Genomic DNA, 230,686 nt, shown 5'->3' on the forward strand with positions numbered 1-230,686 from the left:
GAGTTAGCCAATTTACGTCGCTTATTGCAAGGTGGAGTGGGCTTTGATGTGCAGCGTGGTGACTCGTTAGAAGTTGTCACCATCCCATTTGTTCGCTCCGATGATATGGTTGAGATTGAAGTGCCGATCATTGAACAACCGTGGTTCTGGAAAGCGATGCGACTGGTGATGGGCATCATTATTGTCTTGATCCTAGTATTGATGGTGGTTCGTCCGATGATCCGTAAGCTGACCGCTTCTGATGACGGTGTGGCTGACGAAGACAGATCGCTGCTTGAAGGTGCGGTATCCCGAGGAATTGAAGGTGGGCTGCTGGCTGCTGAAAACGAGCTAGACAGTGAAGTGAATGAAGAGCTGATCGGCAGTATTGTTGGTGGCAAAGTACAGTTGCCTGATCTACATAAAGAGGAAGATGTCCTCAAAGCAGTGCGGGCACTGGTGGCTAATGAACCGGATCTATCTGTACAGGTAGTGAAAGGCTGGCTTGAACAAGAAGCAAATAAAAAGTAAGCGCGGTTGAGGAAAGGGTAATGGCAGAAGAAAACGCAAAAGACGAAGCCGCTGGCAGCCAGGAGTTCGATGTTGATTCGATTGCTGCGTTCGATAAGGTTGCGATATTGCTATTGAGCTTAACCGAGGAAGACGCCGCGCAGATCCTCCGCCACTTAGAGCCTAAGCAGGTACAGAAAGTGGGGATGGCGATGGCAGGCATGCAGGACTTTTCGCAAGACAAAATTAGCGCGGTCCACAACCTGTTTCTCGACGATATTCAGAAGTACTCGAGCATCGGCTTAGATAGTGAAGAGTTTGTGCGTAATGCCTTAACCCAAGCATTGGGTGAAGACAAAGCCGGAAACTTGATTGATCAGATCATTATGGGTGGCGGTGCCAAAGGCCTGGATTCATTGAAATGGATGGATGCCCGTCAGGTGGCGAATATCATTCTCAATGAACACCCGCAAATTCAAACTATTGTGTTGTCCTACCTAGAGCCTGAGCAATCGGCAGAAATTCTTAACCAGTTTCCGGAAAAGGTTCGTCTTGATCTCACCATGCGTATTGCCAACCTTGAAGAGGTGCAACCGGCCGCCTTGCAAGAGTTGAATGAGATCATGGAGAAACAGTTTGCTGGTCAGTCTGGCGCGCAAGCGGCGAAAATGGGTGGCCTGAAAGCGGCTGCCAACATAATGAACTACCTCGATACCAATATTGAGGGGCAGTTGATGGATTCAATTCGTGAAAATGACGAAGAGATGGCACAACAGATCCAGGATCTGATGTTTGTGTTTGAGAATCTGGTTGATGTCGATGATCGTGGTATTCAGGCGCTGTTGCGCGAGGTGCCACAAGAGCAGCTGCTGAAAGCGCTGAAAGGTGCCGATGATACGCTGAAAAATAAAGTTTATGACAACATGTCCAAGCGTGCTGCGGAAATGCTTAAAGATGACCTTGAAGCGATGGGACCAGTGCGGATCAGTGAGGTTGAAGCGGCTCAGAAAGAGATCCTCTCCATTGCCCGTCGTCTGGCTGACTCGGGTGAAATCATGTTGGGAGGCGCTGGTGGCGGTGAAGAGTTCCTCTAATTCGGCACAGCTTGGGAGCGTAAGCGGATGAGCCAACGCTATATTAAACCTCCTCGAGAGGGAGACGATACCGTCGATCCTTGGGCAATGCCTGATGTCACCGAAGAGGTTGATTATGAAGCGCTGCCCACCAATGCATTAGGCCTTAAACCGGGCGAAAATCACGAAGTTATCGTTGAGGAAGAGGAAGAGATCCCGGTTCTGACCGCAGAAGAGCTAGAGCTTATTCGTAAAGCGGCCTATGAAGAGGGGATGTTGCAAGGCCATGAAGAGGGGCATGCAAAAGGCTATGAAGCGGGTCACAAAGAGGGTTTAGAAAAAGGTCACAGCGAAGGGCTGGTAAATGGCCAGCGAGAAGGAGAAGCGGCCGGTGCAGCAATCATCGAAGAGCGCGCGCAAGTTTGGTCGGCGTTGGCTCGGCAGTTAGAAAAACCGCTTATGCACGTGGATAGTGAAGTCGAGCAAAGCTTGGTTGGTTTAGTTGTGGAATTGGCGGAAGAGGTGATCCGCTGTGAAATTGACACGAATCCTGAAGTGATCCTAAAAGTGCTACGCGAGGCGACCCATGCCTTGCCATTGTCTGCACGAAAACTATCTATCAGTTTGAATCCCGACGACGTCGCGCTTGTAGAGCAATCGTTCACGGAAGAGATGCTCTCCGAGCGTGGTTGGCTTGTGTCGCCGGACCCAACGCTTAATCGTGGTGACTGCCAAATCACCTCTGAACAATCTTATGTTAGCGTGTCACTTAAGCAGCGGGTGAAAGAGTTAATGGAGAGGTTCCTGCATCAGAGTGTGCCCGCGGTAACGCTGGATGATGCGAAAGTGCTGGCGCCGGAAAGCGTCGGTATGGCTGACTCTCCGCGTGAGCAGAGCGAAGCTGAAATTGAACAGAGTCATGACGACAGCTTAGCTGATACACCTGCAATGCCTGAGTCGATAGAACCAAGCACTGACGATGCGGCAGAGAATGTTGCAAGCGCAGCGCAGGTCGACGAACCGTCTGCTGAACAACTGCCAGCAGATGAGGATGACAGTGATGCACAACCTCAGAAATAGCGCTGCGCTGGTTTCTCAGTTCAATCACTACCGTAAATCTATTCGAGTGCCTAAACCGGTCGTGTCTGGCATGTTGACCCGTGTGGTTGGGCTCACCTTTGAAGCGGTGGGCTGCCGAGCGCCAATTGGTAGTCGTTGTAAAGTTGAAACCCTGGAAGGGGAGATCGAAGCCGAAGTGGTTGGCTTTGCTGGTGAGATCCTTTATTTGATGCCCAGTGGCGAAGTTAAAGGGGTGGTGCCTGGTGCCAAGGTGACTCCGACTTCTAGCGAGTATGGTATTCCCGTCGGGATGGAGCTATTAGGACGTGTGGTTGATGGCAATGGTCATCCCATTGACGGTCGTGGTCCCCTGATCACCAATGAACGCGCCTCAGTAAAAGCTGAACCAATTAATCCGATGTTACGCCGCTCTATAGAGAAGCCTCTGGATGTTGGTGTGACGGCAATTAATAGCGCGCTGACGATAGGTGAAGGGCAGCGTATGGGTCTATTTGCTGGTTCCGGGGTGGGTAAAAGTGTCTTGTTAGGGATGATGACCCGCGGTACCACCGCAGATGTCATTGTCGTCGGTCTGATTGGTGAGCGTGGTCGAGAAGTTAAAGAATTTATTGACGATATTTTGGGCGATGAGGGACGACGCCGCGCCGTCGTCGTTGCAGCTCCGGCTGATGCTTCGCCATTGATGCGTCTCAAAGGTTGTGAAACGGCGGTCTCTATTGCCGAGTATTTCCGCGATCAAGGGCTCAATGTTTTGTTGTTAATGGATTCATTGACCCGTTTTGCCCAAGCACAACGGGAGATCGCTCTGGCGGTTGGTGAGCCGCCTGCCACCAAAGGCTACCCGCCATCAGTGTTTGCCAAGTTACCTCAGCTGGTGGAGCGTGCCGGGAATGGTGGCGAAGGGCAAGGCTCTATTACTGCCTTTTACACCGTGCTGGTGGAAGGGGATGATTTGCAAGATCCTATCGCCGATGCCGCTCGAGCGATTCTTGACGGTCACATCGTGTTGTCCCGTGAGCTGGCTGACGAAGGACATTATCCTGCGATTGATATTGAGAAGTCGATCAGCCGGGTGATGCCAATGGTCACAAGTGAACAGCACCAGCTACTGGCGCGCCGCCTGAAGCAGATCTATGCCACTTATCAACGTAACCGCGATCTCATCTCTATTGGTGCCTATGCCCGTGGTAGTGATCCCGAAGTTGATCTGTCGATCAAAATGATGCCTGTGATAAATGACTTCTTACAGCAGGGCATGAAAGATACCAAACCTTATGATGGCTGCCTGCAAGCACTGCAGCAGGTGTTAATGCAGAGCGTGCAGCAGAGCCAACAAAATGCCGCGCAAGGCATGCCACCGCAACAAGGCATGATGTAACCACTAGGAGAGCGAGATGGCGAAGATAGAGCAGCTCTTGTTGGTGGCTAAACTAGCCGAGGAGGAGGAGCAACAAGCGGCTAGATTATTGAAGCAAGCGGCAGATCGTGTGATGGCAGAAGAGCAGCAGGAGACACTATTGCAACAGTATCGCTTTGATTATCTGCATCAGCTTAGGTCGCGTGGCAATGGCGGCATGGGCTCGGCAGTTTATATCCAATTCCAGCAGTTTTTAGAACGATTGGATGGTGTGATCGTGGGGCAGCAACAAAAGATCTCCGAAGCAAGACGAGCGCAAATAGAGCGCAAAGCGCAATGGGATCGCAGCCGACAAAAACGTAACGCTATCGATCTGTTGATCGAAAAAAGCAAAGCGGCCAAGGCATTGAAAGAGAGCCGCCTAGAGCAGAAACAAGCCGATGAGTTCTCTTCACAACAGCTTGTGCGGCGTCTGATGAGCGCCCGTAATAGCTAAGTGCTCCATTTTTTCGTTTTGGAATGAGATTTGCTTAGTACTTGTATCTGGATAAATAGAATGGCAAAAGCGGCAATAATTGCCGTACCTAAGAGGTGAGCATGGCTTCGGTGCAGATGACTAATGGGCTGAGTGAGCAAGAAGCGGGTCTGTTTGGTGGTCTTTTCTCTGCGCAAGTGGAGGGGGACGGCGATGGCGCGCAATTCTCTGATACCTTGCAGCAAACCCTTGCCGCCTTCAATCAAGCGATGGCTGAGGGCGAAGAGATCAGTGCCGATTGGCTGGAGTCATTGCAACAGCAACTGGGTGATGAAGGTGATTTGAATGCCTTGCTGGCAAAGCTGGGTTTGAGTTTACCTAGCGATGAAAGTGGGCAGATCGAGCCTGATGTTAAACAGATGTTGGTCAAGCCCGACAACAGTATTGATTTAGCACCGGAGTCTGAACCTGTCACCGATGAAAATGGTAACGTGCTGGTAGAGTTCGCATCTGAGCTGCCTACTGCGCCTGACTCCCCTGATAACATGTTGGACCTTCTCGCTTGGTCAGAGAAAACATTACAGCCGCGAGTGACTGAAGCGGATGTTGTTGCTGAGGTGGTTGATAATTCGTTGGTGGCTGACGAAGAGCCGCTGTTCAGTAGTACAACTAAGGTAATAGAGGCTCCTCCCGGAGAAGATAGCCTATTAGAGAACAGCGATGAGCTGATAAAGACCTCAGTCAATGTTGATTGGGCTATGGCAGAAGCTTCAGATCCTAATTTGGATCAAGAGACTGCTGGTAGGGTCACTTCGGATCTAACGCTTGATGCGACGCTGCAAAGTAAAGACGGCGAGGTTGAAGTTGATGAGCCGACAGCTAACACTCTTAGCCATGGTGGTGGCTTCTTAGCCCCTGAGCAGCCTGATGAGCAGGTGAGTGTGACTCCGCTTGCTGCGGCTCAGACAGCTGCAACCGTTAATGCAACGAACGGTAATCCAGCGACAGCTTTTAGCGATACAGCGTTCAATCAACTGCACGCAAAAGCAAATAAGGGGACACCCGCCGGGTTGACCGCTTCAATTGCAACCGATGCCAGTAGCGAAAGCGTAGAAGAATCTAAGCAGGCACTGTTTGAAGCCCTAAGTAGTGGCAGTGATGACGCCGCTTTAGATGGTGAAGCTGAGCAGGCGCTGGCACCGATAGCCAAAGCGGTAGCGAATAGTGAGTTGGGTGCCAGAGCTGCGGAGCCGCTTGTTTCCGCGATTGCTTCAACCCCAACGGCGACGGGGGCTGAACGTATTGATTTTGGAATGACGCCTCAGCATCAGCAAACAAGCCAACAAACGCCGGTACAGCAAGCACGCGCCGACATTCAAACCTTGCTGCAACAGGCGGTAGATATTCGCCAGCAGGAGCAGGCAGCCGGACAGCTGCGTGAACGTATGATGTTGATGGTGGCTGGTGGCTTGAACCGCGCAGAAATTCGCCTTGATCCGCCAGAGTTAGGCTCGATGATGGTAAGAGTTCAGGTGCAAAATGAGCAGGCTCAGGTGCAGATTGTGACGCAAAACCAGCAAGCGAAAGAGATGCTAGAGCAAACCTTGCCTAGACTCAGGGAATTGTTGCAGCAGCAGGGGATTGCATTGGGTGATACTGAAGTATCGCAGCAACAAAGTCAGCAACAGCAGATGGAAGATTCGGAGTCGGATCCTGCATTAGCTTGGGAGCAAGCACAGGATGAGATGCTTGAAGCCGAAATTGATATCCCTGTGATCCAGCGCCAGATTGCGCAGGGTAGGGTTGATTACTTCGCTTGAGCCGATAGGAGCGCCTGCAAAAATATGTTAGCTTTTCGCAGGTTATATCCCTCATAAATTACGCTGAAAAAACGAACGATTATGGCTGAAGATCTGGAATTAGAGCTCGACGATAGTGAAGGTAAAAAGAAGCCGGTGATGCTGATCATCATCGCTGTGGTGGTTGTCCTCCTTGGCGCTGGTGCAGCGTTCTACTTTTTGTCTGGTGGTGATGATGCGCAGCCAGTGGCGGATGAGAGTGCACCGGCGGCAGAAGGAGCCCAGCCTGCGGCCAGTGGTGAAGACGCAACGACAGGTAATGCGCTCTATGTTGCATTGCCTAGACCGTTTGTTTTTAACGTGCCGGGGCAAGGGCGAGACCGCCTGGTACAGATAAAAGTGCAACTTTTGGTACGTGGTGGCAATAACGAATCGTTAGCAAAAAAACATATTCCGATGATTGAAGGCACCTTGTTAAAAACCTTTTCAGGCGCCAACGCAGACGAATTGTCCACGCTGGAAGGAAAAGAGCGTCTCCGCGAGCAGGCATTGACTGACATTAAGTCTGCTCTGCAGGGATTGGAAGGTACGGAAGTGGTGGAACAAGTGTTATTCACCGGCTTCGTGATGCAGTGAGCATAGTCCTATGGCGGTAAGCGATCTTTTATCACAAGACGAAATTGATGCGCTGTTACATGGTGTTGATGACGTCGAAGAGGATGAGGCCAGTGATGGTGGCGGCGACGGTGCTGCTCAATATGACTTCTCTTCTCAAGACCGAATTGTTCGGGGTCGTATGCCGACCCTGGAGATCGTTAATGAACGCTTTGCCCGCCATATGCGGATCAGCTTATTCAATATGATGCGCCGCACCGCTGAGGTGTCGATCAACGGCGTACAGATGATTAAGTTTGGTGAATATGTACACACTCTATTTGTACCTACATCACTTAACATGGTGCGTTTTCGTCCATTGAAAGGTACCGGGCTTATCACCATGGAAGCCAGATTGGTCTTCATCTTGGTGGATAACTTTTTTGGTGGTGATGGTCGTTATCACGCCAAGATCGAAGGTCGTGAATTTACGCCGACCGAGCGCCGTATTATTCAGATGCTGCTGAAGATTATCTTTGAGGATTATCGCGAAGCTTGGGCGCCGGTGATGGACAGTGAATTCGAATATCTCGATTCAGAAGTTAACCCCGCCATGGCGAATATTGTCAGTCCAACTGAAGTGATTGTGGTGAGCTCATTCCATATCGAACTGGATGGTGGTGGTGGTGATTTCCACATCGCTTTGCCCTATTCGATGCTTGAGCCTATTCGTGAACTGCTTGATGCCGGTGTACAGAGTGATAAAGAAGACACTGACATGCGTTGGTCTAAGGCGTTGCGTGATGAGATCATGGACGTGCCGGTGGGTCTTCATGCAATGTTATTGGATAAGGTTTTAAGTTTAAAAGAGATTATGGAGCTCAAGGTGGGCGATGTGATCCCGGTGGAGATGCCGGAGCATGCCACCGTGTATGTCGAAGAGCTACCGACTTATCGCGCCAAGTTAGGCCGATCCAGAGACAATTTAGCGCTTAAAATCGCCGAAAAGATTAAACGTCCTGAATCTGTGAAGTCAGATCTGGAGATGGTCACCCGACAAGGCGTTCGCATTGATAGCGAAGCCGAATTAGAAGAACTCGAACGAACCATAGGGGAGCCCTGATGAGTGATGATAATGAAGATATCCCTGATGATTGGGCTGCGGCTTTTGCTGAGCAAGAAGCAGCCGAAGCAGGTCTGGTAGAAGACGTAGCGGCGACGACTGAAGTCGCGGAATTTGAGGAGCTGGAAGAGGAAGAAACCTCTCTCACTGCTGAAGAGAAGCGCCGCCTGGATACCATTCTGGATATTCCTGTTACCATTTCGATGGAAGTGGGGCGTAGTCAGATAAGCATTCGTAACCTATTGCAGTTAAATCAGGGATCGGTGGTTGAGCTGGATCGTGTGGCCGGTGAGCCTCTGGATGTATTGGTCAATGGAACCCTCATCGCTCATGGTGAGGTGGTGGTGGTGAATGACAAATTTGGTATCCGTCTAACGGATGTGATTAGTCAAACTGAGCGGATCAAGAAACTCAAGTGAGTATCGCTAATTTGCTGTTATTTTCAGCGCCTGTCGTCGCACAACCCAGTGCTGGTGGCGGCGTTGCTACGTCACAACTGCTCTCCCTGTTGTTTTCTCTGATCACTGTTTTAGCCATTATTCTTATTTTGGCTTGGCTACTGCGCCGATTTAATATTGGTGCCGGTGGTGGCCGTGGTGCAATGAAAGTTGTTGCCACCTTAGCGCTGGGTCGCAACGAACGGGTTGTATTGGTCTCTTTAGGTGATAAGCAACTCCTGCTCGGTGTCACCGGACAACAGATAAACCTGTTGCATACCTTTGACGAGCCTATATCGCTGGACACCGCCGACTCTGCACAGGCGATGCCGTTGCTGTTTCAGGAAAAGCTTCGTGGATTTTTGAATAAGACGGAAAAATCATGATAAGGACGCTCATTCTCACCAGTTTAGTGTTGTTGGCGCCTAACGTTTTCGCCGCGGATCCTATTGGCACCGCGCTGCCCGCCGTGACTGTGACTACGGGGGCAGACGGCTCACAAAGTTATTCGGTGACGCTGCAGATCCTCGCGTTAATGACCATGCTGACTTTCTTGCCAGCGATTGTCATTATGATGACCTCTTTTACCCGCATTACCGTGGTGCTAGCTATTCTTAGACAAGCGATGGGGTTGCAGCAAACGCCTTCGAATCAGGTCATTGTTGGTATCTCACTGTTTTTATCATTTTTTATCATGTCACCTGTGCTCAATCAGGTGTATGACAATGCTGTTGAGCCCTACATGAATGAAAGGTTGGCAATGAATGACGCGTTCACTCAGGCCAAGATGCCATTTCGTGAATTTATGTTGGGACAAACTCGGGTTAAAGATCTGGAAACTTTTGTTGAGATCGCTGGCCTTCAAGATCAGGTGACTGCACCGGAAGATGTACCGATGACGGTGCTAATCCCAGCATTCATTACCAGTGAGTTGAAAACGGCATTTCAGATCGGTTTTATGCTATTCATTCCGTTTTTGATTATCGATTTGGTGGTTGCCAGCGTTTTGATGGCGATGGGTATGATGATGCTGTCGCCGATGATTGTTTCTCTACCGTTTAAACTGATGTTGTTTGTGTTAGTGGATGGATGGAACCTAGTGATGGGCACGTTAGCGACCAGTTTCGGTCTCTAGGAGGTACCTCATGAGCCCAGAAATGTTTGTCGACATCTTCCGTGATGCACTGTTTGTGGTGTTGACCATGGTCGCTGCGATTATTTTACCCTCTTTGGGTATTGGTTTAGTGGTGGCGGTATTTCAGGCCGCGACGTCGATTAATGAACAAACCCTTAGCTTTTTACCCCGCCTGATTGTCACTCTGTTGACGTTGATGTTTCTCGCCAATTGGCTGGTTCGCGTATTGATGGATTTCACCATTAATATGATTAAAGAGATCCCCATGGTTATTGGCTGATGGAATTTCCCATGTCGATCATCATGGAAACCATGGCCAGTTATCTTTGGCCATTGGTGCGTATATCCTCCATGTTGATGGTGATGGTTGCGCTTGGCACGCAAAATGTGTCGACACGCATCCGTTTAGGTTTGTCTGTTGCTGTGACACTGGCCGCCGTGCCCGCGTTGCCGGCCCCTCCACCGATTGATCCATTTTCTATTCAAGGTGCTCTGGTTACCATGCATCAGGTGATCATTGGTACCTTAACAGGCTTCATCTCGGTGCTAGCGCTGCATACATTTGTGGTCGCCGGTCAGGTGGTGGGGATGCAAACTAGTTTGGGGTTTGCTTCGCTGGTTGATCCTAGTAACGGTCAATCAGTGCCGGTTATTGGTCAGTTTTACCTGATGCTGGCAACATTGCTGTTTTTTGCCATCGATGGCCACCTGTTGATGATCCGCATCATCATTGAAAGCTTCCACACCTTGCCGGTCGGCGCGAATGGTATTGAGGCGCCTCAGTTTGATGCGGTGGCTCGCTGGATGAGTTGGGTATTTGCCGGTGGCTTAGCTTTGGCGTTGAGTGCGCTGGTCGCGCTGTTATTGATTAACTTCTCATTTGGTGTCATGACTCGGGCGGCACCACAGTTGAATATTTTCACCATCGGCTTTCCCGTTACTATGTTGTCAGGGTTGCTTATTATCTGGCTTACCTTGGGTAACTTCGTTGGCCACTTTGAAGCGCAATGGTACCGGGGCGTCGCCCTGATGTGCCAAGTGCTTAATGATCCGTGTTAGAGGCGTCGTATGGCTGAAGATACCGATCAGGAACGTACAGAAGACCCCACACCCCGACGATTACAACAGGCACGAGAAAAAGGCCAGGTTGCTCGCTCTAAGGAGCTTAATACCGCTGCGGTATTGCTGGCATCGGCATTTGGCATGATGATCTTTGGCCAATCGCTGGCCGAAACGCTCGCTAAGGTTATGAAGCGTCTGTTTACGTTGAACCGTGATGAGAGCCACGACGTTAACCAGATGATGAGTGCCTGGCCCGATGCGCTGATGCAACTGCTCTTTCCCATGGGGGGCTTTATTGCCATGTTGTTCGTGGCAACGCTGGCTGGCTCCATTTTGATGGGGGGGATCACCTTTAGTAGTCAAGCGATGGCTCCCAAGTTGAGTAAGATGTCGCCGGCCAAAGGCTTTAAGCGGATGTTTGGGGTGCAAGCGCTGGTGGAGCTGCTGAAGGCGGTGGCGAAATTTGCATTTATTGCCCTGTTTGCATTCTTATTGCTGTCGTTTAAATTCGAAGAGATCCTGCATATCAGTGTCGAGTCTTTTCCTGGCAACATCGCCCATGCTGTAGAGCTGCTGCTGTTCATGTTTATCATTCTCTGTCTTTCGCTACTGTTTATTGTCGCGATCGATGTGCCGTTTCAGATCTGGAATCACACCAAACAGCTGCGCATGACCAAGCAAGAGGTGCGCGATGAGATGAAAGATGTAGAAGGGCGTCCGGAAGTGAAGGGGCGCGTTCGTCAGATGCAGCGAGAAATTGCTCAACGCCGAATGATGGGTGATGTGCCGAAAGCGGATGTCGTGGTGACTAACCCGACGCACTATTCCGTGGCTTTGAAGTATGATGTGAATGGCGTCAGCGCACCGCGAGTTATCGCAAAAGGTAATGACGAGGTGGCGATGAAGATCCGTGAGATTGCCCGTGAAAAAGAGGTGCCAATAATGGTGGCACCGCCATTGGCTCGGGCAATTTACTACACCACGAAGCTGGGCAAGGAGATCCCGGACGGTCTGTTCGTTGCGGTTGCCCAAGTGCTCGCTTATGTATACCAGTTAAATGAGTACAAGAAGGGCACCGGGAAAAAGCCTACGCCTCTGCCAAAAGAGTTACCTATCCCGGATGAACTAAAGCATTAATGTCGGTCATTCTATTCACCGCTTAATACGCTTTTTCGCCTCCGTGCTGTTTTATTCCTCTTCTATTCTAGCGCTCATCTCTTAATTGACTTAGTGCTGGCCTGACTCTTGCAGAATCAGTCCTAGAGTCAATTTTGTGTCGCAGTGAGTTATGGATCTTAAAGCAACATTAGGCAGTCTGGATTTTCAACGGGTACGTCAGATCCAAGGGATCGGGGCGCCGATTATTGTATTGGCAGCGTTGGCCATGGTTGTGTTGCCGATGCCTGCACTGCTGCTGGATATGCTGTTCTCATTCAATATTGCGCTGGCGTTGGTGGTCTTATTAGTCACCATCTATACGCTGCGGCCGTTAGAGTTCGCCGCTTTCCCTACCGTACTTCTGGTAACTACTTTACTGCGTTTGGCGTTGAACGTTGCTTCAACACGAGTGGTGTTATTGCGTGGTCATGAAGGCCCTGACGCCGCGGGTAATGTGATTGAGGCGTTTGGCTCTGTGGTGATTGGTGGCAACTACGCCGTCGGCCTGGTGGTGTTTGCCATTCTGGTTATTATTAACTTTGTAGTAGTTACTAAAGGCGCAGGGCGTATTTCTGAAGTAAGCGCGCGCTTTACTTTGGATGCGATGCCCGGCAAACAGATGGCTATTGATGCCGACCTGAATGCCGGTTTAATCAGCCAGGATCAGGCAAGAACTCGACGGGATGACATTGCCCGTGAAGCAGACTTTTATGGCTCGATGGATGGTGCCAGTAAGTTCGTTAAAGGTGATGCTGTCGCCGGTATTCTTATTCTATTTATTAACGTGATCGGCGGTTTTATCATCGGTATGGTGCAGCATGATCTGGCGTTTTCTGAAGCGCTAGAGATCTACACCCTACTGACTATCGGTGACGGTTTGGTGGCGCAGATCCCTGGGCTGCTCCTCTCTATCGGTGCCGCCATTATGGTGACACGTCAAAGCGCCTCGGCTGACATGGGGCAGCAAGTGTTGTCACAGATGTTTGATAACCCGAAAGCGCTGATTATCTCCGCTGGCTTACTGTTCCTGATGGGCATTGTACCGGGCATGCCCCACCTGGCTTTCTTAACGCTGGCGTTTGCTGCGGGCGGTATGGCTTACCTGATGCACCGTCGCCGGGCCGCTGCAGCACTTGCGGAAGCCGAGGCGGCAGCCAAAGCTGCCAGCCCAGAACAGCAGGCGGCTGCCGCCGCGGCAGCGCCGAAAGAGTTGGGTTGGGATGATGTTCGCCCAGTGGATATCATTGGTCTGGAAGTGGGTTATCGTCTCATTCCGCTGGTTGATAAAGGCCAAGGTGGTGAGTTACTTAATCGTATTAAGGGCGTGCGTCGTAAGTTGAGTCAAGAACTTGGCTTCCTCGTGCCCGCTGTGCATATTCGGGATAATTTAGATCTGCCACCAAATACTTATCGCGTGTCATTGATGGGCGTTTCTGTCGGGGAAGCGGAGATCCGTCATGATTGCGAGATGGCCATCAATCCAGGGCAAGTGTTTGGTCGTGTCGATGGTATCGACACAAAAGATCCGGCCTTTGGCCTAGAAGCAACCTGGATCTCACCTGATCAGCGTGAACATGCCCAAACACTCGGATATACCGTGGTTGACGCGGCAACGGTTGTCGCCACACATCTGTCACAAGTGTTGACCAACAATGCCGCAAGCTTACTGGGTCACGAAGAGGTGCAGAATCTATTGGATATTCTCGCGAAAAACTATCCGAAGCTGGTTGAAGGTTTGGTACCTGAAATGTTGCCGTTAGGCCATATCGCCAAGGTACTGCAAAACCTGCTGAATGAAGGTGTGCCCGTGCGAGATATGCGTAGCATCATCCAGACGTTAAAAGAGTACGCGATGAAGAGTCAAGATCCTGACGTCCTGACTGCGGCTTGTCGAATCTCTCTTCGTCGGATGATCTGCCAAGAAATCAATGGGATAGACGAAGAAATGCCAGTTATCACATTGGCGCCAGAGTTGGAACAGATGTTGCACCAGTCTATGCAGGCCGCCGGAAATGAAGGTGCAGGTATTGAACCTGGGTTGGCCGAGCGGATGCAGGGGGCTTTGATTGAATCAGCCCAGCAGCAAGAATTGGCAGGGCAACCAGCCATCTTACTGACCTCAGGGATCCTTCGCTCAACGCTATCGCGTTTTGTGAAGAATACAATTCCTAGCCTGCGAGTGCTGTCGTATCAGGAGATACCTGACGACAAGCAGATAAAGATTATCTCGTCTATCGGACAGTAGAAGTTGCCTGGCAACGGAGAGTAGGACATGAAGATTAAGCGTTTTTTTGCCAAAGATATGCGCACAGCATTAAACGAAGTTAAAGCAACCTTGGGTGCGGATGCTGTCATCATGTCCAATAAGAAAGTGACCGGTGGTATTGAAATTGTTGCTGCCGTTGATTACGACGCCGCGAAAAAGAAAACTGAAAAAGCAGCGCCGGCGGCAAGCATGGAAGGTGAGCCATCATTCGCCAGCTTACGAAACAAATTGAATCAGGTCGCTCGTCAGCAACCGCCAAAGCCAATTGCTGAAGCGCGTATTCATAAGAAGATGCCAGAACAGGAGCCTGTAGCGGATTCCCTCCAGGCACTGTTATCTCGTCAGAACAAGTCAGCCATGTCGCCAGAGGCATTATCGTCAGCTGATGAGTCAATGCCGCCTATGGGTGCTTCTGCACAACGGCCATTGGCTTCGAGACAAGCGCCGCAGCCCATCGGTCAACGTAACGAATTTGAACGTTCTGCAGCGGCGGCTTCATTGCGACCTCAGTCGCCTTCTCGTGGCAGCAATAATAGTGACATGGAGCAGATGAAAGCTGAGATGGCGCAGCTGCGTAAACTTCTAGAACACCAACTGTCTGGGTTGATGTGGCAAGAAGTTGAGCGTAGAGAGCCAATGCGTGCCATGCTGGTTAAACAGCTTAAAAGCATGGGGTTTGCTGATGAACTGGCAGACCAACTGGCCTGCTATATTCCCGAAGATATGGCCGGGCATGAAGCATGGCCTAAAGTTCAACAGCTGGTCGCCGACCAATTATTGACTAATAATGATGAAATCATGCGTGACGGCGGTATTGTTGCCCTGTTGGGACCAACAGGGGTTGGTAAGACCACGACTATCGCCAAAATCGCTGCGCGTTATGCGATGCAATATGGTGTGGATCAGGTGGCGTTAGTTACAACAGATACCTACCGTATCGGTGCTCATGAGCAGCTGTCGACTTACGGTCGTATTCTTGGTTGTCCGGTAAAAGTCGCGAAAGACGCTGATGAGTTAGCAAATGTATTACACCAGTTGCGTCATCGCTCATTGGTATTAATAGATACCGCGGGAATGGGACAGCGTGATACTCGTTTGACAGAACAGTTGCAGACATTGATGAGTAATAGTGAGCATCAGATTAAGAACTATTTGGTGTTATCGGCAACGGCTCAGCGACAAGTATTACAAGAAGCCGTTTCTCACTTCCGTCGCATACCGCTGGCAGGTTGTATTTTCACCAAACTTGATGAGTGTTTGAGTTTAGGGGAAATTCTAAGTGTTACAATTCAAAACGCTTTGCCAATCGGGTATCTTACCGATGGACAAAGGGTTCCAGAAGATATTCAGGTCGCAGATCCTGCATATCTTGTGACGAAAGCAACAGAGCTGATGGAAAGTAATAGCCAGGGTGAGGGTTATCTCTGGACAACCGATGCATTCAGTGAGATGAATTCTGAATTATATGATTAATGAGTTTTCCGACCAGGCGAGTGGTTTAAGAAAAATGAAGCGCGCTCAGATGGTAAAAGTAATTGCCGTCACCGGTGGTAAAGGTGGCGTAGGCAAAACGAATGTGTCGATCAATACCGCAGTGGCCATGGCCGAACAGGGAAAGCGGGTATTGGTGCTGGATGCCGATTTAGGCTTGGGTAACGTAGATGTGATGCTAGGCCTGCGGGTGCAGCATAATCTATCCCATGTGCTTTCTGGTGAAGTCGATTTGGATGACATCCTGTTGGATGGTCCCAAAGGTATCAAGATCGTTCCAGCCTCTTCTGGCACACAATCAATGGTTGAATTGTCGCCAACGCAACATGCTGGACTGATCCGCGCGTTTAGCGAATTGCGGACGGAGTTTGATGTCCTGCTTGTTGATACTGCGGCAGGTATCTCTGAGATGGTGTTGAGTTTTTCTCGCGCAGCTCAGGATGTCATGGTGGTGGTTTGTGATGAACCCACTTCAATTACCGACGCCTATGCGTTGATCAAGCTATTAAGCCGCGAACACGGCGTGTTCCGTTTTAAGATTGTCGCCAATATGGTGAGAAGCTTGCGGGAAGGTCAGGAGTTGTTTGCTAAACTTACGCGAGTCACGGATCGTTTTCTCGATGTCGCATTAGAGTTGGTTGCGACCATTCCTTTTGACGAAAACGTGCGTAAAGCGGTACGTAAGCAACAAGTGGTAGCTGATGCGTTTCCAAAATCTGCTGCATCTATTGCTTTTAGAACCTTGGCAGCCAAGGCTGTGAATTGGCCGATTCCATCACAACCGACAGGCCACTTAGAGTTTTTTATTGAACAATTGCTACAGAACCCTGAATTAATCGAAGAATAAACGCGTGAATAAAGCCGCGGCCTATATCGCAGAGCAGCGCCAAACGATTGTTGAGCAACACGCTGGTTTGGTAAAGCGTATCGCGCACCACCTCAAAGGGCGTTTGCCAGCTAATGTACAGCTGGATGATTTGATCCAATCGGGCATGATAGGTTTGCTGGAAGCCAGCAAAAACTATGATGGCACCAAAGGCGCTAGCTTTGAAACCTTTGCCGGGATCCGCATTCGTGGAGCCATGCTCGATGAGATCCGTAAGGGTGATTGGGCCCCTCGTTCCGTCCACCGTAACAGTCGGCGTGTTGCTGATGCCATCACTAGCTTGGAGCAAGAGCTCGGTCGTGATGCATTGGACACAGAAATCGCTCAAAAACTTGATATCACGGTGCAGGACTACCATCATATTCTTAACGAAGTAAGTACAGGGAAGATCATAGGCTTAGAAGATCTCGGTGTATCCGATGATGTGATAAGCGGAGATCAGGATACGACAAGAAGTCTGCCTTTTGATGGCATAGAATCAGAGCGTTTTCAAAGCGCTCTTGTGACCGCCATCAAAAGCCTACCAGAGCGGGAAGCGCTGGTGTTATCGCTCTACTATGATGAAGAGCTAAATCTGCGAGAAATTGGGGAGGTACTGGACGTGAGTGAATCACGTATCAGTCAAATTCACTCGCAGGCGATGCATCGGCTTAAAGCCAGAATGAAACATTGGACTAGCTGACCAACATTGTGTTGCGTCACAGTCACGTAAAGCTCACTGGAGGGCGTCTTGGATACAAGCATGAAAATTCTGATCGTTGATGATTTCTCAACGATGAGGCGCATCATCAAAAACCTGCTGCGGGATCTGGGTTTTAACAACACTCATGAAGCCGATGACGGCAACACTGCGCTGCCTATGTTACAGGGTGGTGATTTTGATTTTGTTGTCACCGACTGGAATATGCCAGGCATGCAGGGGATTGATTTATTACGTGCTATTAGAGCTGACGATAAGCTGAAAAGCTTACCGGTACTCATGGTGACAGCGGAAGCGAAGAAAGAACAGATCATCGCTGCTGCTCAAGCCGGAGTAAACGGTTACATCGTGAAGCCTTTTACAGCCGCTACGCTGAAAGAAAAGCTCGACAAGGTTTTTGAGCGTCTGGGTTAATGCGGTGCAAAGGGGAGCTTTATGGCTGATTCAAATCTGCCAAGCTTAACGCTTGAGCAGGCTAAACACTTGGTTTCACTCCTAGAAGAAGGGGAAGAAGCGAAGGCGCAGCAGTTACTTTCAACGTCGCATCCGGCGTTCTCCAGCGACCTGTTTTCCGAGGTCGGCAAACTCACACGCCAATTGCATGACGCTTTGCAGGATTTTCAACTTGATCCGCGCTTAGGTAAGTTGGCCACTGACGATATTCCAGATGCGACACAACGATTAAATTACGTTTTAGAGAAAACTGAAGATGCGGCTAACCGCACGATGGACGCCGTGGATGCCAGTCTGCCCATCGCTGATCGTATGCATTCAGAGCTTGCCAAGCTAATGCCATCATGGAAATCCTTGATGGAGAGGCAGATAGAGCGGGGTCAGTTCAAAGAGTTGTGCCATAGTCTTAATGATTTCCTTGAATCTGCCGAAAAGGACTCAGATGTACTTAGAGAACGTCTGACCGAGGTTCTGATGGCGCAGGATTTTCAGGATCTAACCGGACAGGTAATACGGAGAGTCATCGAATTAGTAACAGAAGTTGAGGACAACCTCATTCATCTGCTGAAAGTGTTCGGTGCTCCAGAGAAAGTGGAAGAAACCAGTGCATCTCAAATTGAGGCTGAAGGCCCGATAGTTGATGCAGCAGAGAGAGAAGACGTAGTCAACGATCAAGATGATGTTGATGATCTTCTGTCCAGTCTCGGATTTTAAGGGGAAAGCCGCCCATGGGGTTTGAAGTTGATGAGGAAATCCTCCAGGACTTCCTGGTAGAAGCCGGTGAAATTCTCGAACAACTGCAAGAACAGTTGGTCGATTTGGAAAACAATCCGGAAGATTCTGACCTGTTAAATGCAATTTTCCGTGGCTTTCACACGGTAAAAGGCGGTGCAGGATTTCTTTCGTTGGCTGAACTTGTGGATGCTTGCCACGGCGCAGAGAACGTTTTTGACGTATTGCGCCAAGGAAAAAGACAAGTTACCCCAGAGTTGATGGATGTGATCCTTCAAGCGTTGGATAGCGTCAATGAAATGTTTGGTCAGGTTCAAGGTGGTGAACCCCTCACAGCCGCTGACCCTGAGCTATTACACGAGCTGCATCGTCTCAGTTCGCCTGAAGGTGCAGAAGCCCCTGCTGAACCCGAATCTGAACCTGTCGTTGAAGATGTCGTGGAAGAGCTCGCCAATGACCCTGAGGTGGTTGAAGCGGAGCAGCATCGCGCGGAAGGTGGCATTGATGAGATTTCAGATGATGAATTTGAAGCCTTATTAGATGAGCTACATGGCCCAGGTGGTGGCCCTACCGTTGAGTCCGCCGCACCATCGGCAGATGATGGCGATATTACCGATGATGAATTTGAAGCGCTATTAGACCAGTTGCACGGTAAAGGTCAGCACAGTGGTCAACCTGATGTACCAGCAACACCAGCTTCGGACCCTGCGCCTGCAGCTGGTGATGATGAGATCTCGGATGACGAGTTTGAGGCGTTATTGGATCAGCTTCATGGTCAAGGAAAGGGGCCAACCCTAGAGGGGGCCGCTCCGGCAGCGCCCGCAGCGAAGGCACCAGTGCAAAAACCTGCACCGACACCGAAACCTGAACCGGCGAAGCCTAAAGCGGAGGAAGCCGCGGCAAAAGCACCCGCCAAGCCGGCGGCGAAAGCTCCCGCAGCGGCAGCAAAACCTAAAGCGCCAGCTAAACCTGTGACACCTCAGGCGGAAGCCACGGTTCGTGTTGATACGGCGAGACTCGACCAAATTATGAATATGGTCGGTGAGCTGGTTTTAGTACGTAACCGTTTGGTGAGTTTGGTCGGTGCTAGTCGTGATGACGAAGACCTGGCAAAAGCGGTAGCGAACCTTGACGTTGTGACTGCCGATTTGCAGGGCGGCGTGATGAAGACCCGGATGCAACCGATCAAGAAAGTATTTGGTCGTTTCCCCCGGGTTGTACGAGATCTTGCCAGAAGCTTGAAGAAAGAGATCAACCTGGTACTGGAAGGGGAAGAAACCGATCTAGATAAAAACCTAGTTGAGGCGCTTGCAGATCCTTTGGTGCATCTGGTGCGTAACTCCGTCGATCACGGCATTGAGATGCCTGATATTCGTGAGGCCTCTGGAAAGCCACGTTGCGGTATAGTGAAGCTGACAGCTTCACAGGAAGGTGACCATATCCTGTTAACCATCGAAGATGATGGCGCGGGTATGGATCCAGAAAAACTCAAGCAGATCGCTATTTCCCGTGGGGTACTGGATGAAGACAGTGCCGCCAGGATGTCCGATAACGAAGCTTATAATCTGATTTTTGCTCCGGGCTTCTCAACCAAAGTTGAGATCTCAGATATTTCAGGCCGTGGCGTGGGTATGGATGTGGTTAAAACCAAGATCACCCAGCTAAATGGCTCTGTTTATATCGATTCGGAACGGGGCAAAGGCACCACGTTAGAGATTAAGGTGCCGCTAACGTTGGCGATTTTACCAACATTAATGGTGGTTATCGGCAAACAGACATTCGCGCTGCCGTTGGCTGCGGTGAATGAGATCTTCCACTTGGATCTGACGAAGACCAACATGGTCGATAGCCAGCTAACTATCATTGTTCGTAACAAAGCGATCCCGCTGTTCTACCTTGACGAGTGGCTGTTGGTTGGTTCAAAACCGCCAGCGAGAAGCGGCAACGGACACGTGGTGATTGTTCAGCAGGGGACGCAGCAGATAGGTTTTGTTGTTGACTCTTTGATTGGGCAGGAAGAGGTAGTGATCAAGCCTCTCGGCGCAATGCTGCATGGCACACCGGGAATGGCCGGGGCAACAATTACAAGTGATGGCGGTATTGCACTGATCTTGGATGTGCCAAGTCTGCTTAAAAATTACGCAAAAAAATAACAGTGAATTGATAGGTCGCCGTTAGCATTCTAGGCGGCCGATAAGGCGAGTAGGTATTCATGGCCATTAAAGTACTGGTTGTCGATGACTCCAGTTTTTTCCGTCGCAGAGTCAGCGAGATCCTTGAAAAAGATCGAGGATTAGAGGTTGTTGGAAGTGCGAATAATGGTAAGGAAGCAGTCGCACAAGTAAAGAAATTAAAGCCTGATGTGATCACCATGGATATTGAGATGCCAGTAATGGATGGTATCTCGGCCGTGAAAGTGATTATGGCGGAAAACCCCACGCCGATCCTGATGTTTTCTTCTCTCACACAAGAGGGAGCTAAAGCAACACTCGACGCTTTAGACGCTGGCGCAATGGATTTCCTGCCGAAAAAGTTTGAAGACATTGCCAAAGACAGAGACGAGGCTGCGAGCTTATTACAGTCTCGGGTGACTGCTTTGGGGCGTCGCCGGGCTATGCCTGCGCGCAGGGCCGCTCCAGCACCAACACCTAGCGCTGGCGGTCGTACGCCCGTCACGCCACGGCCTTTGGCAGGAAGAACACCATCGGTAACCGCTTCAACTGCAAGCAGTGACGCCCGGCGCTCACTGCCAGCGAAACGCAGTGGTAAACGATATAAGTTGGTGGCCATTGGCACATCAACCGGTGGCCCCGTTGCACTTCAAACTATTTTGACCAAAATTCCTGCCAACTTTCCACAGCCGATTATTTTGATCCAGCATATGCCGGCGTCCTTTACCGGGGCATTTGCTCAGCGTTTAAACTCGATTTGTAAGCTGAAGGTGTCAGAGGCTAAGGATGGCGACGTACTGCGTCCCGGACATGCCTATCTAGCACCCGGCGGCAAACAGATGTTAGTGGAAGGGCGCGATAGTAATGCCCGGTTGCGCATTATAGACGGTGGTGACAAGGTCAATTACAAGCCCTGTGTTGATGTCACTTTTGCTGCTTGTGCCAAGGTTTTCGGTGGTGACGTGTTAGCTGTCGTGTTGACCGGGATGGGGGCTGACGGTCGTGATGGCGCACGTTTGTTAAAGCAGAAGGGCGCCAAAATATGGGCGCAAGATGAGAAAAGCTGTGTGGTTTATGGCATGCCGCAGGCGGTCGCTGCCGCAGGCTTGTCTGAAGCCTCTATCCCATTAGATCAATGCGCGGAGCGCATCATCGTGGAAGCGGGGAATGGATAAACTCACCCTTGTTGGGTTTGTTGTTGCGCTGGTTGCCATTATTGGCGGACAGGTATGGGAAGGTGGCAGTGCATTGTCATTGCTCCACGGGCCTGCTTTCTTAATCGTCTTTGGTGGCACTTTGGGTGCGGTGATGATCCAAACGCCATGGCGACAATTTGTACACTCCTTTGTTTTGCTAAAGTGGATGATCCTTCCACCGCCAGAGCAGCATCCACGTCTTGTTTCTCAGCTGCTTGCTTGGTCTGAAGTCGCACGGCAAAAGGGCTTCTTAGCACTGGAAGATGCTTTATCGAAAGAATCGGATCCTTTTACTCGTAAGGCATTGATTATGTTGATTGATGGAGAAGAGCCTGAAGTGATCCGTGACGCGATGGATACAGAGATTATTTTGTATCGAGAGCATATGTTACGTTCTGCCAAAGTGTTTGAATCTATGGGAGGTTATAGCCCCACCATCGGCATTATCGGCGCTGTTTTGGGTTTGATTCAGGCCATGACGTTTCTTTCTGATCCGAACGAACTTGGCAAAGGGATCGCAACAGCGTTTGTTGCCACAATATATGGCGTGGGTTTCGCTAACATCCTCTTTCTGCCGATCGCCAATAAGATACGTGCTTTGGTGCATTCGCAAGTGTTAGGCAAAGAGATGGTAGTGGAGGGGATCCTGGCGCTTGCTCAGGGAGAGAATCCACATCGGATAGAACATCGGTTACTCGCCTTTGTTCCGCGCTGATTATGTATCGTTATCGTCGTCGCCACCTTACCGAAGACCATGAAAACTTAGATCGTTGGTTGGTTTCCTACGCCGATTACATGACGCTAATGTTTGCCTTCTTTGTTGTGCTCTATGCGATGGCAATGATTAATAACGAAAAGTTTGAACAGCTATCCGATAAGCTGGGTGAAGTTTTCAGTCAGCAAAAAGATCCTGGCACAGGTGTACCTGGTGAAGGACTGCTAGATGAATCGAAGCATGCAGATACCCCTCTCTATGGTGAGAGCTTAGTTGACGCTAAAGGGTCAAAGCTGGTTGACGCCGACACTGAGCTGACAACGCTAGACAAACAGCGCACCGGTACGCCACTGAGTGAATTGGAAAACCAGTTAAACGAAGCGCTACTTCCTGTGGTTGAAAGTGGCTTAGCTGATGTTGAGATAGATGGCGACTGGTTGATCTTAGAGCTGCGCAGTGGCTTGTTATTTGCCAGCGGCTCTGCCGGTTTAGGCCCGAATGCTCAGCCTGTGCTCTCCTCCATCTCTGATACACTTTCTCAATCGGCCAACTATATTCGAGTGAGGGGATTCACTGATGATCAGCCAATTCGTAACGAACAGTTCTCTTCCAATTGGGAATTATCTGTTGCTCGGGCTACATCAGTGCTGCGCTTGTTGGAGCAGCAACTGGATCCTGAAAGGCTGGCGATAGAAGCTTATGGCCCTTATCAGCCAAAAGTATCGAATGATACGGCGCGTGGGAGAGCGGAAAATCGTCGCGTAGTGATTGCTGTCTCTAAGTATGCCTGGACTCCTGAGATCCAAATCGCTAATGAAATTCTCATAGCGGACGATGATATGGATACGCAAGGTGCAGATACGCCAGCGGCGGATACTCAGAGCGATGAAAAACGTAGCAAGATACGCTTTATTCGGCTACCGAACGGCGCATTGCGTATTACCACGCGTGATGATTGAACAGAATTAGGTAAGGTTGGGAGTAGTCAGATTGAAGATCTGGACAATCGCAAATCAAAAAGGCGGCGTTGGTAAAACAACGACTGCGATCACTCTCGCTGGGATCCTGGCTGAGCGGGGTCACAATGTGCTGCTTATCGATACTGATCCCCATGCTTCATTGACCTATTACCTAGGAATTGATGCCGAATCTCTGGATATAACCACCTATGATCTGTTTCTTGCTGGCCGTGCTGTTAAGCGTGAAATGGTTGAAGCTGCACGTTTAAAAACGCCGTTTGAAGGGATCGACTTACTGCCTGCGACCATGGCGCTGGCGACACTAGACCGAAAATTTGGTCAGCAAGACGGAATGGGGTTAGTGCTAAGGCGCGCTCTGTCTTTAGTGGAAGACCAATATGATTATGCACTGATTGATTGCCCGCCTGTACTGGGGGTGCTAATGGTAAATGCACTTGCTGCCTGTGATCGTATTTTGATCCCGGTGCAGACTGAGTTTCTTGCCTTAAAGGGCTTGGAGCGCATGGTTCGCACTATGGAGATCATGCAGCGCAGTTGTGACAATCAATTTAAGTCAACCATAGTACCAACCATGTACGACAAGCGTACCCGCGCCTCATTGCAGGCGCTGGAGCACTTAAAGCAGCGACACCCCAATGAAGTGTGGAATGGGGCTATTCCTATTGACACCAAGTTTCGTGATTCTAGCCTGCATCATCGACCACCCAGCATGCACACGCCACACTCTCGCGGTGTGATTGCCTATAAAACCCTGCTGAATTACCTGCAGCAGGTGGGTACTGCCTCCCAGGATATGCCATGAAGGATTTCCTCAGCGCTACAGAGCGCACCATGGCAGAGTACTTTGGCGCTATGCTGCATGAGGATGATGGCGCGGTAGAGGCGATGCCAAAAGAATCGGTTGAAGCTGCGCATGTTTTATCTCGCTCAACCACTTCGTCGTTACAGCCTCAAGCTAAGATACAGCCAGAGCGACCTGATGTTGAGACATCAACCTTGGTGCGCCAGGCGCAGCCGGTAGAAGATTTACTGAAGCAGGTCGCCCAACATACGGCTTCTCCATTGGCATCATTGACGACAGCTGATACGTCAGCTGAAAAGCCGGTCAGGGAGTTGCCAGAAGAGATCCAGGATTGGGTTATCGAAGAACCTGCGAAGCCTGCGCCTGTGATCGAAAGCGCGCCAGCTGAGCCACTAACGATAGCAACCGATCCTGAGCTGCAAGGGTTGAAAAACCTGTTGGCTGAATCTGGTTTAGACCAGCTAACGGAAACGATTATTCCGCCAACTAAGGTGGATAGTCCACTCAATGATAGTGAATTTCAGACTCTGTTCTTTGAAGTGGCAGGTTTAACCCTGGCTGTTCCTCTTAAACAGCTAGGGGGGATCATGCAGATAGGGCGGATCCACAAGTTGATTGGCAAGCCTTCGTGGTTCAAAGGTGTGATGAACGTCCGCGGAGAGAAGCACAATGTGGTAGATACTGCGATGTGGGTCATGCCAGAGAAATACAATAAGAAATTGGCAGAGCACCTAAACTATCAATATCTTATAATGCTTGATAGTTCGCCTTGGGGTTTGGCTGTGGAAAACATTGTCACCGCAGAGCCATTATCTCAAGAGGGTATCAAGTGGCGTACAGAGCGTGGTAAACGTCCTTGGTTAGCAGGGATGGCCATAGACCGTATGTGTGCATTATTGGATGTTGAACAATTAATTTCCCTGCTAGATAAGGGGCTAGAAAGCTGAGTTTAAGACTCGGTGGATAGTCTATTAAGCATTAGCTTAGAAGCGTAGGAGCGTAACTAATGGCTGAAGAGCGTAATACCCAGAGTGATGATGCAGTGTTGCAGTGGGTGACTTTCCGACTGGAAAATGAAACCTACGGCATTAATGTAATGCAGGTTCAGGAGGTTTTGCGTTATACCGAAATCGCCCCTGTACCCGGTGCTCCAGACTACGTATTGGGTATTATCAATTTGCGCGGTAATGTGGTTACCGTGATCGATACCAGGTCGCGATTTGGTTTGCCGCCAGCAGAGCTGACTGATAATAGCCGTATTGTGATTATTGAAGCGGAAAAGCTGGTCATCGGTATTTTGGTCGACAGTGTTGCTGAAGTGGTTTATCTCAGATCGTCTGAGATTGATACGGCACCAAATGTCGGTACTGAAGAGAGCGCCAAGTTTATTCAGGGTGTTTCAAATCGTGATGGCGAACTGCTTATCTTGGTTGATCTCAACAAGTTATTGACCGATGAAGAGTGGGAAGATCTGCACGGCTTCTAAGCTGGTTGCTTGTCGGATGATGATTGCATGACCCTTGCTGAGTTAGCGCTGGTACTATCTGTTTTGATGCCTGTAGTTTTTGCTGTGGGCGTTTGGTGGTGGCTGCATGGCGTGAATGAGCGGATGCAGATCCTGGAATCAGACCGAGACAATGCAGAACAGCAGCTCTATGAAGTGCGGCAGGAGCTGCATGAGATCCGCGCTGGTGCGTTAGGCGTGGTTAAGCGAGTGAAGCTACTGGAACAAGAGGTGCTAGAAACGGCTGAAAAGCAAGAAGCCATGGCGCTCAATGACCCAGAGAATCGACTGTACAACCGAGCGATGAAAATGGTATCGCTCGGGGCCGATCTAGAAGAGGTAATGACTGAATGTGAGTTGCCTCGGGCGGAAGCGGAGCTGCTATTTACTCTTCATCGCAATAAAACCACCAGCTAAAGCGCACTCCAGCAGCGCTCTGTTCTATTAGACTTTGGCGCCGATGCCGCCGCCAGCTGTTTTCCAAAACTCCGGCATTTTACCCTGCAGTAGATAACTAAACGCGATCAGTTCAGCGATCACGGTGAACAGTTCCTTTGGGATCTCCTCACCTAATTCGATTTTTTGCAGAAAGGCCGCCAGCGCTGGGTCCTGATGAATATGAATGCCGTGGGCTTGCGCTTCGTTGATGATCTCTTCTGCCAGTAACCCATATCCTTTGGCAAGCACTTCTGGGGCCTGGTTACCATCAAACCCGAGCGCGATCGCTTCGAGCTGCTTGGCTGCGGGCTGCTCAGTAGGTAACTCCTCGTTGCTTTGATCTTCACTCATGGATTAAATCTCCTGTCATACCTGCACCGCGATCAGCTGGTGCTCTTTTGGCAACAAGGTGGCAGGAACGGTGCCTTGTTTACTGGCGATCTCTGTATTAAACCCAATTTGTTGTAGACGGGTGTCGAGTGTTGACAGGTGGTTGTCGACTAGTCGTTTTAGTCCGCCTTTACTAGCGACTAAACGCAGCTTTAGTTGTTGCTCATGCAGTCTGGCTTGCGCCATGAGCGCGCCATGTTCACCCACATCCAGTTTTAATGTCAGCTGCCAGTTCTTTAGTTTTTCATCCTGATTTGGATTGTCTTTATTATCTTCATCGCGGGGCGGATCTATGCGCCCTTCAACTTGCTTAAATAGACCCCCTTCGTTGATTGGCAGGGAAAAATAGCTGGGGGAGCCAGTTGCTTGTTCGCTGCTCTGCGCCTGAAATAGCTGTGTTTGTTGGGCTATCTGACCAACGCTTTGTTGTAACCCCTGCAGTTGTCGGGCCGGAAGCGAATTGCCGGACAACCGTTGTTCAAACGAACGACCTGTAGCACCAGCCTTAACCGCTGTTTTATTCAATAAGGTGGATAGCTTCCCTGAAAACAGCAGATTCATCAGTAGGCCTAACGAATCATTTGCAGGCGTGGCCATCGGACTACCGCCCTGCAGTGTCGCTAAGGTCATCGCCATCAGTTGTGGTGAGAAAGGTTGAAATAGTAATTGTGACCGGATCCATTGCTGCACTTGCTCCGGTTTCACCTCGCTGGTTTTTGGCGTCTGTTGAAGAAACTGCTCAGTCAGTGCTTTGATGCCGTTGGCCAGCTCCGTTGCCCCCGAACCCGCTATTTTCTGTGCGCCATCAGCGGGTAATGGCTGGCTAGGTGTTGCTAGTTCATTAACCATTTTTTGCAGGTTCGTCAGTGCGCTGTCTAAAGGCTTTACGCCTTGCGATAGCAGGGGCAGTAGCTGTTTCAAGCTAGCCACTTGGGCGTTGCTTAGCTCTGGCGTTGCTGAAACCTGCTTAGGTGGTGGCGTTCCCGCCTGCTGAGACAAGGTGATCTGTCCCGGTTGGGCGTTGTTCAGTAGAGGCTTGTCGGTGCGCGGTATGGCAGCCGTTAAGATCAGCAATTTTGCCAACTCTCTGCCCAACAGAGAGCTGTCATTGATCTGGTGGCTCTGAGAGTGTCCCGGTTGGCCTGCCGTGGGGGGCGTTGGCCAACTTACCTGATAACCATTGCTGGTTTTTACGATCGTCAGTTGCTTAGGTAAAACGGCGAGACTGGTAAGTTGTGCTTGGAGCTCTTTGGGCAGAGGTTGCGCCTGACCGTTAGGCAGTTGGATTGCGATCCCACCATCGCGGTTTGTTTGCAAGGGGAGGTTCAATTGCTGGGCTTTGGCCTCCGTTCCTAGCAGTGCGCCTGCCAGTTCTTTGGCTAACTGAAATTGTGCCACAGGTTGACTCGGCTGCTGCCAGCGTAATGACACTGCAATCTGCTTAAGCGCCTCGCCTACGGTTTTTGCTGGCATCACCGCTACGTTTGCTATCTCCACTTTCGGCAGTGATGTTGCAGACTCGGGGGCGAGAGGGAGTGTTGCTGGTAACTGCGCCTGGGCTGCCGGAGGCAGTACCGTGGTGATTTGATTCATCGTTACTTGCCAACGTTGGTCGGCTTGCGTGACGGTAAACATGCTGGCAAGGGTTTTTAGTTGTGCCGGAGAAAGTGAAGAGAGAATGCCTTGCTGTGGGTTCTGTCCTGAGGGTTGCCCCTGCATTGGCTGCTGAAGCGTCGGGTGGAGGCTGGGCCGTTGATAGCCGACACTTTGGGCACCTTGGTTGAGTTGATTGAGTAAGCTCTGTGCTTGTTTATCCGTCAGCGTTAATGGCAGCACAACTTGTCCTGCTTGTGCCGGAAGTTGCAGTGTTACAGTGACCTGCTGGCCAGTGACTTTGATTTCAATATTGACCGCCAGTGTGGCTTGAAGCTGCCCCGGTGTTGCTGTCAGTGCTGGATTGCCAGCATTTGAACTTACCAGTTGTTGCGTGGCTGATTGCAGCGCTTGTTTAATCGGTGCGGGCAGGTTTGTATTGCCGGGCAGGGGTAATGGTTTTTCGTTGTTGGTTGCGGTCGATTGGCCGTGGCCTGTGGCTGCTGCTGAGTTGGCTGATGTTGTTAGTTGCCATTGACCCTGCTGGTAACTTAACGCGCCGGTCGCTAGATAGGTGCCGTTGGCCAGTTTAGCGCTATTGGAGGCGATCCCAGCCTGATTATCGCCAAGGCCAAGAGCCGCAGCGGATGCTGACAGCTTGCTTGATTGGGGCGGCGATGGTGGGATCTCATTACTCATATCGCTAGCCTAGTGTGCTTGTGAAGTAAGAGCAATGATCGGTTATTTGCAGTTTGACTGTGACGACGTTTTCACTCCTTAATGTCCATACATTTTGTAGCCTTGTTACCGGTACGGGCTGTGTTAACATCGGGTGGGATTTTTAATTCTTAACTGGGATAACTCTGAGTAATGCTGGAAGCGACGGGGCTCTGCTGTATAAGAGACGATAGGTTACTGTTTCAGTCACTTGATCTTGCTGTGGGTAGTGGTGAGTTATTGCAGATCGAAGGCCCTAATGGTGCAGGAAAAACCAGTTTGTTGCGCATTCTCGCAGCGTTATCGCAACCGCAGCAAGGACGTATTCTGTTTAACGGCGAAGCGATTGACAGCGATCGTGAAGGTTACTTTTCCCAGTTATTGTATCTTGGCCATAAAGCAGGCATCAAACAAGAGATGACGCCGTTGGAGAATTTAGAGTTCTACCAACAGGTCGCCCCGGCAAAAGTGGATGCGTCATTGTGGCAGATGTTGGCTTTAGTTGGTTTGGCCGGCTATGAGGATATGCCTGCCGGTAAGCTAAGTGCTGGACAGCAGCGTCGTATTGCTTTGGCACGGTTGTGGCTTAGCAGTGCCAAGTTGTGGATCTTAGATGAGCCATTTACTTCATTGGACAAGCAAGGTGTTGCAGGCTTGCAACAACACTTTGCCGCCCACCTGCAGCAAGGCGGTGCAATCATTATGACCTCCCATCAAGAGTTGCACATGCCAACGGTGCCGGTTCGTCGTTTGATGCTGGGCAGCTCTGTGGAAGACGTTGCCGGGGCGGGAACAGGATCTGAACCGGCCCCTCAGCAAGTACTCGTTTCAGGTGGGGTGCAATAAGTTGTTAGCGACCTACCGTTATCTTATCGGCCGTGAGTTAAAAATCGCCCTGCGACGTAAAGCGGATATTATCAACCCGCTGTTGTTTTACTTGATTGTCGTCACGCTGTTTCCCCTTGGTATCGGGCCTGAGCCAAATCTGTTGCTACGTATGGCCCCTGGAATTGTTTGGGTAGCGGCTTTGTTGGCCTCTATGTTGGCCTTGGAGCGTCTGTTCCGGGATGATTTTCTCGATGGTACGCTGGAACAGATGCTGTTGTTGCCGATTCCCGCCAGCATTATGGTGTTGGCGAAAGTCACTGCCCATTGGCTGTTAACCGGTCTGCCTATCGTTTTGCTGTCACCCTTGCTGGCAGTGCTGCTGGGGTTAGATTTCAACACGTTTGAAGCTGTGGTGTTGACGTTATTGATCGGCACACCAGCATTGAGCCTGCTCGGCGCTATTGGTGTGGCATTAACGGTTGGGATTGGTCGCGGCGGCGTGTTGGTGAGTTTGCTGATTTTGCCGCTCTATATCCCAGTGTTAATTTTTGCTACGTCGGCGATAGATGCTGCGGGTTTGAATATGCCATACAATGGCCAATTAGCGATTTTGACTGCGTTTTTCGTCGGTGCTTTGGTTCTGGCACCCATAGCGACTGCCGCAGGATTAAAAGTAAGTAATAGCTAACGCTGATAGCGTTAAATCTAGCCACCCGTTATATCAGGATATGCTATGTGGAAATGGTTACACCCTTACGCAAAAGCTGAAAATGCGTACCGACTGGCCGGTCGTATGTTGCCATGGTTTATGGTGCCGGGGGCGCTGCTATTGCTGATTGGTACGGTATGGGGGTTAGGCTTTACGCCAACGGATTGCAAACAGGGTGATGGTTTCCGCATTATCTATATCCATGTACCTGCGGCGTTTATCTCCATGGGTGCTTATGTGACGATGGCGATCGCTGCGTTGGTGGGCATGGTTTGGCAGATCCGTCAGGCCGACTATGCGGTGGCGGCATTTGCGCCGGTAGGCGCAGCTTTTACCGTGATAGCCTTGGCAACGGGGGCTATCTGGGGCAAGCCGATGTGGGGCGCTTGGTGGATCTGGGATGCCCGACTCACTTCCGAACTTATCCTACTGTTTCTTTATCTCGGCGTGATTGCTTTATATAACGCATTTCCCGATCGCACCTTAGCCGGACGCGCTGCCGGCATTTTAGCTTTGGTTGGGGTGGTGAACTTACCTATTATCCATTACTCCGTCGAATGGTGGAACACGCTGCATCAAGGTGCCACCATCAGTAAATTTGAAAAACCATCCATGGATAGCAGTATGTTGTGGCCCTTGCTTATCAATATCCTGGCGATCTCGTTGGTGATGGTCGCGATGGGATTGGCCAATTTCCGTAATGAGATATTGCGGCGGGAAGCTAACCGTCCGTGGGTCGCTAAGGTATTAAAAATCAGTGACACCAGCGCAAACACAAATGAGAAGGGGGCTCCGTTATGACACCAGTGATCGGTGATTGCCTGCAAACCGGTATCCATGATGCTTATATCATCGCCTCTTTTGCATTATCGGCCGTTGTTTTATTGGCCATGGTGGGATGGATTGTTTGGTCAAAGAAAGCGTTAAAGAAAGAGATTATGTCGAGAATGGCTAGAGATGTTCGTCGTAACCAAGCACAGAAACTGGAGCGCGCCCTATGAATCCAAGACGTAAAAAGCGCCTATTAACGGCCATTGCTATCATCTCTGGTGCCGGAGCGGTGATTGCGCTCATGCTGTATGCGTTGAATCAGAATATCGATCTGTTCTATACCCCTAGTGAGCTGGTTAACGGTAAAGGCCCTAATCTGGAAAAGCCGGCCGTCGGCCAAAGGCTGCGGATTGGTGGCATGGTGGTGCCGGGCTCTGTGGTGCGAGATCCACAATCGCTGAAAGTCAGTTTTGACGTAATTGATTCCGGCCCTGTGGCCACCGTGGTGTTTGATGGAATTTTGCCGGATCTTTTTCGTGAAGGGCAGGGGATTGTCGCGCAGGGCGTACTGCTAGATGCTAATACCGTGCAGGCGACCGAAGTGCTGGCTAAGCATGATGAAGAGTATATGCCGCCTGAAGTAGCTGAAGCACTTAAAGGCATGGATCATATGAAGTCTGATTACGGCAACACGGAGAGCTAGTCATGATCCCAGAGATTGGCCATTTTGCCCTGATCATCGCGATGACGCTCTCGTTTTTGTTAGCCAGTTATCCGTTGTATGGTGCGCTAACCCAAAAACAGGGGCTGATGAAACTGGCAAGGCCGCTGGCATTGGGTCAATTTGCGTTTACGTTTGTATCGTTTTTGTGTCTGGTATGGGCGTTTGTCTACAACGATTTTACCGTTGCCTATGTGGCGCACAATTCAAATACTGCGTTACCTGTTTATTACCGGGTGTCAGCCGTATGGGGGGCCCATGAAGGGTCGCTATTACTATGGGTGCTGATCCTGTCGGGGTGGACAGCCGCCGTTGCCCTGTTTAGTCGCGCCCTGCCGCTTGATGCGGTTGCACGTGTGCTGGCCGTGATGGGTATGGTGGGGATAGGTTTCTATCTGTTCGTCTTACTCACGTCTAATCCGTTTGACCGTTTACTGCCAATCTTCCCTATCGATGGACGGGATCTTAATCCGTTGTTGCAAGATGTGGGGCTGATTATCCATCCGCCCTTGCTGTATATGGGGTATGTGGGTTTCTCCGTGGCTTTTGCCTTTGCTATTTCCGCGCTGATGACAGGGCGTTTAGACAGCGCCTGGGCTCGCTGGTCGCGTCCTTGGACAATGGCGGCATGGATATTCCTTACTTTAGGCATCGCTTTGGGCAGCTGGTGGGCGTATTACGAACTAGGTTGGGGCGGCTGGTGGTTCTGGGACCCGGTAGAGAATGCTTCGTTTATGCCTTGGTTAATCGGCACCGCATTGATCCACTCATTGGCGGTGACAGAAAAACGTGGTGTGTTTAAGGCATGGACAGTACTGCTGGCGATCTCGGCGTTTTCGCTAAGCCTGTTAGGTACCTTCCTTGTGCGGTCTGGGGTGCTGGTGTCGGTTCACGCCTTTGCCAGTGATCCGGCGCGGGGTCTGTTTATTCTTGCTTTCTTGGGGATAGTGATTGGTGGTTCATTAGTGCTGTTTGCCTGGCGCGGCAGTGAAGTGAAAAGCCATGGTCGCTATGAACTGTTTTCCCGCGAAGTCATGCTGATCGGTAATAACGTATTTCTCACGGCTGCAACCTTAGTGGTGCTGCTTGGTACCTTGCTTCCTCTATTTTACAAAGAGTTAGGGCTGGGAAGTATCTCCGTTGGTGCGCCATTCTTTAATGATATGTTTACCGTTTTGGTGATCCCTTTTGCCATTTTGTTAGGTATCGGGCCTTTGACCCGCTGGCGTCGTCAAGCTTGGTCGCCTTTGGCTATGCCTTTGACCATTGCTGGCGGTATGGCACTGTTATTAGCCTTTGTGTTGCCGGTGATCTATGCCGATAGCATGCCTTGGCATGCGGTGTTGGGGCTAGCCCTGGCGCTATGGGTCACCTTGAGCACTGTGCAGGAGATCCGCCTACGTATCGGGGTGAAGAATGACGGTTTGCGCGGTTTAACCCGCTTGACCCGCTCCCACTGGGCAATGGTTTTGGGGCACTTGGGTTTTGCCGTGACCTTGATAGGCATTGCACTGACCAGCAGCTATACCATTGAAAAAGATCTCCGTATGGTGCCGGGCGACACGGTTGAAATGCGCGATTATCAGTTTCGTTTTGAGGGCGTTAAGGATGTTCAGGGACCAAACTATAGCGCCAGTGCGGGCATACTTACGGTATTCGAGGACGGTAAACAGTTGACCACCTTGGTGGCGGAGAAGCGTTTTTACCCTGTACAACGCTCGGTTATGACAGAAGCAGCAATTGATGCTGGCTTTACCCGTGATCTGTATATGGCGCTGGGCGAAGAGTTAACCGATGGTGCCTGGGCAGTACGTATCTATTACAAGCCATTTGTCCGCTGGATCTGGGCGGGGGCATTGCTGATGTCTTTGGGTGGCTTACTGATGTTGATGGATCGTCGTTACCGTATGGCGAAAAAAACAGTGGTTACGCCTGCTTCATCTAAAAGTGATGAAACTAAAGTCACGGAGGCGCAGGCAGTATGAGCCGTCAGCAGCGTTTATTCGTTTTTCTTATCCCGTTTTTGCTGTTCCTAGGCTTGGCGGCATTTTTAATGCGCGGACTGTTCTCTGACCCAAGGGAGCTGGAGTCGGTGCTTGTGGGCAAGCCGGTGCCGGCGTTCAAACTGCCAGATCTTTATCAACCAAGCGTCATCCGTGATCAAGCGGTATTGGCGGGACAGCCGACGCTGCTGAATGTCTGGGCTACCTGGTGCCCCACTTGCCGTGCTGAGCATGCTTTTTTGAATGAATTGGCGGCGACTGGCGTTCATATCATCGGTCTTAATTACAAAGATGACCCGGTAAAAGCCAAGCAATGGCTAGCCCAACTGGGTAACCCCTACGCGGTAAATCTGCTGGATGTGCGGGGCACACTGGCGTTGGATCTCGGGGTTTATGGTGCGCCGGAAACATACATTATCGATGTTGATGGTGTGGTGGTATATCGCCATGTTGGTGACGTTAACGCGCGTAATTGGAAAGCGTTATTGGAGCCTCTGTACCGTGAAGCGAGCCAATCAAAGACGGTACCACAAGCGTCGTTAACTCGAGGATTGCGTGAGGTGGCTAAATAATGCAGCCCAGAATGAGATTGATGCAGCCGCTTAAACTGCTGGCTATCGCATTATCACTATTGGTATTCCCTGTCAGTGCCGCGATTGAAGCCTATCAGTTTCAGTCTGATGAGCAGGAAGCCCTGTTCCGCGAACTCGCCGCTGAGCTGCGTTGCCCGAAATGCCAAAATCAAAATATCGCTGATTCCGATGCGGCATTGGCGCAGGATCTTCGAGCCAAGGTGTATGAGATGGTTAGCGAAGGTCAGGACAAGCAAGCGGTGGTGGACTATATGGTGGCTCGTTACGGCCATTTTGTGCATTACCAGCCGCCTTCCTCCGCGGCGTCCGTAATCATCGCTGGACCGATTTTGTTGATACTGATCGCTGGTTTCGTTGTGGTATGGCGTGTTCGTGCCGGGCGGAAACTATCACAGCGTAGCGAGATCCAGATCGATGATGAAAGAGTTCAGAAGCTGTTAGGTGAGGCGATACCCAGTGCGTCGAGTTCCACACCTGCTGCAGCGGATTCGCCAAACACTTCGGCCAATAAGGAAAAGTAATGACACTGTTTTGGATCGCTGCCGTAGCCTTGGTGGTTTTGTCGCTTGTGCTGCTGTTTCCTGCGCTTCGACGCTATAAAAGTTCAGCTGACGATGAGCAGCTGGTGGGGGACGGTCGACAACAGGCGGAACTGAATAAAGGCATTTATCGTGAGCGTCTGACTGAACTGGAAGCTGAGCTGGCCAACGGTGAATTAGAGCAAGCCAGTTTTGATGCCATGGTATTAGAGTTGAAATCCAGTCTGCTGGATGACGTTGATAGTGATCTAAGCGCTCCCGTGAAGTCACCTAGTAGCGACAAGCATCTGCTGGCCTGGGGCATCGGTGTGGTTATGCTGGTTGCTGTGCCAGCGATTTGGTATTGGCAGTTTGGTGCGTATCAGCAGGTGACCCATTGGCAAAATGTTCACAGTCAACTGCAGCAGTATATCCAACGCGGTGTGATGCAGGAGGGGGAGGCGCTTTCTGAAACAGATATGCGTGATTTCGCCTTAGCCCTGCGTACCGAACTGCACCACAAACCAACGGATGATCCCTCGGTCTGGTTGCTACTTGGTCGTGTCGGTATGGCGGTGAATGATGGTGAGCTGGCGATGGCATCGATGGAACGCGCCTATGAGTTAGCACCAACTAACCCATCGGTAGCGTTGGGTTACGCGCAAGTGGCGATGTATGCGCAGGATCCGCAGGTGGTTCATCGTGGTGCCCGCATTCTCGATGCGTTGATCGCCCATGAACCTAATAATCTGGATGCATTATCATTAAAAGCATTTCAAGCATTTGAGCAGGGCGATCATGGAACTGCAGCAACAGTTTGGCGGAAAATGGCCACGCTGCTGCCAGCGGACGACCCGCGTAAAGCAACCATCGAGCGCACCTTGCGAATGGTGGAGATGCAGTTAGCCCAAGGCGGTGCGGCATCACCAGCAGCTTCACCCGCTGCTCCGGCTAGTAAATCGACTCCCGTGGCAGAAGCAGCTGCGCCTCAATCTAAAGAGGTGCAAGGCCAGCAACTCTCTGTGGTGGTCAAGCTTGCCCCGGAACTGCGTAGTCAGTTACCAACGAATGGTAATTTGGTGGTGTTTGCTCGGGCGAAAGATGGTCCGCCGATGCCATTGGCTGTTAAGCGAATGCCGTTGGGTAACTTTCCAGTTAAAGTCGTTTTATCGGATAGTGATGCGATGATGCCAGCGATGAAGCTGTCCAGTTTTCCAGAAGTGTATGTTACTGCGCGGATATCGGTGGATCAGGATGTCAAATTGTCCGCAGGTGAACTGGAAGGGATCGGTGATGCCTTGTCGCTCAATGGTGAGCCACATGCCACCAGTGTGACAATTAATACCAAGCACTAAATAGCGCGAATACGCGACGTTTTTTTAAAGTTAGGGAAATACGTTTTCAATGATGTTGATGAAACAAATCAAGCGGGTGATCACCCTTGCCCTCTTGTGTGCGGTTGGCGTTGTCAGCCAACCCGCTTTTGCGGCCAAGTTCAGTGTGCCCGATCTGCCGCAGACGGCGTATCAGGATCCCTGGTTGGATGCCCGCTATGACGATGATCGCGACCCTATCGAAGGGATTAACCGTCTGATCTGGCGCTTTAACTTTAACTTCCTCGATCAGTACCTGTTCCGTCCCACGGCCGTTGTTTATGTCCATGCCGTGCCGGATATGATGAAAGATGGCATCAATAATTTTATTGAGAACCTCAACGAGCCATCGAGCACAGTGAATAATACGCTGCAGGGTAAATTTTCTGATGCCGGCAATAGCGCAGGGCGGTTTGTGATTAATACATCGGTGGGTCTATTAGGCACCATCGATGTTGCAGAACGTATGGGGATGGAGCGCAAGCAGGATGAGTTTGGTGAAGTACTGGCATTTTATGGTGTCGGTAATGGCCCCTATTTGATGTTTCCGGTGCTAGGCCCGACCGCGGTGCGGGAAGAGGTGGGTGATTACGTTGATAACATGTATCCACCGTTATCGTGGCTTAGCTTTACGCAAAAGCTGATCAAAGGATTGATGAGCGGCCTGTATAAACGTGCTGAGTTGATGAGTCAGGAAAAGCTGTTGTATGACTCATTGGATCCTTATGCATTTGTGCGTGAAGCCTACTTCAAGCACATGGAGTGGAAAGTTCATGACGGTAACGTGCCGGAAGATTTTCAACAGGAAGAGGAATTTGACGACTTTATCGACGGCCTCGACCTTTGAGTTGGAAATCCCCCTAGATTTGAACAGATAAGTTTATCTCGTCATATTTAACCACAAAGCCCAGCGATTGCTGGGCTTTATGGTTTCAGAACTTAGCGCAACACTAATTTGATGCCATTTGCTGTTGATGGGTTTTAATTGCCGCCGGTAGCAACTCACTCACTGCCCAAAGCTGCACAGGGCGAGTCAGCAGGGGGTAAAGCGGGATCGCTAACACGACGGGTAATGCTTGCCACCAGACATCAATATTGGCTAACCACAGAAATGGTGGGATCAAAAGAGCCAGCTTAAAGATGTTCACAGCCAATTTGGGCCAACCTTTCACATCCATATAGGCAAGGGAAAATATAGCGAGACGATCTGTGGGTCGAAAATCGCGTAATAGTGGATGCTTTGCCAAAGTAAAATGTATTGTCATAACTGCTCCTGTGAACCGCAACGCATTATGACAGAGCGCAGAGTTAGTATGAAGCTTAGCCGCTGTTCTCAGCAGCTAGCTCCCTTGTCAGTAATAGTGCTTAGTCGTTAATCTTTGTTGTTAGCTCCCTCTCCACGGGGAGAGGGCTGGGGTGAGGGGTATTTGAAACGAGAACCAGCATTATCGGTAACGCAAATAGATCCAGGTTGGCGCTTGCTGACGCTGCCGCATTAAAAAGAAAAAGTCCCCTCATCTCAATCTTCTCCCCAAGGGAGAAGAGGCTAAAGGCAACGATTAGCGTGGTTTGCTCCCGATTTAAGAGGACTTTTCTCTCTTACGTCATTTGTTCAGCAAGGCGATAAGCTTTGCTCCCTCTCCAAGGGGAGAGGGCTGGGGTGAGGGGTATTTGAAACGAGAGTCAGCAATATTGGTAACGCAAATAGATCCAGGTTGGCGCTTGCTGACGCTGCCGCATTAAAAAGATAAAGTCCCCTCATCTCAATCTTCTCCCCAAGGGAGAAGAGGCTAAAGGCAACGACGAGCGAGGTTTGCTCCCTATTTAAGAGGACTTTTCTCTCTTACGTCATTTGTTCAGCAAGGCGATAAGCTTTGCTCCCTCGTCAGTCGTAGCGCTTAGTCGTTAATCTCTGTTGTTTGCTCCCTCTCCAAGGGGAGAGGGCTGGGGTGAGGGGTATTTGAAACGAGAACCAGCATTATTGGTAACGCAAATAGATCCAGGTTGGCGCTTGCTGATGCTGCCGCATTAAAAAGAATAAGTCCCCTCATCTCAATCTTCTCCCCAAGGGAGAAGAGGTTAAATAGGGTATATTAGAAAGCAAAAAGCCCCGCACTTTGCGGGGCTTCGATAGCAATCGTAAATCGCTCTATTGGAGATTAACGCTTGGTTTCAGGCATCGCTTCGTGTGTACCTGTCACTTGCATCTCTTCTTCCAACGCTTCATCTTCTGTGGTTGGATGAGAGTCTTCTGCACCATGCATCCAATCAATCAGCTTGTCTGAAATCAGGTACAAAATAACTGCTGACACGACACCGGTGATCACCAAGCCGATGAAGATAGACAAAGACTTGTCGATCATCGCTGCTTCTTTTAAGCCATCAACACACTCGGTCAACTTAACAGCGTCGGTGATACCTTGTGCGGTACACTGACTGCTAAAGGCTTCTCCATTGCCGTGTACACCAATAAAGGAGCCCACAAAGCCAGCAACTTTGTTTGCTATGCCAGCAAAGGTGAACCACAGACCCATAAATAGACTGGCCAGTTTCACAGGGGCTAGTTTGGTTACCATGGATAGTCCTACCGGGCTAAGGCAAAGTTCACCCAGTGTATGGAATAGGTAAGCACCGACTAACCACCACAGGCTTGCTTTGGCGTCGCCACCGGCGATCTGCATAGATGCAGCAACCATGAATAGGAAGCCAAGACCTAATAGAAATAAACCGAGGGCAAACTTGGCTGGCGAGCTAGGCTCTTTATCGCCCAACTTAATCCACAGGCTGGCAAAAATAGGAGCAAACAACACAATAAAGAAGGCGTTGATGGACTGGAACCATGCCGTAGGCACTTCAAATGAACCAACCATACGGTCGGTAAACTTATCTGCGTAGATATTCATCAGGCCGCCAGCTTGCTCAAAGCCTGCCCAGAATACGATAGTAAATAAGCCCAATACGAAAATTACCTTGATGCGGTCACGCTCAACTTTTGACAGAGGACCTGTCTGACCTTCATCTTTGGCTGCTTGGTTTGCTTTTAGTTTTGCTACCGGCACTGTGCCGATGTCACCCAGCAGTTTGCGAGCAAAAATGCCCTGAATAACCAGAGACAGCAGCATACCGAAACCCGCAGCAGCAAAGCCTGCCTGGTAGTTGTTTACGAAGATCTCTTTGCCGTTAACGATTTCGGTATAACCGAACGACTGATAAGCACTGGCAACCAAAATACCGGAAAGGAAAGCACCGATATTGATGCCCATATAGAAGATAGTGAATGCACCGTCACGGCGATGGTCGCCATCTTCATACAGATCACCAACCATGGTTGAAATGTTCGGCTTGAACATACCGTTACCACAGATAAGTAGGGCTAAGCCTGCATAGAAAACAGTGTTTTCCTGGCCTACAAACCAGCCATGTGGCATGGCAAGTGTGAACTGGCCCATGGCCATTAAAAAGCCACCGATGAGGATCGACTTGCGTTGACCTAAGTGGTTATCAGCCAACCATCCACCAATCAGGGGTGTCAGGTAAACCAACATAGTGAAGGTGCCGTAAAGGCTGATGGCGTCTTGTTCGGTCCAGCCCAGACCATTACCGCCTTGACCGCTGACCTTATCAACTAGATAGAGTACGAGAATGGCGCGCATTGCATAGTAACTGAAGCGTTCCCATAGTTCGGTACCGAACAATAGAAAAAGCCCCTTAGGATGCCCAAGTAGGGTTCCCTGAGAAGGTGTGTTGCTCATGTTTTTTCACCCTGGAGGAGTAATATTTAGAATTATTTATATAGTTATTGTTTGAAAAATCGCTGCAACCTTACCTAGAAAGGGGGGATAAAATCAATCAAGCGCGTCAAGTAAGCGTATTTTTGCGAAGCCCGTAGTGTCAACTCAATGGTTTAGCGCTAGAGCGAGCCTGTAACATAGCCGTGTAGCTTGTTTTTTATACGAGTGTTTGGCGCCAGTGTTGTTGAAATATCGCCATTATATAGTAGCAACAGCAAAAGCCCCCTCATCTCAATCTTCTCCCCAAGGGAGAAGAGGTAAACAGACAAGGCAATGACGAACGAGTTTTGCCCTGCTCCTAGAGGAGTACCCCGTGCCAAAATCATCCAAAGAGACAATGAAAATTGAGCAACTGACCGAATGGCGTTGCTCAACCTTTGAAAAGGTGTAACCCATGTTGCCGGTTTAAAATGTTACCTATGTTCCGGTTGTACATCTTAGCTCCCTCTCCAAGGGGTGAGGGGTATTTGATACTAGAATCAGCATTATCGGTGGCGCAGAGACATCAAGGTTAGTATTTGCTGATACCACCAGTATGCAGTGGCAACAGCAAAAGTCCCCTCATCTCAATCTTCTCCCCAAGGGAGAAGAGGTAAACAGACAAGGCAACGACGAACGAATTTTGCCTGCTCTTAGGGGAGACTCCCCCATTGTTTAATTCATTCAGCGACACGATAAGCTTTTGCTCCCTCTCCAAGGGGAGAGGGCTGGGGTGAGGGGTATTTGATACTAGAATCAGTATTATCGGTGGCGTAGAGACATCAAGGTTAGTATTTGCTGATACCACCAGTATGTAGTGGCAACAGCAAAAGCCCCCTCATCTCAATCTTCTCCCCAAGGGAGAAGAGGTAAACAGACAAGGCAACGACGAACGAGTTTTGCTCTGCTCCAAGGGGAGAGGGCTGGGGTGAGGGGTATTTGATACTAGAATAAGTATTATCGGTGGCGCAGAGACATCAAGGTTAGTATTTGCTGATACCGTCAGTATCTAGTGGCAACAGCAAAAGCCCCCTCATCTCAATCTTCTCCCTAAGGGAGAAGAGGTAAACAAAAAAGCCAACCACGAACGAGTTTTGCCTTGCTCCTGGGGGAGACTACCCCATAGTCTAATTCATTCAACGAGACAATGAAGGTTCAGCAACTGACCGAATGGCGTTACTCAGCCTTTGAAAAGGTGTAACCCATGTTGCCGGTTTAAAATGTTACCTATGTTCCGGTTGCACACTTTTGCCCCCTCTCCAAGGGGAGAGGGCCGGGGTGAGGGGACTTTTGCTCTTTGCTCTATGCTAACTCCTTTGTTTTCGACTTCTGCTACGGTGTGAGAAGTTGTAACCATCAGCGCTGCTACAAACGGCTATACTCAGACGACGGCTAGAAATACTCCAAGGATGGAATCATCTCTTCACCATTACATTTAAAAGCTCGCGCACTAAGAAAAGCCCAAACTGACGTCGAAAAGCAACTTTGGTCAAAGCTTCGCGCAAGGCAACTACAAGGTTGCAAATTTCGTCGTCAGGTTCCTTTAGGCCGCTACATTGTGGACTTCGTTTGCCTAGAGCGTCACCTCATTGTGGAGCTTGATGGAAGCCAGCATATATCGCAGGCCAACTATGATGAGGTCAGAACAGCCTATTTACAGAGGCTGGGTTTTCATGTGATACGTTTCTGGAACAATGAGGTGATCGAAAATTTACAAGGTGTGCTAGAGGTGATTAATGCGCAATTAGATATGTAACTTATTGCCTCCTATCTTCCTATCTCCTATCTTCCATCTGAGCCCTTCGTCCTCAATTCTCTCCAACAAGGGTAAAGTGACTTTAATGCCCTTTGCTAACTTTCGGTAATCGTACTCTTCAGAACAAAATAGTTACAGCTACCGGGTGAGTACCAAGTGCAGCGGCTATCAAAATCAAATATCAGGGATAATTCGGTAAATTCTTAAGTAGCAAAGCGTGTAACATCTCGACCACGGTCAAAACTCTTGTTAAACTCCGCGCAACAGGGAAGAGCGGCTCATTTTTTTCCAAAAGCGCCTATAGTTACATCGGCTTTCTATTGTCAGGTGCAGTGATCCGCAAGCCAAGGAGTTTTGTTTGTCGTCTGTTCAGTTGGAAAATTGGTTTCTGCTAAAGGTAAAAGCTCGGCAAGAGCAACGTGCTGTTGATAACCTAGAGTTGCAGCTCGTTGAGGCCTATTTTCCGAAAATCACCGTAACTAAAATCTCCCGTGGTAAACGCACCGCAGCTTCTGAAGCACTCTTCCCCGGCTATATATTCGCTCGTTTCAACCCTCAGCTCATTGCGCTAACAACTATCCAATCGACACGCGGAGTCAGTGCTGTTGTCCGTTTTGGTAACCATTTGTCGAGCGTGCCAGATCAGTTAATTGATGAAATAAAACAACGCTGCGGGGAAATGGTTGCGCAGATCGACGCCAGTGCGCCGCAGTCAGGAGATAAAGTAGTAATCACTGATGGCAGCTTGAAAGGTTTGGATGCGCTTTATCAGCTCGAAGATGGTGAACAGCGGGCATTTGTGTTGATTGATCTGCTTGGTAAACAGCAACGGGTATCCGTTGAGAATATTCACCTGCAGAAACAATGAATTGATAAGAACGTGACGCGTTTAGCCGATAAATCAACTGTCATATAATTTGACATCGATTGGTATACGGCGACGGGTTTGTTGTAGAATGCGCGCGGTCACAATGAGTTGGTTGTGCGCAATAGCTCAGCGTAGTGGGCCTAAATATATAAAATTCAATTTGTTAAGGCGATTTGGGGGCCGTAACCCAAGGGCGGTAGCGTGTCTGAAATACCTACCTTTGGCCTTAACAGAACCAAGTAAGCTGTAGTAAACTTTCATCAATCAAAGGAACTGAAGTTAGCGCTTCGTTGCTATATCAATACTATTGACGAGTTCGTCGAGCTGGAACGCCTTAAACCATGATAAAAAGTAAGATATTCAGTACTTTCCTTTTTGCTGTCATTAGCTGCGTTGTATTTCCGACTGTCGCTGCAAGCCCCTCGCAGGCTCAGATAGAACAGTTCAAACGTCTTCCTAAAGCACAACAACAGGCGTTGGCTAAGCAATATGGTGTTGATATCAACCAGCTCAATGGTGGTGCACGAAGTGCACAAACTCAAGCGCAGCAGCCGTTGGTTTACCCCAGAGGTACGCAGTTTGATGAGCAGGGCAATGCGATTGAGCCCGATGTGGATCGTGATACTCCGGCCTCTAGCGATAGTGACGATGTTTTAAAGCCATTTGGTTATGACTTATTCGCTGGTAGCCCCTCAACGTTTGCTCCCGCGAATATGAGCTTGGTTCCGGGCAACTATATTATCGGCCCTGGCGATAAGGTTAATATCCAGCTTTATGGCAAGCAGGATGCTGAGCATGAATTCAGTGTGACCCGCGAAGGAACAATCGATTTTCCTTCGTTAGGCCCAGTAAAAGTAGCGGGCCTTACCTACAGTGAATTGAAGAAGTTCGTTAAAGAGGAAGTTAAGCGCCAAACCATTGGCGTGAACGTTAATGTCACTTTAGGTGAATTGCGTTCTATACAGGTGTTTGTGCTCGGTGAAGCGCACAAACCCGGAGCCTATACCGTTAGTGCTTTATCGACCATGACCCATGCGTTGTTTGTCAATGGCGGCATTAATGACATTGGTTCCCTGCGTAATATCCAACTCAAACGCGCGGGTAAGACAGTAGCAACCTTAGATCTTTATGACCTATTGACTAAAGGCGATACCAGCAGTGATGTGCGCCTGCAGTCTGGTGACGTGGTGTTTATTCCTCCTGTAGGGGATACCGTTAGCGTTGACGGTGAAGTGCGTCGTCCCGCGATATACGAGATCAAAGGCAGTGAAACCATTGGCGACTTGATTACTGTTGCGGGTGGATTTAAATCCGGTGCTTATCCTAGACAGAGTGTCTTAGAGCGTATTGACAGCTCTAAATTGCGTAAGCCATATAATCTTGATCTGACCAATGACAGCGACCTAAAGCGCAAGGTGCAAGATGGTGACTTCCTTCGTGTGCTGTCTGCTTCTTCATCCTTTGACAGCTCAATCACCTTGATGGGCGCAGTGACTCGCCCAGGCCTCTATGCCTGGAATGAAAATATGCGTATATCAGCGCTGATAAAGAGCCGTACGTCAGACTTGATGTCTTATGCGGATCTGGATTATGGCCTTGTGGTACGTGAACTGAATGTACGCGGTGATATCGAGGTGCTGCAGTTTTCCCCTGGTGATGTGCTGAGTGGCAAAGCTGGCGAGCAAGACTATCTGCTCTCTTCCAGAGATACTATCGTGCTATTTAGCCGTTACGAGCGTAAGTCCTCAGCAGCAACGACACTGTCAGACCTTGCAGGAACGCCACAACAACTGCAAAAGCGCCGCTCGTTGTTACTGGAAGAACGCGTTGAAAGTAACAAGTTCTGGCGGGAATACCTGGTGGCATTCCTAGGTGTTGATGGCAGTTTGCAAGGGCAAGAGCTGGAAGACGAGATCCAAACCAAGCTTTCCAGTATGGGTATCCAAGAATCAAGCCTACAGCAGATGGTGGCGGGGCAGGCGGATAGAAATACGCTGTCGTATCAGGATGCCCATGAATATTCACGCAAGCGCTTGCTACTCCCTATCGTTAATCAGTTGCAGGCACAAGGCCGCTCTGGTGCGCCGATACAGCTAGTTGAAGTGGATGGCGCGGTTAAAAATCCCGGTGTTTATCCTTTGCCCGCCAATGGCCGTATTTCAGACATAGTGACAGCCGCTGGTGGTTTAAGTGAGTCGGCATTCACCCTAACAGCTGAATTGGCACGTAACCGCGTTGAAAACGATTTCAGAGTCAGCATCGAACATCTTTCCTTTAATGTGCAGCAAGCGCTTAGCGGCGATGATGCTCAAGACCATATTTTACAGAGCAAAGACCGCATCAATATCCACCATCTACCGGATTACCAAGAAGAGATGAAAGTGGTGCTGCGCGGTGAGGTGGTATTTCCTGGGACCTATGTGATCCGCCGCGGCGAGACTATGATGGATGTGATTAAACGCGCCGGTGGCTTTACGGAGTATGCCCACATCGATGGTAGCGTGTTTACGCGTGCATCTGTGCGAGAGCAGGAGAGTAAATTTCTCACCAAGATCGCATCAGATTTAAGAACGGAGTTAGCCGGGATGAGCTTGCGTAGCGGTGCTGGCCAAGGGCAGCTCGTTGACTATGATCAGCTTCAGCAGCTACTGAACGACATTACGACCATCGAACCGGTTGGCCGTATGGTGGTTGATATTCCAGCACTGATGGAAGGTAACACTGCATTCAATATCGCTTTAGAGCCGGGTGATGAGCTGGTGGTGCCTGCGTTTAGAAACTCTTTGAATGTATTAGGACAAGTTCAGTTACCTATTACCCATTTGTATGATGGCCGATTGACGGTAGAAGACTATATCGCGCGTAGCGGTGGTTTGAAGAAGCAAGCGGATGATGACCGTATTTACGTGATACGTGCCAACGGCTCGGTGATGATCCCTGAGAAATCATTCTGGTTCAGTGGTAGCAGTTCAATGCAACTGGCACCGGGTGACACCATCGTGGTGCCATTAGACGTCGAGTACATGGACAACCTGACGCTTTGGACCAACATCACCCAGATCTTGTACCAGACAGGTGTAGCCGTAGCCGCAGTCGCATCGTTATAACGTATTTTCTTTAAGCACCCTCTCCAAGGGGAGAGGGCGAGGGTGAGGGGTGTTTGCTTTTAGTTCTAACACCTTCTCCCCTTGTCGGAGAGGGCAAGGGTAAGGGGCATTTAGTTCTTTACCGCTTCATGCTTTTTGTTCCTTCTCCCCTCGTGGGAGAAGGCTAGGATGAGGGGGCGCTTGCTTTTGCCCTCCCCAAAAAACTAATTTACTACGCACATAAACAGCAGATAAAACTGAGCAGATATTTATATGCCAAGCAACAAAACAACACCTGCGCATTCTTCCGCGACAACTTCCCTTCCAAACGGGCAAGAACAGTCGCCGTCATTCCAATCAGGTGCAGCACCATTGAATAACGACAATCAGCCATATGCAGGCCAATACCCAGGCTATATGCCGATGCCCTACATGCAACAACCAGCAGACGATGAAATAGACCTGCGGGAACTGTGGAACGTCATTTGGCGCGGCAAACTGCTAATCATCGCCATCACGGCGATCTTTGCTGTCGGCGCAGTGGCATTCGCCATCAGCAAGCCCAACATCTATAAAGCAGATGCACTGCTCGCCCCCGCCGAAAGTGCTGGCGGCGCAGGTGGTTTGCGTGCATTGGCTGGGCAATTTGGCGGATTAGCAAGCCTAGCAGGGGTTAACCTAGGTGGCGGTGGTGGTGAAGATAAGACAGGGCTGGCCATTGAAGTTTTAAAATCTCGTGCTTTTATTCAATCTTTTATAGAGCGCCATGATCTACTTGTGCCGTTAATGGCAGCTAAATCCTGGGATCGTCTTAGTGGTGAGCTTTCAATAAACCCTGAAATTTACGATATACAAACGCAAACTTGGTTGAGACAAGTAGACCCCCCTCAAATACCTCCTCCTTCAGCCTGGGAGGCCTTTGAGGCTTTTTCCAAAACTCTATCGGTGCAACAGGATAAAGCGACGTCGTTTGTTACTATCTCCGTTGAACATCTGTCGCCGACAGTTGCAAAGCAGTGGGTTGAACTTTTAGTTAAAGATATCAATCAGCACCTTAAAAACTTAGAAACTGATGAAGCTAAACGTAGTATTGCATACTTGGAAGCACAGCTTGAAAAAACGTCAGTGGCCGATATGCAAACTGTGTTCTACCAATTAATTGAAGAACAGACCAAAACGGTAATGCTTGCGGAGGTGAGGGAAGAGTACGTATTCAAGACCGTTGACCCAGCAGTTGTTCCAGAACAAAAAGCCAAGCCAAAACGTGCGCTAATTTGTGTGTTGGGCACTATACTCGGTGGGATGTTCGGGGTGATGGTGGTTTTAATTCGGCATTTCGCCCGTTCAGAGCCCGCCAAAGAGGAAGGTGGCATGGATCCGAATTCTTCGCGTCATTCACAAGCAAAGGCATAGCAGGGAGTTAGCCATGGATATCACATTGTCATTGCTTACCGCATTCTTATGTTCATTTTTCAGTATCAAAATACTTAAGCCGCTGGCGGAACAAGTCGGTTTAGTCGACAAACCGAACGAAAGAAAGAATCATGTCGGCCATATTCCCCTGGTGGGCGGCATATCGACATTCATTGGTGTTTTGATCGCCTCGGTACTTTGGCTCCCCCATTCGGCAGAGCTGCGCATATACATTATAGCTTCAGCCATGATGGTATTTATTGGCGTATTAGATGACAAATACGACCTCAGTGTTCGTGTTCGCTTAGTTGGTCAAATACTCATCGCTAGTTTGATGATCTTTGGTGTTAATGCCTATATTGCAGATCTCGGTGACTTGGTTGGGTTAGGTAACATCCACTTAGGCTGGCTGGGTATTCCGTTCACTTATCTTGCTATGCTCGGCGCCATTAACGCTTTTAACATGGTAGATGGCATTGATGGTCTAGTTGGTTCACTTAGTATTACCACATTTACATCCTTAGCACTGTTATTTTTGTTTAATAGCGACCAGCAGTTAGCGACATTTCCGCTGATGATAGCAACAGCAACCTTCCCCTATCTGCTATTTAATCTTGGTTTGCCGGGTGGTCGATTTAAAAAAATTTTTATGGGCGATGCCGGCAGTATGTTTATCGGCCTGTCTGTTGTTTGGCTTTTAGCGACCGGTTCCCAAGGAGAAAATCCTGCGTTTAGAGCCGTGACCGCACTATGGATTATAGCGATACCACTGATGGATATGGCGGCGATTATGTACCGCCGTATGCAGAAAGGGCAGTCCCCCTTTAAACCCGACAGAGATCATCTACATCATATTTTTATGCGGGCAGGCTTTAGCGCGCGTCAATCCTTACTCATTATCACAGTTTTGGCAGTGATTTTTGCAAGTGTTGGTATAGCAGGAGAGTTAATGACTATTCCAAGCTGGATGATGTTTGTTGGTTTTTTAGGTGTGTTTACCCTCTATTGTTATAGCTTGCAGCATATTTGGCGAATCGTTAGTTTTGTTCGGCATAACGTTACGCATGAGCAATAACTAATTTCAATTCGATAGTTTTAAAGTCTTTACCTTATTACCTAAAAAAGAATATCTGTTTGTAGCTTCTCTTTATTATAAAGTAATTAACTGCGTATTTTGGTCATTATATGAAAAATGTTGTTGTTTTTGGTGCGTCAAGCGGTGGTAAATTAGTTGGAGATGCATTAACTAGACAGCCTAAAAAATATAACCTGGTATGTTTTGTTGATAATGATCCAGAATTGAAGGGAAAAAAAATATTTCATAAACCCGTGCTTGGCGATCTCGGTGTTTTGCCTTCTGTATTAGCCGAAAATAATATTCATGAAGTTATTGTTGCAATTTCAAATGTTGACGATGAGTTGATTCTTGAAATTTCAAACCTTTGCCAGGAAAAAAATGTAGATATTCGAGTAATCCCAAAAGCATTAGATATTTTCCTTGAAGATCCGATACTCAACCAATTAAAAAATGTTGATGTTTCAGATTTGCTTGGCAGGAAAGAAATCGTACTTGATAGTGAGTTTTTACTAGAACAGATAGTAAGTAAATCCCTTATTGTAACAGGGGCTGCAGGTTCTATTGGTAGTGAACTCGTTCGTCAAGTCGCGCGTTTTAATCCTAGTAAAATTATAGCAATAGATCTTAATGAAAATGAACTCTATCTCTTAGAACTTTTCATCAAAAGGCATTATTCAGAAATTGACTTTCATTCGGTTATTGGTTCAGTTCAAGATGAATCTTTTATTAGACACGTCTTCAAGGATAATCCAGCTGATATAGTTTTTCATTGTGCAGCACATAAGCACGTACCATTAATGGAACGCTACCCTCAACAGGCGGTGAAAAATAACGTCTATGGGACATATGTCGTTGCGAGAGCTACTCAAGAGTTCAGTGTTAAACGTTTTGTTTTGATTTCAACTGATAAAGCAGTAAACCCAACGAATTGTATGGGAGCCTCTAAACGATTGGCTGAACTAATTTCACTATCAATGAATAGTCTAAACACCAAATTTATGGCTGTGAGGTTTGGTAACGTTCTCGGTTCTGCTGGCAGTGTTATTCCGATTTTCAGGCAATTACTCAGAGAAGGGAAGAATCTTACTGTCACTGATGAACGAATGACTCGCTACTTCATGACGATTCCAGAAGCTGCTCGTTTAGTTATAGAAGCAGGATATCGTGGGGAAGGTGGCGAGCTATTTGTGCTAGATATGGGGGAACCGGTAAAAATTACTGATTTAGCCAAGAATATGATCAAATTGTCAGGCGCAGCTGCAAACATAGAGTATGTTGGCTTACGACCTGGTGAGAAGCTCTATGAGGAGTTGTTTTACGATCATTCTTTGGTCGATAGAACAAAAAATGAAAAAATTATGATTTCGCGTTCTGAATCAGAAGAAAAATTAGAGTTTGCCAATGTCATAGATTCACTAGTTGAAGTCCTTGAAGGAAGAATTTGTCCCCGCCAGTTCCTCCGAGATTATGTTCCAAGTGCAGAGATTTAGATGAAGTGAAAACTATTGTTATAACGCATGTCTATCAGCAGGCATCGCCTTACTTAAGGGAGCTGTTTGATTCAATAGATGCTCAAACAGATCGCGAATTTGATCTTCTTGCATTTAATTATGGATTAAACAAGCCACTATCTTTTTATGGCTTTAATGGAGAAGAAGTTAGCAATGACCTTAACTTAGGTTTGCCTGATGCTCGTGATTGGGCTCTTCGCTATGCACTTTCTCACGACTATGAACTGTTGATTCTGATTGACGCTGATGATGTTATGGCGGTGGATCGGGTTGAGAAAACTAAGGCTGATTTTGATGATAAGGTAGGCTTTTATTACACAGGACTCAGATTACTATCTGATACACAGCGTGATTTTTTTGATGGTCAACTTCCGAAGGAAGTAACAACTGCACAAACATTGTTTAGCCACAATTTTGTCGGCCTTTCTCACTTCGCGCTTAATGTAAAGTTAGCCGCCAATGCAATTCGTCAAATGGATTGTCCATTAGATGTGATTGCTTATGATTGGTTTTTAGCTAGTGTATTGTTACTCAATGGCCTAAAAGCTAAACAAGTCGATACCAGTACCTATTATCGTATTTATGATCAGAATACAGCTGGCTTTACAAATCAGCTAACACCAGAAAAGTTACGACGCACGATAGAGGTGAAGGCTATCCATTATCGAGTTATGTCTGAGTATTGTTACAAGCGAGCCTTACGCAGGGAGTCACTAAGCTATCGCAAGCAACAAAAATATTATGATAAGTTACTACAACAACTTGATAGCAATGGCGATGTGTTCACAGAAAAATTGCTGTCAACTGTTAATAGTACCAGTGCGTACTGGTGGAGTGCAATTTAGGAGTTGTAATGAAAAGTAAAACAATCAAGTTGGCGGATAGTGAAGTTAGTAACTTTTCGCGTCCCTACGTTATCGCTGAAATTGGTGCCAATCACAATGGTGATATAGAGTTAGCTAAGTCGATGATTGACTCAGCAGTGGAGTGTGGCGCTGATGCTGTTAAATTTCAATCTTGGACTCCTACTTCACTTGTTTCCAAAGAAGAATATGATCGAAACCAAAGTTATGATGATTGCAAAAAGAAGCATTTTGGTTCGTTGCGTGAAATGGTTGATAAGTATGCGCTAACGACTGAAGATCACCATGAACTCAAGTTATATTGTGATTCTAAAGGCGTTGCATTTTGCTCAACTCCTTTCTCCGAGGGTGAAGCGGATTTATTAGAAGAGTTAGATGTCCCTTTTTTTAAAATAGCTTCGATGGATATTACAAATATTCGCTTACTTAAACATGTGGCCGCTAAACGAAAGCCAGTTATCATTTCTACAGGTATGTCTACCATGGCTGAGATTGATAACGCTATTACAGCCATTGAATCCACGGGGAATCAGCAAATAGTAATATTGCATTGTATTTCAATTTACCCGCCAGCAATGGAAGATGTAAATTTAGCAAATATCAGCATGCTGATGAAGGCATATGATTATCCGATAGGATTTTCAGACCATTCAATCGGTAGTGCACTTCCTCTTGCATCCGTTGCACTAGGTGCCTGTGTTATTGAAAAACATTACACAATTGATAAAAATTTGCCTGGTTGGGATCATGCTATCTCTGCCGATCCAGCTGAGTTAAAAGTTATTTGTGAAGAGTCGCGTAATATTCATACAGCAATGGGGAGTTTAAAACGGATAGTTTCCAAAGCTGAATTAGCAAAAAAAGAAAAATTCCGTCGTTCTGTTGTTCTAACTAGAGATTTGCCCAAGGGGCATATAATTCAGGCTAGTGATTTTACTTTCAAGCGTCCTGGTACCGGTATATCGCCAGAGATGGAAATGCAAATAATTGGGCGCGTGATGAAGGTTAATAAAGAAGCTGATGAGCTACTTAATTGGAATGATCTTGGCTAAACTATAATGGATTTAAAGCGGAAATTTCAACGTCCTTTAGGAATTATTATATGAAGACGGTCGCTTGCATTATCGCTCGAACTACTTCTACTCGACTCCCATTGAAGGTTTTACGTACATTTGATTCTAGCAATAGAGATTCAATGCTAGACATAATTAGCACTAGCTTAAAGAAAGCTTCACTAGTAGATGAAACCTATTTGTGCACATCAAGTGAATCTTGCGACGACATTCTGGAAGATGTAGCTGCAAAAAATGAAATAAATATTTACCGAGGTGCAGCCACTGCCGTAATTGAGCGAATGCTTGACGTTGCTGCGCAAACCGATGCTGACTATGTTATTCGAATCACTGGTGATAACGTCTTTACCGCCTGCGATATCCTGGATCAGCAAATTAAGCTTTGTTATGAAGAGCGATTAGATTATTGCAGAGTGGTAAATGTACCTATAGGTGTCACTGCTGAAGTAATTAGAGTTTCAGCATTGAAAGATATTTATTCTAAGATAGATCCTGAAGTAAGTGAGTATCTAATGCTATTCGCTTTTTCCCCTGATAGTTATCGCTGTGGCGTACTGAAAGTGGATAAAGACTATAGTTACTTCAGTCTGACCGTCGACACACCCGCCGACTTAGTTACAGGCAGAGCAATGCTTGAACAATTAGGAGGTCGAGCGGATGCAATCAAGCTCAGCTCCTTACTTTCAGTGATAGATGATTGTACAGATCGCTTTAAGAAGATTTCAGGGAGTTCTAAAGTCAAGCTTCCTTATGGTAAGACCGTTGATTTTGAAGAGTTTCAGCACGACCAAAATAAGCGAATTGAAGCAAGTCATGTTTCTAGAGGCGTCAAACTATGTTGATAATAGCTGAGACAGCCTTCAACCATGAAGGGGATTTTGAGTACTTATTACGACTTGTTGACGCTGCTGTCGAAAGTGGTGCAGACACGATAAAATTTCAAGTGCTAGTTGATGTAGATGAGTTTGTAAGCCCTAAATCTGATGCTTATGACGTCTCTAAAAGTTGGTGTTTTAGTGAGTCTCAATGGTGTCAAGCTATTGATTATGCAGCGTCTTTAGGGATGAAGATATTTATGATGCCACTTGATACTTCAGCGGTGCTGCTGTGTAGCAAGCCGGCTGTAGATTTTGTGGAAATCCACTCCGTAAGCTTTAATGACCGAGCATTGCTTCAAGCCGTTGAATCCTTGGACAAGACGATCGCTTTTGGTATCGGAGGCCGAACACTTGAAGAAGTGAAAGCGTTGATTGGGCGATATGGTGAACAGCGTCTCTTGTTAATGCATGGATTCCAAGCATACCCAACAGACATCGAGGATGTCTGCTTTCAGCGAATTAGTTACCTTAAGACGCATTATCCTGATTTAAAAATTGGCTATGCCGATCATTCAGCGCCACAAAGTGACGAGGCATTAGAGTCAAGTTTTATGGCTTATGCAAGAGGCATAAGGATTTTTGAGAAGCACCTAACGCTTGAAGATGAAAGAACGGACGCTCAGTCGGCTTTACGTCCTGCCGCACTAAAGAAGTATGTCCAGAAAATGCACCGCTTTCATCGACTTGCTGATTCGTTGGCCTCAAATTGGCAACCAATGACGGAAGCTGAAACTAAGTATAGGTATCGTCAGAAGCAAGTTGTCGCAGCATCGAATATTGAGCAGGGGAGTGTCTTTAATGAACAAAACCTCTGTCTTCAAATGCATACTTGTTCCGGCAGTCATACTCAAATAGAAATATTGTTAGGTAAGGCTGCTTCTGTTTCATATCAACGTGGTGATGTAATAGATGAGAATTAATAATCTATTTAGATGATTATTTATTAGCTTATATTTCAAGGTGAATAGATGACTTTCGAAAAGATTGCCGTATATGGTGCAAGTGGGTTTGGTCGAGAGGTAATGCCTCTTGTTCGCCAGCAATACCCAGATTCAACTCTCTGCTTTGTAGATGATGGATGTAACGATACTAAGCTCAATGGTTATCCTGTATATAGTTTCGAAGAGTATATACAGCACTCGAGAGGGTGTAGCGGTATCGTTGTCGCAATTGCAGATGCTAAAATAAGAGAGAGTTTGGAATTAAAATGTATTGATAAAGGAATGGAGATTGTTCCTGTTAGGGCGTCAAACACAATTATATTGGACGAGGTTGAACTGAAGGATGGTGCTATTCTTTGTCCATTTACTACATTGACTTCGAACATTAAAATCGGACGCTCATTTCAAGCGAATATATATAGCTATGTTGGCCATGACTGTCAGATCGGTGATTATGTTACGTTTGCGCCTAGTGTAAAATGCAATGGGAATGTTCAAATTAATGACCGTGCCTATATTGGTACTGGAGCGATCATTAAACAAGGCAGGCCCGGTCGCCCTCTAGTTATAGGTGAGGGAGCTACGGTAGGCATGGGGGCTGTAGTTACGAAAAACGTTCCTGCAGGTGCCGTCGTCATTGGGAATCCTGCCAAACCACTAGCACGGAGAGGCTTGGGAGGATAAATGACAACTTTCAATTTTGGTTGCGTGCCAATTGAGGCTATAGAAATTGGGATGACTAGCAGTTATTCGCAGACAATTTCGGATGCGGACATTAAGGCATATGCTGGTATATCAGGGGATCATAACCCTGTACATGTTAGTGAAGAATACGCTGAATCCTCTCGATTTGGCCGCAGAATTGCACACGGGTTGATGTCTGCCGGCTTTTTTTCGGCTTTGTTTGGTATGCGTCTTCCCGGGCCCGGTTGTGTCTATGTTTCACAAAGTCTTCAGTTTAAGCGGCCGGTCTACATTGGCGATACCGTCACTGCGACAGTTGAAGTGTTAAAGGTTGATGTGACAACTAGAAAAGTTATATTTAGTACTCTCTGTACAGTGAATAATCGAAAGGTTATTACAGGTGAGGCTGAAATATACATGCCAAAGGCTAAGAGTTAGTTATTCTTTTTATCAAATTGGTGTTTATAATCTAATTCGCCTTTCTCGGAGTAACAAGACGTGCTGAATACCCCATTTTCTCCTTGGCCTTCGTTCACTGAAGAAGAGGCTGAGGCTGCAAAAACAGTACTACTTTCTAACAAAGTAAACTATTGGACAGGGCAGGAAGGCCGTTTATTTGAGAAGGAGTTCGCTGAATTTTCTGATTCTAAATACGCGGTTGCTGTAGCTAACGGTACATTAGCGCTCGATTTGGCGTTGGTGGCTTTAGGAATTGGTGATGGTGATGAGGTTATCGTTACTTCGCGAACCTTTCTCGCCTCCGTCAGCTGTATTGTAAACGCTGGCGCTATTCCAATATTTGCAGATGTTGATCTTGAAAGCCAGAACATCACTGTTGAAAGCATATCCGCAGTATTATCAGAAAATACCAAGGCCATCATATGCGTGCATCTTGCTGGCTGGCCATGTGATATGGGGCCCATTATGGATTTAGCAAATGAGAAAAAACTGTGGGTGATCGAAGACTGTGCTCAAGCTCATGGGGCTAAATATAAAGGGCGTTCTGTAGGCTCGATAGGGCACATAGGAGCGTGGTCATTCTGCCAAGATAAAATCATGAGCACTGGTGGTGAAGGTGGAATGGTAACGACTAACGACAAAACACTTTGGAAAAAAATGTGGTCGTACAAAGATCACGGTAAATCTTGGGATGCTGTTTACGAGCACCAACATCCTCCTGGTTTTAGGTGGCTTCACGAAAGCTTCGGGACAAACTGGCGGATAACAGAAATGCAGTCTGCTATTGGCCGTATTCAGTTGAGAAGAATGCGATCTTGGACAAAGCAACGGACAAGTAATGCAGAGAATATTCTGGAAATCTGTCGAAAATTCAAGGCGCTGAGAGTGCCAGAAGCCCCTAGTGAAGTAGTCCATGCATGGTACAAATGCTACGTCTTTGTTAAGTCTGATCAGCTCAACGATGGGTGGGATAGAAATAAAGTAGTACGCGAAATCAGTGCGAAAGGTGTTCCCTGTATGCAAGGAAGTTGCTCAGAAGTATATTTGGAAAAAGCGTTTGACAACAAGCTATGGAAACCGAGTAAACGCTTACCTAATGCAAAGGAGTTAGGCGAATTGAGTATCATGTTTTTGGTGCATCCAACCTTAACTGATACCGAAATTGAAAAGACTACCAAAGTTATAAATGAAATTTTAACTTTAGCGAGTGTGAAATAAATAATGAGAAAATATTCATATATTACACTCGAAACCTCGTTAAAGAGTGAGGTCGTTTCTGCGTTAAATTATGCTAAAGAAAACTTCTCTGCGCTTGAGTTTGGTCGGTTTAGTATTCCTAATACGAGTATTTTCGGAATTAAAATATGCTATGAGACTAAATCTATTGAATCTGAAATTCAATATGAACTACATAAGAAAAATTTTGATCTTCACTTCTTAGTCGAGGGTGAAGAGTGTATTTCTATTCTAAAAAATGATAGTCAAATGAATATTTCTTCATCATACAATGAAATCGATGACTATCAGCTATTAACTTCCAACGAGCGCAATTGTGAACTTATTAGGCCTAATGAGTATATCTTGTTTGAACTCGGGGAGGCTCATGCGACGGGGTATAATATTGACAATGTTAATATTGTTCATAAAGTAGTGCTAAAGATCCCATTCGAGCTAGTGGATTAGTTGAGTGAAAGTGTTTGCTAATGTGCTGATTTATTCAGGAGGGGAGTTTTTAAGTAAATTAATCCCATTTTTATTATTACCGATAATTACGAATTATTTAAGCCCTGAAGAGGTTGGCACGTATGCAATGATATTATCATTGAGTGCCTTATTGGTTATTTTTGTTGGTATGAGCCAACAAGCCGCTATATCACGTTTTTATTATTTCAAAGAGAAGCTGGAATATTCTAGTATATACAATAGTGCCTGTATTGCTTCATTGGTATCTGCTTGTGCTATTGCCTTAGTAATGTATTTTTTTGATAGCCTCATAGCTAATTTTTTCGAGTTAGAATACAAATGGATTGTTGCGACCTTACTACTTTCTTTTTTTCAAGTCTTGCTTGGTTTTGTTCAGGCTTATTTCCAAGTTAGTAAGAATGCCGTTGCATATTCTTGCATACAATTTTTTTCGACATTTTTATCACTGAGTACTGCTATTGTTCTTATTGTTTATTTTAGTTTGGGTTGGCAAGGATATATATTTGGAGTAATACTTGGTGTTGCGAGCACAGTGTTTCTTTCTAATGTTTATATCTATAGAAAGCAAAGTTTCCAGCTTAGGGCTGCTAGTTGGACTGAATATAGTGAAGTGATAAAGTATTCACTTCCATTAGTTCCTCATAATGTATCAACTTGGTTCAAAACTAATGGCGACCGATTTTTAGTTGCATCACTAATTGGGTCAGCTATCGCTGGTGTCTATTTTGTAAATCTACAGATTGCTAGTATTTATTCTATCTGTGTGTTTGTCTTGAATAGAGCTCTTCAACCCTTTTATTACGATAAATTAAAAATAGACGATAGAAATTCAGCGGGTGACTTAAAGAAAATCATATTTTTTCATTTGAGTGCGCTTGTTGTGGGGTTTGCTATTTTTATTTTTTTATATGACTATATATTTTCCTTCATCGTAAATGGCGATTTTATACTAAGACATGATCTTATATTAATTTTCATGATAACAGCATTAGTGCAAGGGTGTTACTTAATCATCTCTAACTTTGTATTCTTTGCAGCTAAAAATCAACTGATATTGAAGGCATCTTTGGTGAATTTAGTTGTTTACGGGATATCTATGTTTGCGCTATTTGATTACTTAGGTGAATCAGGCGTGGCTTTGGTTAGTTTGATTTGTATGTTGCATTTATTAGTTCATGTTGCAGTTACTTCAAATAAAGCTGGTGTATTTAATGCTCTTAAGAATATACAGAAATCTAAAGGCGTTTAGGAATAAATTTTTAATTTACATTTATACATGGCTTGTTAAACGTCAGTGTAAATCACACAGAGGCCGTGTGCGGGCTCTCGGCCGAACTTACGTAACGAATAGTACGATTCTGGGAGATAACGTAAGTTTCAATGGTATGAAAATTCAAGGGTTTGGCGAAGTAATAATAGGGAATAATTTCCATTCTGGACCTGAATTGTTGATGATTACAGATGTTCATAATTATGAATCTACTAAAATACCCTATGATGATACATATATAGTAAAAAACATTACCATTGAAGACAATGTATGGATTGGAACAAGAGTTATCATTCTGGGTGGTGTTACAATTGGTGAAGGTGCGATAATACAGGCGGGTAGTGTAGTTGTGAAAGATATTCCTCCAAATGCAATTGCAGGTGGCCACCCTTGTACAGTATTTTCCACTCGAAATAAAAAGCACTACAGCGAATTAAAGAAAGCTAAGGCATTTCACTAAGTATAATGAATATATTTGAGGTGGTAGAAGACAGTAATTCGCTTTTTAAGAGTAAAAAACCAAATGTTTTTGAAAGATATAGAGATGATCAATTAAGTAAGAAAAGAGGAGCATTTTTCGTAAGGTTGGCTATATATATATATACGCTTTTAATGGCAGTCCTTAGATATAGTAGAGCAGAATCTGATAAATTAAAAAGAATCGAAAAAAACAAAACTATTTATGTGTATGAAACACAAAATCAAAAAAGAGCTCTTTCAGTCCTTTATAAAGAAGACAAAGAAAAACACACATTAAGTTTTCATCACTTTTATTCTGCTGATTCTTCTCTAAATGAAGTGCTTCCATTAATTCTTGGTCTGATTTCACTCCCTTATTATGTTATATATTTTCTCTTCTTTGATTTTAAACACAGGATATTAATAGATAAATATCTTATATCATTCGGTTACTATTTGTATTTTCGCTTTTTTCTTCCCGTGAACGTAACTAACGTAGTGGTAGCAAATGATCACACTGAACGCCTGCGAGCATTCGCTCATGCTTGTAAGACTAGAAGCATAAAGATAACTTATGTTCAGCACTCTCCTGTTAATAGCGCATTCCCGCCATTAAATCTGTATGATATTTCGATGCTTGATGGTCAGTCGTCATTAGATACATATATGAATACTGGGCCAGTGCTTGGAGAAGTTATTCTTTCAGGTGCAATTAGAAATTTTTTTCTTAAAACAGATGTAGATCTAGTTTGTGAACATGATCGTAAAACCTTTGGTATTGGGATAAACACTTTAGTTGATGTGAAAAAACTCACAGGGCTTGTTGGTGATATTTCCAATAAGCATCCAGATCATAAAGTGATAATAAGATTGCATCCAAGTCAAATGAAAGAACATAGCATGTTCTCTTCAATCTTTGATAGTGAATTAATTCACGTGTCAGGGGCATGGGAGCAGTCTACGATGGAATTTATTAATACTATCGACGTATTGTTTGCTGGCTCTTCGTCTATTCACTTGGATGCCCTTGCCGCAGGGGTTTTAGCTGTTATGGTCGATATAGATACTGAGTTTAGTGATTATTACTTATTTCAGCAGCGGGGATGTGTCATCGCGTTTTGTGATTTCTTAAACCTAGATGTTTCTAGATATACTGATGTATGTGCCTGTTCAATTGATAAAGCAAGGTATTATGATTTCGCCCTTGGCATGAATTCAACTCAACAGCAAGTTATTCTAAAGAATTGTCTCAATAAGATAAAAGAAAATAAGAGCCCGCAGGTCTTATGAAAAAGAAAGTTTTATTGTTAAGTAATGCATACTGGCCGTCAATTGGTGGAATTGAAAATTCATTGCGCCATTTGGCTAATGAGGCAAAGGAAAGTGGTGATGATGTTTCCATCATCGTTAGTGATATTGGAGTGAAAAATAACGACCCCGAGCGCTTTGAGTCGGTGGTTGATGGTGTGAAGGTAACTCGCTATCCCCTAGCGCCATTATCCGGTTTCCTTAAGCCTTTGAATTTAATAGTGTCACAATGGAAGCTCTATAAGATTTTACAACAGAGATACAAGGTTGCACCAGAGACTGTTGTCGTCGCGAGGTATCATTTTTGTGCGTTAATGGCCGTTTTTGCTGGTTTCAGCGATGTGCGCTATCTCGTTCCTTCGATCATTTCCCATCAGTCTGAATGTGAGAAAGACAGAGAGAAGCCTTTACTGACTAAGTTTAAGCTATTTCTCTTTATTTCGCTTCACAATGTAGTGCAACGCAGTGCGTTGAAGCGCTGTCAAAATTTTGTGTTTAGTAATACGATGCTAAAACAAAGTTTGGCACTTGCTGGAAATCGCCCATATGACTACAGGCTAACAAAACCGGGGGTTGACCCGCAGCGTTTTAATGTTGCTACAGAATCTGAAAGGAGTGAATTGAGAAAGCAGCTTTTGTTGCCTAGGGACAAACCGATTGCTCTATTTGTTGGGCGCTTTGTAAAAGCAAAAGGAGTCGATGTACTTCTTAAAGCGATGAATTATGTGAACATGGATATGCATATTGTGCTTGTCGGTGATGGTGATGAGAAAGAAGCCTATCTTCAGTATATTGACAGGCATAACTTAAATGACAAAGTTAGTGTGGTTGAACCAACAAGGGAGGTTGAAGCTTACTTCCGTTGCGCTGATATATTTGTGATGAGCTCTCGTTATGAGCCTTTAGGTCAAACTCTGCTCGAAGCTTTTGCATCAGGACTACTTATCGTCGCATTTGATAGATGTGAATATGTCGATACTGCCACGAGTGAATTAGGTATGGATAGAAGTGTTATCTATGCGCAAAAATTCGATGCAACGGCGCTTGGTATTGCACTAGAAAAAGCCTTTGCTATGGTGGGTGAGTTTAATCGATTGGATAGCAGTGAAATCGCCTTAAAAAAATTTTCCTGGTCTAATCTATATTCAGAATTGACAGAAAATGCACATCATATTTAGAATTTATCATAAATGACTCTCAGTAAGAGCAAATCACTGTCGCTATTTTTGTTGTCGATAACTTTCTTTCCTCAATTCCCTGGGATATTTCAAAGAAGTGAACAACACATTAATGTTTTAGCACTTCTTATTTCTGTCTGTATTTTGGCTCTTCATAAAATCAGGCTAAATAATCTGGGGAGATTATATATTTTTGGGTACTTTTTTATGCTGCAGTTTTTTTTAGTGAGCAGCTATTTTTTTGGGAGCGAAGATCTAGGTGGATTTAGTGATATCTTAAGCTTTTTCCGGCCCTTGATGTTGTTGGTTATAGTGTTGTCTATGGTTGTGTTGACTGAGGAGTTAACTCAAACGTATGACGCATTAATAGGTGTGACAAAATTAATTGTTAGCTGCGTTTTTCTATATAGTTTACTCGAAGTGTTTTTCTTTGATATTTTCTCATCGCTGATGTTTCTGTTTTATCGAATGGAAGATAAAGTCAATATCGATGGGATTTCAGTATCATTTTTTACTTTACCATATTATGGTGCATATATTCTTTGCATGCTGTTGCCTTTAACATTTTCCAACTACGCGCTGACTAAGAATAAAGCTGCCCTATTTTATATTTTCGCATGTTTTGGTTCTATTGTGTTGACGCAATCGAAAATGGGTGTGTTTTTGTCATTTGGTGTATTGTTTATTTATGCTTTTTTATCTTCTAGTTTTAATAAAAAAATAATTGTTATTATTATATCTTTGTTGTTTTTTGGAATATTAGGATATTTTCTTGTTGACTTCGTAAGTTATCTTAATAAAGAGGTAGGCGGTAACTTTGCGAGAACGCTACACTTGATTCTTACAAACACAGAGCAAGCCCATAACCTTAATGAACGATTGGAGGATATAACTGGTACCTACTCAAAGATAATAGAACATAATCCATATGTGGGTGTTGGTTTAGGTAAAGGTCAAACTATCGAAATATGGATAGGCACTATTCTTTATCGTTACGGGTTTCCAGGTTTGATATTATTTATATTATATTTTCTCTTCATTGGGATGGCAGCGACATTGAAACTTGGTCGATTGAAGCATGGAAGACCAAAGGAAGCGGAATTAGCAAAAACTGTTGCTATTTGGGCGTTCACGATATTCATCTCTCAGTTGAGCGGTTTTATGATGGAAATGTCAAAAGCTGCTGTATTTTCAATGATGATGCTTGCTCTCTCTGCACGTATTTTGTTTGGATGTCAACTGAGCGCGTTTAATCAGAATATTAATTTTTCAAGTATGAAGCAATATGTTAAAGAAGATCGTAGAAATAATTATTGTCAAGATTAAAAAGCGAGAGTTCAAGTTTCATGAGGGAATAAGTAATCTTGATATTGCCGCATTATCTTTTAGGCAAGGGATTGCTTTGGTACGAGGACTATTCAGGCTAAGAGCGTTTATTTCAATTGGCTCGGGTGTTAGTTTGTATGGCAAGCGACAACTGCAGTTGGGACGAGGCGTTACGATAGCCCATCAAGTTACTATCGACGCGCTAGGTCTCGGCGGCATTGAGATTGGCACGTCTTCTTCTATAGGTTCTTTCTCATTACTAAAAGTTAGTGGTTCTTTTGCCAATCTCGGGCTTAGTATAAGAATAGGCGAAAATGTTGGCATCGGTGAGTTTGCCCATATAGGTGGGGCCGGCGGCGTCTCAATTGGAAATGATACTATCATTGGAGCTTATTTCAGCGTGCATCCTGAGAATCACAATTTTTCTGATTTATCCGCACCCATTCGGCTGCAGGGGGTCAATCATCAAGGCATTAGTATTGGAAATAATTGCTGGATTGGCGCTAAGGTCACAGTGCTAGATGGGGCCGTGGTTGGTGATGGTTGTGTTATAGCTGCTGGAGCCGTGGTTAAAGGCGCCTTCCCTGATAATTGTATTATTGGTGGTGTTCCTGCTCGAATATTGAAGTATCGTCATGAATAAAATTGATTTTTTTATTGTACATCTTTTTAATGACTATAGCGGTAGTCCACGGGTGCTGCGTGATGCTTTGGATGCATTGCCAGAAAACGATGGGGATCGGTTTGTGTTTACAAGTTCACATTCTGGGTTCTTGGATGGTGTGAATGCTAAGCGTGTCAATATAATATATTTTCGGAGTGATAATCGCTATTTACAGCTTTGCTATTATTTACTTTCCCAACTTCATTTAATGTTAGCTCTTTTTTATTTTTTGTTGAAATCGGCCCTGAAAGGTCATCGCCGCACGTTACTCGTTAACACCTTATTACCGTTTGGGGCTGGCATCGCCGGTAAGCTTATGGCGAGTAAAACAATTTATTATATTCATGAATCGCATATATCTCCTGTGTTATTGAAGAGGTTTCTGCGTACTGTCGTAGATTTTTGTGCTAGCCATGTGATTTTTGTTTCTAATTACTTGTTACAAAGCGAGTCGTTAAACCGACCATATCAGAAAGTTGTTCATAATGGGTTGAGATCTGACTTTCCTGTGAATCCTTTAATTGATTTGAAGCGAAAGCATGCAAGAAAGGAAATTATTTTTGCGGGGTCTTTGAAAGATTACAAGGGTATTGGTGAGCTGCTGGCACTTGCTAAAATCTCGGCTGATTTCTCTTTTATTGCAGCCTTAAATTGCACTGAAATTGAGTTGGCTAGTTTCATTCATTCGCACTGTATACCGCCGAACCTAACTCTTATGGCGCGCCCGGAAAACTTAGAGGAGTTGTTTGCCAGCAGCTTTGCTGTGTTGAATTTATCGTTGCCGGAACAGTGGGTAGAGACGTTTGGCTTGTCGTTATTAGAGGGAATGACATTTGGAGCTCCAGCCATTGCCCCGCCTGTTGGCGGCCCGACTGAGTTTGTTGATAAAACTAATGGTTTACTAATTGATTCCCGTGAAACTGAAGCTATTTCAGATTTTTTGAATCTACTTGCTGACGACTTTTCTACTTGGGAGCGCTATTCTGTAAATGCACAGAAGAGTGCTGCCCATTTTTCCTCCTACTCGTTCAAATTGGCTATTAGCCAATATATGAGTCAACAAAATTTGCTTTAACTCTGTATGGATTGTACATGTTAGCTATTATTGGCACCGTTGGGGTGCCTGCTTGTTATGGTGGTTTCGAAACGCTTGTTGAAAATTTATTAGACGAGAATGATGAGCCATTACTCGTTTATTGTTCGGCACAGCAATACAAAAACCAGCCTAGTCATTATAAAAATGCACAACTGCGTTATATCAATCTCAACGCTAACGGGGTGCAGAGTATTGCTTATGACATGTTATCAGTTTTGGATGCGGTGAAGAGGGGGGCATCGACAATCCTCGTTCTCGGAGTATCTGGTGCTTTGATACTTCCTTTGGTTAGGTGGTTCACTAAAATTAAGGTTGTCACAAACATAGATGGTCTCGAGTGGCGACGGGATAAGTGGGGCTACCTAGCGAAACGTTACCTAAAGCTTTCGGAGAGTATTGCTGTAAAGCGCTCTCATGTCGTGGTTGCAGACAACCAGGCCATCGCTGATTACGTAACGCTTGAATACGGTCGGCATAGCGAAGTGATTGCCTATGGTGGAGATCATGCGCTTGTTTCGAATGTTAATCCTGAATTAGTACAGAACTATGCTTTGGGCTTGTGCCGGATAGAGCCTGAAAATAATGTTCATTTGATCCTAGAAGCGTTTGATTCACTTAAGATGCCACTGAAGTTTGTTGGTAACTGGGACAATAGTGAATATGGTAGGGGGCTTCGGCAAAAGTACCAACATTCCGCGTTTGTTGAATTATTAGACCCCATTTATGAAGTTGAAGCTCTTTTCCGTCTTCGCAGTGGGTGCGCATTTTATGTACATGGGCACTCTGCGGGGGGAACAAATCCGTCGCTAGTAGAAATGATGCACTTCGGAAAGACTATTTTGGCATTTGATTGCAGTTACAACCGGGCTTCAACAGAAGATGCCGCTTTGTTTTTTTCTGATGTCGAAGATCTGAAGAAAAAATTAGCTTTGTTAGAGGCTAAAAGTAATGGCGGTGAGATGAAGTCTATCGCGGATCGTCGTTATACTTGGAAGATAGTGAAGGAGCAGTATTTTGCTTTATTTGACTAGAAGAGAATCAAATGCGTAAGGGAATAATTCTGGCGGGTGGCAATGGCACACGTTTGTACCCGCTTACTAAAGTTGTTAGTAAGCAATTGATGCCAGTTTATGACAAGCCAATGATCTATTATCCCCTTGCCACGTTGATGCAGGCTGGTATACGAGAAATTCTTGTTATTTCAACGCCTGAGGAAACATCTCGGTTTGAAGCATTACTAGGTAATGGTGAACAATTTGGAATTGCTATTTCCTACCAAGTTCAGCTTTCACCTGAAGGCTTGGCACAAGCTTTTACGCTGGCAGAGTCGTTCTTAAATGGCAGTGCAGCTGCTCTCGTTTTAGGTGATAACCTTTTTTATGGCCATGACTTAGTCAAATCGTTGTTAAATGCATCTGAGAATGAAACTGGTGGCACTGTTTTTGGCTATCACGTTGCTAATCCTAAGGCGTATGGTGTGGTTGAGTTTGATTGCCATGGTAAAGTTCTATCTATCGAAGAAAAACCTGAGCAGCCGAAATCAAACTATGCAGTACCAGGTATTTATTTCTTTGATAAACGGGTCGTGGATATAGCTAAGCAAGTAAGGCCTTCCGCTAGAGGGGAGCTTGAAATTACGGATGTCATTAATCACTACTTGGAGCTAGGTGAGCTCAATGTCGAAGTGATGGGCAGGGGGACAGCTTGGTTAGATACGGGGACACATGATGATTTGCTTGCTGCTGCGCAGTTTATCGCCACGATAGATAAGCGTCAGGGGCTCAAGGTGAATTGCCCCGAAGAGGTCGCTTTCCGTAATGGCTGGATATCAGAAGCACAACTATGTGAGATAGCTGAACCATTAAGAAAGAGTGGCTATGGCGAGTATCTTCTTAGGTTGTTAGATGCACGGATATTTTAATGAAATTTATTGATACGACGATACCAGAAGTGAAAATTCTGGAACCAACCGTGTTCGGTGACGAACGCGGTTTTTTTATGGAAACGTTTCGTGCGGACGAATTTGCAAAGCAAACGGGTGCTAAGCCGTTTGTGCAGGATAATCACAGCAAGTCGTCGCAAGGTATTTTACGAGGTCTGCACTATCAGCAGCAACAGACACAAGGCAAGTTAGTACGGGTTGTTTCCGGCGCTGTGTTTGATGTAGCGGTTGATATGAGGCGTTCTTCATCAACCTTCGGCAAATGGGTGGGGGTTGAATTGTCTGCTGAAAATAAGAAGCAGTTATGGGTTCCCGAAGGGTTCGCCCACGGTTTTTATGTACTGTCGGGCTTGGCTGAATTTGTCTATAAATGCACGGATTATTATCATCCCGAATCTGATGTTTCAGTGAGATGGGATGACCCTTCTATTGGCATTCAATGGCCACTTGTTGAAGGGCGACAGCCATCGCTGTCAGATAAAGATAGAAGCGGTTTGCAATTTATTGATGCGCCCAAGTTTGACTAATTTTACGGAATAATGATGAAAGTAGTGATCACCGGTAAAGGTGGGCAGTTGGCTTGGGAGTTGGAACGTCTTGCCCCTGATTCGGCGACGGTTGTTTGTTTGGGGATTGAAGATCTTGATATTACCGAACAGCAGGCTGTTGAAGAAAAGATTTTGTCGGAGCGTCCGGATGTAGTGATCAACGCGGCAGCCTATACCGCGGTAGATAAGGCTGAGGCTGATACAGCGTTGGCATATGCTGTCAATGAATCTGGCGCAAGGTTTTTGGCTGAGGCATGTCGCCAGTTTGGCGCCCGTTTGCTCCATGTTTCGACCGATTTTGTTTTCGATGGTGAAAAAAACACGCCATATCAAACCATTGATACGCCTAATCCCATAAATGTTTACGGTGCTTCTAAACTGGCTGGTGACAAGGCTGTTCAAGAAACCCTAGATGATCAAGCAGTGATTGTACGCACCGCCTGGGTGTATTCAGTGAATGGCAATAACTTTGTTAAAACGATGTTGAAGCTAATGGCTGAAAAACCTCATATGGGCATTGTCTACGATCAGGTCGGTTCACCTACTTGGGCGAAAGGACTGGCAGAGTGGTTATGGAAAGTCGCTTTGAATCCCAATATTCAGGGGGTCTATCATTGGACGGATGGGGGAGTGGCTTCCTGGTATGATTTTGCTGTTGCGATACAAGAACTAGGTTTGGAAAAAGGGCTGTTAAGCGACGCAATACCGCTCCGACCAATACCAGCATCAGCATATCCTACACCAGCAAGGCGCCCTTCCTTTTCGGTTATAGATAAGACTACAGCCGAAGATGCTGTAGGGTTGGAGACTATACATTGGCGCAAGCAACTTTCCTCGATGATGGACGAGCTTTTGTCCAAGCCATAAGGTTCTCTTTACGTTAAAGAGAGTAAATAAAGCCGAAACAAATTTTTGAGTATTGATCATGAGTAAGAGTGTTCTTGTTACAGGCGGTGCGGGTTTTATTGGCGCTAATTTTGTTTATTACTGGTTGGCTAAGTACCCAACCGACAAAATTGTTGTGTTAGATGCGTTAACTTATGCAGGTAATCTTGCGAATTTAGAAAGTGCGTCGGGCAACTCTCAATATAAGTTTGTTCAGGGTGATATTTGCAATACCGCATTGGTAGAGCAGTTATTACGTGAGCATCGCATTGATACGTTAGTGCATTTTGCTGCAGAGTCCCATGTCGACCGATCGATTACAGGCCCGGATGCGTTTATTGAAACGAATATCTTGGGTACTTATAGCCTACTGAAGGCGGCTAAACGGGTGTGGCTTGATGGTGAGTCGGTGTTGCCACATCGCTTCCATCATGTTTCAACAGATGAAGTCTACGGTACGCTTGGTCCATCTGATCCTGCATTTACCGAGGAAACAGCTTACGCACCAAATTCACCTTATTCTGCAAGTAAGGCGGCGTCTGATCATTTGGTTAGAGCTTATCATCATACTTACGGTATGAATGTAACGACCAGCAATTGCTCGAATAACTACGGCCCATATCATTTTCCAGAGAAGCTGATCCCGCTGGTGATAACCAATATATTGCATAACAAAGCCTTGCCTGTTTATGGTGATGGTCAGCAGATCCGTGATTGGTTGTATGTAGAAGATCATGCTTATGGCATTGATTTGGTTCTGCAAAAGGGCGAAGTGGGTGAGAACTACAATGTCGGTGGTCACAATGAGTGGGCAAATATCGATATAGTGAAGCTTATTTGTCAGTTGATGGAAGACGCTTTTGCTGCGGATGCAGGCTTGGCAGAACGTTTTCCTGAGGCCAAGGCGGCCATTTCCGGTAACGCTGAAAGTTTAATCACCTATGTGAAAGATCGGCCGGGCCATGATCGTCGGTATGCGATTGATGCCAAGAAGACAGGTGAAGAGCTTGGGTACCAGCCGCAAGAGTCGTTCGAAACAGGCATTCGGAAAACGGTTCGCTGGTATCTGGAGAACGAGAGCTGGTGGCGTGCTGTGATGGATGGTTCTTATCGAGATTGGGTTGAGAAGCAGTATAGTTAGTTTTGTTCGTGTAGGTTTTTGTTGATAAAGGCAAATCAAAACACCCCTCACCCCAGCCCTCTCACCTTGGAGAGGGGGCTAACGACACGAAATATAACTAAGCTACCGCCTCTGCTTAAATTCCTTCTCCCCTTGGAGGGGGATTAAAAGCCGGAGAAGGTTGAGATGAGGGGGGCTTCCTTTGTCTCTATTTATTCTTCTGGTATTAGCACATCGATATCTGGGAACAGATCGGTGATTTTCGCTTTCAATGCCTGTTTCGCTTCATCATCACCATGGACGATACGCACTTGCTTTGGTCGCTTTCGCATTCGTTTGATGAAATTGAGTAAGTTAGCCTGATCGGCGTGGGCAGAGTAGCTGCTTAGGGTATGTACCTTTGCGTTAATGTCATATTTTTGGCCATCTATTTTTGTGTAACCGCCTTTGGGTCCGTACGTTTGGATCTCCCTTCCTGTTGTTCCTTTCGCTTGATACCCCACCAATAGAATGTCAGTTGTTGGCTTGCTGATGAATTGCTTTAGGTAATTCACTATTCTGCCACCATTACACATACCACCAGCCGCAATGACGACGGCGGGCTTTTTACGTTTAGCTAGGTATTGGATGCAGGCTATATGCTGTTGATGGCTGTCGAGTGTCGTTAGATTGTCGAAGTCTAGCGGATGTCGGTCTGAAGCTAATCGCTTTTTCGCCTCAGCATCCCATAACGGTTTAAATTGGCGGTACTTCTCGGTAAATTTTGCAGCCAAAGGGGAGTCAACAATGCTCTCTAGTTGTTTGATTAGTTCATTGTTACTCGCTCTGTGCTGTATCTGCTCAATTTCATAGAGCAGCTCTTGTGTTCGACCCATACTGAAGGCCGGTATCAGCACGATGCCGTTATCCCTAACCGCTTGTTCTAGCAGTGTTGCTAGTACTGTTGCGCGTTCTCGTCGGTGGGCATGAAGTTTGTCACCATAGGTGCTTTCGATGACTAATATATCTGCGCGATAAGGGCTTTTTGGAGCAGGTAGCAGTGGCGCATATGGTGCGCCTAGGTCGCCGGAGAAGATAATTCGTTGGCTCTTGTTCTGAGCTGGACTTTGAGCATGGTTGTTAGTAGTTGCTTGCGGATCGCGGTAATCGATCTCTATATAGGCGGAACCAAGAATATGCCCTGCAGGTTGAAATTTCACCCGACAGCCGGCGATTGCGTCGATGGCATGCCATCGCCGATAGGGGAGGGCGATTAACTGTTTTTTCAGCAAACGGATACAGGTATCGATTAGCGTTTGGTTACGCGTGACGCCGACTTTGAGAGCGTCTTCTAGTACTAACGGTAATAACGCTGCTGTTGCTTCGGTTGCCACTATCGGTCCTTTAAATCCTGCGGCGAGTAGATACGGAATGCGTCCCACATGATCAATATGGCTATGGGTGATGAGTAGCGCTTTGATGCTGCTGATATCAAAATTGATGGCGAGTTGCTGTTCTATATTGTCGCCTTCCGCTTCCGCGTCCTGAAATAGACCGCAATCGACTAACAGACTGTTTTGTGGCGTAAGGTGTAACTGATGGCAAGAGCCAGTGACGCCATTGACAGCGCCATGGTGTTGAAATTTCATCTGACCTTCCTTGGATGATGATTGAGCAATCTAGTTTAGTGTTGTTTTATGGTATTTCTGCGATCTGTTGTGGTTTTTTAGCTTTTGGCTGGGTAAATCTAAACACCCCTCATCCCAGCCCTCTCGTCTTGGAGAGGGTGTTAACGGTAGGAAATATAATAAGCTATCGCCTCTGCTTTAGTGCTCTTCGCTGTGTTCCTTCTCTCCTTGCGGGGGAAGGTTAGGATGACGGGAGATTAATTTTGCGGTTTGTTATCCCTGTTTGGGATTGCTGGTTTTAGTGGAGCAAAGTTAACGCCCCAGCCAGCTCTTTCAACTTTGTGGGGGAGCAAAAAACTGTTCTTCGAGGGCTTTAGCCTCTTCTTCTTTGGAGAGAAGATTGAGATGAGGGATCTTTATTGTCACGATGCTTTTTTGCTTGTTGTGTTTCTTCGTTTTTTGCAAAGAAGATCAAAACACTCTCACTTGAGCCTGCTTCCCATGGTCCGAGGCTAACGACAAAATGCTTTTCAATCTTTGGCCTTCGGTTGTCGTTCGTTGCCTAAAGGGCTGGCACCGTTTGTTGCGGGTCACATGTTATTAATATTATTTGGCTTTCAACTGAGAGGTTGTTTTTAACTCTTTTGGGGGTCTGTTAAGCTGTAGAAAATTATTTTAAGCCTTCAAGTTGGCTAACTAAACGGTCTATAGAGAATTTATGATAACCCCCGTGATTATGGCCGGAGGCTCCGGTACGCGTCTTTGGCCGCTTTCCCGCTTGCTTTACCCAAAGCAATTTCTCTCGTTGGTGAGTGATAACTCTATGTTGCAGGAGACTGTTGCTAGGTTAGGTTCGCTTGACGTTACCGAACCAGTGACTATTTGTAACGAAGAGCATCGTTTTATCGTTGCAGAACAGCTAAGAACTATCGGTGATCTTGGTACGATAGTGCTTGAGCCTGCGGGCAGAAATACTGCGCCAGCAATTGCGTTGGCAGCAAATATCGTGGCCAATCTTAATGCAGGCAAAGATCCGGTACTCTTGGTGTTGGCAGCAGATCATGCCATTGAGGATGAAGCTGAGTTTACCCAAGTGATTGAACAAGCACTTCCGCTAGCAGAGCAGGGTAAGCTAGTGACATTTGGTATTGTGCCTAAGTCAGCTCATACCGGTTATGGCTATATAAAACGCGGTGATATGGTTGATGCTGGTTATTTAGTCGATCAATTCGTTGAGAAACCGGATGGCGATACGGCTCAGCAGTATCTTGATAGCGGCGAATACTATTGGAACAGCGGTATGTTTCTTTTTAAAGCCAGCCGCTACCTTGAAGAGTTAACCGCTCTTCGTCCTGATATAGCCGCTGCCTGTGAAGCGTCTTTAAACAACGTAACGAAAGATCTCGACTTTGTTCGTGTCGACAAAGAAGAGTTTTTGAAATGTCCAGATGAGTCGATCGACTACGCCGTGATGGAAAGCACTAAGGACGCAGTGGTTGTGCCTCTCGATGCTGGATGGAATGACATTGGTTCGTGGTCGGCACTATGGGAAGTGGATAAAAAGTGTGCCGATGGTAATGCTGTTAAAGGCGACGTCATCCTCCACGACACTAAAAATTGTTTAGTTCATGGCCTGTCCGAAAATGAAGGCCAGCGTCTGGTGGCTACGGTTGGCTTAGAAGATATCGTTATTGTTGATACCAAAGATGCCGTCATGGTTGCACATAAAGATAAAGTGCAAGAGGTTAAACAGATTGTTGAAACGCTTAAGGCGCAAGGACGTTCTGAATTTAAGCTGCATCGAGAAGTATATCGTCCATGGGGTAAGTATGATTCTATTGATAGCGGCGGACGTTATCAGGTGAAGCATATTACCGTGAAGCCTGGCGGTAAGCTGAGTGTGCAGATGCATCACCATCGTGCCGAGCATTGGATCGTCGTGTCAGGCACTGCGCAAGTGACAAATGGCGACAAAACAATATTGTTGACGGAAAACGAGTCAACTTACATTCCTGTTGGCGTTGTTCACGCACTGGAAAACCCTGGTAAGTTGCCATTAGAGCTGATTGAAGTGCAGTCCGGTTCGTACCTTGGTGAAGATGATATTGTGCGCTTTGAAGATCGTTACGGCAGAATCGACGATTAAATTAGTTCAGGGAAGTGGTTGTCTGTCGCTGTTTGTGCTGAGTTTACTGAAGCCTGCTTTATGACTGACTTTTCTTCATTGTTATAGGTATATCAATGTTTATCAGCTCAAAAGTTATTGCCGATAGTGGTGTTGCCTTTGGTACCAGTGGTGCTCGTGGCTTAGTCTCGCAGTTCACGCCTGAGGTCTGTGCCGCGTTTACCCATAGTTTTGTGTCGGTGATGCAGGCCTCATTTACATTTGATCGGGTAATGATCGCGATTGATAACCGCCCAAGTAGCTACGCCATGGCGATGGCTTGTGTTGAAGCCCTGCGTCAGCGAGGGAGCAGGGCGGTCTATTTTGGTGTCGTTCCAACACCGGCGCTGGCTTATGTGGCGATGCAAGCCGATGTGCCAGCCATCATGGTGACCGGTAGTCACATTCCGTTTGACCGTAACGGCCTTAAGTTTTATCGCCCGGATGGCGAGATAAGTAAGTCCGATGAGCAATCTATCCTCGCGGCTGAAGTGCCATTTGATGAATTGGCTGATTTGCCTCAGTTAGAGGCAGATCCTCGCGCCGCTAACGACTACCTTGCCCGTTACACATCGCTGTTTGATTCACCTTGGTTGACCGGCAAGCGGATCGGTATTTATGAGCACTCCAGTGCTGGTCGGGATCTGTATGCGGATCTGTTTACCCAGTTGGGCGCAGAGGTGGTTTCACTTGAACGTAGCGACCAGTTTGTGCCTATTGATACCGAAGCAGTGTCTGATGCTGATCGCGCAAAGGCGAAGGCATGGTCGGAGCAATATCAGTTTGATGCGATTTTCTCTACGGATGGCGATGGTGATAGGCCACTGATTGCCGATGAGAAAGGTGAATGGTTACGTGGCGATATTCTTGGCTTACTCTGTGCTAAGTCGTTAAATGTTCAGGCGCTGGCGGTGCCGGTGAGCTGTAATACTGTGATTGAATCCTGTGACGCGTTTGCAAAAGTTTCTCGTACTAAGATCGGTTCCCCCTATGTAATTGCCGAATTTGCTAACCTGGTTGATGGCTTTACAGGAGTGGCAGGATTTGAAGCTAACGGTGGTTTCTTGCTTGGCAGTGATGTTGAACTGAATGGTAAGCCGCTAAGCGCACTGCCGACCCGTGATGCGGTATTGCCAGCCATTATGTTGTTGGCTGCGGCAGCTGAGCAACCTATTTCTACTCTGGTTGGTACGTTACCTAAGCGGGTTACCCACAGTGATCGCATTCAAGGCTTCGCCACAGAAAAAAGCCAGGCGATTATTGCTCAGGGAAAAGCGGATCCTGCAGAGCTGCTGGCTAAGCTTGGTTTTGCTGATGTCGCCTTGGTTGAGGTCGATGATACCGACGGCCTGCGCATGACCTTGGCCGATGGCCGTATTGTTCATCTGCGGCCATCTGGCAATGCGCCTGAGCTGAGGTGTTACGCTGAAGCGGATAGTCTTGCCCTTGCGAGAGAATGTGTTGAGCAAAGTCTTGAGAAAGTGCAGACGTTATAGTTTGCTAGCTACAGACGCACTGTGATAATGCTTATGCGCCATATGTGTAGTTAAAATGAAGGAGCGGCGATGTCCGCTCTTTTTTTTATTTATAGCCGTACGGTTTTAACATATCGGCGTAGTGTTGCCAGAGCTTTTGATTGCTGCTTGGCCTGCATTGTTCCCCATGCTGCCGGTTTAAGTTGTTACCTATGGTCCGGCGATACAGATCCCTTCTCCGTTGGCGGAAGAGGCTAGGATGAGGGGAGCTTGATCCCTTCTCCCTTGGCGGGAGAAGGTTAGGAGGAGGGGGACGCGCTAAGCACGTGGTGTTTTGATGTGTTGTGGCTCTTTGTTCGTTGTAGAGAAGATCAAAATACCCCTCACCCCAGCCCTCTCCCCTTGGAGAGGGGGCTAACAGCATAAGCGATGATTGTGCATTGCAAATTCAGCTTAGCTTCAGCTGTCTTGGTTCTTGGTTCCTTCTCCCCTGGCGGGAGAAGGCTAGGACGAGGGGCGCTTGATCCCTTCTCCCTTGGCGGGAGAAGGTTAGGATGAGGGGGACTGTTAAGCACGTGGTGTTTTGATGCTTGTTGTGGCTCTTTGTTCGTTGTAGAGAAGATCAAAATACCCCTCACCCCAGCCCTCTCCCCTTGGAGAGGGGGCTAACAGCATAAGCGATGATTGTGCATTGCAAATTCAGCTTAGCTTCAGCTCTTCTCGGTCCCTTCTCCCTTGGCGGGAGAAGGTTAGGATGAGGGGGACTGTTAAGCACGTGGTGTTTTGTTGCTTGTTGTGGCTCTTTGTCTGTTGTAGAGAATATCAAAATACCCCTCACCCCAGCCCTCTCCCCTTGGAGAGGGGGCTAACAGCATAAGCGATGATTGTGCATTGCAAATTCAGCTTAGCTTTAGCTGTCTTGGTTCCTTCTCCCTTGGCGGGAGAAGGTTAGGATGAGGGGGACTGTTAAGCACGTGGTGTTTTGTTGCTTGTTGTGGCTCTTTGTCTGTTGTAGAGAACAATCAAAAGACCCCTCACCTCAGCCCTTTCCCCTTGGAGAGGGGGCTAACAGCAGAAAGTTGGGCTATTTGTTTCTTCGCCCCGGTTGCTACAAGGCGAGGATGAACAGATATCGGTCGGATCTATATTTTATACTTTGATCCAGTTCACAAATGAGAGACAATTGGCGTCAACTACAGGGTTGGTAAGCTTAAAGCTAACTATCGCCCTTTTTGTCTTTGCTCGATTGTGTATTGAGCTTACTGACTTAGCGAAATTTCCTCTTAATCTTTGGCAAATTGCGTAATGGAGTGCCTAAATGAAAATTGCTGTTGCCGGAACCGGATATGTCGGGCTGTCAAACGCGGTGTTGCTAGCACAACACAATGAAGTCGTTGCAGTTGATCTTGTGAAAGAAAAGGTTGATCTGATTAATGATCGCCGTTCCCCCATCGTTGATGTTGAGATTGAAGATTTTCTAGCCAATAAGTCACTCAATCTGCTAGCGACGCTGGATAAGCAGCAGGCTTACGCAGACGCTGAATTTGTTATTATTGCTACGCCTACTGATTACGATCCGCAGACGAACTACTTCAACACCAAATCCGTTGAGGCAGTGATTCAGGATGTGCTGGCGATTAATCCTGATGCCACTATGGTGGTGAAGTCCACCGTACCCGTTGGTTTTACGCAAGAAGTGAAACAGCGCCTGGGGACCGAAAACGTTATATTTTCTCCTGAATTTTTGCGTGAAGGGCGTGCGTTGTATGACAATCTGCACCCATCACGGATCATCGTGGGTGAGCGCTCTGAGCGTGCTGAGACCTTTGCGCGTTTGCTGCTGCAAGGTGCGATTAAAAAAGATGTTTCGCTTCTTTTTACTGATTCAACGGAAGCTGAAGCTGTTAAGCTCTTTTCTAACACTTACTTGGCGATGCGCGTCGCTTACTTCAACGAGCTGGATTCTTATGCTGAAGCCCATGGCTTGAACAGCCGACAGATCATTGAAGGTGTTGGTTTAGATCCGCGTATCGGTAACCATTACAATAACCCTTCGTTTGGTTATGGTGGCTATTGTTTGCCGAAAGATACCAAACAGCTGCGCGCTAATTATCAAACTGTACCGAATAATATTATCAGTGCTATTGTTGATGCCAACCGCACGCGTAAGGACTTTATTGCAGACTCGATTGTTAGCCGCAATCCGAAACGGGTAGGGGTGTACCGTCTGATTATGAAGGCTGGTTCGGATAACTTCCGTGCATCTTCTATTCAAGGGATCATGAAGCGCATCAAGGCAAAAGGCATTGAAGTCGTGGTTTATGAACCAGTACTGCAAGAAGATGAGTTCTTCCACTCTGCAGTGATTAAAGATCTCAATGAATTTAAGCAATCTTGTGATGTGATTGTTGCTAACCGCATGGTTGATGACATCAAGGATGTGGCTGACAAAGTTTATACCCGCGATCTGTTCGGTAGCGATTAAGTAAAAGCTCTCAGTGAGTAACCCTCTCTTCTAGTACTTTCTCCCTTGCGGGAGAAGGCTAGGATGAGGGAGACGTGCGAAGCGCGTGATGCTTTGCTTGTTGTGGCTCTTTGTTCGTAGCAGAGAAGCTCAAAATACCCCTCACCCCAGCCCTCTCCCCTTGGAGAGGGGGTTAAAAGCATAAGCCGATGATGGTTCATTGCTAAATTCAGCCGAGTTTATCTTAAGCTGTCTCGCTTAGATCCCTTCTCCCCTTGGAGAGGGGGCTAAAAGCGTAAGCGATGATGGTTCATTGCTAAAATCAGACTATTTTCTCGCAAGCTGCCTCGCTTAGATCCCTTCTCCCTTGGCGGGAGGAGGTTAGGATGAGGGGGATATGCGAAGCAGGTGATGCTTTGCTTGTTGTGGCTCTTTATTCGTTGCAGAGAAGCTCAAAATACCCCTCACCCCAACCCTCTCCCCTTGGAGAGGGGGTTAAAAGCATAAGCCGATGATGGTTCATTGCTAAATTCAGCCGAGTTTATCTTAAGCTGTCTCGCTTAGATCCCTTCTCCCTTGGCGGGAGAAGGTTAGGATGAGGGGGATATGCGAAGCAGGTGATGCTTTGCTTGTTGTGGCTTTTTGTTCGTAGCAGACAAGCTCAAAATACCCCTCACCCCAGCCCTCTCCCCTTGGAGAGGGGGCTAAAAGCATAAGTGATGATGGTTCATTGCTAAAATCAGCCTATTTTCTCTCAAGCTGCCTTGTTTAGATCCCTTCTCCCTTGGCGGGAGAAGGTTAGGATGAGGGGGATTAAAGACTTAGCCAATAAGGCTTTTGACGCTAAAAAACATACTCCCAATTTACCCAGCCATTCCATACGCCGTCTGAATCTTCATCGGCGTTGTCATAGTCTGAATAGGTATAGTCCATACCTACTTCAATGCGGCCATGGAACATAGGCATCAGGTAACTAACGTCCACCTGTTTTGCTTGTTCAGCAATGGGGGCAACGGTGTTTCCTCCAGGTGGTGCTTTGTTTTCATTATCGAAGTTCAGATCCAGATAGCGGAAGTTGCTTTTCCATTGGTGGCCATTACTTCTTATGCCGACAAAGCCTAGAGTGTAACTCTTGGTGTCGTTGTCATAGGTACTACCGATACTACGATCCCAATAGCGGTAGCCACTTTGATATAAGTGGTGTTCGTATGCACAGTTGTGTTGACCATTGCACCAAGGGCCAGTGTCTGTGTACTCAAAAAAGGTACGGATCTGGTTGTCTGCAATTTGGAAACTGATGTCAGCGCCATAAAGGTAGCTTTTGGCTGAAAAAGGAGGGAATTTACTAATTTCAAAGTTATCTTCGCCCATGGTTTCACCATAGATACCGTAGGGGACGCCCCAAGCGGTGTCGCCCCAGCGAAAATCTAACGCGGCTAATTGGTTACCTGGCTCGTCTTCTGTGCCCGTATTGTCATCACCCCCCAGCATATCGCCCCAAGTGCTTAGGCTACAGCTTCTGTCATCACCACATATTTGCGCGGAACGGGACATACCTAACTCTAACTGCGGAATCGGCTTGATAGTGGCGCGGAAGGTCCAGAGCAGGGCATCTTCTACGTATCTGTCATCGTCATTGAGGATGCCAACACCTGTTGAGAGGGTCCATGGGCCTAGCCACTCCAATACCGGAAAATCGAATGGTTCGGCATAGTTACGGCTGATCATCATGGTAGGTATTGGCCGGGCGTTACTGCTCATGGTTAATGCAGTGTCCCACCCTGGCCCCCACCATTGATCAATGACTCCGCCAGTGATCGCCCAGTTGCCGATGATCATGCTTAGATAGGAACCGTCTAAACGCAGATCTTCATCATCTTGCGCATCGTAGGCGTAGGTAGCTTTAAGCTTATAAGCGATACGATTGCCCATCCCTTCATGGCTGATAGAGGCTTCGCCTTTCTCTCTGAGCGGTGTACCAAAATGCTGGAAGCGGGCATCATTAGTGGCTGCGCCAATCGACAGGCTGGTGACACCTTGCTTGTCGTTTTGCTGGGTAAATGCATGGCGCACCCTGTGTACGGCCATCCGTACACTTTCAGGTTGCTCGCTGATAGAAGCTTGATCTATGTCTCTTATTATTCCACTCCACATTAGTGGAAAGGTGTTAACCGGCACGGTGATCACACCAACGTCAGCGAGCATCTGAATATCGGCACGCAGGTGGATCTCATCCGGCGATATCCAAGGCGCAGCGACGCTATTAATTGATATAACAGAAGAAAGCAGTGCCGCGGCGGCACAGGCGAATATACTTTTTGTCATCGAAGAGTTGCTCAAGAGAGTGACATCCCGTGTCTTATAACTTTTGTGCCTATTGTCGCTTGTTCTACGGATAATGAAAAGCGTGGTCTGCGTCGCTTGGTTTGTTTCTTTGCTGCAGGCAAAATAGCGCAATTGATTCTGGCCTAGGTTGTTTGGGAGGCTGTTTGGCAATTCAGCAGATGAAAGGCGCAATGGCGGCGCTGTTTAATTCAGAGCAACACTTACTGGCATTGCCCGAGCAAGTGGTTGCCGTGCGTCGATTGTGTGTTAATCCAAATTCTGATCTTTATGATGTCGAAGAGACGGTGCTAAAAGATCCGGCGTTTAGTGGGTATTTGTTGAAGCTGGCTAATAGTGCGCTATATGGCACGGGAAAGCAGACTTGCCATCAGGTGGCTGACGCTATTAGAAGAATAGGGATACATGCGGTAGGTGAATTGGCGATGATCTATGCGGCTAAGCAGCTGCACGATGCCCGCTGTTTAGATAGCAATATTGCCCAGCGTATGCGTTTGAATTGGCAGCAAAGCTGGAGCCTAGGGCAGGTGGCCACTGAATTGTATTGGCAACATCGCCATCGCGAACCCGCCAAATGCCGACGCTTAGATGCTTCCGATATTTTGACTGCCGCAGTGATGTCGGGGGTTGGTTCGTTAGCTGTATTGACTGCCGCAGACCAAGTGATCACGCGAAGTGCTAATGATGCTGGTGAAGATGAAACTAGCTTGCCAGCGCTTAGCCAAGACACTATTGAGGATATGCTTACTTTGAGCAATAAGTACTTGCAGCTAACGCTACAGCGCTGGGGAATGCAAGACGCTTACGCTCAGGCGTTGGTGAAACCACCGATAGAAGATGGTGAGTTTCACTTCACTCACTACCTTTGGGCGGCCAAACTTTCTACGTCGCCCACCTCTGAACTTGGCCAATGTGAGCGTACTAAGAGTGCACTTAAGCTTCACGGTGTACTGGCAGCATAACCTGCGCTAGTTTCCGCCTTGTTCTTTGTTGGCGTTTACTTATCTCTCTGACACTTCTCCCTTGGTGGGAGAAGTGTCAGAAGTTTTACCTATATCGGCTTTAGCGCCGGGAAAGCTTCTCTCAGTGATGGCATCGGCAGTCGAGGATCTTGCATTCGTTGATCGAATACGAAATCTTGATTCGCGACCACGTGCCAATCCATGTTGTGTTTGGTTTTGATTGCGTTAACGACATCAAAAAATGTCCATTGGCGGTTACTGTCGAGCATATAGGTGTCGCCAGGCAGTTCATAGGCTTTGACTAAGCCTTTCACCGTTTCATTGATTGCGGAACAGGCGGGATACCAGCACTCGCTCGCGCTAATGGTGCCATTACCAGCCGCTGCTTGCTGGCAAAGGTTTTCCAGCATGTTGTTGCCACCGGGTGTTTCATCTATTTGCCAACCCAGGCGTACGATCCGTGCTGACGGCAGCTTATGTCTTATTCCTTGCTCCGCTCGCAGTTTCTCAAAGCCGTAGCCTTCGGCGGCATCTGGTTGGCTGTTGGGGGTGAATGGGCCTATCGCGTGATCGGAAAAAACCATTGCTGTGCTGGTGAATACCAGCTCGATATTGAGCTCTCGGCAGAGGTCTGCTATCTGCAGAGGCCAATCGTGGTTGATACGCCAACCTTCATTTTCCAATCCGGTGCTGCTGGACGCGATGGCCAGATGGAAAATAACATCAGGCTTCACTCGCTGCAGGAATTGGTAGCTTTGGTGCCAGTCGTTGACTGTGACACTGTGGCGATCCCAAGGCAGCACCGTCCAACCCTGATTTTTCAGGTGTTGGCTTAAATGCTTGCCGAGGGTGCCATTGGCGCCGGTAATAATCGCTTTCATGGTACTCCGCTTTTTATTTATGCAGCGGAGGCAATCTCCGCAATGGAACGAATATAGTTGACGTCAAAAGGGCAGTCTACTTGATGCCGTTGGCAAATTCCGTCAGCTTCAGTCGCGAGCGTTAATACTTCCTGCCAATTGGGTTCCGGTTGCTTAACCGTTTCTGCCACAGCATTCGCTATTTCAGCCAGTCGATTAGCATCGTTTTGCTTGTCCATACCTTACTCCAGTGGTGTCAATATTTCGGCAAATTTGCCAGACACTGGAGTTAAAGCATGCAGCGTGCCAATATTCTTTTTTGTTGTCGAGCCTGTCGCTATTCCCGCTATCGTTGCCGTTAGAAGCCGTAAAGGCCGATGTTCTCCAGAAACACGCGTTTTGGTTGTTTCAGCACATAAAGTACGGCGGCCGCCATATCTTCGACCTGTAACCATCCCGGCGATTGATCGGCGACATTATGTGGGCGTGGTACCTGAACTAGGCCAGGACAGAGACTATGTACTTTGATGCCATCACCGCGCACCTCTTCCTGCAAAGCGGCGGCGAAGCCAAGAACGGCAAATTTTGCCGCACAATAGGGGCCAGCGTTGGCATAGCCGTTCTTCGCGGCCTGTGACGCAATATTGATGATATGGCCGGATTGCCGCGCCCGTAAGTTGGGTAGCACCGCTTGGGTCATTAAGAATGTGCCCTTGGCACAGGTATCCATCACCAGATCCCAATTCTCTTCACTGCACGACTCAATACTATCGCCGACTCCTAGGCCGCTGTTATTGATTAGCCCGTCGATACCTCCAAACACTCGCAGCGCCGCTTGAGCCACTTCCTGCACCTGCTGTTTGTTACGCACGTCGGCACCGACGCCTATGGCCCTGCCTGGGCCAATAGCGCTTAAGCGCGCTGCCTCTTGCTCCAATAGCTCTGTCCGACGAGAGGTGAGCACTAAGTTCGCACCCTCGGCGATCAGTGCTTCGGCTATTCCCAAGCCAATACCGCTTGCGCCGCCGGAGATGATGATTGTTTTGCCTTGAATTGATTCCATTAGCTAGATCCTCATTGGTTGTCTCTCTAGTATTTTCATCTCTTGAGTGCTAAATTCAACCCTGTGGTGCGAATTGTCTCGCACTTTGGTTCGAGTTTCGGTTGTGAATTTTTCGTAATGGAGAAAGCGTGTGAGTGAAGAAGCCAGTTTTGCGACGCGTCTAAGGGAGTTAATGGGAGAGCAGAGTGTCAGTGCCTTTGCTCGGCGTGTTGAGTTAAGTGAAAGTCTGGTGCGTAAATATTTGTCCGGCTCGGAGCCAAGCCTGAGTAAAGCCAACCAGATCGCTATGAAAGCGAACTGCTCATTAGAGTGGTTAGCGACCGGCTGTGGCTATGAATATCGTAAGGCCGAAGTGGTGGATATGGAAGCGCTAGAGAAGTCGGTTCAATTAACTATGACCATGGCTGAACAGAATGACCTCAGCGTGGCAAATGAGAAGGTGATGAAGGTTATTGTGGCGACTTATCAATATCTCCGTGCGACGAAGAAGAAAGATGGCTACTTCGATCTTGATGAGGCCACGCCGTTCGTTCGTTATGTCATGGGATTGTGCGATTAGTCAGTGAACGAAGACTTGGATACAGGCCGTCGTTCACTAACTCGTGGGCGTTAGTCAAAGCTGTATGAAAGCTTGATCGCATATTCCCAATTGGTTTCTTCCGCCTCTTCGAAAGGCTCAGAGTCATACTCCACTTCAGCTTCTAGGTGAAGTGCTAACGCTTCCGTGATACCAAACTTAATACCGCCGCTGCCGGTTGCTCTTAAATCACCAAGGTCGTCGAGCACTGGTTGTAAATAGAGCTGGCCGTAGAGGGTGTACGGAAAGGCATCTGCGCGGTCCCACACCCATTTGGCGTAAAAATTTCCACGCCAGTTGTTATTTTCTTCATTTTGACTGTCTGATTCTTCATGTTCAAAGAACCCCCCAGCCCCTAAGCTAGTGTACAGCTTGCCTTCATCTGATTTGTCTTCAAAGCGCCAGCGAACGCCGCTGCCCAAAAGTTCACGGCTGGAAAGATCATCAAATTTGTCATATTGATATTGAGCAAATAGCTCCCAGTCCAACATCGGGCGGAAAAAATTGTTTTCTGTCCAGCGTCCATGGACAAACAGATCGTCCTCATCCTTAACGTCATTGGTTTCAGCGTAGTTATAGTTGGACAGCAATAACGCTGTTCGTTGCTCTTTTACGTGTCGGAGTATGAGATTAGCAGCGTACTCTTTTTCATCTTTTGTACCTGATTCACCTTCAAGGCCAATGCCGACAGAGCCGCCCCAGCCTTGATTTGGGTTCTCTTTGGTATCGATAGGGGTGATGGCCTGACTGCTGAAGCTTGTGACGAAAAGTAGGCCGCATAAACTGATTGTTCTTATCTTTTGCATGGAAAATTGCGCATCGAGTTAACATCCGAGTTACATCCTATCAGTGTCAATTTTGAAGAAAAGTGAAAAAGCAGGATGTTCTAATTATTAGAACGAAAATGGCTATTTTTTACGATTTTATCCGCTAAATTAGCTTGTATTATAGAGGCTCCAGATAAGGAGCAACCCGATGAAAAAACTACTTGTACTGAACAACAGCATTCTTGCAGAGCAGAGTCAATCGAGCCAATTGACACACCATTACGTTGAGAAGTGGTTGGCGGCGCATGCCGATGGTGTTGTGATCTCTCGTGATCTCGGCTTAGAGCCGATCCCTCACCTAGATGGAAAGATGTTGTCAGCGTGGTCTACGCCTGTAGAGGAGAGAAGTCCTGAACAGCGGCAATTGGCATTGATCAGTGATCAACTCATTGAAGAGTTAATGGCTGCAGATGAAGTGGTGGTTGGTATGCCTATGTATAACTTTGGTGTGCCTTCAGGCTTTAAGGCTTGGATTGATCATATTGCCAGAGCCGGAGTGACGTTTCGCTATACAGAAAGTGGGCCTGAAGGATTGCTCAATAATACAAAGGTGATTGTCGCTGCAACCCGTGGCGGTTTGTATGCCGGTACGGAAAAAGACACACAAACACGCTATCTAACTGATGTATTGGCATTTTTGGGGCTTACCGATGTAGCGTTTGTATATGCTGAAGGGCTGGCGATGGGGGCAGACGGTGCCGCCGAAGCACTTACTCATGCTAAGACCGCATTAACTGAATTAGCCGGTAGTTCGCACTAAAAGAGCCGAATAATCGGCTCTGAGTTAGGTTGTTGAAGTTCTTTACTGCTCCTGACCATATGACGCCGCCGAGCATAATGCCGGGCGGCTTCCACTTAGCTGGCGGTTTACTTCTTTTCCCATACCGCGAAGTTGTTGCCAAAGGTGCTTAGTTGCCAGCCACTGCCTGGCGACCAGTTATTTGGACCGATCTTCATAGCAACTTTGCCGCCAATGATCGCTGCATACAGTCCATTTTGCGAGGCTTTAACATTGACACTGGACGTTGAGGTCAGGCCGGCTCGTTTGCGAATATCGATCAGGTTTTTTATCTCACCGCGTAAGCCCCAGTCATAAACGTGTGGCCAATAAACCGTTGGAATACCTGGGTGGGTAAGGATATAGGCGTAACCTTGCATCACTTTGTCGCAAGGGACTGGCCAATGGTTCTGTCCAACACCGCATGATTGTGATGGACCGGTGTCGTGATTATCGACGAAGGTCACCATTTTTTGTGGCCACCAACCGATACCGCCAGCGGGTTTGCCTGAGCCATCTTTAAGGCGCCAGTACTCGTTACTACTCAGTGCCTTATTGAGCAAGCCTTTGGTGGTGAAATCGAAGGCGGCGCAGCTGCCCTGTGTACCATCAACATAGTCCATTAACTGCTTGCGATGCGCATCGACGTCATTGTAGTAAAGGTTGGTCCAAACCTCGCCAACACAAAAGTTTGGATTGGTACCGTCATGATAGACTTTTGCGTAGTAAGGGCTGTAGCCTTTTGAATAGTCATATCGCCAACCGCTAAAACCAACGTCTTTGAGTACGTTATTCATCCATGACTTGATACCATCTTGCACACCTGTGTTGGTGTGGTCGAGATCGCGCGCGGCAGCGTAGCCGTCGCCAGTGTCCCAGTTACCGGTAGAGCCAGTCCATTCATCATCACGGGTGACCGACCAGGAACCCCAAGTGGGGTTTGTGAAATCGCCCCAATTAGTGGTGCCGACTCGATGATTCACCACAATGTCAGCTACGGCTTTTATGCCTTTGTTGTTCAAGGCTGTGATGGCGCTCTTCAGCTGGCTTTTAGAGCCATAGTTAGAGTCCAATTTGTTTAACTGGCGGGGCAGGTAGCCTTCGCTGGAAGCTGCGTCTGAGGGTGGCGGGAACCAGACATGGGTGATCCCGAGGGATTGCATATCCGATGCTTTGCCTTTCATTATGTTGTACCAACCGTACTGATGCGAGTTCCAATGGAACCCCTGAAGTAGCACGGCACTACTACTCTTGTTCTGTTCTGTTGCGGCATGTGATTGGGTGGCGGCACCTATACTGGCTGCGAGGCAGCAAGCTAAGCCTAATACCTTAATCTTCATTATTATATCCTGTTTAATAAGGTTTGTTTTTACTCTACCGTAGGGCAGGGACACTTAGGCGTGTCAACAAACAATCCTACACAGTCAAATAATTGACGCACTGGTTGCGCAGTGAGAATGGTCACAAAAGAGTATCGATTAGTTTGTTTATTGAGCGATTTGCAAGCGAGATCAAATGAGCAAAAACTGAATTGTGAGCTGGCTCTCTTTAAGTTTTTGACAATAAAAAGAGCGGCTAATTAGCCGCTCTTTTTCTGCTTTCTAAGTGACCTAAATCACGCTGGTTTAATAGGATTCGTTATGAACACCTACAGAGCGACCAGATGGATCATTCAGGTTCTGGAAACTTTCATCCCACTTTAAGGCTTCCGGTGTCGAACAAGCGACAGATTTGCCATGTGGAACCGTGCGGAGAACGCTTTCATTGTTACCGAAGTGTTCTTCAAATATCTGGCGGTACATGATCGCTTCTTTGCTGTCTGGGGTGTTGATCGGGAAGCGGAACTCGACATTTTCCAACTGTTGGTCAGAGATCTCCGCGTCAGCAATCTCTTTCAGAGTATCGATCCAAGAGTAGCCAACGCCATCAGAGAACTGCTCTTTTTGACGCCAAGCAACGCTTTCTGGCAGATAGTGAGCAAAACACTCACGGAGTACCTGTTTCTCGATCTTATCGCCTCGACACATCTTGTCTTCTGGATTGATGCGCATCGCTACGTCCAGGAACTCTTTATCCAGGAATGGTACGCGTGCTTCAACACCCCAAGCGGCCATCGACTTATTGGCACGAAGGCAATCAAATAGATTTAATTTTTCCAGTTTGCGGTTTAGCTCTTCGTGAAACTCTTTTGAGTTAGGTGCTTTGTGGAAATAGAGGTAGCCACCAAATATCTCATCAGCGCCTTCACCGGATAACACCATCTTAATACCCATGGCTTTAATCTTACGAGCCATCAAGTACATAGGGGTTGATGCACGAATGGTGGTGACATCATAAGTTTCGAGGTGATAGATCACGTCGCGTACGGCATCTAAGCCTTCTTGTACGGTAAAGTGGATCTCGTGGTGCTGGGTGCCAATATGGTTAGCCACTTCGCGGGCAGCTAATAGATCGGGAGAGCCCTCTAAACCAACCGCAAACGAGTGCAGACGCGGCCACCAGGCTTCTGATTCTTCATTGTCTTCGACACGGCGTGCAGCGTATTTATGGGCAACGGCAGAGATCACTGATGAATCAAGGCCACCAGAAAGCAGTACTCCGTAAGGTACGTCAGACATCAGTTGACGTTTAACGGCGGCTTCAAGAGCAGAACGCAGATCTTCACGGCTAGTGCTGTTATCTTTCACAGCATCGTAACTTTGCCAGTCACGTTTATAGTAGGGGCGAATTTCACCCTCTTCGCTACTCAGATAGTGTCCAGGGGGGAAGGTTTCTACTTTATTACATACCGGTGTCAGCGCTTTTAGCTCTGAAGCAACGTAAAAATTGCCATGCTCGTCCCAGCCGATATACAACGGGATGATACCTATGTGATCACGGGCGATCAGGTAGCTGTTCTTCTCTGCATCGTAGAGGGTGAAGGCAAACATGCCATTCAGGTCGTCGATGAAGTTAATCCCTTTCTCTTTATACAGAGCCAGGATCACTTCACAGTCTGATTTTGTTTGAAACTGGAAGTCGACGTTCAGTTCGGCTGCCAACTCTTTGTGGTTATATATCTCACCATTCACTGCGAGTGCGTGAGTTTTTTCCGGGTTCAGCAACGGCTGGGCGCCGGTATTGACGTCAACAATCGACAAACGTTCGTGGGCCAATATTGCGTTATCATTTGCGTAGATGCCTGACCAGTCAGGGCCACGGTGGCGCATTAGCTTAGAAAGCTGTAATGCCTGCTTACGCAACTCTGCCGGGTCGGTCTTTATGTCAAGAATGCCGAAAATAGAACACATACCGTTCCCTGTCTCCTGAATACGTCTCTGATGGGTGTGGGCACTGACTTTAGCACATTGCCCACAGACCAGTAATGGTCTTAGCACTCTGCCATTCTATGGGTAAAAATCAAGTAAAAAGTCACTTTGAGCGCATAAATATGTAGTTTTTATGCAGTTGCGGTGAAAAATAGTGGCGGAGGGGGATAAACATCGGTCAAGGTAACAAAGGCTACCTTGACCGTTTTAGAATAACAAGATTACTGCACGTTTTCAGCGTCGCTAAACATGCCTTGGAACAGCACGCTGGACAGGTAACGTTCAGCTGAGCTTGGCAGGATCACAACAATGTTCTTATCCTTGAACTCATCTGTTTCAGCAAGGCGCTTCGCAGCAACTACTGCTGCACCTGAACTGATACCAGCCAAGATCCCTTCTTCTTCCATTAGGCGGCGAGCCATATCAATGGCATCAGCACTATTGACCTGCTCAACACGGTCGACCATCTCCAAGTCTAAGTTACCAGGAATAAAGCCTGCACCGATACCTTGGATCTTGTGTGGACCCGGTGTTAAATCTTCGCCCGCTTTTGCTTGCGCAATTACTGGAGATTCAACAGGCTCAACAGCAACAGTGACTACGTCTTTGCCTTTTTCCAGCTTCAGATAGCGGCTCACACCTGTGATAGTACCGCCGGTACCCACACCTGCGATAAATACATCAACTTCACCGTCTGTGTCTTCCCAGATCTCAGGGCCTGTGGTTTTTACATGGATCTCAGGGTTAGCTGGGTTATCAAACTGCTGTAGTAAAACAACTTTATCCGGGTTCGCGTCACGGATCTCTTCAGCTTTGGCAACGGCACCTTTCATACCTTTGGCACCGTCTGTCAGTACTACTTTGGCTCCCAGAGCAACTAACAACTTACGGCGTTCCAGACTCATGGTGTTTGGCATGGTCAGGGTCAGCTTGTAACCTCTTGCTGCAGCAACGAAGGCCAGCGCGATACCGGTGTTGCCAGAAGTGGGTTCAACCAACTCTTTATCTTTCGTCAGTTCGCCACGCTTTTCAGCATCCCAAATCATGTTAGCGCCGATACGGCACTTAACACTGAAGCTTGGGTTACGGGCTTCAACTTTTGCAAATACATTACCGCCGGTCACGCGGTTCAGTTTTACCAGCGGCGTACGGCCGATAGTTTGAGAATTATCTTCGTAGACTTTCATGGATCCGATCCCTTGTGTTCCGACTTATTGAATTTGTACGGGGTCAAGCATACTCAACCAAACCAAATAATATAAAGGTATATTTTGTTATATCGTTATTGCATAAGCGAATAGAACTTATTTCGCCGAAATAGTTCCGCAATGGTGAGATAAATCATGCTGTTGCTTATGCCCTCATATTATCTGAGGACATAAGCGATCATTGCGACGGCGGCGAGCACAAAGATGACAACCTCAACGGCGGTGACGATCAATGCGCTGCGGCTGTAGGGCTCTTCAGCATAAAGCTGGCTATCTGGTGTAGGTTCATCAGCGCAAGGATGCTCCAGCCGTTCAGCAATGGATTGGCTGAGAGCGGGGGAGGCTATGTTGGCTTGGCTCTGTGATGTGGCTTGTTGCGGTGTTGTTGTTTTTTTATCCGCAACGGTTGATGCTGTATCTGTCTCAACTGCAACAGCTTTTTCTACTTTAACTTTGGCTTCAGCTTTTTTTATCTCCGGCTGCGTTATCTCTTGCTGGCTTCTCTGGGTGAGAAGAATTTCATCTTCTAAGCCATCGCTGTTGTGTAGTGGCTGCGCTTTTGGCTTTTCTGGCTCGCTCGTTGTCGCGGTAGATGGTTGGCTTGGCTCACCAGCAACGTCCGATTTTCGCTCACCTGTTTCAGATGTTTTTTGCTGTTCTTGTTCTTGTTCTTGTTCTTGTTCTTGTCCGTCGCTTGCCGCTTTTGTTTGCGGTTCTTTAGGCGCTGCAACATCGTTGGTCTGAGTGGTTTTCGCCGACTTATCAGTTTTGGTTGTTTCGCTACTGTCACCATTGACCTGTTTTACCTGCGCCGTAGACGCGGTAGAAGCCAGCGGTTGCTCATTTATGCTCGACTCATCTTTCTCGGCCTTGTTTTCCGTCTTACTTAGCGCAGGCTTGTCAGTTGTTTTATTACTCTCTTTTTTAACTGCCGGTTTGGCCGTGGCGGCTGGTTGACTCAAGAGCGTATGCAGTTTGGCGATCAGTTCGTTAACTGCACTTTGTGATTTTTCTCGGTCGAAAATAGTGAAGCGAGAGAGTTGCGGTAAGCGCACCAGTACTCTGGCTGCAGCCCCTTTGCCAAGAGGATAAACTTTGGCACTGATGTTACCCCAGTTCAGCTTAATGGTGTCGACATCAGCTTGCTTAAGCGCTTCGCCACTGAGGATCTCGTAGAGATCGGTGGCGGTGTGATCATCAATACATATCACGATCTTAGCGTTTAGCGGTGGCAGTATCTCCGCCCACAACTTTTTCGCGAACTGGTGCGCATCTGCCTCATTGTGGAGGGTGTCAGCACTGGTCGCGCGGAAAGGGATGTAGTGCGCGGTCATACTGCGTTGTAGCAGTGCATCGCCAGAGCAATAGAATAATCGGGCAAATTGACGAAACATGGCCTGAACCTGCTTCTGTAACGGCGCGCGCCCTATGGCATGGTTGCCCCACTGCTCCGTCGCAAAAATACTGCCTTGCTCTGCACTTGCAGAAAAAACTGTGTCCGGATGGTATTCGGTGAGCGGCAGAGGGGTGAAGAAAATAATGTCGGCCCCTTTCTTGAAGGTGTTTTTTGGCGAAGTGAGAAACTGCCACCCCTCAGAGTGTCCCTGTGCGTCGTAGGCATGCTGAATTCTTTCACTGGCAAGCTTGAATACCCTGGTTTGGGGCATGAATGGCTCCGTCAACAATCAATCCGTAGTCTGCCTAAGGTTAATATGAGTTCCACTGTTATTAAAGGGAATTGGCGGTGATATATCTTCAGAGCAAAAAATAACACGCCGGTCGATATTCCGACCGGCGCAAATAAGCGTCGGGAGAACGCGTTGGTAGGAAAGGGAGCGTCCATGCTCGACACGAGAGATCAACAACGGGCAGTCCCCGGGCGGTCACCGTGTGTTCCAGCCGCTGATGCGGCAAAGTGTCATGTTGGTTGGCCAAAGGTGCGTCATTACTCATTGGCCGAGTCTTCCCAAATATCCGCCGAAGCGAAACTAGCCGACGATAACCAGCACTATCATCAGTGCTGAGATGGCTGCTAGATTTTGAAAACAAAGCATTGTGTTTCTCCTTCGAAATTAGATCTCGATTAGCTTGCTTGTCACAAGCTGGCTATTGGTACACAGATGCTGAAATAGGGTAGGAGGGAAGGCTGAACAGTCTTCCTATTACCGGCAACCCCGCTGTCATAGGTTTCCCCTTAGATCGGTGGCTTTGCGTCCCAGCTTTTCAACTGGTTTGCCTTTATCAGCTATGTAAAATTATTTGACACTTTCTCTTTTTTAGCAAGTCGAAATAGCGCTGTTTGATGGTTCTGTGATCTGTTACGTAAATGTTAACCTCGGTGTTTTTTTAATCGGCCGACGTGACCGACAGGGGGGAGCTACGAGGGGAATTTGACCCAGTAGCTATCTAATCGTTATTGTCTGCTCTCTTCACTGCCACTGCTTGAGAATTGGATGCTCGAACAAATCACGCTGCTGATCGTCTCTTTGATTGCTAATACCTTTTCGGCATTTTCCGGCGGAGGAGCCGGTTTGTTGCAATTTCCGCTACTCATCTTTTTGGGGTTACCGTTTGCCGTGGCTTTGGCAACGCATAAGATCGCCAGTGTGGCGCTGGGCGTTGGTGCATTAGTGCGGCATGCGAAAGAGCGTACGCTAACCCTCCGATTGTCACTGGAGATGTTGCTATTCGGCGTACCGGGCGTATTGCTTGGCGCACGTACGATTTTGTCAGTGCCGGAACAGATGGCACAAACCGCTTTAGGCTGTTTGACGATTGGTTTGGGGCTGTATTCCGCCACTAAGAAGCAGCTGGGCGTGACACAAGTGTTGCGGGCCACTGGCCTGAGGACTTCCGCCATTGGTGGCCTGGGTTTGTTTGTCATCGGTGTGCTGAATGGTTCATTGACGTCGGGAACGGGTTTGTTTGTGACTCTGTGGTTAGTGCTCTGGTATGGCCTCGATTATAAGCGGGCAGTGGCATTTACCTTGGTCTGGGTAGGCGTTGTCTGGAATGGTTCAGGTGCCGTGGTATTAGGTGTGCTTGGGGAAGTGCAATGGAGCTGGTTACCGGCTTTGCTGTTGGGCTCGCTATTGGGCGGCTATTTAGGTGCTCATCTGGCTATTGCCAAAGGGAGCCGGTGGATAAAGCGAGCATTTGAAGTGGTCACGATTGCGGCGGGACTTGCTTTGCTGGCTAAGGTCTATCTGTAGCAGCTAACTCTTCGCAGTTTTGAGGTCGGTAAAAATTAGAAAAAGCCTATGTCATGTTGATGCCATAGGCTTTTTCTGTTTATGCGTCGGCAAATGTCACTGAAACCGCGCTGGCAACCTCTGTTGCACGTGTCAGTGCCTGCTCGATGCTTTCGCCGCGAGCCAAGGCTACGCCCATCCTGCGTGTACCGGCTAGTTCCTGCTTACCAAATAAACGTAGTTGTGCAGTAGGCACTGCCAAGGCATTGGTTAAGTTGCCGAAGATTAGATCCCTGGAGTTCCCTTCGGGTAACAGCACGGCAGATGCGCTAGGACCTCTGTGACTGATTTCGCCAATTGGCAAACCAAGAATCGCTCTTACGTGGAGGGCAAATTCAGACAGATCTTGAGAGATCAATGTCACCATGCCCGTGTCATGGGGGCGTGGTGAGACTTCACTGAATAGTACCTGATCCCCTTTCACAAACAACTCGACACCGTATAGGCCAAAACCGCCGAGGGCTTTCACTACTTTTTCCGCCACGGCTTGAGCGGCTACCAGCGCCGTTTGGCTCATCTGTTGTGGTTGCCAGCTTTCCCGATAATCGCCATCTTCCTGCCTGTGGCCGATCGGATCACAGAAATGCACACCGTCAGATGCCAATACCGTGAGTAGGGTGATCTCATAATCGAAGTCGACAAACCCTTCAACGATCACGCGGCCACCACCAGCGCGTCCCCCTTCCTGAGCGTACTGCCAAGCGTCGGTGATATCACTGGTTTGGCGGATCACACTCTGACCTTTACCAGAAGAGCTCATGATGGGTTTTATCACACACGGCATGCCAACCGCGGCGACACCAGCAGTGAGTTCTTCCTGCGTATCAGCAAAGCGATAGGGTGATGTGGGGATCTGTAGCTCTTCTGCAGCCAGTCGTCTGATGCCTTCGCGATTCATGGTGAGTTGCGTGGTGCGGGCGTTGGGAACGACTTTTACTCCCTCTTGCTCTAGGGCAATCAAGGTATCGGTGGCGATCGCTTCGATTTCAGGAATTATATAATCCGGTTGTTCTTTTTCGACGATCGCACGCAATGCATCGCCATCAAGCATATCAATGACATAACTACGATGGGCTACCTGCATCGCAGGGGCATCGGCGTAGCGATCGGTGGCGATGGTTTCAACCCCTAATCGCTGTAGCTCGATGACTACCTCTTTGCCTAATTCACCACTGCCCAGCAGCAGTGCTTTGGTGGCGTGAGACGCGCCTGGTGTACCTATCATCCCATGTTCCTTTTCATTCAATAGTGAATTGAAATTTCCGCGACATTATAGCCGTGGTTAGTCTCTTTGAGTTGACTAGGCGCAGTTTCTTTTGCGCATTTTGTTGACGCCGTTGCCTGGCGGCCTGCAGGTAATGGAATTGTCATAGTCATTGCTGGCATGACTGGCTAAACTCCGAACCTTTGATCTTTCGTCGCACCTAATATTCAGGTGTTGGAAATAGGATGAGGGTGGAGAGTTGTTGTGAATGATGTGAAAGGTATTAAGCGGATCGTGAATGCCACCCGATATTCATGGCAGGGTTTTAAAGCTGCATGGCGCGGTGAAGAGGCATTTCGTCAGGAGTTGCTGCTGGTGTTGGTGATGATCCCTGTGGCTATCTGGCTCGGTACCAATGCCGTTGAACGTAGTTTATTGATCGGTTGTTTGTTACTGCTATTGATTGTTGAAATGCTTAATTCTGCGGTAGAAGCGGTGACCGACCGGGTGGGCACAGAACGCCATGAACTCAGTGGCAAAGCTAAAGATATGGGCTCGGCAGCGGTACTCCTTGCACTCATTAATGTTGCTGTGGTGTGGGGGCTGATCGCCTATCAGCGTTTTATCGCCTAGCTTGCCTTGTTTCGCGCTGTAGCAAGCAACAAAGCGTTTAATCGAAGACGCCTTGTTGCTTTTGACCGCGACCTAAGCCAACAAGGTTAGCGGTTTAGTGTGCTCTCTTTGTACTGTTCTACCCACATCGCCGTCGCACCGCAAACGGCCACAGGCATCACGACTAAGTTAACCAGCGGGATCATGGTGAATAGGGTCACTATGCTGCCAAAGCTTAGGCTGGCGCCTTTCTGCTCGGCTAGTTTTTCTCTCATTACGTGGAACGGTACTTTGTGATTATCAAATGGATAATCGGCATATTGGATAGTCATCATCCAGGCAGTAAATAGGAACCAGATCACCGGCGCGACGGTCTGGCCGATAACTGGGACAAAAAATAGGATGAGGCAACCAAGGGCTTTCGGCAGGTAATAGACAAATTTCTGCCACTCCCGTTTGAATATACGAGGTAAGTCTTTGACCATATCCATCATGCCACCAGTGTTGAATGGCTTGTCGCTAAGCATCAACTCGACTTTCTCTGCCAATAGGCCATTAAAAGGTGCGGCTATCCAGTTGGCCACTGTGCTGAAAATGTAAGAGAAGACCACTAAGGTGGTGATGACCAAGAGCGGCCAGATCAGATAATTTAGCCAGCTTAACCACTCTGGGATATAGCCGTTAACATACTGAATGAATTCATCGATTTTTAAAAATAGGTAATAGAACGCGGCTGCAAATAACACCAGGTTGATGGTGAGCGGCACAATAACGAACTTTCTGAGTCCTGGGGTTTTAACCAGTTCAAATCCGCGAAAGAAGTAACTGGCACCGCTGTGGCCTTGTTTAAGCAGGTGATCTGCCATCTGGATTGTTTCCTTACATTACGATATCTGTGCAGTATAGAGAGAGCTGCCTCTCAGTAAAATGCCTGTCTTGTTACAAACTTTTATACAATCTGCTAAAGTCGCCGCGTCTCCATTTTCAAGATTACTCCGAAGCACCGAAGCCTCCATGAGATTGAAGCAGATCAAGCTGGCAGGGTTTAAGTCATTTGTTGACCCGACGACGGTGCCATTTCCCGGCAATATGACGGCAGTCGTTGGCCCTAACGGCTGTGGTAAATCGAACACCATTGATGCAGTGCGCTGGGTGCTGGGCGAAAGCTCGGCTAAAAACCTGCGTGGTGATGCCATGACAGATGTCATCTTTAATGGTGCAGCCTCCCGCAAGCCCGTTTCTCAAGCCAGTGTTGAACTCGTTTTCGAAAATCACCAAGGCCGTATTGGCGGTAATTATGCCAATTTTGCTGAAATATCGGTGAAGCGGGTCGTTACCCGTGATGCGGTGTCGACCTACCTGTTAAACGGCAGTAAATGTCGTAAGCGTGATATTACCGATCTGTTTTTGGGTACTGGTCTCGGCCCCCGCAGCTACGCCATCATTGAACAGGGGATGATCTCTCGGCTGATTGAATCAAAACCGCAAGAGCTACGCATCTTTATTGAGGAAGCCGCGGGGATCTCCAAATATAAAGAGCGCCGTCGTGAAACCGAAAACCGGCTTAAACATACTCGCGAGAATATGGAACGCTTGGCTGATGTGCGGGATGAGTTGGGTAAGCAGTTAGAAAAACTGCAGCGCCAAGCGGTTGCCGCGAAACGCTTTAAGGAACTTAAAGCGCGAGAACGTCAGCTTAAAAGTGAGCTGTATGCGATCCGTTGGTATCAGTTGAATGAGCAGCTGAACCGCTGTGAGCGCGAGCAAGCAGAGCAGGAAACGGCGCTTGAGCAGTTTAATGCCCAGCAGCAAGGCAAAGAATCCCGTCTGATCGCTTTGCAGACAGAACGGGAACAGCTGAAAAGCGATCAGCAACATAGCCAACAAAAATTGTTCCAGTTAACGACTGAGATCACTCGCCTTGAACAGCAGATGATGGCAAGCCGTCAACAACGGGTGCGGTTAGAAGATGAATTAGCTCTGCTTGCTGCTAAGCAGGAGGAGCTTGAACTCTTGATTGCCAGCGAAGTTGAGCAGCAACAGATTTCAGCCGATGAATTAGCAGCGCAACAAGAAGCTGCACTGCTCCTTGATGAGGAGATCGAGCAAGCACAAAACATGCTCGATGACGCCGAATCGGCCGTTATCGATTGGCAGCGGCGCTGGCAAGCTTCAGAGCAGGCTGAGGCCGCAGTGCGGCAGCAACAAGCGCTGTTAGAGAGCAAGTTAAATCATTTAGTACAACTGTCTGCACAACAAGGGCAGCGTCTGCAGCAGGTCAGCGATGAACTGGTCGAATTAGATGATGCCGAATTAACGCTTGAGTTGAACCGGCTGGCAGAAAGCCTGGCGATGCAAACTGAGCAACTAGCGGAACAGCAGCTATTGCTGGCCGAGAGTGAGTCAGCCGTCGGTGACGCGAAAATGGCGTTGACGGATCTGGATAGTAAGGTTCATCAGAATGAATTGGCCCTTGCCGGATTACAAGCGCAGTGGCAAGCCCTCGATAGTCAGTTATCTCAGGCTGCGGAGAGCGAAGCTTTACCGGACGGAGTGAAGCCGCTGTATCAGGCGATGACGGTGGCCCCGGAGTGGACGCTGGCAGTTGAAAAGGTATTGGCAAGTTTTAGCCAGGCTCACCTATGTGATGCACTTGCCGCCGAAACGGCGGGAGCCGCGGGAAGATTACTCCAGCTCAGTAGTGGCGCTGTGGTGGCGTCTCACCTCTTAGCCAGTAAAGTAGACGGTGAAGCTAAATATGCCGTAGCCAATCTGCTTCGTGGTATTGAGTGCGTAGATACGGCAGAGCAGGCGTGGCAACGGCAACCAACTTTAACTGAAGGGCAAACGGTGATCAGCCGCTGTGGCGTTTGGTTGGGGCAACACTGGTTACATCCGGACGTCGACATGGTGGCTGGGCCGATTAAGCTCCGCCAGCAGCAATTGATGCTGGCTGAACAGATCAGTCCGCTGCAAGTGCAACTGACCCGTGACAAACAGGAGCTGCAACAGGCGCAGCAGCGAGTCGCTCGCTGTCAACAGCAATTCACTGAGCAGCAGGGGCTTTGTCGGCGTATTGACGCTGAGGTGGCCACACTGCGCCAACAACGGCATTTTGCCGACCAGCAGCACAGTGAACGCCAACTCAGAAAACAGCGGCTGCAACAGGAGCAGACGCTGTTACAAGAACAGGTTGCTGAACATCAAGCGGAGCAGGAGTTACTGCTTGCACAACAGCTGGAGGTTGCCGAGCGTCTTGATGATATGGGGCAGCAGGATCAACTACGGCTGCAAAAAGAATCATTTGATCAGCAAGTGTCGCAGGCTAAGCTGCAGGTACAACAGCGGCAACAGCAACGCCAGGGGATCGCGTTGCGGCAGGAAAACCTCAAGGCACAACTTACTGCTTTGAGCCAGGCACAGCAACGGACGGAAAAAGATCGCCACGAAGCCTTATTACGCAAGCAGCAGTTAGTTGAAGAGCTGCAGCAACATGAAACCCCCGATGTCGATCAAGCCGAGCAGCTGGAGATATTGCTGGCTGAACGACTTGAACTCAGCAGTGAGCTGGAGCTACTGACCGAGCAGTTATCAGGTCTTGATGAGCAGACTCGCGAGCTAGAGATGGGACAGCGGGATGTGCTGCAACATCTGGAAAAACAGCGGGTCAGGATCTCTGATCTGCAGATTGAAGCTGAAGGTTTCCGTGTTCGTGCGCGCTCTGTGTTGGAAACCCTGCATGAAATGCAGGCCAATTTGAAAGAGTTATTGGTCGCGTTACCTGATAGCTATAGTGAAGATGAGTGGCAGCAACAGCTGGAAAAAACCACTCAAGCGATCTCTCGCCTTGGTGCTATCAACTTGGCTGCGATTGAAGAGTATGAACAACAAGCGGAACGAAAACAGTACCTTGATAGTCAGAATGAAGACTTGGAAGGGGCGGTTGGTACTTTGGAAACTGCGATACGTAAGATTGACAGAGAAACACGTCAGCGCTTCCGTGAGACCTATGAACAGGTGAACACGGATCTGCAGCATCTGTTTCCGAAAGTATTTGGTGGAGGGAGCGCACATCTCGCATTGACTGATGATGACTTACTGGAAACAGGTGTTACTATCATGGCGCAGCCTCCAGGCAAAAAGAATAGTACGATTCATCTGTTGTCGGGTGGCGAAAAGGCGTTGACCGCTTTATCATTGGTGTTCGCTATTTTCCGCCTCAATCCGGCGCCGTTTTGTATGCTGGACGAGGTCGATGCACCATTGGATGACGCGAATGTCGGGCGGTTCTGTAATCTGGTGAAAGAGATGTCAGAAACAGTTCAGTTTATTTTTATCAGTCACAACAAAGTATCAATGGAAATGGCCAGTCACTTGACTGGGGTAACCATGCAGGAACCTGGCGTATCTAGGTTAGTCGCAGTCGACGTTGAGCAGGCTGTGGCGTTAGCTGAGCTAGGTTAGTCTAAGAATTATTACTAAAAGCAAGTGTGTATATGGAAGGATTTCGTATCATTCTCATCATTATTGGGGCTATCGCCATTGGCGCGATTCTTATTCATGGCCTCTGGTCTATTCGTAAGCAGAATAGCAATCATAGGATACATCAGGGCGACGTCGGCGTGCCTGATGTTGCATCCGGTGCTGAGTCTTCGTCAGTGTCTGATGGTTTTGACCAAGATGGTATTGGCAAAGTGCGAGTGCTTGGCAGTGCTGATGATGAGAGTATTCAACAGCAAAGTATTCCAACGGATGCAGCACTGCAAAGTGACGTTGAGCAGCGGGTTGAACCGGGCATCGCAGTTTCAGGAGCCGGTAACGCTGGTTTTACTGAGGCCTCGATTAAGGCAGAAAAAGTTGAACCGAGCTTCACTGTGCCTAAGGTTTCTTCAGAGCCGACTTCTGCCCCAGAATTAACAGAACAAGTGGATCTGTTTGCTGAGCCAGTTGAGGAAGTGGCAGAGATCAAGCCAGAGTCGCAACCGAGCTCTGCGGCTATCGATAAGCCAGCCGCTAACGAAGCTGCGCAAGCGCCTGCGGCCGACGATGAACCATTGGGAGAGCCACAGGATGTGTTGGTTCTGAATGTGGTTGCTGGTCCCTCGGGGACACTTGAAGGCGCGGTAATGTTGCCTTGCTTGCTTACCTTGGGCTTAAAGTTTGGTGAAATGTCTATTTTCCATCGCCATCAGTCGCCAGCAGGCACCGGTCCAATATTGTTCAGCCTGGCGAATATGGTGAAACCGGGTACGTTTGATCCAGAGTCGATGGAAAGCTTTAATACGCAGGGGATCTCGCTGTTTATGACGCTGCCCTGTTATGGCGAAGCGCAGAAAAACTTTGGCTTGATGTTAAAAGCCGCGGAACAGTTGGCCGCAGAGATGCGCGGGCAGGTGCTTGATGATCAGCGAAATGTGCTGACTAAGCAGAAGATCCAGCATTATCAGGAGCGGATCCGCGAGTTCGAGCGTAAGAAACTGCTTAGCGTCTAATTATCTTCTCTTTTTAAGAAAAGCCTCCGTTATGGAGGCTTTTTCACTTAACACTTTGAAGCAGGGTTACCGATGTCGGATATACAATCGGAAATGGCAGCGCTGAGCGCGCAGATAGAAGAGTTTAATTATCAATATTACGTGCTGGATACGCCGACGGTGCCAGATGCGGAATATGATCGCGTTATGCAACGTTTACGCGTGTTGGAAGAGCAGCACCCTGAGTTGTTGCAGTCTGATTCGCCGACGCAAAAAGTGGGTGGACAGGCGTTGGCGGCTTTTGAGCAGGTGGCCCATGAAGTGCCTATGTTGTCATTGGACAATGTGTTCAATGATGAGGACTTTGTGGCATTCGCCAACCGTATCGAAGAGCGCTTGGATGGTGCCGCGTTCAGTTTTTGTTGCGAGCCGAAATTGGATGGTTTAGCGGTTAGCTTACTTTATGAAAATGGACGATTAGTTCGGGCTGCCACCCGTGGCGATGGTCAGACCGGAGAGAACATCACCGCCAATGCTAAGACGATCACCTCTGTACCCTTGAAGTTGCGAGGTGATGATTTTCCCCCACGCCTAGAAGTGCGTGGCGAAGTTTTTATGCCGAAGGCTGGTTTCGATGCACTTAATCAGCGTGCGCGGCAGCGCGATGAAAAGCAGTTCGCTAATCCTCGTAATGCTGCCGCGGGTAGTTTAAGGCAGCTGGACAGCCGCATTACGGCAAAGCGCCCATTGGCTTTTTATGCTTATTCTACCGGTGTCATCGAGGGGGACTATGCGGCTGTCAGTAGTCACTATGAGCAGCTAATGCAGCTGAAGTCATGGGGGCTGCCTGTGAGTCCGGAAGTGAAACGTCGTGACAGCCAAAATGATGTTATTGCTTACTATCGCGACATCATGGAGCGGCGCGCCGCTTTGCCCTATGAGATAGATGGTGTGGTGTTGAAGGTCGACAGCTTGGCCCAGCAAAACAGCCTTGGTTTTGTGTCTCGGGCACCGCGCTGGGCAACGGCGTTTAAGTTTCCTGCCGAAGAAGAGATCACCTTGCTGCAAGATGTCGAGTTTCAGGTGGGACGTACCGGGGCGATCACGCCGGTTGCCAGATTGCAGCCGGTGTTCGTTGGTGGCGTGACCGTGTCTAACGCCACCTTACATAACGCTGATGAGATCGCCCGTCTTGGTGTGAGGGTGGGGGATACCGTTATAGTGCGGCGTGCTGGGGATGTGATCCCACAAATTGTTGCCGTGGTTGCTGACCGACGCCCTGAAGATGCCAGAACCATTTCATTTCCAACGACTTGTCCGGTTTGTGAGTCCGTTGTCGAACGAGCCGAAAATGAGGCCGTTAGCCGTTGCAGCGGCGGACTCTACTGTGGTGCGCAGCGCAAAGAAGCGATTAAACATTTCGCTGCTCGGCGGGCGATGGATATTGATGGGTTGGGCGATAAGTTGGTTGAGCAATTGGTTGATGAGGGGTTGATAGCCAGCCCTGCAGACCTGTTTAAACTGTCTATCGTGGAACTCTCCGGTTTACCCCGCATGGGACGTAAATCGGCAGAAAATTTAATCGCGTCGCTGCAACAGAGTAAGCAAACGACATTGCCGCGGTTCCTTTTTTCTCTTGGTATTCGGGAAGTGGGGGAGGCCACCGCACTCAATTTAGCTAACTATTTTGGTACGCTCAATGAAGTGATGGCAGCAGATGAAGCTACCTTACTCAAAGTGCCTGATGTCGGGCCAATCGTCGCCCACCATATCGTTACCTTCTTTAAACAGCCGCATAATCTTGAAGTGATCGAAGCTTTGCTGGCAGTCGGACTGCATTGGCCTGATGTTGAAGTACGGGAAGCATCGGCGCAGCCACTTGAAGGTGAAACATGGGTGTTAACCGGCACATTGAGCCAATTGGGGCGTAGCGAGGCGAAAGCAAAGCTGCAGCTCTTAGGTGCTAAGGTGGCTGGCAGTGTGTCGAAGAATACCCATTGTGTGGTAGCGGGGGATGCTGCCGGATCCAAACTGACTAAAGCGCAGGATCTGGGAATAAAGGTGCTGGATGAACAGGCGCTGATTACGCTGTTTACCGAGCATCAAGTGTAGATAGCTGGTGGGTATACCTAGGCTATGAACATCAGAAATAGCCCGATTGAGAGTCAGTGTATGGCATTTAATCGGGCGGATTCAGAGGCAAAGTGAGTTGAAAGCGCACACCATGACCAATCTGACTGGACGCCTGGATCGTGCCGCCTAGTTTTTGGCGTACAACGTTATAGACGATATGCAGCCCTAACCCCGTGCCGCCGGATGCCCGTCGGGTGGTATAGAAAGGGTCGAATAACCGCTTCAAGGCTTTCTCTTCTACACCTTTACCATCGTCCTGATAGTCCAAGATCAAATTTTCCGTATCAGTATGGAAGTGGATGGAGATATGGTGCTGTTGCTGCGGATCGAACCCATGCCGAACGGAGTTGACTATCATGTTGGTCAACACTTGACTGAATGCACCTGGGTAACTGTTTAAGGTCAGGCTTTCATCGCCGGTGGTTGTTATCTCTACTTTATGATTTTTAAACTCTGGGGAGAGACTGGTGAGCAGATCTTTGATGTAGTCTAGCAGGACGAAGAAGCGTTTTTGTTCACTACTTTGGTCAACTGCCACCTCTTTAAAGTTGCGGATTAACTCAGCCGCGCGGTTGAGGTTGGATAGGATCATCTCAGCACATTGTGTCGTCTTATCTATGTGTTGCTCTAACCCTGAACGGGTGAGTTGATTCTCGCCGGCGGCTTTGTTTAGCTGTGTCATTTCATCTTGCAGCAGGGTTGCAGCGGTTACGCTGACGCCTACTGGGGTATTGATCTCGTGAGCGACGCCTGCGACCAACTGCCCCAATTGCGACATCTTTTCCGCTTCGACTAGCTGGTCTTGTGTTGCTCTCAATCTTTCCATGGTTGAAGTGAGTTCTTCATTGGTGGTTTGTAGCTCACGGGTTCGACTGGCCACCCGCATCTCTAATTCTCTTTGATCATCCTGGATCCGCTCGGCCATTTGGTCGAGCACCAGGGCGATGCGCTGAAGTTCAATAAAAGGAAGCTTCAAGGTTTGTGCGTGATAATCTGCTTTGGCGTATCGTTCAACCAAGCCACTGATCTTGAGTAAAGGCTTTACCAGGCGACGAGATGCAAATAGGGCGATGCCGGCGAATAACAGCGCTAAAATACTGACGATGGTCCACTGTTGCAGCTCCAGATCCTTAACGGAGGCAAGCGCTTGTGAGCGATCGATACCCATAACAATTTCAATGGGTGTATGCTGATGGCTTAATTTCAGTGGTATCTGTATGGTGCGAAAGTCGTCGGTGGCGATATGTTGTGCTTCCAGCCTGAGTAGCGAGTCATCGCTTAAAATATCCAGCATCTCTATTTGTCCAGAACCAGCTTGCTTAAGCAGTGTATTCGCGTTTTCGAAAATGGCGTGGACAGGTAACAGCACGATGATGGCTCCCACAAGTTCGTGGGCTTCCGCGCGATCGACAGCCGATACCCACAGCGGAGAGTAGACGACAAACATGTGATCACTGGTGCGGGAGATGATTTTTCGATCTTTTTCTTTCAGACTAAAGATACGATCCAGGTAGGCGACATCGTTGAGATCGGTAATTTTTTGCGTAGCATTAACTGGATCGGAAAAAAATTGTTCTATCTCAGAATTGAGCGGATCCAAAGGCAGAAGCTCAAAACTGGTTGGAACAACCTCAACTGGCCAGCCAGATTTATCGACTAAAAAAATGCCATAGGCAGCGGGATGCATCTCACTGAGGGCGGCTAGCTTTAGTTTTGCTTTTGGACCAAAAACTCCAGTGTATGCCGCATAGATAACATCAGGATCTTGACTGGTATTGTGCAAACTGGCGAAAAGTAGCTGATAGGCGCGCTCAATGTCGTTGGCGAGAACATTGGCAGTGAGTTTGAGTGAGCTAAATGCCGTCTCTTCTGCTACGCGTTGAAAACGATCAATCAAGTAATATGAAGTCAGCAGAGTGGGGATCAAAGCGGCACTTAAAATGATCCAACTTAATGTCCCGCGTAGCGAACGACCCCTATTAAACTGCATTTGGATCCCTCAGTGTTTTATTGGCTATTTTTCTGCAATTCGTGTTCGGAGAATCTTTGCATCAGCGCTGTAGCTTCTTCTGCGCTGCCGTGGCCATCAATAAAAAGCGCGAACCCTTTTCTCATCCCTAACCATGCTGCTGACATCGCCGGTGTAGGAGGTGCCCCTCGTGCGAGTTCCAGCTGCTTTAAAAGTATCTGCATTTCAGGCGATGCGCTACTTTTGATTTTGGCAACAATCTGTTCGTTAACAGGCAGAGCACCCAAATCATCATAGTATCGCTGTTGCATCTCTGGCGACTGCAGGTAGCTGGAAAAGCCCTTAATTGCTTCGGCAGCAGGGCTATTAAGCGAATACCCTGGATAGACCAGCGATAAAGTGCCGTACATAGGTTGTATCGGTTTGCCGTTGATCGTGGGCAGCAAGGTAATGCCAAAATCATCGCCTAGTGCGCTGGCTGTTTCCTTAAATGCCCAATCACCGTTGATGGCGTAAGCGAATTCACCGTTTTTAAAGCGATCAAAGCTGCAATCGTAGTCACAGTTGGGATCAATCAGTCCCTCTCGCGATAGATTACGATAGAAGGTGAGGGCATCTCTCACTGCTTGGGTATCCAAGGTGACCCTATTATCGGCAACAGGAAAGCCACCGAACGGTGGTATAAATGCGCAGAACCAATACATTTCGCCATACTTCCAGCCAATTGGTTGCACGTTGATTTCGCGCAGCGCCTTTGCTTGTGTGATGAGTTGTTGCCAGGTGGCCGCCGGCTGTTGGACAAATTTTTTGTTGTAGAACAGAAGCAGGTGGTTACCGCCTTGTAGCGGAACCCCATAATAGTTTTCGTCAAACATGACGGTCGCCAGTGATTCACTTGTTTGTGCAGAGGAGAGGAGTGATGCGTCTACGGTGGACAACTGCAGTTTGCCTCGGTCACCGATGAAGTCAGAAGGCACAAGTGCCATGGCAGGCGCGGTGCCATCAATCACTGAACGAACCAGTGTAGTTTTTAACTCTCCTGTTGGTAAAAAGGCGACATTGATTTTTACACCCGTTTTCTCTTCATATTCTTTGGCAACGTTTGGCAGCCAAAGTTTAGCTTCCTCTTTTTGATGCCAAAGCATGAGTTCAACGGCTTGGGAGCTAAAACCAATTAAGAGCAGCAGAAAACACCAATTTGCCATTTAGATATCCCTGATAAATTCGAGATCTTAGGCAAAGTATAGATGTTTGAAATAAATAGAGGGTTTTTCTTGATGAAGTGGTGGGCGGTACTGGGCTCGAACCAGTGACCCTCGCCTTGTAAGGGCGATGCTCTCCCAACTGAGCTAACCGCCCACTGTATCAATATTGTGTTGCAGGCCAAGAATGGTGGGCGGTACTGGGCTCGAACCAGTGACCCTCGCCTTGTAAGGGCGATGCTCTCCCAACTGAGCTAACCGCCCATCTTGGTATCTTGCAGCTCAAAGTGGTGGGCGGTACTGGGCTCGAACCAGTGACCCTCGCCTTGTAAGGGCGATGCTCTCCCAACTGAGCTAACCGCCCACTTTGAGTATGTGAAAGATGGTGGGCGGTACTGGGCTCGAACCAGTGACCCTCGCCTTGTAAGGGCGATGCTCTCCCAACTGAGCTAACCGCCCATCGTTCACAGGACGCGTATTATAGGCAGGCTCTTTTTTCTGTCAACTGATTTATGAAGGGCATATGACGAGTTGGGCAAAGTTTAGGCTAATCGTTTGAATTTGCTACATTAGGAGGTAAAACGTTCATTTAATCAGCAGGTTGGACGATATTTGTCTAATTTTTCAGTCGCAGGAATATGTCAGCCTTGAGAACAAAAAAATCATTGACATGCTTAGGGGGGCTGCATAGAATGCGCCTCGCGTTTCGGGGCAGAACAGTTGCTTTGTGCTGCTATTAACTGAGATGCATGTGTGGGGCTATAGCTCAGCTGGGAGAGCGCTTGCATGGCATGCAAGAGGTCGGCGGTTCGATCCCGCCTAGCTCCACCAAAGTTTTAATGTGTATTGTTGCGTCCCCTTCGTCTAGAGGCCTAGGACACCGCCCTTTCACGGCGGTAACAGGGGTTCGAATCCCCTAGGGGACGCCATTACTTTCCGCCAGTTTACCAGTTTGCTTAGTCCCCTTCGTCTAGAGGCCTAGGACACCGCCCTTTCACGGCGGTAACAGGGGTTCGAATCCCCTAGGGGACGCCACTTACATAACAACAAAGAAAGTTCCGGGTCCCCTTCGTCTAGAGGCCTAGGACACCGCCCTTTCACGGCGGTAACAGGGGTTCGAATCCCCTAGGGGACGCCATTACTTTCCGCCAGTTTACCAGTTTGCTTAGTCCCCTTCGTCTAGAGGCCTAGGACACCGCCCTTTCACGGCGGTAACAGGGGTTCGAATCCCCTAGGGGACGCCATTATTCGGGGCTATAGCTCAGCTGGGAGAGCGCTTGCATGGCATGCAAGAGGTCGGCGGTTCGATCCCGCCTAGCTCCACCAGAAACAAAAAAACCACTCTATTGAGTGGTTTTTTTGTTTCTGCAGCTTATGTTATTAAGTTACCAGAATATAAATCTGGGAGACTGTTTCGAGAAACGAGCCTCCTTATATCGCCAAACTATCTATGACAACTTGTCCCTAAACTCCTCATAATTGAACTGCTTAATTAGTTCAAACTCGCCATTTTTGCGCAAAATTCCGATGCTTGGATGTTCTACGCCATTGAAGAAGGTTGTTTTGACCATGGTGTAATGGATCATATCTTCAAAGATGACGCGCGCGCCGGGTTTAAGGGGCTCTTTGAAGCTATATACGCCAATGACATCGCCAGCTAAACAAGAGTTGCCACCTAATTTGTAGTTATAAGTGTGTTGATTGGGCTCACCAGCATCAGTGATAGCAGGGCGGTAGGGCATCTCTAATACATCAGGCATGTGTGCCGTTGCACTGATATCTAGAATAGCGATAGCGCCTTCGTTATCTACTATATCTACGACCTCTGAGACAAGCGGCCCAGTTTGCCAAGCCACAGCTGAACCGGGTTCTAAAATAATCTCCAGATCATATTGCTGCTTTAGCCGTTTTAGTTGTGCGATAAGATGGTCGACATCGTAGCCATCTCTGGTCATCAGGTGACCACCACCCAGGTTTAACCATTTCATCTGATGCAGCAGGTGACCAAACTTTTCTTCGACGGCGGCTAAGGTTCGTTGCAACGCATAGGAATCACATTCACACAGATTATGTACATGAAAACCTTCTATTCCGCTCAAATCTACATCGCTGAGATCTGCTGCAAGCACACCAAGGCGAGAGCCTGGAGCACTGGGATCATATAGCTCGGTATCGGCTTCCTGATGCTGAGGATTAATCCGTAGACCAGCGGTGACGCCACTTGCGCGTACCTTATCTTTATAACGTTGCCACTGACTTAAGCTATTGAACGAGATATGCTCGACTAAGCTGAGTAATTTTTCTATATCGGCAGGTTTATAGGCAGGCGAGTAGGCATGAACTTCGCCACCGAACTCCTGTTTCGCTAATTTTGCTTCCCATACGGAACTGGCGGTGCAACCTGGTAAGTACTGCTTCACCAGCGGGAAAGTACTCCACATAGAGAAGCCTTTCAGTGCCAGAATGATCTTGGCACCACTTTCTTGTTGTACGCGCTGCATCAGTTGCAGGTTGGTTTCAAGTTTGGCTTCTTCGCAGACGTAGCAAGGGGAGGGGATATCGGCTGAGTGAAACGGTTTATTCATCGCCATTGACCTTCAATACAGAAAATAACAGGGGAAGCATCATGCTTCCCCTCGTCTTTACTTTATATCCAACAACGGATATCGCTATTTGCTAAAAGGAGAATCACACTCAATTACCTGCCATGGCAGGCCATATTGGTTAAGGCGCTCCATGAATGGATCGGGATCAAACTGCTCCATATTCCAAACTCCTGGCTGCATCCAGTTGCCATCTAACATCAACGAGGCACCGATCATTGCCGGTACACCCGTGGTGTAGCTAACGGCTTGAGCGCCCACTTCTTCGTGGCATATGGCATGCTCGCAGTTGTTCCAGATAAAGATGGTTTTCTCTTGGCCATCTTTAACTCCGGTGATGTAGGTGCCGATGCAGGTTTGGCCGGTATAACCTTCCGCCAACGAGCCAGGATCTGGCAGGACTGCTTTGAGGAACTCAAGAGGAACGATCTGCTGGCCTTGAAACTCCACTGGTTCAATCGACGTCATACCGATACCTTCAAGCACGCGCAGGTGAGTCAGGTAAGCGTCGCCGAAGGTCATCCAAAAGCGTGCGCGCTTCAGGGTTGGGAAGTGTTTAACCAGTGACTCCAACTCTTCGTGGAACAACAGGTAGGATGCACGTTTACCGATACCGTGGTAATCGAGATCTTCACGCACGGAGATGGGGTCGGTTTCTTTCCACTCGCCATTTTCCCAAAAACGACCACGTTGAGTAATTTCACGAATGTTAATTTCGGGATTGAAGTTAGTAGCAAACGCCTGGCCGTGATCACCACCGTTACAATCAACGATATCCAAGTAGTGGATCTCATCAAAATAGTGCTTCGCGGCGTAAGCGGTGAAAACGTTGGTAACGCCTGGATCAAAACCTGATCCTAACAGTGCCATTAGGCCCGCTTGTTTGAACTTGTCTTGATATGCCCATTGCCATGAGTACTCGAACTTGGCGACCTCTTTCGGCTCATAGTTAGCCGTATCTAAGTAGTGAACACCTGTCTCTAGGCAGGCATCCATGATTGTTAGGTCCTGATATGGCAGAGCGACGTTAATGACTAGGGCTGGTTTTACTTTGTTAATCAAAGCGACCAATTCAGGCACGTTGTCAGCATCAACAGCAAATACCTCTTTTACGCGGTCTTTGCCTGCTTCTTGCTGCAGTTTTTCGCATTTGCTGACGGTGCGGCTAGCCAGATAAATTTCAGAGAAATATTGCGGCAGCATGGCACATTTCTTAACGACTACAGAACTAACGCCACCGGCGCCGATAATTAATACCCGAGACATAGGTTATCACCTTATTAAACGTCACTAATTCGAGAAGTTAGCAAAGCTCACTCATCTGTCCAGAAAGCCCCTGAAAAAGAGGTGCTTTAAAAACGCGCATCCTAGCACTAAATCATGAAAATTCTAGTTAAAAACACTGTCGATCGCGTTTTTTTATTACTTACTAAACTCTGTTTCTGTGTCATTGAATTTACCGCAATGCCAAACGTCAGTGAGTCGCAGGCGTTCACTCGGCTGTTCCCGTTTGGCTAGCTCATCAGGTAGCGTTTCGGGTGGCGCCATTGCACCGATAGCAAATCCGCATACTACTTCATATTTATCCTCTGGTATTGCTAAGGCGGCGTAGACCGCTTGCTTCTTTATTCCACCCATACCATGGCTGTAGAGGCCAAACATCGCGGCTTGTAATGTCATCGACATCCATGCTGCTCCGCAGTCAAATTGTGCCCACTCGTTGGTTTTACCATTGGTAGGGAAGTGGCGTTGGGCAATAACAAAGCCGATCACCGAAGCGTGTTTAGCCCAGGTTTGGTTACTGTCTACAAGCAGAGAAAGAAACTTATCGAAATCTTTTTCATTCTGATTAGTGATAAAGCGCCAAGGCTGCGCATTAAAGCAACTCGGTGCCCACCTTGCAGCATCAAATATGGTGGTTAATACATGCGGCGGGATTGTTTGTTTGCGAAAGGCCCGCGGTGACCAGCGGCGCGAGAAAATATCACTCACGCCATCATCTGCGTCTCGGTTGGAGAAGTCGGCGGTGTAGGATGTTTTGAATAGCATCGTGCGTGCTCACATCGTTGTCTGTTTGGTCGGTTAGAGCAAGCTTAGTACAGGTGCTTTATTCACAGCATAATTACATGCGGTGACTTGGCTCTCGTTTCTTGGCTAGCAGGTCGTTGGTTGCTTGATAAAATGGAGGCTATCGATAGATTGGATCAGATGCCTGAACCTAGCGAGATTGATGAGCAACAAATGCCAGATAGCGGAACTAGCCGATTGATCCATAAGCAGAGTTTTTGGTTTGTCGTGATGGCGTTTATGGGCGCAGTGGCGTATCGCTATACGCTGCCAGTGTTTGGCAATATCGAGCTGGTTTGTGGCAACCTGTTTCCTTTGTTGCTGGTCTATCGCTGCCGACCTTTTGTGGTTGGATTGTGCGCCTTTATTGCTGCGCTGTCGTTATGGCAAAACTGGGATAATCCCTATGTACTGCTGACGTTCACCTTGGAAGCGTTTGTTGTCTCGGTATTGGTACGTAGAAAGATAAATCTGCTGTTTGCTGATTTGGCCTATTGGCTTTTTGTTGGCGTGCCGGCGACCGGCATTATTATTATCTTCATCAATCCTATCGCTCCTGAATACATTATCCATGTGTTGATAAAGCAAGCCGTGAATGGTGCCGCATACGCCATTATTGCGATGGCACTGCTATCCATTCCGGTATTGAAGCGATTGTTGGTCGTGAGAACCAGTGAAACGCGAACCTTTCGACGCCAAATCTCGCAGAGTCTACTTAGTGTTATGTTCGCGGTGGTGCTATTGGCGGGATTAGTGGTTGAACAAGTGGAAGTCAATAATAGAGCCACTGTTTTACAGCGAGAAATGACCAGCTATGCCCAAAACTTGGTGCAAGGGTTAGATACACAGTTGCTGGTTAGCAAACGTCAAGTCACTGCGTTGGCGGAATTTTTTGGTAGTAATGAGAACTCGCCGTCGGACAGAGATAGTTTATTACGGTCAATGCATCGTGCCAGTCCCAGTTTTTTAACCATGTTTATCAGTGATGAGGTCGGAGATATCATCAACGCCAGTCCGGCCTCGTTGATGAAGCTTTCCCATGAGAGTGAAGGCTCCCATAATGTCAGTGATCGGCGTTATTTTCGTGTCCCTCGAGATACAGGTGAGTCATTTATTTCCGGTGCGATCCAAGGTCGCGGGTTTGGCAATGACGTGATCGTTGCTATCAGTGCCCCGATCCTTAGGGATAATAAATTTGAAGGGATCGTTGAAGGATCGATGAACCTCTATCGTTTGGGCAGTTGGGAGCAGCTGCAGCAACAAAAGGATTATCTTTGGCTGATTTTGGACGGTGAAGGTCGCACACTTTTCGCTGCTGACAACCTAAGACTGCAGGCTTTTTCCGCCGCCCCAATCTCCGAGCTTAATCGGCGGGCTAATATCTTCGGCTTGCCCTCTCTTAAGTTGAGTGAGGAGCCTGGTGCCGCGCAATATCTTTACTCCGAGGTTGAATTAGACAACCGCTGGCGCGTCTTGGTGATGCGTGACTATCAGTTGGAGCTGGCAGATAACCAGCAACGATATATTCTATTTCTTGCGATGATTTTCGCAGGAAGCTTGGTTGTATTGGGCTTTGCTGGCTGGTTTGCTCACCGCACGACCCGCCCCATTGAACGTTTGGCGCAAAGCGCTTTGTCTGGGGATGTGGACGGCCTGGAAAAAGATCTATTCAGTGATTCACCAATGGAGATCCAAAAGCTTGCTACCGCAATCCAGGACAAAAGTGAGCAAATCGCAACGCACAACCGCCAGTTGGATGCACAGATCCAGGAGCGCACAGCGCAGTTAAGGGATGCCAATACCCGTTTGACCGAGTCGCAGCAACTGTTGCACAAAGTGTTAGACGCTATACCGGCGCGGGTGTTTTGGAAAGACACGCAATTGAATTACCTCGGGTGCAATAGCCTATTTGCTGCCGACGCCCATGTTGCATCGTCTGCGGAAATTGTCGGTAAAAGCGACTTTGATCTGGTCTGGCATGATGTTGCGAGCAACTTTCAGGACGATGATCGCGCCGTGATTGCCAGCGGAGAAGCAAAACTGCACTATCTGGAGCCGCAAACTCGCGCAGATGGCAAAACAAGCTGGCTGGAAACCTCGAAGATCCCCCTGAGTAACAAGCAAGGTCAGGTGATCGGTGTGCTTGGCACTTACCAGGATGTCACTGACCGCATTGAACGAGAGCAAGCACTGAAAGAAGCCACGGTTGCCGCGGAAGCTGCCACCGAAGCTAAAAGCCACTTTTTGGCAAATATGAGTCATGAGATCCGTACGCCGATGAATGCGATTGTTGGCCTGGTTGAACTGCTGCTTAGCGATGAACTTTCAGCTCAGCAGAGCAAATACTTGCAGCGCGTACAAAGCTCTACAGAGCACTTGCTTTCGATTATTAATGACATTCTTGATTACTCTAAGATTGAAGCTGGCAAGCTAACGTTAAGTCCGGAAGCGACTGATTTACGCGTGCTACTAATGGAGACCGGTGAGATATTTGAGCAGGCCATCAGTCAGCAAGGGCTCAGCTTTACCTGTGATATGCCTAAAGCGCTGCCTACCATGATGGTTGATCCGTTAAGGTTGCGACAAGTGTTGGTCAATTTGCTCGGCAACGCGGTGAAATTTACCCGCCGTGGAGGTCTGGTGTTGGGCTGTGAGTTGCAACAGGAGAGTGAAACGACAGCTGTTATTGACTTAACTGTGCGAGATACCGGCATTGGTATGAATGGTGAACAAGTCGCGCGTTTATTTACTCCCTTCACGCAGGCTGATAGCACAACCACACGTCAATTTGGCGGTACTGGTTTGGGGCTGACTATTTGTAAGCAAATTATCAATTTGATGGGCAGTGATATAACGGTAGAGAGCCAGCCCAATGTTGGTAGTTGCTTTCAGTTTCGATTGCATCTGCCGGTGACTTCGGAACGGCCCACGAATCAGCCTCAAGCACGTGTTAATCAGCAGTTTCAGCCTTTGGATTGCCACATTTTACTGGTGGATGATAACCAGATTAACCAAGAGGTGGCAGTGGGTATGTTACGGCGGTTAGGCGCAAGAGTCACCGTTGCGAATAACGGTGCAGAGGCGGTCGCTAAGCTCTCGTCCGCAGATTATGATCTCGTGTTTATGGATATCCAGATGCCAATTATGGATGGTTATCAGGCAACACAAGCGATTCTTTTACAGCATAAAAAGCCGCCGCCCATCGTTGCTTTGACGGCTAACGCGATGCCGGATGAGCAAGCGAGAGCTATGGCGGTTGGTATGTCTGGCTATATATCCAAGCCTGTCCGGCAAGCTGATTTATATCACCAGATCGTAGACAAGCTAGGGGAAAAGGCGTTATCGGCCGACACCACTTCGACACCCGTGCCGCCCGTTGCGGCGGTTAGTGCTGAACCTGATACCGAAATAAGTATCGGTTTGTCGCAATGTGGGCAGGACCATGAGATGTATCAGCGTTTAGTTGCTCAGCTTGCAAAGCAGTGGCAAGGGATGTTGCAAACTTTGATAGCGGTTGATTTCGCTCACACATCAGAAACTGTCGTTGGCTCTTTGATCGCGCAGATGCACTCATTGCGGGGTATCGCTGGAAATCTTGGCGCGAGAGGCGTTGCAGCAAATGCGGATGCAATGGAGTGTGGCTTGCGAGGAATTGCTGATAATTTGCCGCTTTCCAGCGCGGATCTGCGTGTAGGAGAGCTAATTGAGCAGCGTCAGGAGATAGCAAGAGCGATGGACGATTTCATTTGTCGTGTTAACGCAGCTTATCTGCCAAATAAAGTGCTTGTGAACTCTGACGGTGACCAAAAAGAAGCCCTAGCGGACCATGAATTTCAAGATTTTTTAGCGCTAGTAAAGCAGAGTCTGGTTGGTCATGACTACGTTGATACGGCGCCATTGCAGCGCTTTATACAGGTCACTGATGACGCAGAGTTGAAAGCTGATGGTCAGCTTCTATTGGAGTCATTAGATGCGTTTGACTACGAGCAGGCCCAGATCCATTACTTGAATATTGAGCAACGACTCAAAGTCTGATTGTCCGCCTGACGTGCAAGAAAATTTGCCGACAATTGCGCGGAGTCATTAACGCCTTTGTCTGGCTTTTGATATACTTGCGCTCCGGTTGTACCTGGCCTTCAGGTAAGTACTGTTCCGGACAGCTCCAAGGGATGCACAATGACCAACCCGCTCTATAACAAGCATATTATCTCTATCTCTGATCTGTCGCGAGATGAGTTAGAACTTATCGTTGCCACTGCCCACAAGCTCAAGCGTGAGCCTCAACCTGAATTATTGCGGAATAAGGTGGTGGCCAGCTGTTTTTTTGAAGCATCAACTCGTACGCGTTTATCTTTTGAGACGGCAGTGCAACGCCTTGGTGGCTCCGTCATTGGCTTTGATACCGCAGGCAATACGTCGTTAGCCCAAAAAGGCGAAACGCTGGCTGATTCGGTCAAGGTTATCTCTTCTTATACTGATGCTTTCTTTATGCGGCATCCAAAAGAAGGGGCAGCAAGATTGGCCTCCGAATTTTCGGCTGTTCCGGTGATCAATGGGGGAGATGGCAGTAATCAGCATCCGACGCAAACTTTGCTCGATCTCTATACCATCTATGAAACACAAGGCACCTTGGAAGGGCTAAAAGTCGCTTTCGTTGGGGATTTAAAATATGGCAGAACGGTGCACTCGTTGGCACAAGCTTTGTCACTATTTAATTGCGAGTTCTATTTCATATCGCCTGACGCATTGAGCATGCCGGAGTACCTGTGTGAAGAGCTGATGGATGCGGGTGTCAAGTTTACTAAGGTGGGCACCATTGAAGAGGTGGTGGCTGAATTGGATATTCTCTACATGACGCGGGTGCAGAAAGAGCGCTTTGATCCCACTGAATATCAGCATATGAAATCGAATTATGTGCTTAGCGCCAGTATGTTAGCCGAGGTGAAGCCGACGTTGAAGGTGTTGCACCCATTACCGCGTGTCGATGAAATCACTAATGATGTTGATAGCACTCAGCATGCTTACTACTTCGAGCAGGCAGAGAATGGCGTTTATGCCCGGCAGGCTTTATTAGCTCTGGTATTAAGTGAGCAACTGTAAGGAGATGATGATGGAAACTAAAATGACAGTGGAAGCCATCGCTCACGGTACAGTGATCGATCATATTCCTGCGGGGCAAGGTGTTCGTATCCTACGCTTTTTTCAGTTAACCGATGGGAATGAACGGATCACCGTCGGCTTGAATTTGCGTAGTGGCGATAGCCAGGTGAAAGACATTATTAAGGTAGAAAATAATGTTTTTACTGCTGAACAGGCCAACCAGTTAGCGCTTTTTGCGCCTAATGCAACGGTTAACTTAATCGATAACTACCAAGTGGTTGATAAGTTTCACGTGACTCTGCCTGAGCAGATCTCTTCTGTATTAAGCTGCCCCAATAGTAATTGTATTAGCCATGATGAACCGGTGAATAGTCGGTTTTTTGTTGCCGTAAAACATGAAAAAGTGAAGCTGAAATGTCACTACTGTGAAAAGAGTTTTTCTGAAAGGCTGTTCAAAGAACTGAAATAAGTTAAGTCTCTTGCTTGGTAATTAATAAAGCCCGCTACAGCGGGCTTTATTAATTCTATCTCAGTATGTCGCCGTGTTTTCATGTGGGTTCAGCAGTGGTACTGGCTGTCCCATCATATGCCGAAACACCACGTTGTATGACAGTACCGCTTGCACGTAGCCTCGGGTTTCTTTGAAAGGAATGGTCTCTATCCAAAGCGCTGCACTGAGTGCTGTTGTGTCTGTGTTTCGCCAACGGTCAACACGATGGGGGCCAGCATTGTAGGCGGCAACAGCATAGATACGGTTGTTAGAAAAGCGTTCTAAAAGTTCTTTGTAATAGGCACTGCCAAGTTTGATATTGGTTTCCACATCAAATAACTGACGTTTGCTGGGTTTCGCCCCCCCCAGTTTCTTCGACACCATCTTCGCCGTGCCTGGCATAAGCTGCATCAACCCTCTGGCACCAACCCGCGATTCAGCAAATGGGTAAAATGCGCTTTCTCGGCGAGCAATGGACATCAATTCACTCTTCTCTACGCCAGTTTTACTGGCATAACGTTCAAAGGTATCGAGGTAGGGGGTGGGAAACCTAAGATCCAAAGAGTCCCAGGCCGCAGCTGTATTGGCTGCTGAGATGGCGAGGTTATGCCATCCCTGTTTCGCTGCCACTAAGCCGAGTTGTAACTGTTCACTTTCTTCAACGCCTTGGAGTAACAAACGCCACTCGCTGCTGGCCAGTTGGCGTTCATCATGATACATCAGCTCCTCAACCCGTCGAAAACCGGCTAAGTTAACCAGCTGCGCTTGGCCGTGGCTCGCTTCAGGGACTTTATTGTTATTGAGCTTGTAGGGCTTTTGGCGCAGATCGGCGGCGAGAAAGCCGTAATAAGATCGGTGCTCTGCTAGCTGATCCAGAATAGGTATAGCAGCTTGCGCTAACCCAAGTTCCTGATAACTGATGGCGCGCCAGAATCGCCAGCTATCATCTTGCTGTTTTTTCTTTGATAGGTAGGTGATGAGCTTTGATACGCTGTTCCAATCTTCATCTTTGAGGGCCCAGCGGATCCGTGTTTCTGTGATGACATCATTCTTTATATGGCTGAGTTGACTATCAAGCCATACTCTGTTGGCCGTAACTCGTTGAAAATTTGAACGTTGAGCTATTGTTTTTATTACCGCGGTCCGTTGCTGAGTTGAAAAGCGGTAGGTGAGTTGTGCTTTTTGCCAAAGCTTCAGTGCCGTTTCGGCATCTTCTCGCGCTAGTGCTTGTAAGCCATGGGACACGATATCTGCAGCATAGGGAGATCCACTTGGAGGTAGTTCATCTTGCAGTGCTGCGGGATCCCGATAAAGCTTGAGTAGTAGATTCGCTGTCGGCGTTAAGGCAGGGCTGGCTTGCTTTGTTAGATAGCTCAGTAGGGATTTTTGCCGCGCATCAAATGACTTCAGCATGCGTGCCCAGATCAGCTCATCGGTCAATGGTTCCGCTTTTCGCCATGCGTTAAATAGAGGGTCACAAACATCAGGGCGAGATTTGCCATATACCCAGAGCTTTTCGGCGCCTTGCCAAGCAGTTTCGCTATGACCTTCAGCGAGCTGAGCACGGTAGTAATAGCACTTTAGCCGCGGATCATTGGGGGTGTCGGGGCTTACTGTCAGAAAGTCTGCCCAGCGCCGTTCAGCGCCGCTCTTAAAAAGGAATTTACCTTTCATGCGGATCGATAGCGGGGTTCCCTGACTTAAGTTTATAAACTCTAATGCCTGGTCACCACTAACATGGGAGAGGTTGGGTACTAAGCGGTAATAGTCGAGGTAGATGGCCAGGGGATAGTGATTTAGTTGTTTTCTTAAGCTGTCATATTGTGGCCAATCTTTTTGATTTATTGCTTGCAGCGCTTGTTGATACTGATTTCTCTGCGTTGCCAAGTGTCCGCCATCTTCAGCTCTGGCCGTCGAGCTCAAAAACAGTGTCAACAGCAGTATTGAGACTAGTCCAACGGGTGCGAAAAATCGTGCTGCAGTCGGTCTGTTCAAGGAATTTGTAACATCCTCTTGCTTAACACTTTCTTTAGCTAATCCAGCGCGTACACTGAAGCGTATAAGAGAAAAGTCATCGTAGGAAGTGTCGTTATGCAGCAACAGGTCCAGCAGGTTCTGAAGGCGCTTGATCAAGTAGTGCTCGGAAAGTCTCATCAAATTCGTCTCGCCGTGTCTTGTTTACTGGCCGGAGGGCATCTCCTGATCGAAGATCTCCCCGGCATGGGGAAAACAACACTTAGCCATGCATTAGCTAATGTGCTTAGTTTAGGCTATCGGCGCGTACAGTTCACAAGTGATATGTTGCCTGCCGATCTGATCGGTATCTCAATTTTTAACAAATCATCCCAAAGCTTTGACTTTCATAAGGGGCCTTTGTTCAGTCAATTGTTGCTGGCAGACGAGATTAATCGTGCCAGTCCGAAGACCCAAAGTGCATTATTAGAGGCGATGGCGGAACGTCAGATAAGTATTGAGGGCACCACATATCAGTTACCTGCGCCTTTTTTTGTTATTGCGACACAAAACCCAGTGGATCAGTCTGGCACATTTCCTTTGCCTGAATCTCAGCTAGATCGTTTCATGATGAGGATCTCTTTGGGTTATCCCGATGCCAAGGCTGAGAAACGGATGTTGCTCGAACAGGGAGAACAAGCGCAGGTGATTGCAAGCCTTCAGGCGTTGATGTCGGTAGAGGATTTGGTGCGCATGCAACTAGCGGTGCAGCAGGTGCATGTGTCAGATCCATTACTCGATTATTTGCTTGCGCTGGTAAATGAAACTCGTGCGGACAAACGTTACCCAAATCCGCTCTCCCCCCGAGGCACCAAAATGTTGCTTTCTGCGGCCAGAGCCTGGGCTTATATTGACGGTCGAGATCATGTGTTACCTGAAGACTTACAAGCAATACTGCCGTCGGTGGCCGAGCATCGCCTTCGCAGTAGTTTGGAAGTGAAAGCGATGGATAGTTATGGCTTAAGTGAACGCTTGCTTAGCCAAATTGACCCAGATAGAGCAGCTTAGAGGCGGTATTTCTTTATGTTGAAACGTTGGGTCTCTTCCTTTTTTGACGCTTGGTTAGTTCGCCGTATTCCAGCCAGTGAAGAGATAGCGTTAAGTCAACGTAACATCTTTATCTTTCCTAGTAATTTCGGCTTGGCCTACCTCTTGACCACGCTGGCTGTGTACTTGCTGGGAACGAACTACTCAAACAATTTGGCCTTGTTTCTTGCTTTCTTTCTGGTGAGCATTTTTGTTGGCAGTATTTGGCATAGCTTTCGTAATCTTTCCGGGCTGCATCTATCCAGTGAGTCAGCTTCCGAAGGTTATGTTGGAGATTATGGAAGTTTCTATGTCCGAGCTAAAGCGTCTCAACCCCATATCCAGATCGCCCTCAAGTTTGGCACGGAAACAGCGAGTTACGTAACACTGACCGAACCAGAGGTTACTCGCGTAACTGTCGTTAAGAGGCTGACAAAAAGGGGGCGATTCAAGCCGGGACGCCTAACGCTAGAGAGTTACTACCCTCTAGGCTTGTTTCGCACTTGGACACACCTTGATCTCGGCCAAGCCACATTGGTTTATCCAAAGCCAATTGGTTGCCAACTGCCCCTGAGAGGCAGTCAATCAGGGCTAAATCAGGATGAGGGCGAAACAGCAACAGCCAAGGGCAATGAAGAGTTTGAATCTTTGCGTAGCTATCAGGCAGGAGAGTCGTTACGCCAAGTGGCTTGGAAGCAATATGCCCAGGGACGCGGCATGATGACTAAGCAGTTTGAGCAACCAGAACAGGAAACCTGTTGGTTAGTATTGGTGCATACGCCAGGGCGAGATATTGAAGAGCGTCTCTCCAAACTTTGCTACCGGGTGCAGGAGCTTAGCCGTCAAGGGGGCCTTTACGGGTTAGATTTAGGCACAGAGCGTATAATGCCCTCCTTGGGGGAGAAACATCGTCAAACATGCCTCAAGGCGCTTGCGCTTTTTGGCACAGGAGGAGAAGCATGACAGCGGTGGTGCCTTCGCAAGTGGATAGCCGGCGCTTGTTTTTCTGCCTGATGTTGGTTCACTGGGCGGTATTTCTGCCTATTTATGATCAGATCTATCCTCTTTTTTATTTCATCAGCCTATTTGCTATTGGTTGGCGAGCCGGCAGCCTGTGGCTAGGGTGGCGATTACCTAGCAAGTTTGTGGTGACCATTCTCAGCCTAGGTGGCGCAGTGGCATTGGTGTTGTTGGCTAGGCAGCTGGGTTTGCTAGCGACCATGATCAATTTGTTGCTGTTTGCTTACGCGCTTAAATTTATTGAGCTAAAGGGATTAAGGGATCTGTACACCCTTGTGTTGATTGGTATCTTTTTGGTTGGCGTCAGCTTTATTTTTCAGCAAGGCATGGGGATGGCTGCCTACCTGTTAGTGGTGACCCTGCTGAGTTTCTATTGTATGCATCTTTGTCAGTTGCCGGTGGTGCTTCAGGGCTACTCCTACTCCGCGATTTTTCGACAGCTGTTGGCGGCACTGCCTTTGGCACTGATCCTCTTCCTTATTTTGCCGCGACTAGGGCCATTGTGGAAAATGCCTGATGCGAAGAAGTCTGTCACTGGCCTAAGCGAGGAGGTAAGCCCTGGGGATATTGCTGAGCTGGGGCGTTCCAGTAAACTGGCATTTCGGGTGACTTTTGATCGCGGTGCAGGGGTTCGTCGGGATCAATTCTATTGGCGAGCCATGGTCCACGAGCAATTTACCGGACGCAGTTGGCGTTTAGATCCGACGGTGAAAACCTGGAGGCAGGATGTTCTGCGTGGCGCTGCCCGGCCAGAGTTTTATCCGGCTAAAGGCAGTAGCGTTTACTATACCATCATCGCAGAGCCGACTTTTCGCAATTGGTTGTATGGTCTGGATAACCCAAGAAGCGAAGACAGAAGTGTATTGAATGCGCCTGGCAACATTTTATACGCTAGACGAATTGTATCGAAAACCAAGCAGTATGCTGCTGCAAGCGTTATTAATGGCCAACAGAGTGAACTGTTGACTGATGAGCGACGCCAGCGCAATCTCGATCTACCTACCCGCGGCAACCCTGAAGCTAGGTTGTGGGCAGAGGAATTGGCAGCGAGTTATGATACTGCGGAGGAGATCAGTGATGTGATCCTGCAACGTTTTCGTCAGCAAGCATATTTCTACACCCTGCGTCCGCCGTTATTAGGTGATGATCCTATTGATCAATTTTTGTTTTCAACCCAAGCCGGATTTTGTGAGCATTACGCCAGCGCTTATGCCTTTGTAATGCGGGCCGCTGGCGTGCCTGCTCGGGTCGTGACGGGCTATCTGGGTGGCGAGTATAACCCTGGCGCAGATTATTACTCCATCTACCAATTCGATGCGCATGCTTGGGTTGAGATCTGGATCGATGGTGAGGGATGGCGACGGGTTGACCCTACTGCCGCAGTTGCGCCTGAGCGGGTGTTAGGCTCTCTAGAGGATGCTTTGGCAACGCCCGATGAGTTTGTCAGTGGTGATCCATTTAGTTTGGTACGTTATCGCAATATTGGCTGGATAACTGAGATGCGTCATTTGATGGCGCTGGTGGACTATCGTTGGACTGTTTGGGTGCTCAATTACAGTAATGAACAGCAATTGTCGCTATTGCGTCATCTGTTTGGTCAGTTGTCCCATTGGAAGATGGTATTTATTGGCTTGGGTAGTTTGCTTGCAGGAGCGGGATTGCTATTTGTTTTTGGCAAGATCAACTGGCAAAGGCCACGCTCACCAATGCAACGCTTTTGCCGGAAAGTACAGCGACGCTTGCTAGCCAAAGGTATTGCTAAAGATGACGGAGAGAGCTTTGCCAGCTATTTAGCCAGAGCGGCAGACCTGTTGCAGCAAGATGAATATCGACAGATCGCTGCTCACTATCGGGCGCTACGCTACCAAGCAATAGATGAAAGCAATCAACTTAGCCATTGGCAGTCCATGAAAAAAATATGGCGTAAGCTATGATTTAATTAATTTTTAATTGCATTTGGGAGTGCGAGCGTGAGTAAACCTTATGGTTTGACGAACAGCTTGATTATTGGTTTTGGGTTGCTCACCTCTATGCTGCTGCAAGCGAATGAAGCGCCAAGAGTGCTGCGTTTCATCAGTGACAGCGGCGTAACCTGCATGGGGCGCGTGGTTGTCACCTTTGAGGGGGCGCCGAACGAGGTCGAAAACTTGGGAGGGTCTGATCCATCGCTTTGTGGTGAGGTCACGGATGATGAGCAATTAGCACAGCTCCTGAAAGCTTTTAAGCACGTCCGTACTACTCCTGTGCTGTCATCAGCTATCGAGAAGGTAGATAGCTCGCAGCTTGCAGAGCGTATTTTGTCTCCGGTTCAGATAAGTGAAAAATCGCTGCGTGACCAGCAACGATTTATTATTGCCGCGGGTCTTAATTATGCAGACCATCGTTCCGAAACTGGATTTAGCAGTTCAGCCTCGGTGGACGACCTTCTGCTCTTTGCTAAACGCACAGAACCAACCGGGGCCTATCAGGATGTGCCTATTGGCTATCGCTTGGGAACGACAGAAAAAGTTGCCTTGCTTGATTACGAAGTGGAGTTAGCGCTCGTCCTGTTACAAGAAATCGATCTCAATAATTTGCCTGATGAATTTGTTTTCTCCCATAACATCGCCTTTATGGTCGCAAATGAATTATCTGATCGCGAGCCCATTATTATTGCGCCAGATACTGGCTATGTGCAGGGCAAGTCTCACCCCGGTTACCTGCCCTTGGGGCCATGGATGATCCATGGTAGTGATATAGAGCCGAGTTGGCGCCAGGGGGGGCGCCACAGTTTGACTCTGAGTCTGCTGGTGCAAGATGAAGGCGGCTTTATTATCCGTACACAGCAACAGGGGCTCAGCTCGCAAATGCTTTTTAATGGCTACCGTATCTTGCAGATACTTGCAGACAGATATCAGCGGCAATCTCTAACCTGTATGCGTGACCGCTATGGTGTTCCAGCAGCATTGCACCTGGCTGATGGCAAGTTGCCGGCAGGCAGTCTCATATTGACAGGAACGCCCGGTGGGACGGCGATTAAGGCGCCGTCACTGGCTGATAAGTTAGGTTTGTTTATTGATGCCGGGTTAAGTTTGAATGGTGCCCGAGCGTTGTTTTTGCAAAGGCAGATGGAAGCGGCTGATCATCTTGGTTACTTGCAAGTTGGAGACTTGGTTTATACAGCGATAGGTCGACTAGGTCGTCAGCGGTGGCAAGTCGTTGAGGGAGCAGGGCAACCGCCAATAGATAGTTGGCCAAGCTCATCTTGTGATTAACGCTGATAACGGCTGTGAGATAGGGACAGTATGAGAATGAAAAACGGCGACCTCAGTCGCCGTTGTTCATTTGCCAGTTAAGAACTGATCTGCGTGACATCCACATACAGGCGTAACATCTGACCTGGTTGCAGATATTTATTTTTATCCAATTGATTCCACTGCATAAGATCGCTTATCGATACTTTAAATTTTGAAGCGATGCGGGCGAGTGAATCGCCGGAACGGACTTTGTAGGCGATCTTCCTGGTGGTGGCGTTGCCATTACCTGTGGTTGCCGGCTTGCCTTTCTTCCAGATCACCAATTTTTGATTCAGACGTAAGGTATCGGTCGGCGCCATACCATTCCATTTAGCCAGTTGCCTGACATTTACCTTATGGCGTTTAGCTATCTCCCATAAGCTGTCGCCGCTTTTGACCTTATAGTCGATGCGCTGTGATGCCCGAGGTTTGGTTTGTGTTTTTGCTAACCGTTGGTCAGCACTGAAACCGTAGGAAGATAGCTCTGAAGCAGCAACAGGGATAAGTAGGTGTTCACCGACCCGTATGGTGTTGCCTTTGAGCTTATTGACATCCCTAATAACGCCCGTGCTTGTGTGATACTGCTTTGCCAGTTTGTTCAGACTGTCACCAGACTTAACCCGGTGGCGCACCCAGTTAAGGCGCTCAGTTCGTTCAAGGGATGCGAGTTTTGTCGTGAACTGTTCTGCTTTTTCAACAGGTATGAGTAACGCATGGGGGCCATCGGGTGAGGTGGCCCAGCGATTAAATGCCGGATTTAGCTTATGCAGTTGATCGACAGATAATCCGGCAAGATCGGCGGCTAACGCTAGATCGATTTGCGATCCAGTCTCGATTTCTACCACCTTGGGTTGATTGCTGATGGTCATCCAACTCATGCCATATTCGTCCCTACGTTTCAGCAGATCGCCCAAAGCGAGTAGCTTAGGCACATAGGCACGGGTTTCTTTTGGCAGTGAAAGAGACCAAAAATCGGTAGGTTTGCCGAGTCGCTTATTCTTTTTTATTGCGCTTCTTACCCGACCTTCGCCGGAATTATAAGCGGCGAGCGCATGCAGCCAGTCACCCTTGAAATAACGATTTAGATACTCAAGGTAATCGAGCGCCGCATCCGTTGACGCGCTGATATCGCGACGGCCGTCGTACCACCAGTTTTGGTCTAAGCCAAAGCGTTTACCCGTACCAGGAATAAACTGCCAGATACCGCTTGCTCGTCCATGGGAATAGGCGAAAGGATCAAATGCACTTTCGACAATAGGCAACAGCGCAAGCTCCAAAGGCAGGCCCCGTTGTTCGATCTTTTCAACAATCAGAAAAAGATAGGGATCTGCACGTTTTGCTACGCGATCCATATAGGAGGGGTGTTTCTTATACCAATTACGCTGACTGGTGACTCGTTTGTTGTCTGGCACCTCGATATGTAACTGGTCGGCAATGCGTAGCCAGAGATCATCATAGGTTGGTGGCAATGGTTCTTCGCTCACCGGTGTCGCGCTCAGCTCTTGTTCCTCTGGCATCTCGACAGCAGGAGGATCTGCTGGAATAACTTCTTCATCGACAGCGACTTCCGTTACGGCTGTGACAGGCGCAATAACGTCAGTTTGGACTTGGTTGTTGTCATTCGTGTCTGCAACTTGTGCAGTTGTGGTTGGCGTGCTCTGGCATCCAGCCAATAGAAGCGCTAACAGGGAAAAACTCGCGGAATACGGCAGCTTCATGGTGACCTCACATACTTCAGTGGCGGCACATGGTAAGGAGCATCGAAGAACGGATCAAGCTAATTGGTTAAAAATTGTCCTTCCAAGTTCTCAAACCAGCAAAAACCGCGCTTGGGGCCTTAACGGACTTTTCAAGATAGCCGCTGACAGCGGAGATAACTGTGATCTGGTCAACACGAAGGAAGGGGTTGATCTGTTTTTCTTGCTCTATTGTGCTGGGGATCGAGGGCTTATCTTGTTGGCGCAGGGCGCTGACAGAGGTTTGGTAGCTTTGCAGTGCGAGGTTGTCTGGTTCAACAGCCATTGCAAAGGCGAGGTTGGCCTGCGTATATTCATGGGCACAGTACACTTCCGTTGCGTCCGGTAGCGAAGCGAGCCGTTGCAGTGACTGGTGCATTTGGTCAGCTGTGCCTTCGAATAGGCGTCCACAGCCACCACTGAACAGGGTATCTCCGCAGAAAAGGCTATTTTCTCCGTAATAGGCTATATGTCCTAATGTATGTCCAGGTACTGCCAGTACTTTAAGCTTCAACCCTGTATCTGCAACATCGATGATTTCGCCGTGACTAAGTTGAATATCACTATGTTCAACAGCTTCCGCTTTGGGCCCATAGACTTTGATGTCAGGGTAGGTTTGGCGCAACTTGGCTACGCCACCGACATGATCGCTGTGGTGATGAGTGAGTAAAACAGCTTTTAGTTTAATTTGTTGCGAAGTTAAGAAAGCGATTACCGGCGCGGCGTCTCCAGGGTCAACGACAATACCGCCGTTAAGCGTGTGTAATAGCCAGATATAGTTGTCGCTAAACGCCTTAATCGGTGATACTTGTAGCATGTGAGACCTTGTAATAGTGGCAATCACTTAACCATTGATTATGCATTAAGGCTGATTGAATTGCAGCGTATGTTCAAAACTCACCGAGGCAATATTGCTCGCATGCAACCTGATACTTGGCAGCAGTTACCCCATGGGCTCTGGCTGCGTGGCTTAGCGGAAGAACGCCTCCGCCAGTGGTGGCCAAGGATGTTTGGCTATCATCTGTTAAAGCTAGGCGGGTTAAGTGCGCAATTGAGCCATGATGGCTGTCCCATTAAGCATGCTGTTAGCTTGGGGCGAAATCACGGTGATTATGGTATTACCAGCGCACTGGAGGCCTTGCCTGTCAGTGAATACAGTGTGGATGCTTGCTTGATGGCGTTTACGTTGAATTTTTCCTCTGATCCTCACCAATTGATGCGGGAAGCGCATCGCGTATTGATTGCTAACGGCCACCTGATCACGCTGACCTTTAACCCATACAGTTTATTAGGGGCGGCGAAATATTGTCCCGGAAATAAGAGCAAGCTGCCTTGGACGGGGCAGATGTTGTCTCCGCATCGCTTAAAGGACTGGATGCGATTGTTGGGGCACGAAGTTATATGGCAGGAGCCACTGTTTCATGGCTCCTTGTGTGGTCAGACGCCTGCTTGGCCATGGTGGGAGAGGTCTGCGGCCAAAGTGGTGGCACCAATGGCGGGGGCGTCTTTGCTTATTAGTCGTAAGCGAGAATTGCCCTTAACGCCCATTAGGCCGTTACGGGCTTACTCAAAGCGGATGAAAGCGCCGGCATTGGCTGGCCAAGTTCGCTCGAATACTCTGAAGTAATTGCCACTGATGTAGCGTCGCTATGACATCATGTTGCACTATCACCTGAACTGTTATCATCGATATTTGTTGATAGCTAGGCTGTTTCGTCGTTTGAAAATGTTGGATTGGAGTAACGCTAGATGAGTGCGAATGAACACCGTCAGGTCGTACTGGACACCGAAACCACCGGTATGAACCAGGGCGGGGGACCTATTTATCTCGGGCACCGAATTATCGAAATCGGTTGTGTAGAGGTGATTAATCGACGTTTAACTGGTCGGCATTACCACGTTTATATCAACCCAGATATGCCGGTTGATCCAGAAGCGATCCAAGTTCACGGCATCACTGATGAGATGCTGGCTGATAAACCTCGATTTGCTCAGATAGCCGATGATTTTGTCGAGTTTATTCGTGGTGCTGAACTGGTCATACACAACGCTCCGTTTGACGTCGGCTTCATGGATCATGAATTTTCGCGTTTATCCGGTGGCAACTATCAGCCCACCGCGGATTTTTGTGGTGTGCTCGATACATTGCTCCTGGCGAAGCAGACATATCCGGGGCAGAAAAATAACTTGGATGCCCTTTGTCGTCGTTTAGGTATCGATAATTCCCATCGAGAACTGCACGGTGCACTGCTTGATGCTGAGATCCTTGCTGACGTTTATCTACTGATGACCGGCGGTCAGACTAGCCTAGAATTGAGTGACTCCTCTGAAAGTGGCGGTGGCGACGGTAGCCAGATCCGCCGTTTAGGCGCGGATAGAACACCGTTGCAAGTTGTGATGGCGACCGCAGATGAGTTGAAAAAACATCAAGAAATTCTGGATCGTGTCGAAAAGAAAGCAGGAAGCTGTCTTTGGAGAGGCGAGGCTTAGGCCGAGACGTCGCACATTCATGACAAAAAAAAGTTTGGTTTTTAGATCTCTGAGCCTTTGTTGGGCGGCGTTAATGATGCTGCTTTCCTTTGCGAGTTTTGCGGATAACCTGAGTCCGCTGCTTAAAAATCGTTTTCGCCTTGATCACGGTATTGAAGAGATCACTTTGGTTATTTACCGTCACGACGGTTCTGCTCCGGTGGTTTTGATCCAGCCTGATGGCAGTAAGCTTTATGCGTCTCGTCATCCTGAAGAGTCGGTGGCTTGGTTTGATGATGCTGCTTTTGATCTCATTACAATCAAAAAGCCGATGGCTGGGCCGTGGCAGGTAGTTGGTAGTGTTGATCCGCGTAACCGCATGGTCACTATGTCCGATGTTTCTCTGGTGATGGATGCGCTGCCTGAAGAGCTTTATGTTGGCGAACGTCTGCGTTTAACGGCGAGGGTCGTTAACCGTGGGCAAACCATTGCTTTGGCACCGTTTGTCGCCGACTTAAAAATGGAGATATGGGCAAGAGCTGTCGGTTTAAGTAGTAGCTATGATCTCTCCTACAATGGCCTCAAGCTTGGAGAGTTTATCGACGATGGAACCGGGTTTGATGAGTCGCCTGGTGACGGTGTGCTTACTGGTACACTGGATCTGAATATCTCAGCTGACCAATATGAGATGAGCCTGCGTGTTTACAACCCCACCTTTGAACGTGTCACTAACCATTCGTTACGTCTTCTGCCTTCGCCGGTAACGGCTGATCTCGTTGTTGTTGAGGAAAAGCCTGTCGCTATCTACTTCCAATTTGATGGCAGCGCGGTTGAGTTAGATAACATTGCTCTCAGCGGCACTATTTTCGCGTCGGATGGCCGCGAACGAGAGTTTACGCTGTCCACACAGGGCCAAGATAATACCCAATTTTCACTTGCTGAATTGACCGAATCCGGTGACTACCGTATGGAGGCTGAAGTGTTTGGACGTTCGGTGACCACGGGACGGGATATGGCGTTGGCTACCAATGTTGTACGGTTTAGTGTTGTAAATCTGCCTCCGACCCCGCAGGAGCGTGTCGCTGAGGTTGTTGGTGGTGAAGCTCCTGAAAGAGTGCCTGAAGCCGGGTTAGGCCGTTTGATGGACCAGATCGATGAAGAGTTTAATCGTCAACTGTTCGAACTTAATCAGAAAGTTAATAAACCTCAGCCTAGCGTAAATTGGTGGTTGATCGCGGGTATTAATCTCGGGCTGTTGTTACTCGCTGCCATTATGATGTTTGTCTATAAATGGATGATGCTGCAAAAGACCAAAGCAGCGGCATTAGAAGCAGAAAAAAGCAAAGGACCAGAGGTTGAGGAGCTCGATGAAGAGCTAATTGACCTATCATTGCCTGAAGATTAACCGAACGGTAAAAAAGGTATTGACTCACCCTAGGCCAATCCGTATTATCCTCGCCGCGCTTGAGGGGGCTTAATCGCAGATGCCGCAAGGTTATCCTGTTGAGTTCCTTAGTTATTCTGGAGTGGTAGTTCAGTTGGTTAGAATACCGGCCTGTCACGCCGGGGGTCGCGGGTTCGAGTCCCGTCCACTCCGCCAACTCCCTTGCAACCTCAAGCAACCAGTTTTTCGGTGGAGTGGTAGTTCAGTTGGTTAGAATACCGGCCTGTCACGCCGGGGGTCGCGGGTTCGAGTCCCGTCCACTCCGCCAACTTATTTGTCGTGCTAGAGACTTGTAAAGTCCGTCACGAGGTCGGGGAAAGGGCATAGTTTGCTCTGTCTCTAACCAAGAGTTTGCTTTGCTAAGCGCCGCTGCTTAGTTGAGCTGTCGGGTTCAGCGGAGTGGTAGTTCAGTTGGTTAGAATACCGGCCTGTCACGCCGGGGGTCGCGGGTTCGAGTCCCGTCCACTCCGCCAACATCCCGTCAAAGATTTTGAGTAGTGATACTCACACCAGTTAGTGCGGAGTGGTAGTTCAGTTGGTTAGAATACCGGCCTGTCACGCCGGGGGTCGCGGGTTCGAGTCCCGTCCACTCCGCCAATTATTAAAAAAGCCTCGTTTTTACGAGGCTTTTTTTTGCCTCAAATTTACCCTCCATCTTTTGGTGATCTGCCACCCAAAATTGTCTTTTGGGTTAAAGGCTTTCCTGCGTCAGTGCTAATTTTGCTGCTGGTTTCTATTGCGATGAAGAGTCGATGGTTAAGGACACACAGCTACGCATGGCGAGCGCCACAGATCTTGCAGAGTTGAGGTCCTGGTTTAGCGCTTTGTCAGATCTTCGTTCGTGGGGAGGGCCAGAGATGGGCTGGGCCCGGGATGAAATAGATTGGTTGCACAAGTTACAGTGGCCTGACGCGCAAAGCTTTGCAATGCTCAACAGCCAACGTTTACTTGGCTTTGGACAACTGCGTTTTTCACTGGGGGAGAAGGGTGGTGGGTACTGTCACTTAGCGAGGTTGGTGGTCCATCCTGAAGCAAGGGGTCGCGGGTTTGGCATGCGCTTAGTAACGGGGTTGATGGCGCTAGGAGAGGCGCTGTGGCAACCAGATTACTACTCACTTTTTGTGTTTGAGAATAATCAGACGGCTTTATCGCTTTACTCCAAGCTTGGCTTTCAACAGGTGGGACATTATGGCGATAGACGCAGTGTGTTGCGCTTGGAAAAACGTGTGGGAACTGCAATTCAGCGCATCGGTTCGTAGACAAAAGAAAGCCCGGCACAGCCGGGCTTGGTATTAACTCCGGGGGAGAGGGTTATGCAGCTTTCTCTGATGAGCGCGCTTTACTATTAACCAGTGTTGATTTATCGGCGACTAACGCTTCATTTTCGAAGTCATCAACATTAATGGTGTAGAGGCGACCCTCTTCAGCCTGTTTCAGAAGCGCTGCCTCATCCTGCTCTATCCAGCCTTCAGCCAGTGCTTCATCAGCGATCCGGTCGAGGAAGATAAAGGGTATCTTTTTACCCTTCTTCTTGGCTATCGCATCAACAATAGGTTCCACTTTCAGGAGTAGGGCTAATGTACCCTCAAGACGACCGATGGGGTTGCCCTCTTCATCGGTTAGGTATTGACCATGTCCTAAGCGGCTTCGAGCTTCAGATGGGGTTTGCAGTAGTTCGGCCACCTTACGATCTAAGCTGTCACTAGGCTTGCGCAGTGGCGCGCCCCAAGGCATCAACAGCACCTTCAGGGTTGCTCCTAGCCAGCGAACAGGGAAATTATTCAATAGATCCCGTAGTGACTCCTGCAGCTTATATAACGCATCTTCTACAGCCCATTGCAGCAGTGGCAGATCTTCTTGCTGACGTCCCTCATCGTTAAAGCGTTTCAAAGCGCATGATGCCAAATAGAGTTGACTCAGTAGGTCGCCAAGGCGGGCTGAAATACGCTCACGGCGTTTTAGGTCTCCACCTAGGGTCGCCATACAAAGATCTGATAATAGGGCTAGATCAGCGCTGAAGCGGCTCATCTGCTTATAGTAGCGGCTGGTCTGATCCTTAAACGGCGATTTTGCCAATTTCGCTCCACTGAGGCCTAACCATGTGGCGCGGAAGAAATTGCTGATAGCAAAGCCAATATGGCCAAATACAGCGCGGTCAAAGCTGCCGAGCGCCTCTCGATCATCCGTTAGCATCGCTGCTTGCATCTCTGGCAAGACGTAAGGGTGACAACGGATCGCACCTTGGCCGTAAATCATCATCGAGCGCGTTAAGATATTTGCGCCTTCTACGGTGACAGCGATGGGACTGCCTTGATAAGCGCGAGCTAGGTAGTTAGCAGGCCCCATACAGACACCTTTACCACCGTGAATATCCATGGCATCGATGACTGTTTTTTGAGAGCGATCGGTCAGGTGATATTTACAGATCGCACCTAGAACGGATGGCTTTTCGCCTAAATCAATTGCCCCTGTGGTCATGGTCGTAACGCTGTCCATCAAGTAGGCATTGCCACCGATCCGTGCCAAAGGCTCCTGTATCCCTTCCATTTTGCCGATAGGCAGCTTGAATTGGCGACGGATCCGGGCGTATGCACCGGTTGCCATCGCAAGGCTTTTGGCTCCGCCAGCACTGTTAGATGGCAAAGTGATTGCGCGTCCCACGGAGAGGCACTCCACTAGCATGCGCCAACCTTGGCCAGCCATCTTAGGTCCGCCGATAATGTAATCGATGGGAACAAATACATCTTTACCGCGGGTCGGGCCATTTTGGAACGGAACATTGAGCGGGAAATGTCGACGTCCCGTTTCAACGCCTGGTGTCGATGTGGGGATCAATGCACAGGTGATGCCTAACTCTTTTTCATCACCCAGTAACCCGTCTGGATCTCGCAATTTGAATGCTAAACCTAACACTGTCGCAATCGGCGCTAGCGTAATATAGCGCTTATTCCAGGTCAGGCGCATGCCAAGCACCTCTTCGCCTTGCCATTGATCTTTACAGACGATGCCAAAGTCAGGGATCGCTCCGGCATCAGAGCCAGCCTCGGGGCTGGTTAACGCAAAACAGGGGATCTCTTTGCCTTGTGCCAAGCGGGGGAGGTAGTGGTTTCTTTGAACCTCGGTGCCATAGTGCTGAAGTAACTCACCGGGACCTAATGAGTTCGGTACGCCAACGGTGGAAGCTAACACGGCAGAGCTGCCTACCAATTTTTGTAGTACGCGACTTTGAGCATAGGCAGAAAATTCAAGGCCACCATACTCTTTCTTAATAATCATGGCGAAGAACTTATGTTCTTTCAGGAATGACCAGATTTCAGGAGGCAGATCTGCGCGCTCGTGGGTGATCTCCCAGTCATTGGTCATGCGGCAAACCTCTTCGACAGGACCATCGAGGAACGCTTGCTCCTCTGCACTGAGTCTCGGTGCGGGGTAATGATGCAGCTTGCTCCAGTCGGGTGCGCCGCGGAAAAGCTCTCCTTCCCACCATACGGTTCCTGCTTCGATGGCGTCTTTTTCAGTTGAAGACATCTCGGGCATGATGCTGCGGTAAACCTTTAGTAGCGGTTTGCTGATGTAGGTTTGCCTGATCGCTGCGATATTTAAGGGCAGTGCCAGAAGTGCGAATACTAACCATGACCATTGGCCTGCATCGCCACTGATCGTGGCTCCCACCAGTATGGCTGCAATGGCGCCAGTAAATGTGGCCAGTGACGCACGGTGGTACGCCAGGATACCAAAGACGACAAAGCCCGCCGCCAACCAGATGAGAACATTCATAGTGTCTCCTTTTTAATGTTTGCTATGAGTCCTGTATCTTATACAGGTCAGACCTCTTATCAGTTCATTATGGATGTAGATCAATGTTTTCTTCAACCCATGTGATTCACGGAAATGACAAATAGTTGCTTGATTCTTGTTATGTGTCTGAAATTTATCGATTTATTTTTGAGTGTCGATTGATTCTCGCTGCTGAAATGCTGCTTTCATCTGGTTAATTGAGGAAAGTCATTTAATTCGTCACAGTAATCAGTGAGTAACCTTGTTTGCTGTAGTAAAATCCGCGTCCACGAAAAATTGAGCGGAATAAAGAGGTAAGCAAGATTATGTGTGAACTGCTCGGCATGAGTGCCAATGTACCCACTGATATCTGTTTCAGTTTTTCTGGATTAATGCAGCGCGGCGGCAATACTGGCCCACACCGTGATGGATGGGGGATCACCTTCTATGAAGGGAAAGGCTGTCGTAGTTTTAAAGATCCTAATCCAGCGGCAGAATCTCGTATTGCTGAGCTGGTACAGAGCTACCCGATTAAGAGTCGCGCAGTGATTGGGCATATCAGGCTGGCTAACCGTGGTGGCGTTTGTTTGGAAAATACCCACCCGTTTACTCGGGACCTTTGGGGGCGATCGTGGACCTTTGCTCACAATGGTCAGTTGTCGGGCTATAAAAAGCTGCCTGTCGGGCAGCACTTACCTATTGGTTGTACTGATAGTGAACGAGCTTTCTGTTTTATTCTCAATGCGTTAACTGAAAAGTACAAACGCAAGCCGGGAAACATGCCGGCGGTATTCAAGTACATTGCGACTTTGTGTGATGAACTAAGGGCGATGGGGGTTTACAACATGCTACTCACTGATGGGGAGTATGTCATGGCGTACTGCAGCAACAATCTGCATTGGTTAACGCGTCGAGCCCCGTTTGGTGAAGCAGTGCTTAAAGATCAGGATTGGCAATTGGATTTTCATAAGGAAACCACGCCAGATGACGTGGTGACCGTGTTTGCTACCCAGCCACTCACCATCAATGAACAGTGGTACAAAATGGCGGCCGGTGAGTTTACTTTGTTTTGTCAGGGGGAGCAGATACTTTAAGCGCTGTTTTCAGCTCTGGGTGGGGGGCTTGCTTTAACCATTTGAAATGACTTATTTGCAGATCGGCTTGCTCTGAGCCGCCCTTGGCTTGCCATATTCGCGCAACCACATAGCCATACTCTTTGGCTAACCAAACATACGTCTGGCGTTTTTTGTTGCCGCGGATCCGTTCCAGTTTGACGGTAGCCAGTTTGCCAAATGGTGTTTCTAGCTCCTCTTCACCAATCAGTTTGAAGCGGTACTCTTTATTTTCTCCACTCATAATAATGGGGTAGGTGATATCTTTCACGCCGGCCTGAATGTCACGCATCATCTGAAACTGGTAACTGGCGCCATCGAGAACGCCTGACTGATAGACCGCCTCGAATTCGTCATAATCGCCGATCTCTTTTACTTTTTTTAGGCGGTGGTCAAATAACACGAAGGAGAGGTAGTCGGGGCCGGTGCCAGAGCGTTTTTGTTTATATTGCAAGGGAACGACGTGATCATCGAATACCTTAAACCAACTTTTTTCCTGACGCCGGTCCGAGAGAAATAGCCAGCTTACATCTGTGCTGGTTTCCAGATACCAAAGCCCATCCTCAACTTGCAGGAGTGAGCGCGAGCCTTTGCCATATTCACTGCCCCCTCTGAACACTTTGTATTCGGCTTGATAGGGGCGGATATCGAGCTCACTGCTCTGTGACTCAGGTGTACCCGAGTTATTCGCTTGGTCAGCGATAGTGGAGAAGGGAAGAAAAAAAAGGGCGCCTATCAGCGCCCGTTTTAGATTAGTCGTTTGCATAACCATCCGGCGGTAGGATATTTCCATCCAGTATCGCCTGTCCATCGCCCATCGACAAGCGTCCGCAGGCAAACCAGGTGACAACCATGGGATAGATCTGGTGTTCTTGTTCGTGAACACGGGCAGCCAGTTCGTCGACTGTATCTTCAGCAAACACTGGCACACGAGCTTGCAGGATCACAGGTCCACCATCGAGTTCTTCAGTAACAAAGTGTACCGACGCTCCATGCTCTTTATCACCCGCTTCAATGGCTCGCTGATGGGTATGCAAGCCTTGATACTTAGGTAACAAAGAAGGGTGGATGTTGAGCATTTTGCCGCTGAAGTTTGTAACAAACTCAGGGGTTAAAATACGCATAAAACCAGCCATCACCAGAAGGTCTGCTTGAAATTCGCTAATTAAAGTAATTAACGCCTTGTCATAGCTTTCTCTGCTCTCGAATGCTTTATGGTCAAGTACCTTGGCGGCGATATTTGCTGCGCGAGCACGCTGAAGACCGTAGGCATCAGATCGGTTGCTGACTACCGCAACGATTTCAGCGCCATCTTGAAGATGGCACTTATCGATGATCGCTTGCAGATTGCTACCGTTTCCAGATATCAGGACGACGATACGACAATTAGGCATCGCAGTTACACCATCTCAACCTGTTCTTCATCGCCAGTACGTTCAGCAATCTGACCTACTATCCACGCGCTTTCGCCAGCTTCATTCAATGCTGCCACGGCGGCTTCCGCTTCATTGGCTGATAACGCAATAACTAAGCCTGCGCCACAGTTAAATGTGCGATACATCTCGTGGGTTTCTACGTTGCCTTTTTCCTGCAACCAGTTAAAGATCTCTGGCCATTCCCAGCTCTTGCTATCAACAATCGCTTTGCAGGTAGCTGGCAGTACCCGTGGTATATTTTCCCAGAAACCACCACCCGTGATGTGGGAGATGGCGTGAATATTAAATTGTTCCATCAAGGCTAGTACGGGTTTTACATAGATACGGGTTGGCTCAAGTAAGGCATCAGCCAGTGTGCCGTTGCCAAATGCTTGCTGGGTATCCGCTTCGCTAACTTCCAGGATCTTACGGATGAGCGAGTAACCATTGGAGTGAGGGCCAGAGGAAGCCAGTGCGATCAGGGTGTCACCTGCGGCCACTTTGGTACCATCAATAACTTTAGATTTTTCAGCAACACCGACACAGAAGCCTGCGAGATCGTAATCATCTCCTTCATACATGCCAGGCATCTCTGCTGTTTCACCACCAATTAAAGCAGCACCAGCCAACGCACATCCATCACCGATACCTGATACCACATCGGCTGCCGTGTCGACATTCAATTTGCCGGTGGCGAAGTAATCGAGGAAGAACAGAGGCTCTGCACCCTGCACAATAAGGTCGTTAACACACATGGCGACTAAATCGACACCAACACCGCTATGACGGTTCAGGTCGATGGCCAGGCGCAATTTAGTGCCGACACCGTCGGTACCACTTACCAGTACTGGTTCTTTATATTTTTTCGGCAGCTCACACAGTGCACCAAAACCGCCTAATCCACCCATTACTTCGGGGCGTTGGGTTCGTTTTGCCACACCTTTAATACGGTCAACTAATGCATTACCTGCATCAATGTCGACACCTGCGTCTTTATAACTGAGTGATTGCTTCTGTTCGCTCACGGCTGCCTCATTTGGATCTTGGTCGTAATTTGGGCGCAATTCTAGCAGAGCATGGCGACGAAAGGGAGCAACTTGCGAAAGGTTCATTTATACGTTGTTATGGTATGATGCCGCAGCAACATACTGGACGGGTAAAATTCGTGGTGAAAGGAAGACTTTTCATACTGTTAATGCTGCTATTTGGCTTGTTTTCGGCTCGCCAAGCAGTGGCTATTGAAGTAAATAACCTCTATCAGGTCGACATTCTTGTTTCCGATAAAGGCTCAGCAGAGATGAACCAGGCACAAACGCAGGCTTTTAAAGTTGTGTTAGTACGTGTTGGGGGGACGTCTGCGGTGTTAGAAAACCCCTTAATTAAGTCTCAGCTGACGAAAGCACAAGATTATATGCTTCAGTATGGCTATCAGGAGTCTGAGCAGACATTTGTTAGTGTTCAGTTTGATAGTGAAAGAATTAATCGCTTATTGCGCCAAGCCAACGAAGGCGTCTGGGGCAACCGCCGTCCATTAGTGATGGTTTGGTTGGTTGAGGAGCAGGCTGGCGAGCGTCATATTTTGGCTGATAGCACAGCATCAGAGCTGCCTGGGCTTATCAAGCAGGCTTCTGATGAAAGAGGGATGCCATCGTTGCTTCCGCTAATGGATCTTGATGATGCTATGCAGGTCTCAGTCTCTGATGTTTGGGGGCGTTTCCAAGCTCCACTGGCACAAGCTTCAAGCCGCTATGCTGCCGATGCAATGATTGTTGCTAAGTTATTTCAGGCGGGTGATGCCTGGGTGCTCGATTGGCAGTTGTTGACTTTGCCTGATATGCAGCCGCTAAATGATGTTGGTCAGTCACAATTGACCGGAACACGTGAAGAGCTGATGACGGCGATGGTTAATCAGTTAGCTGATGACTTTGCGAGTAAATATGCGGTAACGGGCGGCTCACTGGCTTCTGATTCAATTACCATTACGGTCGTTAATGTGGAGCAACCCGATATCTATGTCGCCGTGATGAAGCAGCTAGCCTCACTAACTCAGGTGTCAGCGGTTGAGTTAGTGAGTTTAAATGGTGCCAGAGCGCAGTTCCGACTGGGCTTGTTGGGTGATCCAACATCAGTACTTGCAGCTATTGAACTGGATGAACACCTGGTGGTTGTGGCTGGGGATGATATTACCCAAGAGAGTCAGGAGTATGCTTGGCTACCATGACTATTTGTTGGTGATACGAGCTTGAGTACGTTTGACAAACAGCTGCCATTGGCACTGAATCTGCCTGATGACGAAACATTTGCTAGCTATTACGGCGCGGCAAATGACTCGGTCGTAGAGCAGCTGAAGCTATTGCTAGACAAAAATGAGCAGCCATTTTACCTGTGGGGTGCGGCGGGCTGTGGCAAATCTCATTTGTTGCACGCTGCATGTGCCGATGGGGCAAACCGGGGGATGCAAGTCGCCTACCTACCGATGTCTATCTCATCTCAAATTAGTCCCATTATGTTTGAGGGACTCGAGCAATTGGATCTGGTTGCTATTGATGATGTGGATCATATCGCAGGAGATGCTGTTTGGGAGAGCGCGTTATTCGATCTCTACAATCGTGTCGGAGAGTTAGGCCAGGCTCGACTTTTGATGTCAGCCAAAGGAGCGCCCCGAACCTGTGGTTTTCAGCTGCCAGATCTGGGTTCCCGTTTAGACTGGGGCCTGGTTGCCAAACTTAGCTCTTTGGATGATGAGCAGAAAGTCGCCATGTTGATGCAGCGCGCGCAAAACCGTGGCATGAAGATGCCTGATGAAGTGGCTCGCTTTTTACTCAACCGAGTAGCTCGAGAGATGGGGGCGTTAACTGAGACATTGGATACGCTTGACCGTGCCTCGATGGTGGCGCAGCGAAAATTAACCGTGCCGTTTGTTAAGCAGGTATTATCACTCTAATTCTAGCTATCGTTCAGGAACCGTTTTTACTCTGCTAGGGGTAACGGTTTGCCATGATATCTTAAGCGTTCAATCCCTTGCTCTTTCTTATCTCTATTGGTTCTTAAATTTTTGTTTTCTTGAGGGCCAAGTAGCAGGTTGTCAGCCCATGAATCGCCCATATTCATCGGTATGGGGGTGATCAGACTCTCTACAACGCTATGCGGATCCAATTCAGACAGAATGTTCTCCAATACCCATGTCGCCCGTTCGGTAATCCAAGGTTCGGCGATGCGCCCGCGTTGTCCCCAATTGACGATGTAGTCACTGCTCGATGCTTCTTCATCGCTTGGATTATTGGTGATCGCCACATCCCGTTGTACTGATAAGCGATATTGCATCATCAACTCTTCAAATAGCATGGCCAGATCTTCCCGCTCAGAACTGTAATTATAAAAATCTACAGCGCCATCGGGTGGGAACATCAGGGCTACATCTTCGGGAAGTAATTCCTCTTGCTCAGGTGTTGGATCGATGCCCCTGAACGCCACTTGGGCAAGTTCGGTCATTGCGTTTGACTGCAGCGGTGATCGTTCTGTGAGTTGCTCAGATAACCAGTCCAGTTGATAGACAGCAGATAAGACGGAGTCTTGAGGAGCCAGTTGCCCGTGAGTTGCGGGTGGAAAGAAATCGTTAGCATGTGCCAACTCGTGATAGAGCAGGGCGCTAAAGCGGTTGGTGATATCGCTAAGCTCCCGTGTTGCTCTATTATCTCGCGGCACTCTAGTGTAGGCGTATTCGTCGTTTTTAGTGTAGCGCCACAGCATATCGAATTGCAGTGAACCGCCAAACCCGCTTCGGTAATCCGGTTGTTCGTTAATCAGATCTCGTTCTTGTGCTGTGCGCCAAAGGTTCTCTGGATCGAGATAGATAGCCCCTGTTGCCGCCCAATAGAAAGAGGGACGGATATCATAACTAATGACGATGGCTGTCACCGCGCTTAACAGATGATGAAAATCAGTGTGAGGTTGTGCGCTCAGAAAATCCTCAAATGCCTTACCCATCCATTCATGGGAAACAACAACTCGCTGCATTATCTGATCGGTTGTTGGGTACGCTAAGCCGTTGGCTTGAGCCTCGGCAGCAAGAAGTGGTAAACGTGCCAATAAGCAACTCTGGGTTAAGCTGTTGTTGTACACACAGGTGCTCAGAGCATCACTATAACGACCGTCTAGATAGGGGAAGGTGTGCGCCAGTGGCTCATCAAAATAGGCATTACCTGAGGGGACTGCTGACGGTAATACTTGTACCCAAACTTCATCGGTATATGTTGCCCCGGTAGGGGCAGTGCCGTTGGCGACAAATGAAAGCAGGCTCGGCTCACTTACGATTGGTGCGGTCACAAATAGTAGCTCTTCTGCTGATTCCGTTAATGCTGTTGGACCGCTAGTTTGCTGCCAGGAGACTTCAGTGACGGTTTGACCACTCATTAAAGCCGCTCGCAGAGAGAACTCACTACCCGCAGCGACGTTTCTGTCCCGCCTGATCAGTAGTTGCTCTTCAGAGATTTCGCTGCTGAGCTCGAGTTGTTGTTCTGTTAGTTCTCCATCTAAGTGATAACTTACTTGAAATCTATATGACGCAGGCGTTGTATCAAGTTCGACGCCAAGCAAACTCTGCCGTTCATCAAAAATAGGTACCCTTGGGCCATCTATTTGTTGCCAGTGAATATTGGTGATCTCCGAGCCATTCAGACTAAGGGCGATAGATGCTCCGCTGCCTAGGGGCAAGGGCTGGAGAATGGTGACTTTAGCTTCTTCCGGTGAAGGAGAGACAAGCTCTACCGCTGCATCATTGCTTCCTCCGCCGCAGGCCACTAGTAGCAGGACACTTATTAAGGTGACAGAAAACTTTTTGGCATCGGTGATCATTATTCATCTCACTTGGATCGTGCTTACTTGGGCTGCTTTCGCTTTTTTAAGCCAAGGCCTAACTCTCTTCCGCGGTGGCGTGCAAAGTAGACACAGCCAATAAAAGCGCCGGTGCTGAGGATAATTTCAATCAGTGCCCACCAAGCCTCTCCAGGGTTGGAATAGATAGCCGTTAGACCATGGCCTAGGTAGCAAACGATGATGAAATTAGCCCAAGCGTACGTGTATGGCTTTCCGGTCAGTAACCCAGGTAAAGGCAGCAGCAGTGGTAAACAGCCAATAAAGAGAATGAACCCCACTGACATTTCAGGGTGAGGAGCTAGGACAAAATGCCAGAGCGGAACCCAGAGGACTAAGCCTAAATAGCAGGATAAGGCCAGTTGTTGAAAACGGCGGGTAGTTGTTTCAATTTTGCTCATGTATTTAGCTGCTCGGATTCACTTTAAAGGATAGAAAGGACATTTTCTGGCGGGCGTCCAAGGATCGCTTTGCCTTCGCTGACGACGATGGGTCGTTCGATTAACTTAGGATTTGCGACCATCGCTTCGAGCAATTGCTGTTCCTGTTCAACGTTGGCCAACGCTAATGTTGAATAGATCTCTTCTTTGGTTCGCATCAAATCACGTGGCGATAAGCCCAATTGAGCAAGTAGCTCCTGCAGTGCGGTCACCGAGGGCGGGTTTTTTAAATACAAGATGATGTTTGGAGATATCCCCTGTTGTTCGATCAACTTGAGCGTTTCACGGGATTTTGAGCAGCGTGGATTGTGGTAAATAGTAACTGATTTCATAGTGACTCTTTTAACTAAATCAGCTGACGGTTGGCCGCCAGCATATACATTGATACATGAAGTACGGTAGGTGTTAAAGGTTCTTCAACTGAGTTTCTAATTCGCGGAATTGCCGGATCCGTTCTTCCACACGTGATTGTTCTATAACATTCCCTTCCAATAAAGGGTGTGCCATATGCAGTTCTTTGATCGCTCTGGAAAATGCGCCAACGAGAGCGAACTGTTCTGCCTTCGCTTGGTGCATTTGTGCTTGCTTGCCTGCGCCTTGATAGGCTTGAATCATCATGCTGTAAACCAGCATGTTGTCCTTTGCTAAAGGCTGGAATTTTTCCAGTAAGCTTGCCGCGTCGGTAAATTTTTGTTGCTCTATATAGACAGATGCGAGATTAATATTGATGACATTACTGTCAGAGCGGAGCAAAAGTTGTTGCTGTAAGCGTTCTTCTGCGCCTTTGTAGTTTCGGGCTCTGACATCTAAATCTGTTAACGTGTCTATGTAGTAGAGGTTATTTGGGTCATTTTTATTGAGGCGTGTGAGCAGTTCTCTTGCTTTATCGGCATTTCCGGTGTCGGTGAGTGCCAGCGCATAGCCATACTCTGCAGCCTCCCTAATGTTGTAGGTTTGCTTTTGCAGTGCCCGCTGCATGGTGTTCAGTATGATTTGCGGTTTTTCTGGATTGAAGCGCACTGTCACCCGCGCTTTCGCGAGTTCAAATTGCAAAGAGGCTTTCTTTGAAGCTTTGGGATATTGTTCTGCACGGTTTCTCGCATCGGATATCCGTGATTCGGGTAAAGGGTGAGTCAAGAGCATTTGTGGTGGCTTGCTGGAAAAACGATATTTTGCTGCCATCTTGCCAAAAAATTCCGGCATACCTCTGGGATCGAAACCGGAAGCCGCAAGATTTTTTATCCCTATGCGGTCAGCTTCTTCTTCATTGGCGCGGGTGTAATTGATGCTGGACTGCTGACTTGCGGCCATAGTGCCAGAGATGCCCGCCATTCCAGCTTGTGGATTAACGATAGCCAGCAAAATTGAGCCAGCTAACGCTGCCATGGTTGCAGGCGCTGCTTTAGCTTGAGCCTCCATCATTCTGGCAAGGTGACGTTGTGTGACGTGCGCAATTTCGTGGGCAAATACGGATGCTAATTCGCTCTCCTGGTCGGCGTATAGGAACAATCCGGTGTTAATGCCGATATGACCACCAAAGAAGGCGAATGCATTAATCTCTGGATTATTAACCAAGAAAAAGGTGTAGGGGAAATTGATTGAACTGGCGTTGGCGAGCAGACGATAGCCTAGTTGCTGTATATAGTCGGCAAGCAATGGATCGTTAACTAGTGGCTGTGTGCCACGCATTTGGCGCATATAAAAATCGCCAATAATAGCTTCTTTTTGCAGGGTTAAGGTGCCAACAGCAGCAGTGCCTATGTCGGGTAAATCATTGGCTCTGGCGGTTTGCCCTAGGCAAAAAATAGCTACCGCAACGGCCGAAGCCAATGCTATCTTGCGACGCAAAGGCGCAATTCCTTGCTTGAGTGTGTTGACGTATTTCAGAGTGACACCTATTAACACTTCTCGATATTATTGTAATTACAGTAACGTGTGAGTGGAAACAAGTCCATGCACAGGTAAAATTACCACTGTTTCTTCATCTAACTTGAGGCCAGACAGCTTTTTCGCTGAAATATCGCTTTGCAACACGACTATCTTGAACTCGATCTGAAAGGACTGCGCTGTCCACAGACACTAATTGACAGTAAATTGGCCATGGGAAAGCTCAATATCGGTGATGTTTTGGTTATTCTGTTAGATGACTCTAGCTCTGCCAGTGACATTCTCGATTATGCCCACCGTAGGGGATTCTCTGCTAATACTATTGAACGTCAAAGCGGCTTGGCTTTGACGGCAATTGAAATAACTATTTCTCAGGAGAGCCGTTTTCATGTTTGAAATGCTCAACCGATGGTACCGTCGTAAGTTTTCTGATCCCGCCGCAGTGACATTGATGTTCATACTGCTTATGGGGTTTGCCATTATCTACTTTCTTGGCGGCCTACTGGCACCCATTTTAACAGCCATCGTTTTAGCTTACTTACTTGAATGGCCGGTTAGTCAGTTGACCAAAAGGAAATTACCTCGAGGGTTCGCTGCAACCATTGTGTTGTTGGCATTTTTGGGCCTCAGTTTATTGGCCATTCTTGTTGTTGTGCCAATTATCTGGCAACAAGCAAGCACACTTGTGACAGAGCTGCCCACCATGATAGGAGAGGCGCAGGTTTATCTGTCTGGATTACCTGAACGCTACCCGGGTCTAATCCAAATGGAGCAGATCGATAATGTGGTAACAACACTCAGAACTCACCTTCTGGATATGGGGCAAGGGATTATCTCTATGTCTTTGAACTCACTCGTATCATTAGTTGCTCTGTTGGTTTATGCGATTTTAGTGCCTCTGTTGTTGTTCTTTTTCTTAAAAGATAAAGAGTTTCTGCTCAAAAGCATTGATCGTTTTTTACCTACTAATCGGGATTTGGCGTATAAAGTGGGTCATGAAATGAACGGCCAGATCATGAACTATATTCGCGGCAAGGTGATTGAGATATTGATTGTTGGCGGTGCCAGTTATATTACCTTCGTTGTCATGGGGCTTAGATATCCTGCACTGTTGGGCTTACTAGTCGGATTGAGTGTGCTGATCCCATATATTGGTGCCACGGTGGTGACGATCCCAGTGGCGATGGTTGCACTTTTCCAGTGGGGCGTGAGCTCAGAGTTTTGGTATCTGATGTTGGCTTATTCGATTATTCAGATGCTTGATGGGAATGTACTGGTACCGGTTCTATTTTCTGAGGCGGTGAACTTACATCCTGTCGCTATTATCGTTGCGGTACTCTTTTTCGGTGGCATTTGGGGGTTCTGGGGGGTGTTCTTTGCTATCCCGCTGGCAACCTTGGTCAAAGCTGTCGTGAATGTGTGGCCGAGTCACTATGTGGCTAAGGAACAGAAAGACGATTCGGCTGTATCCGCATAACGTGGTGCGCTTTAGGCATGCTTGATGGGGTCTAGTCCCATCAAGCGCCCATCATTAGTCACTAAGTGTAACTTAGCTTGCTGTCAGTGCAGCTAACACAACATCGTGATGTTCTTTGGTTTTAAACTTGTTGAACACTTCAGTAACGGTGCCATTTTCATCGATAAGAAAACTAATGCGATGAATACCATCGTATTCTTTGCCCATAAATTTCTTTAGTCCCCAAACACCAAAAGCTTCTGCGACAGCATGGTCTTCATCGCCAAGCAGTGTAAAGTTAAGCTCATCACGCTCAGTGAACTTCGCCAATCGTTTTGGCGCATCAGGGCTGATGCCTAGCACTACGGTATTGCGCGCTTCTAGCTCAGCCTTGCTATCGCGGAGGCCGCAGGCTTGAACTGTACAACCTGGTGTCATCGCTTTCGGGTAGAAGTACACCAGGACTTTGTTTTTGCCTTTAAACTGGCTTAGCGACACCATGTCGCCTTTTTGATCTGGTAACGTAAAATCCGGTGCCGTCTTGCCGACCTCTAATGTATTCACAGCTTTTCTCCCATTATTTCTCGATTATTTGAGGCAAATGTTCTGTACAGTCAAAACTTGTGTTTGGATCGCACCGCATCTGCTTGTCTTATCCCGCCTCGAAAAGTACCATAGTTCGCCTTGATTTCGAGGAGTTAACGCCGAATGTTTGCTGGAAGCATAGTCGCCTTAGTGACGCCAATGGATGCAGAGGGTGCGATAGATTATATCGCACTGGAAAAGTTGGTTGAGTTCCACGTTGAATCGGGAACCAACGGTATCGTGGCTATGGGTACGACCGGAGAGAGTGCCACGCTTGGTTTTGAAGAGCACCTGCAAGTGGTTCGTAAAATTGTTGAGTTCGCGGCGGGAAGGATCCCTGTCATAGCTGGCACTGGAGCCAACGCTACAGCAGAAGCTATTTATTTGACCAGCCAGTTGGAAGATAGCGGTATTGCCGGTTGTTTAAGCGTCACACCTTATTACAATAAGCCGACTCAAGAAGGTTTGTATCTCCACTTTAAGGCGATTGCCGAAAGTACCAAGCTTCCTCAGCTACTTTATAATGTGCCCGGTCGGACCGCTGTGGATCTGTTGCCAGAAACGGTGGCTCGGTTGTCAAAAATTGACAACATCGTTGGCATCAAAGAAGCAACAGGCGATCTGAACCGATTTAAGCAGATTAAATCGTTAGTTGATGATGATTTTCTGTTGTTAAGCGGTGACGATGCCACTGGGCGTGAGTTCCTTTTACTGGGCGGTGATGGTGTTATCTCAGTGACTAATAACGTTGCACCCAAGGCGATGGCCTCTATGTGCCAACACGCCCGCGCAGGGGAAGCGGCCAAGGCGGCGGCATTAGACGAGCCGTTGTCATTGCTACATGACAAGCTATTTATCGAAGCTAATCCTATTCCTGTAAAGTGGGCTTTATCTCGTGTTGGGCTCATACCTAATGCTTTTTTACGTTTGCCCCTGACGATTTTGAGTGAGTCAGCTCAGCCCGAAGTGGAAAAAGCACTGCAAAAAGCAGGATTAATTTAATGAAGTTGAACGGTATAAAGTGGTTCCGTTTCTGTGTTATCGCACTCTCATCGGTCTCAGTGCTCATCGGTTGTACGTCAGCAGAAGACCGCCGTACTGCCAGTGGTAATTATGACTATCTTAACGTGATGCCATCCCGTGGTTTGGCAATACCTGAGGGGTTGAATGCGCCAGCTACTAATGAAGAGTATGCCATCGACGATTTAGAAAGTGCCAGTGCAGCCTATGGTCGTGAACTTGATATTCGGGCGCCGGCTCAAGTTCTGCCCTTGGTTGAGGGAAGTAATGTTAAAAACAGCGGTGGCGGTAAAGTATCCATTGACTTTTCCCTTGAAGAAGATGGCGGCAGTGTTCGAGATGAAGTCTGGCGGGTGTTGTGGGAGTACTTTTATGAAAAAGGTATTCGAGCTAGGTTTTGGGATAAAGACGGCGGTGTGTTGATTACCGAATGGTTCCACTCTGACGTAAAATTGAGCGATGAAAACACCCTGTTTGATACCTTAACGTTTAGTGAGAAAGAGATACATATTCGTCAACGCTACCTGTTCTCTTTGGATGTTAATGAGCGGGGAGATAAAGCGACGCTAACGGCTCTGTTACTGGGACATGAAGAGACACTGAATAATCGTAAAGTTGGCGATACGCTTAGTAATATTGATAAACGCCGCTACACCGTGAGTCTACTAAACGGAGCTATCGGGCACTACGAGTTTAAGAAACGCGTATTGGCTCATGAACAAGAGCAACAGAAGTTCAAGCCAATAACGTTAGCTGTCGGTAAAGATGCCTCTGGTTTACCTGCCTTTATTGCTTCTGCAGGGTTTGAGAGAACTTGGGCTCGTCTTGCGTTGGTTATTTCAGATCTTGGATTTACGATAGAAGATAGAAATAAGTCACTTGGCACTTATTACGTGCGCTATCTAGGTTCGCAAACGTTATGGCAATCGATTTGGGGTGATGGTATCGAGATTGATATCCCCAAGGAGCAATATCAGATATTATTAGGGGACTTGGGGAATTCAACCTCAATCACTTTATTGTCTATAGAAAATAGACCTGTCGGTGAAGAGCGGCTGGCAGAAATATATGATGCACTGAAAGATGCGATGGAACGTGGCGTAATTAATCAATAGTTTTAAGCGGAGCAGAGATCCCGATGGAAAAGAAAGCAGAGTTGTACCGTGGTAAAGCGAAGTCTGTGTACACAACAGATGATGCAGATCGACTGATCTTGCAATTCCGCAACGATACATCCGCTTTTGATGGCGAGAAAATTGAACAGCTCGACCGTAAAGGCATGGTAAATAACAAGTTTAACCATTTCATTATGACTAAGCTTGAAGAAGCTGGTATCGCTACGCAGATGGATCGTCTGATTGCGGATGATGAAGCGTTGGTTAAGAAGCTGGATATGATCCCGGTTGAGTGCGTTGTTCGTAACGTGGCTGCGGGTTCCATCTGTCGTCGTTTGGGAGTCAAGGAAGGAATGGATTTGTCACCACCAACCTTCGAATTTTTCCTTAAGAATGATCAGCTTCATGATCCAATGATCAACGAGTATCACATCCAAAGCTTTGGTTGGGCGACAGCCGAACAAGTGACTGCGATGAAGGAGCAAACCTTCAAAGTCAATGATGTATTGAAGAAGCTGTTTGACGATGCTGGCCTGATACTTGTTGATTACAAGCTTGAATTTGGCGTGTTCAATGGTGAAATCATTCTTGGTGACGAATTTACTCCTGATGGTTGCCGTTTATGGGATAAAGAAACCCGTGACAAGCTGGATAAAGATCGCTTCCGTCAAGGTTTAGGCGGTGTGGTTGAAGCCTATGAAGCCGTTGCTGCGCGCTTGGGTTTAAATCTCGACTAAAGTTGTTACCGTTTCATATCCAAATAAAAAACCCGCTGTCAGCGGGTTTTTTATTATGTAGAAAGAGGGGGTCATAGGCGTTTATGAGGTATCTCTTTTTCCCCTGGCTTAACGTCCTTCTTGATAACACCGATTTTCTTTCCATGTTTGAACTCATCAATACGCTTTTCCAGCTTAAATTTGGCGGTATGTTTTAACAGCATGATGTTACTGATAATAAAGCCTAAAATTGTCGCGATGAGTAGTATTAGTTTCCAAGTTTCCATATCAGTGTTCGTTGTTGGGCCAATGGGCTACGTTAGTGACATATTTTACCATTAACGCTTCGATCTGCGGCCCCAGGTGTGCTAATCCAATAACTTGGTTTCTCGTTAATGCATCCATCACTTTGGTGCTTGTTAATTGCGATAGGGCCTGTTCTGCTATCTCACCGTAGCTAATATGCCAAGGCTCTTCGGCGACACCGCCGCGATATTTATTGTAGGGCCAGAAAAAGCCAAACTTGCCAGCATGCTCTCGCAACCAAAGATAGGTCGAATGTTGTGGCCCACCAAGTGCGTACTCATCCGGCTCAAGCCGCAAAGGTTGTTCTCCCTGCTGCAGGCTACAAAAGATGTCTAGGTCTGTCCCCCAGTGATGGCGGCTTGTGCCAGGCAGTGCAGACCAATGAAGGATTGCAGCGATTTTTTCTGACTCACTCAAAGTGGTGATATCCAGAGGCTGGCTATCATGATTGAGCAACGGGCGAGTACCCAAGAACTTAGCTTGCCAGATAGCTTGCTGGCGTTCGAAACTGCGAAAACCGCTGGCGATCTGTAATGAAAAACCGTCATCAGCCGCCGTACTGAATAAGCTTTGTAGTGGTAGGCATACATCTTTATGAACCAGAGTCCCGCGCTGACCAAACAGGTGCAGGTGGGACTCAGATTCACCGGTCAGTTGCCGGTCATGGAGTTCAGTCAACAAGTAGCTGTACCATGGTTTTATAATACATCTCAGTTAATAGCTCCAGATCAGCAACCTTGACGCATTCATTCACTTTATGGATCGTGGCGTTACAAGGACCTAATTCAATCACCTCTGCGCCAGTTGGGGCGATAAAGCGGCCATCTGATGTACCACCCGCTGTCGATAGCTCTGTTGGCGTATGTACTGTATCCAGAATCGCTTGCTGAACTGCGGTGACCAAATCCCCATGGTCGGTTAGAAACGGTTCGCCGTTATAGGTCCATTTAAGATCGTACTCAAGGCCATGGGCATCAAACAGCGCATGTACTCTTTCTGTTAATCCCTTGGACGTGTTTTCGGTACAGAAGCGAAAGTTAAATTGGACCTCTAGCTCACCAGGGATAACATTTGATGCGCCTGTTCCCCCATTTATATTTGAAATTTGCAGACTAGTTGGGGGAAAGTAGTCGTTACCCTGATCCCAGCAGATCTGGCTAAGCTCGGTTAATGCCGGTGCGGCTTTATGAATGGGGTTATCAGCAAGGTGAGGATAAGCCACGTGGCCTTGATGTCCATGCACTGTCAGATCGCCAGTCAGCGAGCCGCGGCGACCATTCTTCACAATATCACCGCATCGGTGGGTGCTTGACGGTTCGCCAACAATACACCAGTCGATCTTTTCGTTTCTGGCTTCCAGTGTGTCAATTACACGGGTTGTGCCATTAATAAAGGGGCCTTCTTCATCACTGGTAATCAGATAAGCGATAGATCCCTTATGGTTTGGATAAGCAGCAACAAAGCGCTCTGTCGCAATAACCATCGCCGCCAAGCTGCCTTTCATGTCGGCAGCGCCACGGCCATGAAGGTAGCCATCGATAACCGTGGGCTCAAATGGTGGTGTGTGCCACTTTTCTTCGGGGCCGCTGGGAACGACATCGGTATGTCCGGCAAAGCAGAAAAGTGGCGCTTGGGTACCACGGCGAGCCCATAAATTGGTGGTGTCTTCAAACACCATGGTCTCAAGGGCAAAGCCAATATCGGCTAATCTCGCCCCCATAAGTTCCTGGCAACCCGCGTCCTCAGGGGTAACAGAGCGACGGCTGATAAGTTCTTTTGCTAAATCCAGTACCTCTTCACTCATTACTAATCTACCTGCTGAAATAGTTGTTGATAGGCTGCGGGTTTGAAGCCTATCTGAATATGATCATTGAAGCTTAGCACCGGCCTTTTAATCAGGGTGGGGGTGGCTATCATTAGCGCGATAGCGTCTTCCGCATTATCGACCAACTTCTGTTGATCAGTTAGCTGGCGAAAGCTGGTGCTGCGTTTATTCAGTAGTGATTCCCAACCTAGGTGATCGACCCATTTCTTCAAGGTCTTTTCATCTAAGCCGTCCGTGCGAAAGTCATGGAATTGGTATTCTTGCTGGTTTTGTTCAAGCCAACTGCGAGCCTTACGAACAGTATCGCAATTCTTAATGCCAAATAGGAGTGTCATAGATATGCCAAATAACGAGACTAAAAATGTTGCAGCAAGATTATCTAAGCTAGAAAAAAAAGGCACTCATTGGAGTGCCTTTTTTTTGCTATTTGATGACGGTGATGATGACATCCTCGGCTTGAGTGACCTTACCGCTGTGTTTTGCTAACTGTTTTACTTCATCAACGTTGGATATGACGACGGGAGTGAGTGTTGACTTGGCTTTCTCTTCTAGAAAGGGCAGATCTAATTCGATTACCGGATCACCACATTTTACCTGTTGCCCCTCTTCCGCTACGCGACGGAAGCCTTCTCCCTTCAGCTCGACGGTGTCGATACCGAAATGGACAAAAAGCTCGATCCCTTCGGGTGATTCAATACTGAATGCATGATTGGTTTCAAATATCTTACCTATGACACCATCACAGGGAGCCACTAATTTACTGCCGGTAGGTTTAACTGCAACGCCATCCCCGACAATTTTTTCCGCAAATACCACATCCGGCACTTCTTCTATATCGACAATTTCGCCCGTTATTGGGGCATAGATCTTCACCCCATCCAAAGGGTCGTTGTCATCGCTTACCAGCTTTTTTAACGTGCTGAATAAACCCATGTTTTATAGCTCCCGCATCAGGCTTGGTATCTAGTAGTAAACCGTCTTGAGTGTAACAGAGGGACTGACACTATATAAAGTGATCGTGACAATAATCAATCCCTAGTTGATCCAAATTATCACTCAATGGGTTTCAATTGCGAATATTCTTTCTGGACGTCGGCACCATCATAACTATAGTTAATTAAACCAAAGAGTTATCTGGTGTGTCATGTGAAACTCTATGCCAACAAAATATTAACCTTAATGTTACTTTGTTTACCCCTTAGTGCCTTTGCAAATGACATTGTCTACCCGAGGGCCGAGTCAACATTCGATGAAAGGGTCAACTATCCGTTAAGGTTACTGACGCTTGCGTTGCAGAAAAGTGGCTCTAATCTGCAGCTGAAGCCCAGTGAGTTGCCTATGCAGCAGGGCAGAGCGCTTAAGCAGCTTGCAAGAAATGATGAGTTGGATGTGGTGTGGTCGATGACTTCTGTTGAAAGGGAAGCCAGTTTGTTGCCGATACGAATTCCGATCTACAAAGGTTTGGTTGGTTGGCGATTACTTCTGATCCGTGAGCAAAAACAGCAACTGTTTCTTCATCTAACTGATAGTAGTGTATTAAAAGAAGTGATTTTGGGGCAGGGCCATGATTGGCCTGATACGCAGATCCTTGCTGATAACGGGTTTAGGATCGTGCCATCGTCAACCTATGAAGGTCTATTTGAACAACTGTTGCGAGAGCGTATCGAAGCGTTTCCTCGGTCTGTCGCTGAAATATGGGCTGAACAGCAAACATACTCGGCTCAGGGGCTTGTCATCGAGCAGCGTTTTGCACTGCACTACCCGACTGCATTTTATTACTTTGTTAATCCCCATCGTACTGATTTGGCGGATATTATCACCAGAGGATTAGAAGCGGCGATTGCCGATGGCAGTTTTGATAAGCTGTTCAATCAAGAGCACGGCGATATCTTGCGAGCTGCCGATCTACAGCGGCGCGATATATTAACCCTGACCAATACTATTTTACCGAAAGCAACACCGGTTAATCGCTCTGAGCTTTGGTACGCGCCACAGTAGTTATGGCGCAACACCACCTTTTTCGCTCGTTGTCATTGCGACTCTTTAGGCTTCAGAGAAGCGTTTTCCAATAACTGTGCCGTGACATGCTCTGCAAAACCCGCCCCGGCTTCTTCGTACAGATTGAACACAGAGTTAACGCCAAGAGCTTTTAACTCCTCCGCTTCGTCCGGGAAGTGCACAATGGCGGCGACTTGACCGTTGAATTGCATGCGCTGGAACTGCTTTGCAGCAAATTGATTACCGTGGTGGCTTGGCATCGCCAAATACACTAACTCAATGCCCTCTGCAGATAGCTTCTCCCAGAAATCAGAGTCTGTGGCGTCGCCCTGAATGACATTGCGGCCGTGTGTGCGATGTTCTTCTACACGATCCATGTCTGTTTCAACGCCGAGTATAGAATTCCCGTAACAGTCGAGCATTTCGTCGTAAACACCGGTGCCGATACGGCCCATACCAAAAATAACGCAGCGTTCACCTGATAATTCGATGTTGCTGTCGTATTTCAGTAGCGCGCTTCGTTGATATTTATGTAGATTGGCTCTATAGCGCCGATAAAGGCTCGCAGCGTGTAAATTGAGCGGCGAGGCGATAGCCATGCTGAGTGAGAGTGCGATGGCGATAATCACCAACCATTCGGGACTCAGCCAGCCATTGCTGACTCCGATTGCACCCACGATCAGGCCGAACTCGCTATAGTTAGCCAAGCTCAGCGAGCTCAGGGTGGCGGTACGGGCGCGCAGTCGGAACTTGGTTAACAGGCCAAAGTAGATGATAACTTTGACTATCAGTACCAGGCAAAGCAGCGCAGCGATGGCAACGCTTTCCCAGGTTGGGAGCGCTTGTAGGCCAATGTTAAGAAAGAAAGCCACCAGAAATAGCTCTTTGAAACTGAATAATGATTTAGCTAATTCGCCAGATTTGGGGTGGTTAGCAAGCAAAATACCAATAATCAATGCACCGAGATCAGGTTTCAATCCAACCAATTCAAACAGACCTGCGCCAAGCAGTAGCGCCATCATTAAGCCGTAGAGAATAAGCATTTCGCCATGGCCTGCGCGGTCGAGTAAGCGGTACATGAGAGGGCGAATGAAGGGTAAGCCCAGCAAGCATACCGCCCAGACACTGGGGATCTTTCCCGTGGAAAGGGTGAGGTAGACGACGGCGAAAATATCTTGCATTACCAAGATACCAATGGCCACACGGCCATACAGAGACTGCATCTCACCCTTATCTTCCAGTACTTTTACAGCAAATACGGTACTGGAAAAACTTAATGCAAATGAAAGTAGTATCGCTGATGACCAGTTGAGCGTTGCGAACAGGGAGATTTTTAGCGCTGCCAACAGTATTAATGCAATGGTGAAGAAACCAATCGTAATGCCCATGTGGAGGGTGGCTGTGCCCCATACTTCGGGTTTCAACAAACTCTTGATATTAAGCTTGAGCCCAATACTAAACAGCAAAAGGGTTACCCCAAGGTCGGCCACTTCTTGCATTGCTATTGAAGGTTCAAACCCTACTGCATGTAACAGAAAGCCACAGCCAAGGAACCCGATCATCGGCGGTAAGCCTATGCGGCTAACCAATAAGCCTAGGGTAAAAGCGGCGGCGATAACAATAGGATCCAAGGTGCCTCCTAATTTTTCTGAAAATAGTGGAGAGAATGCATAATGGGTTTAGAATACAGCACGTTGCAAACTTTACCTCAGTTACTTAGAGAAATATGCAGTTTCTTAATGTGCAATCACCCTGGTATCAGGCGGCGATCTATCAGGATTTAAGGCAGTTGTTGCCGATCTCAGCTTGGCAGACTTGGCCTGATACCGAGCAGATGACAGCGTTGTTGCCGAAACCGACCTGCAACAGTCACGGAAAATCGATACAGTTTGTTTGCCAGTCTACCTTGGATGCTTGCCCTGATGGTATCTACTACGAGCAACGCATACTGGAGTCGGGCGCAGTACCTACTCGTCCCGCGCATTGGCATGATCTGTTTAATGCCTTGATATGGTCTCTGTTCCCAAAAGCAAAAAGTTTGATTAACCAACAACATTGCGATGACATCGCTAAATATGGACAAAAAAAGCGCACGCCACGGCGTAACGCCTTAACCTTGTTTGATGAATGCGGTGTGATTATTGCTGTGGCTGATGATCATCTGAGCCAGGCTTTAAAACAACATGAATGGGAGGCGTTGTTCTGGCAACAGCGAGATGCTTGGGGTAAAACCATACGTCCGTTTGTTTTTGGTCACGCCAGCTATGAGTCATACCTGCAGCCATTTATTGGCTTATGTGGCAAGGCGTTATGTTTGCCGGTCTCCGCGGACTTCTTTACGCTGCCGTTGCTAAAACAATATCAAGCGTTGGATCAGCAATTGTCATTGGCGCTGAGCGCAGATCTGCTTGCTGACAACCGACCGTTGTCGCCTTTACCTCTGCTCGGCGTGCCGGGGTGGTGGCCAGAGAATGAATCGCGGGAGTTCTATCTCAATCAGGACTATTTTCGCCCTGCGCCTAAGAGAAGTTAGTGTAGTCATCGAGGTTTGCTGGCTATACTGGCTGTCGAACTAACGCATCAGTTATGCAACTTGATGGCGTATTTATCGAAGTCGGTTGAGGGCAAATGATGTGTGAAGACTGGGGTTTTATTGTCATCTCTGCGCCGGAACACTTTCTAAGTAAATTGGATCCAGAGTCTGCTGATGGCGCGCCCTTGGTGGCTGAAATAGCTAGCCTAGCGGGCGTGACGCCTAATCTATTTAATGGCTTACACTTTCAATTTGAGCAATTAGGAAGAGCAAACGGTTTAGCTTGGTTTGTATTCGATTGCGCACACTGGCCGGTACTGCTTTCTAACTTGACTCTGCCCATCGCTGATATTCAGATTTATGCGCGGATCCAGGATGATGAAGGCCGTGAGCTTTTCTACGCGTTACCTGAAGAGGGTGAACGCTTGATTGTTATCTGGGATGGCGAGGAGATGTCGACTAATGCTTCAGTACAACCTGTTGCAGATGAAACATCTCTGTCTGCGTTGGCAAAATGGCAGTCACTAGTACCTGATAAGGTAAAATCTGCGGTGCCTGAATTTCTTGAGATTGAGTTATAGCCTCGATTTTTGTTCGATAGCTCTTCCATCACTTCCCATATTGCCGTTTTCCAAAAACAGCAGGAGCGCACCGTGGAAAATCTTGAAAAGATCCTCCGCTTTATTGTCGAAATAGAAAAGCTTAAAGATGTGCATCGAAAAACCCGCCCTATTGGTTTGTCGCGCTATGAGAATTCAGCTGAACATAGCTGGCATGTTTGCTTGTCGGCTCTGATGCTTTATCAGCATGCTGATGAGCCGGTGGATATCGATCGCGTGATAAAAATGCTGTTGATCCATGATCTTGGTGAGATAGATGCGGGAGATACCATTATTTACGCCAGTGAGACACCAGAATTAAAAGCTGCTGAGGCAGAAGGAGTAAAGCGCGTATTAGGCTTGCTTCCTGAGGGGATGGATACAGAGTTCATTACGCTTTGGTATGAATTTGAGGCAGGCGAAACGGCCGATGCCAAGTTTGCAAAAGCCGTTGATCGGGTGCCGCCGTTATTGCATAACCTGCATGGCGATGGTCATAGTTGGCGCGCCCACGATGTCTCTAAGGCGCAGGTGTTCTCGATTAATGAGCGTATTGGTAAGGGCTGTTTGGCCTTGTGGGAATTGCTAAAAATCAAGCTTAATGTGGCGGTTACCAAAGGTTGGTTAAAGTAAGTTTGATTGGATTCCTCGATTAGAAGGTTTCACTTAGAGCGTCACTATTTTGGTACAGCATTCAGGATCGGGAGTGGTCTGATGATTAAATTAAGCAGGTTTGTCGGTAAAGTAAGTTGGTTACCTCTATTTTTGGTTGTTGCATGTTGCACCGGTTGTGCGCAGTTGGAACAGTGGACCAAACCGACGGTACAAGGGTTAGTAGTCGCACCAAGCTTTACCCCAGATCGCTTGGTCGTTGATGGCATTGATAGGGTGGTGGTTAAAAACCTTGCTAGTGATATAAAAGTTAACCCTGATACATTAAGTCCAGAAGTGGTGGCGGTGTTGCGAGACAAGCGCAATGAGATAAAGATAAAACCGGGCAGCCGATATGTCGTGCATGTCACTCTACTATCTAATTCAGTGACCAAACGCACTGATGACCTCGACCCTGATATTTATAAATACGTCACGCGAACTGTTAAGGTTAACTACGTTATTACTGACAGCATGGATGCAGACGCTGAAGTTTGGAGCGGTATTATTGAAACGTCAGATGAAACGTCTGCCAGCTATAAGCGTGAGAAAAAACAGAAAAAATCAGACAAAGTGCTTGATGCTGTGATAGAGAGTATGACCAAGTCTGAAACTTATCCTTACCCTGAACCGCCCGTTTTTGACACCACTTTACGTTGGAACTTCGAAGGCTTTGCGCTGAATTTACCTTAGTGATGTGATTGTCGTTTTCTGGGGATGAACGCAGATAACGACAATACTAATTTTCTTCAAGTAATTGCTTTATCTGTATCTCTCTTGCCATCGGTGACCCGCTGAATCTGCCAAGCAGATGGTAAAGGCAGGGGATGATAAACAGTGTGATGACGGTTGCTAGGAGCATGCCACCGAAGATCACGACACCGATGGCAAAGCGATTTTCCGAGCCAGCGCCGCTGGCAAATAACATAGGCAGAGCGCCGAGTAGCGTTGTCATTGCGGTCATGAGAATAGGCCGTAAGCGGTTCACTGCCGCCTGACAGGTCGCAGTGGTGATATCCAACCCTTTGTCGCGCAGTTGATTGGCAAATTCGACGATAAGAATGCCATTCTTTGTCGCCATCCCTATCAACATGAGTAAGCCGAGTTGGCTGTAGATATTGAAGCTCTCTCCGGCTAACAACAGTCCTACCAAGCCGCCAAGGATCCCTAACGGTACGGTAAGCATCACAACTGCCGGGCTAATAAAGCTTTCAAATTGAGCGGCGAGTACCAAATAGCAAACCAGCAAAGCGAGGCCAAACAACAGCGCGATCTCTCGCTGATTGTCGTAGTACTCTTTCGATTCGCCAGCGAAGTCAAAAGTATAGCCAGGTGGGAGCATGGGTTCGGCATGCTCAATAAGAAAATCGAGGGCTTCACCTAAGGTGGCCTGTTCGGTCAGGTTAGCTTTGAGGTTGATAGATTTCTTTCGCTGATAATGAAACAGACCACGCGCTGATGCCGTTTCTTGCGCTGAAACCAGGGTGTCTAAGGTGACCAATGCTCCGGCGTCACTGCGCAGGTAGACTTTGGCAAGATCCGCTGCTGATAGAAAGCGATCTTCATTGGCTTTGAGGTAGACGTCATATTCGTCACCGCGTTCTTCGAAGCGTGTTTGCGCTCGCCCGCCCAATAATACTTCCAAGGTGCTTGCAATATCGTCCACCGAGACGCCTAATTCTCGGGCTGCTGGGCGGTTAACCTGCAATACCAATTCTGGTGTGGTTGGGTTGTAGTCAAGCTGAGCGCCATGCATTAGCCCGCTTTCGTCGGCTAATTTCTCTAGTTGCTTGGCATAGCCGAGTAACTCGGTGTAGTCCTCGCCTTGCAGTACGAACTGCACAGGCTCCCCCATAGAGCCACCAAACCCGGGTTGATAGGGGTAAACTTTTACATCAGGGATGTCGTGTGTCGCCTCCCTGATCATTTCTACAACTTCAGCAGCAGACTCTGAACGCTCACTCCAGTCTTTTAACTGCAGGATAAAAAATCCCTGATGGTCCGCCCAAGTGCCGAAAGCTGGTGCTGAATAATTCAGTGAGCGAACCGGGCCATCGTCCCTTAGTGGTATGAGTCGCTGCTCTATCGCTGTCATGCTGTCGAGCATGCGATCATAGCTGGTGGCTTCCATACCACCGACATAGATATTAACGACGCCACGATCCTCTTTCGGCGCGTAAGCTTTTTGTTGTAGTTGATAGCTGTAAACTAACAAGCCTAAGGCGATACCAATGACCAATAGCGCTGATTTTTGAAACGGCAAGATCTGCTCTAAGACTGCAGCATAGCTATGTTGCAGCTTATTCATCAAACTGTTCATAAACCGGTTTATAAAGCTTGGCGGAGGGGGCGGGCGGTTGAGTAGCTGGCCAGCCATCACAGGGGCAAGCGTCAGTGCGACGATGGAGGAAAATACCACCGCAGCAGAGAGTAATACGGCGAATTCACTAAATAGCCTTCCCATCTTGCCTTCCATAAACATGAGAGGCAGGAAAACCATCACCAGTACCAAAGTGGTCGCGATCACAGCAAAATTTAGCTCTTTGGTGCCTCTAAAAGCGGCGACTAGCGCTGGTACACCATTGGCGCGATGACGAGATATATTTTCCACCACCACAATGGCATCATCGACAACCAAACCGATGGCAAGAACCAAAGCCATCAGGGTGATTAGATTGATACTGTAGCCGAGTAGATAAGCAACAGTGAACGCCGAGATCAGCGAGACGGGTACGGTGATCGCCGGGATCAATGTGGCGCCAATACGACCAATAAAAAGATATAACACCAGCAGCACGAGCACAGCGCAGATAACCAGAGTGGTATACACCTCGTTAATGGCATATCGAATAAATATGGTGCTATCGTAATCAACCGCTAAGCTCGCCCCTTGGGGCAGGAAGCGTTGTAAGTGCGGGAGTTGTTCTCGGATGGTTTGTGCAACGTCGAGGGGGTTGGCTTGCGACATTGGCACGATCCCTAAGCCAATACTGTCAATGCCATCGCTTTTGAACGTGGTGGTGTCTTTCTTCGCACCGATATAGATCTGGGCAATATCGCCCAAGTGTACGCTGTCGCCATCAATATTTAATAGCTGGATCTGTTTGAAGTCATCCGCTTGTTGATACTGTCGGGCAACGCGTACCACCATGTTGAGGCTGTCATTACGTATATAGCCAGCGGGCAGCTGAATATTTTCCTGATTGAGGGCGTTGATCACCTCTTTGGTTGTTAAACCACGGCCGGCCATCTCTAATGGATCCAGCTCAATGTACATCACGCGCTCGACCATGCCTGAGCTATTGACGGCGCTGACGCCGGGCATCAAGCTGAGCCTTTCTATCAGGATCCGTTCGGCAAAATCACTGAGCTCGACTCTGTCCTGCAACGTTCCGGTGAGATTCAACCACATGATAGGCGCATTGTTACCATCATCTTTGCGCACAACAGGTTCATCGACATCATCGGGCAGGCTATTTCTGGCACGGTTAACTGCGTCCCTGACATCACTCAGGGCCTCGAGCATATTGTGTCCCTGCTGGAAGGTGATCGTGATCCCCGACCAGCCATCCCATGATGATGACCAGATGTAGTCAACGCCGTCTATGCCACTGAGTTCATCTTCAATTGGGTTCGTGATCTGGGATTCTACGATGGAGGAAGCACTGCCACGATAGGCTGTGCCGATTGATATGACTGGGCTGTCAATGTCGGGCATCTCCCGCACGGCTAACAAGTTGAATGATACCGCCCCAAACAACATGAAGAGTAAGCTCAGTACGATGGCTGATACTGGCCGAAACATGGCGACATCAGAAAGCTTCATACACCTGCACGTGCTATGACGGTGACTTCCATTCCATCTCGGACTTTAACCAAACCTTGATGAACCACTTGCTCTCCAGCACTTAGTCCGCTAGTGACTTCAGCAAGATCGCCATCGCGAATGCCGAGGGTAATCTCGACTTTTTCAACGTGGTCGTCGATCAGACGATAGGCATAACGCTTGTGGCCTTCGTAGGCGATTGATTGCACCGGCAGTACTACATTGGCTTGCTCCGTCAGCTTTAGCCTTCCGGTCACTAAGCTGCCAGGTGTTAATTTGCTGTCACGGTTGTCTATCGATAGTTGTAAATAGACATTAAGGCTTTCGCCACGAACGCGGCTATCGATGCTGGTGATCTCCGCTTCGACCAAGTCACTATTAAGGTGGGTTTGTTTTAGAGTCACTGTTTGTGCGGTAGATATTCGCCCCAAGTATTTTGAAGCGACAGGTACATTCAGACGCAGCACCGTGGCGTCATCTAACGTAGTGAGTCGTGTTTCTCTAGACACCAGCTGACCTGGGCTGAGGTCAACCAAGCCAACTTTGCCTTTAAAGGGAGCGCGGATCGCTCGGTCTTCAAGTGCAGCCAGAGCGAGTTCTACTTCTGCCTGTTGTATCTGTACGTCTGCATCTGTCTTATCAACGTCTGATTGAGTGACCGCGCCTTTCGGGAGGAGCCGATGAATGTTGCTCTGGTGGCGTATGGTGTCCTGCAGCTTGGCCTGCTCACGCTTGAGTACAGCCTGTTGATGTCGATCGTCTAGCTGTACCAGCAAGTCGCCCTGTTCTACTTGTTGTCCTGAACGAATTTTTATGTCGCTTATCCGGCCGTCTACCTCGGGAGTGATCTCCACCGCTTGTCTTGAAAAGACCGTGCCCTGCAGTGGCACGGTTTCAGCCAGTGCCTGCTCTGACAGTGTGACTACCGTGATGGCGACAGGTTTGGTTTCGGCGACAGGCGGGTGAGCACTGGAGGTTCGCCAGCTCCAGCCAATAATTAGCACGATAACAACAGCTAACAATGACAACATCTTCATAAGCTAAGAGACTTCTCTGCAAAAAACTGAATGCTGACTAATTCTTGAGCAGCGACAATCGCGATTGTCGCAGGAATAGCTGTTACATGTCTTGAGACAAAAAGTTAAATCGTACGAGTTAATTGTTAATAAACTATGATTTTTAGTCTGTTACGCACAACGATTACTGGTATGGCCGTGCTAATTCATTGTCAGTTGATGGGATATGAAGATATTGAGGCATGATGACGGCGAACCGTCACCATTGATGTGGAACTTATTTTGTAGGCGTGATGTTGCCACGCCTTTGACTGCGATTAACTCGGTTGTTTTCAACCACAATAAGAGGTGTATTGCCAGATATACCACTATACTGGAAAGCAGAAAACAGCCTTGAATGACAAGACATTTTTGCATTTTCATTAGCCTGTTGAATGACGGTGTTGCAGCCGGAGACTCCTTTGGCCCTTGGTGGCTGACCGATGATTTAAGGTGCTTGATGTAACTATGAAATTTCAAGGCAGATCAACATTCGCGCTGCACAATCGATACATCAGCACCATTGCTTTACTGCTGGTTATGGTTGTACTCGAATTTTGTGCGAGCAAGAGTGCAGCTGCTGCTGATATTGGATTAAGCAGCGACCCCACCGCGGAATTGGTTAATGGCGAGCTGCGCCCTGGCTCTCATGTGAAACTGTTTTTGCCGAATTTACCCTACCTTGCTATCTCTCACGCGGTGAATGCTGCGTTGCTGCGACCCGAAAATAATGAACGGGGATGGCAGTATGATCTCGCCATTAGCCATACCAGTCATGATGATAAAGTATGGGATTTTGAGTTGCGCAAAGATGCTGTTTTTCATGATGGTCGAGCTTTTAACGCTGATTCAGTCATTGAGAATATGCGCTTTTTTAAGCAGGCGCCTTTCACCTTCTCAAAGTTGCATCTACTGTTTGAGCGGGCTGAGAAACTGGGCGAATATCGGGTCAGATTTCATCTCAAAGAGCCTTACGGCGCGTTTCTTCACGATGCCATCTGGCTACAGTTTTATACGCCTGAATATTTGGCGAAACATGGTTGGAACGGCAAGCCGACCTGTCCCAACTTAGCTGAGCCAGGACTTTTTGGTATGGGGCCTTATGTGCTGCACAAGGGCTATATCGAGGGAGACAGAAGCAGCCCTGAAGTGGTATTGAAAGCGAATCCTATTTACTGGGGAGAGGATAAAGCCAAGGTCGAAACCATCACTATTTATACCAACCTCACGTTAGCTCAAGCGCGGGAGCAGGTGTTGCAGGACGAAGCGGTTCTGGATCTGACCCCTGTCTCTTTTGCCGACCAGTTGGATACTGTGATGTCACCCTACGCAAAACTGGCGGTGTCGACATCGCTGAATAACTATGCCATGCATATTAATATGATCAATGGCGATCCAGCTCTGCTAGATCAACGGATCCGCTTTGCTATCAATCATGCCATTGATCAGGAGTATCTGCTGAATCTGTCGATGCTAGGGGAGGGCGTGATGTCGCCGACCATGGTGTCTCCAAACTTTTACAAAGTGGACGGTGCGATAGTATCTCTGGCCCCGTTTTTTGCCGAGTATCATCAACAAAATCAGACAGATATTGAGAGTTTGAAGCGGCTGGTCAGCGACTATCAGAAAGAGCAGGGGTTAGATCCCAATCAGCCTCTGCAATTGACGGTGGTGGCGCAAGAAAGCTTTCAGTTTTTGATTGGCGATATTCAGTATTTTCTTAGTCAGATCAATATTGCGCTGCAAGTTGAAGTGGTGTCTGCTGAAAAGATCGTTTTTGGACGCTTGTTCGATACATGGCAAGGCAAGAATAAGCCATGGGATCTGTTGTTGTGGGGAAACTATGATTGGTTTAAACACCCTTGGTCTGCATGTTTTGTTTATCGCCCCTTTAATGATTGGTCGACACTTCCACCTAACCCTTATTTAGATGCTTTGAGTGATCAGCTGCTGAAGTTTAATGTTGAATCCGATGAGTACCAGTCGTTGCTCGCAGAGGTGATCAGGCACGTTTACGAACAAAACTACATGGTCTTTTTACCCACACCTAACAACGTCTACGCGGTCAACAAAGAGGTTAAGTTCGACCCCGGTCGTTCGGCTTTTGTTTACCTTAGAGATCTTGAAGTGACAGATTGGCACTGGTCTATACGCGGCGACAAGCCTTATCCGAAAACGCGAATGGTGCCATTACAGATCAATCGGCAGAACTTTTAAACGAGTGCAAAATGGATGTGAATCAATCGGCTCAGCCGGAAGATAAAATTGCTAAAGAGCGCGTGTTACTGAGACGTGTCGTGCTTCTTTTGATTGCGGCGATGGCGATGCTTGTGATTGAAAGCGTTGTTAATTTGTCTAATCAGAGTCAGGTCGATCGCTCGATTGCAACGATGCAGGCAGCTGCCAACCGTATGGAACGATTGGCAAATCGATTGGCGATGCCACTTGCCGACCTCCGCATATTATCAATGCAGATGGTCACGGCACCCAATGCGCAGGCTATTGCTGACAATGGGCGCTTGATTGATGAAAAGGTGCAGGATCTAGATCAGCGCCTTGAAAAAGCGCGTTCCTATTTTGAAGGCAAGAACGCAGACGAGATAGATCAGGCTTTGTTGGAACAGCTTATTTATGGCTGGGATGCTTACAAGCAGGCATTGGCCGTTACTCGCCGCTATACCGAACAAGGTGTCAGGGTGGCCGCGTTTATTAGCGTGACGCAGCAGGAGCGTGAACATTACGCTGCTTTGCAATGGGCCTTAAAAGAGTTCACCCAAAGCCAATTGCGATTGAGCCAAGTGGTGTATCAATCTACCCAAGATAAATCGGCGCTCAGCTATTACACCATGTTGGGCTCTGCAGTACTCAAAGTGTTGGTTTTTGTCGCAATCCTGTTTTTTGTTTATCGCATGTTCCAGTCTTATATGCAGTCAGTGAAAAGCCACGAACAGGAACAGGTGGCATTGATTGCCAAGGCGGAGTCTGCCAATCAGGCGAAAAGCGATTTTCTTGCCAACATGTCCCACGAGATCCGTACGCCTATGAATGCCATCATCGGTATGAGTCACTTGGCGCTGCAGACCGAATTGGATCCAAAACAGCGTAATTACATCGAGAAAGTAAATCGTAGCTCGGTGGCACTATTGGGGATCATCAACGACATACTCGATTTTTCTAAGATAGAGGCAGGCAAGTTAGATCTGGAAGTGATTGAGTTTTCGTTGGATAAAGTGATGGATGATCTGGCTGGCATCTTGTCAGTGAAGACTCAGGAAAAGGGACTGGAGCTGCATTACGATGTTGCTCCTGATGTGCCTGTAGAGTTAAAAGGTGACCCACTTCGTATCGGCCAGGTGCTGCTTAATATTGGTAATAACGCCGTTAAATTTTCTGATGCTGGCGGTGAAGTGGTCGTTTCTGTGCGGGTCGTTTCTGAGACCGATACGCGAGTGACGTTGCGTTTCAGTATTCGCGATGCGGGTATTGGTATGTCGCCAAGTCAGCAGGCGAAACTGTTTGAGTCGTTCAGCCAAGCAGATTCGTCCACGACTCGCACCTATGGCGGCACTGGTCTTGGGCTCGCCATCAGTAAACGTCTCACAGAGATGATGGGCGGGGAGATCTGGGCTGAAAGCGAAGAGGGACTAGGTAGTGAGTTCTTCTTTACCGTCGATGTCGAGAAAGTCGCTAACGCGGCGGCGCGTTTAAATTTACTGCAAGCGGTTGAGCGGCAAAAGACCCTAGTCGTGGACGACAACGCGACGTCAAGACAGATACTGACCAGTATTTTGCAAAGTTTAAAGTTTGAGGTGACCAGCTGTAGTTCGGGCTTTGAAGCGCTGGAGATCCTTGAACGCACCAGCGCGTCTAATCAGCAGCCGTATCAACTGGTACTCGTGGATTGGCTAATGGATGGTATGGACGGTGTAGATACTGTGCGCATGATCCTGAGCAATCAAAGTATTGTACCAACTCCTGCCATATTAATGATGACAGCCCATGGTCGGGAAGAGCTATTAGCCGCCAGTGCTGAGCTGCAAATTCAAGGAACGTTGTTCAAGCCGATCACCTCATCCACTCTGCTGGAAACCATCCAAAATGCCAGTGGTGGAGCGATTGTAACGGCGAGGCGTCAATCTGGTCACTACGCGTCTGATCACCAACAAAATGTAGAAAAACTCAAAGGTGCTCAGCTACTGTTGGTTGAAGATAATGTTATTAATCAAGAGCTGGCTATCGAAATTCTAGAGACCCATGGTATTAACGTGACGCTGGCAGAAGATGGCAAGCAGGCGTTGCAAAAACTACGCAAACAGACATTTGATGGTGTGCTGATGGACTGTCAGATGCCTGTCATGGACGGATACACCGCAACAAAGAAAATTAGGCTGCAGCCGGAGTATCAAGATCTGCCCGTGATCGCGATGACAGCTAATGCGATGGCTGGAGATAAGGAAAAAGTACTGGATGCGGGGATGAATGATCATGTCGCCAAGCCGGTAGATATCGATGAACTGTTTAGCACGATGGCGAAATGGATCACTCCTCAGGTGCGTCCTCAGTATGACGGTTCAACTATGACGGGAGACAAAGAAGAAGGGCAAGAGGGCTACCTACAAGATTCCGATCAGCAACAGAGCGATGTGCAGTCTGAAGATGCAGCTGATGACGTGGAAAGTAATAGGCAGCTGGATCCTCAGCAGGGTCTACGTTACGCGATGGGCAAGCCGTCTATGTACGTCAAGCTGCTAGGGCGTTTTATTGAGCTGTATGGTGATGACTTTACTGCGCAATATCGCGAATGCCTAGACTTGGAGCCGGAACGGGCGGCCGCGATAAGGTTAGCGCATTCATTGAAAGGTAATGCTGGCAACATTGGCGCTAGTCAATTGCGCATATTGGCTGAAAAATTGGAGCATGAGACGACTGCTGGTGAGGCAACAGAGCAAAGCCTGGCTCAGGCGCAACAGGTGTTGTCGGTTGTGTTGACGGAGATAGATCAATACCTTTTAGAGCATAAGCAAAGCGGTCTGCAAGGCGAACAGCCTGAAAACTGCGAACAAATACTCGATCTGTTACGCAAGGTGGAAGCAAAGGCGGAAAACTTTGATATTGAGGCCGGAGAGTATCTGCCTGAACTTGCACCTTTGCTCAAGTCGGCTGGGATGGACGCGCAGTTGAACCAATTGCGTAAAGGCATAGAAGAGTATGATTTTGATGTTGTCGCTGACGTGATTAGTGAGCTTCGTGGCCAGTTAGTAGGTGGCTGATGGGAAACTAGAGCATCATTGGCCTATTGGGTTCTGCGTGCCATTAGCTGCGTTTGTCCTGTCATCTAACTAACCTACCATTTTGCCACGGCGCATGATTATTAATTACTGAGTTAAGTCACAGCGTTGCTTTGAACGGTTGGCTTCGTTGCGCTCGTTTCACATATAGTAAAACTATTCTCTATGTTCCCAGAAGGGATGGGTGGCTTGCTAATCAAGAAGTGGTATGCGGTCTTGCTTTATCTGTTTTGTTTTGGCTGTTTTGCCGACGCGTTAACTTTGTCCGCTGACATGAAGCAAACTAGCTTGGTTGGTTATGCCGAGATCTTGGTTGAACCTCAACATGAGATCTTATTTGAGCAGATCATCACGTCCGACTTTGCATCCCGATTTCGACCATTTTCTCAAGCGGAAGTGAACCGAGGTATTACCCATCAAGCGGTATGGCTAAAATTTAGCATTCACAATCCCAGTTCTCGTGCGATCGAGTGGGTGCTGACGCCAGAAACTAGCTACATCGATAATATAGATATCTACTTTACCGCGGGATCTAGTTCGCAACAGGCAACCCCTAACTTTTCCTCACGTAATACCCGAGCTGGAGCTAGCTCCGATAGTTGGCAGCATAGGAGGCTTTCTGATTACTTAGCATTTTCTAGTCGAGATATCGCATATCGATTGCTCAATGCTAAGTTTGTCGCGCAAGCAGGAGAATCCAGTAGCTTCTACGTGCGATTGAGCTCTAATACGTTAGAAACGATGAATGTGCAGCTGTTTGTTGAAGAAAAGGGGGCATTTAAAGACCGGACACTAACGGAATACTTTCTGTTCGGGATCTACTTTGGTCTGTTTACCGCTTTGGCATTGCTGACGGTCATTTTGTGGTCTTATACGCGCTCCTACTCCTATAAGTACTACATCTATTTCCTTAGCTATCTGGTGTTTAACATCGTTATGTGGACATCTTTAAATGGCTTTAGCTTTCAGTATTTTTGGCCAGATAGTCCGCAAATTTTTAATCAGAGCTTCCATGTCCTTTATCTCTGTGTCGCGATTTTTTCGTTTCTGTTTGGTCGCCAACTACTAAACACCAAATTGCTGCTACCGAGAGTAGATAAACTGCTTTTGGGACTGATTGCACTGTATGTGTTAGCCGTCATTTTGCGCCTGTTTGGTGTTTACGATCTGGTGCTATACATATCGTTCTTTAGCTTGTTATCGATGGCCTTTCAACCTGTGCTGGGCTGGCTTTGCTATCGCAAGGGGAACACCTATGTGTTGCTCTATATTGTCGCCTGGGTGCCGTATGGAATAAGTCTGATTTTGAGTTTGATCTCTGCGTCCAGTCAGTGGTCAGCTTTTGGTATGGGTTTGATCCATCTGACTCAAGCGGCCGTGTTATTTGAGTGTTTGATGTTGATTTTGGCGACGCTGGATAAGATGCGTTCAACATCAAGTAAGTTACAGCGTCAAGCTCAACTGTCCAAACTTGATCCGTTAACTAACTTGGGAAATCGTCGCCACCTCTCTGACCATATTGCTTACCTTGCTGATTTGGAGGAGAGAGAAGGTGAGTATTGGTTGCTACTTATCGACATTGATCACTTTAAGCAGGTTAATGATCGCTACGGTCACGCTACAGGTGACAAGGTACTGGTTGAGTTAGCCCAGATCCTGAAAAACGAGTGTCGATCGGTGGATGTTGCTATCCGCTGGGGCGGAGAGGAGTTTATTGTGCTGATTAATGTGGCGAGCCAAAAGATGGCTTATAACATTGCTGAACGTATCCGCCAGACGTTTATGAACAGTGTGAGCGAGTCAGGCAATCAGACCTTTCGCCATACGTTAAGTATCGGCATGGATGAATTGATATTTGATAGTCCTGACGCATTTTCGGTTGGCTTAGAGGGGGCTGATAAAGCGCTCTATCAGGCAAAAAATGCTGGCCGCAATCGCGTTGTGTCATTTGCCGATGGCGTTGCCAAGTAGCCTGTTCGTGCTTCGCTAGTCGGCTGTTCGCGACCGCTATTTGATGTATGGGATGACATTAAGCCCTGCGCCAAAAATTAACAAATTCAGGTTTTTCTGGCTAATACTCCGATCTATGGTTTAATCAAATAGGGATGAAAAAACACCTGTAGAGTGTTCATCCTGCAAAAAATCACACCTGGATATTCTGTAAGACTGTTTGGCTGCGTTAAGGCCCTGTTACGACCCTCGTGATTATATTATCGGCGAGGGCATTGCTGTGGCCAACAAAACATAGCCAGGGAGTAGAGCAGATGACAGTGCTGGATTGGTGGGTAATCGCCGGATATCTCACATTGATGATGTTGGGAGCGGTTTATTTAGGCTGGCGGCAAAAATCCCGAGCAGATTATTACTTGGGGGGATATAACCTTCCTAGTTGGACGTTAGCGACCTCGATTATCGCAACTCAGTGCTCCACCAATAGTCTGTTGGGAGCGCCCGCATTTGTTGGTTTCGTCGCCGGTGGCGGCCTGCTATGGCTGCAATATGAATTGGCCGTTCCTGTTGCTATGCTGATTCTTTGTTTTGCGTTTTTACCCCTGCGCCATGCTGGCGTGATCTCTATCTATCAATTCCTTGAGCAACGTTTAGGACTCTCCAGTCGATTATTGGCTAGTGGCTGTTTTCTCATTTTCCGAGGCGTTGCCACGGGAGTCACAGTTTATGGTGTCGCCTCTGTGATAGCGCTTATTTCGGGGATCTCTTTTGACCTTTCAGTCGTCATTCTTATGGGGATCACTATTGCCTATGATTTGATGGGCGGTATGCGCGCGGTTGTTCTCAGCGACGTCGTACAAATGTTCTTATTGCTTGGCGCTGTGGTATTAGCCTTGGTATTCCTTGCTGATCCGCTGATAGATCATTTTCAGTTGATCAGTGAGAGAACACCGGCCTTGATGAATGATTGGGGGCTCGCATCCGGTAATAATTATGGCTTTTGGCCGATGTTCTTTGGGGGGCTGTTTTTGTATATGGCTTATTATGGTTGTGATCAGAGCCAAGCACAGCGACTACTCTCCGCTGCTGATAGCCATCAAACGCAACGGGTGCTGGTGATGAACGGCTTGCTCCGATTTCCCCTAGTACTTGCTTATTGCACTGTCGGTTTAGGTTTGGCCGCTTATGCCATTGAGCATGTTGATTTTGTTTCCTCTTTGCCAAAAACAAGTGATGGTTCACCTAATTTCAATATGGTGTTTCCCGCTTTTGTCTCCAGAGAATTTGCTCCAGGGTTGGCGGGATTGGCCATTGTGGGCCTGTTTGCCGCCGCTATGTCCTCAATTGACTCGGCACTCAATAGTTTATCTGCCAGTACAGTAGAAGACTTTATCGCGCGTTTTAGAACGTGCAGTGAACGGCAGCTGTTTATCTATTCCAAGTTGTCTACGTTGGGTTGGGGGGTATTTGCTATCGCTTTCTCGTATCAAGTTGAGCGTATCGCGCCGACTATTCTGGAAGCGATAAATAAAGTTGGTTCAATGGCCAATGGCCCGTTGTTGGCGCTGTTTTCAATGGCGGTGTTTCTGCCCTCCGTTGGACAACGTGCGGCCATTACGGGTTTTATCATCGGGCTGCTCACCAATGCAGTGGTCTGGAAGTTTCTGCCTGAAGTGTCATGGCTATGGTGGAATGTTGTGGGGTTCTTTGCGGCTTGGTTGACCGCTATGTTAGTTGTTTTCCTGAACCGAACCCCGCTTACGTCGCACTCTCAAGGCTTGTCTGTACCTAAACGTATGGTTTATCAATTAGTCGCGATGGCGGCAGTGATTCTACTTTTTTGTGCTTTGGTGACATACTTGGCGGATACGTAAACAGGAAAAGGATGTTTCGATGAAACTGGTTGGTATGTTGGACTCACCATTCGTGCGGCGCGTTGCGATCTCGATGCAATGTCTGCAACTTCCCTTTGAGCACCAAGCGCTGTCCGTATTTCGTGATATAGATGAATTTAAAAAATTGAGTCCAGTCGTTAAAGCACCTTCATTGCTGTGTGATGACGGCACCGTGCTGCTTGATTCCAATCTCATACTCGATTACCTGGAAACCTTAGCCAGTCAAAATAACGCAGAAAACCGGTTATTGCTGCCGACGGATGTTGCGCAGCGGAGTCAAGCGTTGCACTGCATTGGATTAGCCATGATTGCTTGTGAGAAGAGCGTACAGATTTATTATGAGTGGAAGTTAAGGCCTGTGGAAAGCCAGTTCCAAGCATGGCTGGAGCGAATATCCGAGCAGCTTGAAACCGCTTATCGAGAGTTGGAGCTTTCATTGAGCCAATGGCCTGCTGCGACTAAACCAAGTGAATTAGATCAGGTTTTGATCAGCGCTGCTGTCGCATGGCGTTTTACCTGTGAGTATTTGCCCGAGTTGGTTCCGCAGTGGCAGTTGCCGATCTTGTCCGAGCTATCGCAGTGGGCAGAAAGCCGACCTGAATTTCAGCGAGCAGGCTTTGGTGAGGAGCCCTATCCAGTCATGCCAACGGGGGCTATTTAGTCAATGAATACACACGAAAAGATCAATTACTTAGAGTTTCCGGCGACAGATCTTAATGTAGTCAAAACCTTCTTTCATACGCTGTTTGGCTGGCAATTCATTGATTACGGACCTGATTACACCGCATTCAGTGGCGCTGGAATCGATGGTGGATTTTATCGTGCCGATATTTCTGCCAGATCGTCTAACGGTAGCGTGCTAGTGGTATTTTATAGTGAAAATCTGCACCACACGCAGGAAAAGATAACCACCGCGGGAGGTCAGTTGGTGAAGGATATATTCGAGTTCCCCGGCGGCCGTAGATTCCATTTTGCTGATCCTACGGGTAACGAGTATGCGGTTTGGTCTGACAAGTAAGTCGTTAGCGCGGCGGCAGGTGACCAGATTTCCAGTATAGCTTTGTTAACTCAGTGGTCAGGATCTCATCTCGTTCATGACTCGCAAAACGTAACCAGCTATGCAACGGTAGCTTGCGATCTCGGTGCTCAATGCTGCCGCTGATTAGGAGGATCTCATGGCCACCTTTCTCTGGGCAGATCGGGAGTTTTGTGCCCGCTTGGATCTCCAGCAGTTGTACGCGCTCTTCACCGTGGTGGTGGAGTAACAGGCTAACTATATTGTCATCTACTGCTTGCCAATGAGCCGTGCGGGTGTTGATCTGTGTTTGTATTTGATCTGCAGGCTGGAATTGACGCAGCTTTACTAGCAGTAAGCAACCATCAATGCTGAATGGTACATGTGTCGTACCGTTCGGATTACGCAGATAGGTTCCTGCGCGATAATGACCATGCTCGTCATTAAAATCACCTTCCAGCACCAAAATTTCTTCACCGGCAGGGTGTTGGTGGCGATTAAATTTACTGGCCGGAGCATAACGAACCAGACTGGTAGCTCGCGCCTGTTCGTCGCCGATCCTGTCGAGCATGGCACGATGCACGCCAGCCATAGGACTTTTACTCCACACCATATCATCGGCAGAGATGAAGACAGAGGTTTGAAAGTCGGCATTTATCTGCATGTTGGCATTGCCTCTACCGTTCGATGTTTGGTGGTGTACCAATAGCAGCATAGCAAATATCTGATCTGCTGAAGTGCTGTTGAGCTACAGCCAAGTTATATGGCAGATATAAAAAAAGCTGCCGAAGCAGCTTTCTTTGTCAGTTCTACCGCAGTGATTTAGATAACGGCGGCAATGGCGCTACAGAGTGCGTCCATGTTGTTGCGGGTCATACCAGCAACACTGATGCGGCCTGAGCCAACGATATAGAGGCCGTGCTCATCCTTTAGTGTCGCGACCTGTTCTTTAGTCAAGCCAGAGAAGCTGAACATACCGTTCTGACGAGCGATAAAGCTGAAGTCGCGATCGACGCCTTTCTCCTTTAGCGTAGCAACAAATAGATCTCGCATCTGCTGAATGCGGTCACGCATCTCCGCAACTTCTTTATCCCACTCGGCGTAGAGAGCGGCGTCGTTTAAGATAGTGGTAACGACGGCAGCACCGTGTGCGGGTGGATTTGAGTAGTTGGCGCGGATTAATGATTTTGCCTGACTGAATGCTGTTTCAGCGGTGTCGCTGCACTTCGCAACGAGGGTGAAAGCACCCACTCGTTCATTATAGAGGCCAAAGTTTTTTGAGAATGAGCTGGCAACCAGTAGCTCTTGGTTTGCTTCGGTGAAGATACGTAGACCTTTCGCATCTTCTTCAATGCCGCTACCAAAGCCCTGGTAGGCGAAATCAAACAGAGGTAACCAGCCTTTTTCTGCACTCAGTGCGGCCAGTTGTTGCCATTGCGCTTCTGTTGGATCAATCCCCGTTGGGTTATGGCAACAGCCGTGGAAGAGGACCAAATCCCCTGCAGCAGCGCCTTCCAGTGAGCTAAGCATGGCATTGAAGTCCATATCTTTGGCATCGGCGTTGTAGTAGTTGTACTGCACAATTTCTAAACCTGCAGCAGCAAAAACATTGTTATGGTTTGCCCAGGTCGGGTTGCTGACCCAAACTTTTTTGTTTTCAAATTGTGAAGCGTAGAACTCTGCTGCGATACGGAGCGCACCAGTACCGCCGGGCGCTTGTGCAGTACGCGCACGTTTATTGCTAACAATATTGGAAGCTTTACCAAACAGCAGCGCCTGCACTGCAGCGCCATAAGCCGCATTACCTTCAATGCTCAGATACGACTTGGTTTTCTCACTCTCTAGCAGAATAGCTTCGGCTTTTTTTACGGTCGCTAAAATAGGGGTTTGGCCCGCTTCATCTTTGTAGATGCCAACACCGAGGTTGATTTTGGTATCACGCGGATCAGCTTTGAATGCTTCTGTGAGGCCAAGAATGGGGTCAGCTGGAGCGGCTGAGATCTGCTCGAACATAAGTGGGTCCCTATACAATTTGTGATTAAAAAAATGGCGCAGCCGAAGCGCAATGGCGCTAAGCGTATATGATGCGTGAATAACAGACAAGCGCTGCGGCAGTTGAAGTTGCTAAGGGATTGATCTGGTTAAAAGGAAGAGTCTGGCAGGGTGAGAAATTCCAGTTCCTCTTGGCTGCTGTTTCGGCCTAAAGTCGCATTGCGGTGAGGGTAGCGTCCAAAACGTTCAATGATAGCTTTATGTTGCAGCTCTGAGTGTAAGTTGCGTTCTAAGCCAGGCTGAGAAAACAGAACGACCGCTTTCTCATGCGCCGATATCGATTCACTGTGCATAAACGGCATATAGATAAATGCCCGTTGATTGATCGGCAAGGTTTTGTCTGCCCCGCAGTGAACAGCCTGTTCTGCGAGGGCAAGTGCTTGTGGATCCTGGGCAAAGGCTTGTGCTGTGTTGCGCCAGATATTTCGCGAGAATTGATCTAACAAAATGATTTCCGCCAAGCGACCTTGTGGGTCGCTACGCCAATGATCAAGTTGCTTTTCGATCGCTAACTCGAGTAACGGCAAAAAACGTTGCTCAACGATGCGATCAAACGATTCGGACTTTTGCCACCATTGTATTGGTTCGCATTCGTTAAACCAAAAATTGGTGACAGCATTGAACTCATCGCGGGCCATAGGTTAGATCCCGTCAGGGCGTTCGTAACAGTATTTCACTGCGTCAGCGAGCAGTTGCAATGCGGTTTGTTCACAAGGAGCGAGTTGCGCATCTGTTTGTTTTAAAGGTGTTACTCGCTGACCCCAGCGGATCAGGGCTGATGCCCAGGTCAATCCGGCGCCAAATGCGGCTGTTAGTATCTTATCACCCGGTTTAATCCGTCCTTGCTCCAGCGCTTCGCAGAGAGCAATGGGCACTGTTGCAGCGGAGGTATTGCCGTAATTCTCTATGTTTACGAAAGCTTTTTCCTGCGGCACATCCATCTGCTGACACAGTGCTTCAATGATTCGCTTATTGGCTTGATGAGGGATGACAATATCAATATCGTCTTGGTTCCAACCTTCTCGTGCCATCACGGTTTGTGCCGCACCACACATCCCCTTAACTGCACGTTTAAATATTTCTCGACCAACGAAGTTGAAATCAAAGTAGCCGTTATTTTGATCGAATCTATCCATGGCTGAGCCAAAGTTTGGGATTGCTAATATGTCTCTGCCTTCGGCATCACAACCTAATTGAGATTGTTGTAATCCTAATGGTTCATCCGTCTCTCTAAGAACCACTGCACCTGCGCCGTCGCCAAATAACACTGCAGTGTCTCGTTGGCTCCAATCTAACAAGAATGACAGCCGTTCGGCACCGATGACCAGAGCGTGTTTGTAAGCACCGCCTTGGATCATGCGAGTCGCTAATTCTAAGCAGTAAACGAAACCGGTACAGGCAGCATTCACATCCATTGACGCAGCGTTAATCGCACCTAACTGGCGTTGTACCTTGGAGGCGATATTGGGCACTAAGGTATCAGGGCTGGCGGTCGCTATGATGATGAGGTCGATCTGATCCGCGGATATGTCGGCGGCAGCAATGGCTTGTCGTGCTGCTTGTTCGGCAAGATCGGAAGTGTGCACATGACTGATACGCCGGGCAGCAATGCCTGTTCTGCTTCGGATCCACTCATCAGAGGTTTCCATAAAGCTACTCAGATCATCATTAGTCAATTCCGCTGGAGGTAAGCACTTACCCCATCCAACAATTTCTGCGTATGTCATAGCATCTCGTTTGTCTGATCACATCTCACTCTATTCTTGCACATCCAGCAGGAACAATGCACGAGGGCGCGGTGGTACTCTGTGATCAACACCTCGTACCAGTTGTTGTTAGTGATAGCAAAGCGTCTATTTGTTGACTACTTTTAGAAGGAGTAAATTGTCTCTTGAGTGAGGGAAAGGCGATGGATTTAACAAATTGTCATGCATTTGATCCTAATATCTTGTTGGGTATTGTGAATGAGAAGCTCCGCTTAGAGTGCACTGATGTCGGGGACCTTAGCAGCTGTTATGACATGAACGCAGAGTCGGTGAGCGACCGATTGGCGGAGATAGGTTATCAGTATGACCCATTGACGAATCAGTTTAAGGCCCGTTAACTGATGACGGTCGATTTCTTCCATCAAAAAAGGCGCTTAAAGCGCCTTTTTTGATTTTCAATTGCGACTTAACAATTGAAGTTATGATAGACCGGCGTATAGATTTCGTAATCTACTTTGACGCGCTTTAAACCGTATTTTTTGGCGTGTTTGCTGGAGCCAATCTTCTCTACTTTGTCACTGCCGGTCCACTCCATGATGGGATCTCCGGCAGATTTTGCGTAAACGTAAAATGCTTTTTCTTTTGTGCTTGCGACGTAAGCGCTTTCGCCACCGTCTAATTGCCGCCATCCGCTTGTCACCCATTCCCCGTTTAGGTTTTTGTAGTTGATCGCAGCATAAACAGGAAAGCGGCACTCGTTCACGAGATGGACATTATGATACTTCTCATGTTGGAAGCTATGAACCATGGTTTGATCGTCTTCAATACCGTTTTTCCAGCCTATCAGACGTTCGCGCAGGTTATTGTCGAATGGGGTGGCAAAGTTATGACTCATGGTACCAACAGAAAACAGCCCCACAGCGTAGTACTTGTCATCGAAATCTTTGACGTAGGCAACGGCGCCACTCATGCCGGGGCTGGTATCACATTTATGTACTAGGGTATCGCCCATCGGGGAGTGGTCTTCATCCCATGAGCTTTGGCAGTGGGTTGTCCACTGTGTGTGTAGTGTTTTGTCGGAAGGGTAGCCGGTTAAATGGATGTAGGGGGCTAGGCTCTTTTGATCAACCGTTTTTAGCTCCATAAAACCAATACGCTTGGCGACTGGGCGGTCCAATTCCGCAATCGCGATGTCGAGATCTAATGCATCAGTGAGGAAAGAGTGAAATTCAGCATTAGATTGCGCGTTGTACTTAGCGAGTGCGACAGGCTTAAGCTTCTTGGCTTGGCGTATATAACGCTTGTCAACATAGGCACGCTTAATCTGGTAGACACCAAAGGGGCCATGGGCACTACCATTTTTACCTGGAATAAAGTACGGGTTGCGTTTCCATTGCTTGTTTTCCTGCACGTCAAAGAGACAGTGAGCAGCCGTGACTACATGGGTCTTGTCAATCAGTGTTGCAGTGCAGGTAGCTTTATCGGCCTGTATTAGGCCTATTGCGCGGTAAGGGTACACGTGGGTGCTGACAACGTGTGAACGTTCATCGCTCCCTATCACTTCAGCACCTAGTTGGGCGCTTGTCACTACTGTCAGCGCCAAAAGCGCACTGGTGAGTAACTTTTTCAACGTGTATACAACCTCTTGAAATGTTCCATAAATAGTAGCATCTGCTTAACCGGATACAACATCTTGTGTCCCAAGCTGTGATCTAGTCGAAGATTTGCTCATTTCGTTGGTATCTTAGCATGTTTAGGCGAAGCTTTTTTCCTGTTTTTTCTCGTGTAGAACTTTTTTAACGGCGCCTTTCGCTTGTCGAAAATCGTTTGCGTGGGTACAGCAACATCATTCAGTGATTATAGGGCCAAGGTTATCAGGTTTTTTCAAATATGTCTGAATGAGCATAGCTTGTTAATTATTTTTATTTATTATGTTTTTTATTAATTAATTGATTATAAATTAAACTGGTTTTTCATGCTGTGATTTATAGGTTTAAGTTAACTGTTTAATTTTTTTTGTTGTGAATGTAAAATTTTCTGTGGTTGTTGTTTTTGAAGTTATATATACATTGTTCCGCTGCCTTTGTTTTATTTGACCTTCTTCTCATAATTATTCTCTTCCTGTTTATAAATGAACTTTCTATTTTAATGTTCACCGCGAGTTATTGATGTTCTAACCCTCTTGGTTAGTTTTAATACGAAAGGAAGTAATTATGAAAAAAATAAATAGTAAAATCCTTCCATTAGCCTCTGCGGTGGCCATGGCTGTTATCTCTTCACATGCTGCGGCCATTGAATTTCATGGTTATGGGCGTGCGGGACTTTCCACTACCACCAATGGTGGTGACCAAGCGTGTTTTGGCAGTGGTGGCGGGGGCCACTGGGTAGGGCGGTTGGGTGACGAGTGTGATACTTATATGGAGATTGGATTAGGGCAGGAAGTATACAACCGAGATGGTGTTACTTTTAAAGTGGAAAGTATGATCTCCTATCGCCAGTTTAATCAGGGCAATGATTATCAGAGTGTTGCCGGTGAAAAAGCCGGAGATTCTAATTCTTGGAGTGGAGGTGATACCGCATTACGCCAATTAAATGTACAAGCAACAGGACTATTTGATTTCGCTCCAGAATCCACATTGTGGATGGGTAAACGATTTTATCAACGTAAAGATGTCCATATTATGGATCTATATTACGTAAATAACTCGGGTTACGGTGTCGGTCTTGAAGGCATTGGTATTGGTCCGGGTAAACTATCACTTGCTTGGACTCAGATGGATTCTGAAGATGCTAGTTTAATATTAGATGGCGTTGAGATTGATGAGCCAACAAATGACCGAGCCAATGTTCAGCACAATAAATTGGATGTACGTTATGCAGGCATTCCTTTGTGGGGAAGTGCACAGTTAGAGTTGATAGGTATTTATGGTTGGACAGACTTCACTGACGACCAGGAAGACGCTAATGATTATTTAGATAAGCAAGATGATGACGGCATGTTCTTCACGGCTGAAGTGAGTCATGCATTGATGGGCGGATTCAATAAGGTTGTATTCCAGTACTCCACGGATGCATTGGCTGAGTCAGGTTGGGGCAACCATGGTGGTGGTAACGTCTGGCATGATGGTTGGACCGAAGCATCTGAAAAAACATTCCGTATTCTGGATTGGGGTGTGGTGAAACTGCATCAAGATGTGGATTTAGGCTATGCCTTCCTCTACCAAAAAGCCGATCAGAATGGTATGTCAGCCAATGGGCGGGATGAAAAAGAGCGCGTCAGTGCGGTTCTTCGTCCGAGCTATAAGTGGAATAACTATACCAAGACAACCCTTGAACTGGGTTATGATCGCGTGAAACAGGGGCATTGGGCCGATGATGAGCGTGGTCGTGACCTTGATAGTGGTGTCGATCTGTACAAAGTCGTTGTTGCTCAAGAATTCACTGCAGGTCGCGGTTTCTTTGCTCGTCCCGCACTGCGTTTGTACGCCGGCTCATTTTGGGGTGACCAAGCGAAGAATAACTATTTCTTAGACCGTGAGCCAGATGATGGTCACACCGGGACTAGTGATTACAACGGTATCGATGGCGAAGTCCGCTTCGGTGCACAGGTAGAAGCCTGGTGGTAAGCGAAACCTTCGTTGAGAAAACCCACACTCTGAGTGCCAATTAGAGTGTTTTGATTTTAGTCATATATATTATTTGCCAAGTGTTTTGGTGGCCTGGTGACTTTCACCGGGCTTTTTTATTGCTGAAATCGGTATCAAGCCCCTGTTCTAGGGTCGCTGCGTTGAACTAATCTTACTACTGGCTTATCCAACTCTTTACTGAGGTATGACTCTGAACATGATTGGAGGCAGCTTGGCATTTGGGCATTTAACTCAATATTTTATGGCATTCATTGTCAGCTTGAGTCTGTTGCTTAGCAGTGCGGATCTGTTTGCTGCGGCAAAGGCGCGCCCGCCGATAACATCCTCTAAATATCCGGTTAAGCTGAAGCCTTTCTGGGCCAAGCCAATGTCACAGCGTATTTTACCCAGCACCAAGCCAGACTATAAGCCTTATGATCCTTATGCCTATGGCTCTAAGGAGAGTAAACAAAGGGAGCCTTTGCTCGTACCGCGGGGCGATGCCGCCAGAACAGGACAGGATTTAGATTTGAATCTGTTACGGCCAATAGAGATTCAGCCGAGAGTGTATCCCTGTGCGGATGGCTATGAATACAACCCCGCTTCGTTGCGCTGTCAGCCGACCCCATGATCTGATTACTGTTGAACGTGTAGCGGCATAAAAAAACCACCTTGCGGTGGTTTTTTTGGCTCGGATTGGTTATTCGGAGCTATTTATGGCGTTCCTGCAGTTTTGCCGATACATCAGCCAGGCATAACTCTTCCTGTTGCAGTAGCACTAACAGGTGATAAATCAGATCGGCGCTTTCGCTAATCAGCTCTTCTTTATCATGGACGGTGGCCGCTAAAGCTGTTTCTACACCTTCTTCGCCAACCTTCTGTGCGATACGCTTAGTGCCTTTAGCATACAGGCTGGCAGTGTAACTGGAGCCGGGATCGGCACCTTTGCGAGAAGCAATCACTTTTTCCAACTGGCCGATAAAGCTTAATGTTGGTTGCTGCTTTGGTGTCCAACAGGTTTCAGTACCTAGGTGACAGGTAGGGCCGTTCGGGCGTGCTAAGACGAGCAGAGTGTCATTGTCACAATCGGCAGAGATCTCTATCAGATCGAGAAAGTTGCCTGAGCTTTCACCCTTGGTCCACAAGCGCTGTTTGCTTCGCGAGAAGAATGTGACTTGCTGGCTATCGACAGTTTTCTGCAAGGCATCTTTATTCATGTAGCCAAGCATCAAAACTTTACCCGTGTCGATATCTTGAACCACGGCGGGCATTAAGCCATCTACTTTTTCCCAGGCCAGGGCATCAAACTGTTGTTGATCCAACATGGTTATTCCTTAATTTATATATCTTCGTTGCCTGACGACTCAGGGACGGATGACGATACCTTGATCTCGTAAATAGCCTTTTAGATCCTGAATATCAATGACCGCTTTGTGGAACACGCTGGCCGCGAGAGCACCATCAACGTCTGCTTGTTGAAATACGTCGCTGAAGTGTTCGATAGCGCCGGCACCGCCGGAGGCAATTAACGGCACATCACAGGCCGCACGCACTCTGGCTAACTGAGCGATATCATAGCCCTGGCGTACACCGTCTTGGTTCATGCAGTTAAGTACGATTTCACCTGCGCCGCGCTTCTGTACTTCTTGTACCCAATCGACGGTTTGCCAGCTGGTTTTCTGAGTACGGCTTTCGTCGCCTGTGAACTGATAGACCTCGTATTGACCACTCTCTTTGTTGAAGTAGCTATCAATACCAACCACAACGCACTGTTTACCGAAAGCGGCTTCCAGATCGCTGATCAGTGTTGGATCTGCCAATGCCGGTGAGTTGACTGAGATCTTGTCTGCGCCATTCAGTAAGATACGGCGTGCATCATCCACACTCTTGATGCCACCAGCGACGCAAAACGGAATATCGATCACTTCGGCAACGCGTGTCACCCAGCTTTTATCAACGACCCGAGCGTCAGATGATGCGGTGATATCGTAAAATACCAGCTCGTCAGCGCCTGCTTCAGCATAACGCTGTGCTAAGGGCACAATATCACCGATGATTTCGTGGTTACGGAACTGAACGCCTTTGACTACCTTACCGTCACGAACATCTAGGCAGGGGATTATGCGTCTTGCCAGCATTGGAATGCCTCCTCTGCGGTGAATTTGCCTTCAAGCAGCGCACGACCAACGATCACGCCAGCAACACCTGTGGGACCAAGATCGGCAATATCACTTAATCCGCCGATGCCGCCAGAGCTCTGCCAGGCAATATCAGGGTATTTGGCTGTCATCTCTGTGTAGAGCGCGACATTTGAACCTTGCAAAGTGCCGTCACGGCTGATGTCTGTACAAAGTACATGCTTGAGCCCTGCGGCTTGATAGTGCTCAATCAGTTGTTCCAGAGTCATGGCTGAGCTTTCTTGCCAGCCTGAAATGGCGACATGTTTATTGCCCGCGTCATCGATGTTGATATCCAGTGCTAACACGATGTGTTCAGGGCCATACTTGCGCATCCATTCGGCGACTAGCGCTGGCTGTTTAACCGCCAGTGAGCCGATGACGACTCGTTGAGCGCCGATATTCAACAGTTGCTTGACGTCTTCTTCGGAACGGATCCCGCCGCCTACCTGGATCTTGGCGTCCGTTTTATCAATCAGTTCGGCAATCGTGGTGAGCTGACGGGCACTGGTGTCTTTGGCGCCATCAAGATCAACAAGATGTAACCACTCTGCGCCAGCGGCCTGATAAAGCTGAAACTGTTCTACAGGATTAAAACTGTAAGTGGTCTTTTGTGCGTAGTCGCCTTGATATAAGCGGACAACTTCGCCGTTGATGAGGTCTAATGCTGGGATGATCATCCGTTACATCTCCAAAAAGTTTTTGATCAATTGCGCGCCGGCTTTAGCTGAGCGTTCCGGGTGGAACTGCACGCCAAAGAAGTTATTGCGGCTAATCGAAGCTGAAAACGGCTGGCCATATTCGCTGCTCGCGGCGGTGTAGTCACCAACGGGAACGGCAAAGCTATGTACAAAGTAGAAATAGGTGCCGTTCGGAATATCTTTAAAAAGAGGGTGCCCCTCATTTGGCGTTATCGCATTCCAACCCATATGCGGCAGACGTAAGCCGTTACCGCCCTCTAGTGCCGCCACTTCGGTCGGTACTAAATCAAGGCAAGCCACATCCCCTTCCGCTGAGTGAGATGCCATTAATTGCATGCCTAAGCATATTCCAAGGACCGGCTGAGTAAGTTGCTGGACGAGCGCAACTAAGTCCCGTTGCTGGATATTTTTCATCGCTTCCGAAGCGCTTCCAACACCGGGCAGAAACACTTTGTCTGCATTTTTTATGGTGTCGTGATCTGCTGAAACTTCGACGGCATAGCCTAAACGCTGCACGGCAAATTTTACTGATGCGATATTGGCGCAGCCCGTATCAATAATAACGACTTTTTGCGCGGTATTAACTGTGGTCATTAAAGCACCCCTTTGCTGCTCGGCAACGCATCACCGCTGACAGTGATCGCCTGCCTGAGGGTGCGACCAAAGGCTTTGAATAACCCTTCGACTTGGTGGTGACAGTTACCTTCTCCCACTTTTAGGTGCAGTGTTGCTAACAAGGTATCGCTGAGCGAACGGAAGAAGTGAGGCACCATCTCGGTCGCTAACTCTCCCACTTGCTCACGGCTGAAGTCGCCTTCAAAAACAAAATAGGGACGACCGGAGAGATCCATGGTGCAACTGGCTTCCAGTTCATCCATCGGCAGTACAAAACCAAAGCGGCCAATGCCACGCTTATCTCCAAGCGCTTGCTTCAGTGCTGCGCCAAGCGCCAACGCACAATCTTCAACGCTGTGGTGGTCGTCAATATGCAGGTCACCATCACAACTGAGCTTCATCTGAAACCCACCGTGCGTGGCTATCTGTTCCAACATATGGTCGAAGAAGCCAACGCCAGTGCCAAATTCATTGTCACCTTGCTTGTCGAGGTTCACTTCGACGCGGATATTGGTTTCGCGAGTTTTGCGTTCGACACACGCGGTGCGTGACTGGTTCAGTAACTGATCCACAATATGGGTCCAGTTCAATGTCTCTGGATGATAGCGTAGGCCATCAAGCCCCATGTTCTCTGCCAGCGCCATGTCGGTTTCTCGGTCGCCAATCACGTAACTGTTGGTGAAGTCTACGCGACCTTCTTTCAGATATGGTTTGACCAAGCCCAGCTTAGGTTTGCGGCAGCTGCAGTTGTCTTCATCGAAGTGAGGACAGATAAGTACGTCATCCCACTTTACGCCTTGGCTTTCGAACAGCTCCATCATCTTATTATGGGGTAGGTCGAAATCTGCTTGCGGATAGCTGTCAGTGCCTAAACCATCCTGATTAGTGACCATCACCAGCTTGTAGCCAGCGGCTTGCAGCTTTAATAGTGATGGGATCACCAGTGGTTCGAAAACCAGCTTTTCCAATGTGTCGACCTGGAAATCTGTTGGGGGTTCGACGATAAGGGTACCGTCGCGGTCAATAAACAGGATCTTTTCGGCGCTCATGCTGCCTCCTTCAAAAACACCCGTAAAGCAGCAAGGGTACGTTCCATCTCTTGCTGACTGCCGATAGTGACACGGACACAGCCGTCGAGTTTCATCTGTTTGCTTTGATCGCGCAGGATTATTCCCGCATCCATCGCTGCTTTCATGCAGGCGCTCGGATCCTGAGTCTTAATCATCACAAAGTTACCCGCAGACGGCCAAGCATCAGCACCTAACGCCTTAAGGGCTTCAACAAAATGCTGTTTATAGCCATTTAGCTCTGCAACCTGCGATGCCATCCGTTCTAACCCTGCCGTAGAGAGTGTTTGTGCGGCCACTTGGGCAACGGGCTCTGGCACAGGGTAGGGGGCAATCACTTTACTGATTTGCTGAATGATATCTGCTGAAGCCAAGGTGAAACCACAGCGCAACCCCGCTAAACCAAACGCTTTTGACAGGGTTCTTAAGATAACCAGATGAGGGTAATCGTTGAGCAGATCCTGCATTGAGGTATCCGCAGCGAACTCGATATACGCTTCGTCGACCACCACCAAGGCTTTGTCTGCGAACAGATCCAGCAGGGTTAGCAAGCGGTCTCTTTCAAGCAAGTGACCGGTTGGGTTATTGGGTGAGCAAAGAAACACCAGTTTGACCCCATCCGCTTGTGCCTTGATGGCATCAACATCAGGCTGGAATACCTCATCGACGACTACTTTGACCACTTCAACTGCATTGGTTTCGGCGCTAATGGCGTACATGCCATAGGTTGGCGGACAGATAAGGACTTTGTCTTTGCCTGGATCGCAAAAGGTACGGATCAGTAATTCGATCCCTTCATCTGCGCCGCGAGTGCAGAGCACTTGGTCAGCGTTTAAGCCGGTATATTCAGCATAGCCATCTATTACTGCCGCGGGCTGGAACTCTGGATAGCGATTAAAGCGACTACAATCCAAATTGAATTCGCTGCTGTAAGGGTTTTCATTGGCATTGAGCCAAACATCGCCATTGCCACCAATGCGGCGAGCGCTTTCGTAAGGTACCAAGTCTTTTAAACTTGGGCGGATAAGCTTTTCACCCAGGCTCATGATAGGCCCTCCAAAAATTCAGTGCGGATGGTCACTGCGCGTTTGTGTGCATCTAACCCTTCAGCATCGGCAATTCGGGTGACACACGGAGCCAACTGACTCAGGCCATCGGCGGTGAGTTCTTGTACAGTAAAGCGCTTCGAGAAGTCGCTGAGGCTTAAGCTGGAGTAGGTGCGTACATAGCCGTACGTGGGTAATACGTGATTAGTACCACTGGCATAGTCACCGACAGACTCAGGGGACCAATCACCCAAGAACACGGAACCCGCGTGTTGAATATCATTGAGCAGCGCTCTCGGTTCACGGGTCTGGATAATCAGATGCTCAGGGCCGTATTGATTACTGATCGCCACCGCTTGGGTAAGATCGTGACAGATGATAATGACAGAGTTAGCGATGGCCTTCGCTGCTGTATCTTCACGACTGAGTTCGGCAAGTTGCTGCTGTACCGCTGCAGAAACCGCCGCGGCCATGGCGTCACACGGCGTGACTAGAACCACTTGGCTATCGGCACCATGCTCGGCTTGCGATAGCAGATCGGCTGCGACAAAGTCTGGGTTCGCTTCTTCGTCTGCGATCACCAACACTTCTGATGGACCCGCTGGCATGTCGATGGCTGCACCATCGTGGTTCTGACTCACCTGGCGTTTCGCTTCGGTGACATAGCTGTTGCCTGGACCAAAAATCTTATCAACCTTGGCGATGGATTCAGTGCCATAGGCAAGTGCTGCGATCGCTTGTGCACCACCCAAAGAGTACACCTCGTCTACACCACAAAGCTTTGCTGCATAGAGTATTTCTGGCGCAATCGAAGGGGGTGAGACCAGAACTGTACGACGACAACCCGCGATTTTGGCCGGAATGGCCAACATCATTACCGTAGACACCAATGGTGCCGTGCCGCCGGGGATGTATAAGCCGACAGACTCTATTGGACGGGAGACCATTTCGCAGCGCACACCAGGTTGGGTTTCAACATCAAGGGCGGTTGGACGTTGCGCTTCGTGAAATGCATGAATATTGTCACAGGCCTGTTGGATCGCTTGTTTCAGCGATTCATCGACTTGCTCTGCCGCTGCGTTGATCTCTGCTGCACTGACTTTGATTGAATCCAGCTTTACGCCATCAAAATTTTCAGTCAGCTGTTTCAGCGCTTGGTCACCATGACGACGTACCTTGCTTAATACCTGTTCCACGGCATCGTGGATCTGGTCGCCAGCATTTATCGCTGGGCGCGATAATGCTTCGGCTTGATCTCTTACTGATAGTTGATCCCAATACACTGTACGCATCAGGCTTACTCCATCATTTTCTCAATCGGGAGCACGAGGATTGAGCTACAACCCAAGGCTTTTAACTGTTCCATGGTTTCCCAGAACAGGTTTTCAGTACTGACAACGTGGATAGCAACGTTTTCGTCATCGTGAGCCAGCGGCATCACTGTTGGGTGTTCTGCGGGCAGCAGTTCGGTAATGGTATCCAGCTTATCTTTTGGCGCGTGCAGCATGATGTACTTTGTCTCTTTGGCCTGCATGACGCCTTGCATACGGGTCAGGAGCTTATCCAGTAACGCTTGCTTGTCATCACCAAAATCACCGCCGCGGCGTATTAAGCGAGCTTGTGAACGATAGATGACATCAGTTTCTACCAAGCCATTAGCTTCTAACGTGGCGCCTGTAGAGACTAAATCACAGATCGCATCTGCCAGTCCCGCGCGAGGAGCAACTTCGACCGAGCCGCTTAACAAGCAAACATCAAAATTGATCCCTTTCTCGTCAAAGTAACGACGTAGCAGTTCAGGGTAGGTGGTAGCGATACGCAAGCCCGCGAGTGACTCCGGCCCTTGGTAATCGAACTCTTTGTCGACAGCAAGAGAGAGCCTACAGCCGCCGAAGGCCATTTTTTGCAGTGGTACATAATCACATTTTTCATTGGCGCGCTGTCGCATTAGCAACTCTTCTTCCAACACGTTCTCGCCAACGATGCCAAGATCACAGACGCCATCCATGATCAGTCCCGGAATGTCATCATCACGTACGCGTAACAAATCAATCGGTGCATTTTCAACATGAGCGATTAGGCTTTCCCCTTTCATGTTGATTTTCAGGCCGCAGGCCTTCAGCAGAGCTTTTGATTCGTCGCTTAGGCGACCCTTTTTTTGAATCGCGATGCGTAAGCGCGTGTTGTCAGTCATCTGTTTTTCCTTGTCCAAAATTAAAAAACCCTCGGTGCGATGCATTCCGAGGGTTGTATGTCTGGTGTGACCGCCGGAGGGCATCTATATAGCCTCCAGCGAACAATCTTCCTGAAAGGCTAATGTTCGTGATGATGGTGATGATGGATCACTGCTTTCAGAAATAAAGTCATGGAAATATCCGTGTCTGTCATGATTGGTTAAAACCGCGCCTAAGCAGGCACTAATTTGATGTGCTCAAGCTAACCAAGGCGGCGTTGGATTTCAAGTGTTTTTTGTGATTAAAAGCAGAATAAAGTGCATAAAGATGCATTTTTAATGATTTTCAATGCGAAATTGATTCGGTGGAACGATTTCCTGGCTCCTAGTTTACAGCGATAGATCAAGAGTAACGCTATAAAAACTTAAGTTTTTCTCAAAATTGACGATAATTTAATCAATGAAGGCGTAGTGGAGGCGCTTGTAATGAGTCAGGATCTATTGATTCCTTTCATTCCCAATATTAACTACACACAACCGATGACTAAGAGTGGGTTGACGGTTAGTCGCGTTAGCAAGCGGCCAATATCTAATAGGGATGAAGAGTCGCGCACCGAATCTGAGCAGATGGAAAATCTTACCTATCTTGATGCTCTGAAAGAGAAGATGCGCGACGCCCACCAGAATAGAACGATTGCATATGAGTTTGGCGATATGGAAGAGGGTGAAGAGGTTGAGCCAGGCAAAAGCATGCTAGCTGAAGCTATCGAAAGGGTGTTAAGTGGTCAAATAGAACAGAGGGTAACGCCTGCTAAAAGTAAAAAAAGTCATTCAACATCCACACCTGAAATATCGCCGCGCAAGCATTTAGATGTTTTTGCCTGAATCTATGTAACCTACTGTAGTTATTGCTAATAATTGTGTAAAATTTATTCGTAGACAAAGAATTACCAACCAATCTCATACTTTTGCTGATTCAGTCTTTACAACTTTTTAACAACCAATAGGGTGTCAGGCATCATAACCTCAGTGATTGGACTTGAGTGATGCGCCTCGTTGTTTTCATTATCCTGACCCTCCCCTTTTTCAGCGTGCAAGCGGGCCTTGAAGAGCTAAAACAGAGTATTTCCATATTTCATGAAGCCCGTGACAATTTTGAATATGTTACAGACCAAGATAACGAAGTTCGTATTTACACCGATATTGAGAGTGGCTTCTCTGGCGATTGTGAAGATTTTGCTTACTCGTTAGCGATGAAAATTGGTGGCACCGTTTGGTTTACCTTCAATGAGAAGAAACAAGCTCATGCGGTGGTACTCTCCGAAAGCGGCTTCGTTTTTGATAATGAGAAAGAGTGGCCAATGCGACACGACGTGTATCCAAATAAGCTGTTGTTCAAACTTAGATTTAGCCACTTTGATACGGTTCTTTTAGATGGCGAGTTGATTAAGTCTCAGAGCTGATTTGGCGATAAATCCACTTGGGGCGGCGGCCTATCTCACGTAGAATATCTCTATCTCCTCTTTAGAGTTCAGAACTTGCATCCTATTACCCGCTTTTTCCAGTCTGACAGCCCCCTTTCTAAGGCTATTGATGGTTTTTCACCGCGTGAGTCGCAACGTAAAATGGCCGAAGCGATCGGCGAAACCATTGATGCTAAAGGGCAGTTGATTATTGAAGCTGGGACTGGCACAGGTAAAACGTTTGCTTATTTGGTGCCTGCGATTGAATCGGAAAAAAAGGTGATTTTATCGACGGGTACCAAGGCGTTACAGGAGCAGTTGTTCCATCGTGATCTACCTCTGATCCGTGATGCATTGGCAAAGCCCTTGGATATTGCGCTGCTAAAGGGACGCGCTAACTATTTGTGCAGTTATCGCTTGGAGCAGCACCTTTTTCAGCAGTCAGAAATTCGCGATCCAGTGCTTATTGATGAGTTGGTAAGGGTCAAACGCTGGAGTAACGAGACGGAAAATGGTGATATCGGTGAACTGGCTGACATTGCAGAAGACAGCCGGGCGCTACCTTATGTCACTAGCACCGTAGATAATTGCCTCGGCAAAGACTGTCCAGACTTTCAAAAGTGTTATCTCACTAAAGCGCGTAAAAAAGCCAAGGATGCGGATTTGGTGGTGGTTAATCATCATCTGTTCCTCGCTGATATGGTGCTTAAAGACGTTGGCTTTGGTGAGCTGATCCCCGATGCCCAGCTTGTTGTTTTTGATGAAGCGCACCAGCTTCCTGACATCGCGGCCAGTTATTTCGGTGAAACCGTTTCTAGTCGCCAGATTGTTGAACTAGCTAAGGATCTACGGCGTGTCTATCTGACCGAATTAAAAGATATGAAGCAGTTAGGCAAGGCGGCTGACATGATGGAGAAAGCAGCTGCTGACCTCAGGCTGCAATTCGGTGTAGACCCAGAACGAGGCAATTGGCGCGTGAAGAGTCAAGATGCTGGCGTGGAGATGGGGGTTGAGCGGTTAATTGATGCTATCGGTTTTGGTTATGATGTGATGAAACTGGCAGTGGGTCGCAGTAAAGAACTGGATGTACTGTTTGAGCGAGGAGCCAGTTATAAGTCGGCACTGGCTAAGATCTGCAATGTGAATGAGCTGGGTTATAGCTATTGGTATGAAACCACCAAGCGTCATGTCTCCCTGCATATTACGCCGCTGAATGTGGCAGAGCGTTTCAGCCAACACATGGGTGCACTAAAAGCCAGTTGGGTATTTACTTCGGCAACGCTGCAGGTCGGAGATAGTTTTGAACATTTCAGCGAACAGTTAGGGCTTAAAGATGCCAGAACCTTGTTTTTGCCTAGTCCGTTTGATTATCCAACCCAATCCCTCCTTTATGTGCCGCGTAAGCTTGCTGAGCCTGGCCCTAAGCTACAGGCGAAGGATCTTTTGCTAGCAGCTTTACCGCAAATTCAAGCCAGTGGAGGCCGCTGTTTTTTTCTGTTCACCAGTTATCGCATGATGAACCAAATTGCTGATCTATTACCCGAACTGGTTGATTTTCCGGTGTTGGTGCAGGGGACAGCGCCTAAGCGTTTGTTGCTGGAAGAATTTGTCGCTGCTGGAAATGCCGTGTTGTTGGCAACAGCAAGTTTTTGGGAAGGGGTTGATGTCCGTGGCGACGCATTAAGCTGCGTCATTATTGATAAATTGCCGTTTGCCGCCCCTGATGAGCCTTTGCTGCAAGCACGTATAGAAGACTGCCGCCTCAGAGGTGGAGATCCTTTTATGGAAGTTCAACTTCCCCAGGCCGTGTTAACCTTGAAACAGGGCGCAGGTAGATTAATCCGTGATATTCATGATAAAGGGGTGCTGATGATCTGTGATGGTCGTTTGGTATCTCGACGTTACGGTCAGGTTTTCTTGGCGAGTTTACCACCGATGCCCCGCACTAGGTGCGAGGACAAAGCAAGCCAGTTTTTGCGTCAATTAGGCACCGAGGAAGGCGAGACTGAGAGTGAGTTGCAGGCATAGCTGTTACTCAACGCCTCTAGTTATGTGCATTAGTTAATACAAGTTTTAATTGTTTGGAAAAAGTATTCGTGAGTATGACAAGCCGTAAGATCCTAGCTTTAGATGCATGCACAGAAGTTTGCTCGGCAGCCATTTTGGATGGCGACCAGGTTATTGAACGTGAGTGCTTTGCGCCCCGTGAACATAGTCAACGTTTGTTGCCCATGGTGGATGAGCTATTAGCCGAGGCTGGTTACGGTATCCGTGACATGGATGCCATTGCATTTGGCCGTGGTCCAGGCAGCTTTACTGGCGTGCGTATCTGCGTTGGGTTTGCCCAAGGTTTAGCTTTGGGGGCTGACTTGCCAATGATTGGCGTTTCCACGTTAGAAGCGATGGCGTTACAGGCCAATCAGCAGCACCAAGTGAGCAAGGTGATTGCGGCGATTGATGCCCGTATGTCGGAAATCTATGTGGCAGCTTATGAGGTTGAGCAGGGGAACTGTCGGCCGGTATGGTCCGAAAAAGTGATTAAACCAGAGGTGTTGCTTCAGCAAGACCCGCTGCATGGCCATTGGTGTGGTGTCGGTTCTGGGTGGCAAACTTATGGCTCATCTCTGGTTGAATTAGCTGAACAGGTCGATATCAGTGAGCGGGTGTTGTTTCCAAACGCAGCCAGCATGGCGCGCTTGGCGCTGCCAAGGTTAGTTAACGGTGAGCTGCAGGATTGTGCGGAGGTTGAACCTATCTACCTTCGCAGTGAAGTGACCTGGCAGAAACTGCCAGGGCGCTAGCAACTTCACGAGAGAAGCTTGAAACGTGCCCGAAAAGCTGTTTTATTTAGTCTGTGACCGTTAATTCAGTTGTGGAACGTGCAGATATCATCAATTAATCCATTTTTCGCTTATTCGGGACCAGCGGTACCGAAGACGGCGAGTGGAAATGAAACCAAGGCATCGGTGTCGTCTGCCGCTGCCGACGTAGCCCCTGTGGGCAGCACGCAAGGTGCTTCTGTCGCCGATCAACAACAGCTCGCGCTAAGCTTACTGCAGGCGCAGGCGACCAGTTATGACCAACCCAGTTCAAAAAATCTACGAGCAGTAGATGTGTACCAAGATATTGATTCAACGCCTCAACGAGAGCAGTTGAGCAGTATGCTTGGTATCGACCTATACGCCTAATCAGGCAATAAAAAATAATAAATACAATACTCCGAGGGAAAGCTTCATGATCACCAGATTCAATCGAGTTACAGTTGCGGCGTTGTTAACTTCAGTTAGTCTTGGCTTTTCGGCCAATGTTCTGGCTGATGAAACCACCCCCGCGTCTGGCTATGAAAAGCTGCAAGAGATTGCCGATGACAGTCGTCGCAGTGAGAAAAATCGAGCTAGAAATCAATATCGTCACCCAGTAGAAACGCTCGCTTTTTTCGGTTTAAAGCCTGATATGACAGTCGTCGAACTATGGCCTGGCGGCGGGTGGTATACAGAAATACTGGCGCCGTACTTGAAAGACAAAGGTCAGTTAATTGCAGCAAGTTTTCAGATTGATGGTATTGATGAAGATAACCGTCGCCAAGCCTATCGCGCCAAAGTTGGAAAGGCATATAGAGAAAAGCTGGACACCAATGCTGAGTGGTGGGGAGGCGTGAAAGAAACGACTTTGGCACCACCGGCAACGCTAAGCATTGCGCCTGCGAACTCTGCAGACATGGTATTGACCTTCCGTAATCTCCACAATTGGGAGATGAATGGTGAGTTAGAGATGGTATTCAAAGCTGCATTTGATGCGCTAAAGTCGGGTGGTGTGTTTGGTGTGGTGGAGCATCGTTCTGCACCAGCGGAAGATGATAAAGCGCGAGCAAAGTCTGGTTATGTCAGTCAGGAGCGAACCATTGCGGCGGCGCAGAAAGCCGGCTTTGTATTGGTTGAACAATCGGAAGTGAATGCTAATCCTGCAGATATCAAAGATTATCCAAAGGGAGTGTGGACGTTGCCACCATCACTGGCCATGGGTGACGAAGACCGCGCCAAGTATGAGGCGATCGGTGAAAGTGATCGTATGACGCTGAAATTCGTCAAACAGCCATAAGGTGTCATTGTTTGATTTATGAACATCAACTGAATGTAGAGGGTCGCCTTATCGCGGCCCTTTCTACATCTGCGTCGGTGCCGGATAATCCACTGCTTTGTCTACACGGTTGGTTAGACAACGCAGCGAGCTTTATTCCAATGATGCAGGCGGCTCCTTCATTGCCTTGGTTAGCAATAGATTGGCCCGGACATGGTGGTTCCGCACACCGTGAAGGACATTACCATTTAGTTGATTACGTCGATGATCTGTATGGGGTGCAGCGCCTGTTTGACAGCAAACTTTCGATAGTTGGCCATAGCTTAGGTGGATTGGTGGCCTCTATTTATGCTGGCAGTTTTCCCGAAAAAGTGAGGCGCTTGGTGTCTATTGAAGCGGTTGGTCCTATGGCATGGCCTGCCGAGAGTGCCCCGCAGATCTTGCGTAAAGCGATGATTAGTCGGCGTAAACAAGCGGTAACGAAGCGTTGTTACTATTCGCTTGTTGATGCTGTAGCGGCGCGGATGGCGGCGCAAGCCTGTTTGCCTAGAGAAGCCGCAGAGTTGTTGGTTGAGCGAAATTTGATAAAGGACGGCGGGCGTTGGTATTGGCGCTCAGATCCCAAGCTTAGAACGCTATCACCATTGCGTATAACCTCCGAACAGGCGGAAGCTTGGGTAAGAGCGATTCGCTGCCCTACATTGATCATTGAGGGGCAAAGTGGCTTTCAAGAGGTAAAATTGGCCATCCATGAGCGTTTGGGTTGGTTTGCCGATGCCCGGCATAAGCAACTTGTTGGAGGGCATCACCTACATATGGAAAGGGGAGGTGATACGGTAGAGCTAATCGGTGATTTTGTTTAAGCAGATGCCTTAAATTTGTACTAAAATGTGGCCTGGAGCAAATACTTTAAACGCGCGTTTTATATTCTGACTCGTTCGATGCATACTTGCTCGGATAAGGTGTTAGCCAGCGACCCTGCCTGTTTGTGCTAATACAGCTAAAATCATAATTAATGGTGTCTTAAACACCTGTAGAGAAGGAGAAGCCTGTGGAGAAGGTTTGGCTGAAACGTTACCCGAAAGGGGTTTCTGAATTTATCGATCCTGACCACTACTCATCCCTACTTGATATTTTTGAAGAGGCGTTTGGCTCGTTTGCTGATCAGCCTGCTTTTATCAATATGGGTGAAACGATGACTTATCGTCATCTCGAGGAACAATCGCGGGCTTTTGCCGCCTACCTGCAACAAGACTTGGGGCTGAAGAAAGGTGAGCGTGTTGCGGTTATGATGCCCAACCTGTTGCAATACCCAATTGCTTTGTGTGGCATTCTTCGCGCTGGTTTAGTTGTCGTTAACGTTAATCCTCTCTACACGCCGCGTGAGCTTAAACATCAGCTGACCGATTCCGGTACCAAGGTCATCATTATTCTGTCTAACTTTGCGCATACATTAGAGCAGATTGTGGCTGAAACGCCGGTAGAGCATGTGATCCTTACCAAACTTGGTGATCAGCTCAGTGCACCCAAACGTACTTTAGTTAACTTTGTTGTTCGCTACGTAAAACGTATGGTGCCGAAATACAATTTGCCCGGTGCTTTGTCTTTGCGTCATGCGCTCGCGCGTGGCAAGTACATGCAGTACATCAAGCCTGAGCTGACTGGGGATGACCTGGCCTTTTTGCAATATACCGGTGGTACCACCGGGGTAGCAAAGGGCGCCATGCTGACCCACCGCAATATGGTAGCGAATTTAGAACAAGTATCTGAGGTGATAGGTCCCTTGCTGGAGAAAGGCAAAGAGTTTGTCGTGACGGCGTTGCCGCTTTACCACATCTTTGCGCTGACAGCGAACATGCTGACCTTTATGAAGCTGGGCGCGAAAAACCTGTTGATTACTAATCCCCGTGATATGCCTAACTTTGTTAAAGAGCTGGGAAAATATCCATTTACAGTGATCACCGGGGTAAATACTTTATTTAACGGCCTGCTGAATACCGAAGGTTTTTCCGACTTAGACTTCTCAAAAATGCGCCTCTCTTTGGGCGGTGGTATGGCAGTGCAACGTGCAGTCGCAGACAAATGGCAGCAAGAGACAGGTAAGCCATTGCTTGAAGGATATGGGCTGACCGAGTGCGCGCCTTTAGTTACGGTCTCGCCGTATGATTGCACCGGGTTTAGCGGCACGATTGGTTTGCCCGCACCTTCAACAGAAGTGCGAGTTGTTGATGATGAGGGTAAAGAGCAACCGATTGGTGCACCTGGAGAGCTACAGGTTAAAGGCCCGCAGGTGATGAAAGGCTACTGGCAGCGGCCTGAGGCTACCGCTGAAGTGATGCACGATGGCTGGTTTTGTACTGGGGATATAGCAACGGCTGATGATGAAGGTTTTTTCCGGATTGTTGATCGGAAGAAAGATATGATTCTGGTGAGTGGCTTTAACGTATTTCCAAATGAAATTGAAGATGTGGTGGCGCTGCATACGGATGTATTGGAGTGCGCCGCTATTGGTATTCCCCACGAGGTGAGTGGGGAGATAGTAAAACTGTTTATTGTGCGAAAAAATGAAGCATTGCGGCAGGAAGAGATACTTAAGCATTGCCGGAAGAATTTGACCGCCTACAAGATCCCAAAAATCATCGAATTTAGGGATGAACTGCCAAAGAGTAATGTGGGTAAGATTTTACGCAGAGAATTGCGTGACGAAGAGGTTAAATCCGCTTAATCGCTTTATCCCAAGGCGTTGCCCCGTTAACATTGGGGCATCGCCTATCTAATTAAGACCTTCCTTTGAATAACAATTTTGCTGCGACGGAATATGTCGAAACCGATGCCAGGCTGATAGAACTCTGTCGTAACTGGCAGAGATGCGACATGCTGGCGATTGATACCGAATTTGTTCGGGAGCGTACCCTATATCCGCGACTGGGGCTGATCCAAGTGTGTGATGGTGTGGGGGTGTACTTGGTCGATCCTTTACCGATTCGTGACCTCTCACCGTTTGCTGCATTGCTTGCAGACCAGAGCATAGTGAAAGTTCTGCATGCCTGTGGTGAAGATCTTGAAGTCTTTCGGTGCCACCTTGATGTCGTTCCTGCACCATTGTTTGATACTCAGATCGCGGCAACATTTACAGGCCTAGCCATTAACCCTGGCTACGGTAAGCTAGTTGAACTGCTGCTGGGGAAAGTGCTGGCCAAAGAGCACGCGCGGACTAACTGGCTGCTGCGTCCATTGACCGATGCCCAGCAGGAATATGCTGCGCTGGATGTTGATTACCTCTACAAAATATACCCTTTGCTAGTTGATAAACTGTCGGAGCAGGGGTGGCAAGAAGCGTGCACAGAAGAGTGTGCTCGATTTGTCAGTGAGCGGTTAAAGGTGACTCCAGCAGCACTGCAATATCGTGATATCAAGAATAGCTGGCTATTGAATTCGGAAGAGCTGGCGATCCTGCAAGAGTTGGCTAATTGGCGAAATAGTGAAGCTGCGCGCAGGGATCTGCCACTTGGTTTCGTTTGTAAAGACGAAATGTTGATCTTGTTGGCTCAGCGTCAACCGCAATCGATGCATGACTTACGACAGCTCAGTGGTTTACCGCCGGCATTGGTGAAGCGGTATGCCGCAAAATTGCTTGAATTAGTTGAGCACGGTAAGTCTTGGCCCCAAACAAGCCGACCGGCGAAGCTTAAACGTCTAGTGGACTACGCTGGTTATAAGCCGGCGTTGAAGCAATTGAAAGATGTGGCGTTAGCTGCTGCAGAAAAGAGCCAGCTGCCGGTCGAATTAGTCGCGTCAAAACGCCTTCTAAATGATTTTCTTAGCTATATATGGAAATGGGATGCTGAAGAGCGTGCGGCAAGAGGTGAGCCAGCAATCACTATAGGTTGGCGTCAGCCTCTATTTGCAGCCGTGTGTCAGGCGCTAATTGACAAAGTCTCAACCAGCGAATGATTTGTTATCAGTAAAAATAAAAAAACCACCACTATATCGTGGTGGTTTTTTATTACTCATATTTGTTTATGACTGACGCTTATCGTCCGGCAGCATCACATTGAGTTCCAATACCGATAGATCTGAGCCTTTTTGATCTAAGGAAACACTCACCTGATCGGGAGTGATTTCAACGTAACGTTTTATCACTTCAAGAATATCCCGCTCTAACTGAGGTAGGTAAGAGGGGCTATTTCGACGGCTGCGCTCATGGGCAACAATGATCTGTAGGCGCTCTTTAGCTAAAGAGGCCGTGTTCTTCTTGGTAGAACGAAAGTAGTCCAACAAAGACATGTCCGGTTATCCTCCGAATATACGTTTGAAAATTCCCTTTTTCTGCTCAGTAAGGAAGCGGTAGTCCACTTCATTGCCAAGCAATCTATCGACGGCGTCTTGATATGCCAGTCCTGCGTCACTCTCTTCATCAAGGATCACAGGCGCGCCTGAGTTTGATGCTTTTAGGACGGCTTGTGACTCAGGGATAACGCCTAACAGTGGCACTGCCAGAATGTCCTGAACGTCTTCTACGCTGAGCATATCGCCGCGCTCAACACGGGCGGGCGAGTAACGAGTTAGCAGCAAGTGCTCTTTAACCGGTTCATCACCAGACTCAGCACGGCGAGATTTGCTTGCTAAAATCCCCAGGATGCGGTCTGAATCACGTACAGATGAGACTTCAGGATTGGTAACGACAACAGCTTCATCGGCGAAGTAGAGTGCCATTTGTGCGCCCATCTCAATACCTGCAGGGGAGTCACAGATGATGTAATCAAAGGTCTCTGCTAGTTCTTCAAGTACTTTACCAACACCTTCTTTGGTGAGGGCGTCTTTATCCCGAGTCTGGGATGCAGGCAGGATATAGAGGTTATCTACGCGTTTGTCTTTTATCAGTGACTGATTCAGATTCGATTCGTTATTGATCACATTAACGAAGTCATAGACGACGCGGCGTTCACAACCCATGATCAGATCTAAGTTTCGTAAACCTACATCGAAGTCGATAACGACAGTCTTATTGCCTTTTAGCGCCAAACCGGTTGCGATGGCCGCGCTGGTGGTGGTTTTACCCACACCACCTTTACCCGAAGTGACAACGATTATCCGTGCCATAATTTATGTTCCTGTCTGAATTCGTTATTAATTCAATGTGTCGATAGTCAATTTTTCATCTTGCAGATAGATAGCCGTGGCTTGCTGCCAGTGGCTTTCCTGCAAAGCATCGCTAAGCCAGTAATGCCCACAGATCGAAACCAGTTCGGCCTGCAAGTTCTGGCAAAATATTCTTGCGTCGAGATCGCCTTTCGCACCTGCGATGGCACGCCCTCGTAGGGTGCCATAGACATGAATGTTGCCGTCGGCAATGACTTCCGCGCCGTTACTCACTTGTCCCATGACGATTAAATCGCAGTCTTTGGCATAAATCTGTTGCCCAGACCGCACCGGCTGTCTTACCACCATGGTCTCTTGGCGACCAGGCTCTGCTACCTTTTCAGTGGTTGGTGCTGCAGCTGCCGGTTTGGTTTCCTGCTTTGTTTGGCTTTTGGGGCGGGTTAATGAAGCGAACCCTGCCGCTTTGGCCGCCAGCTTTTGGCTGTCATCGGCGTTGGTGACACCCACTGGCACCAGTCGAAGTTGCTCTAGGCATGATTTTAATGCCTCGAAGTCAATGCTCTGTTCAGCAAGCATTTCAAGATCAACAACGATAGGGGCTCGATCGAAAAAGTGAGGGACTTGAGCAATTTTTTGTTCAAGTTGCGCCGCGATGGCATCGATTTCGGTACTGCTAAGTTTCAGAACTGAAAGGGTAAATGCACTGCCTTTCAATTCGAGCGCGGTTTGCGACATAAGAAGACGATACCTGTCTTAGTAATATTTTGCTCGGTCTTAAATGACCCTGTACGGTCTGACGCCGCTAATCTACTGGGTTTTGTGTCCCAAGTTGGTGTGGTCATGGTATAGTCTGCGCCCCTTTTATGGCAAGTAAGATTCAGCGAGATTTTTCAACTATGTGGTGTGCGATCTACAAGAGCAGCAAAAAAACAGGCAGTTACCTCTATATTGAACGTAAAGATGATTTCGAAAGAGTACCTGAAGCGCTCTTGGCACAGTTTTTAGCCCCTGAATTGGTGATGGTAATTAATTTGGATAAGCGTGAACATTTGGGGTTTGCTGATATCAAACGTGTGAAAGCTGAATTGGTAGAGAAGGGTTTTTACCTTCAATTGCCACCTCCTGTGGATAATTTGTTGAAAGCGCACCGACTGGCTAAGGGCATAGAAGAATGATGAGTGTTTCTCGCAGCATTTCGCTGCTGTTTTTTGTTGTGATCTCATTGACCACGTTAAATGTGGCAGCTAACCAGGCTGCTCCTGAGGGGTTTGACGGTTTTATCGAACAGATGAAACAGCAGGCTGCCGATGAAGGGATCAAACCTGAGATCATCGCAGCGGCATTCGCCGATGTGACTTTTATGCGCCGAGCGGTCAAGCAAGATAAAGCACAGCCAGAATTTAAGAAGTCGACGCTCGATACTTATATGGCTAAGCGGGTGCCTGATTGGAAAGTAAAAAAGGCCCGTGAACTCTATAAAAAGCATCGCCGTGTGTTAGACAAAATTGGTTCTGAGTACGGCGTCCAACCCCGCTTTATTGTTGCTTTATGGGGTTCAGAATCAAATTTTGGTAGTTATCAGGGAAATTTCCCCGTTGTTTCAGCGCTCAGCACCATGGCGTTTGAAGGGCGTAGGGCAGAGTTCTTCCGAAAAGAGTTAATGAATGCGCTGATCATCCTCGATCAGGGGCATATCAGCATTGATAAGTTCAAAGGCTCATGGGCCGGAGCCATGGGGCAAACCCAGTTCATGCCGAGCTCTTTCCTTAGTTTCGCTGTGGATTACAATGGCGATGGCAAGAAAGATATTTGGGGCAGTGAGGAAGATGCATTTGCTTCTATCGCCAATTATTTGAGCCAAAGTGGTTGGGATGATTCGTTAACTTGGGGGCGTCAGGTCAAGGTGCCACAAACGATAGATACCGCAGTGGCGGGTATCAAAACCAAATATACGTTGGCGGAGTGGCAAGCTAAAGGTGTGAGACGCTATGACGGCAGCGACTTGCCGGTTAATCCGATTCAGGCGTCTTTGATCATTCCTGATGATACTGATGGTCGTGTTTTTTTAGCGTATTCCAATTTTGATGTACTGATGCGCTGGAATCGCTCCTATTACTTTGCTTGTACCGTTGGCTATTTGTCTGATCGTATTCGTTATCCATCACTCTAAATAAGCCATCATTAGATACACTTATTATATGTTAAAACGCCTTGTTACTCGCTGGGTTGCCGCTGTCAGCGTCGTCTATCTTTCTATGGTTTGTGGAGTCGTATCCGCAGCTGAGCCGGTGAATGTTTGGGTCGATTTCGCTGTCAGTGATTTTGATGATACCGATGAAACACGCTGGCATTCGACAGAGTATGCGCTGTTGCGGATTTTGCTGCCGGAGTGGCGCAAGCAAACAGAGGTCGAGTTACTGCAAAGTAATACGGGCCGAGCAATAGCGCAGATTAGAGAGCAAAGGGCAGGCTGCGTTAGTAACCTTCTGTTAACCCCTAAACGTGCTGAAGAGCTCTATTTTAGTGAGCCGTTTTCGCTCTATTTTGGTCTGAAACTGTATTACTTGAGCAATAATGAAAAGGTTAAAGCTGAACTTGCTCATATTTCATCGCGCAGGGCTGTCAGCTTGGCTGATATATTAGGCGCAGACTCCGCTGGAAGACTTGGCGTCGTGTCTGGCCGAGCTTATGGTGCAGAGATTGATGCGATCATTAAGCAGCCGGAGATGCGCTATAAACTCTATGTGCGAGGCGCTAATGATATGGCTGAAGGCTTGCTGGATATGTTGTCTCAAGGGCGGGTTGATTATGTGCTGGAGTATCCGGAAGTGGTCGATCACTACGTCGCGGAGCATGAGTTGGTGCTATCCAGTGTGAGTTTGAAAGAGAGCAATGAGATGACGACCGGGCACCTGGCCTGTGCTAAAACGGCGCAAGGGCAGAGAGCCATTGAGCAATTCAATCAGGTATTAGCTGATCTGGTCGTGCAACCTGCTTACTTAGATGCCCACCTTGCTGGATTACCTGAAAGTTTGCAGAAGGTGTTTAGACAGCGTTTTAAGCAGACATTCCTGGAGTCATCAAATGGCCGTTAAGACACTATTTTGGCGTCACAAGACTCTAGCGCAGATGACAGAGCAAGAGTGGGAATCTCTTTGTGATGGTTGCGGAAAGTGTTGTTTGCATAAGGTGATTGACGATGACACGGATGAGCTCTATTTCACCGAGATAGCTTGCCGCCTTTTGGACAGTCACAGCTGTGCTTGCTCTAACTATGCCGATCGCTTCTCGCAAGTAGATGACTGTGTGAAAGTCACTTTGAATGATATTGAGTCTTTTCATTGGCTGCCTCCGACCTGTGCTTATCGTCGCTTGGCGGAAGGTCAAGATCTGCCTAAATGGCATCCATTGATTACCGGTACCTCTGAAACGATGCATCAATTAGGTCACTCGGTGCGAGGTAAAACGGTACTAGAAGAAGACGCCGGACCAACGCTAGCTGAGCATATTGTTTGGTGGCCGTTGGATGAAGAGGGTAACGGTAGCACCGTTGTGGAGGAAGATTAATAAGGGTGGCTAAGCAGATAGCCACCCAGATTGACGCACGTGATTTATATTACGCTTTCTTTAGCTTACTTATTCCCCAACAGGCGATCACAGCGAACAAAAGTCCAAGGTAGACAATAAAGCTGACCACAAGCCATTGTGGCATCGACCAGCCTAAGAATGACCAAGCTATTTCTCCGCAATCACCTGTCGCTTCAAAGAAGATTGGTAGCAATTTATGCAGTTGCAGCCACTCTGGAAAGTTCGGTTCAAAATCACAAGTATGAAAGGGGGACGGATAGAGCTGCAGTTGTACATGCTCCCATGCCAGTATTAATCCCCACCCGGCAGAGACTAACCAACCACAAAACCCGAGCAACCTAAGCCATAAGAGTTGTGGTGAGATAGCCGTGATAAGCCCAGTCAGCATGATCCCAAGCATAGCCACGCGTTCGTAAATACACATGATACACGGAGCTAAGTCCATGCCATATTGAAAGAACAGCGCACAGAGCTCAAGTGCTAATGCTGAGCCTCCTAGCAACAACCACGGCCAGCGTTGCGTTGGCCAATTGCCGATTTGTGTGATCACGTTGATTCCTTGATAACAGAGGTGAATGGAGCAAAGCGTCGATTTTACTCCGGTTACAGGCTTCGCCAAGTCATTGACATCAATATTTACAAAGAACTGGAGAAAACGCACAAAAAAGCCCAGCGGCGTTGCTGGGCTTTTAGCTTCTAGTATATGGCGTCAGCTAGTGAGCGGGTGCCGCAGCCGCAGCTGCTGGTTCTACGATATGATGGATCCAGCCTGTGTCATAAAGCAGTTGGGTGGCAGGCTCCAGTATAAAGAGCGTGGCTGCTAGGCTGACTGACAGCATGACGATGGTATAGGGGAGAGCCATCCATACCATACGACCATATGACAGGCGCAGTAAAGGTGCTAAAGCCGATGTTAATAAAAACAGGAATGCCGCCTGGCCATTTGGTGTTGCAACGCTTGGCAGGTTGGTGCCTGTATTGACGGCGACAGCGAGCAGATCGAATTGGTCGCGGCTGATGCTGCCATTATTCAACGCCGCATACATCTCTTCGATATAGACGGTGCCGACGAAGACGTTATCTGACACCATGGAAAGAATGCCGTTCGCCAAGAATACTCGCCATAATTGGCCGTGCCCCTCAAATGAAAGTACCCATTGGGTAACTGGCGCAAACAGGTCTTGCTCAATGATCACGGCAACAATCGCAAAGAATACCGATAGCAGCGCGGTAAATGGCAGCGCTTCTTCAAACGCCTTGCCCAACTGATGCTCTTCAATCACACCTGTGGCTGACGTTGCTAAAACGATCACGCTCAAACCAATCAGGCCAACGTCGGCGAGGTGTAATGCTAAGCCAACGATCAGCCAGAGAGCGATAATCCCTTGCACGATCAAGTTGGCAACGTCGCGCTTGGTGCGACGTTCGGTAGAGTACTTCTCAAAGTCGGACAAGATTGTGCGCACGGCGTCTGGCAATTTTGCGCCGTAGCCAAATACTTTGAATTTTTCTAATAGTAGGCAAGTCGCTAACCCAAACAGCAAGGTTGGAAATGAGATCGGTGCGACGCGGATGGCAAAGTTAACAAAATCCCAGCCCGCTCGGTCGCCGATAATCAGGTTTTGTGGTTCTCCGACCAAGGTACATACGCCTCCTAGTGCGGTACCAACCGCTGCATGCATCATCAAGCTGCGTAAGAAGCTACGGAACTGCTCCAAGTCATCACGGGTCAGATCATGCAGATTCTCATCGGCAGTATGATCATGACTGTGGTGGAACTCTTTGCCTGAAGCCACCTTGTGATAAATGCTATAGAAACCCGTTGCGACGGCGATGACCACGGCGATTACGGTTAACGCATCAAGAAACGCTGATAAAAATGCAGCAGCAAAACAAAATGCCAGAGAGAGCATCGCTTTTGAGCGAATTTTAATGAGTAGTTTGGTGAAGAAAAAGAGCAGTAGCTCCTTCATAAAATAGATGCCAGCGACCATAAAGATCAGTAGCAAGAGCACTTCGATATTGGCTGAAATTTCGTGCATTACCATGTGCGGAGATGTCATGCCAAGGGCGACGGCTTCTAGCGCCAGCAATCCCCCCGGTTGCAGTGGGTAACATTTGAGAGCCATTGCCAGAGTAAAAATAAACTCGATAATGAGTAACCAGCCAGCAGTAAATGGGCTGATGTAAAAGACAATTGGATTGATAAGCAGAAACAGTAGAATGGTTATTTTAAACCAATCAGGGGCTTGACCCAGAAAGTTCCTTAAAAAGGCCTCTCCTAAAGTCTTGGTTTGTGGCATGGAGTGCTCCCAGGTACGCTAGATTTTTGTTGGCAAAAATGCCTTTATAAAATTTTCGGCTATTGTACCTATTTCTAACCGTTTTCCTACGCGGATATGCACCAAAACTGACACATTTCAGTGATTATTTATGTCGGTTAACGTGAATGTTTAGCAGCGAGTTTAGTCAAAGTGTGAGTAACTTTTCACTTTTATAGTGCTTATCTTGCTTGTTGCTGGAAAATAGCATCTGGTATGATGAGTTTCTTATACTGTTAACAGTTTTGCCCGCGACAGGACGCTAAATGATAATTAAAGCCCAGAGCCCAGCCGGATTTGCCGAAGAGTATATCGTCGATTCAATCTGGAACAATCGTTTCCCCCCCGGCTCGATACTGCCAGCGGAAAGAGAACTTTCTGAATTAATCGGCGTAACGAGAACGACGCTGCGTGAAGTATTGCAACGGCTGGCACGCGATGGTTGGTTAACTATTCAGCATGGCAAGCCGACTCGAGTGAATAACTTTTGGGAAACGTCGGGTCTGAATATCCTCGAAACCATTGCTCGATTGAATCAAGACGGGATCCCTGAGCTGGTTGATCATCTGTTATCAGCAAGAACTAACATCAGTAGTATCTATATTCGAGCTGCGCTGAAGAACAATTCGGATAAAGTGGTCGAAATAATCAAGGATGCGGGGAATATTCCCGATGATCCAGCCGCCTGCGCGGAGTTTGATTATCAGGTAAACCATGCGTTGGCGTTCGCCTCCAACAACCCTATCTATGTGTTGACCTTGAATGGTTTTAAAGGGCTTTATTCGCGGATCGGCGCTTACTACTTCTCATTGCCTGAATCACGCGAATTGCTAGCTAAGTTTTATGCTGAGATCCAAGGGTTAGCTGAGCAGGGCAAATATGATGAAGCGATCAGTTTAGTTCGTCGTTTTGGTTATGAAAGCGCGAAACTATGGCAGCGGCTGCGGGACGATGTTCCTAGTGATATCGTTGATATTGCGCGCTAATCACACTGAATAGCGGTCAAAAAGGGGCTAGTGATAGCCCTTTTTTGTTGGCTAAATGGCGTTGGCCGGATCGCTTTCTTCGCTAACCTGCTCCGGGCAGCGGCCAATGAGCTCAACGCTCTCATCAGCCTTTTCCATCTCTAGCTTTATCTCAAACCCCCACAGTCGGTGCAGATGCTTCAGTACTTCAGGGTAGCTTTTGTCTAAAGGGATTTGCTGGTGCGGCGTGTATCTCAACGTGAGTGAGCGGTCGCCTCTCAAATCAACGTCATAGACTTGAATGTTAGGCTCGCGTTGGCTGAGGTTATATTGTGCAGCGAGTAGCTCTCTGATCTGTTGGTAGCCGGCATCATTGTGTATCCAGCCAATCTCTAAGAAATTGTGCTTTTCGATATCAAGAAGCGAGAACAGCTTAAATTCCCTAATGAGACGAGGTGATAAAAACTGGGCAATGAAACTTTCATCTTTAAAGTTTTCCATGGCAAAGTGCACTGTTTTCAGCCAATCACTACCGGCAATGTCAGGAAACCAGCGACGGTCTTCTTCGTCTGGTGTTTCGCAGATACGGCGAAGGTCGCGGAACATGGCAAAGCCCAATGCATATGGGTTAATGCCTGAGTAATAGGGGCTGTTGTAGGAGGGTTGCGCGACGACGTTGGTGTGGGAGTGTAAAAACTCGAACATAAATTTATCGGTTAGCTTGCCTTCGTCGTAAAGGTGATTAAGCAGGGTGTAATGCCAGAAACAAGCCCACCCTTCATTCATTACTTGGGTCTGTTTTTGTGGGTAAAAGTACTGCGATATTTTACGTACGATCCGGATCACTTCCCGCTGCCAGGATTCAAGTAACGGCGCATTCTTTTCGATAAAGTAGAGTAAATTTTCCTGCGGCTCAGATGGGAAGCGTTCCGGCTGCTCAATGACGTCGATAGCCTGCTTGGGCAGCGTTCGCCAAAGGTCGTTAACCTGTGATTGCAGATACTCTTCGCGCGCCTTTTGCCGTTTCTTCTCTTCTGCTAGAGAGGTTTCTGCCGGCCGTTTGTAACGGTCAACGCCCTGATTCATTAAGGCATGGCAAGAGTCGATAATCGCTTCCACTTCGCTGGTGCCGTAGCGTTGCTCACAGTCGGCGATATAGTTTTTGGCGAAGACCAGATAGTCGATAATCGAGGAAGCATCAGTCCAGGTTTTGAACAGATAGTTATTTTTGAAAAAGCTGTTGTGGCCATAGCAGGCATGGGCCATCACTAGCGCCTGCATGGTCATGGTGTTCTCTTCCATTAGATAGGAAATACAGGGATTAGAATTGATCACAATCTCGTAAGCCAACCCCATTTGGCCGCGTTTATATGTTTGTTCGGTCTGAATAAAGCGTTTGCCAAATGACCAGTGTGTGTAGCCGATTGGCATACCGACACTGGCATAAGCATCCATCATCTGTTCAGCAGTGATTACTTCGATCTGATTAGGGTAGGTATTTAATCCGTAGTGCTTTGCTACCCGATCAATTTCATCTTCATATTGTTGTAATAGTTTAAACGTCCAATCAGGCCCATCACTGAGCGGCTTAGAGTGTTTTTTTCTTGGTGCCGCCATTGTCGCCTCCTATGCCGCTTGACGGCGAAATAGCTCTCTGAAAACAGGGTAAATATCTTCGACCGTTTTGATACGTTGCATGGCGAAAGAGTCATAGGTCGCCACCAGTTTTTCATATTCGTGCCAAAGGGTTTGATGAGGTCGATGGGTGATCTCGATATAGGTGTAATAACGAAGTAAGGGTAAAAGGTTGTTACTCAAGATATCAGAGCATTGAGGGCTGTCGTCCGCCCAGTTGTCACCATCAGAGGCTTGCGCCGCATAGATGTTCCATTGATCAGGAGGATAACGATCCGCAATGATCTCCTGCATCAATTTGAGGGCACTGGAGACTATGGTGCCGCCGGTTTCCTGGCTATAGAAAAACTCATGTTCATCGACCTCTTTGGCTTGTGTGTGGTGGCGGATATAGACGACGTCGATGTTTTCATAAGTTCGAGTAAGAAATAGGTAGAGCAAAATATAGAAACGCTTGGCCATCTCTTTGGTTGCTTGATCCATGGAACCACTGACGTCCATTAGACAAAACATCACCGCTTTAGACGTAGGCACAGGGCGTTTAACGAAATTATTAAATCGTAAGTCGAAAGTGTCGATGAAAGGCGTTGCAGCGATTTTCTTCTGTAGGCTTTTTATCTGTTGCGTTACTTCTTTAAGTGCAGCTTTATCGACTGGCTCGCTGCCCTCTATGCGTTCAAGCTCTGCTTGTAGTGCCCGTAGTTCTCTCTTCTTGCCTGCATTCATCGCAATACGCCGGGCTAATGATTGGCGTAGTGAGCGAACTACATTGATATTGGTTGGTACACCGTCTGAGGTATAACCGGCGCGGTAGGTTTTGTATTCGGTTAACTTATCTAAAGTGTTCTTCTTTAAATTTGGCAGCTCCAAATCTTCAAATAGTAGGTCTAAGTATTCATCTTTGGAGATGCTGAAGACAAATTCGTCTTCACCTTCTCCACTATCGCTTGCTTCACCTTCACCGCTGCCGCCACTGCCCCCTTGAGGGCGCTCTATTCGATCTCTCGGAACAAAGCGATCATTGCCCGGTAGGACTCTTTCTCTATTTCCCCCAGGGCCTTGGCCAAAAATGGGTTCGGATATATCTCGGGTCGGGATACTGACTTTTTCTCCCTTCTCGATATCTGTAACGCCACGTTTAGAGATAGCATCAGACATCGCTTTTTTGATCTGCTGTTTATAGCGTCGTAAAAAGCGCTGTCTGTTGACTGTACTCTTCTTCTTGCTGTTAAGCCGCCGGTCAATAAAATGCGCCATCGGTACCTCCGGGTAGCATTAAGACGACTTGCGTACCCTTAGGTACCATTCCGAAAGAAGATGGACCTGTTTCTGTGTATAGCCTTTCTCCATCATACGGGCGACAAAATCTTGGTGCTTTTTCTGGTCTTCCGCAGACGTTTTGGCATTAAACGAGATAACGGGTAACAGATCTTCAGTATTTGAGAACATTTTTTTCTCAATTACGGTGCGGAGCTTTTCGTAGCTAGTCCATGCCGGGTTTTTGCCGTTGTTATTGGCTTTTGCTCTCAGCACGAAGTTAACTATCTCGTTACGAAAGTCTTTCGGGTTGCTTATCCCAGCCGGTTTTTCTATTTTTTCCAGCTCGGCGTTTAGCGCTGCGCGGTCAAATAGTTGTCCGGTTTCCGGATCTCGATAATCCTGATCTTGGATCCAAAAATCTGCGTAGGTGACGTAGCGGTCAAATATGTTTTGGCCGTACTCGGAGTAGCTTTCCAGATAAGCGGTTTGGATCTCTTTGCCGATAAATTCGACATATTTTGGGATCAGGTAGCCCTTCAGGTGTTCAAGGTAAAGATCTGCCGACTCTTGAGGGAACTGTTCTCGCTCTATCTGCTGCTCTAAGACATAAAAAAGATGCACGGGATTAGCGGCAACCTCTCCGTGATCAAAATTAAATACCCGTGAGAGGATCTTGAAAGCAAACCGAGTCGACAGCCCGTTCATCCCTTCATCTACGCCAGCAAAATCGCGGTACTCCTGATAAGACTTCGCTTTAGGATCTGTATCTTTGAGGCTTTCTCCATCGTATACGCGCATCTTTGAATAGATACTGGAGTTGTCAGGATCTTTGAGCCTTGAAAGTACGCTAAACCGCGACAGTATGTCGAGTGTACCTGGGGCACAGGGGGCGCCGCTCAGTTCTGAATGTTCAATCAGTTTGTTATAAATCTTAATCTCTTCGGAGACGCGCAGACAGTAAGGCACCTTGACGATATAAACTCGGTCAAGAAAAGCCTCGTTGTTCTTATTGTTGCGAAAACTTTGCCACTCAGATTCATTCGAGTGAGCGAGAATGATCCCTTTGAAGGGCAGGGCAGAGAGGCCCTCGGTTGGGTTGTAATTGCCCTCTTGTGTTGCTGTGAGCAAGGGATGTAACACCTTGATCGGCGCCTTGAACATCTCGACAAATTCCATCAAGCCTTGGTTGGCACGGCAGAGTGCGCCGGAATAGCTGTAGGCGTCAGGGTCATTTTGTGAATAGTGCTCTAGTTGGCGAATATCTACTTTGCCAACGAGGGAGCTGATGTCTTGATTGTTTTCATCTCCGGGCTCTGTTTTGGCTACGGCGACTTGGTCTAGCACCGAGGGAAAACGCTTAATTACTTTAAATTGGCTGATGTCACCACCAAATTCTCTCAATCGTTTGGCGGCCCACGGTGACATAATGGTACCTAGGTAGCGGGCGGGTATTTTGTACTCTTTTTTAAGGATTGCAGCATCCTCTGCCGGATCAAACAGGCAAAATGGATGGTCGTTAACCGGGCTGCGTTCACCGTTGGCCGACAGTGAATAGATAGGGATTTTCTCCATTAGCTGCTTCAATTTTTCTGCCAATGAAGATTTACCACCACCTACGGGGCCCAATAGGTATAGGATCTGCTTCTGCTCCTCCAGTCCTTGGGCGGCATGTTTGAGATAGGCAACAATCTGTTCTATCGCGTCTTCCATGCCGAAGAATTCAGCAAAAGCGGGGTAACGGGCGACCACACGGTTAGAAAACAGGCGAGACTCGACGGCGTGTTGTGATGTGTCGATCATCTCGGGGGTGCCGATGGCCAGCAGCAGCCTTTCAGCGGCTGATGCGTAGGCGCTGCGATCTGATTTACACAGTTCAAGAAACTCTTGTATCGAGTACTCTTCTTCCTGAGCTGCCTCGTAGCGTTGCTGATAATGTTCGAAGATCCCCATCGGAAACTCCTCCATAGTAGGACGCGAGAAGACACGTGCAGTGTCAGGCTGTCACCTTATCTATATATACTAAGAGTAGTCGGTAGCGGATTTACTTGCGGTGAGAAGAAAAAAAGTTAGCTCTTTTTTTGTAAAGCAGATAACAAAACGCCCCGCTAAAGCGAGGCGTTTTGTGACTAAGCTAGAAAATGTGATTAAGCAAAGTTGCTTGTCACGAATTCCCAGTTTACCAGTGCCCAGAATGCTTTCATGTAGTCAGGACGCAGGTTGCGGTAGTCGATGTAGTAAGCATGTTCCCACAGATCTACCGTCAGCAGAGGAGTTACACCCTCTTCAGTCAGCGGAGTTGCTGCATTAGAAGTGTTCACAATGTCCAGGCTGCCATCAGCTTTCTTCACCAACCAAGTCCAGCTTGAACCAAAGTTGTTGATTGCGCTGTCAGTGAATTTTGCTTTGAAATCTTCGAAAGAACCGAACGCAGCAGTGATTGCTTCTGCTAATGCGCCAGTAGGTTCGCCGCCGCCATTTGGGCTCAGGCAGTGCCAGTAAAAAGTATGGTTCCAGATTTGCGCAGCGTTGTTAAAAACGCCGCCAGAAGAGGTTTTAACGACATCTTCTAGGCTCTTGCCTTCAAATTCAGTGCCTTCGACTAAACCGTTTAGTTTAACGACGTAGGTGTTGTGGTGTTTACCGTAATGATACTCAAGAGTCTCAGCTGAGATATGAGGTTCTAAAGCGTCTTTTGCGTACGGCAGGGCAGGAAGTTCAAATGCCATCTGTCCTTTTCTCCATGTCGACGAGCCTTTAATTAGGCTCTTAAGGGGTTGGGAATCTCCCAGCATTCTACTCGGTTATGGCAAAGTTTGAAGTAGCTAACGGAAAATTTATCTGAACGCAAAGAAAGGCCTTAGCAATTGTGGGCTGATATTTGCCTCGGTAAACCGTACAATGGGTCGATTAGCTTTGTTTATTGATAGAGAGTAACAATGGATACTGTAGAGCGTATTAAAAAGCAGATTTCTGAAAATCCGATCCTTCTTTACATGAAAGGTTCTCCGAAACTTCCTAGCTGTGGATTTTCATCGCAAGCTTCTCAGGTATTAATGAATTGTGGTGAGAAGTTCGCCTATGTTGATATTCTGCAAAACCCTGAGATCCGCGCGGAACTGCCTAAGTACGCCAACTGGCCAACGTTCCCCCAGCTATGGGTTGACGGTGAGCTTATTGGTGGCTGTGATATCGTCATTGAGATGTTTCAAAAAGGTGAGTTACAGCCGCTGATTAAAGAAACCGCGGATAAGTATCGCGAAGACGCGCCAGCTGCAGAGTAAATGCGCTTTTACTTGGAAAAAAAAACCGGCATGTTGCCGGTTTTTTTATACGGGTCTGTTGACCTTTCGTGTATGAATTTTGTTCGAATGAAACACGGTTTGAGCAAGAAGTGAGCTAAATAGCTTAGCTATCTAAGAAAGTAATGAATGACGCAGTTCAGAACGTGTTTCAACGAACCTCTCGGGCAGCATTTGCTGGCGACTTATTGAGGGCTACTCAACTTCACCGCCTCTGCCTCGTCTAAATTGCTGCAAAAATACACAACAAAGGTCAACAGACTTTCGTGATTATTGGTTAACTTTTAAACCAATCCCATAAGCCAAGAGAGTGATTGGGAAGCAGATCTATCCCCAGTGCGGATTTTAAAAGGTAGAGCACCATAAATCCGAGTAATACCCCCCCCATCAGCAACACGGATAGCAGTCCGGCACTGAGCAGATTGTGAATATGCTGCTGCCCCGGACTAAGCTGCCTGCGGTTACGGCCAAACAGCATGACGTAGTAATAACGATGTTTCCAGCCGCGAAATGAACCGCGGATATCAACGGTGTGTTCACCCCAGCCTCGTGAGCCGACAGCCACTTTTAAGTGGATCAACTGCTCTTCAGTAAAACTGTCTTGTACTTTCTGCGGCACTCGCTCAAAAAGTCGCTGGATCACGGGATCATTATGCAACGACCCTTGAAAAGCTTGTTTAGTCGTGCGTTGTTCGCTCATTAAAGCACCATGGCAGCTAACCAGCCGAAGCCAAGCAGTGGCAGGTTGTAGTGAATGAAAGTTGGAACGACGGTGTCCCAGATATGGTCATGTTGACCATCAACATTTAGGCCCGATGTGGGACCCAGGGTTGAGTCTGAAGCGGGAGAGCCTGCATCTCCGAGGGCGGCGGCAGTACCCACCAAAGCGATGGTTGCCGGTACTGAGAAGCCAAGTGAGATAGCTAGCGGAACATACAGTGTGGCTATGACAGGTATGGTTGAGAACGAGCTGCCAATACCCATGGTGATCAATAGGCCAATCACTAACATGGTGATGGCAGCTAAGGCCTTACTTTCACCCATCCAGCCGGAGACCACGGATACTAAGCTCTCAACATCGCCAGTGCCTTTCAAGACTGCGGCGTAGCCAGCGGCGCTGATCATAATGAAGCCTATCATCCCCATCATTTTCACTCCTTGGGTGAATAGCGCTTGAGTGTCGGTGAGTCTAATGCTTCGACCGATCCAAAGAATGATTAGCCCGGTGAGAGAGCCAATGACTATGGATTCAGTTAAGAGTTGTAATACCAAAGCGCCAGCGATTGCTGCTAACGGAACCCACACCTGGCGTGGTTGCTTGTCATGCTGCTCAGGTTCTACTGCTTTTATTGCCGCTTCATCATAGTGGCGCTTTTTCCGATAACTGAACATCGCTAGGCCAAGGCCGATAAACATGCCGCAGGCTGGGAGCAACATGGCTGGCGCAACGGCTGAAGCGTCAATCGAAAGGCCGTTAGTATTAAGGTTAGTCAGTAGGATCTCGTTAAGAAAGATACCGCCAAAGCCTACCGGCAGTAGCATGTATGGGGTGGTTAGACCGAAGGTGATAACGCACGCGACTAAGCGGCGGTCGAGCTTCAATTCGCTCATCAGGTGCAACAGGGGAGGAACAAGAATAGGAATAAAGGCGATATGCACAGGAATGATGTTCTGTGATGATACGGAAACCGCGAGTAGAGCAAACAAGAGTAGGTGTTTGGCCCATAGTTTCTGTTTTTCATGCTCACCACCACCGAGCTTGTTTATCACATGGTCAGCAAGGTAATCAGTAATGCCGCTATTGGAAAGTGCCGCTGCAAATGCCCCCAGCATGGCATAACTGAGTGCAATGCTAGCGCCATTGCCTAAGCCGCCATTAAAGGCTGATAGGGTGTCAGACAATGATAAGCCGCCAATAAGTCCGCCTGCGAGGGCACTGACGATCAAGGCAATAACCACATTGACGCGAAACAGACTTAAGGTGAGGACAAGAAGCACTGACAGAACAACAGCATTCATTTTCTATTCCAGTAATTTACTCGATTGGCTATTCTCCTAAACAGCGCCATGGGATGCCAGTGGAATTTATTTTTCTTTTGGCTATGTTATGTTTCCAGCATGACCAGTTTTTAGGCAAACAGCAGTAATATCCGACTGAAATGCTTGGTTACTTTTCAGTGGAACCGTATAATCGAAAAACTGATCTGAACTGATTACAAAACCGTAGGTCGGATGACCTGACATCATATAAAAATGGAGAAGCGACATGAGTGTACTCGTAGGCCGCCCAGCCCCTGATTTTACCGCACCAGCAGTATTGGCAAATGGCGATATTGTTGACGCATTCAATTTGAAAGAGACGATTGCTGGTAAGCCAGCGGTTATTTTCTTTTATCCATTAGATTTTACCTTCGTTTGTCCTTCTGAGTTGTTGGCATTCGACCACCGTATGGCTGATTTCGAAAAGCGCGGTGTTGTAGTTATCGGTGTTTCTATCGATTCTCACTTCACTCATAACGCATGGCGTAACACACCAGTAGATCAGGGCGGTATTGGCCCGGTTAAATATCCACTGGTTGCTGATATCACTCATTCAATCTGTCAGGCATATGACGTTGAGCACCCTGAAGCAGGTGTTGCTTTCCGTGGTTCATTCCTGATCGATAAGAATGGCGATGTTCGTCATCAGGTAGTTAACGATCTGCCGTTGGGCCGTAATGTTGATGAGATGCTGCGTATGATCGATGCACTGCAGTTCCATGAAGATCACGGTGAAGTTTGCCCTGCAGGTTGGACTGAAGGTGATAAAGGCATGGATGCAAGCCCTGAAGGTGTTGCAGCGTACCTGTCTGAGAACGCAGATAAACTGTAAATCACTCCGGTGACAAAAAAGGCTGCCTTATGGCAGCCTTTTTTATTTAAGTTGTTACGCCTTAACGTCAATTACTCAGCGTCGCCCGTTTCTTCATCGACATCTACCACTGGCCACCCGCCCAGAGACAGCCAACGATTAATGATCGAGCAGAATAGTTCAGCTGTTCGTATCGTGTCATATTCGGCACTGTGTGCTTTGCTACTGTCAAAATCGATTTGCGCCGCTTTGCAGGCTTTTTGCAGCACGGTTTGACCATAAGCAATACCAGCCGCGGTTGCGGTATCAAAAGTGGCAAACGGGTGGAATGGGTTACGTTTGATATTACAACGTGCCACGGCCGCATTGAGAAAGGCGTTATCAAACGCTGCGTTGTGGGCAACCACGATTGAGCGGTGACATTCCGCCGCTTTTTGGCTTTTCCTAACTAGTTTGAAAATCTCTTTTAGCGCTTCACATTCCGCGACTGCATTGCGTTCAGGATCATTCGGATCGATGCCGGTAAAAGCTAAAGAGCTGGGATCCAGATTGGCCCCAATAAATGGAGAAACATTAAAGTGGATCTTCTGGTCGGGTGTTAGAAAGCCGTCATCATCCATCTTTAGAGTGACGGCGGCTATCTCAAGCAAAGCGTCGGTTGCGGGGTTGAAGCCCCCAGTTTCGATATCTATAACGACGGGGAAGTAACCACGAAAACGTTGATGTAGCGAACGCTTAACTGTGTCTGACATACAGGCTGATAACCACTTTAGCTGAGAATGGAAAGCGCAACAGTATCGCAAACCCTGACGTTAACATCCAATCCAGATCTTGCTAAAGAAAGCGGCGTTGATGCCGATAACAGGTTAATATGATGTTGTATACCAAGTTAATTGGGTGAGTTATGCGTTTAAACCTTAGCCTTATTGCGATAGCGCTAATAGTGAGTCAGCAGGCCAATGCTGGCGTGAGAACGTACGCCGCGGGCTTAGAAAATAGCCAATGGGCATTGGCGAGTGATTCGCGGCTTGAATGCCGTCTAGAGCACAAGGTGCCCCATTACGGTGAAGTGAGTTTTAGTAGTAAGGCGAATAAGCTCATCAATTTGAACTTCGATTTGGATATGCGCTTGCAACCGGCCAAGAAAACCCCTGTGGCTTTGCGTTCGGTACCGCCAAGTTGGAAACCTGGATTACCTACTGCGCGCATAGGCAAAACAACCCTTTATCGCCAGTTTGAAGGTCGTGTGGATCAACAAAGTGCTTGGGTTATGTTGCATGAGTTGGAGAAGGGGATGCAGCCCACGCTCTATTACAGCGATTGGAACCAACGCAACGATGAGGTTGCGGTTGGTCTCTCCGCTGTCAATTTCCGTCAGCAATACTATGACTTCCTTAGCTGTGTTGATAATTTGCTGCCATACAGCTTCGATGATATCTCCTATACGGTACTGAATTATCAGTCCAATAGTGACAAATTGAATAAAGAGTCGCAGCGTAAGCTGGAGATGATTGGTGAATACCTGAAGCTTGCACCAACGATCGAGTTAGTGCTGGTTGATGCTTACAGCGATAGTTATGGTGGACGCTGGCACAATGAGCAGCTTTCTATTAAGCGGGCGCAATCGATCAAAGACTACCTTAAAGAGCAGGGGCTTGATGATAAGCGGATCCGTACAGAAGGGCATGGTGAGAAACGTCATATTGCAACCAACGAAACAACGATTGGTAGAAATACTAACCGACGGGTTGTGATCCGTATGAGTCGTTAAGACCGTTCATTTCCGCTCTACTTCCGTAGATAAGCAAAAGCCCCGACATTTCGGGGCTTTTTCGTGTTGTATCGGGCGGGCTATTACTGCTTGGTTTCCATTAGTGTGATGACTTTGCCATCACGCAGAATAGTTAGCACTAAGGGATCTTTTTTCTCCATGGCTTGCATCGTTTCACGCACGTTAAACAGTGACTCTTCGTCACGGATCTCAATGCCATTCACAGCCAGTAATACATCGCCCCCCAGCAACAGGGTTCTGCCCATCACTTTGACTGGTAAGCGTCCTGGTCGCAGGCCGATCAGATCCGTTGGTGAGAAGGGCACGACCTGTTGCACTAAAGCGCCATAGCCCTGTGGAATATTCAGTACCCGCGCCAGTTCCGGAGTTAGCGGTAAAGCAGTTAAACCAGCATAGGGCAGGGTACCTTCGTCAATAATTGCCTGAACCGTTTGTGTAGCAACAGCAAAGCCTAAGCCTTCGAAGCCACCACTTTGACTCAAAATGCGGCTGACAATACCGATCACCTCACCTTGCATATTAAACATCGGGCCACCTGAGTTGCCTTTGTTTATCGCCGCGTCGGTCTGCAGGAATACCGGGGTGATATTACGAGATACCTTTTCTGGGCCTTCTCTTCTGCCGCTAACATAGCCGACAGAGAGGCTGTGACTGACACCGTAAGGGGCACCGATCACCATGATCCGCTCACCGATCCTGAGGGTTTTTGAATCGCCTATTTTTACCGGTTTAATCCCCTCCGGTACTTTGTCGAGCTTGAGCATCGCGAGATCCGCTTTATGCTCGATCCAAAGAATTTTGGCGAAACTTATATCACCATTCGTGAAAATGACTTTCACCTCTGTGGCTGTATCGACCACGTGGGCTGCTGTCAGCACCTTGCCTGAATCGGAAATCAGCACACCTGAGCCGAGACCGTTACTACTTGTTCTGTTGCCGGTCTTTTCCGTTTGAATCGCCTTCACATGCAGTTCAACCACACTGTCGTTGACCTTGGCGAAAATATTAGCGACATCGTCTTCACCAGCATTGCTGGCACAGGCGGTAAGCAACATCACAATCGCCATGATGAGCAGAGAGGGCAGCGTGGTGTTTTTTCGTTGTAAAGCGAGTTCCATTAGTTGCCCAACCCTTTTCCGGCGAACTTCTTGTTAATCAACTCGATCTTGTAACCATCTGGATCTTCAACAAATGCAATTTCGGTTGTTCCGCCTTTTACCGGACCTGGCTCGCGGGTGATATTTCCGCCAGCGGTACGGATCTTTTCACAGGCTCCATAAATATCATCCACTTCAATGGCGATATGGCCAAATGCTGAGCCTAAGTCATATTGGTCGGTGCCCCAGTTATAAGTTAGCTCTAAGACTGCACCGCTACGTTCATCACCGTAACCAACAAAGGCGAGGGTGTATTTGTACTCTTCATTGTCAGATTGTCTAATTAAATCCATCTCCAGTACGCCAGTATAGAAATCGATAGAGCGTTGAAGATCACCGACACGAAGCATGGTATGAAGAATGCGCATCTGAAACTCCTGATATCAGCCGTTTCCAAGACAATACAGTTTGGTAATGAAAACGAATTGTTAACTTTAGGTAGCTAAGGATACTCGATATTGTGTTATCTCCCTACCTGAGTCTCGTGTTTATTTCTTGGCTTAAAGTGTGCTGGAAATGCGGGGTGATGACACGGTTCCTAATTATGTGAAGTGAGATTTATCTATACCATTCATTTGGTTGAGGGAAGGTGGTCAGCTGACGAGTGGACTGGCGCTGGGTTATCGGTAATTTCGGGCGTGTAGAGTCATGTGCGTATGAGTTTAACTATCGGGTAGGCTGTAACATTTTGGCGGTGAATTACAAAATGTTAACGACTAATCTTCTCCAGAGGCAGTTGCTAGCAGGTGATTAGCCGTTAGCTCGGCACTTAGATCTCTGTTTTCTCCTTGTATTCACAGAGGTCTTCTATGATACAGCTGCCGCAGCGTGGTTTACGGGCGATACAGGTGTAACGGCCGTGGAGGATCAGCCAATGGTGAACATCAACCTTAAACTCTTTTGGTACGACCTTCAGCAGCTTATTTTCTACTTCCACAACATTTTTACCTTTGGCAAAACCGGTGCGGTTGCTGACTCGGAAAATGTGAGTGTCTACGGCAATGGTGGGCCAACCAAATGCTGTGTTGAGGACAACGTTGGCAGTTTTTCGACCAACCCCCGGCAAGGCTTCCAGTGCATCGCGGTCTTCAGGTACCTCGCCATTATGCAGTGATAACAGCATCTGGCAGGCTTTAAAGACATTTTCCGCTTTAGAATTATATAAGCCGATGGTTTTGATATAGGCCTTCAGACCATCAACGCCAAGATCCACAATAGCTTGTGGTGTATTGGCCACAGGAAACAGCTTGTCGGTGGCTTTATTGACACTGACATCTGTGGCTTGTGCTGATAGCGTGACGGCCACCAGTAACTCAAACGGTGTGGAGAAATTTAATTCTGTTGTCGGCTCCGGGTTATCGTCGCGGAGGCGCACTAAAATTTGTTGGCGTTTATCTTTATTCATGACTGTGTTTGATTCGCTGTGACTCTGGCGCGCTCAGCTTTCATCACTGGCGTGTTCTGTTTTAGGCGTTTTTCGACATGGGCGTCGATAAGGTTCTTCAACGCGATCAATAAGCCCATACCGAGAAATGCGCCAGGTGCCAGGATCGCGAGTAGAAAATGGCTATCGACTTGGAACACTTCAATACGCAACGCATGAGCCCAACTACCGAGCAACATCTCCATGCCGTCAAATAGGGTACCTTGACCAAGGAGCTCCCTTAGACCACCGAGGACGACTAGTACCAAGGTGAAACCCACTCCCATCATCAAACCATCCAGTGCTGCCATCGGTACACTGTTTTTTGAGGCGTAAGCCTCGGCTCGGCCAATGATCACGCAGTTGGTAACAATGAGTGGGATAAAGATACCAAGTGATTGGTAAAGTCCGTATGTGTAGGCATTCATTAGCAGTTGAATGCAGGTGACATAGGCGGCAATAATCATCACAAAAACTGGGATCCGTATTTCGCTCGGTACCCAGTTCCTGACGACGGCAACAGAGATATTGGAGCCAACTAACACCAGCAACGTGGCTAGACCTAAGCCCAATCCATTAGTAACAGAGGCGGTTACGGCGAGTAACGGACATAAACCAAGTAACTGCACTAAACCTGGGTTGTTCTTCCACAATCCTTGCCAGATAACCTCTTTGACTTCACTCATGATGGCTCTCCGCAGCGGGTTGCTTGGGTAAACAGGCGTTCACGATTGAGCTGATAGTAGAGCAGTGTATTTCTCACTGCTTTGACTACAGCTCTTGGCGTGATGGTAGCGCCTGTAAACTGGTCGAACTCGCCACCATCCTTCTTCACCTTCCATGCTGGATCCGTTTCATCAACCAGTTTTTGTCGGTCAAAACTCATTACCCATTTACTTTTTCGCAACTCGATTTTATCGCCAAGCCCCGGTGTCTCTTTATGGCTAAGCACCCTGACGCCGGCAACTGTACCGTCACTAAGAATACCCACAATGATATCGATAGCGCCGTTGTAGCCATCTGGCGCAGTCGTTTCGATAGCAATGCCGACGGGTTCTTCATTGAAGCGGGCAATAAATGCTCGTTGTGCTGTTTTTCGGCCGAGAAATTGGTGGTTAGTGACTTCGATGCACTCTTTATACAGGTCGTTATTGTAGCTGCCTGCAGGAAACAGGTGTTCCAGCGTGGTTATTAGTTGTTGTTGTTCCTGACGTTCGATTTGAGGCGCCGTAAAATGATTGGTTGCGGCGACAAGCGCAGTGGTGACCAGCGCAAACAATGCCAGGATCAGTCCGTTCTTACCGATCGGTAGGAGGTTCATTGCTTGTTCTCCATGCCGTGGCCGTATGTACGTGGCTGGGTATAGTAGTCAATCAAAGGCACGCACATATTCGCTAATAATACGGCAAACGCGAAGCCATCTGGGTAGCCACCGTGTGTTCTGATCAGATACACCAATACGCCAATTAGGCCGCCATATATCAGTCGACCTTTGACTGTTGTGCTGGCCGATACAGGGTCGGTTGCTATAAAAAATGCACCGAGCATGGCTGCGCCACTGAACAGATGAAAAATGGGGCTGGCAGTGGTGTCTGGGCTGAGCAGAAAGCTGATAAATGCAGCGCTAAATAGGCCTGCAAGAACGCCTACGGGAATATGCCAACGGATAACGCTTTGCTTTAGTAATAGGCACCCGCCAGCTAAGTAGGCTAGGTTAACCCATTCCCAGCCAACACCTGCAAGCATGCCTTGGGGCTGCCGAGCGAAGCTTTCGCTACTGGTAAATCCTTGTGTCAGGTCGGTTTTAAAACTGTCGAGGGGGGTTGCCGCGGTAAAACCGTCGATGCCCGCTAAGATCTGAGCCAGGCTATAACCTTCGCTACTGAAACCGGTAAAAATCAGCATCGCGGCATCAACGAAACCATAACCATGTTCGCCGAAACTGGTGACCGGATGCCAGGTCGTCATCTCTAATGGGAAAGAGATTAACAACATCACATAAGCGGCCATCGCCGGATTGAACAGGTTGTAGCCTAAGCCGCCATAAAGCTGCTTCACCATAATGATGGCAAAGGCCGTACCGATAACAACGATCCACCAAGGCGCCAGTGGTGGAATGCTGATCCCGATCAGCAGCCCCGTGAGCATTGCGCTGTGATCAGTCAATGCCGGTGCGGCTGGTCGATGTCTGAGCTTTAGCACCAAGTATTCACTGACTAACGCTGTGCCTATGGCCAACAGCACCTGCCAGATCACCCCGGCGCCAAAAAACCAATATTGTGCAGCTATTCCCGGGATCGTCGCCAGCATGACCCACCGCATCAATGTTGCTGTACGCATCTGTATGCGTTGATGGGGAGAGGCTGCTATTTTGAATGACATGGCTTACTTGTCTCCCGGCGAATCATCGGTTGCTTGTTCACTGCTTGCTGCTTGCTGATTTTTTTGTGCCTCTTGGCGTGCCAGCGCCTTTGCTTTTGCTTTCGCTACAGCGGCGGCAATAGCAGCTTGTTTTGAATTAGGTTCATCTTGTGTTACATCGGAGTTGCTTGGCTCATCAGCTGTTTGTTGCGCCTGTTTTTTTGCTTCAGCCTTGGCTTTCGCCCTAGCCACAGCAGCAGCGACGGCGGCTTTCTTTGTTGCTTTGGCGGTGTCGCTATCTTCAATTGCTGCTTCTGTGGCCGTATTTCGTGTACTGTCGGTTTCAGCTACTTGCGCAGTGTCGTTGCTTTTTTTAGCCTCCGCTTTTGCTTTCGCCCGCGCCACTGCGGCGGCTACTGCAGCTTTTTTAGCGTCCATAGCTTCGTTAGCGGGGCGAGCGTTGTCGACTACCTCACTATTGCTAGCTACTTCCTTGTTGTCTTGTGCTTCTTTTCTGGCTTCAGCTTTGGCTTTTGCTCTGGCGACAGCGGCTGCAACGGTGGTTTTGTTGTTGTCCGCAGAATGAGCTGCATCGGTTGTTGCGCTGCTGTCTTTCTGAGTACTCTGCGCTACCTTCTCGGCGCGACGTTGAGCCGCTTGCGCTTTTCGTTGCTCTCGGGCATCGATGGCTTGCTGATTATCAGGGACTAGATTGCCTTGTGCATCGACGCTTGCTTTGGCGTCTGCTACTTCCGTTGTTTGCTTTGACTTTACTCTGGCAAGTGCCGCGGCGACGGCGTCTTGTGCACCCTGACGTCCTGCGACGGCGGCTTGTCGTTTGGCGACCGCTTCTCGGTGTTTGGCTTCCCTTGCGAGTTTTTCCTGTTCCAGTCGTTCATTTCTTGCTTCGAAACGTATTCTGGCTTTCTCTGATTTCAGCGCATCCGCGTCATGTTGCCGTAGTTCTGACTTTGCCTTGCGATAATAGTGAACTAAAGGGATCTCGGAAGGGCAAACATAAGCGCAGGCTCCACACTCAATGCAGTCAAATAGCTTATATTCCCGCGCTTTCTCCAATTCATGATGACTGCTGTACCAGAACAATTGTTGCGGTAGCAGTGACGCTGGACATGCATCTGCGCATTGGCCGCAGCGTATACATGGCATCTCCTTGCCAGCCAAGGGCAGCTCATTTTCACTGGGTGCCAGGATGCAGTTACTGATTTTTACTAAGGGGATGTTGGCATGGGGGAGCGTAAAGCCCATCATTGGGCCGCCCATGATTATCCGTCGTCCATGCTTTGATTGATAATTGGCTTGCTCTAACAGGTGGCGTACCGGCGTACCGAAATGTGCCCAATAATTGCCCGGTTGGCCGACCGCGTCGCCAGTCACGGTGACGACGCGCTCAAGTAGTGGTTCACCATCATAAATGGCCCGTTTGATGGCAAATGTAGTGCCAACGTTGTGCATGACTACACCCGCGTCGTAAGGCAATCCATCCGATGGTACTTCTCTACCTGTAAGCAGTTGTACTAATTGTTTCTCACCACCAGAGGGATATTTGGTGGGGATAGCTCGCACTTCTACATTTAGCGTTGATGTCGCTTCTGTGATGGCGGTAATAGCTTGCTGCTTGTCATCTTCGATACCCACTAATACCAGTTTGGGTCTGAGAATATGAACCAATAGCTCAATACCTAACGCGATCTCCCGTGCATGCTCTCTCATTAGCATGTCATCACAGCTGATGTAGGGCTCACATTCCGCGCCATTGATGATTAGAAACTCAATCTCTTCGGGTGCGCCGCTTAGCTTTCTTGCGGCGGGAAAGCCTGCGCCGCCTAAGCCTGCAATACCAGCATCCGCTATATGCTGTATTAGGCGCTTAGCCGGTTGTTGTAACGGGTTGTCGATAGGTGTCTTTGTTACCCATGCCTCATCCCCGTCGGGGCGCATGACCAATGTTGGCTCTGGCAAGGCGGAAGGGTGTGCACTGGGGTAATCGGTGATCGCCTCAACTTTTCCTGAGGTGGGTGCATGGATAGGCAATGCGCCTTGTTCACCCGTGGTGAGTTGCTGACCTTTTTTAACGCTATCGCCAACCGCAACCAAGAGGCGGCCGCCACGACCGATATGCTGCTTTAACGGCAGGTAAAGGTGATCTGGTAGGGGAAAGCGCTTGATAGGGTGAGCCGTCGATACCTCTTTGCGTATGGGGGGATGAATACCGCCGGGGAAGTCCCAGAGTTTGCCTTCTTTAACGAGCTCAAAGGTTGTCTCCATACTTACTCCACCACTCGTACAGGAATGGCTTTCAGATCCCATTTCCAATTAGTTGTTGTCTGTTTTATTGGTCGCATCTCAATGCAATCGACAGGGCAGGGTTCTACGCACAGATCGCAGCCTGTGCACTCATCGGCAATAATTGTGTGCATCTGTTTGGCTGCGCCGAGGATCGCGTCGACTGGACAGGCTTGAATACACTTAGTGCAGCCGATACATTCAGCTTCGCGAATGAAAGCAACTTTTTTAACCTCTTCTTCACCATGGGCAGCATCGAGGGGCTTTGCTTCCTTACCTGTCAGATCTGCCAGTTTTTGAATGGTGGCTTCACCGCCCGGTGGGCACTTATTAATATCATCACCGTTGGCGATCGCTTCAGCGTAAGGGCGACAGCCAGGGTAACCACATTGTCCGCACTGGGTTTGTGGCAATATGGCATCAATCTGCTCGACAATAGGGTCTTGTTCAACTTTGAAGCGCACTGCAGCGAGTCCGAGCAACGCACCAAATATCAAAGCGATAATCACTAAGGCGGTCACGGCTATTAGGATCCCAGTCATCGTCAGTCTCCTAAAACTTAACTAAGCCGCTGAAGCCCATAAAGGCTAACGCCATTAATCCTGCAGTGATCATGGCGATTGAAGCGCCCCGAAATGGCAGAGGAACATCGGCTGCTGCCAATCGTTCACGCATTGCAGCGAATAACACTAGCACCAGGGAAAAGCCTAATGCCGCCCCGAAGCCGTAAACAATGGATTCAATAAAGCCATGGTTTTCATTGATATTAAGTAATGCGACACCGAGCACTGCGCAGTTAGTGGTGATTAAAGGCAAAAAGATACCTAGTAATCGATACAGTAGCGGGCTGGTTTTACGTACAACCATTTCGGTGAACTGCACGACTACAGCGATCACCAGAATAAAGCTCATGGTGCGCAGATACTCTATAGACAACGGAACCAGTAAATACTGGTTGATGAGATAGCTGCAAGTTGATGCGAGGGTCAGAACGAAAGTCGTGGCCAATGACATGCCAATAGCGGTTTCAAGCTTATTGGAAACCCCCATAAAGGGACACAAGCCAAGAAATTTGACTAGGACGAAATTGTTGACCAGTACTGTGCCGACCAATAGCAGCAGGTATTCACTCATGCAGGCGGTGTTACCTTGGCATCTTAATGATTGAAAGTGGGCGTATTATCCGCTTTTGACACGCGCTTAACAACCGCCCCATCGTGGGGTTTTATATTGCTCGTTTTTCAACCTTTGGATGCTAATTTACGCTTTGCCTAAGGTGGCTTTTACTCTAGGATCCGCCAGTCAATTAAGTTTAGGCTATTTTCATGAATCACAGATTACCCTCGTTCGCGTTGATCCTGGCGATGCTGCTTTGGGGGAGCTCGTTTATTGCGTTGAAGTATGCCATTAATGAGATGCATCCTGTATGGGTGATCTTTGGCCGAATGCTGTTAGCAACGTTCTGTTTTGCTTTGGTATTTAAAGTTGTGATGAAGTTTCGTTATCAAGCCGGTGATTGGAAACGCCTCGCCATCATGTCGCTGTGTGAACCTTGCCTCTATTTTGTACTGGAGGGAGAAGCGATGCGTCATACCTCTGCCGGGCAAGCTGGCATGATCACCGCGTTATTACCGCTATTGGTGGCAGTGATGGCTTGGTTTAGTGTCGGTGAACGGGTTAATCGAAATATGATCATCGGCTTTGCTACTGCTATTGCCGGCGTGCTCTGGTTGACTCTGGCGGGAACAGCGGATGCCCATGCGCCCAATGCATTATGGGGCAACTTTCTTGAGTTTCTGGCAATGATATGTGCTGCTATCTATAGCATTAACTTGAAGCACCTTAGCAGTCGCTATCCAGCGTTGACGTTAACGGCTTTTCAAGCCTTCTGTGGGGCGATATTTTTTGCGCCAATGCTATTTTGGGTGCCAATACCAGAGAGTGTAAGCGGTCAAGCGTTGTTGGCTATCGTATATTTAGGCGTGGTGGTGACTTTAGGTGCGTATTTGCTATACAACTACGCGATATCTAAAGTTAAAGTGACCGCCGCAGCAGGCTATGTCAACTTGATCCCCGTGTTTAGCTTGCTGTTTGCTTATTTGCTTTTAGGCGAACGTTTAAATGGCCAACAAATGGTCGCGGCAGGCGTTATTATTTTGGGTGTGGTGATCAGTCAATGGCGCATTAAGGAGAGCGCTGATGCCGTTGGAAAAATCATTGAAGATGAAAACAATACTGCGATTGTTGCTGTAAAAGGCTAAGCTAAATCAGAAAGATAGACTTGGTATACCTGACTGAGCGGTAATTACAAATATGAAAGTAGGCATCATAGGTACGTCTTGGGGTCGAGTGCATGTTGGCACCTTTAGAGAGGCTGGACATGAGATCGCTGCCATTATGGGCGTCAGCCCTGAAGGCACGGCACGTGTGGCCAGCGAAGAGGGGATCCCGGTTGCTGCCACTGATGTTAACCAGTTAGATCATTGTGACATTATCGTTGTTGCATCTCCTACCGCGACGCATTTGGGGTATCTCAAACACTTCTCTGACCGCCCCGTGTTGTGCGAAAAGCCGCTATCTGGTGCGCGGATTGAGCCTGGAGCGTTGGCTGGGCTAGGACGCTTTCCCACTTTTGTTAATTATCCTTTTAGTTTTCTGCAGACGGCCTCTGTGATCAATGAACAGCTCGCTGGTAACGGGCTTGGCCCGTTGTCTCGCGCCATATTATCGGTTGGCAGTCGCTTTCCTATGGAGAAAACCCCGGTGGGTTGGTTCCTCGATATCGTTGCTCATCCGCTCTCCTATTTGATCCATAGCCTTGGTCCATTCACGCTGCTTCACCATCATATTGGTGAGGGGATAAGCAATGTCAGCGTATTGTTGGAAAATGAAGGGTTGATGTTAGATGCCCAGCAATACCGATTGCCAGAGACTGGGATCCAGATACATCTCACTTTGGTGGGTGAGCAGAAGCGTTTAGAGTTAAGTGGTGGCTTTCGTCCGGGGGATAACTGGCGATTTAATCCGGTACTCGTCGATGGTCAAGCGGTAAATGATGGCGAATGGAATGAGAGAGATATCTGGTATAGCGCAAATTGTCGAGTGGTTGAGCAGTTTGTCGATGTGATCAGTGGTCGTTTGAAGCACGTTGACGCGTTAGCGAATGGCTTGTTTGATCTGCCGAAAGCGGCGCAATTGGAGCGTTCATTAGACGGGTTACTGGCGCAAGAGTAGCTGAAACCTCACTACTCTTGCTTTTATTATTTTGGTTGCTTTGTTCTATTCGGCGTTAGAGATGGGAACTGCGCGATGAATATATTGCCCCTGAATACCGTCTACAAACATCCCTTCAAGTACGTATTTTTGCTCTTGTGATTCAACGCCGCTTGCAATCACTTTGACACTAAGCCGATGGGCAATATCGATAATCAGGCGCAAGAAATACTGAATATTTCGATCATGTTCTATCTCGTCCATATAGCTCTTATCGATTTTTACATAATCAGGTTTTAGGTCTTTAAAGAACTTAAATGAGGTCATGCCTAAGCCAAATTGTTTTACTGTGACCTTGGCACCCGTGCGGTGAATGACATCGATAAAACGGCGGCTTGATTTTAGATCTCTTTGCAGGCCTTGCTCAGTCACTTCAAAGGTTAACCTTTGTGCCAACTTACCGTGTTTGCCCAACATCCTTTCAATCCAAACCAAAAACGAGGAGTCGTGAGCAGAGGTTACTGAGACATTGATACCGTAATATTCGTCACCACCACGCTTTTTGATCAACGCCAAGATGGCGGCAATAACGGCTTTATCTAGCTCGGTTGAAAGCTGTAATCGTTCTGCCATTGAGTATGCTGAGCGATAGGGCAGTTCGTCGCCATTGGTATTGGTGAAACGCGGGGTAATCGCAGAGTATATTTTGCCTTGCTTCAACGGCTGAATAGCTTGCGAGATCAGGGTGAAATCGGTTTTCTTGGTTAGCTGCTCCAGATTCTCTCGCCAACCTTGTTCGCCTAAAACCTCAGTACCTACTAAGTCGCTTTGGAAATGCCAAGCGTTGGCTTCTTTACTTTGGGCTAGGCCGGTGGCGGTATCACAAAGTGCCAATAGGTCGCCTACTGACATACCTTGAGCAAAACCAGCCATGCCGATAAAAGCGGTGTTTTCTAATTCGTATTGTCGCTGGATCTCATTTAACCGTCCCTGCAACTGTTTGCCTAACTCGTCGCACTCTTTATGGGAGAAGTGGTGAAGGACGATGGCAAAGTCAGAACTGTTGAGTCGGTAGATCTTTGAACCTCGAAAATGACTGGCAACAGATTTTACGGCGTCAACCAGAATACTGATGAACTGATCGCCCGCAGTATAGCCCTTGGCAGCGTTTATTTTTCCTAGCTCTGTTGTGCGCACTACGGCCATGATACCAAACTGTTTACCGCTTTCGTCTGCCAGCATTTCAGGGATGTCGAGCATAAATTGGCTACGATTAGGTAAGCCGGTCAGATGATCAACATAGGCCGTTTTCCGTACCTGAGTCAGTTCCTCTTCTGTTTGATGTAGTCGTTCTACAACCCCTTTTTGGATCGCTTGTAGTCCCTCTCCGATAGATCTGAACTCGCTTGCAATGCCGGAGCCCATCTGGAAATCTTTTTCTGCATGACTGAGTTTGTCGCACAGTTTCTGTAGCTCCTTGACCGAGCTGCGCAGTGGTTTGTGCAAACTGCCTCTAAGCCAAACAATACTGACCACTAACATAATTAGCCACGCCATGGTCTCAAAAGCGATATTGCGGATAAAGCTTAGCTGCAGGTGGCTGAAATCAGGCATGATCACGACCGCGTTGCTACCTGCATTGGCTTGCATTTTCGATGCACCTAAGCCTAGTGCTGAGGCGATACTTGCTAGCGGGAACTGAAAACTGGGTTGCTTCTCATAGGATGCAATGACATTGCCATTGACGTCGATAACCGACAGCGTCAAGTAGCCAGACAGTTGGCTCAGCTGGGTATTGCGCTTTGCTTGTGTGTGTTCTTGCGATGTTTCAAGCAGTAACCTGGCGTTGGAATAGAGCTGTTCCTTCTGGAACTCAATTTGATTGATCACAGAAAGGTATTGCCCTGCCCACATCACGATGAGTAGCAGGAGCAAAATAAAGACATTAACAAAGAGCGCTTTACTTTGAATTTTCATACTGCCTCTAACTGTCTATCCCTGTTAAATCAGATATATGCAAATCTATCTTAGAAATTAACTATAGAGGAAATAGTAGTCCAACCCTAGGGCTAGTCAGTAATCTTTACAATGGGTTAAGAATATTTTTCGGGAAGGATGAACCAGCTCAACAAATAGATGCTTTATCTGCTGGCTTAAACATAAAAAAGCCCAGCATAATTGCTGGGCTCTTTTATGTGGCTCCCCTGGTCCGATTTGAACGGACGACACATGGATTAACAGTCCACCGCTCTAACCAACTGAGCTACAGGGGAATAAACTTGCTATGTAATGTGGCTCCCCTGGTCCGATTTGAACGGACGACACATGGATTAACAGTCCACCGCTCTAACCAACTGAGCTACAGGGGAGTAGATGTCCTTCTAAGAAGGAACGGCGCGCATCTTAATGTCTGGGATCTTTGCTGTCAACACCCTTTCTACGGAAGCTGAATCGGTTGCTCACTCCTTGTGCAACCTAAGCAAATTTTAGGGCTGGTAAACTGATGTCAGCTTATCTAGTATGCTTTTGATAACAAAAAATTAACTTATAACAATATTTTCCAGGGAGGCTGCCGTGCAGGGGCTAAATGATTTTCTATTGATGTTAGATGGATTCCTCGGCTCCGCCGCTTGGTTTCCATTCGTGCTACTTGGCGTGGGGCTGTTTTTCACCGTCTACTTAAAGTTTCCTCAGATCCGTTATTTTGGTCACGCGTGGAAAGTGGTTCGTGGCAAGTACGATATAAAGAGTGCGATGGGTGATACCACTCACTTTCAAGCGCTAACTACTGCGCTTTCCGGCACTGTGGGTACCGGCAATATCGGCGGTGTTGCTTTGGCGATCCATATTGGTGGTCCTGCGGCATTGTTCTGGATGTGGGCGACCGCTTTTTTCGGTATGACGACTAAGTTTGTTGAGGTGACGTTGTCACATAAATACCGGGTGAAAACCGCCGATGGCACCATGGCGGGTGGGCCTATGTATTACATGGATCGCCGGTTGAATATGAAATGGCTGGCGGTTATTTTTGCTATCGCTACCGTGATTAGCTCATTTGGTACCGGAAACCTGCCGCAAATTAACAATATTGCCAGCAGCATGGAGTCCACTTTTGGGCTTGAACCTTTGTTGACTGGTGGCGTACTGACGGTATTGCTCGCTTTGGTTATCTTGGGTGGGATCCATCGTATCGCGAAAGTGACCTCGAGAATTGTGCCTTTGATGGCGTTTATCTACGTCATCGGTGCTCTCGCAGTTATTTTTTATAACTATCAAAATATTCTTCCCTCTTTGGTTTCGGTGTTCTCTGATGCATTCTCTGGTTCCGCTGCTGCGGGTGGCTTTTTAGGGGCATCGTTTGCTTATGCATTCAATAAAGGGGTTGGGCGAGGTCTGTTTTCTAATGAAGCGGGTCAAGGCTCTGCACCAATCGCTCACGCCGCAGCTAAAGCTGATGAGCCAGTATCGGAAGGGATTGTGTCTATTCTGGAACCTTTTATCGATACCATCATTGTTTGTACTTTGACTGGCTTGGTGATCTTGTCGTCCGGCGTGTGGACGGAAAAACATCAAAATAGCTTCCAAACAGCGGATATGCGCTATTTGAGTGGCCAATACACAGACACCGCGGAAGCAGATAGGGTCGCTTTATCCAGTTTCCTTATCGGTAGTAATGAGGCCAAGGTTGAGCCCTATACCGGCAGTGTTACGGTTAAGGATGGTGTTGCCATTGCCCCTGAATATACGCTGATCAATGCGCATTCGGTGGCCGAAGATGTCATCTATTTAGTTGGCGGCCATCCCTACAGTGGCGAGATGAAGATCGAGAAAGGCAAATTGGTTAACTCAGAGCTGGAAGTGACTGGGCGTTCCCTGTTGCACTCTGCGGCGTTAACGACCAAAGCGTTTACGAAAGGTTTTTTTGGGGATTACGGTAAGTACATTGTCTCTATCGGTTTGCTGCTATTTGCGTTCTCAACTGCTATCGCATGGTCATATTATGGTGATAGGGCGGTGACCTATCTGCTCGGCGTTAAGGCTGTGATGCCGTATCGGGTTTTTTATTGTGCCGGCTTCTTATGGGCCGCGGTTGCTGATACTACCGTTGTCTGGAATTTGGCTGCGGTGGCTATCGTACTGATGACGCTACCAAACCTGTTCGGCATCATGATCCTCTGCAGAGAGATGAAAACCACCGTCGCTGACTATTGGACTGATTTTTATCAGCAGCGAAGTGAGCGAAAAGATTAACTCGGATGAACTAAAAGGCCCCAAGATGGGGCCTTTTAGTTTTAATCGAACGCCAATTATTTCATAATGCCTCTCTTTCGTTTTTGGCTTAGTAAGAGGAAGGTGTGATGGCGATTGTTCCATGTCCCTGTTGTAACAAACGGATCTCAGATCGAGCAGACGTTTGTCAGCATTGCGGTTACGCATTTGGCGATATGGATGATGAGAAGCGGGCGAGTCAGCAGAGGGTTTTTGCTATTAAGCGCCAGCAGCGGATCATGACACAGCAGTTCCTGGCATTATTGCTGTTTGTTGGAGGTTTTGCCGTCACCTTTTTTGATGGTGAGTTGCAAACTGATTGGCAACGTACAGCGGGTCAAACGATGTCAGCCGCAGGCTTTATTTGGTATATCGCACTGCGTATCTGGTTGATTTTTAGTAAGAAACAATAGGTCTTTATTAAATGGATATTATCGAGCTGGTGAACAAACTCGATTTTGAAAGCTACCAGCGGCTGAAAACCGCAGTAGAACTTGGTAAGTGGCCCGATGGCAATTCGCTTTCTGATGAGCAAAAAGAGAACGCGATGCAGTTGGTGATCGCCTATCAGGCGACCAAATTAGACCAAACACAACATATGAACGTGGCTAAAGACGGATCCTTGGTACATCTATCCAAGAACGATTTAAAGCAGCAGTTCAAGGGACAGACAGTAGAGCCTATCGCAAGGTTTAGACACGATGATATTTAAAAATTTATTCCGCCCCGCCTGGCAACATAAAGACCCAGCTAAACGTCAATCCGCCATTGCTGAACTCGACAGCAGTAATCAACCCCATCGCACCATTCTCCGTGAGCTTGCGTTCAACGATGGTCACCGTCAGGTTAGACGCTTGGCGCTGGAAAAACTAAATGAATTATCACTGTGGTGGTTAGCAGCCGGTGAAGAGCGTGACGATGGTCTGAAGAAGGCGGCGTTGCAACATGTGACAGATATCATCACTGCAGCCTCTCCGCTAGATACTGCCCAAGTCTCCGCTTTTGTCAGTGATTGTAAGGATCGTAAATACCTCGAAGCTGTTTGGCGGCAACTGCCTGCTGACAGCTTGCGTCAGTCGGCTCTAGAACGTATTAACAAAGCCCGTTGCTACATTGATGCGGCAGATTCCGATCCGTCAACGGAGATAGCGCTTTGGGCTGCTACCAAGATTGATGATGAAAAGCAGATGCGCCGCTTGGCAAAAAAGGCTGGCAACAGTGAAGTACAAGCGTTTTTTGTATCCAAACTTGAAGCGCTACAGCGCGCTAAAGAGCGTCCAGCAGAGTTAAATGAGCAAGCCCGGCTGCTGTTAGCGCAGCTGCAAGGGGTCACGGAAAAATTGACCGAGCCACAGGCGGTGGAGCAACGTTCATTAGGTGACAAAGCCAATGAGCTTGAGATCCGTTGGCAGTCATTAGCCAAAGAGCTGGAGCCACTGGAACTGCTTGCGCCGTGGCAAGCCAAACATGAAGGCATTGCTAAACGCCTTTATGCCCGGTTAGAGGAGCTAATGGCAATATGGCAACAGGCGGAAGCGCAAGAAAAAGCGGCAAACGAAAAGTTAGAAAATGCCGCTATGTTGCGTGGGGGCTTCGAAGCCTTACAGGTTGATATCAAAGCGATCCATAAGTTGATCGAACAGCAGCAAGCGTTTGATATTCAGCCGCTTACCGAAGTGTTATCAGCTCTCAAACAACAGTTAGGCGCTGAAGCATTAAATGAATCAGATTGGATGGCACTATCCAAGCTTGCAGCGGACGTGACTGAACAGCTTGTCAAGCTAGAGGACTTACCTGCCCAGCTGGCTAAGGCAGAAGCGCTAGTTGCCCCGTTGCAACAGATTGATGCTGACAGCGAGACTTTCCTGACCGATCTAGCCGAGTGGCGCGGACAATGGCGAGCGGTTTCAGACTTACCTTTACCTGACGGTTTACGTGTGCAGGTCAACGAGCTGACCACGCCACTGGAAAAAGCTAAGAAAGCCCTGTTTAGGATGCGCAAAGAAGCAGAAGAAACCGTAGACAAGCTTCTGGGTAAAGCTGAGCGCCATCAACAAGCAGGGCGTTTAAAAGTGGCAGTGCGAGAGTTTCATCGTCTGGCAAAGCCTTATGCATTGCTATCTGATAAGGCTAAGCGTCGCTTTGATAAACGTTATCAGAAGTTAGCGGCGGTAGAGCAGGAGTTGTTGGAGTGGCATCAATTGGTTGCGGCACCCAAAGCCGATGCGCTACTGGAAGAGATTAAGGCGCTTGCTGAATCTCCCGCCGAGGATCCAAAAGTGCAGGCCGATGCCGTTAAAGACGCTCGTCGTCGTTGGCAATTGCTGGAAGTGGATCGTAACGAAGCAAGTTGGACACCGCTTGCGGAGCAGTTTGATACGCTAAGTGAAAAAGCGTTTGAGATCTGTCGTCAATTTTATGGTGAGCAGCAGCAGGAGCGGGAGAAGCACCTGCAAGAGCGTGAAGAGGTGATCAAAGCGGTTCAGGCGTTGTATGAACAGCACAAAGAGGCCCCGCTGGCACTCAATGATCTTGAATCAAAGTATCGTCAGCTGTCCAATAAGTGGCGTCAGTGCGGCGAGATTGATTTTGCCAAGCGGAAAGCGGTGCAAAATCGGTTTGTAAAAGCGTCGCGTAAAGTTACCGATGTATTGAAGCAGCTGTATAGCGTGAATGAAGCACAGAAACAGCAGCTACTTAAACAAGCAGAAGCGCTCGATCTTTCCGATGCCACGGGTTCCTCCGAGCAGTTCGATGGCTTGATGAAAAAGTGGCGTGATGCCGGTTATGCTGGTGCGAATGAAAAGTCACTTTGGCAGCGTTTCCAGTATGTGGGGCAGCAGCTCCGCGAGCAGCGCAATGCCTCACGTACCGAGCAACGAGAGCAGTGGCAGAGTAATGCTGACGCTTATAAAGTCGTGCTTAGTGAATTTGCGGCAGCGATCGCAGCCGCTGAAGATGACGCGGCGTTACGTCAGAGTATTGCTCAGGCGCAGCAAGCTGCCGACGCTATTGGTGAGACCGCTCATCGAGACCGTCGCGAGTTGGAAGCTGAAATGGATGATCTGCGCAGACAAGCCATGGAAGCGATTGCGGCCAGACAAAAACAGCAGGAACAGCGAAACTATCAAGTATTGATTGAAGCGGTGACGGCGAATAGTGATGAACTATTGCAGTCATTGCCTGAACGTTGGCAAAAAACTGTCAAACAGTGGCAAGAGAAGGGCGCAGAAAAGCCGGCTGATGCAGAGATACGTGAACGCTTGACTATCGAAGCAGAGCTACTGGCAGGGCTCGATTCGCCCAATAATAGTGATGCGCTGCGCCAGCAACTGCGTTTGACCCTGTTACAAGCACGTATGAATGGCAGTGGTGATAGCGAGCGTTCGGTAGAGAACCTGTTTTGGCAGTGGTTAGAAGCGGGCGCTGTGACGAAAGCGGATGAAGATGCGTTGAAGCGTTTTGAGCGTGCTTTAACAGCTTAGACCCATTGATGTTTTGGTTTGCAGAAGCACCTTCGGGTGCTTCTTTTGTTTCTGGCGCTTTATTTACCGACGATAGCAAAAGAGGAGAGAGCAGTGTTCTGTCGTTGCAATTGGCTCGCAACATTATTAGTCATAATGACTATGACTTTATCCGGTTGTTCGCAGCCCAAGTTACAACCGCTACCCTATGGTGCGCGTATTTTGGCGTTTGGTGATAGTCTGACAGCAGGCTATGGCGTTGAGCGTATTTATAGCTATCCGTCAGTATTGGCGGAGCTTAGTGGCCGTGACGTGATAAATGCCGGGGTCTCGGGAGAGCTGACTAAACAAGGTATCGAGCGTTTACCTTTCCTATTGGATCAGACGATGCCGGAGCTATTGCTCTTGATTGAAGGCGGGAATGATATTCTTCAGAATCGCCCAGCTAACGAGACAAAACAGAACTTGGCAAAGATGATCGAGATGGCACAGGGCAGAGGGATCCCAGTGGTATTAGTCGGCATACCGGAAAAAAGCTTGTTCTCCAGCTCTGCCGCTTTATATCGAGAATTAGCAGAAGAGTACGATCTGGTGTTTGACGGTAATTTAATGGCGGCACTTCAACGCTCACCAAGCTTGAAATCTGATTATGTGCATTTCAATCAACAAGGTTATCAGCAAATGGCTGAAGGAATTTTTGCTCTGTTAA

The 230,686-nt window shown here is 48.0% G+C and carries 209 protein-coding genes, 16 tRNA genes and 1 riboswitch (2 of these 226 running past the window's edge); of the genes, 143 read left to right on the plus strand and 82 right to left on the minus strand.

The window, feature by feature from the left end; translation table 11 throughout:
• The 28 genes from fliF to EZV61_RS05465 form a co-directional block, all read left to right on the plus strand.
• A protein-coding gene (gene fliF / locus EZV61_RS05330; protein WP_130567890.1) for a flagellar basal-body MS-ring/collar protein FliF crosses the window boundary here: on the plus strand, nt 1-510 show its 3' portion. Its footprint begins 1,239 nt before the window's first position; the window shows 510 of its 1,749 coding nt (coding positions 1,240-1,749); its start codon lies off the left edge, out of view; the stop codon is at nt 508-510.
• 20 nt (nt 511-530) lie between these two features.
• Nucleotides 531-1,583, plus strand: coding sequence for a flagellar motor switch protein FliG (fliG, locus tag EZV61_RS05335; protein ID WP_114339760.1), 1,053 nt, complete (start codon nt 531-533; stop codon nt 1,581-1,583).
• A 27-nt stretch (nt 1,584-1,610) separates the two neighbouring features.
• Nucleotides 1,611-2,642 carry a flagellar assembly protein FliH gene (gene fliH / locus EZV61_RS05340; protein ID WP_131414555.1) on the plus strand — a complete coding sequence of 344 codons (1,032 nt, stop codon included), beginning with the start codon at nt 1,611-1,613 and terminating at the stop codon, nt 2,640-2,642.
• Nucleotides 2,623-4,020 (plus strand): flagellar protein export ATPase FliI, encoded by a 1,398-nt coding sequence (gene fliI / locus EZV61_RS05345; protein WP_130567936.1) that lies wholly within the window; start codon nt 2,623-2,625, stop codon nt 4,018-4,020. Before fliH ends, fliI begins: the two co-directional genes overlap by 20 nt.
• A 16-nt stretch (nt 4,021-4,036) precedes the next feature.
• The gene (gene fliJ, locus EZV61_RS05350; RefSeq protein ID WP_114339758.1) at nt 4,037-4,495 is read left to right on the plus strand and encodes a flagellar export protein FliJ; all 459 of its coding nucleotides are present in this window, start codon (nt 4,037-4,039) and stop codon (nt 4,493-4,495) included.
• Nucleotides 4,496-4,596: 101 nt separating this feature from the next.
• On the plus strand, nt 4,597-6,294 hold the full coding sequence (locus tag EZV61_RS05355) for a flagellar hook-length control protein FliK (RefSeq protein ID WP_131414556.1): 1,698 nt from the start codon (nt 4,597-4,599) through the stop codon (nt 6,292-6,294).
• Nucleotides 6,295-6,375: 81 nt separating this feature from the next.
• On the plus strand, nt 6,376-6,909 hold the full coding sequence (gene fliL, locus EZV61_RS05360; protein ID WP_130567887.1) for a flagellar basal body-associated protein FliL: 534 nt from the start codon (nt 6,376-6,378) through the stop codon (nt 6,907-6,909).
• 10 nt (nt 6,910-6,919) lie between these two features.
• A complete protein-coding gene (gene fliM, locus EZV61_RS05365; RefSeq protein WP_114339755.1) occupies nt 6,920-7,990 on the plus strand; it encodes a flagellar motor switch protein FliM in 1,071 nt (356 codons plus the stop codon).
• A complete protein-coding gene (gene fliN / locus EZV61_RS05370) occupies nt 7,990-8,409 on the plus strand; it encodes a flagellar motor switch protein FliN (RefSeq protein ID WP_114339754.1) in 420 nt (139 codons plus the stop codon). Before fliM ends, fliN begins: the two co-directional genes overlap by 1 nt.
• Entirely contained in the window at nt 8,406-8,813 is a 408-nt protein-coding gene (gene fliO, locus EZV61_RS05375; protein ID WP_131414557.1) for a flagellar biosynthetic protein FliO, read from the plus strand. Before fliN ends, fliO begins: the two co-directional genes overlap by 4 nt.
• The gene (fliP, locus tag EZV61_RS05380; protein WP_114339752.1) at nt 8,810-9,562 is read left to right on the plus strand and encodes a flagellar type III secretion system pore protein FliP; all 753 of its coding nucleotides are present in this window, start codon (nt 8,810-8,812) and stop codon (nt 9,560-9,562) included. The genes fliO and fliP overlap by 4 nt, the downstream gene beginning before the upstream one ends.
• A 10-nt stretch (nt 9,563-9,572) precedes the next feature.
• Nucleotides 9,573-9,842: a flagellar biosynthesis protein FliQ gene (gene fliQ, locus EZV61_RS05385; RefSeq protein ID WP_114339751.1), complete on the plus strand. Its 270-nt coding sequence runs from the start codon at nt 9,573-9,575 to the stop codon at nt 9,840-9,842.
• An 11-nt stretch (nt 9,843-9,853) separates the two neighbouring features.
• Nucleotides 9,854-10,621 carry a flagellar biosynthetic protein FliR gene (gene fliR / locus EZV61_RS05390; protein ID WP_233496541.1) on the plus strand — a complete coding sequence of 256 codons (768 nt, stop codon included), beginning with the start codon at nt 9,854-9,856 and terminating at the stop codon, nt 10,619-10,621.
• A 9-nt stretch (nt 10,622-10,630) separates the two neighbouring features.
• Nucleotides 10,631-11,761, plus strand: a complete 1,131-nt coding sequence (gene flhB / locus EZV61_RS05395) for a flagellar biosynthesis protein FlhB (protein ID WP_114339749.1) — start codon at nt 10,631-10,633, stop codon at nt 11,759-11,761.
• 151 nt (nt 11,762-11,912) lie between these two features.
• Nucleotides 11,913-14,027 carry a flagellar biosynthesis protein FlhA gene (gene flhA / locus EZV61_RS05400; RefSeq protein WP_114339748.1) on the plus strand — a complete coding sequence of 705 codons (2,115 nt, stop codon included), beginning with the start codon at nt 11,913-11,915 and terminating at the stop codon, nt 14,025-14,027.
• A gap of 27 nt (nt 14,028-14,054) precedes the next feature.
• Nucleotides 14,055-15,521, plus strand: coding sequence for a flagellar biosynthesis GTPase FlhF (gene flhF, locus EZV61_RS05405; RefSeq protein WP_131414558.1), 1,467 nt, complete (start codon nt 14,055-14,057; stop codon nt 15,519-15,521).
• Nucleotides 15,514-16,386: a MinD/ParA family ATP-binding protein gene (locus EZV61_RS05410; protein WP_114339746.1), complete on the plus strand. Its 873-nt coding sequence runs from the start codon at nt 15,514-15,516 to the stop codon at nt 16,384-16,386. The genes flhF and EZV61_RS05410 overlap by 8 nt, the downstream gene beginning before the upstream one ends.
• Before the next feature lie 4 nt (nt 16,387-16,390).
• Nucleotides 16,391-17,107, plus strand: coding sequence for an RNA polymerase sigma factor FliA (locus EZV61_RS05415; RefSeq protein WP_114339745.1), 717 nt, complete (start codon nt 16,391-16,393; stop codon nt 17,105-17,107).
• Nucleotides 17,108-17,155: 48 nt separating this feature from the next.
• Nucleotides 17,156-17,539, plus strand: coding sequence for a chemotaxis response regulator CheY (gene cheY / locus EZV61_RS05420; RefSeq protein WP_114339744.1), 384 nt, complete (start codon nt 17,156-17,158; stop codon nt 17,537-17,539).
• Nucleotides 17,540-17,560: 21 nt separating this feature from the next.
• Nucleotides 17,561-18,292 (plus strand): protein phosphatase CheZ, encoded by a 732-nt coding sequence (locus EZV61_RS05425; protein WP_114339743.1) that lies wholly within the window; start codon nt 17,561-17,563, stop codon nt 18,290-18,292.
• Nucleotides 18,293-18,306: 14 nt separating this feature from the next.
• Complete coding sequence (locus EZV61_RS05430; protein ID WP_114339742.1) at nt 18,307-20,463, plus strand: chemotaxis protein CheA; 2,157 nt, start codon at nt 18,307-18,309, stop codon at nt 20,461-20,463.
• A 59-nt stretch (nt 20,464-20,522) separates the two neighbouring features.
• Nucleotides 20,523-21,656 carry a protein-glutamate methylesterase/protein-glutamine glutaminase gene (locus tag EZV61_RS05435; protein WP_114339741.1) on the plus strand — a complete coding sequence of 378 codons (1,134 nt, stop codon included), beginning with the start codon at nt 20,523-20,525 and terminating at the stop codon, nt 21,654-21,656.
• Nucleotides 21,649-22,392: a flagellar motor protein gene (locus EZV61_RS05440; RefSeq protein ID WP_114339740.1), complete on the plus strand. Its 744-nt coding sequence runs from the start codon at nt 21,649-21,651 to the stop codon at nt 22,390-22,392. The genes EZV61_RS05435 and EZV61_RS05440 overlap by 8 nt, the downstream gene beginning before the upstream one ends.
• Nucleotides 22,393-22,394: 2 nt before the next feature.
• Nucleotides 22,395-23,351, plus strand: coding sequence for a flagellar motor protein MotB (locus EZV61_RS05445; RefSeq protein ID WP_114339739.1), 957 nt, complete (start codon nt 22,395-22,397; stop codon nt 23,349-23,351).
• Between the two features lie 31 nt (nt 23,352-23,382).
• Nucleotides 23,383-24,174 carry a ParA family protein gene (locus EZV61_RS05450; RefSeq protein WP_114339738.1) on the plus strand — a complete coding sequence of 264 codons (792 nt, stop codon included), beginning with the start codon at nt 23,383-23,385 and terminating at the stop codon, nt 24,172-24,174.
• On the plus strand, nt 24,171-25,121 hold the full coding sequence (locus EZV61_RS05455; protein WP_240695148.1) for a chemotaxis protein CheW: 951 nt from the start codon (nt 24,171-24,173) through the stop codon (nt 25,119-25,121). The genes EZV61_RS05450 and EZV61_RS05455 overlap by 4 nt, the downstream gene beginning before the upstream one ends.
• 59 nt (nt 25,122-25,180) lie before the next feature.
• A complete protein-coding gene (locus tag EZV61_RS05460) occupies nt 25,181-25,660 on the plus strand; it encodes a chemotaxis protein CheW (RefSeq protein WP_114339737.1) in 480 nt (159 codons plus the stop codon).
• A 27-nt stretch (nt 25,661-25,687) separates the two neighbouring features.
• Nucleotides 25,688-26,095 carry a DUF2802 domain-containing protein gene (locus tag EZV61_RS05465; RefSeq protein ID WP_114339736.1) on the plus strand — a complete coding sequence of 136 codons (408 nt, stop codon included), beginning with the start codon at nt 25,688-25,690 and terminating at the stop codon, nt 26,093-26,095.
• 27 nt (nt 26,096-26,122) lie between these two features.
• On the opposite strand, the gene EZV61_RS05470 is transcribed toward EZV61_RS05465, so the two are convergent.
• Nucleotides 26,123-26,467: an EscU/YscU/HrcU family type III secretion system export apparatus switch protein gene (locus EZV61_RS05470; protein WP_131414559.1), complete on the minus strand. Its 345-nt coding sequence runs from the start codon at nt 26,465-26,467 to the stop codon at nt 26,123-26,125.
• Nucleotides 26,468-26,482: 15 nt separating this feature from the next.
• Complete coding sequence (gene fliK / locus EZV61_RS05475; RefSeq protein ID WP_131414560.1) at nt 26,483-28,798, minus strand: flagellar hook-length control protein FliK; 2,316 nt, start codon at nt 28,796-28,798, stop codon at nt 26,483-26,485.
• A gap of 171 nt (nt 28,799-28,969) precedes the next feature.
• Here fliK and ccmA point away from each other — a divergent pair, with 171 nt between their 5' ends.
• Genes ccmA through EZV61_RS05525 form a run of 10 tightly spaced genes read left to right on the plus strand, consistent with a single transcriptional unit; the run spans nt 28,970 to nt 37,179 of the window.
• Entirely contained in the window at nt 28,970-29,662 is a 693-nt protein-coding gene (gene ccmA / locus EZV61_RS05480) for a cytochrome c biogenesis heme-transporting ATPase CcmA (RefSeq protein WP_114339733.1), read from the plus strand.
• A 1-nt stretch (nt 29,663) separates the two neighbouring features.
• Entirely contained in the window at nt 29,664-30,332 is a 669-nt protein-coding gene (gene ccmB / locus EZV61_RS05485) for a heme exporter protein CcmB (protein WP_114339732.1), read from the plus strand.
• A gap of 45 nt (nt 30,333-30,377) precedes the next feature.
• The gene (locus EZV61_RS05490; protein WP_114339731.1) at nt 30,378-31,154 is read left to right on the plus strand and encodes a heme ABC transporter permease; all 777 of its coding nucleotides are present in this window, start codon (nt 30,378-30,380) and stop codon (nt 31,152-31,154) included.
• Nucleotides 31,151-31,354 carry a heme exporter protein CcmD gene (gene ccmD, locus EZV61_RS05495; protein WP_114339730.1) on the plus strand — a complete coding sequence of 68 codons (204 nt, stop codon included), beginning with the start codon at nt 31,151-31,153 and terminating at the stop codon, nt 31,352-31,354. Before EZV61_RS05490 ends, ccmD begins: the two co-directional genes overlap by 4 nt.
• Nucleotides 31,351-31,827, plus strand: coding sequence for a cytochrome c maturation protein CcmE (ccmE, locus tag EZV61_RS05500; protein ID WP_114339729.1), 477 nt, complete (start codon nt 31,351-31,353; stop codon nt 31,825-31,827). The genes ccmD and ccmE overlap by 4 nt, the downstream gene beginning before the upstream one ends.
• Before the next feature lie 2 nt (nt 31,828-31,829).
• Nucleotides 31,830-33,830 carry a heme lyase CcmF/NrfE family subunit gene (locus EZV61_RS05505; RefSeq protein WP_114339728.1) on the plus strand — a complete coding sequence of 667 codons (2,001 nt, stop codon included), beginning with the start codon at nt 31,830-31,832 and terminating at the stop codon, nt 33,828-33,830.
• A complete protein-coding gene (locus tag EZV61_RS05510) occupies nt 33,827-34,420 on the plus strand; it encodes a DsbE family thiol:disulfide interchange protein (protein ID WP_114339727.1) in 594 nt (197 codons plus the stop codon). Before EZV61_RS05505 ends, EZV61_RS05510 begins: the two co-directional genes overlap by 4 nt.
• Before the next feature lie 11 nt (nt 34,421-34,431).
• Nucleotides 34,432-34,962, plus strand: a complete 531-nt coding sequence (locus tag EZV61_RS05515) for a cytochrome c-type biogenesis protein (protein WP_131414718.1) — start codon at nt 34,432-34,434, stop codon at nt 34,960-34,962.
• Nucleotides 34,962-36,314 (plus strand): c-type cytochrome biogenesis protein CcmI, encoded by a 1,353-nt coding sequence (ccmI, locus tag EZV61_RS05520; RefSeq protein ID WP_131414561.1) that lies wholly within the window; start codon nt 34,962-34,964, stop codon nt 36,312-36,314. Before EZV61_RS05515 ends, ccmI begins: the two co-directional genes overlap by 1 nt.
• Before the next feature lie 58 nt (nt 36,315-36,372).
• The gene (locus tag EZV61_RS05525) at nt 36,373-37,179 is read left to right on the plus strand and encodes an MlaA family lipoprotein (RefSeq protein WP_240695149.1); all 807 of its coding nucleotides are present in this window, start codon (nt 36,373-36,375) and stop codon (nt 37,177-37,179) included.
• 103 nt (nt 37,180-37,282) lie between these two features.
• Here EZV61_RS05525 and EZV61_RS05530 read toward each other — a convergent pair whose 3' ends face one another.
• Both EZV61_RS05530 and EZV61_RS05535 read right to left on the minus strand, forming a co-directional pair.
• Nucleotides 37,283-37,597 (minus strand): hypothetical protein, encoded by a 315-nt coding sequence (locus EZV61_RS05530; RefSeq protein WP_130567875.1) that lies wholly within the window; start codon nt 37,595-37,597, stop codon nt 37,283-37,285.
• A gap of 894 nt (nt 37,598-38,491) precedes the next feature.
• Complete coding sequence (locus EZV61_RS05535; protein ID WP_131414562.1) at nt 38,492-40,084, minus strand: peptide MFS transporter; 1,593 nt, start codon at nt 40,082-40,084, stop codon at nt 38,492-38,494.
• A 1,435-nt stretch (nt 40,085-41,519) separates the two neighbouring features.
• Between EZV61_RS05535 and EZV61_RS19695 the strand changes: the two genes are divergently transcribed.
• From EZV61_RS19695 to rfbB, 26 genes are all read left to right on the plus strand, one after another.
• On the plus strand, nt 41,520-41,858 hold the full coding sequence (locus EZV61_RS19695) for an endonuclease domain-containing protein (protein ID WP_131414720.1): 339 nt from the start codon (nt 41,520-41,522) through the stop codon (nt 41,856-41,858).
• Between the two features lie 358 nt (nt 41,859-42,216).
• Entirely contained in the window at nt 42,217-42,726 is a 510-nt protein-coding gene (gene rfaH / locus EZV61_RS05545) for a transcription/translation regulatory transformer protein RfaH (RefSeq protein WP_165419419.1), read from the plus strand.
• A 341-nt stretch (nt 42,727-43,067) separates the two neighbouring features.
• Nucleotides 43,068-45,833, plus strand: a complete 2,766-nt coding sequence (locus EZV61_RS05550) for an SLBB domain-containing protein (RefSeq protein WP_131414564.1) — start codon at nt 43,068-43,070, stop codon at nt 45,831-45,833.
• Nucleotides 45,834-46,229: 396 nt separating this feature from the next.
• Entirely contained in the window at nt 46,230-47,225 is a 996-nt protein-coding gene (locus EZV61_RS05555) for a Wzz/FepE/Etk N-terminal domain-containing protein (protein WP_131414721.1), read from the plus strand.
• Between the two features lie 13 nt (nt 47,226-47,238).
• Nucleotides 47,239-48,300: a UDP-N-acetylglucosamine--undecaprenyl-phosphate N-acetylglucosaminephosphotransferase gene (gene wecA, locus EZV61_RS05560; protein WP_131414565.1), complete on the plus strand. Its 1,062-nt coding sequence runs from the start codon at nt 47,239-47,241 to the stop codon at nt 48,298-48,300.
• Between the two features lie 110 nt (nt 48,301-48,410).
• Nucleotides 48,411-49,793 carry a polysaccharide biosynthesis protein gene (locus tag EZV61_RS05565; RefSeq protein WP_131414566.1) on the plus strand — a complete coding sequence of 461 codons (1,383 nt, stop codon included), beginning with the start codon at nt 48,411-48,413 and terminating at the stop codon, nt 49,791-49,793.
• Nucleotides 49,794-49,798: 5 nt separating this feature from the next.
• On the plus strand, nt 49,799-50,659 hold the full coding sequence (locus tag EZV61_RS05570) for a glycosyltransferase family A protein (protein ID WP_131414567.1): 861 nt from the start codon (nt 49,799-49,801) through the stop codon (nt 50,657-50,659).
• Between the two features lie 8 nt (nt 50,660-50,667).
• Entirely contained in the window at nt 50,668-51,729 is a 1,062-nt protein-coding gene (locus EZV61_RS05575; protein ID WP_131414568.1) for an N-acetylneuraminate synthase family protein, read from the plus strand.
• 50 nt (nt 51,730-51,779) lie between these two features.
• The gene (locus tag EZV61_RS05580; RefSeq protein WP_131414569.1) at nt 51,780-52,592 is read left to right on the plus strand and encodes a cytidylyltransferase domain-containing protein; all 813 of its coding nucleotides are present in this window, start codon (nt 51,780-51,782) and stop codon (nt 52,590-52,592) included.
• The gene (locus EZV61_RS05585; RefSeq protein ID WP_131414570.1) at nt 52,586-53,548 is read left to right on the plus strand and encodes an N-acetylneuraminate synthase family protein; all 963 of its coding nucleotides are present in this window, start codon (nt 52,586-52,588) and stop codon (nt 53,546-53,548) included. Before EZV61_RS05580 ends, EZV61_RS05585 begins: the two co-directional genes overlap by 7 nt.
• A 48-nt stretch (nt 53,549-53,596) precedes the next feature.
• Nucleotides 53,597-54,253: an acetyltransferase gene (locus EZV61_RS05590; RefSeq protein WP_131414571.1), complete on the plus strand. Its 657-nt coding sequence runs from the start codon at nt 53,597-53,599 to the stop codon at nt 54,251-54,253.
• Nucleotides 54,254-54,691, plus strand: a complete 438-nt coding sequence (locus EZV61_RS05595; RefSeq protein WP_131414572.1) for a MaoC family dehydratase — start codon at nt 54,254-54,256, stop codon at nt 54,689-54,691.
• Between the two features lie 60 nt (nt 54,692-54,751).
• Complete coding sequence (locus EZV61_RS05600; protein ID WP_131414573.1) at nt 54,752-55,930, plus strand: DegT/DnrJ/EryC1/StrS family aminotransferase; 1,179 nt, start codon at nt 54,752-54,754, stop codon at nt 55,928-55,930.
• Between the two features lie 3 nt (nt 55,931-55,933).
• Nucleotides 55,934-56,395, plus strand: a complete 462-nt coding sequence (locus tag EZV61_RS05605) for a NanQ anomerase/TabA/YiaL family protein (RefSeq protein ID WP_131414574.1) — start codon at nt 55,934-55,936, stop codon at nt 56,393-56,395.
• Between the two features lie 4 nt (nt 56,396-56,399).
• Entirely contained in the window at nt 56,400-57,665 is a 1,266-nt protein-coding gene (locus EZV61_RS05610; protein WP_131414575.1) for a lipopolysaccharide biosynthesis protein, read from the plus strand.
• 136 nt (nt 57,666-57,801) lie between these two features.
• A complete protein-coding gene (locus EZV61_RS19640) occupies nt 57,802-58,146 on the plus strand; it encodes an acyltransferase (protein ID WP_276320493.1) in 345 nt (114 codons plus the stop codon).
• A 20-nt stretch (nt 58,147-58,166) separates the two neighbouring features.
• Complete coding sequence (locus EZV61_RS05620) at nt 58,167-59,435, plus strand: hypothetical protein (RefSeq protein ID WP_205695323.1); 1,269 nt, start codon at nt 58,167-58,169, stop codon at nt 59,433-59,435.
• Nucleotides 59,432-60,631: a glycosyltransferase family 4 protein gene (locus EZV61_RS05625; RefSeq protein WP_131414578.1), complete on the plus strand. Its 1,200-nt coding sequence runs from the start codon at nt 59,432-59,434 to the stop codon at nt 60,629-60,631. Before EZV61_RS05620 ends, EZV61_RS05625 begins: the two co-directional genes overlap by 4 nt.
• 207 nt (nt 60,632-60,838) lie before the next feature.
• Nucleotides 60,839-61,957: a hypothetical protein gene (locus EZV61_RS05630; RefSeq protein ID WP_131414579.1), complete on the plus strand. Its 1,119-nt coding sequence runs from the start codon at nt 60,839-60,841 to the stop codon at nt 61,955-61,957.
• On the plus strand, nt 61,917-62,600 hold the full coding sequence (locus tag EZV61_RS05635; RefSeq protein WP_205695324.1) for an acyltransferase: 684 nt from the start codon (nt 61,917-61,919) through the stop codon (nt 62,598-62,600). Before EZV61_RS05630 ends, EZV61_RS05635 begins: the two co-directional genes overlap by 41 nt.
• Nucleotides 62,593-63,696, plus strand: coding sequence for a glycosyltransferase family 4 protein (locus tag EZV61_RS05640; protein WP_131414580.1), 1,104 nt, complete (start codon nt 62,593-62,595; stop codon nt 63,694-63,696). Before EZV61_RS05635 ends, EZV61_RS05640 begins: the two co-directional genes overlap by 8 nt.
• Before the next feature lie 17 nt (nt 63,697-63,713).
• Nucleotides 63,714-64,748 (plus strand): DUF1972 domain-containing protein, encoded by a 1,035-nt coding sequence (locus EZV61_RS05645; RefSeq protein ID WP_131414581.1) that lies wholly within the window; start codon nt 63,714-63,716, stop codon nt 64,746-64,748.
• An 11-nt stretch (nt 64,749-64,759) separates the two neighbouring features.
• Complete coding sequence (rfbA, locus tag EZV61_RS05650) at nt 64,760-65,638, plus strand: glucose-1-phosphate thymidylyltransferase RfbA (RefSeq protein WP_131414582.1); 879 nt, start codon at nt 64,760-64,762, stop codon at nt 65,636-65,638.
• Nucleotides 65,638-66,186, plus strand: a complete 549-nt coding sequence (gene rfbC, locus EZV61_RS05655; RefSeq protein WP_131414583.1) for a dTDP-4-dehydrorhamnose 3,5-epimerase — start codon at nt 65,638-65,640, stop codon at nt 66,184-66,186. The genes rfbA and rfbC overlap by 1 nt, the downstream gene beginning before the upstream one ends.
• A gap of 15 nt (nt 66,187-66,201) precedes the next feature.
• Complete coding sequence (rfbD, locus tag EZV61_RS05660; RefSeq protein ID WP_131414723.1) at nt 66,202-67,074, plus strand: dTDP-4-dehydrorhamnose reductase; 873 nt, start codon at nt 66,202-66,204, stop codon at nt 67,072-67,074.
• A gap of 58 nt (nt 67,075-67,132) precedes the next feature.
• Nucleotides 67,133-68,233 carry a dTDP-glucose 4,6-dehydratase gene (gene rfbB / locus EZV61_RS05665; protein WP_131414584.1) on the plus strand — a complete coding sequence of 367 codons (1,101 nt, stop codon included), beginning with the start codon at nt 67,133-67,135 and terminating at the stop codon, nt 68,231-68,233.
• Between the two features lie 191 nt (nt 68,234-68,424).
• On the opposite strand, the gene EZV61_RS05670 is transcribed toward rfbB, so the two are convergent.
• On the minus strand, nt 68,425-69,840 hold the full coding sequence (locus tag EZV61_RS05670; RefSeq protein WP_131414585.1) for an MBL fold metallo-hydrolase RNA specificity domain-containing protein: 1,416 nt from the start codon (nt 69,838-69,840) through the stop codon (nt 68,425-68,427).
• 697 nt (nt 69,841-70,537) lie between these two features.
• Here EZV61_RS05670 and EZV61_RS05675 point away from each other — a divergent pair.
• The 3 genes from EZV61_RS05675 (at nt 70,538) to EZV61_RS05685 (ending at nt 75,943) form a co-directional block, all read left to right on the plus strand.
• Complete coding sequence (locus EZV61_RS05675) at nt 70,538-71,965, plus strand: mannose-1-phosphate guanylyltransferase/mannose-6-phosphate isomerase (protein WP_131414586.1); 1,428 nt, start codon at nt 70,538-70,540, stop codon at nt 71,963-71,965.
• A 95-nt stretch (nt 71,966-72,060) separates the two neighbouring features.
• On the plus strand, nt 72,061-73,479 hold the full coding sequence (locus tag EZV61_RS05680) for a phosphomannomutase (protein WP_276320494.1): 1,419 nt from the start codon (nt 72,061-72,063) through the stop codon (nt 73,477-73,479).
• Between the two features lie 1,297 nt (nt 73,480-74,776).
• The gene (locus EZV61_RS05685) at nt 74,777-75,943 is read left to right on the plus strand and encodes a nucleotide sugar dehydrogenase (RefSeq protein WP_131414588.1); all 1,167 of its coding nucleotides are present in this window, start codon (nt 74,777-74,779) and stop codon (nt 75,941-75,943) included.
• 822 nt (nt 75,944-76,765) lie between these two features.
• Here the strand turns inward: EZV61_RS05685 and EZV61_RS05690 are convergent.
• Nucleotides 76,766-78,247, minus strand: coding sequence for a capsule assembly Wzi family protein (locus tag EZV61_RS05690; RefSeq protein WP_131414589.1), 1,482 nt, complete (start codon nt 78,245-78,247; stop codon nt 76,766-76,768).
• Nucleotides 78,248-78,411: 164 nt separating this feature from the next.
• Between EZV61_RS05690 and EZV61_RS05695 the strand changes: the two genes are divergently transcribed.
• Complete coding sequence (locus EZV61_RS05695) at nt 78,412-79,227, plus strand: HDOD domain-containing protein (RefSeq protein WP_131414590.1); 816 nt, start codon at nt 78,412-78,414, stop codon at nt 79,225-79,227.
• A gap of 89 nt (nt 79,228-79,316) precedes the next feature.
• Here EZV61_RS05695 and EZV61_RS05700 read toward each other — a convergent pair whose 3' ends face one another.
• The 3 genes from EZV61_RS05700 to EZV61_RS05710 all read right to left on the minus strand — a co-directional run bounded on the left by EZV61_RS05700 (nt 79,317) and on the right by EZV61_RS05710 (nt 81,150).
• On the minus strand, nt 79,317-80,108 hold the full coding sequence (locus EZV61_RS05700) for a sugar nucleotide-binding protein (protein WP_130566003.1): 792 nt from the start codon (nt 80,106-80,108) through the stop codon (nt 79,317-79,319).
• A gap of 17 nt (nt 80,109-80,125) precedes the next feature.
• Nucleotides 80,126-80,326, minus strand: a complete 201-nt coding sequence (locus tag EZV61_RS05705) for a hypothetical protein (protein ID WP_114337784.1) — start codon at nt 80,324-80,326, stop codon at nt 80,126-80,128.
• 119 nt (nt 80,327-80,445) lie between these two features.
• The gene (locus EZV61_RS05710) at nt 80,446-81,150 is read right to left on the minus strand and encodes an SDR family oxidoreductase (RefSeq protein ID WP_114337785.1); all 705 of its coding nucleotides are present in this window, start codon (nt 81,148-81,150) and stop codon (nt 80,446-80,448) included.
• 130 nt (nt 81,151-81,280) lie between these two features.
• On the opposite strand from EZV61_RS05710, the gene EZV61_RS05715 reads away from it, so the two are divergent.
• Nucleotides 81,281-81,709, plus strand: a complete 429-nt coding sequence (locus EZV61_RS05715) for a helix-turn-helix domain-containing protein (protein ID WP_233496447.1) — start codon at nt 81,281-81,283, stop codon at nt 81,707-81,709.
• 50 nt (nt 81,710-81,759) lie between these two features.
• Here EZV61_RS05715 and EZV61_RS05720 read toward each other — a convergent pair whose 3' ends face one another.
• The gene (locus tag EZV61_RS05720; protein ID WP_131414591.1) at nt 81,760-82,533 is read right to left on the minus strand and encodes a DUF481 domain-containing protein; all 774 of its coding nucleotides are present in this window, start codon (nt 82,531-82,533) and stop codon (nt 81,760-81,762) included.
• Between the two features lie 169 nt (nt 82,534-82,702).
• Between EZV61_RS05720 and EZV61_RS05725 the strand changes: the two genes are divergently transcribed.
• On the plus strand, nt 82,703-83,314 hold the full coding sequence (locus EZV61_RS05725; RefSeq protein WP_131414592.1) for an FMN-dependent NADH-azoreductase: 612 nt from the start codon (nt 82,703-82,705) through the stop codon (nt 83,312-83,314).
• A 107-nt stretch (nt 83,315-83,421) separates the two neighbouring features.
• Here EZV61_RS05725 and EZV61_RS05730 read toward each other — a convergent pair whose 3' ends face one another.
• From EZV61_RS05730 to EZV61_RS05745, 4 genes are all read right to left on the minus strand, one after another.
• Nucleotides 83,422-84,672, minus strand: a complete 1,251-nt coding sequence (locus EZV61_RS05730; RefSeq protein ID WP_170308592.1) for a glucan 1,4-alpha-maltotetraohydrolase domain-containing protein — start codon at nt 84,670-84,672, stop codon at nt 83,422-83,424.
• A gap of 285 nt (nt 84,673-84,957) precedes the next feature.
• On the minus strand, nt 84,958-86,622 hold the full coding sequence (gene asnB / locus EZV61_RS05735) for an asparagine synthase B (RefSeq protein ID WP_114337788.1): 1,665 nt from the start codon (nt 86,620-86,622) through the stop codon (nt 84,958-84,960).
• A 239-nt stretch (nt 86,623-86,861) separates the two neighbouring features.
• On the minus strand, nt 86,862-87,827 hold the full coding sequence (gene cysK, locus EZV61_RS05740) for a cysteine synthase A (protein WP_114337789.1): 966 nt from the start codon (nt 87,825-87,827) through the stop codon (nt 86,862-86,864).
• 179 nt (nt 87,828-88,006) lie between these two features.
• Complete coding sequence (locus EZV61_RS05745) at nt 88,007-89,515, minus strand: hypothetical protein (RefSeq protein ID WP_131414593.1); 1,509 nt, start codon at nt 89,513-89,515, stop codon at nt 88,007-88,009.
• A 174-nt stretch (nt 89,516-89,689) separates the two neighbouring features.
• Between EZV61_RS05745 and EZV61_RS05750 the strand changes: the two genes are divergently transcribed.
• Both EZV61_RS05750 and EZV61_RS05755 read left to right on the plus strand, forming a co-directional pair.
• Entirely contained in the window at nt 89,690-89,872 is a 183-nt protein-coding gene (locus EZV61_RS05750) for a hypothetical protein (RefSeq protein WP_131414594.1), read from the plus strand.
• Nucleotides 89,873-90,012: 140 nt separating this feature from the next.
• Nucleotides 90,013-90,095, minus strand: a riboswitch (cyclic di-GMP riboswitch).
• A gap of 206 nt (nt 90,096-90,301) precedes the next feature.
• Nucleotides 90,302-91,060: a sulfite exporter TauE/SafE family protein gene (locus EZV61_RS05755; protein WP_130565998.1), complete on the plus strand. Its 759-nt coding sequence runs from the start codon at nt 90,302-90,304 to the stop codon at nt 91,058-91,060.
• A 79-nt stretch (nt 91,061-91,139) separates the two neighbouring features.
• Here the strand turns inward: EZV61_RS05755 and purT are convergent, their stop codons facing one another.
• Entirely contained in the window at nt 91,140-92,324 is a 1,185-nt protein-coding gene (purT, locus tag EZV61_RS05760; RefSeq protein WP_131414595.1) for a formate-dependent phosphoribosylglycinamide formyltransferase, read from the minus strand.
• A gap of 243 nt (nt 92,325-92,567) precedes the next feature.
• Between purT and EZV61_RS05765 the strand changes: the two genes are divergently transcribed.
• Nucleotides 92,568-92,936, plus strand: coding sequence for a diacylglycerol kinase (locus tag EZV61_RS05765; RefSeq protein ID WP_130565996.1), 369 nt, complete (start codon nt 92,568-92,570; stop codon nt 92,934-92,936).
• Between the two features lie 86 nt (nt 92,937-93,022).
• On the opposite strand, the gene cysZ is transcribed toward EZV61_RS05765, so the two are convergent.
• Entirely contained in the window at nt 93,023-93,781 is a 759-nt protein-coding gene (gene cysZ / locus EZV61_RS05770; protein WP_114337794.1) for a sulfate transporter CysZ, read from the minus strand.
• A 148-nt stretch (nt 93,782-93,929) separates the two neighbouring features.
• Here cysZ and smc point away from each other — a divergent pair, with 148 nt between their 5' ends.
• The 3 genes from smc (at nt 93,930) to ligA (ending at nt 100,498) form a co-directional block, all read left to right on the plus strand.
• Nucleotides 93,930-97,379, plus strand: a complete 3,450-nt coding sequence (smc, locus tag EZV61_RS05775) for a chromosome segregation protein SMC (protein ID WP_131414596.1) — start codon at nt 93,930-93,932, stop codon at nt 97,377-97,379.
• A 32-nt stretch (nt 97,380-97,411) separates the two neighbouring features.
• The gene (gene zipA / locus EZV61_RS05780) at nt 97,412-98,407 is read left to right on the plus strand and encodes a cell division protein ZipA (protein WP_114337795.1); all 996 of its coding nucleotides are present in this window, start codon (nt 97,412-97,414) and stop codon (nt 98,405-98,407) included.
• A 72-nt stretch (nt 98,408-98,479) separates the two neighbouring features.
• Complete coding sequence (ligA, locus tag EZV61_RS05785) at nt 98,480-100,498, plus strand: NAD-dependent DNA ligase LigA (RefSeq protein ID WP_131414597.1); 2,019 nt, start codon at nt 98,480-98,482, stop codon at nt 100,496-100,498.
• Between the two features lie 67 nt (nt 100,499-100,565).
• Here ligA and EZV61_RS05790 read toward each other — a convergent pair whose 3' ends face one another.
• From EZV61_RS05790 to EZV61_RS05815, 6 genes are all read right to left on the minus strand, one after another.
• The gene (locus EZV61_RS05790; RefSeq protein WP_131414598.1) at nt 100,566-102,509 is read right to left on the minus strand and encodes a sensor histidine kinase; all 1,944 of its coding nucleotides are present in this window, start codon (nt 102,507-102,509) and stop codon (nt 100,566-100,568) included.
• 17 nt (nt 102,510-102,526) lie between these two features.
• On the minus strand, nt 102,527-103,693 hold the full coding sequence (locus EZV61_RS05795) for a sugar ABC transporter substrate-binding protein (protein ID WP_131414599.1): 1,167 nt from the start codon (nt 103,691-103,693) through the stop codon (nt 102,527-102,529).
• A gap of 78 nt (nt 103,694-103,771) precedes the next feature.
• Nucleotides 103,772-103,847: transfer RNA gene (locus tag EZV61_RS05800), tRNA-Val, on the minus strand.
• A 31-nt stretch (nt 103,848-103,878) separates the two neighbouring features.
• Nucleotides 103,879-103,954 (minus strand) — tRNA-Val (locus EZV61_RS05805).
• Nucleotides 103,955-103,978: 24 nt separating this feature from the next.
• Nucleotides 103,979-104,054, minus strand: a tRNA-Val gene (locus tag EZV61_RS05810).
• 19 nt (nt 104,055-104,073) lie between these two features.
• A tRNA-Val gene (locus tag EZV61_RS05815) sits at nt 104,074-104,149 on the minus strand.
• Between the two features lie 296 nt (nt 104,150-104,445).
• On the opposite strand from EZV61_RS05815, the gene EZV61_RS05820 reads away from it, so the two are divergent.
• The 6 genes from EZV61_RS05820 (at nt 104,446) to EZV61_RS05845 (ending at nt 105,016) form a co-directional block, all read left to right on the plus strand.
• A tRNA-Ala gene (locus EZV61_RS05820) sits at nt 104,446-104,521 on the plus strand.
• Nucleotides 104,522-104,543: 22 nt separating this feature from the next.
• Nucleotides 104,544-104,619 (plus strand) — tRNA-Glu (locus EZV61_RS05825).
• Between the two features lie 30 nt (nt 104,620-104,649).
• Nucleotides 104,650-104,725, plus strand: a tRNA-Glu gene (locus tag EZV61_RS05830).
• A 27-nt stretch (nt 104,726-104,752) separates the two neighbouring features.
• Nucleotides 104,753-104,828 (plus strand) — tRNA-Glu (locus tag EZV61_RS05835).
• Nucleotides 104,829-104,858: 30 nt separating this feature from the next.
• Nucleotides 104,859-104,934: transfer RNA gene (locus tag EZV61_RS05840), tRNA-Glu, on the plus strand.
• Between the two features lie 6 nt (nt 104,935-104,940).
• Nucleotides 104,941-105,016: transfer RNA gene (locus EZV61_RS05845), tRNA-Ala, on the plus strand.
• 122 nt (nt 105,017-105,138) lie between these two features.
• On the opposite strand, the gene nspC is transcribed toward EZV61_RS05845, so the two are convergent.
• The 3 genes from nspC to EZV61_RS05860 form a co-directional block, all read right to left on the minus strand.
• The gene (gene nspC / locus EZV61_RS05850) at nt 105,139-106,275 is read right to left on the minus strand and encodes a carboxynorspermidine decarboxylase (RefSeq protein ID WP_131414600.1); all 1,137 of its coding nucleotides are present in this window, start codon (nt 106,273-106,275) and stop codon (nt 105,139-105,141) included.
• A gap of 84 nt (nt 106,276-106,359) precedes the next feature.
• The gene (locus EZV61_RS05855) at nt 106,360-107,559 is read right to left on the minus strand and encodes a saccharopine dehydrogenase family protein (RefSeq protein WP_114337799.1); all 1,200 of its coding nucleotides are present in this window, start codon (nt 107,557-107,559) and stop codon (nt 106,360-106,362) included.
• A 156-nt stretch (nt 107,560-107,715) separates the two neighbouring features.
• The gene (locus tag EZV61_RS05860; RefSeq protein ID WP_131414601.1) at nt 107,716-108,342 is read right to left on the minus strand and encodes a nitroreductase family protein; all 627 of its coding nucleotides are present in this window, start codon (nt 108,340-108,342) and stop codon (nt 107,716-107,718) included.
• A 159-nt stretch (nt 108,343-108,501) separates the two neighbouring features.
• Between EZV61_RS05860 and EZV61_RS05865 the strand changes: the two genes are divergently transcribed.
• The 3 genes from EZV61_RS05865 to pyrI all read left to right on the plus strand — a co-directional run bounded on the left by EZV61_RS05865 (nt 108,502) and on the right by pyrI (nt 113,929).
• On the plus strand, nt 108,502-112,395 hold the full coding sequence (locus tag EZV61_RS05865) for an ATP-binding protein (RefSeq protein WP_165569536.1): 3,894 nt from the start codon (nt 108,502-108,504) through the stop codon (nt 112,393-112,395).
• A 141-nt stretch (nt 112,396-112,536) separates the two neighbouring features.
• On the plus strand, nt 112,537-113,460 hold the full coding sequence (gene pyrB / locus EZV61_RS05870) for an aspartate carbamoyltransferase (RefSeq protein WP_130565989.1): 924 nt from the start codon (nt 112,537-112,539) through the stop codon (nt 113,458-113,460).
• A 10-nt stretch (nt 113,461-113,470) separates the two neighbouring features.
• Nucleotides 113,471-113,929 (plus strand): aspartate carbamoyltransferase regulatory subunit, encoded by a 459-nt coding sequence (pyrI, locus tag EZV61_RS05875; RefSeq protein WP_199405196.1) that lies wholly within the window; start codon nt 113,471-113,473, stop codon nt 113,927-113,929.
• A gap of 60 nt (nt 113,930-113,989) precedes the next feature.
• Here the strand turns inward: pyrI and EZV61_RS05880 are convergent, their stop codons facing one another.
• Entirely contained in the window at nt 113,990-115,945 is a 1,956-nt protein-coding gene (locus EZV61_RS05880; protein ID WP_165569537.1) for a transglycosylase SLT domain-containing protein, read from the minus strand.
• A gap of 96 nt (nt 115,946-116,041) precedes the next feature.
• On the opposite strand from EZV61_RS05880, the gene EZV61_RS05885 reads away from it, so the two are divergent.
• Genes EZV61_RS05885 through EZV61_RS05900 form a run of 4 tightly spaced genes read left to right on the plus strand, consistent with a single transcriptional unit; the run spans nt 116,042 to nt 121,263 of the window.
• On the plus strand, nt 116,042-116,971 hold the full coding sequence (locus EZV61_RS05885; RefSeq protein ID WP_130565987.1) for an AAA family ATPase: 930 nt from the start codon (nt 116,042-116,044) through the stop codon (nt 116,969-116,971).
• A gap of 15 nt (nt 116,972-116,986) precedes the next feature.
• Nucleotides 116,987-117,952 (plus strand): DUF58 domain-containing protein, encoded by a 966-nt coding sequence (locus EZV61_RS05890; RefSeq protein WP_131414604.1) that lies wholly within the window; start codon nt 116,987-116,989, stop codon nt 117,950-117,952.
• A complete protein-coding gene (locus tag EZV61_RS05895) occupies nt 117,949-119,943 on the plus strand; it encodes a transglutaminase TgpA family protein (protein WP_165569538.1) in 1,995 nt (664 codons plus the stop codon). Before EZV61_RS05890 ends, EZV61_RS05895 begins: the two co-directional genes overlap by 4 nt.
• Nucleotides 119,944-119,979: 36 nt before the next feature.
• Nucleotides 119,980-121,263 (plus strand): fumarylacetoacetate hydrolase family protein, encoded by a 1,284-nt coding sequence (locus EZV61_RS05900; protein ID WP_131414606.1) that lies wholly within the window; start codon nt 119,980-119,982, stop codon nt 121,261-121,263.
• 77 nt (nt 121,264-121,340) lie between these two features.
• Here the strand turns inward: EZV61_RS05900 and EZV61_RS05905 are convergent, their stop codons facing one another.
• Nucleotides 121,341-123,002, minus strand: coding sequence for a lytic transglycosylase (locus tag EZV61_RS05905; protein WP_131414607.1), 1,662 nt, complete (start codon nt 123,000-123,002; stop codon nt 121,341-121,343).
• A gap of 67 nt (nt 123,003-123,069) precedes the next feature.
• On the minus strand, nt 123,070-123,837 hold the full coding sequence (gene gloB, locus EZV61_RS05910; protein ID WP_131414608.1) for a hydroxyacylglutathione hydrolase: 768 nt from the start codon (nt 123,835-123,837) through the stop codon (nt 123,070-123,072).
• 69 nt (nt 123,838-123,906) lie between these two features.
• On the opposite strand from gloB, the gene EZV61_RS05915 reads away from it, so the two are divergent.
• The 8 genes from EZV61_RS05915 (at nt 123,907) to EZV61_RS05950 (ending at nt 128,192) form a co-directional block, all read left to right on the plus strand.
• On the plus strand, nt 123,907-124,647 hold the full coding sequence (locus tag EZV61_RS05915; protein WP_131414609.1) for a class I SAM-dependent methyltransferase: 741 nt from the start codon (nt 123,907-123,909) through the stop codon (nt 124,645-124,647).
• A 122-nt stretch (nt 124,648-124,769) separates the two neighbouring features.
• On the plus strand, nt 124,770-125,510 hold the full coding sequence (dnaQ, locus tag EZV61_RS05920; RefSeq protein WP_114337812.1) for a DNA polymerase III subunit epsilon: 741 nt from the start codon (nt 124,770-124,772) through the stop codon (nt 125,508-125,510).
• 73 nt (nt 125,511-125,583) lie between these two features.
• On the plus strand, nt 125,584-126,894 hold the full coding sequence (locus tag EZV61_RS05925) for a hypothetical protein (RefSeq protein ID WP_131414610.1): 1,311 nt from the start codon (nt 125,584-125,586) through the stop codon (nt 126,892-126,894).
• 118 nt (nt 126,895-127,012) lie between these two features.
• Nucleotides 127,013-127,089: transfer RNA gene (locus tag EZV61_RS05930), tRNA-Asp, on the plus strand.
• 35 nt (nt 127,090-127,124) lie between these two features.
• Nucleotides 127,125-127,201 (plus strand) — tRNA-Asp (locus tag EZV61_RS05935).
• 128 nt (nt 127,202-127,329) lie between these two features.
• Nucleotides 127,330-127,406: transfer RNA gene (locus tag EZV61_RS05940), tRNA-Asp, on the plus strand.
• 47 nt (nt 127,407-127,453) lie between these two features.
• Nucleotides 127,454-127,530: transfer RNA gene (locus EZV61_RS05945), tRNA-Asp, on the plus strand.
• 155 nt (nt 127,531-127,685) lie between these two features.
• Nucleotides 127,686-128,192 (plus strand): GNAT family N-acetyltransferase, encoded by a 507-nt coding sequence (locus EZV61_RS05950; RefSeq protein WP_131414611.1) that lies wholly within the window; start codon nt 127,686-127,688, stop codon nt 128,190-128,192.
• Nucleotides 128,193-128,244: 52 nt separating this feature from the next.
• Here the strand turns inward: EZV61_RS05950 and fadE are convergent, their stop codons facing one another.
• Nucleotides 128,245-130,710, minus strand: coding sequence for an acyl-CoA dehydrogenase FadE (gene fadE / locus EZV61_RS05955; RefSeq protein ID WP_131414612.1), 2,466 nt, complete (start codon nt 130,708-130,710; stop codon nt 128,245-128,247).
• Nucleotides 130,711-131,036: 326 nt separating this feature from the next.
• Here fadE and EZV61_RS05960 point away from each other — a divergent pair, with 326 nt between their 5' ends.
• Nucleotides 131,037-131,804: a class II glutamine amidotransferase gene (locus EZV61_RS05960; protein WP_131414613.1), complete on the plus strand. Its 768-nt coding sequence runs from the start codon at nt 131,037-131,039 to the stop codon at nt 131,802-131,804.
• Here the strand turns inward: EZV61_RS05960 and EZV61_RS05965 are convergent.
• The 3 genes from EZV61_RS05965 to purM are packed head-to-tail and all read right to left on the minus strand — an operon-like array spanning nt 131,770 to nt 134,262.
• The gene (locus EZV61_RS05965; RefSeq protein ID WP_165569539.1) at nt 131,770-132,588 is read right to left on the minus strand and encodes a DUF3108 domain-containing protein; all 819 of its coding nucleotides are present in this window, start codon (nt 132,586-132,588) and stop codon (nt 131,770-131,772) included. The two genes, EZV61_RS05960 and EZV61_RS05965, sit on opposite strands and share 35 nt — an antisense overlap.
• On the minus strand, nt 132,575-133,216 hold the full coding sequence (purN, locus tag EZV61_RS05970) for a phosphoribosylglycinamide formyltransferase (RefSeq protein ID WP_131414615.1): 642 nt from the start codon (nt 133,214-133,216) through the stop codon (nt 132,575-132,577). The genes EZV61_RS05965 and purN overlap by 14 nt, the downstream gene beginning before the upstream one ends.
• A gap of 5 nt (nt 133,217-133,221) precedes the next feature.
• Nucleotides 133,222-134,262 carry a phosphoribosylformylglycinamidine cyclo-ligase gene (purM, locus tag EZV61_RS05975; protein WP_170308593.1) on the minus strand — a complete coding sequence of 347 codons (1,041 nt, stop codon included), beginning with the start codon at nt 134,260-134,262 and terminating at the stop codon, nt 133,222-133,224.
• 29 nt (nt 134,263-134,291) lie between these two features.
• On the opposite strand from purM, the gene EZV61_RS05980 reads away from it, so the two are divergent.
• Nucleotides 134,292-135,458 carry a DUF2066 domain-containing protein gene (locus EZV61_RS05980; protein ID WP_170308594.1) on the plus strand — a complete coding sequence of 389 codons (1,167 nt, stop codon included), beginning with the start codon at nt 134,292-134,294 and terminating at the stop codon, nt 135,456-135,458.
• Nucleotides 135,459-135,479: 21 nt separating this feature from the next.
• The gene (gene hda / locus EZV61_RS05985; RefSeq protein WP_114337821.1) at nt 135,480-136,181 is read left to right on the plus strand and encodes a DnaA inactivator Hda; all 702 of its coding nucleotides are present in this window, start codon (nt 135,480-135,482) and stop codon (nt 136,179-136,181) included.
• A 26-nt stretch (nt 136,182-136,207) separates the two neighbouring features.
• Here the strand turns inward: hda and EZV61_RS05990 are convergent, their stop codons facing one another.
• From EZV61_RS05990 to bepA, 4 genes are all read right to left on the minus strand, one after another.
• On the minus strand, nt 136,208-138,091 hold the full coding sequence (locus tag EZV61_RS05990; RefSeq protein ID WP_131414617.1) for a hypothetical protein: 1,884 nt from the start codon (nt 138,089-138,091) through the stop codon (nt 136,208-136,210).
• Nucleotides 138,092-138,114: 23 nt separating this feature from the next.
• Entirely contained in the window at nt 138,115-138,510 is a 396-nt protein-coding gene (locus EZV61_RS05995; RefSeq protein ID WP_131414618.1) for a DUF2069 domain-containing protein, read from the minus strand.
• 23 nt (nt 138,511-138,533) lie between these two features.
• Nucleotides 138,534-138,881, minus strand: coding sequence for an arsenate reductase (glutaredoxin) (gene arsC, locus EZV61_RS06000; RefSeq protein WP_131414619.1), 348 nt, complete (start codon nt 138,879-138,881; stop codon nt 138,534-138,536).
• Nucleotides 138,882-138,954: 73 nt separating this feature from the next.
• Nucleotides 138,955-140,397 carry a beta-barrel assembly-enhancing protease gene (gene bepA / locus EZV61_RS06005; RefSeq protein ID WP_240695150.1) on the minus strand — a complete coding sequence of 481 codons (1,443 nt, stop codon included), beginning with the start codon at nt 140,395-140,397 and terminating at the stop codon, nt 138,955-138,957.
• A gap of 177 nt (nt 140,398-140,574) precedes the next feature.
• On the opposite strand from bepA, the gene EZV61_RS06010 reads away from it, so the two are divergent.
• The gene (locus tag EZV61_RS06010; RefSeq protein ID WP_165569540.1) at nt 140,575-140,832 is read left to right on the plus strand and encodes a sulfurtransferase TusA family protein; all 258 of its coding nucleotides are present in this window, start codon (nt 140,575-140,577) and stop codon (nt 140,830-140,832) included.
• Nucleotides 140,825-141,913, plus strand: a complete 1,089-nt coding sequence (locus EZV61_RS06015; protein ID WP_131414621.1) for an AI-2E family transporter — start codon at nt 140,825-140,827, stop codon at nt 141,911-141,913. Before EZV61_RS06010 ends, EZV61_RS06015 begins: the two co-directional genes overlap by 8 nt.
• A gap of 72 nt (nt 141,914-141,985) precedes the next feature.
• On the opposite strand, the gene bcp is transcribed toward EZV61_RS06015, so the two are convergent.
• A complete protein-coding gene (gene bcp, locus EZV61_RS06020; RefSeq protein ID WP_131414622.1) occupies nt 141,986-142,456 on the minus strand; it encodes a thioredoxin-dependent thiol peroxidase in 471 nt (156 codons plus the stop codon).
• A 144-nt stretch (nt 142,457-142,600) separates the two neighbouring features.
• Here bcp and dapA point away from each other — a divergent pair, with 144 nt between their 5' ends.
• Genes dapA through purC form a run of 3 tightly spaced genes read left to right on the plus strand, consistent with a single transcriptional unit; the run spans nt 142,601 to nt 145,349 of the window.
• Nucleotides 142,601-143,479: a 4-hydroxy-tetrahydrodipicolinate synthase gene (gene dapA, locus EZV61_RS06025; RefSeq protein WP_131414623.1), complete on the plus strand. Its 879-nt coding sequence runs from the start codon at nt 142,601-142,603 to the stop codon at nt 143,477-143,479.
• Entirely contained in the window at nt 143,479-144,612 is a 1,134-nt protein-coding gene (gene bamC / locus EZV61_RS06030; RefSeq protein ID WP_131414624.1) for an outer membrane protein assembly factor BamC, read from the plus strand. Before dapA ends, bamC begins: the two co-directional genes overlap by 1 nt.
• A 23-nt stretch (nt 144,613-144,635) precedes the next feature.
• Nucleotides 144,636-145,349, plus strand: a complete 714-nt coding sequence (purC, locus tag EZV61_RS06035) for a phosphoribosylaminoimidazolesuccinocarboxamide synthase (protein ID WP_114337830.1) — start codon at nt 144,636-144,638, stop codon at nt 145,347-145,349.
• 71 nt (nt 145,350-145,420) lie between these two features.
• Here the strand turns inward: purC and EZV61_RS06040 are convergent, their stop codons facing one another.
• The 5 genes from EZV61_RS06040 to crr all read right to left on the minus strand — a co-directional run bounded on the left by EZV61_RS06040 (nt 145,421) and on the right by crr (nt 148,392).
• On the minus strand, nt 145,421-145,615 hold the full coding sequence (locus EZV61_RS06040; protein ID WP_131414625.1) for a DUF2897 family protein: 195 nt from the start codon (nt 145,613-145,615) through the stop codon (nt 145,421-145,423).
• Between the two features lies 1 nt (nt 145,616).
• Complete coding sequence (locus EZV61_RS06045) at nt 145,617-146,315, minus strand: M15 family metallopeptidase (protein ID WP_240695151.1); 699 nt, start codon at nt 146,313-146,315, stop codon at nt 145,617-145,619.
• On the minus strand, nt 146,305-147,438 hold the full coding sequence (dapE, locus tag EZV61_RS06050) for a succinyl-diaminopimelate desuccinylase (RefSeq protein WP_131414626.1): 1,134 nt from the start codon (nt 147,436-147,438) through the stop codon (nt 146,305-146,307). The genes EZV61_RS06045 and dapE overlap by 11 nt, the downstream gene beginning before the upstream one ends.
• Before the next feature lie 2 nt (nt 147,439-147,440).
• Nucleotides 147,441-147,794, minus strand: a complete 354-nt coding sequence (locus tag EZV61_RS06055) for an ArsC family reductase (RefSeq protein WP_131414627.1) — start codon at nt 147,792-147,794, stop codon at nt 147,441-147,443.
• A gap of 88 nt (nt 147,795-147,882) precedes the next feature.
• The gene (gene crr, locus EZV61_RS06060) at nt 147,883-148,392 is read right to left on the minus strand and encodes a PTS glucose transporter subunit IIA (protein ID WP_114337833.1); all 510 of its coding nucleotides are present in this window, start codon (nt 148,390-148,392) and stop codon (nt 147,883-147,885) included.
• Nucleotides 148,393-148,797: 405 nt separating this feature from the next.
• Here crr and EZV61_RS06065 point away from each other — a divergent pair, with 405 nt between their 5' ends.
• A complete protein-coding gene (locus EZV61_RS06065; RefSeq protein ID WP_130565962.1) occupies nt 148,798-149,457 on the plus strand; it encodes a type 2 periplasmic-binding domain-containing protein in 660 nt (219 codons plus the stop codon).
• 32 nt (nt 149,458-149,489) lie between these two features.
• On the opposite strand, the gene EZV61_RS06070 is transcribed toward EZV61_RS06065, so the two are convergent.
• Nucleotides 149,490-151,088 carry a cation:proton antiporter family protein gene (locus EZV61_RS06070; RefSeq protein WP_240695152.1) on the minus strand — a complete coding sequence of 533 codons (1,599 nt, stop codon included), beginning with the start codon at nt 151,086-151,088 and terminating at the stop codon, nt 149,490-149,492.
• Between the two features lie 95 nt (nt 151,089-151,183).
• Here EZV61_RS06070 and EZV61_RS06075 point away from each other — a divergent pair, with 95 nt between their 5' ends.
• The 4 genes from EZV61_RS06075 to EZV61_RS06090 all read left to right on the plus strand — a co-directional run bounded on the left by EZV61_RS06075 (nt 151,184) and on the right by EZV61_RS06090 (nt 153,933).
• Nucleotides 151,184-151,990: a DUF3025 domain-containing protein gene (locus EZV61_RS06075; RefSeq protein ID WP_131414628.1), complete on the plus strand. Its 807-nt coding sequence runs from the start codon at nt 151,184-151,186 to the stop codon at nt 151,988-151,990.
• 95 nt (nt 151,991-152,085) lie between these two features.
• Nucleotides 152,086-152,571, plus strand: a complete 486-nt coding sequence (locus EZV61_RS06080) for a hypothetical protein (protein ID WP_131414629.1) — start codon at nt 152,086-152,088, stop codon at nt 152,569-152,571.
• A gap of 72 nt (nt 152,572-152,643) precedes the next feature.
• A complete protein-coding gene (locus EZV61_RS06085; protein ID WP_131414630.1) occupies nt 152,644-153,222 on the plus strand; it encodes an HD domain-containing protein in 579 nt (192 codons plus the stop codon).
• A gap of 81 nt (nt 153,223-153,303) precedes the next feature.
• Nucleotides 153,304-153,933, plus strand: coding sequence for a hypothetical protein (locus tag EZV61_RS06090; protein ID WP_131414631.1), 630 nt, complete (start codon nt 153,304-153,306; stop codon nt 153,931-153,933).
• 46 nt (nt 153,934-153,979) lie between these two features.
• Here EZV61_RS06090 and EZV61_RS06095 read toward each other — a convergent pair whose 3' ends face one another.
• Nucleotides 153,980-157,066 (minus strand): efflux RND transporter permease subunit, encoded by a 3,087-nt coding sequence (locus EZV61_RS06095; RefSeq protein WP_131414632.1) that lies wholly within the window; start codon nt 157,064-157,066, stop codon nt 153,980-153,982.
• Nucleotides 157,063-158,103 (minus strand): efflux RND transporter periplasmic adaptor subunit, encoded by a 1,041-nt coding sequence (locus EZV61_RS06100; RefSeq protein ID WP_131414633.1) that lies wholly within the window; start codon nt 158,101-158,103, stop codon nt 157,063-157,065. The genes EZV61_RS06095 and EZV61_RS06100 overlap by 4 nt, the downstream gene beginning before the upstream one ends.
• A 486-nt stretch (nt 158,104-158,589) precedes the next feature.
• Here EZV61_RS06100 and EZV61_RS06105 point away from each other — a divergent pair, with 486 nt between their 5' ends.
• From EZV61_RS06105 to EZV61_RS06130, 6 genes are all read left to right on the plus strand, one after another.
• Entirely contained in the window at nt 158,590-160,338 is a 1,749-nt protein-coding gene (locus tag EZV61_RS06105) for an ABC transporter substrate-binding protein (RefSeq protein WP_131414634.1), read from the plus strand.
• A gap of 11 nt (nt 160,339-160,349) precedes the next feature.
• Nucleotides 160,350-163,391, plus strand: coding sequence for a response regulator (locus EZV61_RS06110; RefSeq protein ID WP_131414635.1), 3,042 nt, complete (start codon nt 160,350-160,352; stop codon nt 163,389-163,391).
• Nucleotides 163,392-163,598: 207 nt separating this feature from the next.
• Complete coding sequence (locus EZV61_RS06115) at nt 163,599-165,380, plus strand: sensor domain-containing diguanylate cyclase (RefSeq protein ID WP_165569541.1); 1,782 nt, start codon at nt 163,599-163,601, stop codon at nt 165,378-165,380.
• 293 nt (nt 165,381-165,673) lie between these two features.
• Nucleotides 165,674-167,233 (plus strand): sodium:solute symporter family transporter, encoded by a 1,560-nt coding sequence (locus EZV61_RS06120; protein ID WP_131414637.1) that lies wholly within the window; start codon nt 165,674-165,676, stop codon nt 167,231-167,233.
• Between the two features lie 19 nt (nt 167,234-167,252).
• Complete coding sequence (locus tag EZV61_RS06125; protein ID WP_114337845.1) at nt 167,253-167,915, plus strand: glutathione S-transferase family protein; 663 nt, start codon at nt 167,253-167,255, stop codon at nt 167,913-167,915.
• 3 nt (nt 167,916-167,918) lie between these two features.
• Entirely contained in the window at nt 167,919-168,272 is a 354-nt protein-coding gene (locus EZV61_RS06130; protein ID WP_131414638.1) for a VOC family protein, read from the plus strand.
• Between the two features lie 4 nt (nt 168,273-168,276).
• Here EZV61_RS06130 and EZV61_RS06135 read toward each other — a convergent pair whose 3' ends face one another.
• The 4 genes from EZV61_RS06135 to EZV61_RS06150 all read right to left on the minus strand — a co-directional run bounded on the left by EZV61_RS06135 (nt 168,277) and on the right by EZV61_RS06150 (nt 172,048).
• Entirely contained in the window at nt 168,277-168,984 is a 708-nt protein-coding gene (locus EZV61_RS06135; RefSeq protein WP_240695153.1) for a cupin domain-containing protein, read from the minus strand.
• Between the two features lie 107 nt (nt 168,985-169,091).
• Entirely contained in the window at nt 169,092-170,282 is a 1,191-nt protein-coding gene (locus EZV61_RS06140; protein WP_131414639.1) for an amino acid aminotransferase, read from the minus strand.
• 128 nt (nt 170,283-170,410) lie between these two features.
• Complete coding sequence (locus tag EZV61_RS06145; RefSeq protein ID WP_131414640.1) at nt 170,411-170,959, minus strand: DUF924 family protein; 549 nt, start codon at nt 170,957-170,959, stop codon at nt 170,411-170,413.
• A gap of 3 nt (nt 170,960-170,962) precedes the next feature.
• Nucleotides 170,963-172,048, minus strand: coding sequence for a ketoacyl-ACP synthase III (locus EZV61_RS06150; RefSeq protein WP_130565950.1), 1,086 nt, complete (start codon nt 172,046-172,048; stop codon nt 170,963-170,965).
• A gap of 182 nt (nt 172,049-172,230) precedes the next feature.
• Here EZV61_RS06150 and EZV61_RS06155 point away from each other — a divergent pair, with 182 nt between their 5' ends.
• Nucleotides 172,231-172,425, plus strand: coding sequence for a DUF4250 domain-containing protein (locus EZV61_RS06155; protein WP_130565949.1), 195 nt, complete (start codon nt 172,231-172,233; stop codon nt 172,423-172,425).
• Nucleotides 172,426-172,493: 68 nt separating this feature from the next.
• Here EZV61_RS06155 and EZV61_RS06160 read toward each other — a convergent pair whose 3' ends face one another.
• Nucleotides 172,494-173,657, minus strand: coding sequence for a trypsin-like serine protease (locus EZV61_RS06160; protein WP_114337852.1), 1,164 nt, complete (start codon nt 173,655-173,657; stop codon nt 172,494-172,496).
• A gap of 583 nt (nt 173,658-174,240) precedes the next feature.
• On the opposite strand from EZV61_RS06160, the gene lamB reads away from it, so the two are divergent.
• A complete protein-coding gene (lamB, locus tag EZV61_RS06165) occupies nt 174,241-175,653 on the plus strand; it encodes a maltoporin LamB (RefSeq protein WP_131414641.1) in 1,413 nt (470 codons plus the stop codon).
• Between the two features lie 205 nt (nt 175,654-175,858).
• Complete coding sequence (locus tag EZV61_RS06170) at nt 175,859-176,284, plus strand: hypothetical protein (protein ID WP_131414642.1); 426 nt, start codon at nt 175,859-175,861, stop codon at nt 176,282-176,284.
• Between the two features lie 79 nt (nt 176,285-176,363).
• Here EZV61_RS06170 and hisIE read toward each other — a convergent pair whose 3' ends face one another.
• The 8 genes from hisIE to hisG are packed head-to-tail and all read right to left on the minus strand — an operon-like array spanning nt 176,364 to nt 183,453.
• Nucleotides 176,364-176,978, minus strand: a complete 615-nt coding sequence (hisIE, locus tag EZV61_RS06175; RefSeq protein WP_131414643.1) for a bifunctional phosphoribosyl-AMP cyclohydrolase/phosphoribosyl-ATP diphosphatase HisIE — start codon at nt 176,976-176,978, stop codon at nt 176,364-176,366.
• A 39-nt stretch (nt 176,979-177,017) separates the two neighbouring features.
• On the minus strand, nt 177,018-177,791 hold the full coding sequence (hisF, locus tag EZV61_RS06180) for an imidazole glycerol phosphate synthase subunit HisF (RefSeq protein ID WP_131414644.1): 774 nt from the start codon (nt 177,789-177,791) through the stop codon (nt 177,018-177,020).
• Complete coding sequence (hisA, locus tag EZV61_RS06185) at nt 177,773-178,510, minus strand: 1-(5-phosphoribosyl)-5-[(5-phosphoribosylamino)methylideneamino]imidazole-4-carboxamide isomerase (RefSeq protein ID WP_131414645.1); 738 nt, start codon at nt 178,508-178,510, stop codon at nt 177,773-177,775. Before hisA ends, hisF begins: the two co-directional genes overlap by 19 nt.
• A 3-nt stretch (nt 178,511-178,513) precedes the next feature.
• Nucleotides 178,514-179,125: an imidazole glycerol phosphate synthase subunit HisH gene (gene hisH, locus EZV61_RS06190; RefSeq protein ID WP_131414646.1), complete on the minus strand. Its 612-nt coding sequence runs from the start codon at nt 179,123-179,125 to the stop codon at nt 178,514-178,516.
• A complete protein-coding gene (hisB, locus tag EZV61_RS06195) occupies nt 179,125-180,195 on the minus strand; it encodes a bifunctional histidinol-phosphatase/imidazoleglycerol-phosphate dehydratase HisB (RefSeq protein WP_131414647.1) in 1,071 nt (356 codons plus the stop codon). Before hisB ends, hisH begins: the two co-directional genes overlap by 1 nt.
• Complete coding sequence (gene hisC, locus EZV61_RS06200; RefSeq protein WP_131414648.1) at nt 180,192-181,259, minus strand: histidinol-phosphate transaminase; 1,068 nt, start codon at nt 181,257-181,259, stop codon at nt 180,192-180,194. Before hisC ends, hisB begins: the two co-directional genes overlap by 4 nt.
• Nucleotides 181,256-182,551, minus strand: a complete 1,296-nt coding sequence (gene hisD / locus EZV61_RS06205; protein ID WP_131414649.1) for a histidinol dehydrogenase — start codon at nt 182,549-182,551, stop codon at nt 181,256-181,258. The genes hisC and hisD overlap by 4 nt, the downstream gene beginning before the upstream one ends.
• A gap of 5 nt (nt 182,552-182,556) precedes the next feature.
• Nucleotides 182,557-183,453: an ATP phosphoribosyltransferase gene (hisG, locus tag EZV61_RS06210; protein ID WP_114337862.1), complete on the minus strand. Its 897-nt coding sequence runs from the start codon at nt 183,451-183,453 to the stop codon at nt 182,557-182,559.
• Nucleotides 183,454-183,918: 465 nt separating this feature from the next.
• On the opposite strand from hisG, the gene EZV61_RS06215 reads away from it, so the two are divergent.
• The 9 genes from EZV61_RS06215 (at nt 183,919) to rnd (ending at nt 192,926) form a co-directional block, all read left to right on the plus strand.
• Complete coding sequence (locus tag EZV61_RS06215) at nt 183,919-184,317, plus strand: hypothetical protein (protein WP_130565941.1); 399 nt, start codon at nt 183,919-183,921, stop codon at nt 184,315-184,317.
• 161 nt (nt 184,318-184,478) lie between these two features.
• Entirely contained in the window at nt 184,479-184,895 is a 417-nt protein-coding gene (locus EZV61_RS06220; RefSeq protein WP_131414650.1) for a hypothetical protein, read from the plus strand.
• A 75-nt stretch (nt 184,896-184,970) separates the two neighbouring features.
• On the plus strand, nt 184,971-186,923 hold the full coding sequence (locus EZV61_RS06225; RefSeq protein WP_240695154.1) for a DNA repair helicase YoaA: 1,953 nt from the start codon (nt 184,971-184,973) through the stop codon (nt 186,921-186,923).
• Nucleotides 186,924-186,997: 74 nt separating this feature from the next.
• Nucleotides 186,998-187,696 (plus strand): tRNA (adenosine(37)-N6)-threonylcarbamoyltransferase complex dimerization subunit type 1 TsaB, encoded by a 699-nt coding sequence (tsaB, locus tag EZV61_RS06230; RefSeq protein ID WP_131414729.1) that lies wholly within the window; start codon nt 186,998-187,000, stop codon nt 187,694-187,696.
• Between the two features lie 78 nt (nt 187,697-187,774).
• Complete coding sequence (locus tag EZV61_RS06235) at nt 187,775-188,083, plus strand: hypothetical protein (RefSeq protein WP_130565939.1); 309 nt, start codon at nt 187,775-187,777, stop codon at nt 188,081-188,083.
• 46 nt (nt 188,084-188,129) lie between these two features.
• Nucleotides 188,130-188,993 (plus strand): class I SAM-dependent methyltransferase, encoded by an 864-nt coding sequence (locus EZV61_RS06240; protein ID WP_130565938.1) that lies wholly within the window; start codon nt 188,130-188,132, stop codon nt 188,991-188,993.
• An 11-nt stretch (nt 188,994-189,004) separates the two neighbouring features.
• The gene (locus EZV61_RS06245) at nt 189,005-189,835 is read left to right on the plus strand and encodes an alpha/beta fold hydrolase (protein ID WP_165569543.1); all 831 of its coding nucleotides are present in this window, start codon (nt 189,005-189,007) and stop codon (nt 189,833-189,835) included.
• Nucleotides 189,836-190,023: 188 nt separating this feature from the next.
• Nucleotides 190,024-191,697, plus strand: coding sequence for a long-chain-fatty-acid--CoA ligase FadD (gene fadD / locus EZV61_RS06250; RefSeq protein ID WP_131414652.1), 1,674 nt, complete (start codon nt 190,024-190,026; stop codon nt 191,695-191,697).
• Between the two features lie 65 nt (nt 191,698-191,762).
• Nucleotides 191,763-192,926 carry a ribonuclease D gene (gene rnd / locus EZV61_RS06255; RefSeq protein WP_131414653.1) on the plus strand — a complete coding sequence of 388 codons (1,164 nt, stop codon included), beginning with the start codon at nt 191,763-191,765 and terminating at the stop codon, nt 192,924-192,926.
• A 66-nt stretch (nt 192,927-192,992) separates the two neighbouring features.
• Here the strand turns inward: rnd and minE are convergent, their stop codons facing one another.
• The 3 genes from minE to minC are packed head-to-tail and all read right to left on the minus strand — an operon-like array spanning nt 192,993 to nt 194,810.
• Complete coding sequence (minE, locus tag EZV61_RS06260) at nt 192,993-193,259, minus strand: cell division topological specificity factor MinE (RefSeq protein ID WP_114337871.1); 267 nt, start codon at nt 193,257-193,259, stop codon at nt 192,993-192,995.
• A gap of 6 nt (nt 193,260-193,265) precedes the next feature.
• Nucleotides 193,266-194,075: a septum site-determining protein MinD gene (minD, locus tag EZV61_RS06265; protein WP_130565935.1), complete on the minus strand. Its 810-nt coding sequence runs from the start codon at nt 194,073-194,075 to the stop codon at nt 193,266-193,268.
• 27 nt (nt 194,076-194,102) lie between these two features.
• A complete protein-coding gene (gene minC, locus EZV61_RS06270) occupies nt 194,103-194,810 on the minus strand; it encodes a septum site-determining protein MinC (RefSeq protein WP_130565934.1) in 708 nt (235 codons plus the stop codon).
• A gap of 161 nt (nt 194,811-194,971) precedes the next feature.
• On the opposite strand from minC, the gene EZV61_RS06275 reads away from it, so the two are divergent.
• From EZV61_RS06275 to EZV61_RS06290, 4 genes are read left to right on the plus strand one after another with little or no spacing between them, the layout of a single operon-like run.
• Nucleotides 194,972-195,250, plus strand: a complete 279-nt coding sequence (locus EZV61_RS06275; RefSeq protein ID WP_131414730.1) for a YcgL domain-containing protein — start codon at nt 194,972-194,974, stop codon at nt 195,248-195,250.
• Nucleotides 195,247-196,245, plus strand: a complete 999-nt coding sequence (locus EZV61_RS06280; RefSeq protein ID WP_114337874.1) for a lytic murein transglycosylase — start codon at nt 195,247-195,249, stop codon at nt 196,243-196,245. Before EZV61_RS06275 ends, EZV61_RS06280 begins: the two co-directional genes overlap by 4 nt.
• A 28-nt stretch (nt 196,246-196,273) precedes the next feature.
• Nucleotides 196,274-197,170 carry a transporter substrate-binding domain-containing protein gene (locus EZV61_RS06285; RefSeq protein ID WP_131414654.1) on the plus strand — a complete coding sequence of 299 codons (897 nt, stop codon included), beginning with the start codon at nt 196,274-196,276 and terminating at the stop codon, nt 197,168-197,170.
• Nucleotides 197,160-197,642, plus strand: coding sequence for a YcgN family cysteine cluster protein (locus EZV61_RS06290; RefSeq protein ID WP_131414655.1), 483 nt, complete (start codon nt 197,160-197,162; stop codon nt 197,640-197,642). The genes EZV61_RS06285 and EZV61_RS06290 overlap by 11 nt, the downstream gene beginning before the upstream one ends.
• 49 nt (nt 197,643-197,691) lie before the next feature.
• On the opposite strand, the gene dsbB is transcribed toward EZV61_RS06290, so the two are convergent.
• Both dsbB and nhaB read right to left on the minus strand, forming a co-directional pair.
• Nucleotides 197,692-198,213, minus strand: coding sequence for a disulfide bond formation protein DsbB (gene dsbB / locus EZV61_RS06295; RefSeq protein WP_114337877.1), 522 nt, complete (start codon nt 198,211-198,213; stop codon nt 197,692-197,694).
• Nucleotides 198,214-198,376: 163 nt separating this feature from the next.
• Complete coding sequence (nhaB, locus tag EZV61_RS06300; protein WP_114337878.1) at nt 198,377-199,966, minus strand: sodium/proton antiporter NhaB; 1,590 nt, start codon at nt 199,964-199,966, stop codon at nt 198,377-198,379.
• Between the two features lie 284 nt (nt 199,967-200,250).
• Here nhaB and fadR point away from each other — a divergent pair, with 284 nt between their 5' ends.
• Nucleotides 200,251-200,970 carry a fatty acid metabolism transcriptional regulator FadR gene (gene fadR / locus EZV61_RS06305; RefSeq protein WP_114337879.1) on the plus strand — a complete coding sequence of 240 codons (720 nt, stop codon included), beginning with the start codon at nt 200,251-200,253 and terminating at the stop codon, nt 200,968-200,970.
• A gap of 51 nt (nt 200,971-201,021) precedes the next feature.
• Here the strand turns inward: fadR and EZV61_RS06310 are convergent, their stop codons facing one another.
• From EZV61_RS06310 to sodB, 4 genes are all read right to left on the minus strand, one after another.
• Nucleotides 201,022-202,566 carry a SpoVR family protein gene (locus EZV61_RS06310; RefSeq protein WP_114337880.1) on the minus strand — a complete coding sequence of 515 codons (1,545 nt, stop codon included), beginning with the start codon at nt 202,564-202,566 and terminating at the stop codon, nt 201,022-201,024.
• Between the two features lie 9 nt (nt 202,567-202,575).
• Nucleotides 202,576-203,841 (minus strand): YeaH/YhbH family protein, encoded by a 1,266-nt coding sequence (locus EZV61_RS06315; protein ID WP_131414656.1) that lies wholly within the window; start codon nt 203,839-203,841, stop codon nt 202,576-202,578.
• A gap of 18 nt (nt 203,842-203,859) precedes the next feature.
• The gene (locus EZV61_RS06320; protein ID WP_114337882.1) at nt 203,860-205,794 is read right to left on the minus strand and encodes a PrkA family serine protein kinase; all 1,935 of its coding nucleotides are present in this window, start codon (nt 205,792-205,794) and stop codon (nt 203,860-203,862) included.
• Nucleotides 205,795-205,988: 194 nt separating this feature from the next.
• Complete coding sequence (gene sodB / locus EZV61_RS06325; protein WP_114337883.1) at nt 205,989-206,570, minus strand: superoxide dismutase [Fe]; 582 nt, start codon at nt 206,568-206,570, stop codon at nt 205,989-205,991.
• A 210-nt stretch (nt 206,571-206,780) separates the two neighbouring features.
• Here sodB and EZV61_RS06330 point away from each other — a divergent pair, with 210 nt between their 5' ends.
• Nucleotides 206,781-207,125, plus strand: a complete 345-nt coding sequence (locus EZV61_RS06330; RefSeq protein WP_114337884.1) for a Grx4 family monothiol glutaredoxin — start codon at nt 206,781-206,783, stop codon at nt 207,123-207,125.
• 295 nt (nt 207,126-207,420) lie between these two features.
• On the opposite strand, the gene EZV61_RS06335 is transcribed toward EZV61_RS06330, so the two are convergent.
• Together EZV61_RS06335 and EZV61_RS06340 are read right to left on the minus strand one after the other, a co-directional pair.
• Nucleotides 207,421-207,843 (minus strand): 3-phosphoshikimate 1-carboxyvinyltransferase, encoded by a 423-nt coding sequence (locus tag EZV61_RS06335; protein WP_131414657.1) that lies wholly within the window; start codon nt 207,841-207,843, stop codon nt 207,421-207,423.
• On the minus strand, nt 207,843-209,162 hold the full coding sequence (locus tag EZV61_RS06340) for a Na+/H+ antiporter family protein (RefSeq protein ID WP_131414658.1): 1,320 nt from the start codon (nt 209,160-209,162) through the stop codon (nt 207,843-207,845). The genes EZV61_RS06335 and EZV61_RS06340 overlap by 1 nt, the downstream gene beginning before the upstream one ends.
• Before the next feature lie 247 nt (nt 209,163-209,409).
• On the opposite strand from EZV61_RS06340, the gene EZV61_RS06345 reads away from it, so the two are divergent.
• Nucleotides 209,410-210,015 (plus strand): peroxiredoxin, encoded by a 606-nt coding sequence (locus EZV61_RS06345; RefSeq protein WP_114337887.1) that lies wholly within the window; start codon nt 209,410-209,412, stop codon nt 210,013-210,015.
• Between the two features lie 71 nt (nt 210,016-210,086).
• Here EZV61_RS06345 and rnt read toward each other — a convergent pair whose 3' ends face one another.
• Nucleotides 210,087-210,746 (minus strand): ribonuclease T, encoded by a 660-nt coding sequence (gene rnt, locus EZV61_RS06350; RefSeq protein ID WP_131414659.1) that lies wholly within the window; start codon nt 210,744-210,746, stop codon nt 210,087-210,089.
• Nucleotides 210,747-210,898: 152 nt separating this feature from the next.
• Here rnt and EZV61_RS06355 point away from each other — a divergent pair, with 152 nt between their 5' ends.
• Nucleotides 210,899-211,765 carry a flagellar protein MotY gene (locus tag EZV61_RS06355; protein ID WP_114337889.1) on the plus strand — a complete coding sequence of 289 codons (867 nt, stop codon included), beginning with the start codon at nt 210,899-210,901 and terminating at the stop codon, nt 211,763-211,765.
• An 83-nt stretch (nt 211,766-211,848) separates the two neighbouring features.
• Here EZV61_RS06355 and EZV61_RS06360 read toward each other — a convergent pair whose 3' ends face one another.
• The 9 genes from EZV61_RS06360 to rsxA all read right to left on the minus strand — a co-directional run bounded on the left by EZV61_RS06360 (nt 211,849) and on the right by rsxA (nt 220,165).
• Nucleotides 211,849-212,904: a S1C family serine protease gene (locus EZV61_RS06360; protein WP_114337890.1), complete on the minus strand. Its 1,056-nt coding sequence runs from the start codon at nt 212,902-212,904 to the stop codon at nt 211,849-211,851.
• The gene (gloA, locus tag EZV61_RS06365) at nt 212,904-213,311 is read right to left on the minus strand and encodes a lactoylglutathione lyase (protein WP_114337891.1); all 408 of its coding nucleotides are present in this window, start codon (nt 213,309-213,311) and stop codon (nt 212,904-212,906) included. Before gloA ends, EZV61_RS06360 begins: the two co-directional genes overlap by 1 nt.
• A gap of 401 nt (nt 213,312-213,712) precedes the next feature.
• Nucleotides 213,713-214,348, minus strand: coding sequence for an endonuclease III (gene nth, locus EZV61_RS06370; RefSeq protein ID WP_114337892.1), 636 nt, complete (start codon nt 214,346-214,348; stop codon nt 213,713-213,715).
• Nucleotides 214,345-215,052, minus strand: a complete 708-nt coding sequence (locus EZV61_RS06375; protein ID WP_130565928.1) for an electron transport complex subunit E — start codon at nt 215,050-215,052, stop codon at nt 214,345-214,347. The genes nth and EZV61_RS06375 overlap by 4 nt, the downstream gene beginning before the upstream one ends.
• The gene (rsxG, locus tag EZV61_RS06380) at nt 215,049-215,687 is read right to left on the minus strand and encodes an electron transport complex subunit RsxG (protein WP_131414660.1); all 639 of its coding nucleotides are present in this window, start codon (nt 215,685-215,687) and stop codon (nt 215,049-215,051) included. Before rsxG ends, EZV61_RS06375 begins: the two co-directional genes overlap by 4 nt.
• Entirely contained in the window at nt 215,684-216,748 is a 1,065-nt protein-coding gene (rsxD, locus tag EZV61_RS06385; protein WP_131414661.1) for an electron transport complex subunit RsxD, read from the minus strand. The genes rsxG and rsxD overlap by 4 nt, the downstream gene beginning before the upstream one ends.
• 3 nt (nt 216,749-216,751) lie before the next feature.
• Nucleotides 216,752-219,013: an electron transport complex subunit RsxC gene (gene rsxC / locus EZV61_RS06390; protein ID WP_131414662.1), complete on the minus strand. Its 2,262-nt coding sequence runs from the start codon at nt 219,011-219,013 to the stop codon at nt 216,752-216,754.
• A 2-nt stretch (nt 219,014-219,015) separates the two neighbouring features.
• On the minus strand, nt 219,016-219,573 hold the full coding sequence (rsxB, locus tag EZV61_RS06395) for an electron transport complex subunit RsxB (protein WP_114337897.1): 558 nt from the start codon (nt 219,571-219,573) through the stop codon (nt 219,016-219,018).
• A 10-nt stretch (nt 219,574-219,583) separates the two neighbouring features.
• Nucleotides 219,584-220,165 (minus strand): electron transport complex subunit RsxA, encoded by a 582-nt coding sequence (gene rsxA, locus EZV61_RS06400; RefSeq protein ID WP_114337898.1) that lies wholly within the window; start codon nt 220,163-220,165, stop codon nt 219,584-219,586.
• 191 nt (nt 220,166-220,356) lie between these two features.
• Between rsxA and EZV61_RS06405 the strand changes: the two genes are divergently transcribed.
• Nucleotides 220,357-221,292 (plus strand): DMT family transporter, encoded by a 936-nt coding sequence (locus tag EZV61_RS06405; RefSeq protein ID WP_114337899.1) that lies wholly within the window; start codon nt 220,357-220,359, stop codon nt 221,290-221,292.
• A gap of 52 nt (nt 221,293-221,344) precedes the next feature.
• Nucleotides 221,345-222,265 carry a Gfo/Idh/MocA family oxidoreductase gene (locus EZV61_RS06410; RefSeq protein WP_114337900.1) on the plus strand — a complete coding sequence of 307 codons (921 nt, stop codon included), beginning with the start codon at nt 221,345-221,347 and terminating at the stop codon, nt 222,263-222,265.
• A 45-nt stretch (nt 222,266-222,310) separates the two neighbouring features.
• Here EZV61_RS06410 and EZV61_RS06415 read toward each other — a convergent pair whose 3' ends face one another.
• The 3 genes from EZV61_RS06415 to EZV61_RS06425 all read right to left on the minus strand — a co-directional run bounded on the left by EZV61_RS06415 (nt 222,311) and on the right by EZV61_RS06425 (nt 224,613).
• The gene (locus EZV61_RS06415; RefSeq protein WP_131414663.1) at nt 222,311-224,221 is read right to left on the minus strand and encodes an EAL domain-containing protein; all 1,911 of its coding nucleotides are present in this window, start codon (nt 224,219-224,221) and stop codon (nt 222,311-222,313) included.
• 219 nt (nt 224,222-224,440) lie between these two features.
• Nucleotides 224,441-224,517 (minus strand) — tRNA-Asn (locus EZV61_RS06420).
• A 19-nt stretch (nt 224,518-224,536) separates the two neighbouring features.
• Nucleotides 224,537-224,613 (minus strand) — tRNA-Asn (locus tag EZV61_RS06425).
• Between the two features lie 205 nt (nt 224,614-224,818).
• Here EZV61_RS06425 and EZV61_RS06430 point away from each other — a divergent pair.
• The 5 genes from EZV61_RS06430 to EZV61_RS06450 form a co-directional block, all read left to right on the plus strand.
• Nucleotides 224,819-226,495, plus strand: a complete 1,677-nt coding sequence (locus EZV61_RS06430; RefSeq protein ID WP_114337902.1) for an alanine/glycine:cation symporter family protein — start codon at nt 224,819-224,821, stop codon at nt 226,493-226,495.
• Nucleotides 226,496-226,602: 107 nt separating this feature from the next.
• Nucleotides 226,603-226,926, plus strand: a complete 324-nt coding sequence (locus EZV61_RS06435) for a hypothetical protein (protein ID WP_114337903.1) — start codon at nt 226,603-226,605, stop codon at nt 226,924-226,926.
• Between the two features lie 11 nt (nt 226,927-226,937).
• Nucleotides 226,938-227,225, plus strand: a complete 288-nt coding sequence (locus tag EZV61_RS06440) for a YeaC family protein (protein ID WP_114337904.1) — start codon at nt 226,938-226,940, stop codon at nt 227,223-227,225.
• Complete coding sequence (locus EZV61_RS06445; protein ID WP_131414664.1) at nt 227,215-229,998, plus strand: DUF349 domain-containing protein; 2,784 nt, start codon at nt 227,215-227,217, stop codon at nt 229,996-229,998. Before EZV61_RS06440 ends, EZV61_RS06445 begins: the two co-directional genes overlap by 11 nt.
• Nucleotides 229,999-230,133: 135 nt before the next feature.
• Nucleotides 230,134-230,686: the 5' portion of a GDSL-type esterase/lipase family protein gene (locus EZV61_RS06450; RefSeq protein WP_131414665.1), read on the plus strand. Its footprint extends 20 nt past the window's final position; the window shows 553 of its 573 coding nt (coding positions 1-553); it begins with the start codon at nt 230,134-230,136; the stop codon falls past the right edge of the window.

The organism is Corallincola luteus (genome assembly GCF_004336975.1).
Taxonomy (GTDB): domain Bacteria; phylum Pseudomonadota; class Gammaproteobacteria; order Enterobacterales; family Neiellaceae; genus Corallincola; species Corallincola holothuriorum.

Excerpts from the sequence above, each read along its gene's own strand:
- fliG (WP_114339760.1), top strand. The coding sequence starts at position 531 with ATGGCAGAAGAAAACGCAAAAGACGAAGCCGCTGGCAGCCAGGAGTTC.
- fliH (WP_131414555.1), top strand. The coding sequence starts at position 1,611 with ATGAGCCAACGCTATATTAAACCTCCTCGAGAGGGAGACGATACCGTC.
- fliI (WP_130567936.1), top strand. The coding sequence starts at position 2,623 with ATGCACAACCTCAGAAATAGCGCTGCGCTGGTTTCTCAGTTCAATCAC.
- fliJ (WP_114339758.1), top strand. The coding sequence starts at position 4,037 with ATGGCGAAGATAGAGCAGCTCTTGTTGGTGGCTAAACTAGCCGAGGAG.
- EZV61_RS05355 (WP_131414556.1), top strand. The coding sequence starts at position 4,597 with ATGGCTTCGGTGCAGATGACTAATGGGCTGAGTGAGCAAGAAGCGGGT.
- fliL (WP_130567887.1), top strand. The coding sequence starts at position 6,376 with ATGGCTGAAGATCTGGAATTAGAGCTCGACGATAGTGAAGGTAAAAAG.
- fliM (WP_114339755.1), top strand. The coding sequence starts at position 6,920 with ATGGCGGTAAGCGATCTTTTATCACAAGACGAAATTGATGCGCTGTTA.
- fliN (WP_114339754.1), top strand. The coding sequence starts at position 7,990 with ATGAGTGATGATAATGAAGATATCCCTGATGATTGGGCTGCGGCTTTT.
- fliP (WP_114339752.1), top strand. The coding sequence starts at position 8,810 with ATGATAAGGACGCTCATTCTCACCAGTTTAGTGTTGTTGGCGCCTAAC.
- fliQ (WP_114339751.1), top strand. The coding sequence starts at position 9,573 with ATGAGCCCAGAAATGTTTGTCGACATCTTCCGTGATGCACTGTTTGTG.
- fliR (WP_233496541.1), top strand. The coding sequence starts at position 9,854 with ATGTCGATCATCATGGAAACCATGGCCAGTTATCTTTGGCCATTGGTG.
- flhB (WP_114339749.1), top strand. The coding sequence starts at position 10,631 with ATGGCTGAAGATACCGATCAGGAACGTACAGAAGACCCCACACCCCGA.
- flhA (WP_114339748.1), top strand. The coding sequence starts at position 11,913 with ATGGATCTTAAAGCAACATTAGGCAGTCTGGATTTTCAACGGGTACGT.
- flhF (WP_131414558.1), top strand. The coding sequence starts at position 14,055 with ATGAAGATTAAGCGTTTTTTTGCCAAAGATATGCGCACAGCATTAAAC.
- EZV61_RS05410 (WP_114339746.1), top strand. The coding sequence starts at position 15,514 with ATGATTAATGAGTTTTCCGACCAGGCGAGTGGTTTAAGAAAAATGAAG.
- EZV61_RS05425 (WP_114339743.1), top strand. The coding sequence starts at position 17,561 with ATGGCTGATTCAAATCTGCCAAGCTTAACGCTTGAGCAGGCTAAACAC.
- EZV61_RS05430 (WP_114339742.1), top strand. The coding sequence starts at position 18,307 with ATGGGGTTTGAAGTTGATGAGGAAATCCTCCAGGACTTCCTGGTAGAA.
- EZV61_RS05435 (WP_114339741.1), top strand. The coding sequence starts at position 20,523 with ATGGCCATTAAAGTACTGGTTGTCGATGACTCCAGTTTTTTCCGTCGC.
- EZV61_RS05440 (WP_114339740.1), top strand. The coding sequence starts at position 21,649 with ATGGATAAACTCACCCTTGTTGGGTTTGTTGTTGCGCTGGTTGCCATT.
- EZV61_RS05445 (WP_114339739.1), top strand. The coding sequence starts at position 22,395 with ATGTATCGTTATCGTCGTCGCCACCTTACCGAAGACCATGAAAACTTA.
- EZV61_RS05455 (WP_240695148.1), top strand. The coding sequence starts at position 24,171 with ATGAAGGATTTCCTCAGCGCTACAGAGCGCACCATGGCAGAGTACTTT.
- EZV61_RS05460 (WP_114339737.1), top strand. The coding sequence starts at position 25,181 with ATGGCTGAAGAGCGTAATACCCAGAGTGATGATGCAGTGTTGCAGTGG.
- EZV61_RS05465 (WP_114339736.1), top strand. The coding sequence starts at position 25,688 with ATGACCCTTGCTGAGTTAGCGCTGGTACTATCTGTTTTGATGCCTGTA.
- EZV61_RS05470 (WP_131414559.1), bottom strand. The coding sequence starts at position 26,467 with ATGAGTGAAGATCAAAGCAACGAGGAGTTACCTACTGAGCAGCCCGCA.
- fliK (WP_131414560.1), bottom strand. The coding sequence starts at position 28,798 with ATGAGTAATGAGATCCCACCATCGCCGCCCCAATCAAGCAAGCTGTCA.
- ccmA (WP_114339733.1), top strand. The coding sequence starts at position 28,970 with ATGCTGGAAGCGACGGGGCTCTGCTGTATAAGAGACGATAGGTTACTG.
- EZV61_RS05490 (WP_114339731.1), top strand. The coding sequence starts at position 30,378 with ATGTGGAAATGGTTACACCCTTACGCAAAAGCTGAAAATGCGTACCGA.
- ccmD (WP_114339730.1), top strand. The coding sequence starts at position 31,151 with ATGACACCAGTGATCGGTGATTGCCTGCAAACCGGTATCCATGATGCT.
- ccmE (WP_114339729.1), top strand. The coding sequence starts at position 31,351 with ATGAATCCAAGACGTAAAAAGCGCCTATTAACGGCCATTGCTATCATC.
- EZV61_RS05505 (WP_114339728.1), top strand. The coding sequence starts at position 31,830 with ATGATCCCAGAGATTGGCCATTTTGCCCTGATCATCGCGATGACGCTC.
- EZV61_RS05510 (WP_114339727.1), top strand. The coding sequence starts at position 33,827 with ATGAGCCGTCAGCAGCGTTTATTCGTTTTTCTTATCCCGTTTTTGCTG.
- EZV61_RS05515 (WP_131414718.1), top strand. The coding sequence starts at position 34,432 with ATGAGATTGATGCAGCCGCTTAAACTGCTGGCTATCGCATTATCACTA.
- ccmI (WP_131414561.1), top strand. The coding sequence starts at position 34,962 with ATGACACTGTTTTGGATCGCTGCCGTAGCCTTGGTGGTTTTGTCGCTT.
- EZV61_RS05525 (WP_240695149.1), top strand. The coding sequence starts at position 36,373 with ATGAAACAAATCAAGCGGGTGATCACCCTTGCCCTCTTGTGTGCGGTT.
- EZV61_RS05530 (WP_130567875.1), bottom strand. The coding sequence starts at position 37,597 with ATGACAATACATTTTACTTTGGCAAAGCATCCACTATTACGCGATTTT.
- EZV61_RS05535 (WP_131414562.1), bottom strand. The coding sequence starts at position 40,084 with ATGAGCAACACACCTTCTCAGGGAACCCTACTTGGGCATCCTAAGGGG.
- EZV61_RS05550 (WP_131414564.1), top strand. The coding sequence starts at position 43,068 with ATGATAAAAAGTAAGATATTCAGTACTTTCCTTTTTGCTGTCATTAGC.
- EZV61_RS05555 (WP_131414721.1), top strand. The coding sequence starts at position 46,230 with ATGCCGATGCCCTACATGCAACAACCAGCAGACGATGAAATAGACCTG.
- wecA (WP_131414565.1), top strand. The coding sequence starts at position 47,239 with ATGGATATCACATTGTCATTGCTTACCGCATTCTTATGTTCATTTTTC.
- EZV61_RS05565 (WP_131414566.1), top strand. The coding sequence starts at position 48,411 with ATGAAAAATGTTGTTGTTTTTGGTGCGTCAAGCGGTGGTAAATTAGTT.
- EZV61_RS05575 (WP_131414568.1), top strand. The coding sequence starts at position 50,668 with ATGAAAAGTAAAACAATCAAGTTGGCGGATAGTGAAGTTAGTAACTTT.
- EZV61_RS05580 (WP_131414569.1), top strand. The coding sequence starts at position 51,780 with ATGAAGACGGTCGCTTGCATTATCGCTCGAACTACTTCTACTCGACTC.
- EZV61_RS05585 (WP_131414570.1), top strand. The coding sequence starts at position 52,586 with ATGTTGATAATAGCTGAGACAGCCTTCAACCATGAAGGGGATTTTGAG.
- EZV61_RS05590 (WP_131414571.1), top strand. The coding sequence starts at position 53,597 with ATGACTTTCGAAAAGATTGCCGTATATGGTGCAAGTGGGTTTGGTCGA.
- EZV61_RS05595 (WP_131414572.1), top strand. The coding sequence starts at position 54,254 with ATGACAACTTTCAATTTTGGTTGCGTGCCAATTGAGGCTATAGAAATT.
- EZV61_RS05605 (WP_131414574.1), top strand. The coding sequence starts at position 55,934 with ATGAGAAAATATTCATATATTACACTCGAAACCTCGTTAAAGAGTGAG.
- EZV61_RS19640 (WP_276320493.1), top strand. The coding sequence starts at position 57,802 with ATGAAAATTCAAGGGTTTGGCGAAGTAATAATAGGGAATAATTTCCAT.
- EZV61_RS05625 (WP_131414578.1), top strand. The coding sequence starts at position 59,432 with ATGAAAAAGAAAGTTTTATTGTTAAGTAATGCATACTGGCCGTCAATT.
- EZV61_RS05630 (WP_131414579.1), top strand. The coding sequence starts at position 60,839 with ATGCTGCAGTTTTTTTTAGTGAGCAGCTATTTTTTTGGGAGCGAAGAT.
- EZV61_RS05635 (WP_205695324.1), top strand. The coding sequence starts at position 61,917 with ATGTTAAAGAAGATCGTAGAAATAATTATTGTCAAGATTAAAAAGCGA.
- EZV61_RS05640 (WP_131414580.1), top strand. The coding sequence starts at position 62,593 with ATGAATAAAATTGATTTTTTTATTGTACATCTTTTTAATGACTATAGC.
- EZV61_RS05645 (WP_131414581.1), top strand. The coding sequence starts at position 63,714 with ATGTTAGCTATTATTGGCACCGTTGGGGTGCCTGCTTGTTATGGTGGT.
- rfbA (WP_131414582.1), top strand. The coding sequence starts at position 64,760 with ATGCGTAAGGGAATAATTCTGGCGGGTGGCAATGGCACACGTTTGTAC.
- rfbC (WP_131414583.1), top strand. The coding sequence starts at position 65,638 with ATGAAATTTATTGATACGACGATACCAGAAGTGAAAATTCTGGAACCA.
- rfbD (WP_131414723.1), top strand. The coding sequence starts at position 66,202 with ATGAAAGTAGTGATCACCGGTAAAGGTGGGCAGTTGGCTTGGGAGTTG.
- rfbB (WP_131414584.1), top strand. The coding sequence starts at position 67,133 with ATGAGTAAGAGTGTTCTTGTTACAGGCGGTGCGGGTTTTATTGGCGCT.
- EZV61_RS05670 (WP_131414585.1), bottom strand. The coding sequence starts at position 69,840 with ATGAAATTTCAACACCATGGCGCTGTCAATGGCGTCACTGGCTCTTGC.
- EZV61_RS05675 (WP_131414586.1), top strand. The coding sequence starts at position 70,538 with ATGATAACCCCCGTGATTATGGCCGGAGGCTCCGGTACGCGTCTTTGG.
- EZV61_RS05680 (WP_276320494.1), top strand. The coding sequence starts at position 72,061 with ATGTTTATCAGCTCAAAAGTTATTGCCGATAGTGGTGTTGCCTTTGGT.
- EZV61_RS05685 (WP_131414588.1), top strand. The coding sequence starts at position 74,777 with ATGAAAATTGCTGTTGCCGGAACCGGATATGTCGGGCTGTCAAACGCG.
- EZV61_RS05690 (WP_131414589.1), bottom strand. The coding sequence starts at position 78,247 with ATGACAAAAAGTATATTCGCCTGTGCCGCCGCGGCACTGCTTTCTTCT.
- EZV61_RS05700 (WP_130566003.1), bottom strand. The coding sequence starts at position 80,108 with ATGAAAGCGATTATTACCGGCGCCAATGGCACCCTCGGCAAGCATTTA.
- EZV61_RS05705 (WP_114337784.1), bottom strand. The coding sequence starts at position 80,326 with ATGGACAAGCAAAACGATGCTAATCGACTGGCTGAAATAGCGAATGCT.
- EZV61_RS05710 (WP_114337785.1), bottom strand. The coding sequence starts at position 81,150 with ATGGAATCAATTCAAGGCAAAACAATCATCATCTCCGGCGGCGCAAGC.
- EZV61_RS05720 (WP_131414591.1), bottom strand. The coding sequence starts at position 82,533 with ATGCAAAAGATAAGAACAATCAGTTTATGCGGCCTACTTTTCGTCACA.
- EZV61_RS05725 (WP_131414592.1), top strand. The coding sequence starts at position 82,703 with ATGAAAAAACTACTTGTACTGAACAACAGCATTCTTGCAGAGCAGAGT.
- EZV61_RS05730 (WP_170308592.1), bottom strand. The coding sequence starts at position 84,672 with ATGAAGATTAAGGTATTAGGCTTAGCTTGCTGCCTCGCAGCCAGTATA.
- asnB (WP_114337788.1), bottom strand. The coding sequence starts at position 86,622 with ATGTGTTCTATTTTCGGCATTCTTGACATAAAGACCGACCCGGCAGAG.
- cysK (WP_114337789.1), bottom strand. The coding sequence starts at position 87,827 with ATGAAAGTCTACGAAGATAATTCTCAAACTATCGGCCGTACGCCGCTG.
- EZV61_RS05745 (WP_131414593.1), bottom strand. The coding sequence starts at position 89,515 with ATGCCCCAAACCAGGGTATTCAAGCTTGCCAGTGAAAGAATTCAGCAT.
- EZV61_RS05750 (WP_131414594.1), top strand. The coding sequence starts at position 89,690 with ATGCTCGACACGAGAGATCAACAACGGGCAGTCCCCGGGCGGTCACCG.
- EZV61_RS05755 (WP_130565998.1), top strand. The coding sequence starts at position 90,302 with ATGCTCGAACAAATCACGCTGCTGATCGTCTCTTTGATTGCTAATACC.
- purT (WP_131414595.1), bottom strand. The coding sequence starts at position 92,324 with ATGATAGGTACACCAGGCGCGTCTCACGCCACCAAAGCACTGCTGCTG.
- cysZ (WP_114337794.1), bottom strand. The coding sequence starts at position 93,781 with ATGGCAGATCACCTGCTTAAACAAGGCCACAGCGGTGCCAGTTACTTC.
- smc (WP_131414596.1), top strand. The coding sequence starts at position 93,930 with ATGAGATTGAAGCAGATCAAGCTGGCAGGGTTTAAGTCATTTGTTGAC.
- zipA (WP_114337795.1), top strand. The coding sequence starts at position 97,412 with ATGGAAGGATTTCGTATCATTCTCATCATTATTGGGGCTATCGCCATT.
- ligA (WP_131414597.1), top strand. The coding sequence starts at position 98,480 with ATGTCGGATATACAATCGGAAATGGCAGCGCTGAGCGCGCAGATAGAA.
- EZV61_RS05790 (WP_131414598.1), bottom strand. The coding sequence starts at position 102,509 with ATGCAGTTTAATAGGGGTCGTTCGCTACGCGGGACATTAAGTTGGATC.
- EZV61_RS05795 (WP_131414599.1), bottom strand. The coding sequence starts at position 103,693 with ATGGCAAATTGGTGTTTTCTGCTGCTCTTAATTGGTTTTAGCTCCCAA.
- nspC (WP_131414600.1), bottom strand. The coding sequence starts at position 106,275 with ATGAATAAACCGTTTCACTCAGCCGATATCCCCTCCCCTTGCTACGTC.
- EZV61_RS05855 (WP_114337799.1), bottom strand. The coding sequence starts at position 107,559 with ATGTCTCGGGTATTAATTATCGGCGCCGGTGGCGTTAGTTCTGTAGTC.
- EZV61_RS05860 (WP_131414601.1), bottom strand. The coding sequence starts at position 108,342 with ATGCTATTCAAAACATCCTACACCGCCGACTTCTCCAACCGAGACGCA.
- EZV61_RS05865 (WP_165569536.1), top strand. The coding sequence starts at position 108,502 with ATGCCTGAACCTAGCGAGATTGATGAGCAACAAATGCCAGATAGCGGA.
- pyrB (WP_130565989.1), top strand. The coding sequence starts at position 112,537 with ATGACCAACCCGCTCTATAACAAGCATATTATCTCTATCTCTGATCTG.
- pyrI (WP_199405196.1), top strand. The coding sequence starts at position 113,471 with ATGGAAACTAAAATGACAGTGGAAGCCATCGCTCACGGTACAGTGATC.
- EZV61_RS05885 (WP_130565987.1), top strand. The coding sequence starts at position 116,042 with ATGCAGCAACAGGTCCAGCAGGTTCTGAAGGCGCTTGATCAAGTAGTG.
- EZV61_RS05890 (WP_131414604.1), top strand. The coding sequence starts at position 116,987 with ATGTTGAAACGTTGGGTCTCTTCCTTTTTTGACGCTTGGTTAGTTCGC.
- EZV61_RS05895 (WP_165569538.1), top strand. The coding sequence starts at position 117,949 with ATGACAGCGGTGGTGCCTTCGCAAGTGGATAGCCGGCGCTTGTTTTTC.
- EZV61_RS05905 (WP_131414607.1), bottom strand. The coding sequence starts at position 123,002 with ATGAAGCTGCCGTATTCCGCGAGTTTTTCCCTGTTAGCGCTTCTATTG.
- gloB (WP_131414608.1), bottom strand. The coding sequence starts at position 123,837 with ATGCTACAAGTATCACCGATTAAGGCGTTTAGCGACAACTATATCTGG.
- EZV61_RS05915 (WP_131414609.1), top strand. The coding sequence starts at position 123,907 with ATGTTCAAAACTCACCGAGGCAATATTGCTCGCATGCAACCTGATACT.
- dnaQ (WP_114337812.1), top strand. The coding sequence starts at position 124,770 with ATGAGTGCGAATGAACACCGTCAGGTCGTACTGGACACCGAAACCACC.
- EZV61_RS05925 (WP_131414610.1), top strand. The coding sequence starts at position 125,584 with ATGATGCTGCTTTCCTTTGCGAGTTTTGCGGATAACCTGAGTCCGCTG.
- EZV61_RS05950 (WP_131414611.1), top strand. The coding sequence starts at position 127,686 with ATGGTTAAGGACACACAGCTACGCATGGCGAGCGCCACAGATCTTGCA.
- fadE (WP_131414612.1), bottom strand. The coding sequence starts at position 130,710 with ATGAATGTTCTCATCTGGTTGGCGGCGGGCTTTGTCGTCTTTGGTATC.
- EZV61_RS05960 (WP_131414613.1), top strand. The coding sequence starts at position 131,037 with ATGTGTGAACTGCTCGGCATGAGTGCCAATGTACCCACTGATATCTGT.
- EZV61_RS05965 (WP_165569539.1), bottom strand. The coding sequence starts at position 132,588 with ATGCAAACGACTAATCTAAAACGGGCGCTGATAGGCGCCCTTTTTTTT.
- purN (WP_131414615.1), bottom strand. The coding sequence starts at position 133,216 with ATGCCTAATTGTCGTATCGTCGTCCTGATATCTGGAAACGGTAGCAAT.
- EZV61_RS05990 (WP_131414617.1), bottom strand. The coding sequence starts at position 138,091 with ATGATCACCGATGCCAAAAAGTTTTCTGTCACCTTAATAAGTGTCCTG.
- EZV61_RS05995 (WP_131414618.1), bottom strand. The coding sequence starts at position 138,510 with ATGAGCAAAATTGAAACAACTACCCGCCGTTTTCAACAACTGGCCTTA.
- arsC (WP_131414619.1), bottom strand. The coding sequence starts at position 138,881 with ATGAAATCAGTTACTATTTACCACAATCCACGCTGCTCAAAATCCCGT.
- EZV61_RS06015 (WP_131414621.1), top strand. The coding sequence starts at position 140,825 with ATGTTTGAAATGCTCAACCGATGGTACCGTCGTAAGTTTTCTGATCCC.
- dapA (WP_131414623.1), top strand. The coding sequence starts at position 142,601 with ATGTTTGCTGGAAGCATAGTCGCCTTAGTGACGCCAATGGATGCAGAG.
- bamC (WP_131414624.1), top strand. The coding sequence starts at position 143,479 with ATGAAGTTGAACGGTATAAAGTGGTTCCGTTTCTGTGTTATCGCACTC.
- purC (WP_114337830.1), top strand. The coding sequence starts at position 144,636 with ATGGAAAAGAAAGCAGAGTTGTACCGTGGTAAAGCGAAGTCTGTGTAC.
- EZV61_RS06040 (WP_131414625.1), bottom strand. The coding sequence starts at position 145,615 with ATGGAAACTTGGAAACTAATACTACTCATCGCGACAATTTTAGGCTTT.
- dapE (WP_131414626.1), bottom strand. The coding sequence starts at position 147,438 with ATGAGTGAAGAGGTACTGGATTTAGCAAAAGAACTTATCAGCCGTCGC.
- EZV61_RS06055 (WP_131414627.1), bottom strand. The coding sequence starts at position 147,794 with ATGACACTCCTATTTGGCATTAAGAATTGCGATACTGTTCGTAAGGCT.
- crr (WP_114337833.1), bottom strand. The coding sequence starts at position 148,392 with ATGGGTTTATTCAGCACGTTAAAAAAGCTGGTAAGCGATGACAACGAC.
- EZV61_RS06065 (WP_130565962.1), top strand. The coding sequence starts at position 148,798 with ATGCAGCAGGGCAGAGCGCTTAAGCAGCTTGCAAGAAATGATGAGTTG.
- EZV61_RS06075 (WP_131414628.1), top strand. The coding sequence starts at position 151,184 with ATGCAGTTTCTTAATGTGCAATCACCCTGGTATCAGGCGGCGATCTAT.
- EZV61_RS06080 (WP_131414629.1), top strand. The coding sequence starts at position 152,086 with ATGATGTGTGAAGACTGGGGTTTTATTGTCATCTCTGCGCCGGAACAC.
- EZV61_RS06090 (WP_131414631.1), top strand. The coding sequence starts at position 153,304 with ATGATTAAATTAAGCAGGTTTGTCGGTAAAGTAAGTTGGTTACCTCTA.
- EZV61_RS06095 (WP_131414632.1), bottom strand. The coding sequence starts at position 157,066 with ATGAAGCTTTCTGATGTCGCCATGTTTCGGCCAGTATCAGCCATCGTA.
- EZV61_RS06100 (WP_131414633.1), bottom strand. The coding sequence starts at position 158,103 with ATGAAGATGTTGTCATTGTTAGCTGTTGTTATCGTGCTAATTATTGGC.
- EZV61_RS06105 (WP_131414634.1), top strand. The coding sequence starts at position 158,590 with ATGAAATTTCAAGGCAGATCAACATTCGCGCTGCACAATCGATACATC.
- EZV61_RS06110 (WP_131414635.1), top strand. The coding sequence starts at position 160,350 with ATGGATGTGAATCAATCGGCTCAGCCGGAAGATAAAATTGCTAAAGAG.
- EZV61_RS06120 (WP_131414637.1), top strand. The coding sequence starts at position 165,674 with ATGACAGTGCTGGATTGGTGGGTAATCGCCGGATATCTCACATTGATG.
- EZV61_RS06125 (WP_114337845.1), top strand. The coding sequence starts at position 167,253 with ATGAAACTGGTTGGTATGTTGGACTCACCATTCGTGCGGCGCGTTGCG.
- EZV61_RS06130 (WP_131414638.1), top strand. The coding sequence starts at position 167,919 with ATGAATACACACGAAAAGATCAATTACTTAGAGTTTCCGGCGACAGAT.
- EZV61_RS06135 (WP_240695153.1), bottom strand. The coding sequence starts at position 168,984 with ATGCTGCTATTGGTACACCACCAAACATCGAACGGTAGAGGCAATGCC.
- EZV61_RS06140 (WP_131414639.1), bottom strand. The coding sequence starts at position 170,282 with ATGTTCGAGCAGATCTCAGCCGCTCCAGCTGACCCCATTCTTGGCCTC.
- EZV61_RS06145 (WP_131414640.1), bottom strand. The coding sequence starts at position 170,959 with ATGGCCCGCGATGAGTTCAATGCTGTCACCAATTTTTGGTTTAACGAA.
- EZV61_RS06150 (WP_130565950.1), bottom strand. The coding sequence starts at position 172,048 with ATGACATACGCAGAAATTGTTGGATGGGGTAAGTGCTTACCTCCAGCG.
- EZV61_RS06155 (WP_130565949.1), top strand. The coding sequence starts at position 172,231 with ATGGATTTAACAAATTGTCATGCATTTGATCCTAATATCTTGTTGGGT.
- lamB (WP_131414641.1), top strand. The coding sequence starts at position 174,241 with ATGAAAAAAATAAATAGTAAAATCCTTCCATTAGCCTCTGCGGTGGCC.
- EZV61_RS06170 (WP_131414642.1), top strand. The coding sequence starts at position 175,859 with ATGACTCTGAACATGATTGGAGGCAGCTTGGCATTTGGGCATTTAACT.
- hisIE (WP_131414643.1), bottom strand. The coding sequence starts at position 176,978 with ATGTTGGATCAACAACAGTTTGATGCCCTGGCCTGGGAAAAAGTAGAT.
- hisF (WP_131414644.1), bottom strand. The coding sequence starts at position 177,791 with ATGCTGGCAAGACGCATAATCCCCTGCCTAGATGTTCGTGACGGTAAG.
- hisA (WP_131414645.1), bottom strand. The coding sequence starts at position 178,510 with ATGATCATCCCAGCATTAGACCTCATCAACGGCGAAGTTGTCCGCTTA.
- hisH (WP_131414646.1), bottom strand. The coding sequence starts at position 179,125 with ATGACCACAGTTAATACCGCGCAAAAAGTCGTTATTATTGATACGGGC.
- hisB (WP_131414647.1), bottom strand. The coding sequence starts at position 180,195 with ATGAGCGCCGAAAAGATCCTGTTTATTGACCGCGACGGTACCCTTATC.
- hisC (WP_131414648.1), bottom strand. The coding sequence starts at position 181,259 with ATGAGCCTGGGTGAAAAGCTTATCCGCCCAAGTTTAAAAGACTTGGTA.
- hisD (WP_131414649.1), bottom strand. The coding sequence starts at position 182,551 with ATGCGTACAGTGTATTGGGATCAACTATCAGTAAGAGATCAAGCCGAA.
- hisG (WP_114337862.1), bottom strand. The coding sequence starts at position 183,453 with ATGACTGACAACACGCGCTTACGCATCGCGATTCAAAAAAAGGGTCGC.
- EZV61_RS06215 (WP_130565941.1), top strand. The coding sequence starts at position 183,919 with ATGAGTCAGGATCTATTGATTCCTTTCATTCCCAATATTAACTACACA.
- EZV61_RS06220 (WP_131414650.1), top strand. The coding sequence starts at position 184,479 with ATGCGCCTCGTTGTTTTCATTATCCTGACCCTCCCCTTTTTCAGCGTG.
- tsaB (WP_131414729.1), top strand. The coding sequence starts at position 186,998 with ATGACAAGCCGTAAGATCCTAGCTTTAGATGCATGCACAGAAGTTTGC.
- EZV61_RS06240 (WP_130565938.1), top strand. The coding sequence starts at position 188,130 with ATGATCACCAGATTCAATCGAGTTACAGTTGCGGCGTTGTTAACTTCA.
- minE (WP_114337871.1), bottom strand. The coding sequence starts at position 193,259 with ATGTCTTTGTTGGACTACTTTCGTTCTACCAAGAAGAACACGGCCTCT.
- minD (WP_130565935.1), bottom strand. The coding sequence starts at position 194,075 with ATGGCACGGATAATCGTTGTCACTTCGGGTAAAGGTGGTGTGGGTAAA.
- minC (WP_130565934.1), bottom strand. The coding sequence starts at position 194,810 with ATGTCGCAAACCGCGCTCGAATTGAAAGGCAGTGCATTTACCCTTTCA.
- EZV61_RS06275 (WP_131414730.1), top strand. The coding sequence starts at position 194,972 with ATGTGGTGTGCGATCTACAAGAGCAGCAAAAAAACAGGCAGTTACCTC.
- EZV61_RS06280 (WP_114337874.1), top strand. The coding sequence starts at position 195,247 with ATGATGAGTGTTTCTCGCAGCATTTCGCTGCTGTTTTTTGTTGTGATC.
- EZV61_RS06285 (WP_131414654.1), top strand. The coding sequence starts at position 196,274 with ATGTTAAAACGCCTTGTTACTCGCTGGGTTGCCGCTGTCAGCGTCGTC.
- EZV61_RS06290 (WP_131414655.1), top strand. The coding sequence starts at position 197,160 with ATGGCCGTTAAGACACTATTTTGGCGTCACAAGACTCTAGCGCAGATG.
- nhaB (WP_114337878.1), bottom strand. The coding sequence starts at position 199,966 with ATGCCACAAACCAAGACTTTAGGAGAGGCCTTTTTAAGGAACTTTCTG.
- fadR (WP_114337879.1), top strand. The coding sequence starts at position 200,251 with ATGATAATTAAAGCCCAGAGCCCAGCCGGATTTGCCGAAGAGTATATC.
- EZV61_RS06310 (WP_114337880.1), bottom strand. The coding sequence starts at position 202,566 with ATGGCGGCACCAAGAAAAAAACACTCTAAGCCGCTCAGTGATGGGCCT.
- EZV61_RS06315 (WP_131414656.1), bottom strand. The coding sequence starts at position 203,841 with ATGGCGCATTTTATTGACCGGCGGCTTAACAGCAAGAAGAAGAGTACA.
- EZV61_RS06320 (WP_114337882.1), bottom strand. The coding sequence starts at position 205,794 with ATGGGGATCTTCGAACATTATCAGCAACGCTACGAGGCAGCTCAGGAA.
- sodB (WP_114337883.1), bottom strand. The coding sequence starts at position 206,570 with ATGGCATTTGAACTTCCTGCCCTGCCGTACGCAAAAGACGCTTTAGAA.
- EZV61_RS06330 (WP_114337884.1), top strand. The coding sequence starts at position 206,781 with ATGGATACTGTAGAGCGTATTAAAAAGCAGATTTCTGAAAATCCGATC.
- EZV61_RS06335 (WP_131414657.1), bottom strand. The coding sequence starts at position 207,843 with ATGAGCGAACAACGCACGACTAAACAAGCTTTTCAAGGGTCGTTGCAT.
- EZV61_RS06340 (WP_131414658.1), bottom strand. The coding sequence starts at position 209,162 with ATGAATGCTGTTGTTCTGTCAGTGCTTCTTGTCCTCACCTTAAGTCTG.
- EZV61_RS06345 (WP_114337887.1), top strand. The coding sequence starts at position 209,410 with ATGAGTGTACTCGTAGGCCGCCCAGCCCCTGATTTTACCGCACCAGCA.
- rnt (WP_131414659.1), bottom strand. The coding sequence starts at position 210,746 with ATGTCAGACACAGTTAAGCGTTCGCTACATCAACGTTTTCGTGGTTAC.
- EZV61_RS06355 (WP_114337889.1), top strand. The coding sequence starts at position 210,899 with ATGCGTTTAAACCTTAGCCTTATTGCGATAGCGCTAATAGTGAGTCAG.
- EZV61_RS06360 (WP_114337890.1), bottom strand. The coding sequence starts at position 212,904 with ATGGAACTCGCTTTACAACGAAAAAACACCACGCTGCCCTCTCTGCTC.
- gloA (WP_114337891.1), bottom strand. The coding sequence starts at position 213,311 with ATGCGCATTCTTCATACCATGCTTCGTGTCGGTGATCTTCAACGCTCT.
- nth (WP_114337892.1), bottom strand. The coding sequence starts at position 214,348 with ATGAATAAAGATAAACGCCAACAAATTTTAGTGCGCCTCCGCGACGAT.
- EZV61_RS06375 (WP_130565928.1), bottom strand. The coding sequence starts at position 215,052 with ATGAGTGAAGTCAAAGAGGTTATCTGGCAAGGATTGTGGAAGAACAAC.
- rsxG (WP_131414660.1), bottom strand. The coding sequence starts at position 215,687 with ATGAACCTCCTACCGATCGGTAAGAACGGACTGATCCTGGCATTGTTT.
- rsxD (WP_131414661.1), bottom strand. The coding sequence starts at position 216,748 with ATGTCATTCAAAATAGCAGCCTCTCCCCATCAACGCATACAGATGCGT.
- rsxC (WP_131414662.1), bottom strand. The coding sequence starts at position 219,013 with ATGGAGACAACCTTTGAGCTCGTTAAAGAAGGCAAACTCTGGGACTTC.
- rsxB (WP_114337897.1), bottom strand. The coding sequence starts at position 219,573 with ATGACTGGGATCCTAATAGCCGTGACCGCCTTAGTGATTATCGCTTTG.
- rsxA (WP_114337898.1), bottom strand. The coding sequence starts at position 220,165 with ATGAGTGAATACCTGCTGCTATTGGTCGGCACAGTACTGGTCAACAAT.
- EZV61_RS06405 (WP_114337899.1), top strand. The coding sequence starts at position 220,357 with ATGAATCACAGATTACCCTCGTTCGCGTTGATCCTGGCGATGCTGCTT.
- EZV61_RS06410 (WP_114337900.1), top strand. The coding sequence starts at position 221,345 with ATGAAAGTAGGCATCATAGGTACGTCTTGGGGTCGAGTGCATGTTGGC.
- EZV61_RS06415 (WP_131414663.1), bottom strand. The coding sequence starts at position 224,221 with ATGAAAATTCAAAGTAAAGCGCTCTTTGTTAATGTCTTTATTTTGCTC.
- EZV61_RS06435 (WP_114337903.1), top strand. The coding sequence starts at position 226,603 with ATGGCGATTGTTCCATGTCCCTGTTGTAACAAACGGATCTCAGATCGA.
- EZV61_RS06440 (WP_114337904.1), top strand. The coding sequence starts at position 226,938 with ATGGATATTATCGAGCTGGTGAACAAACTCGATTTTGAAAGCTACCAG.
- EZV61_RS06445 (WP_131414664.1), top strand. The coding sequence starts at position 227,215 with ATGATATTTAAAAATTTATTCCGCCCCGCCTGGCAACATAAAGACCCA.